This window comes from Halobacterium sp. NMX12-1 (genome assembly GCF_040435975.1).
Classification (GTDB): Archaea; Halobacteriota; Halobacteria; order Halobacteriales; family Halobacteriaceae; genus Halobacterium; species Halobacterium hubeiense.
Genome location: NZ_CP159204.1, coordinates 1,740,935 through 1,958,827 on the forward strand (window position 1 = coordinate 1,740,935; position 217,893 = coordinate 1,958,827).

Consider the following 217,893-nt stretch of genomic DNA (forward strand, 5'->3'; position numbering starts at 1 on the left):
TCCGCGATGTCGTTGCCGAGATCGAGGTCCACGACCTCGTAGCGCTGGCCCTGGTGGTGGTAGATGGCGCCGGGATGGGCATCCCGGAGCGCGTCCGAGAACTCCATCGTCGCAACCGTGTCGCCCGAGGGGTCCAGCAGCCGGACTTCGCGGTCGTCGATAGAGCGCAGGCTCATCTCGTGTTGGGGGCTGCCGTCGCCCGCGTACGTCCAGCGCGTCCCGTACCCCGTCTCGCGGCGTTCGAGCACGCCCCGGCTTTCGAGTGTTCGCACGCGCTCGGGGAACCGCGAGAAGTACCGGTCATCCTCGGGGGACAGCCAGTTCTCGCGGGCCGCGGACGCAATGTGTGGGTCGAGCAGGTGTTCGTTTGCGGGATCCACGATGGCGTCCTCGGGATCCTCGGAGAATAGCTCCTCGGGGTGGTTCATCACGTACTGGTCGAGCTGGTCCTCGCCAGCGACGAGCGCGACGGCGGCGGGGTCAGTCCCACGCCCGGCGCGGCCCGCGCGCTGGAACGTGTTCATCTGCGTGCCCGGGTAGCCGTCCAGCAACACGGCGTCGAGGCCGCCAACGTCCACGCCGAGCTCGAGCGCGCTCGTGCTCCAGACGCCGCGCAGGCTGCCGTCGTGGAGGCCGGCTTCGAGGCTGCGGCGGCGGTCGTCCGTCAGCGTGGCTTGGTAGGCCGCAATCTCGTCGGCGAGGTCGTGTTCACCGCGGTCGCGAAGGTCGTCGGCGGTGCCAGTGGCGTTGCGCTCGGCGCCCTGCCGGGAGCGCGTGAACGCCAGCGTCTGGTGGCCGCGCATCACGAAGTCCGCCATCAGGTGTCGCGTCTCGACGTGCGAGGAGCGCCGCCGCCCCTCACCGCCGGCTTCCTCGGGCGGATTCCACAACAGCCAGTGCCGCGGGCCGCGCTCGCTGGTGTCCTCGTCGACGAGCGCGAACCCGGACTCGGGCTTGCCCGTCACGCGCGCCGCGTGCTCGACGGGATTGCCGATGGTCGCCGAACAACAGACGAAGTCGGGGGCGGAATCGAATCGCTCGCAGACTCGGCGGAGGCGCCGCAAGACGTGCGCGACGTGGCCGCCGAAGACGCCGCGGTACTCGTGGACCTCGTCGAGCACCACGGTCTCCAGCCCCGAGAAGAACCACTCCCAGAGCCGGTGGCCGTGCGGGAGCAGCGCGTAATGCAGCATCTCGGGGTTCGTCAGCAGGACGGTCGGCCGACGATCCCGCACGGCCTGTTTCTCCGAGCGGGAGAGCCGGCCCGTGTACGTATCGACCTGCACGCGGCTCCCGAACCCGAGGTCGCTGGCGAGCTCGGAGAGCGTCTCTTCTTGGTCGGCGACGAGCGCGTTCTGCGGCGCGACGTAGAGCGTGCGGCCGCCGTGGTCCATCGCGCGCTCGAATGCCGGCACCGTGTACGCGAGACTCTTCCCGCTCGCGGTCGGCGTCGCGACCACCACGTCGTCGCCATCCCTGACCGCGTCGATGGCGTCGGCCTGATGCTCGTAGAGCGCGTCGATGCCGCGGTCCGCGAGCGCGGATTCGAGCCGGGATTCGAGGTCGACGTCCCGCGTGCTCGCGTCGCGGCCAGGGAGCGTGCGCTCGTCGACCAGCTGGCCGTCGTAGTGCGGGCGGTCCCGGAGCCAGTCGGCGAGGTCGTCCACGCCCCCGAGTCGGGGTTGGGCGGCCTAACGGTTTCCGGTCGTGGCACTCGCCGTGGTGGCCGCGAGCGATAACTACTTTCCCACCAGAGGCCGGAGTCGGGGATATGTTCCCGCGGCTGGAGTACCTCGAATGGATTTCCGGACGTCCCGAGGTTGCGCTGTACGACCTCGCGTCCAGCGACCTGCGCGGCGACCGCGACCACGAACCCGAGGCCGTCCCCGAGCCGCTGGACGGCCTCGACGACCCACCGAGGGGCGCGACGCTCGAAACCCAGATTGCCGGCGAGTACGGCGTCGAACCCGAGCAGGTGCTGGTGACGCCGGGCGCGACGATGGCGAACGTCGTCGCTGCGGCGACCACGCTCGGCCTCGACCCCGACACGGAACCCGAAGAGAAACAGCGCGTGCTCGTGGAGAAACCGAGCTACGAGCCGCTCGTGAAGACGCCCGACGCGCTCGGCGCGGAAGTCGACCGGTTCCTCCGCGGCGACGTCTACCGGCTGGACGTCGAGCGCGCGGAGAAGGCGCTCACCGATCACACGGAACTCGTCACGGTAACCAACCGCCACAACCCCAGCGGTTCGCTGGCCGACCGTGAGACGCTCGCGGACCTCGCGGCCGTCACCAGCGACGCTGGCGCGCGCTTGCTCGTCGACGAGGTGTACGCGCCGTACGTCACCGACCCCCGGGACGGCCCGTTCGGCGGCCCGACCGCAGTCGGCCTCGACGACACCGTCGTCACGAGCTCGCTGACGAAGTTCTTCGGGCTGGACGACCTCCGCATCGGCTGGCTCGTCGCGGACCGCGAGTTCGTCGAGCGCGCACGCTCCGTATCGATGCACTTCCTCGGCGTCGCGGACACCAGTCGCGCGCTCGGCCGGCGCGCACTCCACAACAAAGCCCACCTCGCGGAGCGCTCGCGGACGCTGCTCGCGGAGAACACCGAACTGTTCGAGGCGTTCCTCGCGGAGCGCGACGACGTGACGGGGTTCCTCGCGGAAGGCTCGACGTTCGCGTTCCTCGCCCCCGACAACGTCGACGGCAACGAGCTTGCGGCCGCCGCGTGGGAGGAAGGCGTGCTGGTCGTCCCCGGGCGGTTCTTCAGTGATGACGACCGCATCCGTGTGAGCCTCGGGCGCAACCCCAGCGAAGTCGCGCCCGCTCTCGACGCACTCGGCGCGGTGCTCGACCAGTTCCAGTAGCCGCGTCGGACGCCCGTAGGACGCAAGCCTCGAAGACTTATGGGGCACCACGACATTCACCACGACATGGACTCCGAAGCAGACGAAATCACCTCGCTCGTCGGCCGCGAGGTGTACTCGAACAACGGCGTCTTCGTCGGGGAAGTCGAAGACGTCCGCCTGGACCTCGACACGGAAGTGGTGAACGGCCTCGCGCTCAGCGAGCTCAACGCCCAGCTGTTCGCAGACACCGAGACTGGGAAGAAAGGCGTCATCATCCCGTATCGGTGGGTGCGTGCAGTCGGCGACGTGGTCCTCATCAACGACGTTATCGAGCGCTACGAGAGCCCCAACGAAGACACCGAACTCGCCGTCTAGCCGTTCCAGCGGCCCACCTCTGCCTACTCGCAACGGCGTCCTGAGACGAATCGCGTAAGGCCCCGCATCCGTTCAGCGGAGATATGGAAGTCGTTGGCCGGTTGCTCGCGTTGCTGGGCTTGCTGCTCGTCGGGACAGGGCTGCGGCTCGCACGTGTCCTCGACGCCACCCGCACCGAGTGGCTCAACGACGCCGCGTACTACGTCGCGCTGCCCGCACTCGTGTTCGTGTCGACGTACGACCGCGACGTCGCCGAACTCGTCTCTCCCGCTCTCTTCGGTGGCGTCCTGTTCGTGCTGTTCGCGACTGCCGCGGTCGCCTGGCTTGTCCACCGAAACCAGTCCGAGCGCCGCCGCCGGAGCGTGGCGGTCACGCAGTCCTATCACTCGAATCTGGGCTATCTCGGACTGCCGCTGGTCGCTGCGACGTTCAGCGACGACGTGACCGCTATCGCGAGCGTCGTGCTCGGCGTCGGCTCGCTGGTGCAGGTGCCGCTGACGGTGTTCGTCCTCACGACCGTCAGCGATGCCGACGCCTCGCTCGCCGAGGAAGTCGCGAAACTCGCGCGCAATCCCGTACTGCTCGCGCTGGTCGGCGGCTTGGTCGTCGGCTCGGTCGGCCTCACGCTGCCCACGCCCGCGACTGCGGGACTGGAGTTGTTGGGAACGCTGGCGCTCCCCATCGCACTCCTCTGCGTTGGCGCGTCCCTGGACATCGACTTGCCGAACGTCGACGTGGGGGCAACGGGCGCCGTCGTCGCACTCAAAATCGTGCTGATGCCCGCGATCGCGTGGGCGACCTTCTCGCTGCTGGGCGTCGACACCGCGACGTTCACCGCCGCTGTCGTGATGCTCGGCACGCCGACCGCCGTCTCAACCTACGTGTTCGCGAACGAACTCGGCGGCGACGAAGCATTCGCGTCCCTGAACGTCTTTGTGACGACGCTGGCGTCGGTCGGGTCGCTGTTCGTCCTCATCAAAGCCGTCGGTTAACGCCGCCAGAACTAGTTGCCGTTCGACCCGCTGGAGCTCTCGGACTCGACGCCCATCGCGTCGAAGAGCTTCTGCGTGACTGCTTCCTCAGTCAGTGACAGCAGCGTCTCGCGGTTCTCCTCGGTGGCCTCGATGCCCGTGAAGATGCCGAGCGGGATCTCCGCGGAGGCCTGCGTGGAGTGGCCGGCCGCCTCGCCGATGTTCTCGAAGGCGTCACTGAGCACGCGGCCGATGTTCAGCCGGATGTCCTTCGAGCGCGCCGCCAGGTAGATGGTGTCCTCGACGATGCCGAAGACCGCGGTCGTCGTAATCCCTTCCAGGTTCAACAGCTGGGACGCCGCTTGCGCGAGCGCGTCCCGATCGCTGATGAACCCCGCGTTCGAGACGAGATGGCTCCCCTGGACTTCGCGGTTGGCGATGGCTTCCGCGAGCACGTCCAGCGTCTCCGGGCTCATGTTCGGCGACTCCACCTGCTCGAGGGTGTCGTGGTCCGCGAACGGGTAGAGGTACGCCGCCGCGGTGAGGTCCGCGGGCGTCGTGTCCCGGCGGAAGTCCAGCGTCTCCGCGCGAATCCCGTACAGCAGGGCAGTCGCGACCTCCTGGCTCACGGAGAGGTCGAACTCCTGGATGTACTTCGTGAGGATGGTCGAGGTCGCGGAGACGTTCGGGCGCACGTCCGCGAACTCCGCGTCGAACTCCTCGTCGACCTCGTAGTGGTCGAGGAAGATGTCGACCTCGCGGTCCAGCGACACCTCGCCGGCCTTCGCCGGGTCGACGAGCGCGACCGTGTCGTAGTCGTCGATGTCAACGTCAGCGTACGGCGTCAACTCGATGTCCAGCAGGTTCACGAACGCGCGGTTCTCCTGGTGGCCGATGTCCCCGAAGTAGAGGATGTCCGCCTCGACGCCGAGGTGGTCGGCGATGGCGTTCAGCGCGGCCGCCGCGGCGATGGAGTCCGGGTCCGGGTTGTCGTGGGTGACGATGGCCAGCCGGTTCTCCGTGCCCTCGATGACGTCCGCGAGCTGGCGGGCCTTGTACTCCAGTTCGCCGGACTCCAGCGCGCGCAGCGCCGCGTCCGCGATGACCGACGACGGATTGATGACGACGTCCGCGCCCAGCTCCGTGAGCTCGTCGCTGGTCACGGGGTCGCTGGCGCGCACGACGACGAACTGCTCGTCGTTGCGCTCGCGGATGTTCGCGACCGCGGCCTCGTTCGCTTCGACGTCCGACGCCATGATGAGGACGACGTCGCGGTCCGCGACCAGTCCCGCGACCTCCTCGTCGCGGATGTCCGCGACCTGCGCGTTCAAGTCCTGGTCGCGCAACGCCTCTACGCGGGCCTCGTCACGGTCCACAATGAGGACGTCTTTACCTCGTTCGACCAACTCCTCGGCGACGGCGTGGCCGACGCTCCCGCAGCCAAGGATGGCGTACGTGGACATCGAGGAGATGGTTGCCCGGCTGCTCATGATGTCCACGGTTACCGGCGGCCGTCACTTAACCTTCCCGACCTGCCGCCAGCCCACCGGGGATTCCGGCCGCGGAGTGGCTCACCGCCGTGTTTTCCGCGGTCGGTTTCGCGGCGCGACGCGGACCCCGGTCGACCGGTCGAATCCGGATGCAGTCGCGGGACTGTCGTCGCGAATCAGAACGTATTTGAGTCACAGCGTCGAACGATAGGATGCGTTGGGCCGGTAGCTCAGTTTGGCAGAGCGACGGACTCTTAATCCGTCGGTCGCGTGTTCAAATCGCGCCCGGCCCGCTAACTCTCGTACGCTTCTGGAGCCCCATAATCGCCCGCAAGCGGCGGTATCGGATTCAAAATAGCGTTTTCTCGCTGCGAATTCGCTTTCTGATGTTGGGCGGGTCAGAGCTATCCTGTGATTAGGAGGAGTACAAATTACGTTTTGGGTCCCTGCGTTCCGCGCGCACGCGTTCTTGGGCATCTGTTCCGTTATCAGCCGGTGTACGGTGCGGACTACCGAAACAGCCTGCGAGAGAGGTAATGATGAGGCTTTCCGCCGAGAGTAAGGGAATCACGTCTTGTAGAGGTTATATACCTGATTACAGAAGGTAAGAAGCCTTGTGAGAATGTTGTTATTTGGCGCGGTAGTGGTTGGAACGGCCATTAGCTCCACTTACCAAACCACAAATATCGTGACTTCAATTAGATAGGGTATCTACGTCCATTTCTTGGAATAGTTGCACGATTTCTGAGTCTAGATTGAGCTTGAATCTTCTCGGTCTCGTGGACTCACTTTCCTCCACTATATTCGATTCCAGGAATGCTGCTAAGTTCCGATTAATGGTCATTCGGGAAACATCAGCTTCTTCTGCGAGTTCCCGTTGTGTAAACCATTCATTCGGATTATTAAGGAGAACTTCAATCATCTTGCTTCGGCTTGGCTTACCGAACAACTTTGAGAGATTTGGTGTATTGAAATCAGTTAACGGAATTTGTGGTTCGTCGGATTCACTAGATGTCTCACCCCCTCGATCTAATGGTGGTGCAACTTGAATTAGTCTCAGGAAATCCTCTCCTCGTAGTTCCATCTCGACATCCTCATTCTGGGATTCATAGGCAAGTAAAGTAAGGAGTGAATCAGAATCAGTCCAGAGTCCGGCTAGTTCAGAGAGTTCATTTTCCGCTTTTTCGCCAGTAGCATACTCGGTCAGTTCAGTTAATACAGTCGGGTTTCGGCGTGATACTGATGAAAGTCGAGGCCACTGGATCCTTAAGACAACAAATTTTGCTAATTGTTCTAACGTTACTCCCTCTTCTGAATTTTCATCAATCGCTAAAACCGATTCTTGGTTAGCTAGAATTGCCTGAAGTCGATAGACGTTCCCGAACTTCTTAATTCGTCGAGGGTTATTGTTTAGGACCGGTGAGATCATCTGACTTACCCGTTCGAGCGTTTCTGAATTTCTCGTGAAGAGCGCAGTCTCTATAATTGGTTCAAGGGATTTCTCCGATCCTGATTGATTAGTTGACTCCTCTTGGTCGGGCCGAAGAAGATCCCGAGTGTCTTCTTCCTTTGGACGGGGTAGATTTAGCGGAAGTTGGATGAATTTCTCCAGATATCGATAACCAAAGTCCAAGCCAGTATTAGATATTCTCTCTCCTTCTTCACCCTCGCTGGGGTCTGTTGAGGAGTTAGAAAGATACGGCAATATTGCTTCATTCTCTGCGGCGATACCTGCTGCAATCTTTTGACGGTCCAAGCCCAAAACGAAAATCAACTGAGGATGGCTTTCCAATAGGTGATTTATCGATTGCATTAAATTGGCAGCCTTTGGAATTTGGCACCGGTCTAAATCATCAATAAATACGAATACAGGCTCTTCATCTGTGTATGAGTCAACTATTCGTTTGAAATCCTCATGGAATTCGGAAACGAAAGTTCTCCTTGCTTCATAGTTCGGCTTTTGTAGATACTCGTCAAAATCAACTCGAATCGGATTCATCAACCGGCTGGTTACTCGGTTACCAAGTGTTAGCAGTGCTACACCAGATACAGCGGCGCCACTACTACCTAATATCCACTTTAATATCCCATTTTGCGACGAGTCTGCCAGTAAAGACGGGCCATGAAAGTAGAGTATAACCGGAAAAGCAAGTAATCCAAATGCCAATATAGTTAATAATAAAATATTTCTGCTAGTCTCCCAGATATTCTTTCCTAAATCTAGCCGAAGACGAAACAGACGAAGCCCAGCTCGAATATTATCTAATTTTGACTGTTGGTCGGACTGTCTTATCTGCCTGAAAAATTCAAGCACGAATGTTGCCCAAAGTGTTTCATCTGCTTCGTGCCTCCAGGGATTGAATTCGACTGTTCGATAATCATCGTCATCGAGCTTTTTCCGAAGTTGACGCATAAATGATGATTTCCCTTGCCCCCACTTTCCTTCAACAGAGACTGTTAGTGGAGGCTCAGTTGTCTCATGTGTGAGCAGAAGTTTTAGGGCATCCGAATAGGGCCCAAATCCGATAGTATCTTGAGTAGTTGGTTGGTCAGAAGAAATTCCTACAGATAGGTCATCTCCAGACTTCTTCTGTCCATCAGTCATCGGTCAACTGGTTAACAGTCATTAGTGAAAAATACACCGAATATATAACAGCACATATTCAATTAGCCATTCCAAAATTTGAGGAGATAGTTCAAAGGATTCCTAGATGTTATAGAGACCCTCGGCAGCGTTCCATGGCCTCCGCATCTGATAGCTGTGAGTAATGCTGTTCCAATAAGTGGGGAACACACCCATGCGATTGCTTGGCACCTGTACGGGGACATCCTCGTGCAGGTTATCTGTGATCGATCCACGCTGAATTGGATGCGTGGACTCTGACCCCAAGAACGTCAGCTTCGCGTGCGAGAGAAGGTAGCTCAAGATGGGTGCACAACCGGACTCTTTATTCCGTGGAAGGACCGCCCGGCGCGCTCGCGGTTTGAGCGCGCCCGACAGGCTCCGCGAAACCGGTTGCAGCGCTGGAATCGCGTCGCGTTCCGCGCGAGCTTACGAGCGCGGGCACGAATCCCTCTAGAACGGCGCGTTAGCGCCGAATTCCCGGGTATTCAAGGGTTCAAATCGTGCCCGGCCCGCTTTCTCGAAGACGGATACTGAGTTAGGTCGTTAGCGGGTGAACTGTTATTTTACACTACGCGATTCCACCTGTTCGTTACTTTCGCCCCTCGAAATAGATAGAAATCTGGAATAGTTGTTGTTTGGTTGAACACTTGTCGAAACGACTTAAAGTAACCCGGTCCTCTAAAGAATCAGATTACGGTGCCGCAAATGGACCGAGAAACCTCCCCGGTGGTCCTCGTCGTCGACGACGAGCGAGACCTCGCCGACCTGTTCACCGCGTGGCTGTCCGACGACTACACCGTCAGGACCGCGTACAGCGGGCAGGAGGCACTGGACGCGCTCGACGACGAAATCGACGTCGTGCTGTTGGACCGCCGGATGCCGGACCTCTCCGGGGACGCCGTGCTCACGGAGGCCCGCGAGCGCGACCTCGACTGCCGGGTGGCGATGGTGACCGCCGTCGACCCCGACTTCGACATTGTCGAGATGGGGTTCGACGCGTACCTCACCAAGCCAGTGACGAACGACGACCTCCACGACGTCGTGGAGACGCTGCTGACGCGCAAACACCACGACACCGCAGTCCAGCAATACTTCCAGCTCGTGACAAAGCGCGCCGCGCTGGACGCCCAGTACGGCGACGACGCCGCCGCCGACCCGAAGTACGAGGCGCTACAGGCCGAAATCGACTCGTTGGAGCGCGAAGTGGACGAGCTCGCCAGCAAGTTCGACGAGGACGACTTCGAGGTGGAGCTGCGTCGCATCGAACAGGACGCCGTCGGCGACGGTCCTGACGTCGACAGCAACGGGGGCGACGTCTGATGTCCGGCATCGAGGAGCGTGTCTCGACGGGCATCGACGGCCTCGATGCGGTGCTGCACGGCGGGCTTGAACGCGGCACTGTCAGCGTCATCAGCGGCCCCAGTGGCGCGGGCAAAACCACGACCGGAACGCAGTTCGTCAACCGCCTCGGGGCCAAGCCCCGAGGCTTGTCAGTGGATTCCCGCTCTATCCGCGCAAGGCGGAAGGCGTGTAATCGCCATTCGCGTTCAGCGTCCCTGACTTGAGGGCCAGTTGACTGGTGGCCCGTCCAGCACCAGACTTGAGCCAGTGCTGGACAAGCCGCCACCCGATATTCCGAGCGGCGTTGTAATCCGCGTGCAGTTCCTTTCCACACTTCAGGCACTCAAACTCGTCACCATCACGGTTGTCCTCATGCGTGAAGCCGCATTCGCCGTGACTACACCGCTGCGATGTGTACGCAGGGGCAACATCGTCCACGTCGATTCCGTACTCTTCGGCTTTGTATTCGACGTGGCGTTGGAGTTCGCGGAACGCCCACTGCTGGAACTTACTGTCGTTCGAGATGCGCTCACGAATGTGCGTCAGGTTCTCGAACGCAATCGCCGTACAGTCGTTCTCCACAGCTTCGCGGACGACGGCTTTCGACACGCGGTGGAGATAGTCCGAGCTCCATCGAGCGAACCGTGATCCGATACTTTTGATGGTGAGATGTGCGGAACGAGTGCCCGTCTGTTGGAGATTGCCGCGCCGACGCTCGTACTCGTCACGCTTGTGGTTGAGGAAGTCTGCGTTTCCGAGGAACGTTCCCGTGCTGGTGACGGCGAGGGAGCCGTCCACGTTCAAGTCAACGCCGAGAACCACTCCGTTCTCGGTCGAATCGTTGCCAGAATCAGCGGGTTCGACGTCTTTCTCGACTGCGACGTGGAGGTAGTACGTCCCGTCACGCTTGTGAAGCGTGGCCTCGGTTTTCTCCCAGTCGTCCGTCCAGTACTCCGCAAACGGTGTCCCTGATTCGTCGTCGGGCGTGACGAACTCGGCGGTCACGCGGTCGCCCACGGTTGCGAGGGTCACGTGGTCGTCATTGTAGGTGATGGTGCGCTCGTTATACACGACGACACTACCTCGAAACTCTGGTTTGCTTGCCTTCTTGCCGTCGTCGAGGATGCGGTCTTTGCAGTTGCCAAGTGCGTCGGCGGCGAGGTTGCGGGCTGATTGGACAAGACTGGCTTGCAAACTGGTTTGCCCCCGGACAGCAGTGTAGGTTTGGTCGTGGAGCGTGTTCTTCGTGTCCTCGATTTCCGTGGGGTCGCCGCTCCATCCAGCGTCAGCGACGTGCTGCGCCGCTTGACGGAATTGCTCGAACGTCTCATCGAGAACGCTGTGAACGTCCTCGGGAACGTCGAGCTTTATCTGGATGTTGCGGACGACCTCCATACTTCATTAGTGCTATTAGAGATACTTGAAAGTATTTCTTAAAGCGTGGGAAGTCGGCCTTGCCATTGCGTGTGATTTGCGTCATCGAGTGTCGGCTTCCTCCTCGACCTCAAGGGTCGGGGTATCCGCCTTGCAATCTGTATGAAGGAGGCGGCGGGCCGGGGGGAGCGCTCCGTGGTCTACCTCTTCGAGGAGAGCCGGGCGACGTTCCTCACGCGCTCGGAGGCCGTCAACATCCCCGTCAGGGAGATGATCGACCGCGGCACGCTCGCCGTCGAGGAGATGGACCCGCTGGACTTGACGCCACAGGAGTTCGCGAGCATGGTGCGCGAGGAGGTCGAGCAACACGACACCGAGATCGTGATGATCGACGGCATCAAGGGGTACAAGGTCGCGCTGGCGGGCGACGACGAGACGCTCGTCAGGCGGCTGCACGCGCTCGGCCGCTACCTCAAGAACATGGGCGTGACCGTCGTCTTCATCGACGAGGTCGGCCACCTCACGGGCGACTTCCAGCCGACCGAGGTCGGCATCAGCTACCTCGCGGACAACATCGTCTTCCTGCGCCACATCGAGGTCGAGGGGGAGCTCCGGAAGGTCATCGGCGTGCTCAAGAAGCGCACCAGCGACTTCGAGCGGACGCTGCGCCGCCTCCAGATCACCGAACACGGCATCAAGGTGGGCGAGCCGCTCACCAACCTCCGCGGCCTACTGACCGGGACGCCGGAGTTCGTCGACGACGGGGCGTCGGACCCGTAAGCGCCGATGTCCGAGCACGGCGACGAGCGGCTGTCCGACGCGGTCTTCGCCGACGACGAGCGGCTGTGCGTCGGCGTGGTGCTGGAACACGACCAGAACCGCGCGCTCCTCACCGAGTGGCTCGACGGGACCTACGACGTGCTCGCGCCCGGCGCCGACGGCGTCACGCTGGCGGCGCTCGCGGAGCGCGCGGACCTCCTGCTGCTGGACGAGCGCGCCTACGAGCGCCACGCCGAGTGGGTCGCCGACTACCGCGAGCGCGAGGCGTCGCTGTTCTCCCCGGTGTTGTTGCTCGCGTCCAGCGACGAGCTGCGGGCCGCTGCGGACGTCTGGTCGGACGTCGACGACGTCGTCTCCGTCCCCGTCGAGAAGGCGGTGTTGCACGCTCGCATCGACGGGCTGCTGTCGCGGCGCGCGCTCTCCCGGGAGCTGGCTGCCAGCGAGGACCGGTTCCGGACGCTGTTCGAGACGAGCCCCGACCCCGCGATCGTCGTCGACGCCGACCGGGTCGTCGTGGACAGCAACGCCGCGTTCCGCGACCTCGTCGGCGCCACCGGGTCGTGCCACGGGCGGCCGCTGGACGGCTTCGACGCGTTCACGGCCGAGGCCATCGAGACGATGTGCGCGACCACCGGCGGCGACGAGGACGCGTGGTCGAGTTCGGCCGTCGTCCCCGTGCAGACGGCGACCGAGCGCCGCTACGTGGAGTGCAACGCCAACGACCTCGGGACCGTTCCCGGCCACCGCATCCTCATCCTGCGGGACGTCACCGAGCGCGTCCACCACGAGCAGGAACTCAAGCGGCAGGTCGACCGCCTCGACGAGTTCGCGGGCGTGCTCGCGCACGAGATTCGGAACCCGCTGGGCATCGCCAGCGGGTGGCTCGACCAGGCCGAACGCACCGGCGACCCGGAGGCGTTCGACCGCGTCGAGACCGCCCACGAGCGCATGGACGCCCTCATCGGCGACCTCCTCCAGCTCGCTCGACAGGGAAGCGTCATCGGGGAGCGGACGTCGGTCCCGCTGGCGGGCCTGGTCGCGGACTCGTGGGCGGGCGTGACGACGAAGCGCGCGACACTCGACGTGGCGCCGGAGCTGGCCGGCCGGACGGCGACCGGCGACCCCGACCGCATCGGCGAGGTGTTCGCGAACCTGTTCCGCAACGCCGTCGAACACGGCGGGCCGGAGGTCACCGTGGAGGTCGGCGTGACCGAGGACGGCCGCGGCGTCTACGTGGCCGACGACGGGGCCGGATTCGGCGGCACGGACCCCGACCAACTGTTCGAGTCCGGGTACACGACCGCCAAGAACGGCACCGGGTTCGGGCTCGCCATCGTCGAGCAGATTGCGGACGCCCACGGCTGGACGGTCACCGCGACCGACGCCGAGGGCGGCGGCGCGCGCTTCGAACTCGGGGGCGTGCTGGACGGCGACGACCCGACCGCCGAACGCGCGTAGTTTTAAGCCCCTGTCGGGCGTCGTGGTGACCATGTACCGCGTGCTGGTACCGGTCGACGACGATGTAGACCGAGCGCTCGCGCAGGCCCGCTACGTGGCGAACCTGCCCGACGCCGCCGAAAACGTCGAAGCTATCGTACTGTTCGTGTTCACCGGCGACGCCGAGGACCTCCCGGAGGACGTCCAGCAGTTCAAGTCCGCGAGCCGCATCCAGTCGGTGCGGCGCGCACAGGAGTTCCTGGAGGACGCGGGCGTCGACGTCCAAGTCCGGGACGACTCCGGGGACACGGTCGACGACATCATCGCGGACGCCGACGAGTACGACGTCGACGCCATCGTGCTCGGCGGGCGCAAGCGCTCGCCCGCGGGGAAGGCCATCTTCGGCAGCGTCACGCAGTCGGTCATCCTGAACGCCGACCGCCCGGTCGTCGTCACCGGCGAGGACGCCTGAGCGCGGCCCGCTACCGCGGCAGCGTCGCTACCGTAACAAATTTCTCCGGCGCGTCGCATCCCCCGCACATGGCGTTCGAAACGTACGAATGCCAGGCGTGTGGCGACGAGTTCAAAGCGTTCGAGGACTCGAAGGCCGCGGCGAACGGCTACTGCAGTCCGCGCTGCGAAGTCGACGGCAAAGGACTCTGAGCGGCCGGCGCCGTGCTGGCTACGTCACTCGTTCTGCGGGCTGTAGTTGGGCGCTTCGTCCGTGATCATCACGTCGTGGGGGTGGCCCTCGGTCTGGCCCGCGGCGGAGACGCGTACGAACTCCGCGTCTTCCTTGAACTCGGGGATGGTCTCGGCGCCGACGTAGCCCATGCCGGACTGGATGCCGCCGACGAGCTGGTGGAGTTCCGCCGAGAGCGGGCCCTTGTACGGCGTGGCTGCTTCGACGCCCTCGGGGACGAACTCCTCGTCCTCGTCTTCCTCCTTGAGGTAGCGGTCGCCGCCGCCGGACTGCATCGCGCCGACCGACCCCATGCCGCGGTACTGCTTGTACTTCTTGCCGTTCATCGTGATGACGCGGCCCGGGGCTTCGTCCGTCCCGGCGAAGTACGAGCCGAGCATGACGGCGTCGGCGCCCGCGGCGATGGCCTTCGCGGCGTCGCCGGAGTACCGGATGCCGCCGTCCGCGATGACCGGGACGTCCTCGGGGTGAGCGACGTCCGCGACCTCGGAGACCGCCGTAATCTGGGGCATGCCGGCGCCCGTGACGACGCGCGTCGTGCAGATAGAGCCCGGGCCGATGCCGACCTTGATGCCGTCCGCGAAGTCGACGATTTCCGCGGCGGCCTCGCTGGTGCCGACGTTCCCGACGACGACGTCGGCCTCGACGGTTTCGCTGATTTCGCGCGCGGACTGGATGACGTTCTTGTTGTGGGCGTGCGCGCAGTCGATGAACAGCACGTCGGCGCCGGCGTCGTCGGCGGCGGTCGCGCGGTCCTCCTCGAAGGGACCGACGGCGACGCCGACGCGCAGGTGGCCTTCTTCGTCGCGAGCGGCGTCCTCGTGCTCGCGGCGCTCGAGGATGCCCTGCATCGTGACGAGGCCGACGAGGCGGTCGTCGTCGTCCACGAGCGGGACGCGCTCGATCTTGTGCTCGTACATGAGTTCGAGCGCGTCGCGGGCGTCGACGTCCTCGTCGGCGGTGATGACCTCGTCGGTCATCGCCTCGCGGACCGTGTCGGACTCGCCGACTTCGAGGTACGGCCGGATGTCCGTGCCGGAGATGATGCCGAGCACGCGGTCGTCGTCGTCGACGACGGGCGCGCCGGAGACGCCCTCGTAGTTCATCATCTCGTCGACCTCGCTGACCGTCTGCTCGGGCCGGGCGGTGACGACGTTCTCGCGGTCGATGACGAGCTCGTCGGCCTGCTTGACGCGCTCGACCTCGGCGGCGGTCTCCTCGACGTCCATGTTGCGGTGGAGGACGCCGAGCCCGCCCTCGCGGGCCATCGCGATGGCGAGGTCCGACTCCGTGACGGTGTCCATCGCCGCGGAGAGAATCGGCGTGTTCAGCGAGACGTTCGTCGAGACGCGAGTGCTGACGTCGGCGTCGTCGGGTTCGACGCGGCTCTCGGCGGGGCGCAGGAGCACGTCGTCGAAGGTCAACGCTTCCGGTACGCGGAGTTTCTCGGAGAATCGGCCGTCAGTCGAAGGGTCGTGCGCCATGTAAACCGTCGCGGCGCCGGTGGCAAAAACGTTCCGAGATTGGGCGAACGTGCGTGAACTACTCCCGTGGGTCGCTCGGTGTCAGCACGTCCGTGCAACGGCTTTCGGGGGCGGACCCAACGAACGGCCACTGGCTACCAGATCTATCGTAGATTCAGCGAGAGAATCCCGCCGTTTACGGCGGGCGTGAATCGTGTCACTTCCCTACGTAGTAGATGTGATGAGAGCTAGCTGGATATTCATCCAAGGACCCAGTCATTAAGTCACTCTGATTTCATAGGCTATGTATAGTGGATCTGGTCACAACACGCACTATCACGGCGGCACTCACCAACGACCGTGAGGGTGTCGTCCGTGACCTGGATTCACTCGGTCGCTCAGGGAGTAAAATCTGGAACGTTGCTCGGTGGACCACCAGCCGCATCTGGGACGAAACCGGTGAGATACCTGACGAAGGACCGCTCAAGTCCTACATGAAGAACCAGGGCTGCTGGAACGATTTGAACGCCCAATCAAGCCAGGCAATCGTCGAAGAATTGGCTGGCGCTTTCCACTCCTGGTTCGAACAGGACGACCCGGACGCAAACCCACCGGGCTACCGCAAACACGGCGACCAGCGACCGCGCAGCACGATCACGTTCAAAGAAGACGGCTTCAAACTCGACACCAAACACCAACAAGTCCGCCTGTCCAAAGGGAAGAACCTGAAAGACGGATGGAGCGATTTCATCCTCTGTGAGTACGACACCGGTCCAGACGCAGACCTGACTGACGTAGAAGGCGTACAACAGGTCCGCATTGTCTGGACTGGCGACCACTGGGAACTGCATTTCGTCTGCAAAGTCGCCATCAACGTAGACGACGCGTCTGGTGAGAAGACGGCTGGTGTTGACCTCGGCATCTGCAACACTGCAGCTGTCTCGGTTGGCGATGAGACTCTGCTGTATCCGGGGAACGCGCTCAAAGAAGACGCTCACTACTTCCGCCAGCAGGAATACGAGACAGAAGGAACGGATGGCCCCAGCAACCGTGCGGAGTGGGCACGCCAGAAGAAGTCTCGACGACAGGACCACTTCCTGCACGCAGTGTCGAAAGATATTGTTGCGCAGTGTGCTGATCGAGGTGTCGGCACGATAGCGGTCGGCCACCCCGAAAACATCCGCAGGGAGGAAGACTGGGGGAGACACGGGAACAAACGTCTGCACGATTGGGCGTTTGACACACTGGTTCACCAAATCGAGTACAAGGCCGAAGAGCGCGGGATTGACGTGGAACGGGTTGATGAGTACGAGTTGGCCACGTCCATAACATGCTGTGAGTGCGGGATGAAAGCGGATGCAAACCGTGTTGAACGTGGGTTGTACGTCTGTGAGAACTGCGAGTTGGTCGCCAATAGTGACTTGAACGCGGCGGAGAATATGCGAGCGACGGTAACTCCGAGTCCCTCACGGGATAGGAGTAACGGCTGTCTGGCCCAGCCAGCGGTCCGCCTGTTCGATAAATCAACGGGGCAAGTCGCCCCACAAGAGCAGGGAGGACTGTAAACCGGCAAATATCCCAACGCTGCGGTGCGGTTTGGGAAGCCTCGCCGTTTACGGCGAGGAGGAGGTCACCGACGAACGACAGAATCTCCGTCCCCCGACCGTCGATTTCTCGACTATCGTCCACGGACCCCGACGGACAGTAGTCCGGTACTTAAAGACAGGTTTTGGTCCCCCATCACGTGGTGGCGTCTCTCACGCAATCTTTATGCGTGCGACCCTAATGGTTGTGCATATGGACTCCATCAGTCCCGAGGCAGTGCGTACCGCCGGCAACCACACCGTCGACTCCGCCGCACGCACATTTTTCGGTAAACTGATGGACACATTCTGGCTCGGAACGCCGGCGCTTGCGCGACACACCGCCGAACGCTCGGCGTCGCGTGCGTCACTGTATCACCGGGCCGACCAACGTCCGTCTAGGGTAGCCCCGTAGTTCATGAGTAGTTCACGCCACCCCGTCGCCCTCCGCCTAGAGCAGCGTGTGGGCGGCGACACGCGACTACTCGCGACGGTGATGCTGCTCCCGCTCGTGGACGGTATCTTCGCCGCCCTCGTGCTCGCGGGCGGGCTCGAAACCTACGTCGGCATCGCCCAGATCGGGCTGCTGGTCTTCGGCGGGAGCGCGACGCTCGCGGTCATCCTCGCGGAAATGGACGAGGACCCGCGCTCGCAGGCCACCACCGTCCTCGTCGTCGGCACGCCGCTGATTCTCGTCGCCGCCGCCGAGGCAGCGCTCGCACCCACCATCGCGACCGTCGTCGACATCCCGACGTTCGAGCGCTTCGCCGCCATCGTCATCCTCGCCATCGCCGCGAAGACCGCCAGCTCCACCATCGGCGACTACCTGCCGTCGCCCGGCATCATCATCGGCCTCGGGTTCGTCGCGAGCGTCCAGCCCGCGGGCGCCGAACTCGTGTTGAAGTCCGACCCCGCGTTGATGCTGCGCGCCGCGGCCGCCGGCGGCGTCGCCGTCGGCTTCGCGCTCGCGGTCGTCGCGCTCCAGCCGTACCTCCGCCAGGTCGTCGACATCGACCGCTTCCGGTTCGGGAGCGCCGTCGCGCTCGGCACGCTCGCGCTCTCCGTGTTCGGGCTCGTGCCCTCGCAGGCCCCGCTGGTCGTCTTCGCGGTCGCCGGCCTGCTCGCGTTCGACCCCGAGGAAGCCGGCGTCGACACCCCGGACGTCCCGCCGACCGTCGACGACGGCCCCGACGGCGCCGCCGCACCCGCCGCGACGCCCGACGGCGGCAGCGACCCCGACGAGGACGAAGCCGCCTACGGCTACCCCGGCGAGGACGGCGCCGAAGAACGCGCCCCCTGGCTGTAAGCCCGCGAGGAGAAGTCTTTAGCCGCCCGCGGCCGTCCCGCCGGTATGTCCGACAACCGCGTCGTCGAAGGCCGCATGGTCACCCCGAAGAAGCTCGCGGAGCTCGTCGAAGGCGAGTCCGTGATGGACGCCGAACCGATCGAGGACGCCGACCGCGACTGCCCCGAGTGCGGCGGCGACGTCATTTCGGTCGGCTACATGCCCTCGGTGACGGAGTTCGTCACCGGCTACAAGTGCCAGGACTGCGAGTGGAGCGCTCGCGAGGACTAACGGCTCCAGCGCACGTCCTCTATTTCGTCGCCGCTCGCGATGACGTGCCCGACCACTTCGCCGTCCCCGCAGTCCTGTACGTCCACGCGGTCGTAGGCGTCCGCGACGACCTCGCGGAGGTCCGCGTCTAACGCCGCTGCTTCCTCGACGCCGAGTCGCATCTTCCCGCCGATTTCCCGGACCACGATGGGGTACTCGGTCATGCCCCGGCGTTCGCTCTCGGCCCGGAAAGACCAATCGCTACGCGCGAACCTCGTAGTGCGCGACCGTCTCCTCGTACCGCGCGAGCAGGTCCTCCGCGCGGTCGGGGACGTGGGCGGTCTCGTACTCCTCGCCCGCGAACGCCTCGATTCCGTCCCACGACGCGAACCGCGCGATCGTCACGAACTCCACCTCGTCGCCCGCGTCGCGGCGCAACACCTCGAAACGCTCCAGCTCGGGGATGTCGCGCTTCGCCTCCGGGAACACTTGGTCGGTCACGAACGCCTCGTACTCGTCGGCGTCGGCGGGCTCGGTCCACCCGCGCCACACGCGTGCGATCACGCGCTCGAATACGAGCGGGTGGCCCTTGTTGGTGGTGACCTGAGACGCCGAATCGAAACGCACTTAGGACAAATCACCGTACGGAGGAACGCGAGGGGCTGTGGCCAAGCCAGGAATGGCGACTGACTCCAGAGGCCACGCGCCCGGGACGAAATTCCAGACTGGTATACCGAGCGGCCGACTGATCATCGGTCCGCGACGACGACCCTCTGGAGTTCCGAGGCGCACCGGAGATATCAGTCGATCGGGGGTTCAAATCCCTCCGGCCCCACTTCTTCGTCGGCGCAAATCCCGGAGCCGTGGCTGTCTGTTCACCGGATTCACCACTGAGATCGCCACGGGTGCCTCGTTCGCGACGCCGCAGAGCGAACTCAGTCCCCGTTCTTCTTCGCTGTTCGAGCGTACAGCCGCCCGCCGCACCCGCTACAGCGGTAGTTTTCGGGCTGTTTCACGAGCTTGGACTTCCGGTAGCGCGCCAGTTCGCTCCCGCAGGATTCGCAGACGACCCACCAGTTCGGCTCCGCGAAGCGCTCGCAGGTGACCGACGTCCGGAGTTCGGTCGCCCACTCTCGGAAGGCGTCGCCGTGGCTGGGGTCGCCGGCTTCGTTCAGCAGGTGGACGTGAATCAGTTCGTGACGAATCACGTCCGCGGTGGCGGCCCAGCCGTGCTCCTGGAAGTACTCCCACGTCAGCGAGACGGTTTCAGGGTGCTCGCCGTGGTACTTGACCGCGCCGGCGCGGCGCTTCGCGCGCTTGCTGACCTCCCACTTCAGCGCGCTCACGTCCGCCGCGAGGTCGTAGGCCTCGACGACGTCTCGGGCGTACACTTTCGCGACCGCGAGGAACTCCGGGACGGCGACGTCTCGGTCGACCGCGTAGAACTCCGTCTCCAGCGTCGGCGTCCCGGACGTCATCGTTGGTTCGGGCGTGAGTTACGCCCCGGGGATAGTAGCGTTGTGGGTCGACCGGCGTCCAGCGGCACGCCCTCGAATCGCCCAATCTCACCGCTGGCCGGTCACCGCTCCGACCGGGATGGAGCCCCGGAGTTCAGTCGGCTTCGATCTCCTCGACGTCGAACAGCTCGTTACAGCTGTTGCACTCGTAGACGTTGGTCGTACCACGGGAGTCGCTGTGGTCGGCCGAGACGACGAGTTCGCCGCCGCAGTCGGGACACTCGGGCATACGTGGCCGTTCGGCGGCGTGGGTGTCGAGGTTTGTGGCCGAACAGCGCCGCTCGGGTACGCGACGCTACCGAACGACGAAGGTCACGAAAAAACGAGGTGGGAGAGCAACGGCGCGCGCGGGTCAGCCCTCGATGGGGATGGTGTGGCCGCGCGTGTCGGCGCCCTCGCTGATGGGGAGGGTGATTTCGAGGACGCCGTTGTTGTACGAGGCCGTAATCTCGTCCTCGTCGATTTCCTTCGGGAACCGGAAGCGCCGGTGGTAGGTCTTCTTCCGGCCGCGGTTCTCGTCGACGTGCTCGGCGGCGACGTTGAGCACGCCGTCGTCCCACGCGACCTCGATGTCGTCGGTGTCGAAGCCGGGCACGTCGATGGAGAGGACGAACTCGTCGTCCTCCTCGTACAGTTCGTAGTCGCTGCCACCGAAGCCGCCCTCGCCGAACAGCCGGGAGGGCAGGTCGAGGCGCTGCATCCACGAGCTGGCGTCAGTCGCGGGCAGTGCCATGGCTATCACCTCGATTCCACGCGGTACTGTGAGCGCGGTTCGTAAAGAGCCCAACGAATTCGACAGATTGAAAATCAGTTTTCGCTGCCACGAACTCTGTGCAGATTTGGAACGCAATCCACAACCGATATACCTCCGTGGGGCCGAGTGTCGGTAACCGTGACGAACACGCAGGTCACTCTCGTGCAGTTGGACAACTACGGGCCGTGGACCGTGACGCCGTCGCCGCGGCGCGAAGTCGACCTCCAGACGATGCAGTCCCGGCTGTACGCCGACCTCTCGCAGGCGTTCGGGATGCGGGACGGCTACGTCTTCTTCACGCGCTTCGACAACATGATCGCGGTGAGCAACGGGCTCGACCTCGAAGACCACGCCCGCATCCAGGAGTCGATTCGGAACCGCTACCCCGTCACCGTCAGCCTCTCCATCGGCACCGGCGCGTCGCCCGCGGACGCGCTCGTCGAGGCGACTGCCGCGCTCCAAGCGCAGGGCAGCGCGCAGGACGCCGACCGCCGCGAGGCGCTGCTGGGCCAGCCCATCGACGAGGAGACACGCACTGACGACGACGTCCAAATCGCGCACTTCGACGTCGTGGACGCCACCGGCACGTACACCGACGAGCTCGACGCGTACTCGTCGTTCATCCACATCGAGCAGGGGTACGCCGCGCTCATGCAGCACATGCACGACGCCCACGACTCCCTCTCGTTCTTCGTGGGTGGCGACAACATCATCGCGGTCTGCCCGGACCTGACGCCCGCCGACTACGAGGAGGCAATCGAGCACGTCAGCGACACCGCGGGCGTCGACCTCCGCGTCGGCGTCGGCCACGGCGTCTCCCCGCACGACGCCGGCATGGGCGCCAAGCACGCGCTCGAAGACGCCCGCGAACACGAGACCGAGGTCGAAGTCGTCCCCGAACCCTGACCGGACCGGCCGTTTTTTGCTCGTCGCGCCCGAATCACGCGTGATGGTCGACGGCGAGCGACTCCCCGGCGCGCCCGACCGCGAGGAGCGCATCGTCTTGCACGTCGACATGGACTGCTTTTATGCCAGCTGCGAGCGCCGCCGCGAACCCGCGTTGCGCGGCGAACCCGTCGTCGTCGGCATGGGCTACGAGCCCGGGGAGACCGTCGGCGCGGTCGCGACCGCGAGCTACGAGGCCCGCGAGTACGGCGTCGAGAGCGCGCAAGCCATCGGCGCCGCCCTCGACAACCTCCCGCGGAAGGCCGACGAGCCCGACAACCCGGACGCGGGCTACTACCGGCCCGTGGACCTCGACTTCTATCAGGACGTGGGCGGCTCGGTCAAGGAGATTCTGCACGAGCTCGGGGACACGGTGCGGGAGGTGAGCATCGACGAGGCCTACTTGGACGTCACCGACCGGACCGCGTGGGGCGTCGCCGAGGGGTTCGCGCGCCACGTCAAACAGCGCATCGCCCGCGAAGTGGGGGTGCCGGCGAGCGTCGGCGTCGCGCCCGACATGAGCACCGCGAAGCTCGCCAGCGACTACGACAAGCCCGACGGCCTCGTCGTCGTCGAACCCGACGAAGTGCGGGAGTTCCTCGCGCCCATCGACGTCGCGGACGTCCACGGCATCGGCCCGGTTCGCGCGCGGGAACTCCGCGAGATGGGCATCGAGACCGCGGGCGACCTCGCGAGCGCGGACCCCTACGAACTCACCGACAAGTTCGGCGACCGCGGCCGCGACCTCTACCGGCGCGCCCGCGGCGAGGACAACCGCCCCGTTGAGCCCCGCGGGGAGCCCAAGAGCCTCTCCCGGGAGTCCGCCTTCGACGGCGCGACCGACGACTTCCAGCGCGTGCGCGAGCAGGTCGCGACGCTCGCCGAAGCCGTCGCGGACCGCGCCACCCGGAAGGACGCCTTCTACCGCACTATCGGAGTCAAGGTCGTGACGCCGCCGTACGACGTCCACACGCGCGCCGAGTCCCTCCCGGGACCCGTCGACGACCCCGGGCTCGTGGACGACGTCACGCAGGACCTCCTCGGGGAGTTCGACGGCGAGTCCGTGCGGAAGGTCGGCGTGCGCGTCTCGAATCTGGACTTCTCCGAGCGCGAGCAGGCGAGCCTCGACGGCTTCGACAGCGACGGCGCCGGCGACGCGGCGGCCTCGACGTCCCTGCGGGGGCGCCGGCGCGACGAACCCGACGGCGGCCGCGACGGCCAGATTTCGCTGGACGAGTTCGAGTGACGTCCGTCCAACGTTCCGGCCGTCTTCGACCGCGGACTACAACGCTGTAATAATTAATTGTAATTTTAATAAAAACTTTTTTGAAGTGGTGAAGTCCCCGATAAATTGCAACATATGGCAATCGAGTTCGCACACAGTCCACTGCTCACGTTCGCGGCCGGTCTGGCCGTGGTCGTGTTGCTGTTGGTCGTACTGGACCTCCCTGCGTTCGTCGGGCTCACGATTGCGGCGTTCACCGTCGGCCTCGTCAACGCCGTCTTCGTCCCCGACTTCGCGGTGGCGGACGCCGCCTCACGCACGGCATCAGCCTTCGGGGACGGCATGGCCGGCATCGGTATCCCCATCCTGATGGCCGCCATCATCGGGAAATCGATGCTGGAGAGCGGCGCCGCCCAGCGCATCGTCCGCGGCTTCCAGTCGTTGGTCGGCGAAGCCAACTCCGACATCGCGCTGTGGGGGAGCAGCTCCGTCCTCGCCATCCCCGTGTTCTTCGACAGCGTGTTCTACCTGATGGCGCCGTTGGCGCGCTCGATGCGCGCCCGGGTCGGAAAGAACTACGCACTGTACCTCGTCGTGGTCGGCGCCGGCGCGGCGACGACGCACGTCTTCGTGCCGCCGACTCCCGGCCCGCTCGCGGTCGCCGAGAGACTCCCCGGGGTCGACCTCGGCCTCACCATCCTCGTCGGCATCAGCGTCGCGATTCCCGCAGCGATCGCCGGCGGCCTCGTCTACGGCCGCTGGATCAACGCCCGGCTGGACATCCCGCTGCGGGACGCGATGGGCACCACTACCGAAGAACTGGAAGAGCGCGCCCAGCGCGACACCACGAACCTTCCCGGCGTTCTCGAAGCCATCGCACCCATCTTCCTCGCGGTCGCGCTCGTCGGCTCCGCAACTGCCGTCAACACCTTCCAAGAGTGGTACCCCGTGCTGGAGATCGTCCAGCCCTACGTGGCGTTCGTCGGCGACAAGAACGTCGCGCTCACCATCGCCGCGATGGCTGCCGCCGTTACCTACCTCCGCTGGACCGGGCTCTCGCGCTCGGTCTGGGAGGATGAACTCACGGAAGCGCTGAAAAGCGGTGGTAATATCGCAGCGATCACCGCGATGGGTGGCGCGTTCGGCGCACTGCTGGCGGCCTCCGGCATCGGTCCGTACATCGCTGATATCCTCCAGAACTTCGGCATCGGCCTGCTGGTGACCGCGTGGCTCATCGCCGCCGTCGTCCGTATCGCACAAGGTTCGGCGACCGCCGCGATGCTCACCGCCGCGGGCATCATGGCGCCGCTGGCCGGCCAGCTCGACGTCAACGCCGCCTACCTCGTGATGGTCATCGGCGCTGGCGGGAACATCTGCTCGTGGTACAACGACTCGGGCTTCTGGCTCGTCAAGGAAATTGGCGGTCTCACGCAGACGGAGACGCTGAAAACGTGGACCGCACTGACGACGGTCATCTCCGTCACCGGGCTGGTGACGGTGCTGATTCTGTCGTCGGTACTGCCACTAGCCTGACCCGTCTCGCATCGCTGCCAGAACACTCACCACACACGACTCGAACCAAACACTATGGATCGCGCACTCGCAGTCATCGACCCGACCGACGCAGCGAAAGACCTCCTGCACGAAGCCGGCACTCTCGCCGCGGGCGTCGACGCCGACCTCGTGGTGATTCACGTCACCACCGAGGATGAGTACGGCGGCCGCCGCGAGGCGATGGAGGCGATACCGAACGGTTCGGCGAGCTACACGCCCGACGACGCCGAAGCGGGCGCCGCGCAGTTCGCCGCCGACCTCGCCGACGAGATTCTCGGCGATCTCGACGTCGAGTACGAGACCGCCGGCTACCTTGGCAACAAGGCCGGCAAGACCCTCGACGCCGCCGCCGAACACGGCTGCGATCACATCTTCCTCGCGGGCCGCAAGCGCTCGCCCACCGGGAAAGCCATCTTCGGCGACGCAACACAGAAAGTCATCCTCGACTACGACGATCCTGTTACCGTCCTGACGGCTTGACATCAGCCCCGCGCTAAAGCACGGGGCTTTCTCTGTGTACTTCCGCAACCAACCACTGCGCGTTTCTCGACGCTAGTCGCCGGTGGAGGTCAACGTGCCGAACAGTGCGAGTCCGAGCCCGACGAACACGCCGATGTGGAACAGGACCATCGTCTCGATGCCGCGGCCACCGTACCGGCGCAGGTCGTGGATGAGGATGAACCCGCTGGCGAGGATGACGGCGATACCGAACAACCGGAGATCGCGGGCAGCCATACGGGCTGGTCGGCCGTCGGTGTCTTCAGGGTTACACGAGTGGTTCGACGAGATCTTCGAGCGCCGCGCGCGGATCGTCGGCTTTCGCAACGCCGCTGGCGAGTAGCACGCCGCTGGCGCCCAGTTCGCGGGCGGCTTCGAGGTCGTCGCCCGTGCTGATACCGGCGCCGCAGTAGACATCGACGCTCGGGTCGACGGCCTCGGCGGCCGACACGGCGTCCTCGACGATGCCCGGGTCGGCCTGCGAGACCGGCGTCCCCGTGCCGATGAGTTCCGGCGGTTCGACGGCGACGGCGTCCGGGCCGAGCGCGGCGGCCGCAGCGACCTGCTCGGGGTTGTTCGCGCACACCACTGTATCGAGCCCCACGCGGTCGGCAGCGTCGAGGCTCCCGTCGATATCCGCAAGCTTGCGGCGGTGCTCGGAGTGATTGAGGAGGGTGCCGACAGCGCCGTTCGCTTCGACAGATTCAGCGAGCACGCTGCCCGTGTGGCTACCATGCTCGACCGGGCTGACATGCTGGGCGTACGTCGTCGCCCCCGTCTCCGCGACCCGCGCGAGGTCCGCGGACTGTGGCGCGACGGCGATAGTTGTATCTGTCTGTTCGGCGACGTCGGCGGCGGCCTCAGCGACCGCGACCGGGTCGCAGGGGTACGCCTTCAGATTGACGAGTACGAACACGTCTCCAACGGCGTCCTCAGAGGCGAAAAAGCTGTAGGTTCAGCAGGAATTGCCGGCGTCGCCGCCCGACGCGGCGACAGTGCGCGTCAGCACGGTCGCGCCGGCGGTGAACACTGTCGTGCAGCTAGCTGTCGTCGCCCTTGCGACGGACCTTGTCGCCGAGCGTCAGCCCCGCGCTGTCGCTGGACGACGACCAGTCTTCGTCGGCGTCGTCGCCGGACTCGGTCAGCGAGATGCCGAGCTTGGTCTCGAGCTTCTCGCGGACGTCGTCGCTGGGAAGGCTGTCGCCGCGTTCGAGCTTCCGGATGACGCTGGCCTTCTCGTTGAGGTCGTCGGCCAGCTCCTCCTGGCTGAGCCCCTCACTTTCGCGGGCCTTCCGGATGCGGTCATCGTAGTCGCCGGCGAGTTCCTCCATCTCGTCGAACATGTCGCGGCGGCGGCGACCGCCCGAGGAGCCGCCGCTAGACGAGGACGTAGCGCCGCCCGAGGACGAACTAGATGAAGACGTCGAATACTTCGTGCTGGTGGTGCTGGAGGACTCCGTCTTGACTTCCGTGCCGAAGTCGGCGCAGTCGTCGCAGACGTCGATCTCCGCCCCCTCGATTTTGACGGTCTTCGGGGACGAGACCTCCTTGCCACACATCTCGCACTGAGCCATACGCATAGGTAGCCGCGGCCGACGCTTAAATGGCACGCCGCCGGCGCTTCAGGACAGTTGGCGCCACGCGGAGACGAACCGCTGGATCGCGGTAAGGTGGCCGACGACGGCGAACAGCGCGAGCAGCCACGCAACCAGCGAGAACCCGCCCACGGCCGGGATGAATACGGAGAGGCCGCCGGTGATGCCGACGAGCGCGAGCCGGTCTGCCCGCCCGAGCAGACCACCGTACACGCGGTCGAGGCCGACGGCCTGTGCTTGCGTTCCCAGATAGGAGGTGAGCAGAACGCCCGTGACGGCAGCAAGCCCCAGGTCGTACCGGCCGATACCCGCCGCGAGGCCGGCGACGATCACCACGTCGGCGTACCGGTCGAGCACGTGGTCGAGGAGGTCGCCGGCTACGGAGTCAGTGCCGAGTTCGCGTGCGACCGCACCGTCCAGGAGGTCCAACCAGCCGTTGACGACGACGCAGAGCGCGCCGACCGCGTACAGCAGTGGCGTTGCGCCGTAGAACGCGGCCGCGGCGCCGACCGCGAACACGAATGCGACGACGCTGATGACATCGGGCGTGGCGCCGACGGCGACGGCGGCGCGCACCCACGGCCGCAGCAGCCGGTTCGCGAGGTCGCGGTACGTGTCGAGGGTCATAGATACTCCGTGAAGTCCACCTCGCCCGCGGACGGGTCGCGGTCGCCCGCGAGTACCGCTTCGATATCGTCGGCGACCGCCTCCGGGTCGCGATCGGTCGTGTCGATTTCGTAGACGTTGGGCTTCCCGTGGTCGCGGACCGCCTCCGAGAGGATGACGTCCAGCGCCTCGCTCTCAGCGTTCTCCTGAGCTTTCTCGGCGGGCTCGCCGCGCTCGATGAGCCGGCGCTCCAGCTCCCCGGGCGCGCACCGCAGCACGACCACGCGGTCGGCGTCCAATAGGTGCGATAGGTGGGACTCCACGAGCACGTCCTCCCGGCCGTCCAGCCAGTCGCGGACGGCGTCGAGGTCCGCGACCTTGCTGTCGCGGGCTTCGTCGACCTCCGTGTAGAGCCCCTCCTCCTCGATGACATCGTTGAGGTGGACGATTTCGAGGTCAGTGTCGAGGTGCTCTGTAGCAGTCGTCTTCCCCGTGCCCGGCGTCCCGGTGACGGCGACTCTCACTCCGCCAGCACCTCGTTGAGCACGGCGACCGCGCGCTCGGTCTCCTCGCGGGTGCCGCAGGTGATGCGGACGTGTTCGGGGAGCCCGAAGCCCGAACAGTCCCGAATCAGGACGCCCTCGCGTTTCGCGGCCTCCGCGACTTCGGTGGCGTCGCCGACGTCGGCGAGCACGAAGTTCCCGTGGCTCTCGTACGTCCGCGCATCGAGCTCGTCGTGCATGTACTGCCGGGACCACTCGACGCTGTCGACGGTCTGCTCGACGTGTTCGTCGTCATCCAGCGCCGCGGTGCCCGCGCGGCACGCGATGGCGCTTGCGGCGAACGGCGTCTGCACGCGAGCGTAGGCGTCCGCCCACGCCGGCGGCGTGAGCGCGTAGCCGAGCCGGATACCCGCCAGCCCGTACGCCTTCGAGAACGTCCGCAGCACCGCCACGTCGTCGCGCTCGTCCAGCAGCGAGACCGCCGAGGGGGCGTCCGTGAACTCGCCGTACGCCTCGTCGACGACGACCAGCGTGTCCTCGTCGGTCTCGTCGGCGACCTCCTCGACGGCGTCCAGCGTGAACCGGTGGCCCGTGGGGTTGTGCGGGCTCGTGAGGTAGACGACGCGCTCGCCGTCGTACGCGTCCAGCACGCTCTCCGGCGTGAGCGCGAACCCGTCTTCGGTGCGGATGTCGTACTCGGCGACCTCGCCGTGGTGGAAGCGCGCGCTCATCCCGTAGTACGTGAACCCCGGTGTGGGGACGAGCACGCGGTCGCCGGGCGCCAGCAGCGCTCGCGCGAGGTAGTCGAGCGCGCCGTCGCCGCCGTTCGCCAGCCACACCTGCTCGTCGCTGACGTCCCACTGGTCGGCGAGCGCGGCGGTGAGGTCGGCGTGGACGGCCTTCGGGTAGCGGTGGACCTCCGAGGCGGTCTCGCGGATGGCGGCCTCGGCCTTCGGACTCGGGCCGTGGGGGTTCTCGTTCGAGGAGAGCTTCACGAACTCCGCCGGGTCCCGTCCCAGCTCCCGTGCGACCTCCTCGATGCCCCGACCGGCCCGGTACTCCACGTGGTCGGAGAGGTCCCGTAGTTCCATGCCCGAGTCGAGTGGCGGGCGCGCCTTAAGCGTGCCTTCACGGAGCCGTCCGCCGATACCCCGGCGTTTTACGACGCGGCAGCCACTACTGGCGGCCATGGCAGTCACCGAGACAGTCGTGTACGCCTTGCACTTGTTGTTCGCCGGCCTGTGGACCGGGAGCGTGCTGTTCGCGACCGCGACGCTCCCCGGCGTCGCCGGGAGCCTCCCCGCCAGCGCCCGCGACTCGTTCGTCGGCACGCTCCGCAACGTCTCCCGCGGTAGCTCCGCCGTCCTCCTCCTCTCGGGCGGCTACATGCTCACGCTCGCCGGCTACACCGACGGCGGCACGCTCACGGGCACGGGCCGCGGCCACCTCGTGTTGACGATGGTGGTGCTGTGGCTCGCGCTCGCGGGCCTCACCGAAGTCGCCGCCGGCAAGCTCGAAGACGGCGAGGACGCCACCTCCATCCTCTACGGCGCCTCCGTCGTCGCCGTCCTGCTCCTGCTGGACGCCGGCGCGCTCGCCGGCGGCGCGTTCTGACGCGGCCGTCGCTACTTCTCGCGGTTACCGGTGTTCGTCTATCCACGCACACCACGCGTGGAAGTCGTCCGCGCCGCACTGCTCGGCGATGCTCTGGAGCGTGCCGAGACGCACGCGGTCGTGGAGCGGTACCGTGACAATCCGCTTCTCGCCGGTTTCGGGGTGCGTGTATTTGAGAATCGCGTGGTCGCCCCGGGTTCGGTCGTGGCGGTAGCCGAACCGCTGGAGGACGGCGACGATTTCCCGTCCCGAGAAGTCGCGCGAGCCCATTCAGGCGTCGAACCACGGCGCGTCCGGTTCGGGCGCTGACGACTCGTCCTCGCGGGCCTCCTCGGTGAGCGCGACGGCTTCGTCGAGGTTCATCAGCGCCTCCTCGCGGGTCGCACCCTGGCTCGCCACGCCCGTCTCCTCGTCGATGGCGGACCACCAGCCGTCGTCCTCCTCGACGAGCCGAATCTCGCGTCCCGTGCTCATGGTTGTCGGTAGGGCGGTCTCGCGTATAAACTTCCGGCCGGCTCTCTTCCTCACCGACCGCCGCATCCGTGAGAACTAACGTGGTCGCGGCCGCCCCTCGTGGTATGGGTCGCTATCGCGTGACGAGCGTCGCGGACGTCCACGAGGAGGGCGGGACGGTGTTCACGGTGCGGGACGAGCACGGCGGCGACGAGGAAGTCCTGCTGGTGCCCTGCGAGGACGGCGTGGAAGCGTGGGTGAACCGCTGCACGCACGAGCCACAGCGCCTCTACCGGGAGGGCGTCGGCGCGGTCGTGCGCGACGGCGAGGTCGTCTGCCCGCGCCACGGGTCGATGTTCGACGCGTGCAGCGGCCACTGCGACAACGGCGAAGCCGCCGACACCACGCTCGTCGACGTCGAAATCACCGTCGAGGACGGCCAAGTCTACCTCACGGACGACGACGTGCAGTACCTCCACGACGGCCTCAAGCGGGACGAGGGCGACGACGGGGGGCCGAGTTCGACCTCGCACATCCAGTTCTGACGGCGAGACGGACGGTTTTTAGCGCGTCCGCGGAGACGACGCGGACGTGACCGGGAAAGAGTGGCTCCAGCGCCGGCAGATCGCCGTCTACGCGGTCGCGGTCGCGCTCGCCGTCGGTGTCGCGGCGAGCCGGCCGGCGACGGCGGGGCTCGCCGAGCGCGCCGTCGAACCCGTGCTGGCGGTGCTGCTCTACGTCACGTTCCTCGAAATCCCGTTCGTGCGGCTGCGCCGCGCGTTCACGAACGCGCGGTTCGTGGGCGCGGCGCTCGCGATGAACTTCCTCGTCGTCCCCGTCGTCGTCTGGGCGCTGACGCGCGCGTTCCCGCAGGAACCGGTCGTGCTCGTCGGCGCGCTGATGGTGCTGTTGACACGTAGAGAGCGGAAGCCCACCCTTTAGAGGCGGGTGTAAGCGTCAGCATGGATTGGCAATCCACGCGCTATTGCTCGTCTGGATGTTCCACCGCTTCCAACCCCGCTTTAATGATCTCCCTATAGGCTTCTTCGAGAGTTACGTCCTGCTGTTCGGCGTAGTCTTTCACGCGCCCGTTCAACGTGTGCGAGATGTCGATGTTCGGCCGCATCGGTTATGTCCAAAAGACATTTAGACACAAAGCTACAAATGTCTGTTGTCGTGAGGCGAACCAACACATTCGCGGTGCGCCCGCTCTCCACGCAGGACGAGCAACTGCTCCGCGAGCTGTTGGACGCCTCCGCCAGCCTGTGGAACGAACTCACCTACGAACGTCGCCAGAACTTCTTTGACGGCGAGTCGGTGTGGGACACCGCCGACTACCGCAAACAGTACGTCGACGTCCTCGGCTCCGCCACCGCCCAACAGGTCATCCGCAAGAACAGCGAGGCGTGGCGGTCGTTCTTCGCTGCCCGAGAGGATGGCGAGGACACCGCCCCGCCCGGCTACTGGGGCAACGAGGACAAGGGGCGGGAGTTGCGGACATACATCCGCAACGACCAGTACACCCTCGAAACCGGTGAGCGGAGCCGCCTCGAAGTCCCCGTCGGCCAAGCCCTGAAAGACGAGTACGGGCTTGGCTACCACGACCGCCTGCGCCTTGAAGTCGCTGGCGACCCAAAGTGGGAGGGCGAACAGGGCCGGTTAGAACTGTACTACGACGAAATCGACGACACGTTCAGGGCCATTCAACCCGTTACCGTGCCTGATTCTCGACGGGATTCACCACTAGCCGAGGAATCGGCTGCCTTGGACGTGGGCGCGAATAACCTCGTCGCCTGCACCACCACGACCGGTGGGCAGTACCTCTACGAGGGGCGCAATCTGTTCGCCCGCTTCCGCGAAACTACCGAGGAAATTGCGCGCTTACAGTCCAAACTTCGCGAGGGCCGATACAGTAGCTGCCGGATTCGACGCCTCTACCGCAAGCGGACACGGCGACGCGACCACGCACAGGACGCGCTCGTCCGCGACTTACTGGAACGACTGTACGACGAAGGCGTTGCGACCGTGTACGTGGGTGACCTCACCGACGTGCTGTCGACGTATTGGTCGGCAGCGGTGAACGAGAAAACGCACCAGTTCTGGGCGTACCGGTCGTTTATCAACCGTCTCGCTACGACTGCCGAGGAGTACGGCATCACGGTCGAAGTCGAGTCAGAAGCATACACAACGGCGGAATGCCCAGTATGTGGTGAGCGCGACGATACAGACCGGAACGGCGACGTATTCCGGTGTTCGTGTGGCTACGAGGGACACGCTGACCTCGGTGCCTCGCGGACATTCCTCGAACGACAGGCTGGCACGAATCTGGAAGTCGGGTCGATGGCACGGCCCGTGCGCCTCAAGTGGGACGACCACGACTGGTCGGAGTTACCACGCTCCCCCGAGAGGGCAAGTCCCAACGAGGAGCGCACAAACCGGAATACCAGCGACGGGAAACTTGCCTCCGTTGGGACGGCATAGCCAATATCCCCACCGGAGGAATCCCACCCCTTCAGGGGTGGGAGGATGTCAAGCAGACGCTCGTCGAACTCGCGGGGATGGTCGCGCTCACGCGGGTCGTTCCTGCGTGGCTGCTCCCCGGGGACGAGTAGCCGGTCAGTCCTCGCTTCGGTACGCTTCCCGGAGGAAGACGAGCACGCCGCCGAGCATCGCGAGGTTCCCGAAGAACGCGAGGCGCTCGCCGCTGGCGTCGTCCTCGTCGGCGTTCCAGAAGTCGTGCATCGTCGCGGTGACGACGGTGAGGAACGTCGCCGCGGCGCCCGTCGCGAGCTTCGGGAGCCGCCAGAGCGCGATGCCGAGGCCGGCGGCGACCATCGTCCCGGACGCCAGCGGCGCCAGCAGGTCGGGCATCGGGACGCCCGCGGAGTCGGCGTACTCGACGGTGTCCTCCATATCACGGAAGTCCTCGCTGGCCTGCGCGGCGAGCCCGAGGCCGAGCGCGACGCGCCCGAGCGCGGACAGCGAGCGGTCGTCGTCGGAGTGGTCTGTCATCGCGTCGTCGTTTTCGCGGCGCGGACAAAAGCCTACCTGCGGGTCGATGCGGCTGTCGGAAGCGTAGACGGTATGACCCCCAGTCCCCTCTGTAGGGGTAAGATGAAACACGTCAGCGTCATCGGCTGCGGGAACATGGGCGGGGCGTTCGTCCGCGGGCTCGCGAAGGCCGGCGGGTACAGAGTGACGGCGATCGACCTCGACCCCGACGCATTAGAGGGCGTCGCGGACGCCGCCGACGAGACGACCACGGACAGCGCGGCGGCGCGGGACGCCGACGTCGTCGTCCTCGCCGTGAAGCCCAGCGTCGCCGCGGCCGTGCTCGACGACCTCAACTTGCGGGCCGACCAGACCCTGATTACGCTCGCAGCGGGCGTCCCCCGCGAGTTCGTCGCCGCGCAGACGGACGCCAACGTCGTCCGCATCATGCCGAACCTCGCCGCGGAGACCCGGGACATGGCCGCGGCGGCGACCGAGGACGGCATCACCGACGAGGTGCGAGCCATCCTCGCGGACCTCGGGGAGTTCGTCGTCGTCGACGAGGAGCGAATGGACACCGCGACCGCGGTCAACGGCAGCGGTCCGGCGTTCGCGTTCTACCTCATCGAGGCCATGAAGGACGCCGGCGTCGACAGCGGCCTCACCGACGAGCAGGCGGAGACGCTGGCCGCGCAGACGTTCAAGGGCGCCGCCGAGACGGTACTGCAGGACGAGCGCAGCGTCGACGAGCTCATCGACGCGGTCTGCTCGCCGAACGGCACGACCATCGAGGGGATGGACGTGCTGTGGGACAGCGACGCCGACGAGGCCGTGCGCGCGGCCGTGAAGGCCGCCGAGCGGCGCTCCCGGGAGCTCGCGGAGGAGTTCGAGGATGAGTGAGCAGGTTCGGGCGAACGCCGCGGACACGGAGGCCGTCGAGCGCGCCCGCCAGCGCGCTGCGGACGCCCAGCGCGTCGTCGTGAAGGCGGGGACGAACTCGCTGACCGACGACCAGTCGCGGCTCGACCGCGAGAAGCTCGACAAGCTCGTCGACGACATCATGGACCTCCGCGAGCGCGGGAAGGACGTCCTGCTCGTCTCTTCGGGTGCGGTCGGCGCCGGGAAGGGACGGGTCGACGAGGACGTCGAGACCGTCGAGGAGAGTCAGGCGCTGGCGACGGTCGGCCAGAGCCACCTGATGCGCCACTACACGGAGAGCTTCGACCGCTACGACCAGAAGATCGCGCAGCTGTTGCTGACCGAGCACGACCTCTCGAACCCCGAGCGGTTCACGAACACCCGCAACACCGTCGAGACGTTGCTGGACTGGGGCATCGTCCCCATCATCAACGAGAACGACGCGGTCGCCACCGAGGAGATTCGCATCGGCGACAACGACATGCTGTCGTCGTCGGTCGCCATCGGCGTGGACGTCGACCTGCTGGTGACGCTGACCGACGTCGGCGGCGTCTACACCGCGAACCCGAAACACGACGACACCGCCGAGCGCATCGAGTCCGTCGCCGAGAACTACAGCGAGGTCCAGCAGCTGGTCAGCGAGAGCACGCCCGAGCAGTTCGGCGGCATCCAGACGAAAGTCGAGCGGGCGCGCGCCGCCGCCGAGCACGACGTCCCCGCGGTCATCGCGAAGTCCACGGAGCCCGGCGTGCTCGGGAAAATCGCTACTGCCAAGCCCGTCGGCACGCTATTCGTTCCCACGAACGGTGACACCGATGAGTGAACGCGACACCGACGCCCAGGTGACCGAGGCGGAGCGCGCGGCACTCGACCTCGCGAACGTCGACGAGGCGGCGCGAAACGACGCGCTGCAGTCGATGGCGGACGCGATTCGCGCCCACGAGGACGAGATTCTCGCCGCCAACGAGGAGGACGTCGAGGCGGCCGAGGAGATGCTGGAACGCGGCGAGTACACGCAGGCGCTCGTGGACCGCCTCGAACTCGACGCCGCGAAACTGGACGACATCGCGGCGATGGTCGAGTCCGTCGCCGAGCAGGACGACCCGCTCGGGGAGACCCTCGAAGCGCGAGAACTCGACGACGACCTCGAACTGTACAAGGTCGCGGTGCCTATCGGCGTGGTCGCGACCGTCTTCGAGTCGCGGCCGGACGCGCTCGTCCAGATTGCGGCGCTCGCGCTCAAGTCCGGGAACGCGGTCATTCTGAAGGGCGGCAGCGAGGCAAGCGAGTCCAACCGCGTGCTCTACGACGTCATCCGCGAGGCGACCGAGGACCTGCCGACGGGCTGGGCACAACTCATCGAGGCGCGCGAGGACGTCGACCGGCTGCTGGAGATGGACGACGCGGTCGACCTCGTGATGCCGCGGGGGTCCTCCGAGTTCGTCAGCTACATCCAGGACAACACCCAGATTCCCGTGCTCGGCCACACGGAGGGCGTCTGCCACGTCTACGTGGACGACGCAGCGGACCTCGAGATGGCCGAGGACGTCGCCTTCGACGCGAAAGTCCAGTACCCCGCGGTGTGCAACGCCGTGGAGACGCTGCTCGTCAGCGAGGCCGTCGCCGACGAGTTCCTCCCGGGAATGGTCGAGCGCTACGAGGACGCGGGCGTGGAACTGCGCGGCGACGAGGCGACCCGCGACATCGTGGACATCGACCCCGCCACGGAGGACGACTGGGATACCGAGTACGGCGACCTCGAACTCGCCATCAAAGTGGTCGAGGACGTCTACGACGCCGTCGACCACGTCAACGCCCACGGCTCGAAGCACACCGAGTCCATCCTCACGGAGGACGAGGACGCCGCCGCCGTGTTCATGCGGGGCATCGACGCCGCGAGCGTCTTCCACAACGCCTCCACGCGGTTCGCGGACGGCTACCGCTACGGGCTCGGCGCCGAGGTCGGCATCTCCACGGGCAAGATTCACGCCCGCGGTCCCGTCGGCCTCGAAGGCCTGACGACGTACAAGTACTACCTGGAGGGCGACGGCCAGCTCGTCGCGACGTACAGCGGCGAGGACGCCGTCCCGTTCACCCACGAGGACTTCGACGGCGAGTGGCAGCCCGGCCGCCTCCACGACGAGTAAGTCTAGCCGGCAGTTTCTTCATTCAGAGCTATTTTGAAACGTCCGAATGAGGGCATTAGCCCCTCTAATACTGGCTATACCGGCACCAGTGTTGCGTAGATAGCATCGTTCGACACGGGTAGGTGTCCGTCTGCCACGACCGCTCGGTAGGCGTGCGACCGCATCGGTGAGTTCGGAACACCGAATCGGCGAAACGATTAACAGTATTACCAACGTATTACCTCTGTATGTCCGAAGCAGCCACGGGAGGGGACGAGGAGGACGAAATCGTCACGGTGAATTTCAAAGCCACGCAGTCGTTCCTCGACGAAATCGACGAAGCGTGGCAGGGCCGCGGGTTCAACAGCCGGAGCGAGTTCATCCGGTACACGCTCCGTGACGCCGTCGAGAACCCGACGTTCGACCGCGACGAGCTAATCGCACTGCTCGCTGCTGAGGCAGACGCCCGTGAGGGAACGACGATGGACGCCGAGCAAGCGCGGGAGTCGTTCGGCACGAGCGATGAGTGACGAGGAGTGGACGTGGGAGCTCTCCGCGACGGCGCAAAGCGACCTCGACTCGCTATCGCTCGAGGAACAGGACCGAATTCTCGACAAACTCGACGAAATCGTCAATTCCCCGTGGCGCGACCCGCCGGACTACGGTGAACCGCTACAAAACAGCCCGCACAGGAAAATCCGAGTCGGCGAGTTCCGTCTCGCCGCGACGTTCCGACAGGACGAACAGCGACTCGTCGTCGCCCGAATCAAGCGTCGCGGCGGCGCGTACACGGCTGACGACGATTGAGGCGGGTCGCCGTTCGCGTCCCGCACTGAATCCGCGTCTGTCAGAGCCGCTCGGCGACGTGGTCGGCGGCCTTCAGCGCCAGCGCCGCGATGGTGAGCGTCGGGTTCATCGCGCCGCCGGTCGGGAAGACGCTGGACGACGGAATCGTCAGGTTCGCGAGGTCGTGCGTCCGTAGCTGGGGGTTCACGACGCTCGTCTCGGGGTCGTCGCCCATCCGCGTCGTGCCCATGTGGTGGAACGCCGGCCCCGTCGCGTCGGGGCCGACCGTCCACTCGACGTCGGCGCCGAGTTCGTCCAGCACCGCGCGCTGAATCTCGTTCGCGCGCTCGATGGTCCGTCGCGTGTAGTCGTCAAGCGACCACACCACGTCCGGCACGGGGTTGCCGTGGTCGTCGGTGCGCTCGGGGTGGAGCCGGATTCGGTTCTCCTTCTGCGGGCGCTGCTCGACGAGCGCGCCCATCGCGACGTGCGTGCCGTAGCCGTCCCGAATCCGGTCGAGCATCTCGTCGCCCCAGTCGTCGCCGGTCAGCGCCATCTCCACGGGCGACGGGCCGGCGTAGTTCAGGAACTCCAGTTTGATGGCGCCCCGCGAGTCGTCCTCGCGGTCGTAGAACTGGTGGCTCTCGGTGGTGTTGAACCCGACGTGGTTCTGCCGCGTGGGCTCGTCGAGCGTGCCGCCGACGCCCGCGAACAGGTGGTCCATGAAGTACCGGCCGACCAGCCCCGAGGAGTTCGCGAGACCGTCGGGGTACTGCTCGGACTCGGAGAGCAACAGGAGTCGGGGATTCTCGACGCCGCCCGCCGCGAGCACGAACTCGCGGGCCTCCTGCCGGTGTTCGGTGCCGTCGGGCGTCGCGTACACCGCGGCCGTCACGCGCTCGCCCGCGTCGTCGTGTGCGAGTCGCTGGACGGGCGCGCGGTCCACGACGCGGGCGCCCTGCTGTTCCGCTCGCGCGACGTGAATCGTCGCGTCGTACTTCGCGCCAGACGGACAGACCGGCTGGCAGGTGCCGTAGCCGACGCACGCGCTCCGGTCGTTCCGGGACTCGGAGAGCCGCGCGTTCGGCACGGAGTGCGTCGTAATCCCGAGGTCCTCGCAGGCGTCGGCGAACAGCGAGTCCGAGTAGCTCGGCGGGAACGCGGGCAGCGGGTGGGGCCGCTCGCGCGGCGGCGCGAACGGGTTGTCGCTGGCGCCCGCGACGCCCAGTTCTTCCTCTGCGCCGGCGTAGTACGGCCGGAGGTCGTCGTAGCTCATCGGCCAGTCCGCGCCGACGCCCGTCTCGCTCTCCAGCCGGAAGTCCTGCTCGTGGAGGCGCATCACCATCCCCTGCCAGTGCAGCGTCGAGCCGCCGACGCCCTTCACGCGCGCCGCGTTCAGCGGGTAGTGGCGCTCGCCCGTCGACGCGTAGGCGTCCCGCGGGCCGCCCATCTCCCAGACGCTGTCCGGGCCGTGCGCGGGCCGAATCGAGCGCTCCATGCGCTGCTCGCGGTCGTCGTCGTCGAAGCGCGGCCCGGCTTCCAGCACGACCACGTCGTAGCCCTCGCTGGCCAGCTTGTCCGCGACGAGGCCGCCCGCGGGGCCGGCGCCGACGACGCAGACGTCCGCGCGGTCGGAGGGATGGCGGTCCTGCATCACTGCGGCCCCCGCTGGTAGCTGGCGGTGCCGCCGGGGTGGCCCTGCGGGTTCTCGATGCCGGCGAGTTCGCCGCCGGTCGGCGTCGAGAACAGCGCGTACAGCAGTTCGTTCACGAGGTAGTAGCGGACGCGCTCGCGCTCGTCGCCGTCGGGCACGGGGTCGGCAGTGTCGGCGTTCATGCCGGCGAGTAGCTGTTCGCGCTCCTCAGCGTCGAGCGCGGCGAAGTCCGCGTCGTGCCAGTGCTGGGCGTAGTCGTCGAGCGCGGCCACGGCGTCCGCGACGCCCGCCGCGTACTCCGGGCGGTCGTCGAAGCGGCCGGCGCTGTACTCCCGGACGAACGACTCGATGCCCTCGACCTCGCTGGGGTAGACGACGCCCGCGACCGCGACCAGCGTCGCCACCTCGTGGTCGCCGACTGGATTGTCGTCGCTCCGGTCCTGCTGCGAGAGTGCGAGCGCCCCCGCGCCGACTGCGCCCGCGGCACCCACGGCGCCGAGTGCGGCGAGTACGTCTCGTCGCGTCAGCTCCATTCGCCCGACTCTTAGGTCGGCCTAATCTTCAGCGTTGTCCTTCCCGGCTACCGGCGTTCGACGTCGTGGGCGAGCGTACCGACGCCCTCAACTTCGACCTCGACGCTGTCGCCGTCCGCCAGTTCGTCCACGCCCTCCGGCGTCCCCGTGATGATGACGTCGCCGGGTTCGAGGGTCACGTACTCGGTAATCTCGGCGATGAGCTCGGGCACGGAGAAGATGAAGTGCTCGATGGACGAGGACTGCCGGGTCTCGCCGTTCACGCGCAGTTCCACGTCCGCGTCCTCGGGGACTTCGTCGGGCGTCGCGAGCACCGGGCCGAGCGGGCACGCGCCGTCGAAGGCCTTCCCGCGCACCCAGTTCTGCTCCTCGGACTGGTCGGTGCGGTTCGACACGTCGTCGGCGGCCGTGTAGCCCGCCACGACGTCCATCGCGTCCGCCTCGTCGACGTTTCGGGCCTGCTCGCCGATGACGACCCCGACCTCCGCCTCGTGCTCGACGTAGTTGTCGCCCGGCAGCGTCACGGTGTCGCCGTCGCCGGCGACGGCGTTCGGCGGCTTCAGGAAGAGTAGGGGTCGGTCGGGAACGTCCTCGCCGCGCTCCTCGGCGTGTTTCGCGTAGTTCCGGCCGACGCAGACGATTTTCGACGGTTCCGCCGGCGGCAGCACGTCGACGTCCTCGACGTCGTACGTGCGGTCGCCGAAGGAGACGCTGCCGTCCTCGTACTCGCCGCGTCGCACAGCCCCTGCCGGGTCGCGGAAGCGCATCCAGTGCATGGTCGCGGGTTCCCAGGGTGGCCGCGTAAGCGTTCCGGGTGCGGCAAGCCGGGCTCAGTTGACGCGGTAACTGCTGGGCGTCGCGCCCGCCAGCGTCTCCCCGCAGTTCGTGCACTGCCACGTGTCCGACCCGAGCTTCCGGTAGCCCGCCCCCAGCCCCCGGCCGTGCCACGTCGTCCAGTCGAACGAGCACGCCGGACACGACTCCGGGAGCCCCCGCGCGGCGGGGTCCGGCGGCGTCCGCGCGTCCGCGACGAGCGCTTCGAGGCGGTCGCCGCGGCTCTTCAGCGCCGCCAGACTCTCCGCGTCGAGGTACGCACGGAACTGCCGGAGGTAGCGCCGCGAGCGGTCACGGACCGCGCGCAGGCGGTCGAGTTCCGCGTCGTCGACGGCGGCCTCGTCCGTGCGCAGTTCGAGGTTCCGAATCGTGACCGAGACGCGGTAGTAGCGGTCCAGCGTCGCGGCGTAGTGCGCGCGGACGTAGAGGCGCTTGACCCGCTCGGCGAACGCCTCCCGGTCCACGGGCGCGACGAACTCCACGTCTCGAGGCACGTCGGCGTCCCGCGTCTCGTCGGTCGCCAGCAGCCCCACGTGGGCGTGCGGCGAGGCTGCCACGGTCCGGCGGACGGTCGCCTGCAGGCGGTTGGTGGACTCCGCGCAGGACAGCAACGCGACCGCGACGTTCGCGGTGAGGGCGTCGTCAAAGGAGTCGGCGTCGGTGAACGTCCGGACCGTAATCTCGTCGGGCACCACGGTCCGAATCTTCGAACACCAGTTGGGGCCGGCGAGCACGTGGACGTTCGCGCGCAGCGGCGGCCGCTGGCGGTCCGCCGAAACGCTCGCGCCGTCGTCCCCCTCCGGCGGCGACGGCAGGTCGTCTCTCATGCGTGCGAACGGTTCGCACGGGAGGGGCTTAGTCGTTCGCGCCGCGCTACCAGCGGTGGTGGACGTGCTCCTCGACGTACTTCTCGTAGACGTCGCGGGTCGCGCCGTGGGCCTCGTGAGTGAGCGGACGGGCGTTCGACGCCGCGACGTTGCTCCGGATGTGTTCGGGCGTCGTCGACCCCGGAATCACGGTGGAGACGGCGTCGAAGTCCAGAATCCAGCGGAGCGCGAACTGCGGGAGCGTGAGCTTCTCGGGGACGTGCTCGCGGAGTTCGTCGACGGCGGCGACGCCCGCGTCGAGGGGGACGCCCGCGAACGTCTCGCCGACGTCGAAGGCGTCGCCCTCGCGGTTGAAGTTCCGGTGGTCGTTCTCCGGGAACGCCGTGTCCTCGTCGATGGCGCCCGTGAGCAGTCCCGACGCGAGCGGCACGCGCACGATGACGCCGACGTTCTCGCGGGCGGCGGCGTCGAGGAAGCGCTCGGCGGGCCGCTGGCGGAGCGGATTGAAGATAATCTGGACGGTCTCCACGCCCGGGTACTCGATGGCCTTCATCCCCTCCTCGACCTTCTCGACGCTAACGCCGTAGTGGTCGATTTTGCCCGCGTGCTGGAGGTCCGCGAGCGCGTCGAACGTCTCCGGCTGGTAATACGTCTCCGTGGGCGGACAGTGCAGTTGGAGGAGGTCCAGCGACTCCACACCGAGGTTCTCCCGGGAACGGTCGACGAACCGTTCGAGGTTCTCGTGGTCGTAGCGCGCTGCCTCGTGGGGGTCGAGGCGGCGGCCCGCCTTCGTCGCGACCACGGGCTCGTCGTCGCGCTCGTCCAGCACTTCGCGGATGAGGCGCTCGCTGCGGCCGTCGCCGTAGACGTCCGCGGTGTCGAGGAAGTTCACGCCAGCGTCCAGCGCGGCGCGCACGGCGTCTTTGCCCTCCTCGTCGCCGACGTCGCCCCACTCGCCGCCGATTTCCCACGTGCCGAGGCTCACTTCGCTGACGTCGAATCCCGTCGAACCGAGTCGTCGCTGCTTCATACGGGAGGACGGACCCGGACGCACCTAACGGTGGGGGATAGCCGCGAGCCTGACCGGTTACTCGGGGCTCGGCGCGAGCAGGCCGAGCCCGACGATGAACGCGGGGAGGCCGACGACCAGCAGGGACGCGACGCCGAGCGGGTTCAGTCCGCCGACGACGGCCGTCAGCAGCGTCAGCTGTGCGAGGACGAGTGCGAGCAGTCCGTCGCGGCGGTCGGCAGCGGTGCGGTCGGCGGACTCGTGGGCGGCGTCCATAGCCGGTGGTCACGTCACCCTCCCGGAAGAACTCACTGGGCCGTCACCTTTTATGGGGGCTTCGGGAGTAGTTGGGGACGCTATGGAACTCACCTGGTTCGGCCACTCGACGTGGCGCGTGGAAGTCGGCGAGACGACGCTGCTCATCGACCCGTTCTTCGACAACCCCAAGACCGACACCGACCCCGAGGAGGTCGACCCCGACCACGTCCTGCTCACGCACGGCCACGCCGACCACATCGCGGACGTGGACCGGTTCCGGGGCGCGCACTTCGTCGCGACGCCCGAGCTCGCGGGCTACCTCGGCGACCAGTACGACATCGACGACGCCACCGGGATGAACCTCGGCGGCACCGTCGAACTCGGCGACGCCTACGTGACGATGGTGCGCGCGGACCACTCCAACGGCATCGACACCGGCTACGGCACCTCGGCCGGGATGCCCGCGGGATACGTGATTTCGGACACGAAGCCCACGCAGGTCGCCGACGAGGAATCCGAGACGTTCTACCACGCCGGCGACACCAGCCTCCACACCGAGATGCGGGACGTCATCGCGCCGTTCCTCGAACCCGATGCCGTCGCCGTGCCCGTGGGCGACCACTTCACGATGGGGCCGTGGCAGGCCGCCGTCGCCGTCGACTGGCTGGACGCCGACGTCGCGTTCCCGATGCACTACGACACGTTCCCGCCCATCGAAATCGACACCGACGACTTCGTGCGCGAGGTCGAAGCCACCGGCAGCCCCGCCGACGTCGAGGTGCTCGACGGCGACGAGACGTTCCACCTCTCCGAGGGCTACTGAGCGCCCCGCTCGCGCGCCGTCGCGAGGTCCACTGAAAGAACAACGCTTACGGCTCTGGCGGGCGACCGAACGGACGCAATGACTACCATCGAAGTCACGAGCACGTCCGAGGAAGGCTACGTCACGCGGTCCCGCGTCGGGGACTTCGAGCTGACCATCGACGCCACCGACGAGGAGGGCCCGAACCCGAACGCGACGCTCCTCGCGGACTACGCGTCCTGTTTCGTCCCGGCGTTCCGCGTCGGCGGTCAGAAGGAGGGCTTCGACGACCTCGGCCGAATCGACGTCGACGTCGAGGGCGACGTCGATGACGACGACGACCTCGAGGCGATTCGCTTCCACCTCCTCGTCGAGGAGGACCTCGACGACGACGAGTTCGACGCCATCGTCGAGCGCGCCGAGGACATCTGCCACGTCCACAGCGCGCTCCGCGAGGGCCTCCACGCCGAGATCACCGGCGAGACCGGCGGGTTCTAGACGCTCCCGCACCGTTTTTTCGTCGTAGCTTACAAGCACGCCGACCGCGTAGCTGCGTCCATGTCCAACGACTGGCAGGATTTGGTGGTCGGCGCGCGCATGGCCGTCGACCAGGAGTTCACCGAGCGCGTGCGAGGGTCGTCGCTGTCGAACTCCCAGTGGGGGCTGGTGATGACCGCCGTCGAGTTCGACGTCGAGGACGCCGCCGACCCGGAGAACGCGCGCATCGTCGCCGACACGTCCAAACTCGAACACGTTCTCCCGGAGATGCAGAACGTCGACGACCAGATGGCGATGGGCGGCGGCGCTCGCGGACAGTCGAACAGCGGCGGCGGCGTCGTCGGCGGCATCAAGGATGCGCTCGGGCTCGGCAGCGACGACGACGGCGGCGAGGAACTGGAAGCGGAAGCGACGAAGCTCGCCGGCGAGTACGCCGACGCGCTCCAGTCCCACCTCGAAGACGAGGGGAAGTGGGAGTCGGTGCGGCGGGCCGCGGCCGGCGACTAGCCGTCCCCGGAGTGGAACAGCGTCAGCTCCTCGGCCTCGTAGCTGTTGAGCAGCTCCGCCACGAGCTCGTCGTAGGACTCCTCGTCCTCGCGGAGCGCGTCCAGTCGCTCGACGGTCTCCTCGCTGAGGTGGACGTCCGGCATACGCGGAGCCACGGCCGCCGCCAGCATAACTTGTCGGGAAGGTTTTTGCCCCGTCGCACCCACGCTACGACTATGTCTGACGGGTTCAACCTCGACCTGCGGAACGCCGAGGAGGAGATCGACGTCCCCGAATCCTTCGACGGGAGCGTCGTCCTCGGCGTCCTTGACGGGACGACACCGGACGGCGAGTGGCTCAACGAAGTCCACGACGGCAACGTCCTCCTGCTGGCCGTCGACGGCGACCTCAACGACCTCGCCGCCGGGTTCGCCGGCGACGTCAAGGACGCCGGCGGCACGCTCATGCACTTCCGGGAGTTCCTCGTGGTCGCGCCGCCCGGCGTCGGCGTCGACGCCGACCGGCTCTGAGCCGAACGCCGAATCTGCTACACGTCCCGGAGCCCGAGGCTGTATTCTATCGCAGTATCGACGGCGTCCATCCGGCTGTCGGGAATCGACCCGACGTTCTCACGAATTCGGTGCTCGATGGAGACCGTCCGGAGCTGACTACAGAGCACGACGGAATCGTCTCGAAGCGGGCTCTCGTCGGCGTCGACGAACACCTCGAAGGGGTACAGTTCGTCGTTGTCGAACGATGTCGTGAACGGGGCAACGATTGTCGTCGGCGCGTTGGCGTTCCCGGCGTCGTTCTGGACGACGAGACACGGCCGCGTTCCACGCTGTTCGGACCCTTTCGTCGGGTCGAGTTCGACGATGACGATGTCGCCGCGGCGAATCTGCATGCTACCAGTCCGGTGCGTCGCCGAGTGCCTCGTTGGCTTCCGCGGAGACGCCCTCGAACTCTTCGGCGAGGGCGGCCATCTGGTCGGCCCGGCGCCGGTAGCCTTCCGCGAGGTCGTCGCGGGTGATCGGTTTCTCGATGACGAGCTGGCCGTCGCTCTCGCGGACGACGACCTCGTCGCCGCCATGGATGTCGAATGCGTCCCGGAACTCCTTCGGGAGCGTAATCTGGCCGCGTTCGCCGACCTTCCGCGTCTCTCCCTCGGACATGCGAATTCATATTTCGTTCATATCTAAAGGCGTTTCGGCGAAATGGGTCGCCAGATGGTCGGTGATTCACTTGGTGTTATCAATTCCGCTCAAGAAGAACTGTGGCGTGACCTCGTGAACGGAGGCGCGGCGGGCCACCTCCGCAAAGAGACGTACACGACCCTGAAGCCTCTCCAAGAACGCGAGGCCGCCGCGTGGCGGATTGACGAACGATTCGACCACTACCAGCACGCACAGACATCACGGAGGACGTCACTGAGAACTGTCTGCTAACTGTCCGAAGGGTTCTCGAAGGACTCGGCCGCTACCACGTCAGTCCTTCGTAGACGATGCCGTCGCGGCGCTCGATTGCGCGACGGCCGTCGACGACGACGGGCGTCCGCATCGCGTCGAACTCCGCGTCGAGGGCCGCGATTTCCGGCCAGTCCGTGACGACCACCGCGGCGACCGCGCCGTCGAGGGCGCCCTCGGGGGAGTCGGCGTACTCGATGTCCGGGAAGTGCTCGCGCATGTTCTCGGCGGCCACCGGGTCGTAGCCGGCGACGTCGGCGCCGCGGTCGTGGAGGCCGTCGATGACGGGGATGGCGCGAGAGTTCCGGACGTCGTCGGTCCCGGGTTTGAACGAGAGGCCGAGCACGGCGACGCGGTCGCCGGCGACGTCGACGTGCCCGTCGAGGAGCGCGAGCAGGCGCTCGGGCTGGCGGTCGTTGACCTCGGTCGCAGCGTCGAGCATTAGCGGCTCGTACCCCTCCTCGCGGGCGTCCGCGCGAATCGCCGCGGTGTCTTTGGGGAAGCAGTTGTGGACGACAAGGCCGTCAGTAGTGACGAACGTGTGCGTGTCTTCGACCTCCAACGAATACACGTCCGTGTCGGCGTCCTCGGCCGTGATCTCCCGGACCGGGACAGTGGTGAACCCACCATCAGCCGTATGTCCAGTTGGCTTGATGTCCTGTGTGTCAGCGAGGCGCGTCTCGATTCGGTCGCGCTCTTTGTCTAGGAACATATCCTTGAGTGCTGCGACCTGGTGTTTCGAACTCACCCGGAGGAAGTGTGCGGGCTGGGTTGATTTGGCCGACTCGGAGGTCTTGTAACTCGGAACGATACCGACGCTGTGGAGGAGGAGTTGCATTCCGTCGATGAGCTCCTTGCTGACCGACCCGTAGTCGTAGACAACCGCGTTCGAGTGACTCGTATAGTGGACGTGTCCGTCCCCACGGAACAGCCCGGCAAGGAGTGCTGTCCGTTGGTCGTTGGTTGCGCGGTAGGCTTCGTCCGGCACTGCGGCCGAATACGAGCCCGTTCCACATCCAAGCCGTTCGAGGAACTCGGCGAAGATCCGACTCGAGACTTCGATCTGAGTCGATGTCTCTTGGGTCTCCGTCCGGTACCGAATTCCCAGCTCTTCGTAGTAGGATTCCACATCGGTTACGTACGCCTCCTCGTCGGACGGGTGGAAACTCAAGCAGACTCGGCGGCGCGTCGTCGACCCGTGCCCGGAGGTGTCGTCGTTGATGTGCCCTTCGCTGAGATAGTAGCCGATGAATCGCCAGAAGTCCTCGTCAACTGGGACTATTGCAGGCACGTACGTCTGGCCACCACCGCGTGTCGTGTACAGCCCGACTTCGGCCCTGTCGACCGGAAGCTGGTCTTCGTATTCGAGGAATACGTCGAGTGGGAGGTAGTTCGATCGAACGAGGTCGTGAACTTTGTGATAGTCGAACTGCCGGTTGTACTCCCTGAGTACCTCGTAGACTTCGTCTTTGACGGTCTCCAGCTCGAATTCCGGCTTCAGGTAGACTGCATCGTTCTCGAACGACGACGAGGCATCAACGAGATCGAGAAGATCGAATGACGCAACCGGCTCGCTCGGCATCCCCATCATGACGGGGAGTTCGTCGCCCTCGTCGAGAGCGGCTGCCTCGCAGACCACCTGTTCGTGGCCGTCCAAGGTAACCATCGGATGGTCATGGGTCACCGTTACCGACTTGTTCATCTTCGTCCGGATCGTGTGGAGTTGCCCATCGTAGTGGCGGCGTGTCGCAGCGCGAACGGGTTTGAATTCGAACTCGCCGCTTTCGGTTCGGCTCAGGACCGACACCTCCTTGACCGTCTCGTTAGAGACGTACTGTTCGAAGAACTCGGCGAGCGTCAGATACTTTGTCCCGTCCTCGTCCTTGGCGAGGACCTGCTGGTCGCCAGTGAGACAGCTTCCGCCCCACCCCACGCCCGACCGGAGGAACTGCTCGCTGATGCGGTCGTCGAGGCCGATGGCGTCGGCGACCTCGTAGGCGTCGATGCCGTACTCCTTGCAGATGTTCCCGATGTCGTTGATGAGGCTGACTTTCGCCGCGAGGAAGCCGTTGTTCGCGTACTTGATCATCTCCGCGGTGCGCGTGTCCGTCTCCACGACGGGCGCGTCCGCCTCGTCGACGAGCGGGGCGAACACGTCGTGCATGGCGTCGAGCGCGCGGTCGTCGTCGGCGCCGAGCACGACCTTGTTGGGGTCGAGGAAGTCCGCGACGGCACTGCCCTCGCGGAGGAACTCCGGATTCATGCCGACGCCGAACTCCTCGCCGGGCGTCCGGCCGCTCTCCTCGGCGAGAATCGGCGTGATGACGTCCTCGGTGGTGCCGGGGACGACCGTGCTCTTCACGACGACCGTGTGCCAGTCGTCCTTGTCGGCGAGCGTCCGACCCAACTGCTCGGCGCCGGCCTCCATGACGGAGAGGCCGATGCTGCCGTCGTCGTTCTGCGGCGTCGGGAGACAGAGGAACGTGACGTCGGTGTCCAAGATGGCGTCGTAGTCGGTCGTCGCCTCCAGTCGTCCGGTTCCGTCCTCGCCCGCGTGGGCGGCGACAAGCTCCGGGAGGCCCTCCTCGTGGAGGGGCGCCTCCCCCGCGTTGATGGTGTCGACGACGTCCTCGTCGACGTCCACGTTCACGACGGAGTGCCCGAGGTCGGCGAAACACGCCGCGACAGTCGTGCCGACGTAGCCGCTGCCGACGATGCTGACGTTCACGTTGAGTCCACCTTGCCGGCCCCTAAGCGAGGCCCGTATTAATGTCGTTCGTCACGGACGGACTACGCCGCCCCCTCGAAAATCGCGTCCGCGGATGTCTCCCCGCGGTTGAACGACGTCACGGTGGCGCGAATCACGTCCCCCTCCGAGACCGCGTCCGGGACGTCCTCCGTGAACAGGACGAACCCCTCGACTTTGCCGACGGCGACGCGCTCGCCGGAGTGGTGGTCCGTGAACTCCGTGACGCCGAACTCGTAGGTCTCCCCGAGTTCGACCGGCGGTTCGCGCTCCTGGGCGGCCTCGTGGGCGCGCTTTGACTCGCTGCTGCCCGAGGACAGCCGTCGCCAGAGCAGCAGTGTAGCGAGTACGACGATAGCTGCGCCGACGCCGGCGGCGACCAGCACATAGTCCATGCCGTACGCCTCGCAGTCGAGGGCCTACAATCCGTCGAATATGGGCGTGCCAGCCATTGGTTCGTACGGCGTAGGTGTTCCGGCGGGAACCGTGGCCGGACCCTGTTTTTTGTGAGTGGTCGCCGTACGTGGGTGTATGCCGATGAAAGCCACCGGGACTGCGACCGGGTACGCGGAGATCGACCGCTTCGACGACGGCGTCGGGTGGATTGCCCACCCCGAGGAGGCGATGCAGCGAGCGAGTCACGCGGTCGCGACCGACGACGGCGACGTCTGGGTGGTCGACCCCGTGGACGCCGAGGGCGTCGACGACCTGTTCGCGGAGTTCGGCGACGTGCGCGGCGTGGTCGTGCTGATGGACCGCCACGGCCGCGACGCCGCGGCGGTCGCGCAGCGCCACGACGTCCCGATTTACGTGCCGTCGTTCGTCGACCCCGGCATCGACGCGCGCACCCAGCCCGTCACCGACCGGCTGCCCGACACCGACTTCGAGGTCGTGCGCACTGTCGACTGGCCGGGCTGGGACGAGGCCGCGCTCTTCGACGGCGAGACGCTCGTCGTCGGCGACGCCGTCGGCACGGCGTCGTACTTCACGACCGGCGACGAGCGCGTCGGCGTCCACCCGATGCTGCGCGTGAAGCCGCCGAAGGCGCTGGAAGGCCTCCGCCCGGAGCGCATCCTCGTCGGCCACGGCGAGGGCGTGATGCGCGACGCAACGAGTGCGCTGGAGCACGCGCTCGACGGCGCGCGGCGGCGCGCGCCGAAGGCGTGGCTGGACGCCGTGCGGTCGATGGTGTAGGGGCGCGCTGTTACAGCGGTAGCGAGGCGAAAGCCCACGGCTTTAGCCGTGGGATGAAGCCGACAACTGGGTAGCAAACCACGGGTGTCGGCCTGCCCGATATTCCCACGCTTTAAGACCGTCCAGACATACGTTACAACTGTAACTGTGGTCACGACGACCGTCACCACGACGTTCCACAAGCCATCCCGCGAACGGTACAGGGAGTGGCAACGCGCCACCCACCTGTACCGCGACACCAAGCAGTTCTGCATCGACGGATGGGAAGCCGACAAGTTCGGAATGAGCGTGACCACGGCCAGCATCGACAACGACCTGTATTCGGCTATCCAAAATCAGGCTATCCGCGAAGCCAAGTCCGACTACAAGAAGGACGGCATCGTGGAATATCACGCCAGCCAGCCGTTCGCAGTCAACAACCAGAACTGGGAGATCGACCGCACCGAGAACGGGTCGGTCGTCGTCGGCTTCCCCTGTATCTCGGGGTGGTGGTACACGCCCATCGACGTGTACGACGACATATCCGACGACGTTGCCCGCCTCGTAGACGGCGAGGCTGACAAGTCTCGGTTGCAGGTGTACCGCCGGGGCGACGACTGGTTCTGTACGTTCACCGTCGAGTACGACGCCGAAACTGGTGACGAGACGGCAATCGGCGTGGACATCGGCCACAATCACCTGCTTGCTGCCGATGCCGAGAACGGTGAGTCGATGCTGGTGTCCGGTTGTGAGGCGAAATACACCCGGCGAAAATATCGTTCCCTACGCGAGTCGCTCCAAGAAGCGGGTGCGCTTCGCGCACGAAACCGCGTGGGTAACAAAGAGGAGCGCCGGATTCGCGATCTAAACCACAACGCCTCCCGTCGCCTCATCGACTGGACACAGCAGTTCGAGAATCCCGTCCTGAAAATCGAGGACTTGGACGGTATCAGAGAGGGAAGCGACTGGCGTGGCGTCCACTCGTGGCATTTCCACCAGTTGCAGGAGTTCATCGTCTACAAGGCCGAGCAAGCTGGGGTTCGAGTCGAAGAGGTTGACCCGTTCGAGACGAGTCAACGCTGTTCCGTCTGTGGTGCTGAGGGCACACGCGATGGCGACCACTTCTCGTGTCCCGAGTGCGACCGTGGCCGCCACGCCGACCTAAACGCTGCTGAGAACATCCGTCAACGGGAGGGAGAACCATGCACGGCCTAACAGTTCGGCTGAGGCGAACCGTGCGGCCTCGTGGACTGAACACTCCACTATCTGCTTCGCAGACGCCCGGCGTGACCGGGGAGGAAGGCCGCTTTGACCCGGCTGTACGCGCTGAAAAGCACGTCCGGGGTCGTAACCGGACGGCAACTGTTGACGCGGGACGCGAAAGCGTACTTCACCGCCGAGGAAACGCGCAACCTGAATATCCCCTTCGGGGAATCCCACCCCTTTAGGGGTGGGAGGAGGTCAACAGCTGATGACGCAGTCGTGGTTCCCTGCGAGGGCATTCGTCGCAATTCGCGCGCCGATACACCTATTCGCCTGCAGTTACAACATAGTTACAACAATGGCTGTCCGCTTCGACGACTACGACCCGGACGACGGCCGAATCGACGTCTCCGACGGGACGAACGCCCACACCATCCTCTCGTTTCTCGCCGAGAATCCTGACATCGGGTTCACGCCCAAGGAAATCCACGAGCAGACTGGTGTGCCCCGCGGGAGCGTCGGGAGCACGCTCGCTCGCCTCGAGGAGCATGGCCTCGTCCGACACAAAGGCGACTACTGGGCAGTCGCCGAAGACGACCGCCTCGGCTCGGTCGTCGCGATGAACCACTCGTTCGACGCGTTCGCAGCGTACACCGACCGATACGCGGACAACGACGACTGGGCTGAGGACCTCCCCGACCTCGACGAGAACCACGACGCGGACACGGAGGCCTAGCCTGTGGCGTACGCACAGGGCGCAATCGTCGTCGGGGCCGACCCTTTCGGCGGGAGTCAGCAGCGCCCGTATCTCGTGCTCTCGAACACGACGCATCCGTTCCAGGGCACCGAGTATCTCGCTGCGCTCGTGACGACCACCGAGCGAGCGCAGGCAGTCCCGCTGGCTGGCGCGTACGCCGAAGGCCAACTCCCCTACGAGTCCTACGTCAACCCCTGGAATATTCTCACACTGAAGGAGACTGCCATCGAGAAGCGCGTCGCCCAAGCCACCGCAGACGTCGTCGCATCCACCGTCGACGAACTCACTGCGTACGTCGCGCCCGAACCGTCACTGTAGTCGTTCGAGGTGCGACACCGGGACTGTGCCCGCAGAGATTCAACGGTGACCGTGCACTGCAGCCACGCAAATCCCGACAGATCGCTGCGCCAGATTCGGCCAAGACACCTACAGAGGCTCTCAGTCCGCAACAACCCCAATACGAAGCGTCTGTAGCACCGGCGCAGCCAGACGCTGGAAACGTACCCTCGAAGTCCGACTGGCACACGTCATGCAGGCGTGTGAGCTGGGGAACCAGCATCGTTGTCCCCGACACACCGGGAGAGTCTGGCGACGCGTGGTACAGACCCGTGCTGTCACGCGGTTTCAGCAATCGGGAGCGGCGACTCGGCATCACCCGTGCGTCAGTGGGTGATTGAACTAGGTGGCCGCCATCTGGTGGTTCGCAGCGACGCCAGTGGTCGTCGTCGAGACGACAGCCGGAATTCGTTGTAAAGATTTCTAACATTAGCGTCGTTTGTGTTCGCTTTTGCCGATGTACACACTGCTTCACTCTGGCGAATTGGCGAGTCAGCGAAGAATTTCATGATAGCTAATATGTTTTCAGACATAGATTCCTAATCGTACGTTTCAGTGGCTGTCACCCAGGATTAGTGTGGCCGTGTTGACTGCCCCGTCTCGTTGGCGGCCCTGCGTATCGCGTCGCTCGCTACGAACAGTGACAACCCTGTTTCTTGCGGACGATTCGTTCTCTGTAGTTCGGTGTCGGTCTGGACGCGAAGCGACGACCTGCAACTTCCATCCGTGCTCGCCAACCGAGCGCGACTGCTCGTCGCGGCGGCGGTCGATGGTGTGCGGTCGCAGTCGCCACCTATTCGACGCGTGAGGACCAAACGTAGCTATGGACGTACTCGTCGCCGGTTCGCACGGCCAGGTTGGACAGCACCTCACGGAACGGCTCGCGGACGGCGAGCACCGCGTCTATGGGATGGTCCGGGAGGAAGCCCAGACCGAGGACGTCGCGGCGCTCGGCGCCGAACCCGTGGTCGCGGACCTGACGGAGTCGGTCGCGCACGCCGTCGAGGGCTGCGACGCTGTGGTGTTCGCCGCCGGGTCGGGCGGCGAGGCGGTCGAAGCGGTCGACCGGGACGGGGCGATTCGGCTCGTCGACGCCGCCGCGGACGCGGGCGTCGAGCGCTTCGTGATGCTGAGTTCGATGTTCGCCGACCAGCCCGCGGCCGCCCCCGAACCGCTGCGCGACTACCTGCGCGCGAAGGCCGAAGCCGACCGGTACCTCCGCGAGAGCGACCTCACGCACACCGTGGTTCGGCCCGGCGAACTCACGAACGAGTCGGCGACCGGCCGGATTCGCACGGCCGCCGACCTCTCGCAGAAGGACGGCGACGTGCCGCGCGCGGACGTCGCGCACACCCTCGCAGCGACGCTCCCCATCGAGGCGACGTACGGCGAAACCTTCGAAGTGCTGTCCGGCGAGGAACCGGTCGAGGCGGCGCTCGCGGGCCCGCTACGCGAGTGACGACTGGCAGGCGCCCGCTCAGTCCTCGCGCAGCCGGTCGATGCGCTGGCGCTGTTCGCGGTGCAGCGAGACCATAATATCGGAGACCACGCCGAACATCACCAGCTGGACGCCGAGCAGCAGGAGGACGCCCGCGACCATCGTGAGCGCTTCGTGGGAGATGTTTTTCACGAACCAGTCGTAGCCGACGTAGCCCGCGAGCGCGACGCCCGCCGTCCCGAAGACGGCGCCGACGCTCCCGAAGTAGAACAGGGGGTTGGAGGTCTTCGCGAGGCTGTACAGCGTGAAGATGATGCGCGCGCCGTCCGAAATCGGGTGGAGGTTCGTCTCCGAGCCCTCGGGGCGCGCGCGGTAGGTCGTCGGGACGACGTCGACGGGAATGTTGTGGCGCGCGCACTCGACGGCCATCTCCGTCTCGATCCCGAACCCCTCCGCTGAGAGGAACATCCCCTCGAAGGATTCGCGGGTGAACGCCCGGTACCCCGAGAGAATGTCGCCGTAGTTCTCGCCGTGGATGCGGTGGAACGCCCGGTTGATGAGGCGGTTCCCCACTTGGTTGAGTTTCGTCATCGCGCCCGGCTGCATGTCCGCCGTGCGGTCGCCGACGACGTGTTCGGCGCGCCCGTCGACGAGCGGGTCGAGGAGGCGCGGCGCCTGCTCGGGTGGGTTGGTGGCGTCGCCGTCGAGCAGGAGGACGTACGACTCCTCGATGTGCTCGACGCCCTCACGGACTGCCTGTCCTTTGCCGGACCCGGATTGTTCGATGACGTCCGCGTCGTGCTCGCGCGCGATTTGGCGGGTGTCGTCTTCGGAGTGGCCGTCGACGACGAGCACGTGGCCGACGCCGACGTCGTAGAGGCCGTCCACGACGTCGCCGATGGTCGTCGCCTCGTTCCGCGTCGGAACGAGTGCACACACGTCCTCGTAGTCGGGCATTAGCTTTGGGTGGTCGTGGGGAGCGCAAAAGGTTTGTCTTCCAGCGGGCGGCGTGCCGGCTCGCTATTTTGCCGGTCGTGTTTCGTGACGGTACTTGTGGGACCGGCAGCAGTGGCGATATCGTTCCCGAAAGCCCCCTCCCGCTCGCGGGCTGCGCCTCGCTGCGCGCGGCCGGTGGCCGTGCTTGCGTCGGCTCGCTCCGCGAGCGCTCGGCCCCTTTCAGTCCCACCCAATCGCAGTTGATTACCTAGCGTTCACGTACCTAAACGGCGTGTTCGGCCCAGTGAAATATATTTAAACCCGTCCCGTCAAGTGCGGAGTATGCAAGCAGTCGTCCTCGCCGCCGGTGAAGGCACGCGACTCCGCCCCCTCACGGAAGACAAACCAAAGGGAATGGTTGAGGTTGCAGGAAAGCCGATTCTGACGCACTGTTTCGAGCAGCTCGTCGAATTGGGTGCGGATAAACTCGTGGTGATTGTCGGCTACAAGAAGCAGAACATCATCAGCCACTACGGCGACGAGTTCGAGGGAATCCCGATTACGTACGCCCACCAGCGCGAGCAGAAGGGGCTGGCGCACGCGTTGCTGAAGGCCGAGGAGCACGTCGACGAGGACTTCATGCTGATGCTCGGCGACAACATCTTCCAGGCGAACCTCGACGATGTTGTTAGTCGTCAACAGGAGGACCGGGCCGATGCGGCGTTCCTGGTCGAGGAAGTCGACTGGGACGAGGCGAGCCGGTACGGGGTCTGCGACACGAACGACTATGGCGAGATTCAGGAGGTCGTCGAGAAGCCTGACGACCCGCCGTCGAATCTGGTGATGACCGGGTTCTACACGTTCTCGCCGGCGATTTTTCACGCCTGCAAGCTCGTGCAGCCATCGGATCGGGGCGAGTACGAGATCTCGGACGCCATCGACCTGCTGATCCAGAGCGGGCGGACTATCGACGCGATCCCGATGGATGGCTGGCGCATCGATGTTGGTTACCCAGAGGATCGAGACGAGGCTGAAGAGCGCCTCGAACAAGAGACTACGGCGTAACCGGTTCTGTATTTTAGCCGTTCGATATTAGTGGATCGACTAGCCACTTGATTTACTGAAGAGTCACAATCTGGAGGGGGAGATTATCAACGACCGTCTTCCGGAATTGCTTGGAAATCCCGAGCAGTACTGTGAAATACACCGCCGCTCCGAGCCCGACTAACACTAATACGACGACAATGTTGATGCTAACAATCGAGTAGGTGGACTCCAGCCACAGTCCTACGTAGACGAACAAACCCATGACAGCCGCGGCTACCCACTGCTTAGCGATCTCCCCAGTAGGAACCGAAAATCCGATTAACGACGAGAGTTCGGAGTAGGCCACGCCGAGACTCACGGCGACCGAGGCAGCTGTCGCCGCGGCAGCGCCAACAACACCGTAGTAGGGAATTATACTGATATTCAGTACTACGTTCGCAACGATGAAGACAGCGTTAACACGAAACGACAGATCGGGCCTGTCGAAGGCGTTCAACGTACTGGTGAACTGACGTTGGTAGCCCTGGATTAGCGTTGCGACGATGAGCACAGAGAGGACGACTGCTCCCTGAGAAAACTCCTCACCGTACACTTGAAGGAGTCGTTCGCCGAGGATTGTACTTCCGACTAACCCGGGGATTAGGATTAATCCAGCGAACGCGAGAGCGGTTTCGAAGAGGTCTGCGACCGCTTCCCGATTCTCATCGGCTGACAACGAACTCATCTCGGGAAACAATGTTTGGCTCAACGAACCTCCAAAGAGAATCAGGAACACAGCAATGTTCCAAGCAGCAGTATAGATCCCGACAAGCGACGAAGACACGAAAAATCCGAGAATGGACACGTCCACCCAGTTGAACGCTCGCGAACGAAGAGCACCGATCCACGAGAACTTCGCGTACGAGACAATACTCTGGAAGTGAGAACGCTGCGGTAGAGATATTTGGTTGAAGTTCCGAAAAACGATTAACGTTCCGAGCAACGCGATGAGTGCGTACCCTACGGTATATCCAACAAACAGACCGACTATGCCGAGGCCTGCAAACAGGGCGGAAATTTGAACGATACTCCGGGTTCCGGCCCGGATCGGATTGAATACTCCCGATATGTGAACGAGATGCTGCCCTTTCAGGACGGCGTTCACCACCGTTTGAGCGAGATTCACGAATAGCAGGAGAACGACGAATTCCGCAGCGGGATACCCGATGTAACGGTTGACCGGTTCCTTGAGCAGGAACACACCAATTGCTATTGCGACGAAGAGAACAGTACTGATTGATGTACCCGCGATTGCGTATGCGCTCCCCGATTCTCCCTCACTAACGCGTTTCGTGATGGCGCCGGGTATTCCCATCTTCGTGACGATTCCAAGCCACGCGACCACGGAGAGGGCGAGATAGTAGATACCGAGACCGTCGGATCCCAGGATACGCCCGATGAATACGGTTGCGGCAAATCCGAGCAGGGACGCCAAAAAACGGGATGCAAAGTGAACAATGGACGTCTGTCCCAGACGCATGTATCGATGAGCGTGAGAGAGGACTATAAGGGCACCTTTTCGAGACTACGCCGACCAGACGACCCATTGGACGGAGTTAGAAACCACCAGTAGAAGAGACTACGTCATGTAACCGAGTTCTTGAAGGCGCTGTTCGACTTCACTGCTGGGGTCATCGCTCGACTGTGTGACTCCGGCTTCGGACAGCTCCCCAATGACTGCCTCGATATACTTTCGGTCGACCGATTCGACACCCTCCTCAGGACTTGGGGTGTGTCGAAATCCGTCATCACGTCGAACCGAGTCAACAACCACACGTCCGTTTTGCTGCCGACAGATGGAGTGCCACGGTCCGAAATACGGCTCTCGTTCGTCCGCTGGCAGCGGCAACTCGGTACCCGGCTCCTGAATCCGGTATGAGGTCGTGATCGCGCATCCCGCGTCTAAAGTGAAGCTACCGGTTCCACCCTCCAACGATTCTCGGACCACGTTCGGGAATTGGGTTAGTGTTGCTGGTTTGGTGACCGTCTCGTTGGATGAGTCCCCCGGTGGTTTGACCACGAGAGGAACGTGTGCCACTTCGTCACCGATGCCCCAACTATGATCGATTAACCGTACTTCATCGTTGAGATTGCTGTACTCGCCGAAGCCTTCACCGTGATCGCTCGTCACAACGACGAGTGTTTCATCAAGTTCTCCGTTGGCGTCCAGTTCGTCTAGTAGTTTGCCGACGTAGTCGTCCACCTGTCTTATACAGTCATCGTACAGGCTCTCGGTGGCTTCGAGTTCCCAGAACGGGCGGTCACCGAGGTACTGTGTCGTAAGCGGTCCTCCCATGGCTTCACGGTGAAGGTTCTCAAGGGTATCATCTCCCCATCGGCTGTAAGACTCCTGTGAAAGATACGGATAGTGGGCGTCCATGAGGTTAATGCAGGCCGCCCATGGAGCGCTTTCGGATTCACACCACTGCAAGAACGCATCGATATATTCGCCGGCGTGTTCTCGCGTCGGATCGTGCGCTGCTGTCGAACTCCCGAACTCCCTCGAAAGCCCATTTATGATTGATCTGATGGGGGAGTCACTGCGGACGCAGGCCTTGAGATAGTCCCCGTAACTCGGATCGCCGTCGACCTGAGCTGGGCCAAGCGCATCCGGGAACACCAATTCTTGTCGTTTTGGCCCGACGGCTTTCTGGAAGAATGACGCGAGATTAGAGGACTCTGCGACGATAGCGTTCGGTGTAAACAACCCCGTACGGTAGCCCGCGTCCGCGAGCTCCTCCCAGATTGTGTGGCCGGGCTCGATGTGTGCGCTGTGTGAAGTAGCACGATGCTCGGCGACTTCCAAGCCAGTGAACAGACTAACGTGGCTCGAAATACTGTGAATTCCGGGCGATCTCGCATTCACGTACGTCGTGGCACGCTCAGCGAACTCGTCTAACCTGGGCGTCGTATCCCGTGGGTACCCGAGGTGGCCGACGTTCTTGGCGCGAACGCTGTCGAGGACCACTAGAAGAACGTTCGGCTGATCCATAAGAATAGATGCGCGCGAGTATTTATGTATACTTCGATGGGGCGGGAACGAGCGGGTTTCGTTACAGATTTAGACACACGATGATTGGTGTTGATAATGACGGTCAGTTTTCGAAAGTGGGTGTCACATAGCGTCTCTAATCTCCGGGACAGCAGCAAATCGATCGCTTCACGTCTTTTCCGGCCCATATACTACATTTACGTCGCAATTTTCCTCACAGTCACGAAGTGGCGGCCGTGGGGCACGAACGTATTCGAGCGTGCCTGGGATGCGGTAATCATCCTCGACGCTTGTCGCGTGGACGCACTTCGAGAAGTCGAAGACGAGTACGATTTTCTGACCGTTGAGGACTCCATAACCTCTGTGGGGAGTACATCGTTCGAGTGGATGAACCACACCTTCGACAGCGGATACCGGGGCGAGATTGAACAGACTGCGTACGTGTCCGGCAACGGCTACACGGAACGCGTTCTCGGCCAGGGTGGAGACACCGGCCACGCTGCGATGCCATTCGGACCTACCGAGTACGATGTCGTTGACCCGGAGGACTTCGGGTACCTCGAGGAGCTCTGGCGCGCAGAATTCGACGACGATTCCGAGTGGATGATCAATGGAGACGCGGGGTCACGAATTCATCCGAAGTATACAACAGACCGAGCAATTAGGGCTGGGCGGGAGCAGGATGCCGAGCGGCTAATCGTTCACTACATGTATCCACACGATCCGTTCCCACTCGCTGATAGTCCCGAACTATTCCGGCCGTTCGACGCACTTCGTTCTGGGGAAATTTCTCGAGAAGCCGCCTGGGACGAATACGTGACCCACCTCCGGCTCGTTCTGGACGAGGTGGAACGCTTACTGGAGAACCTCGATGCAGAGGAAGTAGTGATTACGGCAGACCACGGGGAGGCGTTCGGTAAGTATGGATTTTACAGGCACGTCATCGGCTGTCCGCTCTCTTGTATGCGGAAGGTTCCATGGGGGAAAGCGTCTGCGACGGATGAAAAAAAGTACGAATCGCGTGCTCCGGCACCTGAATCCTCGAACAAAACAACATCTGCTGAAGAGCGGCTTGAAAATCTCGGATACTTGTAACCGAAACCTTGACAACCTCAGCTAGGTGTTGAGAATGTCTCGGAGCATATCGTCAAGGTCGTCGACATTAACTCGGATATCTAAGCCAGCCTGTTCACACTGGAGGTACCGATAATCGTGGTTCATGTTTTCAGCGAGGCGGTCGAACGTTGCCATCGTTTTGTCCCCGAATAGTTCGACCACAGTCAGGTCATCTCCGTACAGTATATTCGTCAACCCTGCTCCGTGAGGCCCTACGACGAGCTCGGCACCACTGAATAACTCAACTTGTTCTCTAACGCTGAGTTCTCCCAGAAGGTACGTATCGATATCGTAGCGGTCGAGGACTGGCTGTACGGCATCGCGGTTCGCGATACGACGGACAGTTGCGTCTTCACGTGCGACGAAAATCCGGTGGTCAGAATGATCTGTAGTTTCGAGACTGGATTTCATCCGGTCACGGATCCAGAGACACTCGCGGGGTATCGGATCGGGGAACGTGGGAACGACTAGTGTTTCGACCTGCGTTATGCCCTTCCCGAGCCCTTCTACGTCTCCCGAGTAATCAAGTAGTTCGAGGGATTCGTCCATCCAGGAAGAGCGGTCTTGCGGCACGAGCAGAGTAGGATACGTTCCCGTTTCATCACCGTATTTTTCGAGTAGTCGAGTTCGTAGAAGGCACTCGACTGTCCAATGATAATAGTTGTTCCACGGTGATGCAGCGAGAGTCGCCGTTCCAATTCTTTGGTTAGGGGAGGCGTCTCCTTCGAGGGCGTTTAGTGTTGGTTGAATTCCGTTTGCTGTCATTGACTGGGTAATTGATACACCGGTGCGCCTCGGAACAAAGGGGGGTATTCCAACTGTATCAGCTATTACAGTCCCTTGCTTGGTGAGCCCTGGCCCAACTGGCCCAAGTAGAACTGCATTCGCGAACTCACAGACAAATCTGTCGTCGGAAGCATACTCCTTTGGTTCGTCTAATCCTCGGAAACCGTTGGGGCCCTTGAACCGCATTGGCTCGTTGAATCTCTCAAAAATATAGCAATGTTCCCGCTCGTAGATTGCGCTCCGTGTAAATACGTCAATATTATCTTCGAGAAACTGCCTATACACGATTCTATAAAGGAATACGTCCTGAACTAGAACAGTACGGCCCTCGCGAATGAGTTCTTTTACTCCATCTTTTCGAAGCTTGCGGAGTGATCGAGCAGGGAGTTTATCGAGTTCCATGTTGAGTGAACACAGTACGGTACTGCTTTAATTACGCTGGGATTGAAGCTCAGTTCGGGCTCACCGGTTAACCTACTCATTCATCTTACTCTGAACATCGCTGGACTACCTATCGTGAATGTTTTAGCTACATAACGGTACAAGCGAGATATGCCCTCATCGCCCGTCTTGTCCATAATTGTCCCTGTGTATAACGATCCCGACGGGCTTCGGCAGACATTGTCCTCCCTTGTAGACCAGCCCAATACCCCAGAGTTCGAAATTATCGTCGTTGACAACAATTCAACCGACGAGACACCACAGGTAATAAGAGAATTCGAACGGAGATATTCAGACATCATATTTGGGTTCTCAGAAACAGACATTCAAAGCTCATACGCAGCTCGAAATACGGGAATCAAGCAGGCATCAGGGGAGATACTCGCATTCATTGATGCGGACGTAATTGTCGGAGATACTTGGATAACTGATGTCTGGCATCAATTCCAGGAGTCTAATGTAGATTATCTCGGTTGTAATGTCGAGATGTATATCCCAAATGGGAATGATACCTTTTGGGCACGGTATGACTGCAGTATGGGACTTCCTGTGAGACACTATATTCGAACAAAGCAATTTGCACCGACATGTGCGTTGGCCCTCCGCAGGAGTGTGTTAGATGAGGTTGGTTGCTTCGACGAAGAACTAGTTTCAGGTGGAGACAAGGAGTTCGGACATCGCGTATCTACCGCCGGTTTCAAGTTGGAATTCGCACCCAAGATCACTGTACAGCATCCAGCGCGAAGCACGTTCAAGTCCCACATTGGTAAAGCAATACGAATTGGCGAAGGTCAGTTCCGGCTCTGGAAAGAACATGATCTTGCCAGTCATCCCTTCTCGCCTATTCGAATCTTACCACCGAGTCCATCGAGAGTTCGAGAACGCAAACGCAATAAGCAAAATTTCGCTGCGACCTATGCTACCGCCTATTTGTTTAAAGTCATTCAAGCAATCAGCGCCGCGTCTGAAGCGTTCTAGGCTGCATGGCTAGTGAACTTCAGGAGAGAAGTGACTGGTATACTCGATCGTGCTCCTTCGCTATCGGCAGAATGTCGAAACCCTTGATTCGTCGGCGCGCTGCTTGCTGATATGTTTGTATGTTGCTATCTAACATCGTTTGTAAGGCAGCGCGCACCTCATCCTCGTTAGAGGGGGACTCGACGATGACTCCAGCGTCGCCAATCGCTTCAGGCGCTCCTCCATACGAAGAGCCAATAACCGGGGTGCCAGCTGCTTGGGCTTCGATCCAGACGATTCCAAACCCTTCAACGTCGTAGCCGTCCTGAAGCGGTACTAAGGCGAACAGCTCAGATTCCGCGAGTAGTCTGCCTTTTTCTTCCATATTCACGAACCCAAGGAATTCGATGTCGTCGTGATTCGCTGCTCTCTCCTCTAATTTCCGCCTATTGGGGCCGTCACCTACCACCTTAAGCATTCTACCTTCTTTGGTGGACGTTGGAAGGCTCTTCCAGACATCAATTAGCATTCGTATGTTTTTCCTATCAACAAATCTCGACAGAGTCAATACGTCTCCCGTGCTTGTGGCGTCCTGAGCGACAGAATGATAGTACTCCACGTCGATACTTGGATGGATTACATTCGTTTCTGTGTCGGGGACCAGATTTTCTACTAATTCTGCTGTGAACCCACTTACTGCATGAATAGTGGATGCGGCCTCAATAGCGCTGGTTGCGAGTCGAGTATATTTCAATTCCTTCGCGTGGACAGAGAGTACGGAGGGGATATCACGATTGTTTGCGACTTCTAAAGCAGGTAGTAATCGAAGATGAGTAGCGTGAATTATGTCCGGTCCAAACGACTCTACGGCTTCTTCTATTTCTCTCCGCGCGAAATTTAGATAAGCGTAATCCACGGGTCGTGTTATAACGTACCGAGGATTCTTTGGTAGATAATGGAACAATGGGATTTCGGTATCCCTTTCGATTATATGATGCTCTACTGTATGATTAATCTGTTTGAGTCCTTCTTCCAGATTTCTAATCACAGTTTGTATTCCACCAGGGGCTGTTGGATTGTGCGAACTGAATATTAGTATTCTAGTCATTTTTGGTCAAATGGATCTCTCATCCCAGACAATACCGCAGACCTACATATAGTATGGGATAGTTGATTATTTAGTAGTGCGCGTTATATAGGATTGCAATGGAAATTCCAGAGCAGATTGAGCTTGGTTGTGGAAAGAAAAAACCTGAGGGATTCTATGGAGTAGACATCTCTGAAACCGAGGTTGTCGACCAGACTGAAAACCTTGATCAACCAGGCTGGGATCTCCCATCCGATCATTTTCATGTAATCCGGGCAGTAGATTTATTCGAACATCTGTCTAATCCTACGCAGTTTATGGAGGAAGTCTGGAGAATAGCAAAACCAGAAGCCAAGATCGTGATCCGAGGACCACACATTAGTAGTGACAATTGGCACGACCCAACCCATAAGCGTTTATTGGGGTCTCGTACGTTTGAACACTACACCCCGGAGAGCCGTTTCGAGTTCTATTCTGATTGTTCGTTCAAGGTTAACGATTTCGAGATTCAATTTCAGTGGCAACCAACTCCTATTAAACAAATCGGGCATTATGTAGCGAATAGGATGACCTATAGTTACGAAACGACTGCTTTGCGTAACATACTTCCAGCAACTAATATAAGATTTGAATTAACTCCTATAAAGAAATAGTTAGATATACCCTAAATCTTGAAGTCGGGATCGAGTTGTAGTCATTTCATCCTTCGAAGAGGCAGATTTGTAATCCCACATGGCAGGAGCGCTCTCAACTACGCCTTCGATTTTTGCCCACGGAACTTTGTTGACAAATGGATGTTCAATACTGTGCGCGAAGCCGCCGTATTCACCTAAAGCCTCACCGTGATCACCGATGACTACGTACCGGTCGAAATCAGTCCGCACAATCAGTTCAGAGACTGAGGCTAAAACTCTCAGAAGGTTCGATTTGTAGTACTTTCGTAGCTCTTTTTTCGATATCTTGCCAGATTTGACTGCCTCCCAGATGTCTTGGTCAATCTTCACGTTCTCCTCGTGGATGCTCGACCGCTCACGGCTAAGACCGGGTCGGTTTTCGCCGATGAACGGGGCGTGAGGTTGGAAGTAGTGGACCACCATTCGCGATGCATCGGCGGCTCTCTCTACCGCCCGCTCAGTCGTCGGCTCCGGAGGGCAAACACGCAGTTCTTCATCCCAGAAATCCCGCCACACTTCCTCCAAGTCCAGAAAGTGGTTGTTAGGCGTATACCCTCGATAGTACTCGTACAAGTCTTCTTGGGGGAGGCCGTCACCGGAATCTTCGCCATCAAACTTGAACTCCTCGGAGGTGACGGGTGTTGCAGCCGTAACATAGGGATAGGAGTACGTCTCGGGCCAGTTGTACTGTAGATACTCGAAAGTATTAGTTGCAACAGTTCTCGTGGCCCTAACGTCACCATAGAAAAACGAACCGAACAAGGTTTTTAGATAATCATATCGACATGCGTCCAGGACAATCAATAAAAAGTTGTCTTTTCTTCTTAGTTCCGCTAACAAGTCCGCTTGATTCGGAAGGGAAGCAGTAGAGGTTCCGAGACGAATCTGTTGCCGTAACTCGTCGATTACTTCAGATTTGATATACCCTGGTACAGCTGTCGGGTTCTGCAGTCCCCTATGGACGGCATTTCTAGGCAAGTAACGTGACATAGTGAGTTGACCGAATTAGATACGATTAAACATTCCGGCTCATTCCAAACGAATACGGCGAACGCTTGACCCACCATGGCGTCTTCCCACCCCCACGTTAATATTATTGTTCCAGTGTACAATGACGCTGACGGCGTTCTTCAAACACTCGAATCAACTACCAGCCAATCATACGTCACATATGATGTATTCGTCGTGGACAACGGTTCGACAGATTCTACGCAGGATGTAATCGCCGAGTTTGCGCGGAAAAACCGGGAAGTGAAACCTGGCCTTGAGGAGGAAAGGCAGGGGTCTTATGCCGCACGGAATAGAGGAGTAAGAGACGCTAGTGGCGACATATTGGCTTTCCTCGATGCAGACGAAACTGTCGATACAGACTGGCTAGAAACTGCTATCGAAGTGATAGAAACTCGGGGTGTTAACTACCTCGGCTGCAACGTCGAACTGACTCTCCCCGAAAACACCCTCGTTGGCAGGTACAACGTTCACACAGGCTTCCCAGTGGAACAGTACCTCGAAGAGCAGAACTACGCACCTACTTGCGCTCTCCTCGTCAAGCGAGAGGTGTTCGAGGACGTCGGCCACTTCGACGCCCGACTCATCTCCGGCGGCGACCGAGAGTTCGGCGAACGAGTCCACGAGGCAGGCTACAAACAGGGATACGCTGAAGATGCGACAGTCTACCACCCAGCTCGTACTTCGTTCGAGTCCCTCGCGAAGAAGAACTTCCGCGTCGGACGAGGCTTCTGCCAGAAGCAACGCTACTATCCGGAGCGCTACGGCAAGCCCGGCATCCCACCCAAGCCGAGCGGCCCAAGCGGCGGTGACGAAGAAGACGAACCCGACTCCCTCTTCACGAAACTAGCCTTCGCGTTCCTCTCGTTCGCGATGCTCGCCTGCAGGGGCTCCGGGTACTATTACGAGTACTTCTTCGGCGAGGAGCGAGACGACATCCCGGCGCCTACGAGTTAGCCTTCTCAACCAGATTCGGCGTCGCCATCGCGTACACGTACCCGAGCCCGACCGCGGCCGTGAACACGAAGATCGCCACGAGCTGCTGCAACCGAAGGAGCGACGGCGACCGAACCAGATTCTTCACGCGCTTCGGCACGAACCGAGTCAGCAACTGCTTCAGATAGCTGCTCTTGTTGTCCTCGGCGTCCGGGTACAGCAGATCCATCACACGCTTGGAGTACCCCTGCCAGAACGACCGGAACACGAGCCAGCCGAACTCGCCACGGTAGTCGAAGAGCTTGTGGTGCACACGCGCGTCCCGCGTGAACACCATCCCGCGACCGTACTCCTCGCGCAGTCGAATCCCAACGGGCGCCTCGTGTGCCTGCAGATGCTTGTCGCCCTTCCGGCCCGTGTTCGGGTCGTACCCGCCGACCTCGAGGAACTCCTCCCGCCGATAGGAGATGTTCGAACCGTACGTGTTCCGGACTTCCTCACCGTCCTCGGCGAACCCTGGCTCGACACACCCCACCAGCCAGTAGAACTCGGCGGGGAAGAAGTCGGGTTTCTCGGTCTGCCAGTCAGGGACGACGTCGCCCCCGACGGCGATGGCGTCGGTTTCCTCGTACACCTCGACGAGCTTCGTCACCCAGTCGTCCTGGGCGGTGGCGTCGTCGTCGATGAACGCGACGACATCGCCGCTCGCGAGCTCGGCACCCTTCGTGCGGCTGTAGGAGATGCCCTGGTTCTCGTCGTTGCAGTGCAGGACGACGTTCTCCTCGTCACCGAAGTCCTCGCGCACGCGCTCGAAGACGTCTTCGTTGCCGTCGACGACGAGCACGACTTCCAGCGGCTCGTACTCCTGGGCCAGCACGCTCTCGACACACTCCGAGAACGGCCCGTACCGGTCCATGGAGTACGTGCAGACGACGACGGAAGCCTTCATTAGCGGAGAGTTGTCCAAACCCGCGAATAAGGATTGTGCTTCCCAGCCATCGAACAACCGTCTAGTGGCGGTATTTCGGGCAGACTGGCGCTTTCGAGGCGATAAAATACAGCGGGCCAGGCTAGGACTTGCAATAATTCAAGATGCTCTGCTCACTCAAACAGCCCGCTCAGTCCGTAGGAAGATGACAAGGCTTATTCGCGCTCTGGCGGACCCTACGGGTAATGAGCGAGAAGAACGAGGAGTCGAGAGCGTCCTCCATATCGGCCGATTCAGCTCTCGACGCTCTCGAAAATTGGTACCACGTACCCGTACTGGGCGCTGTCCTCGCGTTCATGTTCTGGGTACGCGTGCAGGCGTGGGAAAACTTCACGCAGAACGGGCAGGTGTACTTCTCCGGGAACGACGCGTACTACCACTACCGACAGGTGATGTACACCGTCCAGAACTGGCCGGAGACGATGCCATTCGACATCTGGACGAACTTCCCTGCCGGGACGCTCGCCGGACAGTTCGGGACGCTGTTCGACCAAATCGTCGCAACAGCAGCCGTAGTCATCGGACTCGGCTCCCCGTCACAGCAGACGATTTCGATGACGCTGCTGTTCGCGCCCGCCGTCTTCGGCACGCTACTGGCCATCCCGACGTATTTCATCGGGAAGCGCCTCGGTGGCCGGCTCGGCGGCGTGTTCGCGGCAGTCGTTCTTGGCCTCCTTCCGGGTTACTTCCTCTCGCGGAGCCTCGTCGGCGCCGCCGACCACAACGGCGCGGAGCCGTTGTTCATGTCGCTGGCAGTGCTCGCGACGATGATCGCGCTCACGGTCGCCCAGCGCGAGAACCCGGTGTACGAGCAGTTCCTCGACCGCGACGTCGCCGGGCTGCGGCGCGTCGTCGGGTGGAGTGTGCTCGCCGGAATCACGACTGCGGCCTACATGTGGGTGTGGCCGCCTGGCGTCCTTCTCGTCGGCATCTTCGGCGCGTACTACCTCGTGAAGCTCGTTAGCGACTACTACAGCGGTACGAGCCCGGAGCACGCTGCCATCGTCGGCGCTATCAGTATGGCGACGACGGGGATTCTGCTGCTCTCGTCAATCGAGGAAGCCGGCATGGGCGTCTCCGGGTTCACCTATCTCCAGCCGGCGTTCTCGTTCGCCGTCGCGTTCGGCTGCGTATTCCTCGCCGCGCTCGCACGCGTCTGGGACGACCGTGAGCGCAGCGAAGCCGGCTACGTCGCCGCGACCTTCGGCATTCTCGTCGTCGGTATCGGCGTACTCGCGCTCGTCCTCCCGAGCTTCTGGTCGTCGCTGCAGTCGAACCTTCTCACGTATCTCGGCTTCAGCGCCGGCGCAGCCACTCGGACTATCGGCGAGGCGCAGCCGTTCCTCTCCCAGACGAGCCGCTACGGCCTCGGGATGGTCGGCGTCATCTTCCTTGAGTACGGACTCGCGTTCTTCACGGCGCTCCTCGGCGCGGGGTGGATTCTGCTCCGTCCGCACTTCCGGAGTGGCAACCCGCGGCGGCTGGGCGGCGCAGCGGCCGCCGTCTTGGTGGTGGGGCTTGTGTTCGTGGCGCCGGGCATCGGTGACGCGGTCGGCACGCTCCTCGGCGTCGACCGTCAGCTCGGCTCGCTCGCCATTGTCGCCATAACGCTGCTTGCGGTCACGGTGACTGGCGACTATGACCCCGAACAGTTACTCGTGGTCGTCTGGGGCGCGTTCATCACCTCGGCGGCGTTCACGCAGGTGCGGTTCAACTACTACCTCGTCGTGCCGGTCGTGGTGCTGAACGCGTACGTGTTGAAGGTCGTGCTTGGTTCCGTAAGCCTCGACAAGCCGGCCTCGCAGGTCGAAGACGTTGACTGGTATCAGGTCGGGACGGTCGTCGCCGTCGTGCTGGTCGTGCTCGTCCCCATCGCGGCGCCCGTGGCGGCGTCTGCGACCGGCGACGGCGCCAGTCCGATTCGACTGACGAACAATCAGGGCCAGCAGGTGCCGCTGCAGTCCGCGACGACCGTCGGCGCGTCGAACGGCCCAGGTGCGGTGACGGTGTGGGACGACGCGATGGAGTGGATGCAGAACAACACGCCCGAGCAGGGGAACTTCGGTGACGCGAACAACGCCGACCAGCTGGACTACTACGGGACGTACAGTCAGACCGACGACTACGACTACCCCGCTGGCGCGTACGGCGTGATGTCGTGGTGGGACTACGGCCACTGGATGACCGTCGAGGGCGAGACGATTCCGGTCGCGAACCCGTTCCAGCAGAACGCGGACAACGCAGCGAACTTCCTGCTCTCGCAGAACGAGACGGAGGCCGCGAACGCGCTCGACGTCGTCAACGAAGACGACGCGAAGACGCGGTACGTCGCGGTAGACTCCCAGATGGTCTCCACCCAGCAGAAGTTCGGTGCGCCCATCCAGTTCTACGACGGCCCGCGGAACCTCTCCACGGGGACGTTCTACACGCAGAACATCCTCTCGCAGTACGGTGAGGACGGCCAAGTGACGAACTACCGGTCGTTCCGTCAGCTCCCGACGCTGCACCACCAGGCGTACTACGAGTCGCTGATGGTGCGGCTCTACCAGAACCACGGGAGCGCCCAGCAGCCCCAGCCCATCGTCGTCGACTGGCAGGACACCTTCCAGACGGCAACCGGCGCGGACCTGTACAGCTTCGACCAGTCGGCGTCCCCGATTCAGCAGTTCAACAGCATGACCGCGGCCGAGCAGTACGTCGCCAACGACACGACCGCCCAGATCGGCGGCATCGGGAGTAACCCGCCGGAGTACGTCGAGGCGCTACAGCACTACCGGCTCGTCGGCTCCAGCGACGACCAGGGCGTGAAGCTCTTCGAGCGCGTCGAGGGCGCGACCGTCGAAGGCACCGGGCCTGCGAACGCGACGGTCACCGCGTCGGTCACGCTGAACATGACCCACCTCGCGCAGGGCAACCAGACGCCGCAGTTCACGTACACGCAGCGTGCCGACACTGGGCCGGACGGCGAGTTCACGATGACGCTCCCGTATGCCACAACTGATTACGAGGCATATGGGCCAGCAAACGGGTACACGAACACGTCGGTTCGGGCAACAGGCCCCTACGAGATCACGAGCCCCTCCACAATCACTGAAGACCGCGAGATTGTGACGTGGAACACGACCGCTCAGATCACCGAAGGCCAAGTGATTGGCGAGAACGAGACCGTCTCAACAGTCGAGCTAGACCGTCACGTCAGCGGGACGCTCGGCGACACGAACAACACGACGCAGAATAATACAACGCAGCCGAATGTTGCATCGTCCGAAATCACAGCAGACTCGGTCAACTCCACAGAGACGACGCAAGCTGACCGATTAGACACCCAATCCCCGTTCGGTGCGGCCGCCGCGTTCGTCGCGCCCGCCGTCGTCGGCGCGCTCGGTCGGCGGTACGCATAATGGCCGGGCGCGACTGGCTGGCGGTCTACCTGAAGGGCGCCGCGATGGGCGCCGCCGACGCCGTCCCCGGCGTCTCCGGTGGGACCATCGCGCTCATCACGGGCATCTACGAGCGCCTCGTCGGCGCCATCGCGGCGCTGGACCCCGTGGAAGCGCTGGGCTTGCTCGCGCTCGTCCCACGGCTCGGCAGCGCCGACGCCCGCGAGGAACTCTGGGAGTCGCTCGTCCGGATGGACGTGCCGTTCCTCGCACTCCTGGGCGTCGGCGTCGTCACCGCCGTCGTCACCGTCGCGAACGTCGTCCACGTCGCCATCAACGACTTCCCGGGCGTGACGTTTGCGTTCTTCTTCGGGCTCATCGCGGCCTCCGTCGTCGTCCTCCTCAGCGAAGTCACGCTCGACACGCCGGGCAGAGTCGCGGCGGCCGTCGTCGGGTTCGCGCTCGCGTTCGTCCTGAGCGCGCAAGCGCAGACCGGCGCGCTCCCCGACGTGCTGCCCGTCGTCTTCCTCGCGGGCGCCGTCGCCATCTGCGCGATGGTGCTGCCGGGCGTCTCGGGGTCGCTGTTGCTGTTGACGCTGGGGCTGTACGACACGATGACGTCGGCGGTCAGCGAGTCGACAGACGCCGTCCTCGGCGGCGACTTCGGCGCGGCCGTCGACCCGGTGTCGACGCTCGTGGTGTTCACGGCGGGCGCCGTCGTCGGCGTGCTGTCGTTCGCGCGCGTCGTCGAGTGGGCGCTGGAGAACTACCGGGCGGCGACACTGACGTTCCTCGTCGCGCTGATGGCAGGCGCGCTCCGGGCGCCGGCCATCCAGATTAGCGACGCGAACCCCGAGTGGACGGCGGCGAGCGCCGGCGGCGTTCTCGTCGCGGGCGTGCTCGGCGCGGCGGTCGTGCTCGTGCTGGACGCGACGACCGACGACCTCGACTACTGACGCCGACAGTTCCCGCCGCTGGAAGGGGTGTTTTCTTCGTCGCGCTCGAACGCACAGCCGTGCTCCCCTTCGACGACGAGACGGTCTCACGGGTCGCCGCCGACGGCGGCGTCACCGAGGCGACGCTCCGCGATGCGGCCGCGTCCGTGCAGGCGACCCTGTCGGACTACCCGGGGCGGTCCGTCGACGGCCTCGTCTACAGGCGAAACAGGCCGAGTGCCTCGGGGCTTGACCCCGAGGGTGAAGACCGTTCGCTCGATATACTGTTCAATCGTAGCGGCCGAAACATCACCAGTCGTCCCGATGTAGTACGATTCCTCCCAGAACCAACCGCCCTACAGGTACTCTCGTAACAGGGGTTCGCTGTTGCCACATCTCTCGTGCTGTACTGCTCTTGACGGTCCGTACGATCTCGCTCGGGGCGTTCTTGGGATGTGTTAATAGGAACGGGTGTACGTGGTCGAGTAAGCTGTGCAACGACAATATCCCATAGTTAGACTCGTCGCACACTTCTCGAAAACTCGATTCCGGTGAATCTATCACACCCAGTTTCGGGTGTCGATACTTCGGAAACCACACAAAGTGGTAGTTGACGTTGTATACCGTGTGTGGTTTGACCGGTTCTCGCCCATAGTTCCCATTCGTGGACAAGAATTAAGCATTTCAGTGAATAAGCAATAAGTGAGGGATGACCAAACGACTCACCGTTGACTTCGAGGACGAGCTATACAAGGAGTTCTCGAAGCAATGCATCGACGCTGAGAAAACAAAGTCCGAAGTCGTGCGTGGACTCGTTACCGACTGGCTCGACGAAGACGAAGAATGACCGACGTACAGACTCTCGTGAAGACGCTGGACTTTCAACTCGACATCCAGAGTGACAACGAGAGCCTACTGTACGACGCCACGCTCGAATCACGGTGGGCGTACAACGAAACCATCCGTCTCGCCAAGGAGGGCGTGGACTGGGATGAAATCCCCGATCGCGTAGCCGCCAACGCCGACCTCGTGAAAAATACGACACAACGTGTCGTGGCGAAGGCACTCGGTGCGATGGAAAACTACCATGAGTACGACGACTTCGGCTTGCCGAGTCACACCAAGGATGGTGCGTACCCGCTTCGAGCCAACTACGAGGAAGGCTACAATCTCACGGTCCGTGACGACGGAACTATCGAGTTCCGTATCAGCACCAGACCGTACAAACACGTAAAAGGGGTGCTAGAAGGCGACGACGCTCATATCGACATTTTGCGGGCCGCACTCGCAAGCGACGAGTGGACGATTGGGACGACGGAAGCATTATTCCACGACGAGACACCCGAGTTGCACGTCAACGTCACGAATACCGAGCGTACAGTCCGAGACAAACAGGACTCTCGGACGGTCATCGGCGTAGACGTAAACGAAGACAACGTGGCACTGTCGGCGCTGTCAGCAGATGGAGTTGAGGATACGTTGGTCATCGACTTCCCCGAAATCAAGTTCGAGCGACACCGCTACTTCACGATGCGGAAGCGCGTGCAGAACGCCGAGAAACCGAGTATCCACGACACGCTGGAAGGACGAGAAGCACGGTTCGTCCGTGACCGACTCCACAAAGTGAGTCGGCACATCGTGGAGTGGAGCCAACAGTTCGAAAAATCGTGTATCGTCTTTGAAGACCTCAAAGAGATGCGCGACAGTATCGACTACGGCACGCGGATGAACCGACGCTTGCACCACCTCCCGTTCCGTGCCCTCCAACACTATACGTCGTACAAGGCAGCCTTTGAGGGCATTCCGACCGCGTGGATTAACCCCGAGTACACCAGCCAGCGGTGTCCGATGTGCGGACATACGGAGCGTGCGAACCGTCATAAGAAGCGGTTCAAGTGTCGGGACTGCGGGCATCAAGACCACAGCGACCGTGGTGCAAGTGTCAACATCGCTGTGAAAGGCAGTAAGAAACTCGATTGGAATGTGCCTGCTCTCAACAGCCTTCCCCAAGTCAGGAAGGTGCGACGGCAGGCATCGGGGGCCGTGGACGCCCCGACCGTGACCTCGGATACCGCGAGAGGACATCATTCCGATGGTATCCGAGGCGTGTCAGACTAATCCACGGGAAGCCTCGGGGCTTGACCCCGAGGCGGTTCACGAGTGGCGCCAGGCGTTCCGCGACGACCCGCTCGTCGAACGTCGCCCCGACGCGTGGGTGCTGCGCGTCCCCGAGCGCGTCTGGGCGGACGTCCGCGAGCGCGCCGACGTACCGGAGGCTATCGAAGAGACACTTCTGGCGCTGTACGCGACGGAAACCGAGGGAGAAGACGGCGTCGCGCTGGTGATTGCGCGCGACTCGACCGGCGAATAGCGGAGACGGCCGACTCAGAACTCGCCTTCCGGTTCGGGCTCCGGCTCGGGTTCGGGCTCCGCGTCGATCTGGTCCTCGTAAGCGAGGTTCATGATCCACTGCGAGAAGGCGTCGCTCTGGGCGTCGACTTCCTCCTCGCCGACGAACGGCGACAGCATCTCGCCGGCCATCAGAAGAGAGAAGTCCAACTCGCGCTCGTCGATGACGGGCGTGATGAGGTAGGTGGTGTTGCCCTCGTGGACGGTCTCCTCGCGCTCGACGAACCCCTTCTCCTCGAGCTTGGAGGCGATGCGGCTGCCCTTCCGCGAGGAGACGTCCAGCTCCTTCCAGAACTCGCTCTGGTGGACGCCCCGCGTCTCTCGAACGAGTTCCAGCCCGCGTCGCTCGTCCTCCGAGAGGTCCGACTCGGTGGCTTCGGCGCTCATGTACGACACAGGGTGTGCGCGCGGTTTAAAGCTGACCGTCCACGCGCCTGAAGTCGGTCTCGCAGGGCGGGCCGTCGGCGAACTCGTAGGCCACGTCGCCGTCCGCCGAAATCGTCACGAGCGACGACGACCGCGTACCGAAGCCGTCGCGGTGGACGCACGCGTCGGTGTCGTGGTCGCGGAGCGCGTCGCGGGCGGCCGCGCGCCACGCGTCGGCCGTGTCGCGGCCGCTGAGTGCGTCCCGAATCGTCCGCGACTTCTCCGTCTGGCCGTCGAAGCCGGCGTTCACGACGACGTGCGTCCCGGGGTCGAAGGCGTGCGTCCGCAGCACGCCGTCCCACTCCAGGAGCACGCACTCGTGTTCGTCCGCGACGACGAGGTTGAACCCCGCGTACTCGCGGTCGGCGACCTCGCGCTCCACAGTCCCAATCGCGTCGTCGGCGGACCCGGCCGCGAGCGCGTCAGTGACGAGGAGGCCTCTGGAGCGCTCCCCCTCGATGTCGGCGTCCCGGTTGGTCACGCCGACGAACACGCGGTGCTCGTTCACGCCGAGCCACGTCCCGCCGGCGTCCTCGTCTCTGGGCATCAGCACCTCGGGGTTCGACCCGCGGACGGCAGGCGGGGAGGACGGGCGGCCGACTGCTTCGTCGCGGTTCGCACCGACGACCAGCGGCGCGTCGTCGTACACCTGCCACGCGAATGTCAGCGTACACACGCCCGACAGTAGGGTCCGCCCGCACTTAGTTCTCGTCGGCCAACATCGACCGGACGGCTTCGCGGTCCACGGTCCCGGAGGCGGTCCGGGGGATTTCGTCGCCGAAGACAATCGTCCGGGGGTGCTTGTAGCCGGCGAGCCGGTCCTCGCAGAACGCCCGGAGGTCGTCGGTGGTCACGTCGCCCTCGGGGACGACGAGCGCGGCGACGCGTTCGCCCCATTCCTCGTCGGGGACGCCGACGACGGCGGCGTCACCGACGGCGGTGTGGTCGCGGAGGACGGCCGCGACTTCCTCGGGGTGGACGTTCTCGCCGCCGGTGACGATTTGGTCGGTCTGCCGCCCGCCGACGTGGAGGAACCCTTCAGCGTCCACGAACCCGAAGTCGCCGGTACGGAGGCCGTGCTCGCAGAACCGCTCGTCGTTCGCGTCAGCGGAGAGGTAGCCGGGCGTGACCGTCGGCCCCGAAACGACGAGTTCGCCCGTCTCGCCAGCCGGCAGGACGTTGCCGTCCTCGCCGACGACGGCCACCTCGGTGCCGAGCAGCGGCCGGCCCGAACTGTCCGGGCGGTCGCGGGCCTCCGTCGCGTGCAGCGTCGCGACCTGCGAGGTGGTCTCGGTCATCCCGAACGTCGGACAGACCGGGACGCCCGAGTCCAGCGCGCGCTCGACGAGTTCGGGCGGCGTGGGCGCGCCGCCGACGAGCGCGAACCGCAGGGTGTCCGGGACGCCGCCCGCGTCGAGCAGCCGCGAGAGCATCGTCGGGACGAGCGAGACGCCCGTGCAGTGGTGCGTGGCGAGCGCGTCGCGCACGTCGTCGGCGTCGAAGCCGCGCGCGAGCACCGCCGTCGTCCCGTACAGCGCCGACCGCAGGACGACCGAGAGCCCGCCCATGTGGTACAGCGACAGCGGACAGAGCCAGCTGTCCTCGGGGAGCACGCCGAGCCGGAACGCCGACGCGACGGCGCTCGCGGCGAAGTTCGCGTACGTCAGCCGGACCGCCTTCGGGTCGCCGGTCGTCCCCGAGGTGAATATGACGGCGCGCGTGTCCGTCCACGAGAGGTCCGCGGGCTCGACGGCGTCCGGCGAGCGCGCGCCGAAGTGCTCGACGTTGCCCCCGGCGTCCACGCTCACTGCTGGTACGGGAAGCTCGCGGGCCGGGTCAGCGGTGTCGGCTTCGTAGACGACGAGGACTGGGTCGACGCGCTCCGCTTGTGCGCGGAGTTCGGGCGTCGCGAGCCGGGCGTTCAGCGGCACGAGCACCGCGCCGAGCCGGGCGCACGCGAACGCCAGCCGGACGAACGCGGGGCGGTTCTCCATCAGGACCGCGACTCGGTCGCCGCGCTGGACGCCACACGCGGCGAGCCGGCCCGCGGTCTCCTTGACGTCGGCGTCCAACTCGCGGAACGTCCACGACGCGTCGGTAGCGGCGTCCACGAGCGCGGTCGCGTCGGGGTTGCTTCGCGTCTGGAGCGCAATGGCATCACGCATCGGCGTTCACCTCCGCGAGGTCGATGCTGACGCCGTGGCCGGGTGCCTCGGGCACGCGAATTCGGCCGTCTTCGACGAGCGCGGGGTCGGCCGCGAGGTCGTCGGCGAGCCGGTCGGCGGTCGCGAGCCCGCAGGCGGGCACGTCGGGAATCGCGGCGGCGAGGTGGACGGCGGCGGTTCGCGCGACGACGGCGTCCACGGTCGTCGTCACGACGGGTTCGACGCCCGCGTCGCGAGCCGCGCGAGCGGCGTCGAGCGCGCGGTCCACGCCCCCGAGCGCCATCGGCTTCAGCACCACGTAGTCGGCGGCGTCGAGCGCGTCAGCGAGCGCATGCTCGGTCAGCGATTCGTCGAGCGCGACATCGGTCTCGCCACCACGGAGGTCGGCGTGCCCCGCGAGGTCCTCGGCAGGAAGCGGCTGTTCGACGTACTCGATGTCGAAGTCGGCGAACGCGTCGAACGCTTTCCGGGCTTGCTCGCGCGTCCACGCGCTGTTCGCGTCCGCGCGCAGCGTCGCGTCAGTTTCGTCGTTGACCGCGCGGAGCCGTTCGGTGTCCGCTTCGACGGAGCGCGCCCCGACCTTCAGTTTCACCGTCTCGAAGCCCCGCTCGACGGCGGCTCGCGCTTCGGCTGCCGTCGCTTCGATGGAGCCGTCGCCGACGGTGGCGTTCACCGGGACCGACTCTACGGGGTCGTCGGCGAGACTTCGGGTCAGCGAGACGCCCTTGTCGCGAGCCTCGGCGTCGAGTTTCGCCAGCGAAACGGCGTGCCGTGCGGCGGGCGCGTCCTCGCAGGCGGCGAGCGCGTCGTCCCAGTTGTCGGCGTCGTCGGCAGCTTCGAGCGCCCGTTCGCAGGCGTCCAGCGGTTCGGTCCAGTCTGGAAGTGGCGTGGCTTCGCCGACGCCGCCGTTTCGGGCGAAGATGAATCCGCGGCGCTCGTCGATGGTGCCGCGAGCCGTCTCCAGCGGGCGCGCCAGCGGGAGCGAGAACTGTCGAAACATCTCTTAACAAATAGGAAATTCCTTCGCTTGCGGCAGGTGGGTGTGATACTCTACCAACTTTCTAACTACTATCTTTCGCTGGTGTTGAGGCACTTTGCTCCCTCCAACAGCAATCCTTTCCATGTGTATCCTCTCTCGTCTTTCAGTTCAGTTAACCATTCGTGCTGTTCCTCGCTCACCTGAAAACGCACTTCTTTAGGCATATATCCTTGTTAATTTGGATGATTTTTATGTGCTTCGCTGTCTTAAGCTGAGACGTGGGCGCTACCGTCACGAAAACGCTTGAAGCCACGCTTGCGCCACCGACGGCGCATAAAGAGCAACGGCTTCAGCGGACTGTAGCGACGTACCGTCGCGCTCTCCTCGATGCATTCGAAAGTGGTGCTGACACACAGATGGCGGTCAACGATATCGTTACCGGGTACACGCTCACATCTTACGCGAAAGACGCGCTCAAGAACTACATCCCCAAACTCCACCAGACGTATAACGCCGAAGAAGTCAACGACGACCATCCTGTCCGGTTCACAAATCGGGGTTGGCAACTTGACTACTCTCCTAATCGCGACCATAGCTATTGCTGGCGTGTTCCCCAAGCCGGTCGTGGTAACGCTTTCTGGATTCCTCTTCGCATCAACCCGGCTCAGCAAGAGTTGTGGAACGACCTTCTCGAGGGTGACGTGACAGTTGGCGAGTTCCGATTACAAGAACACCGAACTAACTGGGTACTTCACGTCACCATCGAGTACGAAGTTACGGAACCAGAACAACCAGACGATCCGACACCGATCGGCTTCGACATCGGTGAATCCAAACTCTTGACGGGCTGTGCCTGTCAAGACGGCACTCCGACTCAACCGTACATCTACGACGGCGGCCGAGCGAGACAACTCCGCAAGGAAATGCATACGACACTGAAGCGTCTCCAAGAACGTGACGCCGCCGAGTGGCGCATCGAGGAGCGATTCAACCACTACCAGAACGCGCTGACGGATATTGTAGAGAAGGCGTCTCGGAGCGCTGTTGAGTACGCCAGGCAGTTCGAGAATCCGGTAATCGTACTAGAAGACCTGACGTACATTCGCGAACATCTCGACTACGGAAAGTGGATGAATCGCCGTCTCCACAACTGGGCGTTCGCCCGTCTCACTGGCCGTATCGAGGACAAAGCCCTCGAAGCGGGTATTCCGGTTCGGTTCGTGAGTCCGGCGTACACAAGTCAGACGTGCCACGCCTGCGGACACCTCGGGTCTCGGAGTTCTCAGGCAGCGTTCCGATGTACGAACGACGACTGTTGGGTGACGGAGTACCAAGCAGACATCAACGCGGCGGCCAACATCGCCGGTCGCCTCAACCCGTGGGGAGAGAGCCTGTCGCTGAAACCGACGGGCGATGACTCGCCACGGGATGGGAGTGGCTGTGACACCACCACAGAACACCGCGAGGCGAGTCAAAAATCACGACAAATGACCCTCGCGGCGTACAGTTCCGAAACTTCCTCGCATAGCGAGCTTTCCCTTGTAGGGAGCCCCTCCATTCAGGGTGGGTAGAAGATGTCACAGCGCGAGGCCGACGCCGAAGAGGAGCGCGTACAGCGCGAGCAGTTGCCCGGTGCGCGTGAGCGCTGGGTTGAGGGCGTCGCCGTCCGTGCGCGTGAAGACGGTCCGCGTGACGCTCGCGGCCAGCGGGAGCGATAGGTACGGCAGGAACACCGCGGGCTCGCCTGTCCGCGCGAAGAACCACGCCGGGACGGCGTACGCGAGCGCGAGCATCGCGACGAACTGGACGCGGGAGAACGCGTAGCCGAAGCGCACCGCGAGCGTGCGCTTGCCGGTCGTCTCGTCCTCCTCCTTGTCGCGGACGTTGTTCACGACGAGGACGTTCGTCGCGATAGCCGCGATAGGCAGGCTGGCGACGACCGACGACAAGGTCACTGAGCCCTCGGGGATGCCGACCGGGACGCCCGCGACGAAGCTCGCGGCCTGCACGTAGTACGCGCCGGTGACGGCGACGACGCCGAAGAAGACGAACACGAAGACGTCGCCGAGGCCGTGGTAGCCCAGCGGGTACGGGCCGCCCGTGTACGCGATGCCGGACGCGACGCTCACGAGGCCGACGACGAGGATGGGAACGCCGCCCACCCAGACGAGGTACGTGCCGACGAGGATGGCCGCGGCGAACGTGAGGTACATCGCGCGCTTGACCTCGTCGGGCTCGATGAGGCCGCCCGCCGTGACGCGCGTGAACCCCTCGCGGTCCTCGGTGTCGGCGCCCTGCACGGCGTCGTAGTAGTCGTTCGCGAAGTTCGTGCCGACCTGGATGAGCGCGGCGCCGACGAACGCGGCGAGCGCGGGTAGCGGCGCGAACACGCCGTCGCGGACCGCCAGCCCGACCGCGACCAGGATGGGGGCGGCCGCGACCGGGAGCGTGTGCGGGCGCGCGGCGATGAGCCACGCCTCCCGCCGGGAGACGTCAGCCGTATCGGTCATGCCCCGCGATTGGGCGAGCGCGCCCATAGCGGTGGCGGTCCCGGCGCTGTGGCGGTGGTGTCGTGGCCCGCCGCAAGGGAGACGTATAAGTCGCTGAAGAGACGTTTTCGAGGGGATGGGGTTACCTCTCGTCTTTCTGGCGTACGTCGTCGCGTTCGGCGCGGCAGTCCTCGGATGTGCGGTCGGGGTGCGGCGCGCGCTCGGGGTCGCCGACGCCGACACGCGGCGCGGCCTCGTGGGCGTGGTCGCGGGCAGCGGCGGCTGGGCGCTGTTCGAGCTCGCGTTCCTCGTCGCCCCCTCTGCGTTCCTGAAGTACGTCGCGTACGACCTCAGCCTCGTCGTCGGGCTCTCGACGGTGGGCGCGTGGCTGTACTTCTGCTCGGCGTACACGGGGCGGTCGTTCCACCGCGAACCGAGGTACCGCCACGCGGCCGTCGCGACCTACGTCAGCATCGTCGCAGTGAAGCTCACCAACCACGTCCACGGCCTCTACTTCACGACGACGGCCGTCGACGCGCCGTTCCCGCACCTCGCCATCCAGCACGGCACCATCCACTGGCTCGTCGCGGGCCTGTCGTACGCGCTCGTGGCGGTGGGCTTCTTCATGCTGTTCGAGCTGTTCCTCGAAGCCGACTACGACACGCGGCCGCTGGGCGCGCTCGTCGGGGTTACTGCCCTCCCCGTCGCGCTGGACGTCGTCGGGTTCGCGTCGCCGCTGCTCGTGGACATCAACTACGAGCCGCTTGGCGTCGCGGCGTTCGCGCTCGGCGTGCTCTACGTCTACGAGGAGGAGTTCCTCGCGGTCCAGCTCACGAACGGCGTCGACGACGCGGTCGTCTACCTCGACGGCGCCGACCGCATCCGGGAGTACAACGGCCGCGCCCGCGACCTGTTCGCCGCGCTCGACGGCGCGACCGGCGAGCGCTTCGACGACGTGCTCCCCGAAACCGCGGAGACGCTCGGGGACGACCACCCGGTCGTGGCGCGCGCCGTGGACGGCGAGACGCGCTACTACCTCGTGACGGACACGTCGTTCTCGCTCGGCCAGTCAGACATCGGCCGGATGGTCGTGTTCAGCGACGTCACACGCACCGAGCGCAAGCGCCGCGAGCTCGAACGCCAAAACGACCAGCTCGAAGGGTTCGCAGCGGCCATCCGCCACGAGCTGTTGAACACGCTCCAGATTATCGGCGGGCGCGTCACCGTCGCCGGGAACGCCCTCGACCGCGGGAACGTCGAGGCCGCCCGCGAGTCGCTGCGCACCGCCTCGGAGACGACCGACCGGATGTCCGGCATCGTCGAGGACCTCTCGGTGCTGGCGCGCCACGGCAAGACCCTCGAAGACACCGAGCGCGTGGACTTCCGGGCGGCCGTCGCGGACGCGTGGGCGGACGCCGACGTCGGCGACCTGTCGCTGTCCGTGGAGGGCGACGCGGACGTGGTCGCGGACCCGACGCGGGTCCGGGAACTCCTCGCGAGCGCGTTCGCGTTCGCCGCGCACAACGGCGCCAGCGAGGTGACCGTCGAGCGCGGCGACGACTGGTTCGCGGTCGCGGGCGACGGCCGGCCGCCCGGCGACGCCGACCCCGAAGCGTTCTTCGAGTACGGGAGCGCCGTGCCGGACTCGGAAGCCGGTATCCTCTTGCCGAACGTGCGGATGCTGGCGGCCGTCCACGGCTGGTCGGCGAGCCTCGACACCGACTACGAGGACGGCGTGCGTGTGGTCGTCACCGGGACGGGCAGCGTCAGCCGACCGGGGGACGACTGACCGTATCGGTTCGCCTCAAGACTCCCGCCCCAGGCGTCTTGGTCTCGAACGCCGGCGGGCTGTTCCACTTCGGCGATGACGTTGCTGGTGGCGTCTTCGAGAGAGGATGACGGGTCTCAGAAGCCAGTCTTGTGGAGAATGTACGCGGTAACCGTGGGCACGACACCCGCAGCGATGATGATTCCGGTGAAAACGACGGAGGTCGGCATTTCTAGTGCCATCAATAGTTCGCCCGCCGTCAATACGGCGAGTCCTCCGGACAAGGCGAGAATAGTGTATCCGATGATGGGATGATTGAAGTCCCCCTCGAGTTCGTCTCGGATGTCTACCAGTAGGTCCATTGCCATTTCAAGCCCCCTAATATTATTACAAAAGTTAAAAATATTTGTATTTATGGGTTACGAGGATATTTCCTGGATTTCTTCGTATCCAACATCCATCACGGCGAAATTCTCTAGGTGGAGCGCAGGAAAGTCCGGTGTCCCGTTAACCGTGAGCATGTCCGTATCCCGGTCCATCCAGACGCCACTCACTAGCACCCGAATAGATGGAGCGCAAACGCCGATAGCACACGCATCTAAATCGCGAAATGCCATCGTAATGTATGTCGAGTCCTTGAGTTGATTGATAGCAAATCCAGCAACGGCACCTGCAACTGTGCCAAGTGGAGCTAAAGAGGAACCGCTTAACGCTGCAACTGCAAGCGTTCCCAGCACAGACGTGAGTACCGTCGTTGTGAGGTTACCGGGTACCTTCTCGTATTCGATTGATGCGCCCAGTTGCCGGTGCTGCTTACTGTTGGCGGCGGCGTCGCAGTCGGTTCCCTTCGGGCTGTCCTCGAAGTAGAGGCCGATGCGGTCGATGGAGTCCTTAGTACCAGCGGCGATCTCCTCGATGACGTCTTGCAGGATGCTTTTCGCTTGGATAGACGGCCCATCTGGGGCTGTATCCACGTCGGCCGTTTTGCGGAGTTCGTCCCAGACCTTCGAATCTTGGTCCTCAGATTTGGCGGTGGCATCCGTATTCGCGCTCTGCTTTTGCCCGTCGAAAATATTTGGTTCGACCTCGCTGAGGACATCCGCGGAAATGTCATACATCTCCGGGCTGACCTCTGTGAGAGAGTTTCCGTCTTCCGTCTGATCGGCTTCTGGGTCTGAGATCGAGATGATTGACCCGTCGATTTCGCCAGTATCGGGATTGCGAGCGATTGAAACAGCGTGTTTGATTCCGTTTTCGACTACAGTATCGACTTCAGCTTCGATGTTGGATTCTTCTTCAGGTGTTGCGCTCGCGAATCCGGGAAGAATTGCGGCGCCCGCTGCAACACCGGTCGTGCGCATGAACGTTCTGCGTGTCTGCTTGTCAGACATGCAATCGTCGCTTCGCCGCAGTTTAACTTGTGTATTTATAAATATAATTTACTAGTCTAAATTTGGAATGTAGTGGTATGAGGGCTACGTACGGCTCACGAGCAGTCCCACGACTGGAACGCGAGCATCGAGCGAACGGCCACTACCGCACTCGGTAGGCCGCTCGCTTCGCTCCAAGTGAGGAAAGAACGAGAACGCGCGTCAGTCGTCGTCGGCGGGCGGGACGTCGCTGGCGCGGTCCTGCTCGGAGAGCAGCGAGCCGGGGTCGACGTCGACGCTGCTGTGGCTGTCGGCGTAGTCGCGGGCGGCGACGTAGCTGGCGTAGACGACCGCCACGAGAAACACCGTGAACGGGAGCGCGAGAATCGGGGACAGCGCCTCGATGGCCTCGAAGCTCTCCAGCTCCAGCGCCATCATCCCGAAGCCAGCGAGCAGCGCGCCCCACCACGCGCGGTTCCGCGCGTTAGGGTTCTCGTCGCCGAGCGTGATGGCGGAAATCATAAACACCGCCGAGTCCAGCGACGTGATGATGTAGCCCGCGATGACGAGCACGAACAGCACCGCCAGCAGGGTTCCGTACGGCGTGATGTTCAGCGCGGTGGCGATGGCGGCGGGGATGCCGTTGGCCGCCCACGCCTCGCTGACGGGCGCGACGTACTCGGGGGAGAGCACCCAGCCGCCGATGATGAGGTGCTGGAGCCACGAGAGGAACGCCGGCGCGACGACGAGCACCACGAACATCTCGCGGATGGTGCGGCCCTTCGAGACGCGCGCGACGAAGCTCCCGACGAAGATGCTCCACGCCGCCCACCACGCCCACCAGAAGCCGGTCCAGTTGGCGGCCCAGTTGCCGGCGGACATCGGGTCGGTGTACAGCATCAGCCGCGTCATGTTGCCGAGCCAGACGCCCGTGGCGTCCAGCCCGAGTTCGAAGATGAACAGCGTCGGCCCGACGACCACCAACAGCGCCATCGCGGCGACGATGAACAGCATCGTCGCGCGGGCGGCGTTCCGGATGCCCTTGCGGAGGCCGAGCCAGACGTCGGTGAGGAACACCGCGCCGATGAGCGCGAAGATGCCGTACGTGAGGAAGTTCGCCTCCATCCCGAAGACGCCGCTGAGGATGGCGGCCATCGTCTGTGAGCTGAACCCCAGCGTGGTGGCGATGCCGCCGATGCTGGCGACGATGGCGGCGAGGTCGACCGCCCAGTGGAAGCCCGGATACGAATCGGCGTCGACGATGCCCGACAGCATCGAGGACACCTTGTACTCGCCGACGCCCTGCGTGTAGACGATGATGCCGAACGCGAGCGCGACCGGGAGGTACCACATCGCCAGCCCGGGGAACGCCTCGTGGACGAACATGAACGCCAGCGCCAGCGACTCGATGGACGCGCCCTCCACGGGATAGGGCTGGGGCGGCGGGTTCTGGACGATGGAGATGGGTTCGCCGACCCCCCAGATGAGGATGGACGCGCCGAACCCGACGGTGAACACCATCGAGAGCCACGAGAGCGTGTCGAACTCCGGTTCGGCGTCCGGGCCGCCGATGCGGAGGCGGCCGTACCGGGAGAACGTCACCCCGAACACGAGCAACAGCAACACGAACCCGAGCAGGATGAACCACCAGCCGAAGTACGTCAGCACCCAGTCGAAGGCGCCGTTCAGCGCGGTGCTGAGCGCGCTCGGGCGCGCGAACCCGAACGCCGCGAGCGCGACCATCGCGGTCATCGTCACGCCGAACAGCGCGCGCTCGGGCCACGTCGCCCCGTCGAGGCCGAGGACGTACCAGAGCCGACTGGTCATCGGTGTGCTGTGCCGTTCGCGGGCTCGGTTTCGCGGCTATCGTGTGCGCGACGGCGAGTGCTGTCGCTCGGTCGTCGTAGCACGGTTCCGTACATCTTGCCCAATCTGAGCGCGGTTTCACGCAAAAGGCCGTCGTCTCGGCGTTTACCGGCGAGTGTGGCCGTCATCCGAACGGACGGGCCGCGCGGAACCGTGAGCTTGTAAGCTAGCCCACCGCTAAAGGGGTGGGCTTTCAGCGTGGACTCCCGCTCTGGCCGACACTGTCGGCAGGAGGTTCATACTCTCCGTTCGCGTTCAACGTCCCGCTGTTCAGGGCGATGCCTACGGATGCCCCTCCACCGTCTCCAGTTTGGTTCCGGCGGAGATACCGCAAACCGATGTTCTTCGCCGCATTGTAGTCAGAGTGATTCTCATAGCCACACTTCAGACACTCGAACGATTCACTCTCACGGTTGTCCGGGTGCGTGAACCCGCACTCAGAGCAACGCCGTGACGTATTCTCCGGGGCAACCTGCTCTACGTTGATATCGTATTCTTCGGCTTTGTATTCGACGTATTCGTAGAGGCGGTTGAACGCCCACTTGTGTCCCCACGACGCACCAGTGCGTTCCCGAATGTCGGTTAAATCTTCAAATGCAATCACCGAACACTCGTGGTCACGGGCTTCAGCCATCAACTCGTTCGAAATGCGGTGGAGCGTCAGTTTGAACCGCCCTTCCTCTTTTCGACCGACTGCCTGCATATTCTCGTGTGCCCACCGCGTGCCGTGTTCCTGTAAGTCACCACGGCGTTTCTCGTATTCACGCCGCCAGTGGTCGAACTCGTCGCCAGTCCAGAACGTACCAGTCGAGGCAACTGCAAGATTATTCACGCCAAGGTCAACCCCGAGAACCGTTCCGTTCTCGGTGGCATCCTGTCCCGGCGTGTCAGGCTCCACGTCCTTCTTGCAGTGGGTGTGAAGCATCCAGTTGCCGTTCGTGTAATGCAGTTCTGCCCCGGTCGTTTCGTACTCGTCCGAGAAGAAGTATTCAGCGTGGGGCGTGTCTCGTTCCTCGTCGGGAAGCACGTAGTCGGGTTCAATCCGACCGTCAACTGTTGCCAGCGACACGTACTCGTCGTGGAACGTCGCAGTCCGGTGGTCGTAGACGAGATGTGGGCTAGTGAAGTGAGGTATCGACGCCTTCTTGCCTTGCTTCCACTTCTTGACCACGCTCTTGGCGGCGTCAGCGGCCTTGTTTCGCGCCGCTTGGACGTGATTGCTGTGCAACGGCGTCTTATCGCGCACGTCGTCGTAGGTGCCGTCGTGGAGCGTTGTCTTGCTCGTGGTGACGTATTCGCCCTCGAAAGCGTGGCGTGTCACGTAGTTGGCAGCCCACAGGAACTCGTCGACCGTGTCTTCGAGGAGTGTGGCGTCGTCACTGTCCACGTCGAGTTTCACGGGGACAGTACGCCGCTTCTCCATACATCATATGTGTGTTTGATAGTTCAAAGTGTTAGGGAGTCGACCCTGCCATTGTCGGTGGGTTGTTGCACGGAGCGAACGCGCTTCCTCCCACCCGTAAACAGGTAGGTTTCCGCGCTGTTACCGCTATGACCGAACGAGCGCGTTCGCGTAGAGGATGACTGGGCTGACGTCCCGTCCCGCGGGCTCGGTGCCGCGGCGGCTCTACGCGCTGGCCGCCGCGCTCTCGCTGTTCGTCGCCGTGGAGGTGCTGGTGGGGCTGTGGACCGACGAACTGGGGAGCGCGACCGTGCTGCCGTTCGCCGACGAGTTCACCGTCGGGGTGTTGACGATGGTGCCGTTCGTCGCGGGCATCGCGTACGCCGGGCGCTGGCTCTCCGGGAGCGCCGTCGAGCCGGCGCGCCACCGCCGCGTCTGGCTGTGGACGGTCGCCGGCGTCGCGGCCTCGCTGGCCGTGAACGTCGCGCTGATAGCGGCGCTCCCCGCGGAGTCGCTGCTGGTGACGGTGGCGTGGCTTCGGTGGGCGTGCGCCGTCGGCGCTGGCGTCGGGGTCGCCATCGGCGTGACGGAGGCGCAGGCGATTCAGCGAGCGATGGACGCCGAACGCAGCGCCGTCCGCGCCGAACACCTCGAAACCCAGCGGGACCTCCTGGACTACCTCAACAGCCTGCTGCGCCACGAGGTGTTGAACGCGACGAACGTCATCTCGGGGTACGCCGAACTCCTGGCGGACGAACACGACGCGGGGTCGCCCGGCCGGGAGTACAGCCGCGCGATACGCCGCAAGAGCGAAGAGGTGACCGAGGTCGTCGGCGACGTCCGCGTCCTCCTCGAAGCGACGAAAGAACGCACCGACTTCGAGCGCGTGGACGTCGCCGAAGTCGTCCGCGAGGAGGCCGGGAAGCTCTCGGACCTCGACGCCGACGTGGTCGTCGAGACCGACCTCCCGGCGTCGGCACACGTCTACGCCGACGCGCTGCTCCCGCGCGTGTTCGGGAACGTGCTCGCGAACGCCGTCGAGCACAACGACAGCGACCCGCCCCACGTCTGGGTTCGCGGGCGCGTCGAGGACGGCGCGGTCACCATCGACGTCGAGGACGACGGGAGCGGCGTGCCCGAGCAGGAGGTCGAGACGCTGTTCGAGCGGCCGTCGCGCCGGGCCGCCGACCACGGCCTCGGCCTGTATCTGGTCGCGCGCCTCGTCGAGCACTACTGCGGGACCGTCGAACTCGTCGAGACCGGGCCGGAGGGCTCGACGTTCCGCGTCACGCTCCCCCGAGAGCAGTCCGAGGAGGCCACCGCGTCACCGTTCGTCAGCCCGTCCGCCGAGCAGTCCCGCACCGACGACTTGGCCGCCGACGGGGCCGGTCAGTAGTACCACGGGTAGTCCGAGAAGTCGGGGTCGCGGCCCTCCATGAACGCCTCCCGTCCCTCCTCGGCTTCCTCGGTCATGTAGCCGAGGCGGGTGGCTTCGCCCGCGAACACCTGCTGGTCGACGAGGCCGTCGTCGGCCATGTTGAACGCGTACTTCAGCATCCGCATCGCCGTCGGGGACTTCGACGCCATCTCGTCGGCCCACTCCAGCGCGACATCCTCCAGTTCGTCGTGGGGGACGACCTCGTTGACCATCCCCATGTCCTCGGCTTCCTCGGCGTCGTAGGTCTTCCCGCGGAAGAAAATCTCGCGGGCCTTCTTCTGCCCGACCTGCTTGGCGAGGTACGCCGACCCGAAGCCCGCGTCGAAGGAGGCGACGTCGGGGTCCGTCTGGAGGAACTTCGCGTGCTCGTCGCTGGCCAGCGTCATGTCGCAGACGACGTGCAGGGAGTGCCCGCCGCCGACCGCCCACCCGGGGACGACCGCGACCACGGGCTTGGGCATGAACCGAATCGCGCGCTGGACTTCCAGAATGTGGAGGCGGCCGGCCTTCGCCTTCTGAACCGTCTCGTCCTCCTCGGTGGCGGCCTCGTCGTCGCCGCGGTACTCGTAGCCGGACTCGCCGCGCACCGACTGGTCGCCGCCCGAGCAGAACGCCCAGCCGCCGTCCTTCTCGCTCGGGCCGTTCCCCGTGAGGAGCACACAGCCGACGTCCGTCTGTCGTTTCGCGTGGTCGAGCGCCTCGTGGAGCTCGTCCACGGTGCCCGGCCGGAACGCGTTCCGGACCTCGGGGCGGTCGAACGCGATGCGGACCGCGTCGACGTCCGTCCCGCGGTGGTAGGTGATGTCCTCGAAGTCGCAGTCCGCGACTTCCTCCCAGCGGTCGGGGTCGAAGATGTCCGAGACCATGCCCGAGAACGGGCGCGGCCGGCGCAAAAAGGTTCCTTACTCGGCGGCCTCGTCGGGTTCGGCGCGCTCGTCAGATTCGACGGGACCGTCGACCACGCCCTCGGGGATGATTGTGGGCGGGGACGCGTCGAAGGGGCCGTCCTCGTCGGTCACCCACAGTGTGAGGTAGACGACGCAGGCCGCGACGACTGCGGTCGGGAACTGGAGCGTGAACACGCCGTAGACGACGGTCGCGCCCATCGTCACGGCGGCGACAGTCTCGCGGTTCGTGCCGCCCGCGTACAGGAGGACGGCGACGACTGCGAACCCGAGCGCGACGGCGAGGCCGACGACGATTTCGTTGGCGATAGCGCCGACGTACAGCAGCCCCAGCACGCCGGCGAGGGCGGCCAGAATCGCGAGCTGCGTCGTGGTGGAGGGCATCGAACCGACGTGTCGGGGCGAGTCCCTTAGTCGTTGAGGTCTCGTTCGACGGCGGTCGCGAGGCGCTCGCGCTCGCGGTGGCTGGCCTCGCTGTCCGTCACCACCTCCACGACCTGCGTGCCCTCGCTCTCGACGGACTCCCGGTAGGCGTCCCGGAAGCCGTCCAGCGTCTCCACGCGCGCGAACTCGAAGTCGTAGACGTCGCCCGTGGGCTCGAAGTCGAGGCCGTGGGGCGTCTTGAACTGGCTCGTGAACGGCGGGTCGAACTCCTCGATGGGGAGCATGTGGAAGATGCCGCCGCCGTCGTTGTTCACGACGACGATGGTCGCGTCCACGTCGCAGCGGTCGAGCGCGAGCAGGCCGTTGCCGTCGTGGTAGTACGCGAGGTCGCCCGTGACCACGACCAGCGGGTCGTCGGTGGCGCTCCCCGCGCCCAACCCCGTGGAGGTGATGCCGTCGATGCCCGACGCGCCGCGATTCCCGAGCACGGTCAACTCGGCGCTACGCGGCCGCGCGAACCGGTCGAGGTCGCGGACCGGCATGCTGTTCGACACCATCACAGTCGCGGGGTCGGGGGCGTCGTCGGCGGCCGCGGCGACCACGTCGCCTTCCAGCAACGCGTCGCGCTCGACGGCGTCGATGGCGTTCCAGTAGTCGGCTTCGACTGCCGCAACGCGCTCGCTCCACTCGCCAGCCGGCCGGTCCACGCGCTCGGCGAGCGCGCGCGCCGTCTCCGTGGGGTCCGCGACCACGAGGTCCGACGCCGTGAACGTGGCCTCGCGCCACCCGCCCGCGGGGTCGACGAGGAACTGGCGGGCGCCGCCGTCCCGGAGGTAGTTCCGCAGGGGCTTCGAGGTCGGCGACGCGCCGAACCGCACGACGACGTCCGGCTCCGGGAGCGGGGCGTCGTCCGCGGCGAGGAAGCCGTCGTAGCCGCCGACGACGCGGGAGTCGGAGACGTGCTCGCCGAACCGAATCCCCGAGAGCGGGTCCGCGAACACCGGGAAGCCGGTCGCGTCCGCCAGCGCCGCGGCGGCCGCTGCCGTCAAGCCGTGGGCGTCGTCCGGGCCGGCGACGACGAGCCCGCGGTCCGCGGATTCGACGGTATCCGCGAGCGCGTCCAGCGTCGCGTCGTCGGGCGCCGCGGGGTTCTGGTGGACGGAGACGAAGGGGCCGTCCCGGCCCTCGGCTGCGAGCGAGTGGTCGTCCGCGAAGTCCGCGGGCACGTCGCCCGGCACCTCCACGGGTTCGAGAGGTTTCTTGAAGGGGACGTTGAGGTGGACGGGGCCGGGGTTCGCGCCGGTCGTCTCCCCGAGTGCGCGGCAGACCGCGGTCCGCAGCGAGCAGAGCTTCCGAGCGTCGGCCTCGGGTTCGGGGAGTTCGCGGAAGTGACGCACCGCGTCCCCGTAGAGTTTCGTCTGGTCGACGGTCTGGTTCGCGCCCGAGTCCCGGAGTTCCGGCGGGCGGTCCGCCGTGAGGACGAGCAGCGGGACGCGCGCTTGATTGGCCTCCATCACCGCGGGGTGGAAGTTCGCCGTCGCGGTGCCGGAGGTGGAGACGACGGGCGTCGGCTTTCCGGTGCGCTTCGCGCGACCGAGCGCGAAGAATGCCGCCGAGCGCTCGTCGAGGTGCGAGAATATCTGGACGTCGTCGTGCTCGGCGAGCGCGACGGTTAGCGGCGTCGAGCGACTCCCCGGGCAGACGCAGGCGGCGTCCACGCTAGCGCGAACGAGTTCTTGCACTACGGCGCGCGCCCACAGCGTGTTCCGGTTCGGCGCGGTCATCTGCGGAGTTCGTCCAGAATCGGCTGGTACTTCAACTGGACCTCGTCCCACTCCTCGCTGGGGTCGCTGTCCGCGACGATGCCGTTGCCCGCGAACATCGTCACCGTTCGGTCGCGGGCGACCGCCGACCGCAGGCCGACCGCGAACGTGCCGTCGCCGTCCCCGTCGAACCAGCCGACCGGCGCCGCGTACCAGCCGCGGTCGAACGTCTCGGTCTCCCGGATCACGTCCAGCGCGGCGTCCGGCGGCAGCCCCCCGACCGCCGGCGTCGGATGCAGGGCTTCGGCGACGTCGAGGACGTGCGCGTCCTCGCTCACGTCCGCGGTAATCGGCGTGTTCAGGTGCTGGATGTTCGAGAGCTTGCGGACGCCGCGCTCGCCCACCGAGACCTCGCCGAACGCGTCGAGCTGGGCGGCGATGGTGTCGGTGACGAGGCGCTGCTCGTGGCGAATCTTCTCGCTGTCGCGGAGGCGCGCCGCGAGTTCGGCGTCCTCCTCGGGCGTATCGCCGCGGCCGACTGACCCCGCGAGCGCGACCGTCTGCACGCTGTCGTCGTCGAGGGTCACGAGGCGCTCGGGGGTCGCGCCGAGGAACGCGGCGTCGCCGGTCGGCTCCACGAGGAACCGGAAACACGACGGGTACGACTGCCGCAGCCGCTCCAGCAGGTCGCGGGGGTCGAGGTCGTCCGCGAGGTCCGCGCGCAGCGCGGTCGCGAGCACGACCTTCCGCAGGTCGCCGGCGTCGATGCGCTCGACGGCGCGCTCGACCTGCTCGCGCCACGCGGCCTCGTCGCTGGTGGTCGTCGTCGATTCGACGCCCGGGCGCGGGCCGCTGGGCTGCATCGCCGGCAGCGCCTCGATTTCCTCGCGGGCGTCGTCGAGCGCGGCCTCGACGGCCTCGGGGTCGATGTCCTCGCCCGCTCGCGTGACCGTCAGCCACGTCTCGTCACCCGCGCTCGCCAACTGGACTTCCGGCAGCACGAACTGCGCGGCGGGGAAGCCGGCCCACGTTCCCTCGGGCGCGTGGTCGTCGTGGAACGCGAACCCGCCCAGCAGCCGCGGCCGCGAGACCTCGGGGCCGTCGTGGTCGGTGTCGTCGAACAGCGCAGTCGCCCACTCGCGGACTGCCCCGAAGCGGTCGGCGCCCGAGGCCGTCACCGTCGCCGCGTCGCCGACCCCGGACAGTTCGAGGCCGTCCGGGTCCGCCCAGTGGATGCGGGGCGCGTCCCGGGCCGCCAGGAACGCCCGATAGGAGACGTCGGCCACCCGGCAGCTCCTGCTCACGACCGCCCCGCGGGCGGCCGCTTCGCCGGACAGAGAACTCATTGTCGGAGGTTCAGGACGCTGCGACTAATAGCCTGTTCCTTCGGCGCCGACGGCCGCTAGCTGTACCGGTCTTCGGCCCACGGGTCGGCGGTGTTCGAGTAGCCGCGCTTCTCCCAGTAGCCGCGCTCGGGCTCGGTGAGGAACTCCACGCCGTCCACCCACTTCGCGCCCTTGTAGGCGTACTTGTGGGGAGTGACGACGCGCAGCGGGCCGCCGTGCTCGCGGGGGAGGTCCTCGCCGTCGAACTCCCACGTGAACAGGACTTCCTCGCGCATACAGTCTTCGAGCGGGAGGTTCGTCGTGTAGCCGTCCAGCGCGTGGAACATCACCGTCGTCACGTCCTCGCGGACGCCCGCCAGCTCTGTGAGGTGCGGGAACGTGACGCCCGTGAACTCGCAGTCGAGCTTCGACCAGCCGGTGACGCAGTGGAAGTCCTGTCGCTGCGTGACGCTCTCCAAGTCCCGGAACTCCTCGTAGGAGAAGGATAGCTCGTCGTCGACGGCGCCCGTGACGGTGAACGTCCAGTCTTCGCGGTCCCACTTCGGCGTCCCGCCCTTCGACAGCACGGGGAACTTCGACGTCTCGCGCTGGCTGGGCGGCAGCCGGTCGTCGCCGAACTCCTCGTAGAGGTCCGTGACGTCCTCGACACTCATGGACCGCAGTAGGGGCCGCGCCCACGTATTCCTACCGACTCGGGGTCGCGTCGCCGGTTTCGAGAATCGAAGGCGTCGCGGGCTCAGCCCGGAAAACCCTCCCGAATCCGCCCCCCGTCAGGCTTAAGAACGGTGGCGGCGAAGCCCCGCCCAGAACGATGCCCCAGATCGAAGTCAACATCCCGGACCAGATAGAGATGCAGATTGCACAGCTCGTCGAACAGGGGGAGTTCGTCAGCCGCGAGGAGGCCGTCGAGCAGCTGCTGTCGTCGGGCATCCGCGCGTACAAGACCAGCGGCCCCTCCGAGGAAGAGGAGGGCGCCGGCCTCGAGAGCGAGGGCGGCATGATGGGCCACGAGGACGAGTACGTCTTCTGAACGGACCGCGGGCGGCCGGCGCGCCCGCTCTCCACCGTCGCCGCGAGCGGCGTGGTACGGTATCGCAGACAACGCTTAAACGCCCGAATTTCCTACTGTAACCAAGCATGCACAAGGACGAGCTCCTCGACCTCCACGAGCAGATGGTGCAGATCAAAGACCAGTTCCTCGAATTCGACAACGTCGACGACGACGCCTTCCGGGCGTACGAGGAGCTCGAAGTCGAGCCCTCCCACGTCCACAAGTCCAAGAGCGAGCACAAACACGCCGTGTTCCTGCTCGGGAACGCGCTCGCGGCGGCGATGAGCGAGGACGAGTTCTCGAACGCCGGCCGACTCAGCAAGCGGATGAAGGAGCTCGCCGACGACGCCTCCAGCAAGCTGTAGCGGTTCTTCTTCGGATTCGTCGCCGTCAGACGCGCGCAGGCCGCTCGTCCGCCCGGAAAGTCTTATACGCGCTCCTTGCCTTCCAGTGGGTATGCAGGCACACACGGTCGAGCGGGTGGAGTCTTGGGACTCCCGACCGTTCTCGGGTGGATTCCGCGAGCTACACGAGCTCGCGGACCGGGAGTTCTCGGGAGCGGTCGTCGCCGACGACACCTGGCTGTTCATGTTGAACGGCCGCGTCGTCGGCGTCTACGAGGGTGACGTCGAGGAGTTCGGGGACGCCTCCGGGACGGTCTACGAGGCCCCCCACCCCAGTCTCGCGCTGCTGTTCTCGATGCAGGAGTGCGGCGGCGACACGCAGGCGAAGTACTACACGAACGACACGCCGCTGTCGGAGGCCGCCGACACCCTGAAGAACGCGAACTTCACGGGCTACATCGAGCTCTCCGAGAACGTCCTCTCCGGGGACTACTACGTCGTCTACTACGGCGGCCGGTCGATGAGCGCGGCGTTCGTCGGCGCCAGCGAGGAGCTCGTCACCGGGGACGAGGCCTTCGACCTCGCGGACGACGAGGTCGGCGTCTACGAGGTCAAGAAGTCCCCCGTGAACGTCACCGAACTCCCCGAGCCGGAGGGCGAGCCGGCCGGTGCGGCGGGCGGTGCGCCGAGCGGCGACGACTCGGAGCCGGAGCCGGAGGAGTCGGCGACCGACGACGAGCAATCCCGAACCCAGTCGAGTGACGCGGAAAGCGAGACTGCCGGCGAGTCCGCGGCAGACCCGACCGCGGCTCGGAGTACCGAGTCACCGCCAGCCGACGACGGCGACGACGCCGGTGCGACGCCGGCGGCGCGCGCGGACGAGACTGAGCCGGAGCCGACGGGAACGTCCGAGGACACCAGCGCGGCGTCCGAGGAGCAGGCACGAGCGCGGTCGGCGGACCCGGACGCGGGCGGCGACGAGCCGACCGACGCCGCGGTCGCGGCTGCGCGCGCCGGCAGCGAGCAGGGCGTCTTCGACCAGGAGGAGGCGTGGCGCAACGCCCGCTCGGTGCCCACTATCGACCCCGAGAAGAGCGAGTCCACCGACGGCGGCGCGACGCGTTCGAAGTCCGCGGAGAGCGCGAGCGCGGAGCGCGCCAAGCAGTCGCAGTCGTCCGCGAAGTCCGCGTCGAGCAGCGCCTCGAAGAGCACGGGCGGGAAGTCCCGTTCGACCGTCGAGAAGCTCAAGCGCGCGGTCAAGCAGCGCGACGCGAAACTGGAGGAGGCCGCCGAGCGCATCGACAGCCTCGAGTCCGAGCGCTCGGAGCTCCGCGAGCGCGTGGAGACGCTGGAGGCCGAACGCGACGACTTACAGGCGCGCGCTGACGACCTCGAAGCCCGACTGGAGGAGGCCGCCGCGGCCGGCGGCGAAGAAGCAGCGTCGGCGACCGACCTCGCGCCCGCGGCGGCGCTGTCGGACACGAACCTCTTCGTGCGGTACGACTCGAAGGGGAAGCCGACGCTGGACGACCTCGGCCCCGACACCGACCTCGAAGCGGTGAACCAGAACCTCCGCATCGACCACCACACGCAGTTCGAGGCGGCGGAGGCGACCGTCGACGGCGAGGACTACGAGTCGTTCCTCGAAGCGTCGGCGGCCTACCGGTTCGTCTCGTGGGCGGTCCGGGAGCTTCCCTTCGAGATCCGAGACGCTGGCCACACGGACGGGCTCGCGGACATCTACGAGGCGCTGCCCGAGGTCGACCGCGCGGAACTGGACGGCACGGTCGCCGTCGACACCGAGGACGGCGCGACCTCGCGGACGTTCGACGTGGTGCTGCGCGACCGGATGGGCGACCCGCTGGTCGTCGCGGAGCTGAACGCCGAGCGCGAGCCCGTCACTGGCGAGGAGATGGGCGCGCTCATCGAAGACGCGACCGCGGTCCGCGAGGGCGCCGACGGACTCAGCGCGGCGATGTACGTCACCGCGTCGTTCTTCGAGCCCGCCGCACTCGAGACGGCGAGCGAGGAGACGGGCGGCGGCGGCTTCCTCAGCCGCAACGACAAGAAGAGCTTCGTGAAGGTGGGGCGGAAATCCGGCTACCACCTCTGTCTAATCGAGGACCGCAACGACGCGTTCCACTTGACCGTCCCAGAGCTGTAGACGGGACGAGTTACTCGGCTTCGGCGGCGGCGTCGATTTTCATCGCTTCCATCTTGTCGACGAGGTCGTCGACTTTGCCGTCGAGATCGTCGACGAACTCGCTGGTGCGTTCGGTCGTGATCGCTCCCTGCGAGGACGGCTCGATGAGGTTCTCCTCCTCGAGGACGCGCAGCGAGTACCGGACCTTGTGGTGGGGGTAGCCGGTCTCGTTGGACATCTTCACGATACCGATGGGTTCGTTCTCGATGACCATGCGGAGGACCTGCAGATGGCGCTCCAGCATATCGACTTCCTTCTCAAGCCGGTCTATCATGGCATTTGTTAACTTGTCTTGGCGGGGGTTTAAAGGTTGTCGTAGGGCGCGGGCGAGAAAGCGACAGTATTTGTTTGCGATTGACAACAGTTAACGCTTGCGTCCGGCACTGTTAGCGCCCCGACAATGGTCGTACGTCCAACATTCCCGCAATTAGTTCGTTCTAGTATGCGCGCTCGTGCACACATCGGGCGGCGAGACCGTAACCGGTTTGACGACGCTGGTGGAAGCCACGGGTATGACCGTCACCATCGTCGGGTCGCAACTCGGCGACGAAGGCAAAGGCGGCGTCGTCGACTTGTTCGGCGACGCGGCTGACGTCGTCGTCCGGTACCAGGGCGGAGACAACGCCGGCCACACCGTCGTCGTCGGCGGCGACGAGTACAAGCTCTCCTTGGTCCCCTCGGGGGCCGTCCGCGGGAAGACCGGCGTCCTCGGGAACGGCTGCGTCGTCAACCCCGAGACGCTGTTCGAGGAGATCGACGCGCTCCGCGAGCGCGGCCTCGACCCTGACGTCCGGGTCGCCCGCCGCGCCCACGTCATCCTCCCGTACCACCGCGTCCTCGACGGCATCGAGGAGGAAGTCAAGTCCGACTCCGACCTCGACGCCGGCACGACGGGCCGCGGCATCGGCCCCACGTACGAGGACAAGGCCGGCCGCCGCGGCGTCCGCATCGGCGACCTGCTGGACCCCGACGTGCTCCGCGAGCGACTGGAGTACGCCGTCCCACAGAAGCGCGCGCTCTACGAGGACGTCTACGGCGGCGACGCCGGCGAGGAGTTCGACGTCGACGCGCTGTTTGAGCAGTACCGCGCGTTCGGCGAGCGGATCGCCGAGGAGGGCATGGACGTCAACGCCGGCGACTACCTCGCCGACCGCATCAGCGACGGCGACAGCGTGATGCTGGAGGGCGCGCAGGGCACCAGCCTCGACATCGACCACGGCGTCTACCCCTACGTCACGTCCTCGAACCCGACCGCGGGCTACGCCGCCACCGGCACCGGTCTCGGCCCCACGACAGTCGGGCAGGGCGAGGTCGTCGGCGTCGTGAAGGCGTACCTCTCCCGCGTCGGCACCGGCCCGCTCCCGACCGAACTCACGGGCGACGACGAGGACCTCGCGGAGTACATCCGCGAGGAGGGTGGCGAGTACGGCACCGTCACCGGGCGGCCGCGCCGCGTCGGCTGGCTCGACCTCCCGATGCTGCGCCACGCCGCGCGCGCCAACGGCTTCACCGGCCTCGCCATCAACCACCTCGACGTGCTCGCTGGCCTCGACGAAGTGAAGGTCGGTCACGCTTACGAGCTAGACGGCGAGACCATCTACTCGATGCCCGCGACGACCGAGCGCTGGGGCGACTGCGAGCCCGTCTTCGAGACGTTCGACGGTTGGCCGGAGTTCGACCCCGCGGAAGTCGCCGCCGAAGGCTACGACGCGCTCCCCGCCGAAGCCCGCGAGTACGTCGAGTACGTCGAGGACGAACTCGACACCGCCGCCTACGCGCTCGGCGTCGGTCCCGGCCGCGAGGAGACCGTCGTCCAGCAGAACCCCTTCGAGCAGTAAGCGCCCGCCAACCCGCACGCTTTTTGTCCGCGCCCCCGTCGGTCCAGCCATGAAAGAAGACCTCGTGGACATCACCTGCTGCCCGCTGGACAAACACGACCTCGACCTCGACGTCGAGGAGCGCGAGGGCGACGAGATTCTCTCCGGGACGCTGACCTGCACGGAGTGCGGGGAGACGTACCCCATCGAGGACGGCATCCCGAACCTCCTGCCGCCGGACATGCGCGAAGAAGCTCCGGCATAACGCTCGCGAAGCTTTTTCTTCCCCCGCGACAATCCATCTGTCGTGCCCGAACGGCTGTCCGTCCACCTCAACCGCGACAACCCACGCGACCTCCAGCCGGAAGCAGCATCGCTGGAGACGGACCGGTCGTTCGTCCTCGTCTTCGAGAACCACGGCGGCCCCATCCACGTCCACCTGCGCCTCGACGACGCGCTCGCGGCGGTCGCGGAGCCCGCGGCGACGCAAGTGTACGTCGACGAAGGGCAGACGCGCGGCGTCGAAGTCGCGATTCCGTCCGACCACCCGCCGACGAAGGGCTACGTCGAACTCTCGACGGGCTACGGCGCCGAGCAGGCGCGCGTGAACGTCACCGTCACCGCCGAGCGCAAGGACGGCGGCCCGGACGTCGCCGTCGACGACTCCCTCGCCGAGAAGTCCGGGCCCGACGACGACGGGGAGTCGGTCGCGCTCGCGGACGTCGCGCTCCCGACCGCCGCGGCGGCCGCCGTCGTCGTGGTCGCCGCCGCGCTGACCGTCTCGATTTCTGACTCGATCGCGATGCTGGTCGGCGTGCTCGCGCTCCTCGGCGGCGTCGGGGTCGCTGGCTACATGTTACGGGCGTAGCCGTCGTCGCTCCGCGGTCCCCGGGACGCGACGTGTGAGCACCTACGTCTGCTCCCAGTATGCTTTTGCCAGCCGGCGGCGAGTCGGTCACGTATGCGGTCTCCGCGAAAACTAGCGGCCACCGCCTGCGTGGCCCTCCTCCTCGTCACCGCCGGGTGCAGTGGCGTGACGAATCCCAGCACCACGGCCAGTCCCACAGACACGTCACCGAACGACGGCGTCGTGCAGTACCCGCCGGGCGTCGCCGACAACGGCACGCTCACGGACGCCGACGCGCTCATGAACGCGCACCTCGAAGCGACCGCCAACCAGTCGCTGGTGTTCACCGACGAGCGCGACTACCCGGACAAAGAGACCACCCGAACCTTCGCTCGCGGGTCGAGCGCGCGCGGAACGGCAGCCACACCCTGACCGAATCATATCAGCTGAGCGACCGCGATATCCTGGTGTCCCACGGCTTCCTCCGCCACGAGAGCGACGACGGGACGTCGTTCTTCGTCGAACAGAACGCGAGCGCCATCGACCCGTGGCTGACCGACGGACCGTACGCCGTGGAGAACGACCTCGTGTCCCTGTTCGTCTTCGGGAACTACAGCGTCGACGGTACCGTCGAGCGGGACGGCCGGACGCTCGTCGAACTCACCGCCGAATCGGCTGCCTCGAACGAGGACACCGCCCCCGCCTACGAGAGTCGCGTCCTCATCACGTCCGAGGGCGTCGTCTACGAGGCGGAGTCGTCGTTCAGCCGAGAGGTGGGCGACGGGCGGGAGTACCGGAACGTCTCGCTCTCGCTCGACACGGACGCGGAGTGGACGATGCCGCCGTCGTGGGTCGGGGACCTCTCTCATCTCTCGGCGTCGGTAGTCGAGGACGGGCGCGCTCGAACTCCGGAACACCGGCGGGGCGACGCTGCCCGCGAACGCGACGTTCACCGTCTCTGCCGCGGATTCGTCCCGCGAAACGCCGACTGACCTCGACGAGTCGAGCGCCGACGCGTTCGGGAACATTACCACGAGCGCGGCACTCGAACCCGGCGAGGCAGTCTACGTGACCGCCGACGCGAACGCGTCGTCGTTTACGCTCCGCGACGAGTCCGCCCGGGGGGAGTACGCGTTCGTCGCCGCGAAACTCACCGGCGAGAGCGAGAACACCACGTACACGCTGGTGGCGGAACTCGGAGAAGACTGAGAACGGGGGAATCGGGTCGCGGGCGCTACTCGTGGTCCTCGGGGTACGTCGGCGTCCCCGAGAGCCCGTGTTCGTCCATGCGCTTCGCGCGCAGGAACCGGGCGCGGTAGCGGTTCGCGCCCTCGTAGACGTCCGCCTCCCGAATCTCGTCCGTGCGGCCGTCCGCGACGGCGTCGATGATGTCCTCGACCTGTTCTTTCTCGGCGGGGGTCAGCTCGAAGGTGTACTCCCGGGACTCCTCGCGTTCGAGCGTCGTGAACTTCCGCGCGGCGGCGATGAACAGCGAGCACGGCTCCCGACACGGGAACTCGCCGTCGCCGCGCGGCACGTCCAGTTCCTCCTCGTCGCTGGCATCCCACTCGCGGCGCTTCAGGCACTGCGAGTCCACGCAGCAGGCTTCGGTGGCCCACTCCAGCGCCTCGTCGTCGAGCTGTTCGACGATTTCGTAGATGCCGGACTGCCGGTCGGCGACCTCGTCCCAGTGGTCGACGTCGAGGTCGCCCTCGCGCTCGCGGTGCCAGTTCGACACCGTCGCCGGGTAGACGTAGTCAACAGTCTGCACGAGGTCCGAGCCGTCGAGGTCGACGAACGCCCAGCCGTGCGGGAGCGACGGCGCCGTCGAGAGCGGTCGGTACCGGCCCTCGTCGTCGTGCTTGACGAGGTGGCGGGCTTCCAGCGGGTCCGTGTAGGCGTCCACGTCCTCGCCGACGTCGTCCTCGTGGCGGACCTCGTATCGCCGGCTGCCGCCCTCGCTGAGGACTGTGGTGATGGAGAGTTCGCCCCACGAGCGCGTGTGGCCGCCGCGGAGTTCGTCGTAGCGCTCGGGGACGGAGAGGTCGTCGGCGCCTTCCAGCCACCGCAGGAACGCGCGCCGGGGCGTGTCGCGGCCCTCGACGACGTGCTCCCAGTAGTACCAGTTCGTGGCGTAGGGGTCGTCGGCGCGCTCCCGCAGGGCGTCCTCGCCGGCCGTCACCTGCTCGTCGGGCGTCTCCCAGCGGTAGCCGCCGTCCGCGGGCTCGACGACGAGGCCGTCGAAGTCGATGCCGTCGTCGGCGTGCTCGACGAGCGCCGCTTCGACGTCGTCGAGCGCGTCGGCTGCGCTCATCGGTTCAGTCCCCCGCGCTCGCGGCGCCGTCGTTCTCGGTTCGCTGGCGAACGCGCTCGATGGCGTCCGCGAGGTCGGCGCCCGCGTCGTCGGCGCGCTCGAGGATAACGTCCGCGACCAGCGGCTCGGTGCCGACGGCGCCCGAGTACCAGATGCGGTGACCGTCGACCTCGCTGGGCACGTCGTAGCCCTTCCGGTAGTCGTCGGTCAGCCCCATGTCCTCGGGGATGTCCTCCTGCGTGTGGAAGCCGTCGGCGACGAACAGCGGGACGACGACGATATCCTCGGCCTCGAAGAAGTCGGTGACGTCGTCCACCTCGGGGTCCTCGTCCATGAAGACCGCCTTCACCTCCTCGAAGCGTCCGGTGTCGCGGATGCGGTCGGCGTGGTAGTGGATGGCCTTCGCGGAGTTCTCGTTGCGCTCGGTGCCGTGCCCGACGACCGCGAGCCCGAAGCCCTCGCCGACGTCGGGGTCGTCGGTGATGGTCTTCGCGCGCTCGACGATGACGTCGCTCATCGAGTCGTGGGTGCCGACGGGCCCGCAGTAGTGGACGGTCTTGTCGACGTCCTCGGCCTGCACGGTGACGTGGTCGGCGTCCGTGCCGTCCGAGTCCCAGTCCTCGGGGTCCCAGGCTGAGAGGCGGAGTTCGCGGGGGATGACCTGCTCGGTGAAGTAGCCCTCGGAGATGAACAGCGGGACGACGAACACCTCCTCGGATTCCAGCGTCCGCAGCACTTCCCGGAACGACGGTTCCTCCTTCCAGAACGCCTCCCGGACCTCGTCGAAGGCGCCCGTCGCGCGGATGGTGTCCGCGTGCGAGAACGCCGGGTCCGACGAACCCGGATTGAGGTGCGAACCGTGACCGACGATGACCAGCGCTTGCATGCCCGAACGTAGGGAATATCCCTCCTTAGTGGCTTCGCAAGCGGCGGCCCAGACGCACAGTAGCGGACAAATTCGCCCCTTTTATCGTGTAGCAGGAGAATCACGTCGTATCCATGGGGCGACAGGCGTCGCTGGCGGTCGTCGTCACTGTCCTCCTCGCCACGAGCGGCTGCATCGGCCTCGGCGTCCTCGCGGACGACGCGGAGTCGCCGCCGAGCGTCGACGTCGCCCAGCGGTACGACTCCCTCGACGCCCTCGAAGCGACGCGCGTGACCACCGTCGACTCCGGGAACGCGACCAACGTAACGCGCTCGCTCGTCCGCGTTGACCTCTCGGGCGACCGGCACAGACGCTACGAGCGCGTCCTCTCGCCCGCGTCACGCGCCGGCGACGTGGCGGTCCTCGACGCGTCCGGAATGGTCCTGTACGACGCCGACGAGAACACGGTGACGCACGCCCCGCGAACCGCCGGATTCGGCGAGAACTGGTCGGCGTACCTCCAGCGCGTGGTCTCGGCGGCACGCGACGGCGGCGACGTGGCGGAGCCGTCTGACGGCGTCTCGCCGCTCCCCGTCGTCCCGACGACCGGGAGCGGGCCGTCGATTCCCGAGGACGCCATCGAGGGCTTCGAGGTGGAGTACCTCGGGACGCGAACGGTGGACGGCCGGACCGCCCACGGCTTCGAGCTGACCGCGGTCTCGGAAGCGACGCTGACAATCGACCAGACGCTGTGGCTGGACAGCCAGTACTACTACCCCCTGCAGACCAGCCACCGCTTCGACTACGGGAACCGGACTATCGAGACGCGGACCCGCCTGGAGAACGTCACGTTCGACCCCGACCTCCCCAGCGGCGCCTTCGACTTCGACGTCCCCGAAAACGCGACCGTGACGGAGACGAACGCCTCCACGCAGTCGTTCAACTCCGCCAACGCGCTCGCGGAGCGCGTCAACTTCACCGTCCCCGAGCCCGAGGCGCCCGCGGGATACGAGTTCGAGGAGGCGCGCTACGTCGGCGGGAACGTGACGCAGGCCAGTCTCCAGTACGTCACGGCGGACGGCGAGCAACTCACCGTCACCAAGACGACCGCCGGGCCGGACGCACGCGGGTTCGCGTCCGGGGAGAACGTCACCGTCGCGGGGCGGACCGGGCAGTACGTCACGACGCCGCGAGCGGCGTTCGTCTCGTGGTCCTGCGGAGACACCCACTACGCCGTCGTCGCGACCGACCTCGACAAGGAGACGCTGCTGGCGGTCGCCGACTCCGCGGGCTGCGAGTAGCTACGACGGGCGCCGGTACAGCGAGTACGCGATACACAGCAAGCCCGCCAGCTGGAGCATCCGGACGACCAGCCTGAACGGTGCTTCGAGGCTCGCGTCGAGGACACCGTACCGGAGCATCGCGGAGCCGACGAACGTCGCGGTGTACGTCACGGCGGTCAACAGGACGAGGCCCGCCGAGAGGTACTGCATCGCCGTGCTCTGGTGGCGCCGGAACCCCCGGTAGGCGTGGTAGCCGATGAACAGGCCGACGGCGGTCGCGGCGAACGACGCGGCGACGTTGACGACGTAGAGTGCGTTCATTACAGTCCCTCCCACATTCTCGTGAAGCGGTCGGCGACGTCCTCGGACTCGCACTCGACCTCGGTGGTGAACTCGCCGTCCTCGAGTTCGAGCGCGAACCGGCGGAACGTCGCCCGGTAGACCCGGTGGTGGTTGCCGTCCGACCGGACGTTGATAGATTCTTCGAGCAGGTCGTGGTCGGTCAAGTCGTCGATTCGCCGATACACTGTCGCGGTCGACGCGTCACAGGCCTCGCTCAGTTGGCTCGCGGACATGGGTTCCGTACTCGCCGCTGCGAGGATGGCGCGGGCGTGCTCGTCGTCGAGTAACGAGAGCACCGACGTCGGGTCGCTGTCCTCGCTCACGGCGCGTCGTACTCGCCACGGTGGTTTAAAATGGTGGAGTGCTCGCAGGCGTTGAGACTTATGCCCCCGCAGCGTCGAAGTCGGGGCATGACTCAGGCGGCGGCGACGCGCGAGGCGGTCGACGACCACCCGTTCCTGCGGCGGGCGCTGCGCGCGGGCGTGGTGAACCACGCGGCGGCCGCGCGCTTCCTCGACGTCGACGGCGACGAGGACGCGGTCGCGGCGGCGATTCGGCGGTATAGCGAGGACCTCCCGGCGTTCGACGCCGCGTCGCGGGACGCGAGCGTCTCGATGCGGTCCGGGCTCGGCCGCAGCGACGACGGCCTGCTGGTCGTCGCGGGCTCTGGGTTCGAACCCGGCGAGGGGAACTTGACCGCGCTGCTCGCGAGCGGCGACGTGGACACGCGGGCGCTGGCGGCGGCGTTGGAACGCCTCCACGCCGCAGGCGTCGAGCCGGTCGCCGCGGGCGTCGCGGAGGACGCGCTCGCGGTGGTCGTCGAGCGGCGGGACGGCGCGGACGCCGTCCGCGTCGTCGAGGACGCACTCGACGAGGTGCCCGCCTGACTGCGACAGTCGCCGTCGGTTCCGACGCTTTGAAACGCTGGCGCGCGTACTTCCCGGCACATGACTCTCTACGTGTCGAACACCCTCTCCGGCGAGCGAGAGGTCTTCGAGCCACACGACCCCGAGGAAGTCCTCGTCTACACGTGTGGGCTCACGGTCTCCGACGACTCCCACCTCGGGCACGCTCGCCTCTGGGTGCAGTCGGACGTGATGGCGCGGTGGCTCGCCCACGTCGGCTACGACGTCCGCCACGTCCAGAACTTCACGGACGTCAACGAGAAAATCGTCGCGCGCACCGGCGAGGACGACCTCGGCGACACCGAGCAGGCGGTCGCGCGCCACTACATCGACTCCGTCATCGAGGACATGCGCGACCTCAACCTCCAGCGCGCGGCGGTGTACCCGCGGGTCTCCGAGCACGTCCCCGAAATTATCGACCTCGTGGAGACGCTCATCGAGGAGGGCCACGCCTACGAGGCCAACGGGTCGGTCTACTTCGACGTGACGTCCTTTGAGGACTACGGGAAGCTCTCGGGCCAGCAGGTCGAGGAGATGGAAGCTCAGGGACCGGAGTCGGAGCAGTCCGAGAAGCGCAACCCCGCGGACTTCGCGCTCTGGAAGGCGGGCGCTGTCGCCCCCGAGGACGCCAACGAGCACCGCAGCGACGACCTCCCGCCGCTAGAGGAGCCGGCGGGACAGACGTGGGAGTCGCCGTGGAGCGAGGGCCGCCCGGGCTGGCACATCGAGTGCTCGGCGATGAGCACGGCCCACCTCGACGACCACATCGACGTCCACGTCGGCGGGCAGGACCTCGTCTTTCCCCACCACGAGAACGAGGTCGCGCAGAGCGAGGCCGCAGCGGGCGAGCCGTTCACGAAGTACTGGCTGCACGTCCGCCTGCTGGAAACGGAGGGCGAGAAGATGAGTTCGAGTCTGGGGAACTTCTTCACGACGAAGAACGCAATCGAGGAGTTCGGGCCGAACGTCGTCCGGATGTTCCTCGTCTCGACGTCGTACACGCAACGACAGACGTACTCCGAGGAGACCATCCAGGAGGCCCAGCAGCGCTGGGAGCGCCTCCAGCGGGCGTACGAGCGCGCCAGCGACGCCGCCGACAGCCCGGACGCGTACGCGAAAGTCGAGTCCGAGGAGCTCCGGGGCGCAGTCGCGGAAGCCCGCGAGGCGTTCGCGGCAGCGATGAACGACGACTTCAACACGCGGGCGGCAGTGAGCGCGCTGCTGGAACTCGCCTCGGCCGTCCACCGCTACGCCGACGACACCGAGCGCTACGACTACCGCGCGCTCGTAGACGCCGTCGAGACGTTCGAGGAACTGGGCGGCGACGTGCTCGGCTTCCAGTTCGAGACCGTCGACGGCGGCGAGGTCGAGCTCGCCGGCGACCTCGTCGAACTCGTCTTGGACATCCGAGAGGACGCCCGCGACGAGGGCGACTACGAGCGCGCCGACGAACTCCGCGACCGCCTCGAATCCCTCGGCGTCACCGTCGAGGACACCGACGAGGGAGCGACGTACCGGCTCTGACACGCCGCTAACGTGGCGTTGCGTTCCTGACACGAGAGCCATCAAGCTTATTCCCACCGACCGGGTTCTGTCCGCCATGCATCGACGAACCGCGGTCGCCGTAGCGCTGGCCGCACTCATCGCGACCAGCGGCTGTCTCGGCATCCTCGGCGGGGATGGCCTGTCGTTCTCCGCGTCACAGGCCACCGTCTCCGAGGACGCCCTCCAGGAGACGGGCTACGAGGAAGTCAGCGTGAACGAGTCCGAAATCACCCGCGAGTTCTCCGCGGGCGGCCAGTCCCGGAACGTCACCGTCACCAACTGGGTGGCGATGTACGAGCGCACCGTGAGCGTGCCCGTTCTCGGCGAGCAGCGCGCCGCCGTCTTCGGCGCGTTCGCCAGCCCCGAAGTGAGCGTCGTCGGCCAGTCGTTCAACCCCATCGACGACTACTCCGAGCGCGACCTCGCGCAGCTCGCCCAACAGCAGTACGACGGCCTCTCCGTCGGGCAGACCGCGAGCACCCGCGAGGCGACGGTGCTGAACAAGTCCACGACGGTCACGAAGTTCGAGGGGACCGCCGACATCAGCGGCCAGTCCATCGACGTCTACGTCCACGTCACGAAGGTCAAACACGACGGTGATTACGTCGTCGCGGTCGCCATCTACCCGCAGGACCTCGACGGCGAACAGGAGCGCGTCGACGCGCTGCTCGACGGCCTCGACCACTAGCTGCCACTCTCCCTCGTTTTCCCGCTCGCGCGGTCGAAGTGTGACGTGCGTTCAGCTATGCCGCCAGTGTTCGCTGACAGATATACCGAGTGGAATTTCTAAAGAAGATAATTGCCTATCCGTTTCTTTTTCTCTCGTCTGCAGCGACGTACTAGCAATATAGTCTCCCTAAACCAGTATTATGGTCACTCTTACAAGTGATAGGGGTGTTACCGATACACATGGTTCGATCTGATTCGTACACGCCCCCCGCGACCAGCCGCTACGAGTGCACCGGCTGCCTGAGCCGCTTCGAGAGCGACTCGCACCTCGTCGACTGCCCGGAGTGCGGCGAGCCGGTACGGAACGTCGCAGTCCCACGAGAGTGACTGCGAAGGCGCGCGGTTCTCTCCTGTATGGTTTTAACTAGCAAGGACATTTTTATAGTTCGTCTGTGTGCTGTCGTACATGTCAGCCACAGACAGCGGTGACGGCGTAACGGGCTTCTACGAGCGACAGATCGGGCGAGCCCAGACCGCCGACGAGGTGTACGGCTACCTCGTGTTCGTCGCCGGGCTCGTGTTGGGCATCGTCGGCATCCTGTTGTTCCTGCCCAGCGAGTCCGCCGGCTCGCTACGGGAGTACAGCGTCGCGCTCGGCGCGGCCGGGTTCGCGCTGCTCATCGCCGGGCCCGTCATCCGACTCCCGCTCCGACGAGCCGCCACGATAGCCGTCTACCTCGGCGTCCTGCTGTGCGCGGCCGCCATCGCGTGGTTCCTCGTCGTCTTCCCCAGTCAGTGGCAGGTCGCGACCGGCCACCAGGGCGTCATCTCGCTGTACGTCGTCGGCATCGCAATCGTCGGCGCCGGCGGCGTCCTCGTGCCGCTGCTCACGTCTACGCGCACGACCGAGGAAGCCGCGGCCGCACGAGAACGAAGCGAGGAGAGCCAGCGCCGCGTCGAGGAAGTCGAGAGCGAACTCGAAGCCGCCGAGCGCGCCCGCGACGAACTCGAACGCGAAGTCGAGTCCATCCGCACCAGTCAGGCCCAGTTCGAGCTGTTCGAGGACAAGGCCGGGGAGTTCCGCTGGCGGCTCCGCCACCGCAACGGCAACGTCATCGCGGACAGCGGCGAGGGCTACACGGCCAAGCACAACGCCCAGAAGGGGATGCAGAGCGTGCGCCGGAACGCGCTCGGCGCGGCGTCGATTCACGCCGACGACCCCGCCGTCGAGGACGAGTCGGACCTCGATGACCTCCCGATGCTGCCCGACGAGGCCGAGCAGAGCCAAGCGACCTTCGAGGTCTTCGAGGACGAGGCCGGCGAGTACCGCTGGCGGCTCGTCCACGACAACGGGAATATCCTCGCAGACAGCGGCGAGGGCTACACGCGCCGCCGCGACGCCGAGCGCGCCATCGACGGCGTCCGGAACAACGCCGGGCCCGCGGAGTACCTCACGTTCGACCCGACGTCGTTCGAAATCTACCGCGACGTCGCCGGCGAGTGGCGCTGGCGGCTCGTCCACAAGAACGGGAACATCCTCGCTGACGGCGGCGAAGGATACAGCCGTCGCCGCGACGCCCGCCGTGCCGTCGACCGCTTGCAGGACCGCGTCGGCGACGCCGACTTCGACGTCTACGAGGACGACGCCGGCGAGTACCGCTGGCGGCTCCGCGCGGAGAACGGCAACGTCGTCGCAGACAGCAGCGAGGGCTACACCCGCCGCGGCGAGGCCGAGGACGCCACCGAGCGCGTCAGCGAGTACGCGCCGGACGCTGACGCGCTCGACGTCGGTTTCGCGGCGTTCGAGGTGTACGAGGACGCGGGCGGTGAGTGGCGCTGGCGGCTCCGCCACCGCAACGGCAACATCATCGGTGACGGCGGCGAGGGCTACAGTTCGCGGACCAAGGCCCACGACGCCATCGAGAGCGTGAAGCGCGACGCGCCCGGCGCGGCCGTCGAAACCGAGTAACGTCCCGCTCTCCCCTCTGTCCGTTTTGCGAACGTGTTCGGCCCAGTTCTCAGGGAGTCGCCAGCGCGAGCTACACGCGTGTCCAACGAACCTACGGCCGACGACGTCGAAGTCACAGACGTCGACGCGCTCGCGGAGACGCCCCACGCCGAGGTCTTCGAGACGCGCGACCCGCGGACGGTCCGGCTCGGCCTCGACGCCGGCGAGTCGGTCCCCGCCCACCAGCACCCCGACTCGATGGTCGTCATCTACGTGCTGTCGGGCGCGCTCGAACTCGGACTCGGCGACGAGACCTACGACCTCGACGCCGGGGACGCCGTGCGTTTCGACGGCGCGCAGGACGTCTCGCCGCGCGCCGTCGAGGACGCCGAGGCGCTCGTCGTGTTCGCGCCGAAGCTACGGTAGCGCCAGCGGCACGAGCAGCACCGCCATCAGGTGGACGCGGCGCGCGCCGAAGTACGGCGGAATCAGGCCGATTAGCGTCGCCGCCCCGAGGAGCGCGACCCCGAGCCAGCCGGCGAACACCCACGCGAGCACGACCAGCAGCGCGCAGACGCCCGCGATGAGCCGGCGGTGGTTCAGCCGGCGGACCACTCGGAAGTAGCGGTCGCCGAGCACGGGGACGAGCACCGCACCCACGCAGGCCGCGAGCGCGACGCTCGCGAGCAACAGCGGGAGCGGCTTCGGGAGCGCCGCGCGCTCGAACGTGACGAGCACGCCGGTGTGGGCGTCGCCGAGAGCGAACAGCGCGTACAGCGCGAAGACCGTATTTGCGGTGTTAACGCCGGAGAGCGCGGCGACGAACGCGCGGTCGCCGTCCGCGCGCGTCGCCTCGACGGCGAAGACGGCCGCGATGGCGCCGGACATCCCCGGAACGTACGCGACCGCCGCGCCCGCGAGACTCCCGGCGAAGCCCGGTCCAGCGACGTCGCGCGGGCGGTCGGCGACCGCCGCGTCGTCCTGCTCGGGAACGCCGACGCCGCGGTAGGCTTCGAGGAGCACGGGCGCGCCGAACAGGCCGGCGAACAGCGGCGCGAGCACGTCGCCGACGGGCATCACGCCGTCGGGCCGCATCGGGAGCGCGACGGACCCCCAGACCGCCGCTCGCAGCGACCGACAGACAGCCGCCGATGCGGGCGCGTCGCGTCGGCTCGCGGACGAGGAGGATAGCGACGAGGGCGACGACCACGAGCGGGAGGTGCTCGTGGACGAGCGGCGCGACGACGGTCGCGGCCGCCGTCACCGGAATCCCGAGGACGAACGCGACGGCGACGGCGACGCCGCTGCCGAGCGCGGAGATGCGGAGTGCCTCCCGGCCGCGGCCGCCCATCACGAGCCGGTGGCCCGGGAGCGCGCTCACCGCCATCGCGGGGTCGGGGACGCCGAGCGCCAGCGTCGGCACGATGTCCAGAAACGAGTGTGTCACCCCGGCGGCGAGCATGGCGGCGCCGACGAGCTGCGGCGGCCCCGGAATCGAGGACGCGACGGCCGCCAGCAGCAGGGACAGCGAGTTGACGTGCAAGCCCGGGACGAGCCCCGAGCAGGACGCCCGCGCTGATTGCGGCCAGCGCCGCCGCTGACGCGCTCGGGGCGACGAGTATCCGCACGCCGGCGACGTCCATCGCACCGAGTTGGTCCCGCTCCGGTACTTCAAGCTACAGACGCGTTACGTGCGCGGCGAGCCGTTGGCTGTCCGCGTTACGCGCGAAAGAAAACGGGTGGTCGTGGAACCGGTTTAGCCGAAGAGGTCGCCGAGGCCTTCGCCGCTGGCCTCCTCGTCCTCGTCGTCGCCGGCTTCCTCGGCTTCTTCCTCGGCCTCGGCTTCTTCCTCGGCCTCGTCCTCGGACTCCTCGGACTCGTCACCGCCTGCGGCGCCCGCGGCGGGCGCAGCGGGAGCGGCAGCCGCCTCGGCGACGGCTTCCTCGATGTCGACGTCTTCGAGGGCCGCGACGAGCGCCTTGACGCGGGATTCCTCGACGTCGACGCCGGCGGCCTCGAGGACGCCGGTGATGTTGTCTTCGTTGATCTCTTCGCCAGATTCGTTCAGGATGAGTGCTGCGTAAACGTACTCCATTGTTAGCCAAACATCTCCCCGAGGCCTTCGGCGCCGTCGCCTCCGTCTTCGTCGTCGTCGGAGTCGTCGGCGTCTGCCTCGGATTCAGGTTCTTGGTCGTCGCTCTGTTCGTCCTCGCTCTCCGCTTCCGGCTCCGCCTCGGCGGCGGGGGCCTCGACGTCCTGGAGCTCCTCGGGGAGCGCCTCCTCGTCGTCGATCTGCGCGGCGAGCGCGCGAACCTGCGCGTCCGCCTTGCTGACGAGGTCGTCCGCGAGGTCCGGGCTCTCGATGGACGCCTGCAGGCCGAGGCTCTTGGCCTCGCCCTGGGCCTTCCGGATGAGCGTCGGCGCGGTCTGCGCCGTCGGGTACTCCGCGTTCACGGAGAGGTTCCGTGCGGACGCGGCCGCGGACTGGATGTCCGCGCGGTACTCCTCGACGTCGATTTCGAGTTCGTCCGGCGTGAACAGGACGCCCTCGGAGTAGACGCCGCGGAGGTCCAGGCCGACTTCCTTCGGCTCGATGCCGAGCTCGGTCAGGACGTTCGCGACGTCCGTGGAGACCGTCTCGCCTTCCTCGACGACGACAGAGTCCTCCATGACCTGGATGGAGCCTTCCTGGATGCGCGCGTTCGCGCCAATCTGCTGGAGCTCACCGACGAACGGACCCGGGTCGATGCCGGTGTCGCCCTCGGGAACGACGATGTCGTTGGGCGCGACCTCGCCGGCGTTGATGGGCGCGGGCGTCTTCGACTCCTCGAGCTGCTGGAACAGCCCGAACGGGTTGTCGTTGGTGGCGACGAGACCGACCTCACCCGAGATGTACTCGGTGAGGTCTTCGAGGCCGTCGTCGACCTCTTCGAGCGCGCGAACGAGGAGCGTGTTCCGGCTCATGCGGAGCGCGGCGCTGCCGTGCAGGCCGCGGCGCATGTCCTGGAGCTGCTTGCTCGGGATACCGGTGACACTCACGACGCCGACGCTGTCGTAGGTCTCGAGCAGGTCGACGAGTTCGCCGACTTCCTCGCGCTTCCACTCGGGAATGGTGTCGGTCGTGCGTTCTTCTGCGGACATCTAAGCCACCTCCACGGCGGGCCCCATCGTCGTCTTCACGTAGACTGCGTCGATGTTGAGCGGGCCCTTTTCGAGGTCCGCGTGCAGGCGGCGCAGGATGACGTCGATGTTGTCCGCGATGTCTTCGGCGGACATGTCCTCCGCGCCGACGCGCGTGTGGAACGTGCGACGGTCGCGGCTGCGAAGCTGCACGGTGTTTTTCATTCGGTTGACTGTCTCGACGACGTCGTCGTCGGGCTGGAGCGGCGTCGGCATCTTGCCGCGCGGACCGAGGACTTGACCGAGCGCACCCGCGATGTCCTGCATCATGGATGCTTCGGCCACGAAGAAGTCCGTCGCGTCAGCGAGGTCCTTCGCGGCGTCGTTGTCGTCGGCGAGGTCGGCGACTTCGTCGCCACCGTAGACCTCGTCCGCGACTTCCTCGGCTCGAACTGCGGTTTCGCCCTCTGCGAAAACCACAATCTGTGTCTCCTGTCCGGTGCCCGACGGCAGCACGACGCCCTCGTCGACACGATTCGACGGGTCGTTGAGGTCGAGGTCGCGCAGATTGATCGCGAGGTCCACCGTCTCACGGAAATTCCGCTCTGGGGCCTCCTCGAGTGCGCGAGCTACGGCCTCTTCAATATCGTTGTCTGCCATCTTTCACCTCCGTAGTGCGTTGACCCTGTGAAGGTCGGATCTCCTACGGGTCAGTGAAACAGGCGAAGCCTGTCTCGCTTCGAGAGAGGGGCAACGCGTCCTTAAAACCGTCGAACCGCGCCTCACGCGAGAAACGGCAAGCGACGCCCTCACGGCTACAGCGTCGGAAAATACGGCCGTACGAGAGAGTGGGAAAGCGCCGAGTTACGCCGCGGCTTCTTCTTCGCCGAGGACGCCGCAAATCAGAGATTTGCGTACTCTTGGCGCTGCTTACGCTGCCGCTTCCTCAGCGCCAAGAACCTCGTCGTACTCGCCGGAGGCGACGCGCTCGTTGAACGTCCGCGCGTCCTCGCCCTCGATGGTGACGCCCATAGAGGCGCAGGTGCCCGCGACTTCCTTCGCGGCGTTGCGGGTGTCGTACGCCAGCAGGTCGGGCTTCTTCTGCTCGGCGATGGTCTTCAGCTGCTCGATGGAGAGGTCCGCGACGAACTCCTCGTTGGGCTCGCCGGAGCCGGTCTCGAAGCCGGCCTCGTCCTTGATGAGGGCGGCCGTCGGCGGGACGCCGACCTCGATGCTGAACGACCCATCTTCCTCGTACTCGATAGTGACCGGAACCTCCGTACCGTCGAAGGCAGCGGTCTGGTCGTTGATTTCCTGTACGACAGCCTGCACGTCGACGGGCGTCGGTCCGAGCTCGGGACCGAGCGGCGGGCCGGGGTCGGCCTGGCCGCCTGCCACGAGCACTTCGATCGTCTCAGCCATACCCGAACGAACCGTCGCCGCGGCTTTAACCCTTTCTTTCTTCGGAGCACCGGCGGCGTCGCCGCGAGCGGCTACGGGACGCTCACGCCCTGCCGAGCGAGGTACTCGCTGACGTGCTTGATGACGACGGGGCTGCCGATGATGCGGACCGTCTCGTCCTGTTCGAGAAAACTCACCGTGAACTCCTCGTCGATGTCCTCGCGGTACCCCTCCAGCGTTGAGGCGGGAAGCACGATCTGCGTGCTGTCGCGCAGGTTGGAGGGGTCCGGCATCACCCGCCACTCTCTTGAGACGGAGTATGAACGTGTCGAAAACAATCCCCCTCGGACGGGAGGGAAAGCGCTTTTCGGCGGCAGCAGCCTACTCCAGGGTAATGGGTCTGGAGGAGGAAATCGAACAGCTCGAAGAAGAAATCTCGGAGACGCCCTACAACAAGTCCACCGAGGCCCACATCGGCCGTCTGAAGGCGAAGCTCGCCGAGAAGAAAGAGAAACTGGAGAAACAGCAGTCCGGCGGCAGCGGCGGTGGCGGCTACGCCGTCGAACAGCACGGCGACGCCACGGTCGCGCTCGTGGGCTTCCCCTCGGTCGGCAAGTCCTCGCTCATCAACGCGATGACGAACGCCGACAGCGAGGTCGGCTCCTACGAGTTCACGACGCTGGACGTCAACCCCGGGATGCTGGAGTACCGCGGCGCGAACATCCAACTGCTGGACGTGCCGGGGCTCATCGAGGGCGCCGCGGGCGGCCGCGGCGGCGGCAAGGAGATTCTGTCGGTGATTCGCGCGGCGGACCTCGTCATCTTCATGCTGTCCGCGTTCGAAATCGAGCAGTACGAGCGCCTCTACGAGGAACTCTACAACGTCAACATCCGCGTCGACGAGGAGCCGCCCTCCATCACCGTCCGCCGGAAGGGCAAGGACGGCATCGACGTCAACACCTCCGGCGACCTCGAACTCGACGAGGGGACGGTCAAGGACGTGCTCCGCGCGCACGGGTTCGTGAACGCGGACGTCACCATCCGCGGCAACCCCGACATCGACGAACTCGTGGACGGCGTGATGGACAACCGCGTCTACATGCCGTCGCTGGTCGCGGTGAACAAGGTCGACCTCATCGAGCCCTCCTACGCGGAGACGATGAAGTCCAAGCTCCGCGAGCACGACATCGACCCCGAGGAAGCCGTCTTCATCTCAGCGGAGGAGGAGAAGGGCCTGGACGCCCTCAAGGAGAAGATGTGGGAGGAACTGGGCCTCATCCGCGTCTACATGGACAAGCCGGGTCGCGGCGTCGACTACGAGGAGCCGCTGGTCATCCGACGCGGCGACACCGTCGACGACGCCCTCCAGAAGCTCGGCGGCACGCTCGACGAGCGCTTCCGGTTCGCGCGCGTGTCCGGGCCGTCCGCACAGCACGACGACCAGCAGGTCGGCCGCGACCACGTGCTCGAAGACGAGGACGTCATGCGCGTGGTCGCGCGGCGGTAGCGTGGCGAGCACCCGCTGGCGGCTCGCGGCGGTCGTGCTCGCGGGCGCGCTCCCGTGGGTGGCTGTCACGTTCGACGGCGGCTGGTACCCGATGTTCTCCGTCGGCTTCCTCCACTTCGACCCGTTCTCGTTCACGTCGCTCCCGGCGTACCTCGCTCGCGTCGAGAGCGTCCCGCCGCGGCTGACCGCGTGGCCGACGGCGACGCTGCTGTACGGGGCCGCGCTCGCAACAGCAGTCCTCGACCACGTCGTCGGCTTCGATGCGCGGATACCCGCGGGCTTGCTCTTCCTCACGGGCGTGGACGTCGGCCTACTGGGGCTCTCGCTGTCCCGCGAGCCGACGATTCTCGCGCTCCCGGTGGGCGCGCTGTGGCTGTGGGCGGCCGTCTGGGTGGGGTACGGGGACGCGCTGCTCGGCGAGTGACCGGGAGCGGACGCTTCCGCGTTCGGTACGCTTTTCGACGCGCCCCTGCATCCCTCGCACATGAGCGAGTTCGTACTCGACCACGTGATGATGCGCGTCGGCGACCTCGACGCGAGCCTCGACTGGTACAAGACCCACCTCGACTACGTCGAATACGGCCGCTGGGAGGCCGACACGTTCGACATCGTCTACCTCGGTCCCGAGGACGTCCACGAGGAGGGCGCGCTGCTGGAACTGACGTACAACCACGACACCGACGAGTACGACCTCGGCGACGCGTGGGGCCACATCGCCGTACGCGTCGAGGACGTCTACGACGCCTACGAGGAACTGATGGACGAGGGCGTCGAGGACTACCGCGACCCCGACTCCTGCGGCGGGTCGTACGCGTTCGTGAAAGACCCCGACGGCCACGAGGTCGAAATCGTCGAGCGCGACCACGGCGCGAAGTGGAGCCTCGACCACACGATGATTCGCGTCGAGGACGCCGACGAACAGCTCGGGTTCTGGACGCGGAAGTTCGAGTACGAGCACACGGGCCGCTGGGAGGCGGACACGTTCGCGAACTACTTCATGAAGCCCGAGGGTGCCGCCGACGAGGCGATGGCGGTCGAACTCACGTACAACTACGACGGCCGCACGTACGAGTTCGGTGACTCGTGGGGCCACCTCGCCGTGCGCACGGACGACCTCGTCGACGACTGGGAGACGCTCGTCGAGCGCGAGGCCGAGGACTACCGCGACCCCGAGTCCTGTGACTACGACTATGCGTTCACGAAGGACCCTGACGGCCACGAAATCGAGGTCCTGAACCCCGCGGAGTCGCCGGTCGACCGCGAGGACTGATGTTCCCACATCGCGGGTCCGTGCCCGCCCGTTTTTCTCCGGCCGCACGGTAGCGCCGGTATGGACTGCGAGCGAATCGGCCGCGTGGAGACGCCGTACGCGTCCCGCGAGGACGCGCCCCGGCAGGGATTCCTCGGTGACGCGACTGGGACCGTCCACGTCGCCGAGCAGTACCGCGCGGCGCTGACGGGCCTCGACACCGGTCACACGATAGACGTAGTGTGGTGGGCCGACGACGCCGACCGCTCCGTGCTGCGCGTCCGCGGCGGCAACCGTGGCGTGTTCACGACGCGGTCGCCGGCCCGCCCGAACCCGGTCTGTGTGACGACCTGCGACGTGCTCGCCGTCGATAGCGAGGCCGGCACGCTGGACGTCGCCGGCGTGGACATGGTCGACGGCAGTCCCGTCGTGGACCTGAAGTACGCGCTCGTCGGTGACGACGAGCACACGCCCTCGGACCGTTAGTCGCGGTACTCGTCGAGCGCGTCCGCGGGCGCGTCGGCGAGCCCCGCGAGCGCGTCCGTCTCGACGTGGTGGAGGTCGCCCGGAATCACGAGCAGGTGCAGCGGCTCCCCGAAGTCCATCTCCGCGAGCGCGCCGAGGCGGTCCGCGCGGACGGTCGCGTCGGGCGCTCCCGCACGCGCGACGACCACGCCGAGCGCGTCCGCGTCCCAGTGCTCGGCGAGCAGGCCGGCGGCGTGGCTCGCGGTCATGTACTCGTCACCGTCCACGCGCGGGTGGTCGACCTTGATGTCCAGATAACAGAGCGTGTGCAGACCGCGCTGGCGGTTGTCCTCGACGGTCTCGACGACCGAACTCGGCACGCCGTCCGCGCCGTGCGCCCACTCGAAGGGGAGCGTCGTCGCCTTCCCGAAGCGGTAGTTCTGGAGGCCCGTGAGACTGGACGCCGCGGATTCAGCGGTGGGGGCGTGAATCACGCGCGTGTCGATGCCGCGCTCCTCGGCGCGCAGCCGCAAATCGACGTGCGTCGTCGAAATCATCGTGTCCCCCGCAGTGAGGAAGACGCAGTCGCCGGACTCGGCGGCCGCGAGAATCGGCTCGGGGTCCTGTTCGACGCCCGCGCGGTCCCGCACCTCGACGTCGGTGTCGTGGTAGGCTTCGAGGTCGGCGACGTCCGCGCCGACGAGTTTGCTGGTGTAGAACTCCGCGAACGCGCGGTCGGCGGCCGCGATGGCGTCGGCGCCAGCGACCGTGACCGAGCGCTCGTCGTAGAGACCGAGCCCGACGAACGTGAGCATACCCGCGATAGCGCGCGCGCCGTCGTAGGGGTTTCGGGACGCAAGCGACACGGGTAAGGCCGCGCCCGCCCGACTCCCGGGCATGTCAGTGCCGTGTGTCCGCGTCCCCACCGAGGACGGCGAAGCCACGCGCCGGAGGCTCGCCGAAGCGGACCTCCTCGTCGACGAGTACGCCATCACGGCCAGCGACGGCGACCTCTACGTCCCCGTCAGCGACCCGGACGCGGTGCCCGAGGACCTCGCGGTCGTGGAGTTCGACGCGCCCGAGCGCGAGACGCCGACGACGCCCGCCGAGATTCTGGGGTTCGAACCGACCTACGAGCGCCTCGGCGACGTCGTCATCCTCGACGAGGACTCCCCGGAGCGCGCCCGCAAAATCGCCGACGCGGTGATGGCCTCGGACGTCCGCGCGAAGACGGTCGTCAACCGCGCCTCGAAGGTGAAAGGCACCGAGCGCGTCCGCGACTGGGACGTCGTCGCCGGGGACGGCACCGAGACGGTCCACACGGAGTACGGCTGCGAGTTCGAACTCGACCTCGCGACGGTGTACTTCTCGCCGCGGCTCGCGACCGAGCGTCACCGCGTCGTCGAGCAAGTCCAGGAGCGCGCGGCCGAACGCAGTGAGACCGCGGACGGGGAGAGTGGCGAGGGACAGGGTCCCTCAGACCATTCGAGCGGGCAGCGCCCGCGAGAAAACGGGGATGGAGGACCCGTGAGCCGCGAACACGCCTTCGACATGTTCGCGGGCGTCGGCCCATACGCCGTCCCGATGGCGAAAGTGGGCGCGGAGGTCGTCGCGACGGACATCAACGAGGACGCAATCGAGTACCTTCGGCGGAACGCAGAGCGAAACGGCGTGAGCGAGGACGTGACCGCCATCGCCGGAGACGTGAGGGAGACCGCCGACGAGTACGAGGACTGGGCGGACCGCATCGTGATGAACCTCCCCCACACCGCCGACGAGTTCCTCGACACCGCCGTCGCGCTCGCCGGCGAGGACTGCGTGATTCACTTCTACGACTTCCAGCACGAGGACGACCTGTACGATCCCTGTGAAGCCGCCATCCGGGAGGCCGCCGAGCCCGAGTACGACGTCACAATTGAGAACGAGCGCACCGTGCGGTCGTACGCGCCCCACGAGTTCAACGTCGTCGTGGACGCCCGGCTGACGCGCCGGTGATTCGCAAGGCTTATTTCTCGAATCCGGCTACGAGGAAGTACGCGAAGTGCGCCGGTATAGCTCAGACTGGTAGAGCGATTCCTTCGTAAGGAATAGGCCAAGGGTTCAAATCCCTTTACCGGCTCTACGACGCGGGCTCGAAGCCTGCATCCCGTTCTCTGATTTCTACGCGCCGAGCGTGAGCGCCGTCTAACCGGGGCGCTCGTCGGACCGGAACCGGGATAGCGGCCGCGCGACTATCGGGGAGTCGTGTATGCGAACCGCTTGATAAACGACGCTCGGGACTCACTGTTCGGCGACGCCCGGGGAGGCCACCAGTGAACAACAAGCGCCACCACGACGAGTACGACGGCCGCAAGGACCTGCAGGACGCCGGCTGGCAGGTCAGCAAGCGGGACGCCGTGGCGTTCAACTCCGGGAGCGAGACGGACCGACACCTCGTCGCGAAGACGCTGGTCGCGAAGGTGCTCCGCGATAGGGGGTACCGCGTCGACACCGAGGTCGTGAAGGACGGCGTCGGCGAAATCGACGTCGTCGCGTACGGACTCGACGAGCCGCCGTTCGCGGTCGAAGTCGAGACGAATCCGACGAAGGCGGTCGTCTCGGACAAGCTCAGTCGCTACTACCGCGGCGAGCCGTTCTGCGAGTGTTACGTGCTGGACCCGACGGAGATGCCTGACAGCCTCGAAGCGGCCCGCGAGTGGGTCGAAGCGAAGCTCTGACCGGGCCGGGCGCGCTCACGAACAGTTCTCGGCGGTCAGTCTTCCCGCACGTCGTCCCCGACTGTCAGCGTCTGCCCGCGGCTCTCCTCCGGCACCCGAGAGATGAGCATCAGCGTGTAGAAGTGGTCGAAGGCGTCCTCGTCGGCGAACTCGGGGAACGTCTCCTGTCGTCGCTGGACGAACGTCTCGCGGAACTCCGGCGTGGGGTCGCCGGTGTCGGGGTCGCGGCTGGGGACGACGCAGCGCCCGCAGGGCGTGACGCCCTCGAAGCGCACGCCGCCGGCCTCGAAGCCCGGGGCGTCGTCGCCGACGAAGCGGTCCTCCCAGAACGCGGGGACGCCGGCGACTTCGACGTTCGCGCGGAGGCGCCGGCGCACGCCGTCGACGGTGAGGTCGTCGAACCACGACGCGACCTCGCGGAGGGTGGCGGTGCTGACGACGGACGGCCCCATCTCGCGGCGGTCGACGTAGCCGAGTTCGTCGTCGCGTTCGAGCGCGAGGTCGAGGTCGAAGAACTCCGAGAACCACGCCTCGGCGCGGCCGGGGTCGTCGTCGAGGTCGAATCGTTCGACCGTTCCGTCGGGCGTTTCGACGGTGAACTCGTGGGTGTCGCGGTCGAAGTCGGTGTCGAGGTCGTGGACGCGCGCGGTTCGCTTGCCGTTGACGACGTCCCCCTCTGCGTCGAACAGCGCGTACGTGCGGTCGTCGGCGAGCGTCCCACCTGGCAGCACGTCGGCTGCCTCGACTTCGACGCCGTCCAGCCCCTTCACGGGGTAGACGCGCAGTCGGTCGACTCGTGGCATCGTCCGGACGGAGGGCGGGACGGCTCTTAGGTGTTCGTCCGAACGCCGCGCGTCGCCCGCGCCGACGTCGTGGTTCGCGTATGTTTGGTCGGGTCGCTTTCGCCGGGACGGCCGGCAGAGCGTGTCAAGGCCGACACCAGTGGCGGTCGAGCGGGTGTGACCCGCCTTTATATCCCTTACATTTATTATACTCGTGTTAGTGGTTGCTTTCGGTATGTCATCACGAGACACGGGGCAGTCGGGCGGCAACGCCTTCGAGCGGCTGGGCCACCGGCTCGCCGGCGTCGTCGAGCGCTGGATGCCGAGCCCGTTCCTGTTCGCCATCCTGTTGAGCTACGTCGTCTTCGCCGCGGGCATCGCCGTCGAAGGCGCCGGCCCCGCCGAGATGGTGGGGTTCTGGTTCGACGGCTTCTGGGCGTTCCTGAGCTTCGCGATGCAGATGACGCTCATCCTCATGACGGGGTTCGTCATCGCGTACCACCCGCGCGTGAACGCGCTCCTCCAGAAGCTCACCGAACTGCCGCGCTCGCCCGGGCAGGCGGCCGCGCTCGTCGGCGTGTTCTCGATGGGCATCGCGTGGGTCCACTGGGGGTTCAGCCTCATCCTCGGCGCCATCTTCGCCCGCGAGATGGGCAAGACCGCCCACGAGAAGGGCATCGACGTCCACTACCCGCTGCTGGCGGTCGCCGGCTACATGGGGCTCGGGCTGACGTGGCACTGGGGGCTGTCCGGGTCGGCGCCGCTCGCGCTCGCGACGCCCGGCAACGACTTCATCGAGGCCGGCGTCATCGACGGCGTCGTCCCGACCACGCAGACCATCTTCAGCTCGTACGCGCTCGCGCTGACCGCCCTCTCCATCCTGTTCGCGGCGGGGATGCTCTACCTCCTCTCGCCGTCGCCGAAGCGCGCGAGTCCCATCACGGACTACGTGGACGAGAGCGAGCTCGCGGACTCCACGACGGACGGCGGCGAGTCGCCGGAACCGACTCCGGACGGCGGGACGGCCAGCCCCGCCGAGCGCATCGACAACAGCCGCGTGCTCGGCGGCGTCATCGCGCTGACGGGCGTCGCGTACGTCGCGTACCTGTTCGCGACCGACGGCCTCGACGCGCTCACGCTGAACGTCGTGAACTTCGGGTTCCTGTTCGCCGGGCTCGCCATCTACCAGCGGCCGTCGCTGTACCGCGAGCGGTTCGGCGAGGCCGCCGAGTCGGCGGCCGGTATCATCCTACTGTTCCCGTTCTTCGCGGGGATTCAGGGGATGATGAACGCCTCTGGGCTCTCGGAGACGTTCGCGCAGACGCTGCTGGACGTCTCCACGCAGGCGACGTTCCCGGTCGTCGCGTGGCTCGTCGGCTCCGCCGTCAACCTCTTCGTGCCCTCGGGCGGCGGCGAGTGGATCGTCCTCGGGCCGTCGATTATCGCCGCGGCCCAAGACCTCGGCGTGCCCGTCGGGAAGGCGACTATCGCGTACGCGGTCGGCGACGCGCACACGAACCTCCTGAACCCGTTCTGGGCGCTCCCGCTGCTCGCCATCACCGGCGTCAAGGCCCGCGAGATGTTCGGGTACGCGGTCGCGATGCTGCTGCTGTTGATTCCGTTCCTCGCCGCCGCGCTGTACGCCGTCCCCTACTAGGCCGAGCAGTTTTTCGCCGCGAGTTCGACGCGCTCCGTCGGGTCAGGGCCGTCTAGATTCACCGGCTGTTCGACCACGAACACCTCGACGGACGTGAGGTCGGTGTCGTGGCTGTCGTTCCACCGCGTGCAGAGGTAGTCCGCGAACGCGTTGCTGACCGCCAGGTCGTCCAGCCGGCGGACGTTCGCGGTGTACTTCCGCCAGCGCGAACTCGGGTAGCTCCCCGCGACGTCGGGCGGCTCGTCCCACGTCACGGGACCGCCGTGGAAGGCGTCCACGCTGCTCCCGTCGTCGAGGGTCGCTGGCGCGACCACCCAGAGGTCGGTGGCCAGCGGCGTCGGCGCGAACATCGACCACCGGGGCTCGGGCTGGTCGTCGACCGGCCCGACCTCGGGCACGTCGGCGGGCGCGACCGTCGCGACGTTCCAGACGAGCAGGACGGCGAGGCCGACCGCGAGCAGTGCCGGGACGGCGCGGTCCTTCAGGTGGACGACGCGCGGCGGCAGCGACGGCAATGCGAGCGCGGGGAGCGCGCGCTCGATGCTACGCGCGTACTCGTTCAGCGGGAGGTCACGTACTCCGGGGACCGCCCGCCAGCCGGGCGCACGGTCCCAGACCGCCCGCGGGAGGAACGGCAGGAGCGCCGCGATGGAGACCAGCGGGAACACCGCCAGCTGCATCGAAACGAACATCCCGGCGTGCATCGCGGCGAACAGCGCGGCAAAGCCCGCGCGCGGCCAGCCCGTGAGGACGACGAGGAGCACGGACCCGGCCAGCGCGGCGAGCCAGAGGTGGTCGAACGCGACGACGAGCGCGGGGAACTCGGCGAGCGCGTCGCCCAGCAGGACCGTGAACATGTCCAGTTCGAGGACCTGCCGGACCGCCTCGCCGGACAGCCAGACGTCGCCGCGGAGCTTCAGCACGGCGTTCACGCTGTAGACGACGACCACCTGCGCGAGCAGTCCGGTGGTCGCGACGCCGAGGACGCGCCCTCGGGGAGGGCTCTCGGCCCGGAGCGCGTCTACGGACCAGCGCTCGCCGAGCGGCGCGAAGACCGCCCAGAACAACAGCATCCGGAGGAGCGTGTCGCCGCTGTTCAACACGAGCGGGTTCCGGAGGTGCAGCGACCCGACGAGCAGCCCGGTCACGAGCGTCGCCAGCGTCGTCCGGTAGCCCGCGAGCATCGCCAGCGCGGCGACGGCGGTCGCGAGGAAGAGCGCGGCCTGCAGCCACGGACCGCCGGAGAGCGCGTGTACGGAGAGGCGCGCGAGCGCGCCGTACTGCTCGAAGAGCAGCGACCGCGGGTAGATGCCGGCATCCGTGTAGAACGCGCGGAGGAACCGCGTGCGCAGCGCGAGGTCCGCGAGCACGATGGCCGCCAGCGCCACGCGAAAGGCGGCCAGCGCGCGCGTGTCCACGCCGAGCCGGCGCGCGACGGCGTCGCGGAGTCGTCCCGTCACGTCCGGAACTGCCGGCGCGTGCAGAATAAGCCTTGTCTAGCTCGCGCACGCCCAGAGCCCGGTGGCGTTCGCGCGCGCCCGCTGCTCGACGGCGGCGTAGTCGTCGCGCTGCGTGAACTCGCTGTCGTAGAGCCGGGCGTACCCCTCCGAGAGGAGCGCGCGGTTGAACGACTGATTCTCGACGACCACGTACGCGAGCAGTCTGTCGTAGCCGCCGCGGCGGTCGCTCTCCGCGTCGAACTCGATGGTCACGGACTCGCCGGCGAGCCGGTCGGTGGCGTACTCGCTGGCGCGCTCGCCCCACGACCGCAGGCACGAGCGCCCGGCCTCGGTGTCCGGGACGCCCTCGAACTCGCCGGGCGAGACCTCGGTGTGGACTTCGGGCGTGTCCACGCCGAGCAGGCGAACCGTGTCTTCGGTGCCGTCCGCGAACCGCACGTCCACGGTGTCGCCGTCCACGACGTCGACGACCGTCGCCGACCGGCTGTCCGCGGGCTGCTGGTCGCCGGTGAGCGGGCCGACGCAGCCGGCGCTGGCGGCGAGCGCGACGACGGCGAGCACGGCGAGGACGCGTCGAGTCACACGCGGTGTTCTCGGTCGAGCGTGATAATCAGTGCGCTCGCCGGCGCGAAAACGGCGGTCGCGTTACTGGCGGCGGGTGGCGAGCAGCGCGGCGCCGAGCGCGGCGACGACGGCGGCGGGGATGCCGAAGCCGGGGATGGTTGTGCCCGTCGTCTGGGTCGTCGTCTCGGTGGCGGTCTCAGTCGCGGTCGGTTCCTGCGTGGTCGCGGTCGTCGTCGCGTTCGCTGCCGCGTACGCGTCGGGGTGGAACGCCTGCGCCATCTGCGTCATCGGCTCGACGACGCGGGGCGCGGGCTGGCTGACGTGGTTGCTGTCCACGACGACGATGTTGCCCTCCTCGAAGGCGGTCGTGTTCCGCAGCACCGACCCCTCGGCGATGTACGACCGGCTGTCGTTGCCGAGCTGTTCGGGGAGCGCGCTCACGACGAGGAACTCGGGGTCCTGCTTGACGATGAACTCCGCGGAGAGCTGTGGGTACGACCGAGTGGTGTTGGCGTCGGCCGCGATGTTGTGGCCGCCCGCGCGGTCGATGACCTGCCCGATGAACGTGTTCGGGCCGGGCGTGAACCGGGCGCCCATGTCGTAGAAGACGCTGGGCTCGTCCTCGCCCTCGACGGCCGCTTCGACGGTCTGGACGCGGTCGCGCATCTCGGAGACTGTCTCTGCGGCGCCCTCGCACTCGCCGGTGAGCTGGCCGGTGAGCTCGGTCTTCTCGTAGATGCTCTCGATGGAGTCGGCGGCCGCGAACCGGTAGACGGTGAGGTTGGCGTCCCGGAGCTGGGCGACCGTCTCGTTGCCGATGGTGTTGGGTGCGAGCACGAGGTCGGGGTCGAGGCTGACGACCTGCTCGACGTTCACGGCCGACGGCGACCCGGAGGTCACGACCTCCCGCTCGTCGGCACCGTCGAGGAAGTCGGCGAACTGGGAGACCCCGACGACCTTCTCGCTGGCTCCGATCTCCCACATCGTCTGGGCGGCGCTGGGGTTGAGCGTGACGACGCGCTCGGGCTCCTCGGAGACGGTGACATCGTGGCCGCTGGCGTCCGTTTCGGTGACCGGGAACGAGCAGTCGAAGTCCTGCGCGCCGGCGTTCGCGACGGCGTCGCCGGCGGGCGCGGCCGCGGCGCCGGCGGCCGGCGCGACGGCGGCCAACAGCAGTAGTACAACTCCAAAGACGGGGGCAGCCTGTCGCATGTGGGGAGGACGGAGCCAACGCAATAAGTATTTGCCTAAAGAAACTACGGTTGTGCAGATGCGCGTCTACACTCGGGCGAGCGCGTGGACCGCCGGCACGTTCCTCGCGCTCGTCGCCGTCATGCTCACCAGCGCCGCCATCGGCCCGGTCAGGATTCCGCTCCACCGGGTCGCGCTCGCGGCGCTGGACGCCCTCGCCGTCCCCACTGCAGCCACCTTCTCCGTCACCTCCGTCGTCGTCCCCGCGGTCGGCGACGTGCCGTGGCTCGCCGTCGACCTCGCGTACACCTCGCCGCTGGAGTTCGCCGTCCCCGCCCAGCAGCAGCTCATCGTCGGCGAAATCCGGCTCCCTCGCATCGTCCTCGGCGCCGTCGTCGGCGCCGCGCTCGCCGTCGCCGGCACCGTGATGCAGGGGCTCTTCCGGAATCCGATGGCCGACCCCTCCATCATCGGCGTCTCCTCGGGGGCCGCCGTCGGCGCCGTCACCGCCATCGCGTTCCCCCTCCTGCTCCCGTTCGGGATGCAGGTGTCGGCGTTCGCGGGCGCGCTCGTCGCCGCGTTCGGCGTCTACCTGCTCGCCACCGAGGGCGGCCGCACCCCCGTCGCGACCCTGCTGCTCGCCGGGGTCGCCGTGCAGACGTTCCTCGGCGCCATCACGTCGTACGTCATCGTCCACTCCGGGGACAGCATCCGCGAGGCGATGTACTGGCTGATGGGGCACCTCCACCTCGCCAACTGGGCGGACGTCGAGCTCACGCTCCCCATCGTCGTCCTCGGGAGCGTCGTGTTGCTGGCGTACGCCCGCGACCTGAACGTCCTGCTCGCCGGCGAGGAGGACGCGCACACGCTCGGCGTCGAAGTCGAGCGCACGAAGCGCGTGCTGCTGGCGGTGTCCAGCGTCGTCACCGCCGCCGCCGTCTCCGTCGCGGGCGTCATCGGGTTCGTCGGGCTCATCGTCCCGCACGTGATGCGGTTGCTCGTCGGACCCGACCACCGCGTCCTCCTCCCCACGTCGGCGTTCGCCGGGGGTGCGTTCCTCGTCGCCGCGGACACGTTCGCGCGCGCCGGCCCCGCCGAACTCCCCGTCGGCATCGTCACGGCGTTCGTCGGCGCGCCGTTCTTCCTCTACCTGCTCCGGAACCGGGAGGTGCACGCGCTGTGACCCTCGACGTCCGCGACGTGGACGTGGAGCTCGGTGGCACGCAGATTCTCGAGGCCGTGAGCGCTGACGTCGGCGACGGCCGCCTCGTCGGCGTCGTCGGGCCGAACGGCGCGGGGAAGTCCACGCTGCTGCGCGCGATGAACGGCGTCGTCGAACCCGTCTCCGGCACCGTGCTCGTGGACGAGGAAGCCGTCCACGAACTCCCGTCGAAGGCCGCGAGCCGCCGCATCGCCAGCGTCCCGCAGGACACGAGCCTCGGGTTCGACTTCACCGTCCGGGAGACCGTCGAGATGGGGCGCCACGCCCACGTGCCGCGGTTCGGCACCGACCCCGACCCAGAGGCCGTCGAGCGCGCGATGGAGCGCGCGGAGGTCGCGCAGTTCGCCGACCGCGAGGTCACGTCGCTGTCCGGCGGGGAGAAACAGCGCGTCCTGCTGGCGCGCGCGCTCGCCCAGCAAGCCCCGGTCCTCCTGCTGGACGAGCCGACCGCGAGCCTCGACGTCAACCACCAGGTACGCACGCTCGAACTCGTGCGCGGGCTCGCCGACGACGCCGACCGCGCGGTCGTCGCCGCCATCCACGACCTCGACCTCGCGGCGCGCTACTGCGACGAACTCGTGCTCGTCGCCGACGGCCGCGTGCTCGACTCAGGGCTGCCGGCGGACGTGCTGACGCCCGCGCAGGTCCGCAAGGCGTTCGACGCCCGCGTCGCGGTCGGCACCGACCCCGCGACCGGCGACCCGACCGTCACGCCGCTCCCGGACGCCGACGGCGACCTCGACGAGCGCGTCCACGTGCTCGGCGGCGGCGACGCCGCGGCGCCAGTCCTCCGCGTGCTCGCCGACGCGGGCGCGACCGTGACTGTCGGCCCGGTCAGCGAGGGCTCGCTCGACCACGAGACCGCGACCCGGTTCGGGTTCGACGCAGTGACTGTTCCGCCGTTTTCGTCGCCCGACGACGCGGCGGTCGCCCGCGCCAGCGACCTCGTCGCCGCCGCGGACGCGGTCGTCGTCCCGAGTGACGCCGCCTCGTGGGGCGCGAACGACGCGCTCCGCGACATCGCGACCGCGGCGGTCGTCGTCGGTGACGGCGACCGGCGGACTGGTGGCGGCGCGCGCGTCGAACTCGGCGGGCTCGTGGACGCGCTCGCCGCACTCGACGCCGAACCCGAGCCGTTCGCGGTGACCGACGGCGGCGACGCGACAGCGGAGTAGGGGAATGGCCGGGCCGCCTTTGTGTATCGGCGCCACAGATGTAACTATGAGACGCGTGGTCGTCGCGCTCGTCGTCGCCCTCCTCGCGACCCAGGTCGCCGGCGCCGCCGCCGTGCAGGAATCGGTCGGCGCGAACGCCGACGCGGGGTCGAACGAACACGTCGCCAGTGAGTCCGCCAGCGAGTCGGCAGACGCCGCGAACGCTCAGAGTTCGACGATTCGGAAGGCCATCGAACTCCACCGCACGCCCGCGGAGCCCGGCTCCATCGACGTCGTCGCCACGTACGAGGTGCCCGATTCGGTCACTGCGCTGCGCGTGACGCTCCCGTCGGGCGCCGAGAACGTCGAGTCCGGCTCGTTCACGCACGCCCCCGACGGCTACGAGTGGGACGGGACGACCGACCCCGCGACGCTGCGGTTCACGCTGCCCGCGAACCAGACCGCCAGCGGCTCGCGCGGCCCGTCCGTGCAGGCCAGCGGCGACTACTCGTTCGTCGACGTCGGCGAGTGGGCGCTCGTCACCGTCCCCCAACTCCGCACAGGGTGGAGCTACCGCGGGCAGGAGGGGTCGGTGAGCATCGTGGAGGACGTCTCGGTCGCCGGCGAGGGCTCGACGGGCGGCGAAATCGCGTACCTCGGCCCCGTCAAGGAGCACACGCGCACGGCGAACGGCCAGCAGTTCACGCTCGCCGTCCCCGAGCACGCGTCGATGGTGGAGTCCCCCGGCGAGGTGCTGGACGCGCTCGGCGCCGCGTCGAACCGGCTCCACGTCGGCGCCCGTGACGACGACGTCTGGTTCGTCGCCGCGCCGACGAGCGCCGACTGGGGCGTCCGCGGCGTCGAGTACGGCGGCGACGACGCGTGGGTGCTCGCGAACTCCAACCTCGACGAGGCCGGCAACGTCTGGTTCCACGAGTACGTCCACACGAGACAGGCGTTCAGCACGGCGGAGAGCGGACGGTGGACGATGGAGGGCGGCGCCGAGTACTACGCCGGCCTGCTGGCGCTGCGCACCGGCTACGTCTCCTTCGGCGCGTTCGAAGCCCAGCTCTCGCGGGGCGAGCGCGACCCGTGGCGGAACGCCATCCTCTCGCAGCCGTCGACGTGGGCGTCCAGCGCCAACTACCTCAAGGGCAGCCTCGTCTGGGGTGAAATCGACCGACGCGTGCGCCTCGCGACCAACAGCACGGCGACGATGGCCGACGTCCTCTACGAGTTGAATCAGCGCTCGGAGCCAGTGACGAACGCGGCCGTGCTGGCGGCGGTGCTGGACGCGTCGACGCCGGCGGTCGAGGAGCGCGCGAACCGCTACACGGGCACCCGGGAGGTGCCGGAGATGTGGACGCGCAGCCGGCACGCCGCCGCGTTCGGCACGGAGCCCGCACGCGTGGAGTTCGACGTGCGCGAGTACCGCGTCAGCGGCCCGTTCCGCAACGAGACGTTCACCCGGCCGCCGACCCTCTACGTCGGCGAAACCGTCACCGTCGTCGGGTCCGTGACCAACGACGGCGGCCGGTCAGGCGAGTACGTCGCCACCGTCGCGTTCGAGGGCGACGTGCTCGTGGAAGCACGCGGCAACCTCGCGGCCGGCGAAACCACCGACATCGCGCTCGACGAACAGGTCGGCGCCGCCGGCACCTACAACGTGACTGGCGGACGGACCACGGTCGCGCTCGACGTCAGGGACCCCGGGACCGTCTCCGTGAGCGACCTCTCCGTCGAGCAGTCCCGCGTCCAGCCCGGCGAGAACGTGACCGCGACCGTGACGCTCGCGAACCCCGGCGACGCGCCCGCGACCGGCCCGGTCCCCGTGACCCTCGACGGCGAGGAAGTCGCCACCGTCGACGCGGCGCTCGCGCCGGGCGCGACCGCGTCACGAACGGTGAACGTCACCCTCCCGGACGCTGGCCAGTACACGCTGGCGGCCGGCGACGCGTCGACGGCGGTGTCCGCCGGCGGCATCGGCGCGACCGTCCCCGGCTTCGGCGTCCCCGCCACCGTCTTCGCGCTGTTCGTCGCCGCGCTCTTCGCGCGGCGCTTCGAGTAGCGCCACGCGGCTGCTCGGGCCTGGGCCGCGCGGCTCACGGCTCGCTATCGCTCGCCGCTCTTCTCCCGTGTCTCACTTCGTTCGAGCACGCGGCTCACGCATCGCTTCGCTCCGCGTTCGTCGTGACGTACTCTTCCCACGGTCGAGCACGCGGCTCACGGCTCACTCCGTTCGCCGTTCGCCTCAGCGTGGCCTCCCTGCGGTCGGGCACGCGTCCGATACCGTTTAACGGCGCGACCCGCTAGCCGGCGTATGGTCGAGAACGTCATCTGGCCCGCGTACTTCGACGCGACGCTGTCGCGTCGCGAGGGCCGCCGCGTCCCCGAGTCCCTCTCCGTCGAGGAGCCGACGGTCGACGAGGTCGCGACCGCTATCCAGCAGGTCGGCTACGACGCGGTCGTCGAACGCGACGTCGCGTACCCGCGCCAGCACTGGGAGGACTCCGGGCGCGTCCTCGTGAAGGACGCCGACGACGCCGGGAAGTCCGACCTCCTGCAGGCCGTCGCGGCGTACGTGGCGGCGCTGCGCGAATAATGGAGCGCGCCGGCGACGTCGTCCGCACCGCGCAGAACGTCGCGGTCGTGCGCTGCGAGAGCGACGCCCACCCCGACATCGGGGCCGCCGTCGTCGACCAGAACCTCGACGAGGTCGGGCGCGTCGTCGACGTCTTCGGGCCGGTCGAGCGACCGTACCTCTCGGTCACGCCCGACGCGGGCGTCCACCTGCCGGCGCTGGTCGGGCAGACGCTGTACGTCCGGTAGGTCGGCGAGTCGCAAAGCCAAAGCACGGGCGGGCCGACTGCCCGGGCATGAAGGACTCGCTGCGCGGCGTCCCGGTGCTCGTGGGCGTCGTCGCGCTGTTTCTCGTCGTGCAGTTCGGCTCGCTCGCGCTACTGGAGCCGTTCCAGAGCGCCGGCCTGCAGTCCACCGAGAACCCGCAGAACCCCCTGAACAGCGTCTTCTACGTCGCGTTCCTGCTGGTCGCGACGGCGGGCATCCTGCTGGTCATCAAGTACGACCAGCAGTGGATTCTGCGCGCGTTCATCCTGTTCACGAGCGGGTTCATCGCGACGTACGTCTTCGGGGTCGTGCTCCCCGCCGTTGAGGTCGCGGGCGTGAACGCGGCCGCCTACGTGCCCGCCGCGGCGCTGGTCGTCGCGCTGTACGTCTACCCGGAGTGGTGGGTCATCGACAGCGCGGGCGCCATCCTCGGGATGGGCGCGGCGGCGCTGTTCGGCATCAGCTTCGGCATCCTCCCGGCGCTCGTGTTGCTGACGGCGCTGGCCGTCTACGACGCCATCAGCGTCTACGGCACCGAGCACATGCTCACGCTCGCGGAGGGCGTGATGGAACTCCGGCTACCCATCGTGTTGGTGGTGCCGGCGACGCGCGGCTACTCGTTCCTCGACGAAGGCGGCGACGGTGAAGCCGACGAAGCAACCGAGGATCCAGCGGAAGCCGGGGAAACTGACGAGGACAACGAGGAGCGCCAGCTTGAGAGCGTCGACGAGGAAGACCGCGGCGCGTACTTCATCGGGCTCGGGGACGCCGTGATGCCGACGATTCTCGTCGCGAGCGCGTCGCACTTCCTCGACACGCCCGTCGTGTTCGGCGTGGAGATGGCGGCGCTGACCGCGATGGTCGGGACGCTCGTGGGACTGCTCGTGTTGATGCGGATGGTGTTCGCGGGGCGCGCGCACGCCGGCCTCCCGCTGTTGAACGGCGGCGCCATCGTCGGCTACCTGCTGGGCGCGGTCGCGGCGGGCATCCCGCTGGTGGAGGCGCTCGGGCTCGCGCCGTACGTCTAAGCGCTCTCGCGGCTATTCGGGGCGAACAGGTGGCGAAACGGAGTCGCGGAGCGGGCCGCCACGCTCCCACAGAACCGCTCCGCGCGACTCGTCAGGTCACGGCCCCCGCTGGTCCCGCTTCCGTACTTCAACCTTCGTCTTACTCGCCGGTGAGCGCGTCGCTCGCCGCGGCGAACTCGATTTCCGTGCCGAGGCCGCGCTCGCTGGCGCGCTCGTAGAGCATGTACGCGGCGGCGGCCGTCTCGATGCCCGTGCCGCCGCTGTCGAAGACGGTCACGTCGTCCTCGGAGACGCGGCCGGGCGCGTTCCCGGCGACCACGTCCCCGAGTTCCGCGTGCACGTGGTCTTCGGTGACGACGCCCTCCTCCAGCGCGTGGAGGAACGACCCGGCGTCCTGCGTGACGCGGTCGCGGAGGTCCGGGACGTACACCGCGCGCTCGATGGTTTCGGCGTCGAGTTCGTGCTTCTCGGGGTTGTACTGACCCATCGCGGTGACGTGCGCGCCGTCCGCGAGGTCCGCGCTGTCGAAGACGGGTTCGCTGGCGTTCGTCGCCGTGACCACGACGTCCGCGCCCTCGACGGCCGCGGTGCTGGAGGGGACGGCTTCGACGTCGGCGTCGAGCCAGTCGTCGGCGTCCGCGGCGAACGACTCGCGGTTGGCCTCGGTGGGCGAGAACACGCGCACCTCGTCGAAGTCGCGGACCGTGGCGGTCGCGCGGAGCTGGCCGCGGGCTTGCGCGCCGCTGCCGATTACTGCGAGCGTGCTAGCGTCCTCGCGGGCGAGCGCGTCCACGCCGACGGCGCCCGCCGCGCCGGTCTTGAACGGGTTCATGCGCGCGCCGTCGATGAGCGCGAGCGGTTCGCCGGTGTCGGCGTCGAACAGCGGCGTGACGAACCACGCGTCGGCGTCCGCGAACCCCGCGCTGTACATGTACCCGCCCATCGCACCCGTCTCGGGGAGGACGGCCGCGTACGCGGTGAACATCCCGGGCGGCGACTCGTTGAGCAGTTTCGTGCGCGGTTCGGCCGGCGCGCCCTCGCCGCGCTGTCGGTACGCGTCGCGGACGGCGTCGACGTAGTCGGCCGGGTCGGCCAGTCCCGCGACGTCGCTGTCGGAGAGGAACAGGGTCTCGGTCACGCGCGTCAGTTGGGGCGACGCGCGGAAAAGACTCCGGGAGTCAGTCCGCGGACTCGTAGCCGGCGCGGCGGTCGGCCGACGTTGGGTCGTTGACGAACAGGGCGTGGGCGGTCAGCGCGGTCGCCGCGACGCCGCCGACCGTAAGCGCCACCGTCGGATCGACGCCGGCGACGGAGAGGCCGCCGGCGAGCCCGACCAGCGAGAGCGGGAGCGCCGCCAGCAGGGCGTCGTAGTAGCCGGCCATGGTCAGCCGACGGTTCCGATTGCAGCCACATAATAGTTTGGTGCGGGTTTTCCGTATTATCTGGATAAGTTATAGAGCGGGCTGCCGGAGGCCACACGTCTTTAACGGTGACGAGCAATTCTGCGACCGCACACTGTGAACCGCAACGACCGCTCTATCGTCGGGCTCGTGGCGCTCGCGCACGCCATGGTCCACACGTACGAACTCTCCATCCCGATTCTCATCCCGCTGTGGCTAGAGACGTTCCCGGTCGGACAGGGCACCGTCGGGCTCGTCGTCGCGGCCGGCTACGCGCTGTTCGGCCTCGGCGCGCTCCCCGGCGGCATCCTCTCGGACACCGTCGGGTCGCGGAAGCTCATCGCGGGCTGCCTGTTCGGCATGGCGGCGTCGTTCGCCCTGCTGTCGGTCGCGCCGTCCATCGTCGTCGTCGCGCTTGCGCTCGTCTGCTGGGGGGTCGCCGCCAGCGTCTACCACCCCTCGGGGCTGTCGCTCATCTCCACGGGCGTCGAACAGCGCGGCGACGCGTTCGCCTACCACGGCATCGCCGGTAACATCGGCACCGCGGCCGGGCCGCTGGCGGTGACGCTGCTGTTGCTCGTCGCGGACTGGCGGGTCGTCACCGCGTTGCTCGCGGTGCCCGCCGTCGTCGCGGGTCTCGTCGCGCTCCGCGTGCGCTTCGACGAGCGCGCCGCCGTCACCGCCACCGACGGCGGTGACTCGAAGGCCAGCGTCGGCATCTCCTCGGTCGGCGAGTTCCTCTCGGAGTCGAAGCTCCTGTTCGTCGGCCCGTTCGTCGCCGTCTTCGCCATCGTGATGCTGAGCGGGCTCTACTACCGCGGCGTCCTCACGTTCCTCCCCGACCTGCTCTCCCAGATGCCCGCGTTCGCGCCCGTCGAGTTCGCCGGCCGCGAGCTCGAACCGTACCGCTACGCGTACGCCGGCCTGCTGACAGTCGGCGTCGCCGGACAGTACGCCGGCGGGAAACTCACCGAGCGCATCCCGACCGAGCGCGGCATCGGCCTCACGTTCGCCGCGCTCGCGGTGCTGGCGGTCGTCTTCCTGCCGGCCGCGAACGCCGGGCTCGTGCCGCTGCTGGTAGTCGGCGCGTTCCTCGGGTTCGCGTTGTTCGTCATCCAGCCGATGTACCAGGCGACGGTCGCCCAGTACACGCCCTCGGGGACGCGCGGGCTCTCCTACGGCTACACCTACCTCGGCGTGTTCGGCGTCGGCTCCGCCGGCTCCGCCATCGCCGGCGCCGTCCTCCAGTACGCCGACGCGACCGCGCTGTTCGGCGTGCTGGCGGCGTTCGCGGTCGCGGGCGCCGCAATCGCCGCCGTCCTCGCCGCGCGGTAGCCCCTCGGGCTACCCGCGGTAGTCCACGACCACTAGTGTGAGGAATCGCGCGACAGTGAGCGCTATCGTGCAGAACACGAGCGCGACGACGAAGAACTGTGGGTCGGCGCTCCCTCGGAAGAACGGCGTCCCGCGCAGCAACTGCGCGAGGAAGTCCGCGCCGAGCCACGACGCCGCGCCGTACAGCAGCGCGGCCCTCGAGGACTCGCGGACGCCCGTGTCGTAGGCGCCCGCGAACGGCGCGACGACGACCCAGCCGACGGCAAACGGGACGAGGACGTTGACGTACCGCTGCGGCGTCAGCGTCCCGTGCGAGAGCGTCCCGACGAGCACGAACGCGGCGATGGCCAGCAGGTCGCCCGGCAGGAATCGAACGACTGCGCGCGGGTCGGCGTCGTAGAGGTCCATGTCTGGGCGTTCGGCGCGGGGGCCTATGTCGCTCCCGGTTCGACGCCGGCGACCGTGAACGCGAACCCGCGGTCGAGCACGCGAGCGTTTAGTCCCGTGCGCTCCATCCTCGCCGCGAGGTCGTCCGGCGCGTCGAACGCCGAGCGGAACGCGACGGCGTGCTCGGCGGCGACCAGCAGCCGCCCGCGAAGCGTCTCCGGGTCGAAGTCGCGGACGACGAGGACGCCGCCCGGTCGGAGAACGCGCTTCGCCTCCGCGAGCGCGCCGTCCCGGTCAGGGAAGTGATGCAGCGCGTCCACGACGACGACTGCATCGACGCTGTCGTCGCGGAACGGGAGTTCGGCGGCGTCGCCGCGAACCGCCGACAGCCCGGCCCCGCGGGCTTCCGCGAGCATCCGCGCGCTCGCGTCGACGACAGTCACGTCCCGGCCCGGCACTTCCTCGGTGTCCCGAGCGAGCGCGCGAGCGGCGCGCCCCGTGCCGCCGCCGACGTCCAGCACGCGCTCGACCGGGCGCTCGGCCGCCGCCAGCCCCGCCGCGAGGTCGCCGCGGTCCGCGGCCGGCATCGCGAGGTCGTACACCGGCGCGAACCGCTCGAAGTACCGGACGTCGTGCATACCCCTGCCTTCGGCCCGCAGGCACGCAACTCTTTGCCCTCGGCGTCCAACCGACGCGCGTGCAGTACGCGGTCCTCGGCGGCCCCGACGACGGCCCGACGCTCCGACTGGACTGGCGGGCGTTCAGCTACGCCGGGAAGTTCGTGATGTCGAACACCGGGAAGGCGATAGCGTTCGAGGGCGCGCCGCTGGCCGAGCGCGGTGCGTGGCCGCCGGCGGCCCGCGAGACCGACGAAACCCTCTCGGACGTCGTGGGCGCGGTCTCGTTCAACGACGACCGCACCGACTCGGAGACAGCGTGGCTGCGGTACGTCACGGTGCGCGAGGACCGCCGCGGTGACGGCGTCGGCGCGCAACTCTGTGCGTTCGCCGCCGCCCACCTGCTCGCCGACCGCGAGCGCGTCAAGATTGCAGTGAACAACCCGTTCGCGTACGAGGCGCTCCACAAGGCCGGCTTCGGGTTCACGGGCGAGGAGACCGGCATCGCGGAGTTGGTGCTGGAGCGGCCCTGCGCGGACCGCGCGGCGCGCTATCAGGACGGCTTCGACGTCTACCGCGAGCGCGACCTCTCCGACGAGGAAGCGGCGTTCCTCGACCGGAAAGCCGGTTGTGGGCCGCCCGCGGTCCTGAGCGCGTAGCTTTTCCGGGTCACGAACGGACGAGAGAACGATGACGCTGCAGTCGACGGTCCACCTGACGGTCGGCGCGGGCCTCGTCGCCGTCGGCACGGCGACCGCGGTCGCGCCGGCGCGCGCCCGAGCCGTCTCCCGGTCCCTGTTCCCCACCGCGAGAGACGACCTCCGGGAGTGGCGCGCTGTCGGCGTCCTCACCGCGAGCGTCGGGCTCGCGCTGCTGGCGAGCGCGTGACTGAACGGTTAAATCCGGGGGCCGCCTAGTGGGGCGTAATGGGTAACGCGGACCTCCGACAGCTCGCGGTCATCGAGGAGGTCCCCTTCGACGAGCTGGAGGGGGACGTGGTGGCCGTGGACGCGCACAACTGGCTGTACAAGTACCTCACGACGACCGTCCAGTGGACCAGCGACGACGTGTACACGACCGGCGACGGCATCGAGGTCGCGAACCTCGTCGGCATCGTGCAGGGCCTCCCGAAGTTCTTCGAGCACGACCTCACGCCGGTGTTCGTCTGGGACGGCGGCGTCACCGAACTCAAGGACGACGAGGTGGAGGCGCGCCGCGAGCAGCGCGAGCGCTACGAGGAACAGTTGGAAGAAGCACGCGAAGCGGGCGAGGCCATCGAGGCGGCGCGCCTCGAAGCGCGCACGCAGCGGCTCACGGAGACCATCCACGAGACCTCCCGCGAACTCCTGAACCTGCTGGACGTGCCGCAGGTCGAGGCGCCCGCGGAGGGCGAGGCGCAGGCCGCGCACATGGCGCGCGTGGACGACGACGTGGACTACGCGGGCAGCGACGACTACGACTGCCTCCTGCTCGGGTCGCCGGTGACGCTGCGCCAGCTCACGAGCAAGGGCGACCCCGAGCGCATGGACTTCCAAGCCACGCTGGAGAAACACGACCTGACGTGGGAGCAGCTCGTGGACGTCGGCATCCTCTGCGGCACGGACTTCAACGAGGGCATCACGGGCTTCGGCCCGAAGACCGCGCTGAAGGCCATCCGTGAACACGGCGACCTCTGGGGCGTCCTCGACGCGGAGGGCGAGCACGTCGAGTACGCCGACCGCATCCGCGAGCTGTTCCTGAACCCCGACGTCACCGACGACTACGACCTCGACCTCGACTCGTCCCCGGACATCGACGCCGCCCGCGAGTACGTAATCGAGGAGTGGGAGGTCGCCGCCGACGAACTCGAACGCGGGTTCGCCCGCATCGAGGACAGTGTCGTCCAGACCGGCCTCGACCAGTGGACGTGACGCCGGGACCCACGGGCTTTTCTCGCCGGCTCGCCCAACGGTGGGTATGGACCTGACGTTCGCGGACATCGAAGCCATCATCGAAGAGGAGATTCCGGACGCCGAGGCGACAATCTCGCGGATGCGCGGCGAGACCGACGACGACCACCTCGCCGCCACCGTCGTCTCGCCCGCCTTCGAGGGGAAGCGCCTCGTCCAGCAACACCAGCTCGTCTACGACGCGCTCGACGAGCACATGACCGAGGAGATTCACGCGCTGGAACTGTCCACGTACACGCCCGAGGAGTACGACGAGCACGCCTAGCGGCGAGAGCGGTCGAACCGAACGAAGAACGAGAAACTGCTTACTGACCGAGAAGGACGCCGTTCGCCTCGGCGTCGCGGTTGTGCAGCGCGTCGCCGGAGTCCGCGTCGAAGACGTGGACGGTCTCCTCGGGGATGCGCGCGGTGACCGACTCGCCGGCGGACAGCGGCGTGGTCGCGTCCACGACCGCCGTGAACGTGGTGTCGGTGTCGTCGGCGTCGAACTGGAGGTAGACGTTGTTCTCGTTGCCCAGCGGCTCGACGACATCGACGGTCGCCGCGAAGTCGTGGTCGCCGGTCGCCTCGGGGACGATTTCGATGTCCTCGGGGCGGACGCCCAGCGTCACGTCGGTCTCGCCGTCGAGGTCCGCGAGCGTCGCCTCCGAGAGCGGGTAGTCGAACTGGTCGGTGACGAGCGCGCCGTCCTCGACGGTCGCGTCGAAGAAGTTCATCGACGGGTCGCCGATGAAGCCCGCGACGAACTCGTTTGCGGGCTCGTGGTAGGCTTCCAGCGGCGTCGCGACCTGCTGGAGGCGGCCGTCGTTGAGGATGGCGATGCGGTCGCCCATCGTCATCGCCTCGGTCTGGTCGTGGGTGACGTACACCGTCGTCACGCCGAGTTCCTCCTGGATGCGCTGGAGCTCCGTGCGCATCGACGACCGGAGCTTCGCGTCGAGGTTGCTCAGCGGCTCGTCCATGAGGAACACTTCGGGGTCGCGGACGATGGCGCGGCCCAGCGCGACGCGCTGCTGCTGGCCACCGGAGAGTTCGCTGGGCTTGCGGTCCAGCAGTTCCGGGATGTCCATCGTGTCCGCGGCGTCCTCGACGCGCTGGCCGATTTCGCTGTCGCCCATGCTCGTGGACTCCTCGAGCCCGAAGCTCATGTTCTGCCGGACGCTCATGTGGGGGTACAGCGCGTACGACTGGAACACCATCGCGATGTTCCGGTCGGCGGGCGCGCGGTCGTTGATGACCGTGCCGTCCAGCCGGATTTCGCCCTCGCTGATGGTCTCCAGGCCGGCGATCATGCGCAGCGTCGTGGACTTCCCACAGCCCGAGGGGCCGACGAGGACGAGGAACTCCCCGTCCTCGATGTCGATGCTCGCGTCGTCGACCGCGACGATGCGGTCGCCGTCGTCGTCGAAGTACTTCGTTACGCCGTCGAGTACGAGTTCAGCCATTAGTATTCCTCCGTAGTCATGTTGCGACACCCTTGGCGAACTGGTCGCCGAAGATGACGTAAACGATTATGGTCGGTAGCGCCGCGATGAACGCCCCCGCCATCTTCACCGCGAACCCGACGTCGGTCAGGCTCGACCCGAGGTTCGTCAGGCCGACGGTGACGGGCGCCCCTTCGCCGGGGCCCATGATGACGAGCGCGAACAGCAGATCGTTCCACACCTGCGTGAACTGGTAGATGAGCGTGACCGCGAACATCGGCACCGACAGCGGCAGGATGATGCGCCGGTAGATGGTGTACGCGGTGGCGCCGTCGAGGCGCGCTGCCTCCACCATCTCCGTGGAGACGTCCCGGTAGTACGTGCGGAACAGCAGCGTACAGATGGGGACGCCGTAGGCGGCGTGGGAGATGATGAGCGCCAGCAGGTCGCCGTGGTAGGGGGCGAGCACCGGCAGCTGCCACAGCGGCCACAGGATTTCGTCCAGCGGCAGGTACACCGACCAGAACTTCGACAGCGGGATGAGCACTGCCTGGTACGGGATGAAGATGCCCGCGAGGAACAGCGCGAAGATGCCGACCTGTCCCCGCCAGTCGAGCGTGGTGAGGCCGTAGGCGGCCATGCTCCCCAGCAGCGCCGAGAGGACAGTCGCCGGCACGGCCAGCAGGACGCTGTTGACGAGGCCGTCCTTGAGCGCGTCGAACGCCGTCGCCCACTCGCCGAGGGTGAACCCCTCGGGGGTCGGCGGCAGGAACGGCGCGGACGCCAGCGCGTCGGACTTCAGCGACGTCACCAGCCCGATTTCCAGCGGCATGAGGTAGAACGCCACGAGCGCGACGAGCACGGCGTAGAGGCCGACGCGTCGGGGGTCGCGGCTCATAGTTCACCCCGCCGGTACTGGTAGGTCAGGTACGGTGCGATGACGGCGAGTGCGAGCAGGAACAACATGATGGCGATAGCCGCGGCGTAGGACCGCTGTCCGGCGGAGAACGCCTGCCGGACCATCAGCGTCGCGAGGATGTCCGTCCCCTTCGGCGGGTAGTAGCCGCCCGTCAGCGAGTAGAGGAAGTCGAAGGCCTTCAGCGCGAACACCACCAGCACGACGGAGGCGCTGATGGTCGCGCCCTTCAGCTGCGGGACGATGACCCGCCAGTACATCTTCAGCGTGCTCGCGCCGTCGACGCGCGCGGCCTCGTAGTGCTCGTCGGGGATGGCTCGCAGGCCCGCGAGGTAGACGACCATCGCGTACCCGGAGAACTGCCAGATGAGCGCGAACACGACCGCGCCGAGCGCGAGCTGGGGGTTCGACAGCCAGTCGTAGGTGCCGAGCCCGAGCGTGCCCGTCACGAGGTTCACCATCCCGTTGTCGACGTTGTACATCCACAGCCAGAACTGGGCCGTGACGACGAACGAGAGGCTGAACGGCAGCAGGTATATCGTCCGGAACGTGTTCTCGTAGCGGACCTTCCGGTCGACGAGAATCGCGACCAGCAGGCCGACGACCAGACAGGCGACGGTAAACGCCACCAGCAACACGAACGTGTTCTGGGTCGCCTGAATGAACGTCGGGTCGCCGAACGCCCGGGCGTACTGTTCGAAGTCGAGTTGACTGTAGTTCGGTTCGTTGAAGCTCTGGACGTTGACCAGCGACAGCGCGAAGTTCCAGCCGATGGCGCCGTAGACGAAGAAACCCATCAGGAGGAACGGTGGCAACCAGAACGGAAGCGACCCGAGGAAGTCCCGGCTCGCCGGCAGCGAGAAGCCGCCGCTGTCGTCGGCGTCACCGGCCTCCGCGGCCGTGGCTGTGCCGCCGTCAGTGCGGAGGGCGTCGCCGGTGCTGGCGGTGCTGTCGGTGTCGTCACCGCCGAGTGACCGTAGTGCTTTGCGGGTTCGTTCGAGCATTCGAATAATGGGGTTGGAGACGCTTAGAACGCGTCCATGTACGCCTGAGCCGTCTCCTCGGCGGCGCTCTGGGACGGGCTACTGAAGTTGCTCTGCGTGGCCTGCTTGAGGTTGTTGAGGACCTCCGGCGACGTCGCGAGGCCGTGCGCGATGGAGTACGGCTGCGCCTCGGAGTCGCTGAACTCCTCCATCTGGCTCGTCTGGAACGGGCCGAACTCCTCGGTGGAGACGTCGGCACGCGGCGGGATGGAACCCTTGTTCGTGTTGAACCGAATCTGACCCTCCTTGGACCCGCAGTAGGTCAGCCACTGCTTGGTGCCCTCGGGGTTCGGGCCGCCGGCGGGGAACACCCAGCTGTCCATGTTCAGCGAGTAGAGGCCGTCGGTGCCGGGGAACGGCACGTGGCCCCAGTCGCTCTCGAACTCGAAGTCGTCCTGCGAGATGTACATCTGGGCGGCCCAGTCGCCGTTGTCGAAGAAGGCGGCTTCGCCGTCGAGGATGTACTGGTTGGCCTCCTGGAAGCCGATGGTGCCGGCGTCGGAGTTGAAGTACTCGCTGAGTTCGGCGACCGTCTCCAGCGAGGACTGGACCTTCTCGATGTCGCCTTCGCCGTTCGTGAACGCCTCGTAGGCGTCGTGGCCGTGCTCGCCGAGGAAGACGCACGCCCACAGTTCGAGGGTCGTCCACGGGTTCGACATCGCGTGCGCGAAGCCGATGGCGTCGGTCTCCTCTTCGACGGTCGCGGCGGCCTCGACGAGGTCCATCGGCGTCTCGAGGGATTCGGGGTCGATGCCCGCGTCCTCGAGGACGTTGGCGTTGTAGAACAGGTTGTTGATGCGGTGGATGTTCGTCGGGACGCAGACGTACGAGCCGCCGACCTGTGCGGCCTGCCGGGGGCCTTCGAGGTACGCCTCCTTCATGTTGTTCTGCGACCAGACGTCCTCCTCGATGTCGCCGAGGAGGTCCTCGTTGGTGAACTGCACGAGGTTCTGCCCGGGCCACTCGGCCCACGAGCTCGGTGGGTTGCTGTTGCCGAGGCGCGTGTTGATTCGGGCGTTCAGCGTCGTGTTGCCGCTGCCGCCGATGGCGTTGGCGTTGACGTCGACGTCCGGGTACTCCTCCTCGAAGCCGGAGAGGAGCGCGTCGAAGGCGGCCTGTCCGTCGCCGCCGCTCCAGCCGTGGAGCAGTTCGACTTCTTCGCTGCCGCCGCCTCCGCCGCCGCCGAGGCAGCCGGCCATCGTGAGCGCGGCGCCGGCCGCGCCAGCACCTTGCAAGTAGCGTCGTCGCGTGAGGTTGGTATCGGAAGTCATGGTAACCGTGTGTGAAACCTACACGAGCCATTCGTAGCGCTCCACTTAATTGTTGCTAATATTTAATCCAAAACCGAGTAAGGTCTGTCAACACTCCTGACACGTCCGCCCTAGACGCCGTTTACTCCCCGTAATCGGACGTTTCGGATATGTAACGAACGTTATTTCGGGTCGGCCGCTCGCGGAGTAATCGCCAGCGACGCCGCGAACGTCACCCTCGACGGCTCGTACTCGGGAGCGATTCGGTGGGTTTTACGCGCCGCCACTTCGTCCCCCCACGTATGGGTGACGACTACCGAACCGAACGCGACAGTCTCGGCGAAATCGAGGTTCCCGCGGACGCCTACTGGGGCGCACAGACCCAGCGCGCGGTCGAGAACTTCCCCATCTCGGACGCGACGTTCGGGCGGCGCTTCGTGCGCGCGCTCGGCGTCGTGAAGAAGGCCGCCGCGCAGGCGAACAACGACCTCGGCTTGCTCGACGACGAGAAGGCCGACGCCATCGTCGAGGCCGCCGACGAGGTCATCGCCGGCGACCACGACGACCAGTTCCCCGTCGACGTCTTCCAGACGGGGAGCGGGACGTCCTCGAACATGAACGCCAACGAGGTCATCGCGAACCGCGCCGCCGAGCTCCTCGGCGAGGAGGTCGGCGCGCGCGTCGTCCACCCCAACGACCACGTCAACTACGGCCAGTCCAGCAACGACGTCATCCCGACGGCGATGCACGTCGCCGCGCTGGAGGCCGTCGAGAAGGACGTCGAGCCCGCGCTGGAACTGCTCGCGGACGCCCTCGACGAGAAGGCCGAAGAGTTCGACGGCGTCGTCAAGACCGGCCGCACGCACCTCCAGGACGCGACGCCCGTGCGCCTCGGGCAGGAGTTCGGCGGCTACCGCACGCAGGTCGAGAAGGGCATCGAGCGCGTGCGCGACGTGAAGAGCCACCTCTCGGAGCTCGCGCTCGGCGGTACCGCGGTCGGTACCGGGCTCAACACCCATCCCGAGTTCCCCGAGAAGGCGGCGTCGTACATCTCCGAGGAGACCGGCGTCTCCTTCCGCGAGGCCGACGACCACTTCGAGGCGCAGGCCGCCCACGACGCGATGAACGAGGCCCACGGCGCGCTCCGCACGGTCGCGGGCTCGCTGAACAAAATCGCCAACGACCTCCGCCTGCTCGCGTCCGGGCCGCGCAACGGCCTCGGCGAAATCGAGCAGCCCGAGAACCAGCCCGGCTCCTCCATCATGCCCGGGAAAATCAACCCCGTCGTCGCCGAAGCCGTCAATCAGGTCCACAAGCAGGTCGTCGGCAACGACGCCGCCGTGAACGCCGGCGCCGTCGAGGGCCAGCTTGACCTCAACCTCTACAAGCCCGTCATCGCGCACAACTTCCTCGAATCCGCGAACGTCATCGCGAACGCCAGCGTCGCGTTCGCCGAGAAGTTCGTCGCGAAACTGGAAGCCAACGAAGAATACTGCGAGGAACAGGTCGAGCGCTCGATGGCGCTGGCGACCGCGCTCAACCCCGCCATCGGCTACGACAAGGCCAGCGAGGTCGCGAAGGCCGCGCTCAAGGAGGGCAAGTCCGTCAAGGAGGTCGTCGTCGAGAAGGGCTACCTCTCCGAGAGCGACGCCGAGGACGTCCTCGACCCCGAGAAGATGACCCACCGCGGCATCCTCTCCGGCGACGACTGAACCCGGCGCCCGCGGCGACGCCCCGCCTACCTTCTTGTACCCGCGTTTCGATGGCCGACGCATGGAACGACTCGACTCTCGCGTCCGCTTCATCTGGCTCTTCCGCGTGTTCGTCGGCTCCGTGGTCGCCGGCGTCGTCGCCGCCGTCGCAGCGGGCGTCGTCGAGCGCGTGACCGTCTCGCCCGTCCTCGTCGGGGGCGGCGTGTTCGGTGCCATCCTCGTGCTCGGCGCCGTCCACGCCGTCCTCCGGTACCGGGCGTGGCGCTTCGAGGTCCGCGAGGACACGCTCTACATCGAGCGCGGCGTGCTCGTGAACGTCCGCACGGTCGTCCCGTACGTGCGCGTCCAGCACGTCGACGCGCGCCGCGGGCCCATCGAGCGCGCGCTCGGCCTGAGCAGCGTCGTCGTCTACACCGCGGGGTCGCGGGGCGCTGACGTCTCGATTCCCGGGCTGGTCGCCGAGCGCGCCGACGACGTCCAGGAGACGCTGCGGCGCCTCGCAATCGAGAGCGAGCCCGAGACCGGCGACGCCGGGGATGCGGTGTGAAACTCCACCCGCTGTCGATTCCCGTCCGCGCGGTGTCGCGGGCCGTCGGCGTCGCGTGGGCGTTCATCTTCGCGGGGTTCGCGTTCGCGGGCGGCGACCCGGTGTTGCTCAGCGGCGTCGTCGTGCTCGTGGTCCTCGTGCTGGCCGCCCTCGCGGGCTACGAGGTGGCGTACTACCGGCGCTTCGACTACGAGCTCACCGACGACAGCCTCGACATCGCCTCGGGGGTGTTCTCGCGGCGCGAGCGCGAGATTCCGCTGCGCCGCGTGCAGAACGTCGACGTCACGCGGTCGTTCGTCGCGCGCCTGCTCGGCATCGCGGTGGTCGACGTGGAGACGGCGGGCGGCGGCGGCACGGAGGCGAACCTGCGGTTCGTCGGCGGCGAGGAGGCCGACCGGCTGCAGGAGGCGATTCGGGAGAAGCGCGCGGCGCTCCAGCGAGAGGAGAGCGCAGAGGCCGCAAGCGAGGAAGCGGAAGCCGCAGAACCGACCGCGGGCGGCGAGACGCTGTTCGAGCTCTCGGACCGCGACCTCCTGTTGTACGGCGCGCTCTCCTTCGACCCGCGCTTGGCCTCGGGCGTGGTCGCGCTCGCGACGTTCCTCGCGCCGACGTTCGGTGACCGCGTCTCGCTGTCCGGGCTCGGCGTCGCCGCCGTCGTCGGCCTCGCAGTCGTGGCGGCGCTCGGGCTGTGGGCGGCGTCGGCGGTCGCGCGCATCGTCCAGTTCTACGGCTTCCGGCTGCGCCGCGTCGGCGACGACCTGCGCTACGAGCGCGGGCTGCTGTCGCGGCGGGACGGCACAATCCCGCTGTCGAAGCTCCAGACCGTCGCCGTCGAGGAGAACGTCCTGATGCGCCGGTGGGGATTCGCGTCGCTGGCCGTCGAGACCGCGGGCTACGCGCCCGGCAGCCAGCCCAGCGGCGGCTCTGAGGCGGCCATCCCCATCGCGCCCCGCGAGGACGTGCTGTCGCTGGCTCGCACGCTGGAGCCGTTCCACGACTTCGAGGTCGAACGGCCGCCCGAGCGCGCCCGCAAACGCTACGTCCGCCGGTACCTGCTCGCGGGCCTCGCGGTGGTCGCGGCGGGGTTCGCCGTCGACCAATTCCTCGCGAGCGTGCCGTGGTACGCGGCCGGCGTGTTGCTCCTGCTGGCGTGGCCCGCCGCGCGGCTCTCGCATCGCCACCGCGGCTACGAACTCGGCCCGGACCACGTCGTCACGCAGGGCGGGTTCTGGAACCGCAGCACGCGCATCGTCCCCTACCGCCGCATCCAGACGGTCATCCGACGGCAGACCGTCTTCCAGCGGCGCTGGCGGCTCGCGACGGTCATCTTCGACACCGCCGGCTCGCGCTCGATATCGGCGGGCGACGCCGCGGCTTTGGACCGCGACGAGGACGACGCCGACGACGTCGCGGTGACCGTCCGCGACCGCGTGCTCGACGTCGTCTACGAGCGCGAGCACGACGACGGGACGACAGACTGAACGGTTTTTTATCGTTCGCCCGCACACGACCACGTAATGACCGAGTTCGACTACGACGAGCTGGGGCTCGTCGCCGGGCTGGAAATCCACCAGCAATTGGACACGGCGACGAAGCTGTTCTGCGAGTGCCCGACGGAGCTCCGCGAGCCCGAGGAGGCCGAGCGGACGTTCACGCGCTACCTCCACCCGACGCGCTCCGAATTGGGCGAAATCGACGAGGCCGCCCTCGAGGAGAGCAAGGTCGAACGGGAGTTCGAATACCTCGCGTACGACACGACGTGTCTCGTCGAGGAGGACGACGAGCCGCCCCACCGCCTCGACGAGGAAGCCCTCGCGACGGCGCTGGAAATCACGCAGCTGCTGGACATGGACCCGGTCGACCGCGCGCACGTGATGCGGAAGGTCGTCATCGACGGGTCGAACACGTCGGGGTTCCAGCGCTCGACGCTGATGGCTCACGACGGCGAAATCGAGACCAGCGAGGGGAGCGTCGGCATCGAGGATCTGATGCTCGAAGAGGAGTCCGCCCAGCGCGTCGAGGAACGGGAGGGCGGCGTGCAGTTCTCGCTGGACCGGCTGGGCATCCCGCTCGTGGAAATCGGCACGAAGCCGGACATCTCGACGCCCGAGCAGGCGCGGGAGGCCGCCGAGCGCATCGGAATGTTGCTGCGCTCGACGGGGAAAGTCAAGCGCGGGCTCGGGACGATTCGCCAAGACGTGAACGTCTCCATCGAGGAGGGCGCGCGCGTGGAGATGAAGGGCGTCCAGAGCCTCGACGACATCGACGACCTCGTGCGCGAGGAGGTCCGGCGGCAGGTCGAACTCGTGGACATCGCCGACGAACTCCAGTCTCGGGACGCCAGCGTCGGCGACACGCAGGACGTCACGGACGTCTTCGCCGATACCGACTCGGGCGTGATTCGCGGCGCACTAGACGCCGACGGCGTCGTCCACGCGGTGCCGCTGTACGGCTTCGACGGGCTAGTCGGCCGCGAACTGCAGGACGACCGCCGGCTCGGCACGGAGTTCTCCGACCACGCGAAGCGCCACGGCGCGGGCGGCATCTTCCACACGGACGAACTGCCGGCGTACGGCGTCACCGAGGCGGAGGTCGAGGCGCTCCGCGAGGCAGTCGGCGCGGGCGAGGACGACGCGGTCGCCATCGTCGCGGACGAGCCCGACGTGGCGACGGGCGCCATCGACGCGGTCGCGGAGCGAGCGCGCACCGCAATCGAGGGCGTCCCGGAGGAGACCCGGGGCGCGAACGACGACGGTACCTCGGAGTACCTGCGCCCGCTGCCGGGCGCGGCGCGGATGTACCCCGAGACAGACGTGCCGCCCGTCGACCCCGACCCTTCGGAGGTTGAGACCCCCGAACTCCTGACGGAGAAAGTCCAGCGGTATCAGGATGACTACGGCCTCGACGCGGGGCTCGCCGAGCAGGTGGCGTACGGCCGCCGGTGGCCGCTGTTCGAGGAGCGCGTCGAGGCGGGCGTGGACGCGACGCTCGCCGCGCAGACGCTCGAATCAACCGTGACGGAGCTGCGCCGCGACGACGTGCCCGTCGAGAACCTCGGCGACGACCACTTCCGCGGCGTGCTCGACCTCGTGGCGGAGGGCGAACTCGCACAGGAGGGCGTGCCGGAACTGCTGGCGGCGCTGGCCGAACAGCCCGACCGGGAAGCCGCCGAGCTTGCCGAGGAACTGGGGCTCGGCTCCGCGGGCGAGGACGAGGTCCGCGAGGCGGTCGTGGAGGTCGTCGAGCGCAACAGCGAGCAGGTCGAGGAAGAGGGGATGGGCGCGTTCTCCGGGCTGATGGGCGAGTGCATGGGCGCGCTCCGCGGGAAGGCGGACGGCGACCTCGTCAGTGAGGTGCTGCGCGAGGAGATTCAGCAGCGCGCGTAACTACTCGTCGGCCAGTTCTTCGAGCAGCGTCTCCAGTTCGTAGCTCTGGAGCGGGCGGGCGGTGTCTTTCTGCCGGGCGATGACGAACGTGGAGTTCGTGCGGTCGACCTCCGGAATCGCCTCGAAGTCGGAGATGAGCCGCTCGACGTCGTCGGAGTGCGGGAGCCGCGCCAGCACCATGAAGTCGGTCTCGCCCATCGTGAAGAACGTCTGCGTGACGCCCTCGACGCCGCTGATCTTCTCGCCGACGTCCTCGTAGCTGCCCTCGTAGGAGGTGAGGACTTCGAGGACGACGGTGACGCCCAGTCCGAGTTCGTCGAGGTCGAGGTCGTAGAGGTCGTTCTCGACGACGCCCTCCTCGCGGAGGTTGTTCAGCCGGTAGTGAATCGTGGAAACGGGGATGTCGGTGGCCTCGTGGAGTTCCTCGGGGCTGCTGGTGCCGAGGTCGGAGATGGCTTTCAGGAGCCGTACGTCGCGTTCGTCCATGCCTGTCGGCATCGACAGGCGCGAGGATAAGGCTGTGGGAGTCGGCTACAACCACTCCGGGCGTCGGTTGGCACAGACGACAATGAACGACCGTTATATTGGGTTGTGAGCCACCGACCCAGTCTTCTTTGAAGAAAACTCTAATATATCCGTAGCTGTTTGTAGAAATATGAGCTACCAACGCCCCGGGTTGGGCGTCTCCCCCGCCGCGCTGATGTTCCTCGCGCTCGGCGCCATCTGGGGGACGTCGTTCCCGGCCATCGAAATCGGGCTGCACGTCGTGCCGGCCCTCTCGTTCGCAGCCATCAGGTACAGCCTCGCCGGCCTCATCATCCTCGGCTACGCCGCCTACGCCACCGACCGCTGGCGGCCCCGCGGCACCGAGGAGTGGCTCGCGGTCAGCGTCGCCGGCCTCCTCGTCATCGCCGTCTACCACGGCCTCCTCTACCTCGGGGAGCTCCGCGTCTCCGGCGCCGTCGCCGCCATCGTCGTCAGCCTCTCGCCCGTACTCACCGCCGGCCTCGCCGCTGTCCTCCTCGACGCAGACGTGGACCTCGTGGAGGGACTGGGCCTGCTCGCCGGCTTCGCGGGCGTCGTCATCGTCGCCTCCCCGGGCGGCGGGGGCACCGACTTGCTCGGCGTCGCGCTCGTGTTCGGCGGCGCCGTCGCGTTCGCGCTCGGCGCCGTGCTCGCGCGCCCGCTCTCCACGGACCTCCCCGTCGAGACGATGGAAGCGTGGGCGATGCTGCTCGGCTCGGGCGTCCTCTGGGTCGGCGCGGGCGCCCGCGGCGAATCCCTCGCCGGCGTCGAGTGGACGCTCCCCGCGCTCGCCAGCCTCGCGTACCTCACGCTGGTCGCGGGCTGCGTCGGCTTCCTGCTGTACTTCGAGCTACTCGACCGCATCGGCGCCACGGAACTGCACCTCGTCGGCTACCTCGAACCCGTCGTCGCCGCGCTGATGGCGTGGGCGCTGCTCGGGCAGGTCGTCGATTCGCAGGCGCTGGCGGGCTTCGCGGCCATCTTCCTCGGTTTCGCGCTGCTCGAACGCGACGTCATCTTCGAGGCCGTCGTCACCACCGCCGACGCCGTCCGCTCCCACTAGCCGGCCGCGTCCCCAACAGCTAACGCGGTCCATTTCGAACTCCCCCGACGTGACCGTCTACTTCGAAGACCTCGACGAGGGCGACGTCCTGGAGTTCGGCTCCTACGACGTCACCGAGGCCGAAATCGTGGAGTTCGCCGAGCGCTACGACCCCCAGTGGTTCCACACGCAGCCCGAGCGCGCCCGCGAGGAGTCGCACTTCGGCGACCTCGCGGCCTCCGGCTGGCACACCGCGTCGATGGCGATGCGGCTCGTCGTCGACGGCCACTTCAGCGAGGCCGCCGCGCTCGGCGCGCTCGGCATCGAAAAGCTCCGCTGGCCGAACCCGACCGTGCCCGGCGACTCGCTGTCCGTCCGCGTGGAGGTGCTGGAGACGCGGCGCTCGGAGAGCGACCCCAGCCGCGGCCTCGTCACGCTGAACCACACCGTCACCAACCAGGACGGCGAGGTCAAACTGGAGATGCGACCGACCGTGATGTACGAGTGCCGGAACAGCGAGTGATGGCGCGAACAGCGGGGAATAGCCACAATAGGTGAGATAGTCGGAGGCTGGAATCGTCGTACGTCGTCGTCCGGTGAGGCTAGCCTCCGCGTTCGGCTGTACAGAATCGCCCACCGGGAAAGGACGTCCCAACTCGCACAAGCTTTTTTCCCAGCGGACCAGACTCTCAACTATGACCGGCCGCGCTTCGTGGTCCCTCCCAGTGGCACTGGCTTCCCTCCTCGTGCTCGCCGGCTGTGCCGGGCTCGCACCCGCGGGCCAGCAGGCGTCGACGCCCGAGACGACCGTCGAGAACTTCTCGTACCCGCCGGGGTGGTCGCAGGACGGCATCACGGATATCGGGCTCCCCCAGCAGACCCACTCCGACACCGTGGAGAACGTCTCGCGGAGAACTCGGTTCGTCACCTCCGACGACGACGCAACGCGGACGATAGTCAGGACCGTCGACGTGGAGGCGGGCACCGTCTCGGTGCGGTCGGAGGCCACGCTGTTCGGGACCACGTACGCGTACTACAGTCCGAACGGCGTCTTCGAGTACGACCCCGAGACCGAGGAGGTGACTCTCCGACCGGACGAGAACTGGACGACAGCCGGCGTCGCGGACGTCGAGCGACTGGACCGGCCGCTCCTCGACCTCGGACTCGCAGCCACCGAAATCGTCACCGTCGAAGGAGTGCCGGCGGTCCGGTACAACGTGACCGGCATCGCCAACCGTGACTTCGCGCCCGCGACCGGCGCGAGCGGCTACGTCACTGTCAGCGAGACGGGCTACATCGCGGCGTACAACGTCACGCGAGGCAACGACGGCTTCACGCGACGGACCACGTACGACCTCTCCGAGTTCGGGAACGCGACCGTCGAGCGGCCGTCGTGGCTGCCCGAGGAGTGACGACCGCTACTCCATCTGGTTCTCGGCGCGGCGCAACAGCCCGAGCACGGTGTTGATTTCCCGACCCGTCGGGTGGGTGCGGCCGACCATCCGGCGGAGCATCCGCATCGCCTTGTCGCGTTTCTCCTCGGGGTAGTCTATCTCCGCGAGGAACGCCTCGGCGTGGTCGTAGAAGCGCTCGATTGACTCCTCCTCGGCGCGGTGGCGCTCGACGTCGGGCAGCTGGGTCTCGTTCATCGCGAGGTCGCGGAGCTCGTACAGCGCGACGGTGGCGGCCTGCCCGAGGTTCATCACGGGGTAGTCGTGGGAGGCGGGAATCGACGCCACCTCGTCGATTCGCGCGAGCTCGTCGTTCGTCAGGCCGACGCGCTCCCGGCCGAACACCAGCGCGGTGTCCGCCTCCACGTCCGCGAGGCTCGCCGATAGCTCGGCGGGCGTGCGGAACGGGAAGCGCACGTGCTTGGTGGCGTCCTCGTTCGTGATGGCGGTGAACCCGACCGTGTGGAACTCCGAGACGAGGTCGTCGAAGGAGAGCTCGCGGGCGTTGGGGAGCACGTCCTCGCGGGCCTGCCCCGCGAACCCGTAGGCTTCCGAGTCCCGGCCGAGGTACGGCGGGTCCACGAGCAGCAGCTCCTCGAAGCCGAAGTTCTTCATCGCTCGCGCGATGGTGCCGACGTTCCCCGAGGTCTTGGCGTCCACGACGGCGACGGCTGGCTTACTCATCGCTCGTGGGGTAGTCGGCGTCCAGGTCCAAGTCGAGGTCGTCGGCGCCCTCCATCTCCGGCCGGAGGTCGATGCCGGCCTGCTCGTCCTCGGGCAACTCGACGTTGTGAATCTCGGGGTCCGGGATGTCCGGGTTCGGCGTCTCCTCGGGGTCGGTGGCGACGTGCTCGGGGCCGTCGTACCAGTCGGGCGCGCGCCCGCCGTCAGCGAACCACTCCCGGAACGCCTCCTGTAACTGTTCGGTGCCGCGGTACTGCTCACCGCCGTCCTCGAGGAACCAGTAGTAGAAGTCGACCTCGTGTTCGGCGCACAAAAGCACTTCCGCGCGGGGCTCGCCGTAGACGGCGGCGGGCGTGTTCCGTGAGGTGTCGTCGTCGCCGTGGAGCAGATAGCAGGCGTCGCAGGGTCGGTCCATCAGCGCCGGCAGTCGGCGCAGGCGCGCGCTGGCGTCGTCGGGCATCTCGTCGAAGTCCCGGTAGTCGCCGCGCTCGTCGAAGACGTCGTCCTCCTCGAAGCGCCACCCCCGGAAGCCGATGCTCACCTTGCTCATTGGCGGCGCGTACGCGGCCGACGTACAAAAGTCGCGTGAAGGCTCCCGTCCCGCGGGAGGCGGCCGGCGTCCCCGGAACCGATTCGCCTTTGAGGGGCCAGCGCCGCCTTCGAGGCATGCAGACGGTCGACGCCGCCGGCCTCCCGATCGGAGACGACCACCCGCCCCGCATCATGGGCGTGTTGAACGTCTCGAAGGAATCGCCGTACGACCCCAGCGTCTTCGACGACCCCGACGAGGCGGCCGCGTACGTCGACGAGGCGCTCGTCGGCGAGGGCGCGGACATCGTCGACGTCGGCCTCGAGTCCGCGAACAAGAAGTTCGACGTGCTCTCCGCCGAGCAGGAACTGGACCGCCTCGAAACCGCCGTCGAGACCATCGAGCGCGTGGAGGGGGACGCGGTGTTCTCCATCGAGACGCGGTACGCGGAGGTCGCCGACGAGGCGCTCTCGCGGGGCTTCGACATGGTCAACGACATCTGCGGGTTCGCCGACCCCGAGATGCCCGCGGTCTGTGAGGCCCACGACGTCGCCGTCGCGAAGATGGCGAGCCCGCCGGACCTCGAACGCCCCGGGGCCGTCGAAGACGTGGACGACATCTACGACGCGCTCGAACTGAACGGCTTCACGGACAAGACCATCGTGGACCCGGCGTTCGGCGGGTGGAGCGAGGCCAAGACCCTCGAAGACGACCGCGAGACCTTCGACCGCCTCCGGGAGTTCCGCGGGCACGGCTATCCCATCCTCGTCTCCATCAACCGCAAGAACTTCCTCCGGGAGGTCGCCGGCCGCTCCACGGAGGAGGCGCTGCCCGTCTCGCTGGCGGCGACGTCGATGGCCGTCGAGCGCGGCGCGCACGTGATTCGGACCCACGACGTCGCGGAGACGCGGGACGCCGCCCTCATCGGGTACGAGTTCCGCCGCGACCGCCACGACGACGGCCGCGTGGAGGAACTGGACGTGACGACCGTGCGGGAGGCCGAGCGCCACGTCGCGCGCCTCGACGGCGACCTCGACGGCGCCGGCGACGCGGCCGCTCGCGCGTACGAGGTCCACGGGCTCGGCGACGACGAGCGCGCGGCGCTGGCGGCCGAGGGCGTCACCGTCACGGGCGGTGACCCGGCGTTCGTCGCGGCCCCCGTCAGTGTGCTCCGCGCAGCAGCCCGGTCGTTGGAATCCCGGGACGGCGTCCTCGCGGAGCTCGCCGCGGCGTGGGCGACCCGCACGTAACGGGAAAGCTTATACCGGCGGGGCCAAAATCCGGGATTGGAAGCCGGACCCCCGCTGGGTAGGGGTACTTCGCGGGGCGTCCCGGCTCGAACCAGGAATCCTTTCATTTATTCAGCCGCGTAGCGACGCCCATGGAGTTCGCCGACTGGGCGCCGGTCTACGAGCGGATTCTCGCCGACTTCGGCTTCGAGCGGCGCGCCGACGAGCGGGCGCGGGACGTACTCGCTGAGTACGCCGAGCCGTTCGACCTGACGCGGCTCGACTGCGCGGGCCAGCGGGTCGCCATCGCCGGTGGCGCGCCGTCGCTGGCCGACGAGACCGCGATCGCGGCCGACGCGGACGTGGTGTTCGCGGCGTCGACGGCCGTTGACGTGCTCGCCGACGCGGGCATCGACACCGACCTGATGGTGACCGACCTCGACAAGAACCCCGAGACGGCGCGCCGGCTCACGGAAGCGGGGACGCCGGTCGCGGCGCACGCCCACGGCGACAACGTGCCCGCCGTCCGCGAGTACGTCCCCGAGTTCGACCTCGCGCACGTCCTCGCGACGACGCAGGCCGAGCCCGCGGACGCGGTGTACGACTTCGGCGGGTTCACGGACGGCGACCGCGCGGCGTTCCTCGCGGACCACCTCGGCGCCGCCGAACTCGTCTTCCCCGGCTGGGACTTCGACGACCCCGCGGTCGGCGAGCAGAAAGCGAAGAAACTGGCGTGGGCGGAACGCCTCCTCTACTGGCTCGAACGCCGGCGCGGCGAGCGCTTCGACGTGCTTGACGGCCGCCGCGACGGCATCGACGCGCTCCCCTGACTACCCGCCGACCGTGACCGTGGCGTCGTTGCCGACGCCGACGGAGACAGTGTCGTCGTCGCCGGTGAACTCGTAGGACTGCTCGGTCGTCTCCCCATCGACCGTGACGGCGACGGTGTACGTGCCGCTGCCCTCGAACGCCGGCAGCTCCGCGTCGGTCTCGGCGCCGACCGTCGCGTTCTCGCTGTAGACCGCGGCGCCGTCGTTCAGCACCTTGACGGTCACGTCGTGGCTCGTCTCGTCGTCGTTGACGACGAGGAGCGTCGTCGTCGCCGAACTCCCGAACCCGAGCGCGCTACAGCCCGCGGTCGCCGCGAGCGCGGCGACGGCGGCGGCCAACAGGACTCGCTTGCCTCGACTGTCCATACGCCACCCTGACGGACGACACGTAAAGAACGCCGGATAGCTCAAAGAACGGTCGAAGTCTCTCACTCGGGGGCGACGACCGCCAGCGTCTCGTCGATGACCGCGCGGTCGGCGGCCCGCGGGAACGAGACGGCGATGGCGTCGATGCCCTCGACGGCCGCGAAGTCGGCGACGCGCTCCCGGACCTGCGCGGGCGTGCCGGCGGCCGCCAGCGTGTCCAGCAAGTCGTCGGAGACGGCGGCGACCGCGCGCTCCTGGTCGCCGTCCTGCCACGCGCCGTGGATGGTCTCGGCGGCGTCCTCGTGGCCCTGCCGGGCGAGCGCGTCCCGGTAGAACGTCCCCATGCCGCCGACGTAGAACGCGAGGTGCTGGCGGGCGAGGTCGCGGGCGCGCTCGCCGTCGTCGAGCGCACAGCACGGCAGCACGAACGTCGTCTGGACGTCCTCGACGTCGCGGTCGCCGAGGTCCGCGCCGCGCTGGAGGTCCGCGTAGCGCTCCTCGAAGCCCGCCTGCGTGAACATCAGCGCGTGCCAGCCGTCCGCGAACCGGCCCGCGAGTTCGACCGCCTTCGGCCCCATGCCCGTGACGTCGATTTCGGGCGCGGGCTCGGGCGCTCCCTGTCGAAGTCGGAAGCCCCGCGTCTGGACGACGTCGCCGTCGTAATCGACCTGCTCGCCCGAGAGCACCTGCCGGACCACCTCGACGTACTCGCGGGTGCGCTTCAAGGGGTTCCCGAAGTCCTCGCCGTGCCACCCCTCGATGACCGCGGGACCGCTCGGGCCGAGGCCGAGGCGGAACCGGCCGCCGGAGTGCTCCTGGAGCGTGGCGGCGGTCTGCCCGAGGAGCGCGGCGCTGCGCGAGTAGGTGTTCACGATGCTCGTCCCGACGCCGATGGTGTCGGTGCGGTCGGCGAGTGCGGCGAGCGTGGTGACGGCGTCCCGCCCCCACGTCTCCGGGAACCACACGCGGTCGTAGCCCAGTCGTTCGGCGCGCTCCCCGATGCCGACGACGTCGTCGAGGGAGTCCTGTGCGGCGACCGGCAGGTGGACGGTGCGGCGAGTCACGCCAACAGGTTCGGCACAGCACCGCATAAAATTGCGTCAACTCCCGACAACCCGCGGCGGGTTGGCCGGCCTACTCCTCGACGAGTTCGAACTTCTGGACCTTCCCGGTGGTCGTGCGCGGGAGCTCCTCGACGAACTCGATTTCGCGGGGGTGCTTGTACTCGGCGAGGCGCTCCAGGCAGTACTGCTTGATTTCGTCGGCGGTCACGTCGGCGTCCGGCGCCTTCACGACGAACGCCTTCACCGTCTCGCCGCGGCGCTCGTCCGGGATGCCGACGACCGCGGCGTCCGCAATCGCGTCGTGCTCGAACAGCAGCTCCTCGATTTCGCGGGGGTAGACGTTGTAGCCCGCGGTGTTGATCATGTGCTTCTTGCGGTCCGCGACGTAGAAGTAGCCGTCCTCGTCGTGGTAGCCGAGGTCGCCCGTGTGGAACCACCGCTTCCCGTCGGCCTCGGTGAACGCCTCCTCGTTGGCCTCCGGCAGGCCCGAGTACCCCTTCATCACGTTCGGGCCGGAGACGACCAGTTCGCCCGTGATGTCGTCCATGTCGGCGTCGTCCTCGTCGACCGGCCCGCGGTCGATTGGCGGCACCGTCTCGAACTCCTCGGTGACGATGCGGGCGTCGATTCCTTCGAGGGGTTTCCCGATGGAGCCGACGCGGCGGCCCCACTTCGGGGTGTTGAAGTGCGTCACCGGGCTGGTCTCCGTGAGCCCGTACCCCTCGTAGATTTTCACGGGGAACAGCTCCTCGAAGCGCCGCAGCACCTCTACCGGGAGTCCGGACCCCCCGGCCGTGCACTGGCGCAGGCTGGAGAGGTCGAACTCCTCGGCGTTGGGCTGGTTCACGATGTCGTTGTACATCGCGGGGACGCCGTCGAACAGCGTGAGTTCCGCGTCCTCGACGAGCGACAGCGCCTCCTGGGCGTCCCACGCGGGCAGCGGGTAGAACGACGCCCCGGAGAACAGCGCGGCGTTCATCGCGACCGTCATCCCGTAGATGTGGAACAGCGGCAGCACGCCGATCTTGCTGTCGGAGGGCTGGACGCCGCCCTCGACGATGTCCTGGGACTGCTTGGCGTTGGACGCGAGGTTATGGTGGGTGAGCTGGACGCCCTTCGGTTTCCCGGTGGTGCCGGAGGTGTACGGCTGGACGGCGAGGTCGTCGTCCGCGCGCTCGGCGACGCTGTCGTCGCCGTCCGTCAGGAACGCTCGGAACGGCGTGCCAGTGTCGGCGTCTCCGCCGACGGTGACGACGCGCTCGACGTCCGTGTCGTCGCGTACCTGCTCGACGAACGGCACGACGTCGGCGAGCGCGACGACCGTCTCCGCGCCGGAGTCAGAGAGCAGGTGGCGGATTTCGCGGCTCTTGTACTGGGGGTTCATCGGCACGACCGCACACCCCGCGCGCAGCGCGCCGTGGAAGGCGACGACGAACTGCGGGAGGTTCGGGAGGTAGATGCCGACGACGTCGCCGGCCTCGACGCCGCTCTCGCGGAGCGCGGCGGCGAACTGCCCGGTCTGCGCCCAGAACTCCCCGTAGGACAGCTCGGTGTCCTCGTAGACGACCGCGGGTCGCTCCGGCTGCTCGTCGACGACGTCCTCGATGTGTCGAACTAGATTCGTCACGGCTACTGCGGCAAATGACGTCCATCATCAATAATTCTGGTGTTGGCGAAGTCGCGGCGACTCGGTGGCCTTTTGCCGGGTGGCCGCACATCCGAACGCATGACAGCCTTCGACGCCGAGGACGTGCAGGCGTTCATCCAGTCGTACGTCGACGACCACGGCTTCCTCTCGTTTCTGGACCTCTCCGTGGAGCGCGTCGCGGACGGCGAGATGGCCCTGCGCATCCCCTACGACGAGAAGCTCACCAACCACGGCGCGGGCGAGGGGAACGTCCACGGCGGCATCGCCGCCACCATCATCGACACCGCGGGCGGGCTCGCCGTCCGCACGACCCTCGACGAACCGGTCACCGCGGGCGTCGCCACCATCGACCTGAACGTCTCGTACCTCCGGCCCGCGCGCGGCGACCTCGTGGCCGAGGCGGACGTGATTCGGGTCGGCTCCACGGTCGGCGTCGCGGAAGTCACGGTCACCTGCGAGAACGAGGACGGCGAGCGCGTGGAAGTCGCGGTCGGCCGCGGGTCGTTCCGGGTGTTCCGAGACGCCTAGCGGCTCCGACGACCCGACCGCAGGCAGAGTTCCGACGTTCGGACGATGAGGACGCCGGCACCGGCCACGAAGCTCACGAGGTACCCCACGGCGAGCGCGACAGCGGACGGCGGGTGGACGAACAGGAGGACCCAGTACCCGACGAGCGGACAGACGCTGAGCGCGTACAGCAACCGGAAGCCGCGAGACCCCTTCGTGACGTCCAGCGTCCCGTCTTGGGACCGCAACATCCACGTGGCCACGAAGGACCCGCCACCGAACGCCGCGCCGACGACGCCGCCCGCGACGGTGGCCCTCGAAATCAGGTCACCGGCCAGCGCGCCGTCGGTCACGACGCCAAAGAACGACGCGAGCCACCAGAACGCGGCGAACAGGCCGCTCCCGACGGGGACGAACGCGACGAGCAGGACCACGCGAAGGGTCGTCGTGAGTTGGATGTCGCCACTCTGGACTCCGTCGAGCAGGTCCCAGTACCAGTCCCAGAACCACCCGGTAGCCCAGTAGACTCCGGCGCCACCGACCACGGCTGCGACGCCGAGCGCGATTGTGGTCGCGTCACCGGAAAGCAGGCCCAGCACGGCCAGAATCGCGCCCAGCGGAGCCAAGAGCGCGCCACAGAGCCGCGACAATCTCTCGGGGTCCACGCCGGGATCTGTCAACGCACGCGCCAAAGGCGTTCCGAAATTTAGGTGGGTCGGGACCGACGCGGCTCGGCATCGAGACCCCTACTTTGAGGGAGCGCGACGCCGAAACTCGGGTCATGCAGCTGTTCTGGCACCGCCGGGACCTCCGCACGGCCGACAACCGCGGGCTGGCCGCGGCCGCCGACGCGGGCGAGGTCGTCCCCGTGTTCTGCTTCGACGACGAGATTCTCGCTCACGCGAGCCCGCCGCGCGTGGCGTTCATGCTCGACGCGCTGGCCGACCTCCGCGAGCGCTACCGCGACCTCGGCAGCGACCTCCTCGTGCGTCGCGGCGACCCGTCGGCGGTGTTGCCCGCCCTCACCGACGAGTACGATGCCGAGCGCGTGGTCTGGAACCACGACTACTCGGGGCTCGCCAGAGAGCGCGACGAGGCCGTCCGCGCCGCGCTCGGTGACGCGGGCGTCGCTCACGAGCAGTATCACGACGCCGTCTTCCACGAGCCCGGCGAAATCCGGACGAACGCCGGCGACCCCTACTCCGTGTACACGTACTTCTGGAAGAAGTGGCGCGACCGCGAGAAACCCGACCCCGTCCCCGAGCCGTCGGCTGGCGACTTCGCGGACGTCTCCGGCGAAGAGTTGCCGACATTAGCGGACCTCGGATTCGCGGAGCCCGACGCAGCACTGCCGGACGCGGGCACCGAAGCGGCCCGCGAGCGCTTGGAAGACTTCTGCGAGGACGCCGTCTTCCGCTACGAGGAGGCCCGCGACTACCCCGCGGAAGCGGCGACGTCTCGCCTCTCCCAGGACCTCAAGTTCGGAACCATCGGCGTCCGCGAACTGTACGAGCGAACGGAGGACGCGATGGCCGAGGCGGACAACGACGAGGAGCGCGCGAGCGTCGAGGAGTACCAGGGGCAACTCGCGTGGCGGGAGTTCTACGCGCAAGTACTGTACTTCAACCCCGGCGTCGTCTCACAGAACTACAAGGAGTACGAGCAGCCAATCGAGTGGCGCGAGGACGACGCCGAACTGGCGGCGTGGAAGCGCGGGGAGACCGGCTACCCAATCGTCGACGCGGGGATGCGGCAACTCCGCGAGGAGGCGTATATGCACAACCGCGTGCGGATGATCGTCGCGTCGTTCCTCACGAAGGACTTGCTGCAGGACTGGCGCGAGGGCTACGACCACTTCCGCGAGCACCTCGTCGACCACGACACCGCCAACGACAACGGCGGCTGGCAGTGGGCGGCCTCCACGGGCACGGACGCCCAGCCGTACTTCCGCATCTTCAACCCCACGACGCAGGGCGAGCGCTACGACCCGGACGCCGAGTACATCACCGAGTACGTCCCCGAGCTACGCGACGTGCCCGCAGAGAAGATTCACGCGTGGCCGGAGTTAGACGCCGACGAGCGCGCGGCGCTGGCGCCCGACTACCCGGACCCGATTGTGGACCACGGCGAGCGCCGCGAGCAGGCGATTTCGATGTTCGAGCGGGCGCGCGGCGACGACTGAGCGTCGTCGGTAGTACGGGTTCTCTGTTCGGTGAAAGCGGTGAAACGCCAAGTCAGTACAGGGACAGGCCTTAGCTTGCTGTTGGTTGCGAACGCTCGTCGTACCCGTCCGGGGTGTCGTCCGTTCGGCAGTGTCGGTCGCCAAACCGACTAAGTACGTGTGCGTGTAGACGTACACGTATGGGGACGAAGAGCCTCACAATCACCGAAGAGGCCTACGAGCGCCTGAAAGAACACAAGCGGGACGACGAGAGCTTCACCGATACCATTCTTCGGCTCGCGGGCGGCGACCGCGACCTCATGTCGGGCTTCGGGTCGATGCAGGACGTCGACGGGTTCCGCGACGCCGTCGAAGACACACGGGGCGAGCTGGACGCCGACCTGCGAGCGCGAGGCGAGCGGTAGATGCTCGTCTTCGACACGACGTTCCTGCTCGACTACCTCGATGGCGTTGACGCGACGGCGGACTACCTCGCAGCGAACGAGGCGAAGCCGTTCCACGCGGTGTCGCTGTCGCTGTTCGAGGTGTACCGTGGCGCCGCGCAGGCAGGCGGCAGCGACCAACTGGAGACGGCGGCGGACGGCTTGGCGTGGCTGGACGCGCTGCCGTTGACCGAGCCGGCAGCGCGGGAGGCCGCGCTGATTGAGGCGTCACTGCTCGACGACGGTGCCTGCGTCAATCTCGGCGACACGCTGATTGCGGGCGTCTGCCGGCACCACGACGCGCGGATTGTCACGCGCGACGACCACTTCGACCGCGTCCCCGGCCTCGACGTCGAGACCTACTGACGAACCCCTGAACGAAATTCCAGTAGCCGAAGCGGAGTTGCTCGTTGCGACTGGATTGTGTCTCCTACCGATAGGCCACTGTCCGGTCGCAACCAGTCTGAGCGGGAAATCGCGCGGCGACGACTAAGCCCGCCGTGCGACCTGCGTCCAGACGACGACGGCGCCGACGGCGGTGACGGCGGCGGCGAGCGTCCACGCGACGTCGTAACTGAAGCCGTCCACGACGAATCCGAACAGCGGCGGCGCGGCGATGCCGCCGAGGTTCAGCGTGGTCTGGCCGCCGGCGGTGGCGGCGCCGACCTCGTCGTCGTCCACGATGGCGGTCATCGTGGCGTAGTAGACGCCGGGGAACCCAAGGATGAACAGGCCCAGTAGCGCGAACGCGACCGCGGACGTCCACGGCGTCTCCGCGACGGTGACGCCGAGGAAGCAGACGGCGGCGAGGACGCCCTGCGCGGTCAACACGAGCGCGGGGCCGCGTGACGGCGCGCCGCTCATCCGGTCGGAGAGCGCGCCGCCGACGAGGCGGCCGACGCTGCCCGAGACCTGCACGCCGGCGAGGACGGCGCCAGCGAAGCCCGCGGCGACCGCGACGGATTCGGTCATGTGGAGGACGACGTAGCCCGTGGTCGTGAACACCGCCGCGCCGAGGAACAGACCGGCGAGAACGAGCCCGCGGTACGCGGGGTCGTCGAGGAGGCCGCGGACGTCCGGCATCGAGAGCGTGCCGGAGCCGGTCGTCCCCTCGTAGCCGGCGGCGAACGCCGCGGCGACGACGACGGCCGCGCCGGCGACGACGAGGAAGCCGCCGCGCCAGCCGAAGCGGGTGGCAGCGACGGCGGTGACGAGGAGCGCGCCGAGGCCGGAACCGGCGGTGACGCCGACTTGCTTGACGTTCATCGCGAGGTTCCGGCTGTCCCGCGGGGAGACGGCGACGATGGCGCGGTTGGTGGCGGGCATCGCGGTGGCGTACGCGAACCCGAGGACGACGAGCGCGGCGAGCAACAGCGGGAACGTCGGCGCGAACGCGACGCCGACGCAGCCGACCGCCATCCCGAGCAGTCCGACGACCATCACGGGACGCTCGCCGTAGCCGTCGACGGCGGCGCCCGTCCCGAACAGGAGGACGGTGTAGCCGAGCATGATGGCGGTGACGACGGTGCCGGTGAGCGCGCGGGAGATGCCGAAGTCCTCGCGCACGAACGCCGTCGACGCGAAGATGGCGTAGAACGCGAGGCTCGCCGTGAACTGCCACCCGGTCACGAGGCCGACGCCGCGCCACGAGCGCATACGCGTGGGTCGAAGCTCCCGACGTATGTGACTGACCATCCAAACCGCCGGCAAGCGGCGTCACTCGCCGGTTTTTCGTGTTGTGTGCTAGCATAGACGCCACAAACGTTTAACACGAACCGCTACGATGGTACTTCCCGGGTGACCGCACCATGAGTGACTACGAACTTCCACCGCTTCCGTACGACTACGACGCACTCGAACCGCACATCTCCGAGCAGGTGCTGACGTGGCATCACGACACTCACCACCAGGGCTACGTCAACGGCTGGAACAGCGCCGAGGAGACCCTCGAAGCCAACCGCGAGGAGGGTGACTTCTCCTCGTCGGCGGGCGCCATCGGCAACGTGACCCACAACGGCTCCGGGCACATCCTGCACTCCATCTTCTGGAACAACATGAGCCCGAACGGCGGCGGCGAACCCGCCGGCGCCCTCGCCGCGCGCATCGAGGAGGACTTCGGCTCCTACGAGGCGTGGAAGGGCGAGTTCGAGGCCGCCGCGTCCGCCGCGGGTGGCTGGGCGCTCCTCGTGTACGACAGCCACTCCGAGCAGCTCCGCAACGTCGTCGTCGACAAGCACGACCAGGGCGCTCTCTGGGGCTCCCATCCCATCCTCGCGCTGGACGTCTGGGAGCACTCCTACTACTACGACTACGGCCCCGACCGCGGCGACTTCGTCGACAACTTCTTCGAGGTCGTCGACTGGGACGACGTCGCGGACCGCTACGAAGAGGTCGCTGCGCGCTTCGAGTAGCGCCGCACATCCGCCGTTTTTCTTTCGCGCTACGCGTCGTCGGGAGCCACGGGTGCGAGCGCTTTTACGCCGTACTCGGCGGCGAGGTCGTGGACAGTGTCGGTGAGCGCGCCGAAGTCGTAGTTGGCGTCGTTTGCGTCCACGCCGACGACGACGCCGACCTGCGCGTCGTCCTCGGAGACGAACGTCCGGAACAGTTCCCACGTGTCAAACCCGCGGTGCGTGTACCGGAACTCCGAGTAGTGGAGGCGGTTGTACGTCTGTCGCGTGACGAAGCCGTAGCGCTCGTTGTCGAGGTGTTTCTCCACGTCGACGTCCTCGATTCGGTCGGCGACGTCCTCGCGGAGGTACAGCGACTGCTGGGTGTGTTGGTCGAGCACCCAGACGTCGCGGAGGTTGTCGCCGAGCGCGTCGCGGAGGGCGTCGACCAGCGCCGCCTTCGCGTCGTCGAGAGCCGACTGCGGCTGCGTGTCGTGCGTTGTCATGCGGACCGCTCGTCCGTGGTTGCGACAGACGCCCGGATAAGCGTTCCCCAACCCGGGGCACCGCCACCGGGGGTTTTTTCGTCGCGACGCCCGACCGTCGGGTATGCCCGTTCCCAAGGACGACTTCGAGGCGCTCCACCCGTGTGACTTCTACACGCCCGCGGAGCTCCTCGACGCCGACGAGATGTACACCGTCTACGAAATCGCGCGGCTCCTCCAGGACCTGGAGGCGGACGCGGAGCTGGACCCGAACACGGAGAACGTCCTCCTCGACTGGGCGATTCCGTGGATTATGCGCCACAGCGACGACCTCGTCGTCGCCGAACCGCGCGAGGACGACGAGCCCGGCTACTACGGCGTGAAACCCGACGACGCCTGACGCGCTTTCTCCGCACCGGTACGCCGAGTTTTGGAGGGGTAGAAACTACTGTCGGGCGGCCCGCGCCGCCAACTCCACGTTCTCGATTGCGCCGTCCGTGACGCTCGGGCCGTGGCCGGCGTGCATCACGTCGAGGTCGCCGACGACGTCGAGCACGCGCTCGATGCTTCGCACGAGCGTCGCGCGGTCGCCACCCTCCAGGTCGGTGCGGCCGAACGCGCCGTGCGCGAACACGAGGTCCGCGGCGAACAGCACGCCCGCGTCCCGCGAGTAGAACACGAGGTGGTGTGGCTCGTGGCCGGGCGTGTGCAGGGCCTCGTAGTCGTGGTCGCCGATGGTGACCGTGTCGCCGTCCGCGAGTTCGTGGTCCACGCTGTCGATGTTCGCGTCGAACCCCCAAGCGTCCACGTCAAAGGCGACTTTCACGTCGTCGAGGTTGCCGACGTGGTCGGGGTGGGGATGCGTGAGAAGCACCGCGTCGAGGTCGTCAACGCGCTCGCGGACGGCACCAACGGCGTCGAAGTTCGCGCCGGGGTCCACGAGGACGGTGCGTTCGCCCTCCACGAGGAAGGCGTTGCTCGTGAACGCGTCGACGCCGGCGGCGAGATTCGTGACCATACTCCGGCTACGCCGTCGCGCACTTAGACGTTGCCGGGACGAGAGCGCAGGCGGAGGCGGTCAGCGCGGCGCGCCGACGAGCACGAGCTCGGAGTAGTGGTCGCGGTTGCGAATCTGTCGGGTCTCCTCGGCGTCGATGCGGAGGGCTTCGCGCTCGTCCAGGGAGACCGTCTCGCCGCCGAACTCCACGTCCACGCCGCCCTCGACGACGTAGTAGACTTCCTCCTGGCCGGAGTCGCGGTGGTCGTGTTCCATCCCCTCGGCGTTGGGCTCCATCGTGAACAGCGTGAACGCCACCTCGTCGGTGTCGAGGGGGTCTTTCATGCGGAACATCTTCGCGCGGGCGTCGTCCGGCAGCGCCGATTCGGCGTCAGCTATCGTCGCCTTCTCGTAGGGCATGGGGGAAGCTGCGACGGGCCGACACTTCTTGCTGGTGGCCGCGCGCTTCGGAGCGTTTTAGTCCGCGGCGCGAGCATCCACGTCCAGTATGCGAGTACGCCTTCTGGACGCGACCGACGACCCCGAGGAGCTCATCTGCCAGGGCGCGCGCAACGACTACATGAGCGAGTGGGTGGCCGAACAGGACTTCGAGGAAGCGATGGACGGCGTGGAGGGCGACGACGTCGAGGAGCAGAAGGCGAACTTCCTCGCGAAGCTCCTCAAGCGCGGGCACTACGGACCCTTCGAGCACCCGAGCGCGACGTTCGCCATCGAGGGGATGAGCCGGTCGTGCATGGCCCAGCTCACTCGCCACCGCCACGCGAGCTTCGACGTGCAGTCGATGCGCTACGTCGCCTTCGACGAGGTGGACCCCGCGGACGTCGAGGACGGCGAGATGGTGGTGACGCCGCCGTCCGCCACGGACCCGGACTGGGTCGGCCGCAACCAGAAGGCCGACGACTTCGACGAGGAGGACGTCGAGAAGCGCGAGGAAATCTTCCAGCGGTCGGTCCGCCAGTCCGTCGAGGACTACCAGGAGCTACTGGAGCTCGGGATGCCGCCTGAGGACGCGCGGTTCGTCCTCCCCATCGGTACCGAGGTGAACGTCGTCGTCACGCTGAACCCGCGGTCGCTGATGCACATCGCGGACATGCGCGCGGCGGCGGACGCCCAGTGGGAGATTCGCGACCTCACCGAGCAGCTACTGGACCTCGCCGCCGAGTGGTGCCCGCACACCTTCGACTACTACGAGGCGGAGATGAAACACCGGAAGAACCGGCTCGCGCCCTAGTCGTCGCCGCGGAGCCGCCCGACGACGCTCGCGGTGACCGCCGCGGCCGCCGCGACCACGCCGAACCCGGGCGCGCTCCCGGCCGACTCTGATTCCGTCTCCGTCCCGGTTTCGCTCTCGGTCTCGGTCGTCGTCCCCGCCGACTGTTGGACGGACTCTCTGAGTTCGATTCGTTCGGTCGCGTGCACGTCCCGCGAGGACGCCGCAACCGAAACCTCGTACTCGCCGTAGTCGACCGCCCACTCGTCGGCCTCCTCGTCCCAGTAGCGGAACGCCTCCCGGTCGATGTCCACGGAGACGGTCTCGGTCTCGCCGGCCGCCACGTCCACCTTCTGGAACCCTGCGAGTTCTTTCGGCGGGCGTTCGACGCTCGAATCGACTGCGCCGACGTACACTTGGACGGCTTCCGCGCCGTCCCGGTCGCCGGTGTTGGTCACGTCCACGCTCACGGTGAGGCCGTCCTCGGGGGTCGTCGCGGCCCTCGAGACGGACGCGTTCTCGTACTCGAAGTCGGTGTAGCTGAGGCCGTGGCCGAACGGGAACAGCGGCTCCACGTCGTTCGCGTCGAAGTGCCGGTAGCCCGCGAACACGCCTTCGTCGTAGTGGACGGTGCCGTCCACGCCCGGGAAGCCGCGCGCGCCGTCCGGCAGCGACGCCACCTCCTGCGGGAGGTAGTCTTCGAGGGATTCAGCGAACGTGACCGGCGTCTTCCCGGAGGGGTTTGTCTCGCCAAATAGGACGTTCGCGAGCGCGCGGCCGCCTTCCTGCCCCGGGAACCACAGTTGGAGCACGGCGGGCACGGCCGACAGCCACGGCATCGCCACCGGCGACCGAACCGTCACCGTCGGAATGGTCGGCGCGTTCCTCGAAGACTACGAGGCGACGAACGTGGTGCTGCGCGACGGCGAGTGAACGCGCCGACAGCCCGGCACCCGGTTGCGACCGCCCGAACGGAGCACCCCCGACGCGTGTGTGGGACTCTGCCAGCGCGACGCCGAGACGAAACCGTTATTTGTACCTCGCGGCTACGAAGGAGTGGACGCGCTCCGTTGGTGTAGTCCGGCCAATCATCTTGCCCTCTCACGGCAAGGACCAGGGTTCGAATCCCTGACGGAGCACTCCCTTCCTCTCGCCGGTTCCGAAGTGGTCAGCCGCGGCTTCTGATGGTCGGCGCGTTCCTCGTGAGCGTCGCGGTCAGGGCGTGTTTCGAGTGGGTGACGTGGGTAGGTAACCGAATCACCTGACCGGGGAGTCGCTTCTCGTGGTCGCACTTAGACTGGGGGTCGAATATGTTCCCACGAACCTCCTTTTGGGTCGTCCGGCTAGGCGGTGGTAGACCGCGACTCTCGCGAGCCCTCTCCACCAAACGCATGCCATACGTGAAACTCAGTATTACCATCCCGGATCTGGTCTGGATGAGCGACCTCTCACAGGCGTTCCCCGAGACGGTGTTCCGCGTCACCGCCGCCACCGTGAACGACGACGTCGGCGTCGCGCACATCGACGTTCACGGCGAAGAGAGCACGGCCGTCGTGGAGTCGTTCCGCGACTACGACGCCGTGACCGACCTCACGGTGCTGGACGACGGGCCGAAGGCGACCCGGGTCCAACTCGAAACCACGTCCCCGCTCATGCTGCGGTCGATACAGGACTCCGGCGTGCCGCTGCAACTGCCGTTCGAGGTCCAGGACGGCGAACTGCTCTTGGAGCTCACCGTCCCGTCGGGCACGATGACGGACCTGACCGAGACGCTCGGCGACTACGGCATCCCCTACACCGTCGAACGCGTCAGCCAAGACACGGACTCCGGGTCGCTTCTGACCGAGCGCCAAGCGTGGGTGCTCGACAGGGCCGTCGAGCGAGGGTACTACGACACGCCCCGCGAGACGACGCTCGCCGAACTCGCCGACGACCTCGGGATGGCGAAGTCGACGTGCAGCGAACTCCTCCACCGTGCCGAGGGACACGTCATCAAGGACTACCACACCGACACCGAGACCACCGAGACGGAGACGCCCGCGCTCTCGGACTGACGAGTCGGAGCGAGATACCGCCGCTCGTCTGGGAGTCGGGTTCGGATGCGGCGGCGCTCGCTCGTGACCTCGTCACGTGACTGGGTCCTCCACGAGTGAACGCACGCTCTGGATGAGTTCGTCGTAGTTGGGGGCGGTGTAGGCGTCTTCCGTGTGCCACTTGTAGCGGATGTCGTGTGACTCGTCGAGCGTGAGCAGCGCTCGCTTGGGGACCCCGGAGTGGTGTTCCCACTCGTCGTACGCGAGGTCGAACTGCTCGACGACGTCGCCCTCGGTGTCGCTGAGCAGCGGGAACGGCAGGTCGTACTCCTGAATGAACTGCTTGTGGGCGTAACAGGAGTCCCGCGAGATGCCGAGGACGTCGACGTTCTCGGTGAACGTGAGGTACTCGGCGTCCCGGAACTGGCAGAAGACCTCGGTGCAGACGGGGCTGAAGTCGAACGGGTAGAACACGAGGACGGCCGCGCCCTCGTTCGTGTGGTCGCTCAGCCGGTACTTCCTGATTTCCTTGCCTTCCGTACCCGGCAACGCGAAGTCGAAGGCCGACTTTCGGTCACTAATCACAGTATCATGTTGTCTTGGTACCAGTTAGCACTCGTGGCTGGTCAACAATGACACTTATCTACCACCGCGGGAGGGAAGCGACCGTCGCCCGGGATTGCGGCGGCTCCGTGCGAACGCCGGCGGCTCGCGCGACCGCCCGCCCCAGTCCCGGTCAGCAGAGGAACTCGATGCCCGTGATTTCGAATCGCGCGCCGCCCGTCTCGGCGTCAGCGGCCGTTACGTCCCAGCCGTGGGCGTTCACAATCGTGCGGACGACCGAGAGGCCGTATCCGTGGCCGTCGTCTCGCGTGGTGAACCCGTGGTCGAACACCTGCTCTTTGTGTTCGTCGGCAATCCCCGGGCCGTCGTCCTCGACGTAGAAGCCGTTGTCGAGCTGGCCGACGCGCACCGTCACGTCGGTGCCGCCGTGTTCGATGGCGTTCCGGAAGAGGTTCTCGAACAGCTCGCAGAGCCTGTCCGGGTCGCTGCTCACCGACTGAATCGGCTCGTAGTGGAGGGTCGCACTGGGGGTGGTAGACAGCGTCTGCCACGCCATGTCGACGACGTCACCGATGTCGGTCGGCTCCGGGTCGGTGACGACGTCTCCCTGTCGCGCCACCCGGAGCAGGTCTTCGACGAGTCGCTCCATCCGGTCGGTCGTCTCCTCGATGGTTTCGAGGTGTTTCTCGTCGCCGGTCTCCTCGTATCGCTGGAGATACCCGTCGATGATGCTCAGCGGGTTCCTGAGGTCGTGCGCGAGGATGTCGGTGAACTCCTTGAGGCGGTCGTTCTGCCGCTCTAGCATTCGCTCGTACTCTTTGGTGGTCGTGGTGTCCTGGCTGATGGCAGCGTAGCCGTCGAACGTCTCGTTCCACAGCGGCGACAGCGTCAGCGTCCCCCAGAAGACCGAGTCGTCCGCGCGCCGATGCCAGTGTTCGACTTCGACGGTGTCAGTGGCCGGCCGCTCGAAGAAGTCCGCCGGGAGCGAGTTCGAGTCACCGCTCTCCTTGTCGGCGAACAGCGTGCGCACGTGGCGGCCGAGCGCCGTCTCCGTGTCGTATCCGTAGAGCGCTTCGGCGGGCGCAGACCACGTGGTAATCTCTCCGTCGGCGTCGAGCATGAAAATCGCGTGCGTGGCCGCGCCTTCGATGAGGTGGCGAGCGACCGTGTCGCTCGGTTCGGACCCATCGGCCCTGGGGGCGTGCGGACCGGGTGAATCCGTCATACGGACATATTGCCCCCCGCCGGAGAACGGTTTCGGGTTGGCGTGCCATGGGGTTCAAACCGGTTCGCGTCCCGTCACTTCAGTCGCGCGCTACTCGGCGAGTTCGACGACCACGACTTCCACGTCCGGGCCGGGGTCGTCGCTGCGGTACTCCCACGCTCCTCGTGGGTCGATGTCGTTCCGGCGCGCGGCGAGAAGTACTCGGCCGAGTGCCGCCTCGAAGTCGGCCGTGTTCGATAGCCCGTCGTCGGGAGTGAAGTCGGTTGTCATGAGTGGTGGACACGCGCCGACTGCGAGGTGCTGGCGTGGGGTTCGGGGGTCGCAGTGGTGTGTCTCGGTATCGTCTGGTACGCCCTCGCACGGGAAAACACCACCGAAACCCATGGTACACCATGCCCAAAATATCCGACGGGCTCGGCCACCTCGGTCGTTGACTCAGTTCCGGGTGAACGGGCGTCTTTACGCGACTGCGGGCGAATGGGGAGGTATCTAATGAGCGTCATCGTCGAGTTGGTCGTTCCGTCTGACGCGTTCGAGCTGGGGCAGATTCTCCGGGTCGAGGAGCCGACGCAGGTCACGGTGGAGACGATGGTGCCGCTGGGCGGGAGACCGACGCCGTTCGTTCGAGTCCGAAACGACGCGCGTGGGAGCTTCGAGCGGTCCGTCCGCGAGCACGCCTCGGTCAACGAGGTGCAGCTCGTCAACACCCACGACGACGAATCGCTGTACGCGCTGAACTGGGAGCCCTCGGAGTCGTCGCTCCTAGCGATGGTTCTCGAACTGGACGCAGTGCTGCTCGGCGCGACCGGGACCGCGGACACGTGGGGGCTCGAAATCAGGTTCCCGTCACACGACGCGCTCTCGGAGTTCCAGCAGTACTACGTTGGAGCGAACATCGACGTGTCAGTCGAACGCATCTACAATCCCACGAAGCCGGACGCCGGCCCCTGGTACGGGCTGACCGCGACCCAGCGCGAGACGCTCATGCGCGCCGTGGAAGCGGGCTACTACTCGCTGCCGCGCCAGCTGTCCACCCAAGACCTCGCGGACACCTTCGACGTCTCCGACCAGGCGGTCACCGAGCGGCTCCGGCGGGGCATCGAAACCCTGGTAATGAACACGCTGTTGGTCGACGAGCAATCCTGAGCCCCGAGCCTACTGTGGGTGGTGGATAGGCTGCTTGGTGTACGAGGGTGTAATAAATTGTCGTCTCGGAACAATGTACGTAGTGTGCGTGGTCCGGGCGATTAGCGAGCACGAGAGAGCGTCCCAGCGCCCACCGCGAAGCGAGTACCACGACCACCGTACCGGAGCCCACTACCATGGCCAAACCAACCCCCGCGGACGACGTCATCCGAGAACAGTGTACGACCTGTGAGAAGACCCGTCCACACGACGTCACCATCGAACTACTGACCGAGAGCGGGAAAGACACGAACCGGAAGTTCTCCAGGGAGCCCTACCACATCGCCGAATGCCGCAACTGCGGGACGACGACGAAACTCCGGCTCAACAACGCCTGAGGCCGGTCCGCCGCCACGCGCGCCCCCACGGACGACCCGATTCGTAGTTTCTCGCCCGAAGCGACGTCCGATTCGACCCCCAGAGGACGTAGCCGTGCGCATGTCGACCGCTGTCGGCGGTCGCCAGATAGCGATTCTCGCGGCGGGCATCGCGGTGATTCTCGGCGGCCTGCTCGGCCCCGCCGGCGGCCTCTAGGGACTGCCCGCACCGCGATTCAGTGCGTGCGTGACGGGCGAACCTTCTTGCCAGCGGCCCGGGAAGGACGAGTATGTCCCAGCCCTCCCAGTCGGACGCCGCCGAGATGGACTGGCTGACCCTCGACGACGGCGAGGAAGTCGTCTGGTCGGGGAAGCCCCACAAGAGTAGCCTCGTCCCTGCACTCATCGTCGGCGTCCCGCTGTCGATTATCCTCGTCGGACTGCTCATCATCGGGTCGGCGTACCTCTACCGCGAGAACACGCGGTACGTCGTCACGACAGACGCGCTCTACCGGAAGTCCGGCGTGCTGTCCCGGGACGTCCAGCGCATCGACTTCGGGAAAGTCCAGAACACGTCGTACAGTCAGGGCTTCTTCGGCACGCGGTTCGGGTACGGCAACGTCGACGTCTCCACCGCGGGCGGCTCCGGGGTCGAGATGCAGTTCCAGTCCGTCCCCGACCCCCGGCACGTGCAGGAGACCATCAACAAGCGCGTGAAGGCGACTCGGGGCGACGCGGGTTCGGAGTCCGAGGAGACGAAGGCGGACGTACTCGACGAGATTCTCGACGAGCTCCGCGGCATCCGAGCGACGCTGGAAACCCGAGAGCGCGCCGACACGACTGGTGACGCCGGTAAGTCCCCGGACGAAACGCTGTTCGAGGAGGACTCGAACACCGGTCCGCTCGACGAATGAACGGGGAGCGAGCGACCGAGCCCGTCGATGCGGCGATTCCAATCGGCGAGTCCGAGACCGTCGTCTGGACCGGGCGACCGCGCGTCACCGTCGTGCTGCCGGCGGTCGTCGTCGGTCTCACGCTGGTCGTCGCCGGGCTCGCCGGCGCCATCCTGAGCGACTCGTGGCTGCCCGCCGCGCTGGTGCCGGTCGGCGTGGCCGTCCCGGGGTGGCGGTACCTCCGGAACCGGCGCACGCAGTACGTGATTACTGACGACGCCCTCTACAAGAAGACGGGCGTGTTCTCGCGGGCCGTGGCACAGGCCACGCTGCGCACCGTGCAGAACAGCGCGTTCTCCCAGTCGCTGACCGGGTCAGTGTTCGGCTACGGCTCCGTCGAGTTCGAAATCGCCGGCGGCGGCCGGTTCACGTACCGGCGAATCGGCGACCCCCGGGAGGTCCGCGCGCTCGTGGACGAAGCCGCCGGCGACACCGACGCCGTCTCCGGCACCGGGCGCGTCGAGCAATCGGTTCCGGGCAGCATCGAACAGTGGCGGGCCGTCCGCGAGGAAGTCCGCGCGCTCGGCCGACTCGTTGACCGGCGCGCGGAGTGAATCGGTCGCGCGGGATAGCTACGCGTCGGACTCGACGCCGGTGACTTCGAACCGCGCGCCGCCGTCGCCTTCGGTCGCCTCGACCCGCCAGCCGTGCGCCTCCGCGACCTGCTCGACGATGCTCAACCCGAATCCCGTCCCGTCCGGGTCCTCGGAGTAGCCGGCTTCGAAGACGTCCACGTCGTCACCAGTGGGAATCCCCGCGCCGTCGTCCTCGACGTAGAAGCCGTCCGCGAGGTCGCCGACGGTGACAGTGACGTCGCTCCCGCCGTGTTCGGTGGCGTTCGCGAGGAGGTTCTCCACGAGCTGCTGGAGGCGACTGCGGTCCGCGAGGATTCGCCGCGTGGTCTCGACGCGGAGCGTGGCGTCGGCGGTCGCGACGTGGCGCCACGCCTCCTCGATTAGGTCGCCGAGCTCGACCGGTTCCCAGTCGCGGACCGCCTCGCCCTTGCGCGCCAGCGTCAGCAGGTCCTCGATGAGGCCGTCCATCCGCGCGAGCGACTCGGCGGCCTGTTCGAGGTTCTCGCTGTCCCGGTCGGCGCGCACGAGCTTCACGCGGCCCTTCGCGACGGCCAGCGGGTTGCGGAGGTCGTGGCTGACCACGGACGCGAACTGTTCGAGGCGCTGTTCGCGGTGTTTCCGGTCCGTGATGTCCCGTGCGATGCTCAGCGCCGCCGCCTCGCCGCGGTACGAGACGACGCTGGAGCTGATTTCGACGGGAATCTCGCGGCCGTCGCTGGTCTCGTGGACGGTCTCGAACACCTGCGTCTCGTCCTCGGGCAGCCGCTCGATGAGTTCCAACACCTCGCTCTCGCCGTGGCTGGCGTCGATGTCGGCCGGACTCATCGACAGCAGTTCGTCCCGCGAGTACCCCGTCTTCTCCACGGCGGCGTCGTTGGCGGCGACGAACTGGCCGTCCGTGTCCATCACCCACGCCATGTCGTTCATCCCGTTGAACAGCGTCTCGTAGTCCTGTCGCGCCTGCTCTAGCTCTCGCTCGCGGGTCTGCTGTACGGTCACGTCCTGGACGGCGCCGCGAACTGACACCACCTCGCCGTCCTCGACGACGGGCCGGCCCTGACTGCGCACCCACCGGAGTTCACCGTCCGGCCGCCGGAGCCGGACGGTCACGTCGAAGCTCTCGCCGTCTTCGAGCGCGCGGTGCAGCGCGTCCTCGACGATTTCACGGTCGTCCTCGTGGTAGACGTCGAGGGACTCGTCCAGCGACGGCGCTCGTTCGCAGTCGACGCCGAGGAGGTCGTAGAGGTGGTCTGTCCAGTACATCTCCATCGTCTCCGTGTCGAGCTCCCAGCCGCCGACGCCCGCGATTTCCTTCGCCTGCCCGAGGAGATCGTGGGCGCGTTCGAGCTCCGCTTCGCGGGCGTGCTTCCCGGAGATGTCGCGGCCGATGCTGGCGAACCCGAGGTCGTCGCCCTCGTCGTCGACGAGCCGCGTGAGGACGAACTCGTAGGGGACGCGCTCGCCGTCGGCCGCGAGGACGTCCACCTGTACCGTCGCCGTGCCCGTCTCCAGCACCGCGTCGAGGGCGTCGGACACCTCGGCTCGCTGGTCTTCGGGGACGAACGCGGTCGGCTTCGCTCCCGTGACGTCGTCGGCCGCGGAGCCGGTCACGTCGAGGACTTGCTCGTTCCAGCGCTGGAGCCGGAACTCCGTGTCGAAGACGAGGAAGATGTCGTCGAGCGCGTCGAGGGTCTGCTCGACGAACGCTCGCTCCTCGCGGAGTTCGCGCTCGTGGGCCTTCCGGTCGGTGATGTCGCGGACGAACCCGACGATGCGGTCGACGTTCCCGTCGGCGTCGAGCACCGGCTTGCTGTCCGCGCGCACCCAGCGCTGTTGGCCGTCCGGGCGAATCACGCGGTACTCGACATCCCCGACGGTGCCCGCGGAGACCTGATTCATCGCCTGCTGCACGTCGTCCCGGTCCTCGGGATGTACGTGTTCCATGAACGCGGTCGCGTCGGCTTCCAGTTCGTCCGTGGGCAGCCCCCAGATGTCTTCGAACGCGGAGTTGACGAACAGGAGTTCGCTCCAGTCCGCGGAGAACATGTAGAGGATGTCGTCGGTCTTCTCCGCGAGCTGGGTGAGCTTCTGCTCGGTCTCGTCGACCCGTCGCCGGGCGCGCGTCTGCTCGACGGCGTTGACGATGCGGTTCGCGAGCACGGCGTACTGGCTGGTGCCGCCTTCCTTCTGGAGGTAGTCGGTGACGCCGGCGGAGATGGCGTCGCTGGCGACTTCCTCGGAGCCCTTCCCGGTGAAGAGGATAAAGGGGAGGTCGGGGTAGTCTTCGCGGACGGCTTCGAGGAACTCGATGCCGTTCTTCCCCGGCATGTCGTGGTCGGAGACCACGCAGTCAACCTGATTGTCGCGGAGGTACGACATCGCCTCCTCGGGGTTCGTGGTCGTGTGGACGGTGAAGCGGTCGTCTCGACGAGTGAGGAATTCGCTGGCCATCTCCGCGAACCCCGGCTCGTCGTCGACGTGGAGAATCTCCATCCCGGCGGCCATTGGTCACTGTCAATCTCGCGGACACGTAAAATTATTCATCATTCGCCCGGAGTGGCCTCGCACACCGCCGACAGCCGCGAGCAGTCCGGCGACGCGTCACTAGCCTGTTCGCTGAGGCCCACAATTCCCGGCGCGTGTCCCCTCGCTGGCGGTGGACTAGGGGCGGGAACGTCGCCCCGGGTTTGGTGAGCAATATAGCACTACCGAATAGTTGCAATCGATACGTGTCCCTCATATAAGCATTCTTCCGGTGGTACAGTCCTGCACTACCTGATGCAACACCCCAAGCGGGTAACAGGTGACGGCGTGTCGCGTCGACGATTCATCGCGGGCACGGGCGCGGCCGGACTCGGCGCGCTCGCGGGCTGCAACGGCCTCAACGCCATCACCAGCGGCGGGTCGAACAGCTCAAGCGGCGACCTCACGCTGGACTTCTGGCACATCTTCGGCGACGAACTCGGCGCCACACTCGAGGAGATGGCCGCGGAGTTCTCCGACCAGACCGACGGCGTAACCATCAACGCCGTCAACAACGGCGGCTACCGCGACAACCTCAATCAGGCGCTCCAGGCCTCGCGCGCCGGCGACCCGCCGGGCATCGTCCAGATTTTCGAAATCGGGACGCGGCTCGCGCTCGACAGCGACGCGTTCACGCCAATCGGCGACCTGCTCCCCGAGGACGAAATCGACCTCGACGACTTCCTCCCGTCGGTGCTCAACTACTACCGCATCGACGGCACGCTGAACTCGATGCCGTTCAACTCCTCGAACACCATCATGCTCTACAACAAGACCGCCTTCGAGGAGGCGGGCTTGGACCCCGAGTCGCCGCCGCGGAGCCTCGCGGAGGTCCGGTCGGTCGCCGAGACCATCGTCGACCAGACGGACATGGAGCAGGGCATCACGTGGCCGAACCACACGTGGATGCAGGTCGAACAGCAGTTCGCGAAACAGGACCAGGTGCTGGTCAACAACGAGAACGGCCGCGCCGGCCGCCCGACGGAGACGAACTTCGACACCGAGGCCGGCCGGAACGTCTACGAGTGGTGGAAGGGAATGGCCGACGCCGGCCTCTACCTCAACCCCGGCATCGAGGCGTGGGGGGAAGCACGGCAGGCGTTCCTCACGGGGAAAGTCCCGATGCTGTGGGACTCCACGTCGAACATGGTGTCGATGCGGACCGGCGCCGAGGAGAACGGCTTCGAGCTCGGGTCGGCGTACCTCCCGACGCCGGACGGCGACAACACCGGCGTCGTCATCGGCGGCGGGTCGCTGTGGGTGCCCGACGCCCTCTCGGACGCCAAGAAGGAGGCCGCCGGCGAGTTCGTCGCGTACCTCACGCAGACCGAACAGCAGGCGCGCTGGCACCGCAACAGCGGCTACTTCCCGGTCCGGCAGAGCGCCATCGACCGGCTCACCGAGAACGGCTGGTTCGACGAGAACCCGAACTTCCGGACGGCCTTCGACCAGCTACAGGACACCGAGGACACGCCCGCGACCCGGGGCGCCGTGATGGGCGTCTTCCCGGAGGCGCGCACCATCAACGAGGAGCTCTCCGTGAGCATCGTCAACGGCGAGGTGGGCATCGAGGAGGGGCTCTCCCGGATGGACTCACAGGTGCAGGAGGCGTTGAACAGCTACAGCGGCTCCTACGACGGGAGCGAGTGACGACGCCATGTCGACGCAACCGAAGCCGTTCGACTCGACGCGGCAAGCGGCGCTGTTGTTGCTCCCGACAGTCGTCGTGCTCGTCGCGTTCCTCTACTACCCCGGGCTGGAGACGTTCCGGCTGAGCCTCTACAAGACGCTGTTCCTCGGCCAGCAGACCACGTGGGTCGGGCTCGGGAACTTCGCGGAGCTGGCGACGTCGGCGGCCTACCGGCACAGCTTCCTCGTCACCGTTCTGTTCGCCGCCGTCGTCGTCGCCGGCACGCTGGCGCTGTCGCTTGCGGTCAGCTATATGCTGTTCACCGTCGACGTCGGCTCCTCGACGTACCTCATCGCGGCCATCTGGCCGTACGCGCTCCCGCCGGCGGTCGCCGCCATCCTGTTGAACTTCCTGCTCCACCCGAACCTCGGCATCTTCACGCACTACCTGGAGGCGTTCACGCCGTTCACCCTCGACTGGTTCAACAGCGGGCCGCAGGCGTTCGCGGTCATCGCCGTCGTGGCGATCTGGAAGCAGCTCGGGTACAACATCATCTTCCTCGTCGCCGCGCTCAACAACGTCCCCGAGACGCTCACCGAGAGCGCGAAACTCGACGGCGTCGGCCACCTCAGGCTCCTCCGGAAGGTCTACCTCCCGCTGGTCGCGCCGACGATGGGGTTCCTCGTCGTGATGAACACCATCTACTCGTTCTTCTCGACGTTCCCGCTCGTGGACCTGATGACCAGCGGCGGCCCCGGCGACGCCACGAACCTCCTGATATTCAAGCTCTACCGCGACGCCTTCGAGTTCAGTAGCCTCGGGCTCGCGTCCGCGGAATCCGTCGTCCTGTTCGTGCTGGTGGCCGCGCTGATGTACGTCCAGATTCGCGTGACCGAGAGCTACGGGCACTACGGGGCCTGACCATGGCGGCCGAGACGAACCAACCGACGGCGCGCTCGACGGGGTTCGCGGACCGCCTGCCCGACCACGTGCCGATGCACCTCGGGCTCGTCGCCGCAATCGCGCTGATGGCGTCGCCGCTCGTGCTCGCGGTCGTGATGAGCACCCAGACCACGACGGAGGTCTACCAAGTGACGAACCTGGGCATCGGCAGCCGAGGCCTCAGCAACTATCAGGCCGCGCTCACGGAACACAACTTCGCCACGTACATGGTCAACTCCCTCGTGATGAGCGTCGTCGTCGTCGTCGCGAAGGTCGCGCTCTCGTTGCTCGCGGCGCTCGCGCTCGTCTACTACGAACTCCCCTACGAGCGCGCCGTCTTCATGTTCATCCTGCTGACGCTGCTGTTGCCGGTGCCGGTCCGCATCGTCCCCCTGTTCCAGCTGATGGCGGACCTCGGGTGGACGAACACGCTGCTGGCGTTGACCGGGCCGTACGTCGCCAGCGCCACCGCCGTCTTCCTCTTCCGCCAGCACTTCCTGTCGATCCCCGACTCGCTGGTGGAGACCGCGCGCGTCGACGGCGTCGGCCCGCTGCGCTTCCTGTTCGGCGTCCTCGTGCCGATGTCGCGCGGGATGATTGCCGGCGTCTGCGTCATCACGTTCATCTACGCGTGGAACCAGTTCCTCTGGCCGCTGGTCGCGGTCACGGACAAGAGCAGCCAAGTCGTCCAGGTCGGCATCCGCTACATTCAGGGGTCCGCCCAAGCCGGCCTCACCCAGTGGGGGCTGATTATGGCCGCCGCGGTCCTCACGCTGCTCCCGCCGCTGCTCGTGTTGCTCGCGCTGCACCGCCCGCTCCTCGAAACGTTCGCCATTCAACAGAAGTGACCGAGATGAGCACCATCACACTCCGGAACCTCGAAAAGCAGTACGACGACGTCAGCGCCGTCGAAGGAATCGACCTCGACGTCGACGACGGGGAGTTCCTCGTCGTCGTCGGTCCCTCGGGCTGTGGGAAGTCCACCACGCTCAGAATGATTGCGGGGTTAGAGGACGCCACCGCCGGCACTATCGCCATCGGCGGCGAGGACGTGACCGACCAGCCGCCGAAGGACCGCGACATCGCGATGGTCTTCCAGAACTACGCGCTGTACCCGCACATGACCGCCGCCGAGAACATGAAGTTCGGAATGCGGTCGGTCAGCGAGTTCTCCGCGGCGGAAATCGACGAGCGCGTCGCCGACGCCGCGGACACGCTCGACATCGCGGACCTCCTCGACCGCAAGCCGGACGCGCTCTCCGGCGGCGAACGACAGCGCGTGGCAATCGGGCGGGCGCTCGTCCGGGAGCCCTCGGTGTTCCTGCTGGACGAACCGCTCTCGAACCTCGACGCGAAGCTCCGCGTGCAGATGCGCGCGGAGCTGTTGAAACTCCACCGCGAGCTGGACGCGACGACGGTGTACGTCACCCACGACCAGACCGAAGCGATGACGCTCGGCGACCGCGTCGCCGTGCTGAACGACGGCCGCCTCCAGCAGGTCGCGCCCCCACAGCGGCTGTACGACTTCCCCGAGAACCGGTTCGTCGCCGGGTTCGTCGGCGAACCCGCGATGAACGTCGTCCCGGTAGAAGTCGGCCGACGGGGCGGCACCGTCGTCGCCGACCAGGGCGGGTTCGTCCAGCCGCTCCCGAATGGGGAGACCGTCTCCGAACTCGTCGGCGGGCAAGCCGCGTTCGGCGTCCGGCCGGAGGACGTCTCGCTGGCCGCGAACCTGCCGGCCGGCGCCGAGACGTTCCGAGCGACCGTGACCGTCCGGGAGCCGCTGGGCGAGCTGCTGTTGTTGCACTGCGAGGTCGGTGGCGCCGAACTCCAGGTGAAAGTCGAGCCGCGCAGTGACATCTACTCCGGGGACACCGTCGAAATCGGGTTCGACGACCGGCGACTCCACCTCTTCGACAAGACTGGGGACGCGGTCTACCACTCCGCGGCCCAGCGCACCCCGCGGCAGCCGATCTCACCGGAGTGAGGCGACGAGGACAGCTCTCGACGGTCGGCTCGGTTTCACCGCTCGGCGTGCTAGCACGCGAGACGACACTGGGCGGGACAGTGAACGTGCGCCGGCCAGAGGAGGGCGAACGGACGTGCAGGTGGATGTCAGAGGCCGCCTGCGGGAGCCGACGCACTCGGAGGGAGCCACCGCGGAGAGATAATCGCCGGGGCGGAGTTGCAGCCGCTGCGACAAGCGGATAATGTTGCTGGATGAGGGACGGCCTGCCGGTCACCCGACGGACCCGTGGTGACATGAGACTGCGGGCGCGGTCGCGGCGCGGAGCCGCGAGCGGTCACGTTGTCAGTGGCGCTTCGAGTCGGCCGACGTCGAGTTCCAGCTCGTTGGCCTCGTGGTCGATAGTCTCGATTTCGCCGCCGACGACGAGCGCGGTGTTCGGCGTCGGGCCGACGAGAATCGGGTCGCCGGTGCCGAACCCGTCGATGGAATCGGCGAACGCCACGCGGGCGCGGCACTGCTCGGGGTGGTTCACGGCCGTGAAGTCGATCTCGGTGACGGTGACGTCGGTGCGGGCGTAGTCGTGGGCGAGCGTCAGGTCCGCCGTGCCGTCGCGCGACTGGTCGTCGAGCGCGCGGTAGGCGTCGGCGGTCGGCTTGTAGCCGCCCTTCGGGCCGGTGATGCCCTCGACCAGTTCGAGCGCGCTCAACCCTTGCAGGTCGCTTCTGACCGTTCCCGGGTGACAGTCGACGGCGTCGGCGATCGCGTCACCGGAGATGGGCGATTCCTCGGTCTGGTAGTGGTTGACGATGCATTCGAGAACGTCCGTCTGCCGGTCGGTCAACTCCATCCCAATCGTATCGAACCGAGGCGCGGCGGGGAGATATGCGTTTGGTCCGAATCGCCGGTAGTCCGACCCCCGGCCGCCGATCCAACTGGCTGCAGGCTCCGCGCTCGCCGGCGGCAGAACAAACGAGCGTCGGCAGCACGCGTCTGCGAAGCGACCAGTGTTGTAGTAAATCTGCCATACACGCCAGTAGACAGCCGGTCGTCGGACCGGAGTCACACCCGTCGTTCGGTGTTCGCTGGCCGGGAGAAGCCTTCGAGGGAGACCGCAGCCTCCGCGGGACAGGACCGCTTCGAGGGGGTCAGCTCTCCGCGGACTGAGGAGTGCCGTCGGGCTGCTCGTACTTGGTCTCGAACTCCTGGATGAGTTGGCCCATCTTCGCGTACCAGTCGTTGAGCATCCGCTGCATGTCGTCGGCGATTTGCGCGGGGTCGTTCGGTGAGTAGACGTGGTAGTAGCCGCCCTGCTCGTAGTTGACCTGCTCTTTCTCGATGAATCCGGTCTGGAGGAGCCGCTGGACCGACCGGTACGCCGTCGAGCGCTCCCGGTCGACGACGTCCGCGAGCTCGTCGACGGTCATCGGCTCGTCCGCGTCGACCAGCGCCTGGAAGCACTCCTTGTCGAGTTCCTTGAGACCGTGGAAACACTCCAGCAGCCCCTCGCACTCCATGTCCCGACGGAGCTGCTCAGACATCGAATCTGGCATTAGTATCACGCGAACGTAGTGACCGTGCAGGTATAAGATTTTTGTATAGATTGCACAATTACGCGCCATTATGGCCCGAGCGGCGGAAACTCGTAGACGGAGGTTCGCGGAGACTCACCGACGCCCATACCCGCGGACCGACGTTGGAACAGATATACAAGACGTAGTGGGACTCTGGGCGTCGCTGGCCACCGTGAAGTGCATACTGGACCAGCCCGCGGCCACCGACATCCGCTCCATCGTAGCAGGACCGGATACACTTCGCCCGCGACCAGTCGAAGAAGTTTTGTCCTTTACGCCCAATACCCCACACGAACGATGCTCCCTATCGACCCCGCAGACATCGACCCCGAGGACTACGGCGAGACCCAGACGACGCTGGAGATGGACCACGAGGCGGCAGTCGAACACGTCCGCGAGGCGTTCGCGGACGCGGGCTTCGGCGTCCCCGTGGAGTTCTCCCCGTCGGAGATGCTCAACGAGAAAATCGACGCGGACCGCGACCCCTACTACGTGCTCGGCGCGTGCAACCCCGAGTTCGCCGACCGCGCGCTCGACGCGACCGACAACCGCCTCGGCGCGCTGATGCCGTGCAACGTCGTCGTCTGGGAGGAGGAACCCGGCCGACAGCGCGTCTACCACGTCTCCATCATGCGCATCGCGCGGCTGCTCGGCCTCGACGCCGACGAGGACGCCATGGCCGACATCGTCGCCGAGACCGGCGAACTCGTCGACGAGGCCTTCGAGAACCTCTGATGGGCCACCACACGTTCGACGCGTCGCGCGCCGACAAGCTCGAAGACGCGGCGCGCCGATACCGGTTCCTCTCCGCGGAGGAGCTGCTGGGCGCGCTCGCGCTCGACCCCACAGACGCCGTCGCGGACCTCGGCAGCGGAACGGGCTTCTACACCGACGACGTCGCGCCGCACGCCGGGCGGGTGTACGCGGTGGACGTGCAGGAAGCGATGCACGACTACTACCGCGAGAAGGGCGTCCCCGACAACGTCGAACTCGTGACCGGTGGCGTCGACGACCTCCCGTTCGAGACCGGCAGCCTCGACGCGGCGTTCGCCACGATGACCTACCACGAGTTCGCGAGCCCCGCCGCGCTCGCGGAAGTCGCGCGAGTGCTGGACGACGCCGCGACGCTGGTCGTCACGGACTGGGCGGCCAGCGGGAGCGGCGACGCAGGCCCGCCAGTCACGGAGCGATACACTGCCGACGACGCGGCGGACGCGCTCCGCGACAGCTGCTTCGACGTCGAAACACGCGCCGTGCGACCGGAGACTTTCGTCGTGGTGGCGACCCCGGACTGAGGGCTTTCCGTCCGCGGTCGTCCCGCACTGCGAGCGGCCGCGCGACGCGACCCACTCCGGCGCGTCTCGCTGTGAATACTTACAAGGAAACAGATACGACTGACGTTAAGTCAGGTGTCAAATAGTAATAGGGCCGCTCAGAAACGCGGTTCGGCGGCTGCGGCCGCGATTTCCGACCGGCGGGGATTCGAGAGACGATCGTCTCGCCAGTGTTGCAGTAAATCAACCTATTCACCCTTTTTGACGGCGTTTTCGTGGGATTTCGGTCGTTCGTCGAGTCGCTGTCAGTGGTACCCCACGGAATCGAATCCTCGACGAGAAAATCAGCGACAGTGAGGGCCCGAATACCTGTTTATCGGGATTTGCGTCGATTCGTTCGGGTATGGTGTGTTCCGTTGATCGCGTGACCAGCGCGCCCGTCGTGGAGGCTCTCCCACAGACCGCGACCGGAGTTGAGTGAGAGACGAACCAATAACTACCAGATTACTTTGTATTCATTGTAGTAGATAGAAGTGGCGAGGGCGCGGTGGGTCAGGCCGGCTCGTCGGTGTTCGCCGTCCGACTGTGGGAGCGCGAACCGCTCGGAGAGTATTACACCGATACAGTTGTAACGATGGAGCGAGTCGGTTAACGCATGAGTGAGTCGTCGCGGCCCAACAGCAAGGTCGCACGCGTCATCGAGCAGTACGACCTCGGCGGGATGGGCGAACAACTGGAAGTCGCGTGGACGGGCGAACACGGCGAGCGAACGAGCCTCCGCGACCTCGCCGACGAGTTCAACCGCGCGGTGCTGGACGCGGCCATCCGGCGCTCGGACGTCGCCGTCCCCGAGACCGACGTCCAGAGCGCCTACCAGACGCTGACCGGCGACGACGTCTCCAGCGCCGACCGGATGCGCAAGCAGCGAGAACTCGAATCGATGGGCGTCGACGTCGACGCCGTCCAGTCGGACTTCGTCACCCACCAGGCGATTCACACGTACCTCACGGAGTACCGGGAGGCTGAACTCCCCGACCAGTCCAGCGACCCCGACCAGAAGGCGGAGATGCTCGAACGCCTCCGCGGCCGGACCGCCGCAGTCACCGAGTCGACCGTCGCGGCGCAGGTGTCCAGCGGCGAACTCAGCGAGCGCGACTACGACGTCATCGTCGACGTCCGGGTCATCTGCGGGGACTGCGGCACCGACTACGCCGCCGGCGAACTCGTCCGGCAGGGCGGCTGCGACTGCGACGCGTGACCCGAGCAGGGAGACAACACTTAAGCCGCGCTCGCGTCTGATACACACCCAATGGCATCAGAGCAGTCTCTCGAGCGCGACGTGCACGTCCGCGCCCGGAACGTCGGCGGCATCGACGAGGCGGAAGTGTCGCTCCCCCCGGGCGTGACCGTGCTGACCGGGCGGAACGCGACCAACCGAACGTCGTTCCTGCAGTCGATTATGGCCGGGCTCGGCAGCGAGCGCGCCACCCTGAAAGGCGACACCGACGAGGGCGAAGTCGAACTCCGCGTCGACGGCGAGACGTACACGCGGACGCTCACGCGCAACGGCGACACCGTCGTCTACGGCGGCGACCCCTACCTCGACGACCCGACGGTCGCCGACCAGTTCGCGTTCCTCCTCGAGAACACGGAAGTCCGGCGCGCCGTGGCGCGCGGCGACGACCTCCGGGAGATCATCATGGACCCGGTGGACACCGACGAGATAGAGGCGCAGATTCGCGACCTCGAGAACGAGAAGCGCGATCTCGACGAGCAGATTCGGGAGCTGGAGCGAATCGAGGACGAGCTCCCGGAGCTGGAAGCCGAGAAGCGCGACCTCGAAGCCGACATCGAGGACGCCCGCGAGGAGCTCGCCGACGTCGAGGACGAAATCGAGGACCGCGACGTCAGCCTCGAACAGAGCCGCTCGCAGAAGGAAGCCATCGAGGAGGCCTTCGAGGCGCTGCGGGACGCCCGCGCCGACCTCGAAGACGTCGAGTTCGAACTCGAAACCGAACGCCAGACCCTCGAGGACCTCCGCGAGGAGCGCGACCGACTCGAATCAGAACTGGAGGACGCCGACGAGCGCGACGAGAACCCCGACCGGCTCGCCGGCCGCATCGACGAGCTCCGCGAGCGCAAGCGCGCGCTCGACGACACCATCAGCCAGCTCGGTAGCGTCATCAGCTTCAACGAGGAGATGCTCGACGGCGAGGGGCTGGACCTCGACGAGTTCGGGGGCGACTCGAACGCCGACCCGACCGAGCAGCTGCTGGACGAGACCGAGGACGTGGTCTGCTGGACGTGCGGGTCGGAGGTCGAACGCGACCGCATCGAGGGCACCGTCGACCACCTCCGCGAGTTGCGTGCGGAGAAGCTCGACGAGCGCAGCGACCTCGACGACCAGATAGAGGAGCTGTCGGCGACGCGCTCGGAGATTCAGCGCCAGCAGCGCGAGCGCGAGCGCACCCAGCGACGCCTCTCGGAGGTCGAGAGCGAAATCGAAGCCACGGAGGGACGCATCGAGTCGCTGGAGGAGTCGCTGGCGGACCAGCAGGAGGAAGTAAAGCGGCTGGAGGCCGAGACCGAGGACGCCGGCACGGGCGGCGACTACGACGAGGTGCTGGAGCTCCACCGGGAGTCCAACGAGATCGAACTGCGCATCGAGCGCCTCGAGAGCGACCTCGCGGACGTCGAGGCCGAAATCGAGGACCACGAGGAGACGCTCCGGGAGCGCGACGACCTCTCGGAGCGCCGCGAGGAAATCGACGACGAGCTCACCGACCTCCGCACGAAAGTCGACCGCATCGAGGCGGAGGCCGTCGAGGAGTTCAACGACCACATGGAGTCCGTGCTCGCGGTGCTGGAGTACGACAACATCGAGCGCATCTGGGTGGAGCGCCGCGAGCGCGAGGTCCGCGAGGGCCGCCGCAAGGTCGAGAAGACGACCTTCGACCTCCACGTCATCCGCGCGACCGACGACGGCACCTCCTACCGCGACACCATCGACCACCTCTCGGAGAGCGAGCGCGAGGTGACCGGCCTCGTGTTCGCGCTGGCGGGCTACCTCGTCCACGAGGTCTACGAGGACGTCCCGTTCATGGTGCTGGACTCGCTAGAGGCCATCGACTCCGACCGCATCGCGCGCGTCGTCGACTACTTCAGCGACTACGCTGACTACCTCGTCGTCGCCCTCCTCCCGGAGGACGCGCAGGCGCTCTCCGAGGAGTACACGTACGTCGAGCAGATCGACTGACCGCCGCGCCGCCGTGCCGCCACGTCCCCCGGTCGGCGTTCGTTCGGCCGCCCCACGAACCGAAGTTCACGAAGTTGGTACGTTTCCGTTTGTGATTAGTTTCGAATCAATTCTAGGAGCTGCTGCGTACGTCTTCGTCGCCGACGAGTGAACGCCGGAATGGCAGAGAGTCGAGAGGAAACGAAATTCGGCTATCACGCGTCTAATCGCTTCTCGTATCGTTTCACCGCTCTTTCGAAAGCCATTCCAGAGCTGGAGCGGAACACCGGATGTCCACATCCGCGGAAGTCGAGCGTGAGCGTCCGAGGCGCGGTTTAATGAACATTCAATCACGGGACGACGAACTCGCAGCGAGTCCGCGAACGCACCGGCGTCAGAATCGAAAACGGCCTGTCGAGGACGGAATCATCGAAGTAGTGTACTGTTTTCGAATCCGAGTGGTCGCGCTCACGCAGGTCAGTCGTCGGGTCGCGCGAACAACCCCAGCGCCATCACCGCGGACGCCGCGACGACGGCGACGGTCGACCAGAGGAGGAGTTGCCGCGTCGCGCCCGGGGCGGTGGCCGCGAGGTCGACGAACACGCGGACGTCGAGCGCGACGACGAGGAGTGCGCCGACGACGTCGAAGACGAGGTCGTAGGCGGTGTCCTTCCAGCCGTAGTACACCAGCACGGGTTCGACGTCGTAGCGCTCGCCGACGGCGCGCGCGACGAGTTCGCCGAGTTCCCAGCAGACGCCCGCGAGGACCGTGTAACCCACGGCGGCGACGGCGACAACTGTCTGCGACGTGGATTCGCCCGCGACGACGAGCAGACCAGCGTACGCGAGCGCGGTCAACAGCGACGCCGAGAGCGCGTGCGTCAGGTGGTCCCACCACCACACCGAGTCGTAGGGGCCGAGCATCCCGATAGAGTGTAGCAGGCCCGCGACCGCCGTCCAGAACGCCAGCTCCGGCGCGACGAACCCGCTCCCGGCGAACTCGAACCCGGCTGCAGCGGCGACGGCGACGCCGGCGACGGCCAGCGAGACGACGGCGTTGACTGCCGCCGCGACGTTCCCGCGGTGGACGGCGAGCGCGAGCACGAGCGCGATGGCGGCGAGCAACGCGGTCAGGAGTGCAATCGCGGCGCTGTTCATCGGCGTGGGGAAGATACCGGCACCGGGCTATGATTCCTTCGGCTCGCGCCCGGCGCGGCGGCGCCGCGCGTATATGTGGCTGGAGCACCTACGGGACGTATCTTGCACTCGGACTCCACCGGCCTCCACAAGGCGCCCCGCACGAACGTCTCCCAGAACCAGGGGAAGTTCCGCATCCACCTCAACTTCCCCGGGCGGAACCTCCCGGACCACGACGACCACGGCTACGGGCCGCTGGCGACCGTCGTGGAGTCGTTCATGGACCCGGATACGCTGATTTCGATGCACCAGCACCGCAACGAGGAGATAATCTCGTGGGTGCCCGCGGGCGTGATGCGCCACGACGACGGCGAGGGCAACAAGCTCGTCACCGACCCCGACCACCTGATGGTGATGGGCGCCGGTGACGGCTTCTGGCACGAGGAGCGCACGCTCGCCGACGACCCGCCGCTGCGCATGCTCCAGATATTCGTGCGGCCCCACAGCCTCGACCTCCCGGCGACCATCCAGCACGAGCCGATTCCCGACCCCGTCGCCGGCGAGTGGCGCCACCTCTTCGGCCCGGAGGCGTCGGACGCGCCCCTCACGGTTCGCAACGAGGTGGACTTCTACGATGTCCGCCTCGACGCGGGGAGTCGCGTCGCCATCCCATCGAAGGCGGGCCGGGACGTCTACTTCTACGTCTTCGACGGCGAAGTCACCGCGGACGGCACGCGCTTCGACGCGACGGAGAGCGGCCTGCTCGTCGGCGGCGACGCGGTGACGGTCACGGCAGAAACAGACGCGGTGCTCGTCGCGTTCCTCGTGGACCCCGACGCCCCCGTCACGCGGCAGGGAACCGTCGGTCGCTGAGCAAAGCCACCGCGACACCGGCGCGTCCGGCGTTCAGTTGACGTCGACGATTTCGACGTCGAACGCCAGCGTCTCGCCGGCGAGCTCGTGGTTGAAGTCCACGCGAATCTCCTCGTCGCCGGCGTGGACGACCTCGCCGAGCTGGCCGTTCTGGGCTTCCAGGTACTCGCCCTCCTCGGGCGTCTGCCCGCCGAGCATCTCGCGGAGTTCGGCGGTCTCAAACGACTGCACTTCCTCCTCGCTCCACTCGCCGTAGCCCTTCTCGGGCGGCACTTCGATGGTCGTCGACTCGCCCGCTTCGAGGCCGAGCAGCCCCTCCTCCATTCCCTCGATGACCTGCTGTGCGCCGATGTCCACCGTCAGCGGGCCGTACTCGCGCTCGCCCTCGGCCTCGGTGAGGCCCGCGTCCTCGGCGACCGCTTCCCGGGACGTGTCGAAGACGGTCCCGTCGTCGGTTCGGCCGGTGTACTCCAGTGTCACAGAATCGCCGGTAGCGATTGTCATACACGAACGAGTGCCGACGCCCGGAAAACACCTTGCATCGGCGCACGACTCCCCGCACCGGGCACTTGGAGAGCGGCACGCGAGCGTCGGCTCCTTCCCGAACGCTTTTGCCGGACTGCTCGGTACGCTCACACACGAGACAGACGCCCGCTAACACGATGACCGAACTCTCGCCCTCCGAACGCCGGACCGAACTCAACCGCCGCCTCGACGCGACGCTGGCGTCGGCCGACGCCGGCGGCCTGTCGCTGGCGCGCTCGACCGTGCTGGAGTGCCCCGACCGCTGGTTCGGCCAGCTCGTCGCGCTCTCCTACGACGCGGCCGCCGATGCGCCCGACGCCGACGCCGCGCTCCCCGCGGCGACCGCCGTCGAACTGCTCCGCGGGTACTGCCGGCTCCGGTACGACCTCCTGACCGACCGCGACGACCACGCGGCCGCGACGGACCGCGACACCACCGCGGTGCTGCTCGCGGGCGACTACCTCAACTCCGCGGCGTACGCGGCGTTCAGCCGGGTCGAGGACGGCCCGCCGCGGGACGGCTTCGACGCGCTCACCGCCGCGCTCCAGACGATTGTCGAGGGGTTCGACGCCGCGTACGCGCGCTCGGCCGCCGAGAGCGAGTCCCTGCTCGACGACACCGTCGGCGCGCTCGGCGAGGGCGCCGCCGTCGTCGGCGCGACCATCGCGGGCATCGACGACCCGGGCCGCGAGCCGTTCGCGGACCTCGGCCGCGGATTCAGCGCCGCGCGCCACGTCCAGCGGGTCCTCGACTCGGCTGGTCCGGACTCGCTGCTGCCGCTGGACGTCGAGGAGCGAGACCTCCGCCGGTACGGCGCGAAGCGCCTGCGGGAAGCGGAAGCCGGCCTCGACCGGCTGGCGGGGAGCGCGGACGCGGCGTCGCTGCGGTCGTTCCTCGCGGAGCGCGCGCCCGACGCCATTCGCTCGGAGCCTCAGTAGGTGTCCGCGACGAACGCCTCGAAGCGGTCCAGCCCCGCTTCGAGGTTGTCGAGGCTGTTCGCGAACGACAGCCGGAGGTTCCCTGCGCCGCCCGGCCCGAACCCGCTGCCGGGCGTGAGCACGACGCCGTAGTCGTCGCAGAGCTCTTTCGCGATTTCGAAGTCGTCACCGAGCTCGGAGACGTCGATGAACGCGTAGAACGCGCCGTCGGGCGTCGGCGCCGTGACGCCCTCGATGTCCGCGATGCGGTCGGCGACGTAGTTGCGGCGTTCGAGGAACGCGTCGTACATCGCCTCGATTGGTTCTTGGTCGCCCGTGAGCGCTCGCGTGGCGGCGGCCTGCGCGACGCTGGACGGGCAGGCAGTCGTCGCCTCGTGAATCTTCGTCGTCTCCGAAATCAAGTGTTCCGGGCCGGCGAGCCAGCCGACCCGCCACCCCGTCATCGCGTACTGCTTGGAGACGGAGTCCACGACGAGGACGTTGTCCGTCTCCGCGTCCGCGGCGAGGCTGCGCGTCGGCCCGTCGTAGGTCAGTCCCATGTAAACCTCGTCGGAGACGACCCACGCGTCGTGCTCGGCGGCGGCTTCGACGACGTCGAGGGCGGCGTCCCGGTCGAACACCTGCCCGGTCGGGTTCGCGGGCGAGTTCAACACGACCGCCGACGTCTCCGCGGAGAGCGCCTCGCGGACGGCCTCGACGTCGAGCGCGTAGCCGGCGTCGGCGTCCAGCGGGACGTTCACGGGCGTGGCGTCCGCGAGCTTCGCCTGCGCCTCGTAGTTCGGGTAGACGGGCGACGGGATGAGGACCTCCTCGCCGGCCTCGGCGGTCGCCAGCAGCGCGAGGTGCAGCGCCTCCATCCCGCCGACTGTCGCCATAATCTCGGAGTCGGGGTCGAAGCTCGCGCCGCGCTCGCGCTCGAACTTCCCGGCGACGGCCTCCCGGAGTTCCAGCGTGCCCGCGTTGGGCGTGTAGTGCGTGTCCCCGCCGCGGGCCGCGTCCACGGCGGCCTCGACGACGTGCTCGGGCGTGTCGAAGTCCGGTTCGCCAACCTCTAGTCGGACGAGGTCGCCGTCGTGTCGCTCGGCTCTGTCGAACATCATGCGGATACGTGAGCGCTCAACGCCGCGCACCCGGTCGGTAACCTCGGGCATAGCCCCACCGACACCACCCGACTGCTTACGGCTAGTGGTTGCGGCGACCTGTGACTGCCGCTATCCCTATGACGGCAGACAGGATGAACTGCGTCATCTCTGTGTGCGGCGACACTCTCGAACAAATCGCTGCAGCGGAAGGCCCTGCTGGAAGCGTAACCGTCGTCCGTTCCCGGCGAGACTACGAGATATGCGCAACTCCAACCGCGAGTGGGTGTTCGCCGAGCGCCCCGACGGCGAGCCGGACATGGACAGCTTCGAACTCCGCGAGGGCGACGTGCCGAGCCCGAAACACGGCGAACTGCTCGTTCGCGTGCGCTACCTCTCCGTGGACCCCTACATGCGGGGCCGGATGCGCGACGCCGAGTCGTACGCCGAGCCGTGGACGGTCGGCGAGCCGATGGAGGGCGCGGTGGTCGGCGAGGTCGTCGAGAGCGAGAGCGACGCCTTCGACGCCGGCGACCTCGTGACCGGCAACGGCACGTGGGCGGACTACACCGTGCTGGACGCCGGCGAGGTCGCGCCCGTGGACCCCTCGATTGCCGACCCCGAGGCGTACCTCGGTGTTCTCGGGATGCCCGGCCGGACCGCGTACTTCGGCCTGCTGGACGTCGGCGAGCCCAAGCCCGGCGACACGGTCGTCGTCTCCGGCGCGGCGGGTGCGGTCGGCTCCGTCGTCGGCCAGATTGCGAAGCTCAACGGCTGCCGCGTCGTCGGCTTCGCGGGCACCGACGAGAAGGTCGCGTGGCTCACCGACGACCTCGGCTTCGACGCCGCAATCAACTACAAGGACGTCGACGACTATCGGAGCGCGCTCGACGACGCCGCGCCCAGCGGCGTGGACGTCTACTTCGACAACGTCGGCGGCCCCATCACGGACGCCGTGTTCACGAAGCTGAACCTCGACGCGCGCGTCGCCGTCTGCGGCCAAATCGCCCACTACAACGACGAGGGCGTGCCGACCGGCCCGCGGAAGCTCCCGCAGCTCATCGCGCCCCGGGCGAAGGTGCAGGGGCTGCTCGTCGGCGACTACGCCACGCGGTTCGGCGAGGCCAGCGAGCAGCTCGGCGAGTGGGTCGCGACCGGCGAGCTCGTCCACCGCGAGACCGTCGTGGACGGCCTCGAAGACGCGCCGGACGCGTTCCTCGGGCTGTTCTCCGGCAACAACATCGGCAAGCAGGTCGTCGCCGTCGCCGACGCCGAGTAGCGCACGACGCCAGCGGGCGTCAGTCGATGAATTCCTCGATGCGGGCGAGCGCCTCCTTGAGGTCGCCCAGCCCCGTCGCGTACGTGACCCGCAGGTGGCCCTCGCCGCCGGCGCCGAAGACGCCGCCCGGAACGACCGCGACGCCCTGTTCCTCGATGAGCGCTTCGGCGAACGCCTCGCTGTCGTCCCACGGGCACTCCGGGAAGACGTAGAACGCGCCCGACGCGGGGAAGCAGTCGATGCCCATCTCCTCGAAGCGCGAGAGCACGAAGTTCCGGCGGCGGTCGTACTGCGCGCGCATCTCCGCGACGTCGTCCCCGCAGTTGCGAAGCGCCTCGATGGCGGCGTGCTGGGCGGTCGTCGGCGCTGACAGCATCGTGTACTGGTGGATGCGGTTCATCGACTCGATGGCTTCCGGCGGCGCGAGCGCGTACCCCAGCCGCAGCCCAGTCATCGCGTACGCCTTCGAGAAGCCGTTGAACACGACCGTTCGCTCCCGCATCCCCGGCAGCGTCGCGATGGAGGTGTGGTCGTGCTCGTAGGACAGCGCGGCGTAGATTTCGTCCGAGAACACCCGGAGGTCGTGTTCGCGCACGAACTCGGCGATTGGCTCCAGTTCCTTGCGAGTCATCGTCGCGCCGGTCGGATTGTTCGGGTAGCACAGCACCAGCGTGTCCGCGTCGGCGGCGCCGGAGGCCTCCAGCACCTCGCGCGTGAGCTTGAACTCGTCCTCGCGGCGCGTCGGCACCTCGACGACGTCGGCGCCCGCGAGCCGTGCCGCCGGCACGTAGGAGAGGTACGACGGCTGCGCGACCGCGACTGCGTCGCCGGGGTCGTGGAACGCGCGGAACGCGAGGTCCACGGCCTCGCTGGCGCCCGCCGTGACCAGGACCTCCTCGTCGGCGTCGTAGTCGAGGTCGTAGCTGTCCGCGACGTGCGCGGTGATTTCCTCGCGGAGCTCGCGCAGCCCGCGGTTCGGCGTGTACGACGTCTGCCCGCGCTCCAGCGACGAGATGGCGGCGTCGCGGGCCGCCCACGGCGGCGCGAAGTCGGGCTCGCCGACGCCCAGCGAGATGATGTCGTCTTGCTCCTCGGCGAGCTCGAAGTACCGCCGGATGCCCGACGGCGGGACGGTTTCGAGGCGCTCGGACTCCTCGAAGCTCATGGCGAGACCGAGAGCCGGTCGTCGTCGTCGCCGTCCTCGAACTCCACGCCGCCCTCCTTGTACGTCTCCATGATGTAGTGGGTGACAGTCTGGGTAATCTCGGGGACAGGCGCGACCTGCTCGCTGATGAAGTTCGACACCTCGCTCATCGAGTCGCCCTCGACATCCATCGCGAAGTCGTAGTCGCCGCTGACCAGCCGCAGCCCCTCCACTTCGGGGAACTTCGCGAGGCGCTCGGCGATGTCGTCGTAGCCGGTCTCGCGGTCGAGCGTGACGTTCAACTCCACGGACGCCCGCACGCGCTCGGGGTCGATTTGATTGCGGTCCACGATGGCGCGGTAGCCCCGCACCACGCCGTCGCTCTCTAGCTCCCGAATCGTCGCTTCGACCTCCTCGACGTCGAGGCCGGTCTGTCGGGCGAGGTCTTCGTTGGAGTAGCGGGCGTTCTCTCGCAACAACGGGAGTAGCTTCTCGCGACTGCTCATGCGTACCCTCCACGGCATCAGGACAAAAGGATTTCTCACCCACGGCAGATACTGACACGGGGCCGGGGGCCGCCACCACAATGGCTATCCTGATTGGCCGACGAACGCATAGTAATGGACGGTGCGATTCGCGTCCTCCACGTCGACGACGAACCGGGGTTCGCCGAGATGACCGGCGAGTTCCTCGAACGGGCCGACGGCCAGTTCGTCGTCGAAACGGCCGCGCGGACGGCCGCGGCGCTGGACGCGCTCGCGGCACGCGACTACGACTGCGTGGTCTCCGACTTCGACATGCCGGGGAAGAACGGCATCGAGTTCCTCGAAGCCGTCCGCGAAGACTACCCCGACCTCCCCTTTATCCTCTTCACCGGGAAGGGCTCCGAGGAGGTCGCCAGCGACGCCATCTCCGCGGGCGTCACCGACTACCTCCAGAAGCAGTCGGGCACCGACCACTACGAGCTGCTCGCGAACCGCATCGCCAACGCCGTCGGGCAGCGGGAGACCGAGCGCGACGCCGAGGACACCGAACAGCAGCTCGCGGAGCTGGCCGCCCACACCCACGACGTCCTCTGGACGTTCTCCGCGGACTGGGAGGAGCTTCTGTTCGTCAACGACGCCTACGAGGACATCTGGGGGCGGTCCGTGGAGTCCCTCGAAGACGACCCGCGGAGCTTCCTCGACGGGGTCCACCCCGAGGACCGCGAGCGCGTCGAGGCGGCGATGGACGAGCTGGCCGCGGGCGAACACCTCGACGTCGAGTACCGCGTCAACGAGGCCGAGGACTACGGCCGCTGGGTGTGGGCGCGCGGCGAGCCGGTCGCGGACGACGACGGCAACGTCGTCCGCGTCACCGGGTTCTCGCGGGACGTCACCGAGCGGAAGGCCCGCGAGCGCGAACTCCGCGACAGGGAGCGGCAGTACCGCGCTATCTTCGAGGACCCGAACATCCTGGTGGGGCTGCTGGACACCGACGGCACGGTCCGGGACATCAACCAGACCGCCTTCGAGTACGTCAACAGCGACGTCGAGAGCGTGACCGGCGAGCCGTTCTGGGAGACGCCGTGGTTCGCGCACTCGGCGGACGCGCGGGCGTCGGTCGCCGAGTGGGTCGAGCGCGCCGCCGACGGCGAGTACGTCGAGTTCCAGCTCGACCTCGTGGACGGCGACGGGGAGCCGTACGCCGTCGAGGGCGTGTTCCGGCCGGTCACGGACGACGACGGCGACGTCGTCTCCATCGTCGTCTCCGACCGCGAGGTCACCGACCGGAAGCGCCGCGAGCGGCGCCTCCGGGCGCTGAGCGAGACGACGCGGAGTCTGCTGGCCGCCGACAGCCGCGAGGCGGTCGCGGAGACGGCCGTGGCGGCCACGCGCGACATCCTCGGGCTGAACGCGAACGCGATTCACCTCTACGACAGCGAGCAGAACGCGCTCGTGCCCGCGGCGATTTCCGACGCCGCGCGGGACATCATCGACGAGCCGCCGACGTTCCGGCCCGGCAGCAGCATCGCGTGGCGGGTCTTCGAGGACGGCGAGCCGCTGGCGCTGGACGACGTGCACAGCGACGCCGACGTCTACCGCCCGGACTCGCCCGTGCGGAGCGAAATTTTCCTGCCGCTGGGCGACCACGGGATTCTCCTCGTGGGGTCGCCGTCGCCGTCGGCGTTCGACGAACACGACATCGCGCTCGGGGAGGTGTTCGCCGAGAACGTCGTCACCGCGCTCGAACAGGTCGAGCGGACCGCGGAGCTGCGCGTCCGCGAGCGCGAGCTCTCCGCGCAGAACGAGCGCCTCTCGGAGTTCGCCAGCGTCGTCAGCCACGACCTCCGCAATCCCCTGAACGTCGCCGAGGGCCGGCTGGAGTTGGCGCGCGAGACCGGCGACGACCGCCACTTCGAGGAGGTCACGGCGGCCCACGAGCGGATGCAGGCGCTCATCGACGACCTGCTTGCGCTCACGCGGGAGGGAAGCGGCGTCGGCGACGTCACGACAATCGGGCTCCGGTCGCTCGTCGAGGACTGCTGGGCGACCGTGGACACCGGGAACGCGACGCTGGCTGGCGACGCCGCGGCGTCGATTCGGGGCGACGAGAGCCGCGTCCGCCAGCTGTTCGAGAACCTGTTTCGTAATGCTGTGGAACACGGTTCCACAGACCCCCAGAGCGCTTCGCGTTCTGAGGATGCTGTGGAACACAGCGCCGCGAACCCCCGCTCGGCCGCTCGCGAGGACGGCGGCGACGTCACCGTCACCGTCGGTCTGCTCGACGACGGCTCGGGGTTCTACGTGGAAGACGACGGCCCCGGCGTCCCCGAGGGCGACCGCGAGAAGGTCTTCGAGTACGGCTACTCGACGGTGGACGACGGCACGGGGTTCGGCCTGAACATCGTCCAACAGGTCGCCGAGGCGCACGGCTGGACGGTGCGCGTCACCGACGGCGAGGCCGGCGGCGCGCGATTCGAGGTGACGGGCGTCGAAGTCGTCGAGCCGCAGTCCACGCAAGAATAGGTACCTATTCTTTCGTAGGTGCCTATCTGAGTCGTTTCGGCGAACTCGGCTGTGTTCGAACCTACCTTAATGTGGCCGCACGACGTACGACCTGTCATGGTATCTACCGGAGATTCCGCACCGCGGTTCGAGGCGACGCTCGGGACCAGCGACCACGAGGACTTCGCCCTCGACGACTACCTCGGCGACGGGCCGGTCGTGTTGGCGTTCTTCCCCGGCGCGTTCACGCCGCCGTGCACGAACGAGATGGTCGCGTTCCAGGACCGCCTCGACGACTTCGAGGACGCCGGTGCGACTCTCCTCGGCGTGAGCGCGGACTCGCCGTTCTCGCAGGGCGCGTTCCGCGAGGAGCACGGCATCGAGTTCGACCTCGTCAGCGACATGGCCGGCGACGCCATCCGCGCCTACGACCTCGAAATCGACATCGAGGACCTCGGACTCTACGGCATCGCCAACCGCGCGGTGTTCGTGCTCGACGACGACGGCGAAATCACGTACGCGTGGGTCGCCGACGACCCTACCAACGAGCCCGACTACGACGAAGTGCTGGACGCCGTGAAGTCGGCCTGACCGGCGCAGACACTCCCCGTTTTTCGCTGCGACGGCGCCGCAAAGAAGAACGAGCGTAGCCGAAGGTACGACCGGCGCGGGCTACGAGCCCTGCGACGGCGCGGTCTCGTTCGTCACTTCGACCGTAATCGTCCGCTCGTCCGGTATCGCGTACGGGGTGCCGTCCTCGTCGACAACCCAGTCGAGCCCGAACGTGACCGTCTGGGTCGCGTTACCCTCGACGTCGACCATGCGCTCGTCGGCGCTCACCGAGAGGTCGCCGACGGCGACGGTTCCTTCGCTGGTGTTGCCCTCGAAGCCGGCGGCGCTGGCGGTCGCCTCGCGGTCGGACCACATCCCGTGGCCCTCGCCGCGGCTGGCGTGGATATTGACGTCGGCTTCGAGACTGATGGCGGGCTGGCCGCCGCGCCGGGCGCTCATCGACATCGCGCCGACGCCGTCGTCGAGCCCCGACACCGTGACGTTCGTGGCGGACTCGTTGCCCACCGACACGTTCAGCGAGTCGGTTTCGAGCGTGACGTTCAGCGGCTCGTCGGTGGACTTCCCGACGACGAGCCGCGTCGTCGCGGTCGCGCCGCCGTCGCGGGTGTCGGCGCCCGCGACGCGAACGCGGTAGAGGCCGGCGTCGAGCGCGTCAGCCGAGAACGCGACCTGCTCGTTCCAGCGGGCGTGGCGGCCGTCCATCGTCGCCTCGTGCGCCGATCCGAGGTCCACGCGCGCGACCGGGCGGCCGTCCACGCGTTCGACGCCGGCGAACCCGGGCGTGTCCGCGAACGCGTCGCGGAGCGCGTCGGCGCCGGCCGCGTCGCCGTGGAAGCGATCCACGCTGACGTGCACCGAGAAGTTAGAGCGCTGCGAGGACAGCGAGACAGTGGCGTTCGCGTCCCTGGTCGTCGCGTCCACGTACGTCGAGTTCATCTCGGCGTCGAGGTCGTGGCGCGTCACCTCGAAGGCGGCGGTCTCGTTGCCCGTCGCGGGCACTAGCGTCCCGTTCTCGACGGCGAGCGCGTCGCCGGCCGGCGTTTCGAGGACGTACTCGCCGAGCGGGAGCGTCGCGGACTCGACGACCGCCTCGCCGTCCGCTTCGAGGGCGACGCGGCGCTCGACGTGCCGCTGGAAGTCGTCGTGTTCGCCGGGCACCGCGACGACGTCGAGCGCGTCGGCGCTCGCGTTCGGGTACTCGAAGCCGAGCGCCTGTCCGCGGTAGACCGACTCGTTGGACGTCGGCGCGGCCTCCGCGTCGAGCGTCGTCCCGGCGGTGGCGTCGGGGAGCTCCACCGACCAGACGTTCGTCGAGGCGTTCCGCCCGCGGTAGTTCATCGTCGCGGCGGTCGCCCCGTCACCGTCGCCGACTGCGGCGAGGACGCGGGACGTGTTCGTCCGGTTCGCCTGGAACTGCTCGGTGCCGTTGGCCGCGACGCCGACGAACCGTGTCGTGGTGTTGTCGGCCCACTCCGTGCGGTCGGACCCGACGAGCACCACGCCATCGTCGGTGTTGAGGACGTCCCTGACGCGCGTCTCGCCGGCCGTCGGGTAGACGCGGTTCCACTCGGGGACACCGTCCGGGCCGACGCGCGCGACCCACGGCGTGAACTGGGTGCCGATGAACCCGGGCTGGAACGTCCCGGCCACCAGCAGGTCGCCGTCGTCGGTGGGCTTCACGCCGGCGACGCGGCCGCCCGCGGCGTCGCTGTACGTCTCGTTCAGCACAAGCGCGCCGGTCTCGTTCGCGCGCGCCACCCACGGCGAGTCGAACGAGCCGGTGCCCGCGAGGACGAAGCCGTCGTCGGTCGTCCGCAGCGCGGTCGGCCTCGCCTCGACGCCGTAGGCGCGTTCGAGCGTCACGTTGCCGGCGTCGTCGTAGCGCGCGAGCCGCACCTCGCGGTCCGGGTGGGGGTACGCGACGGCCACGCCGTCGTCGGCCTGCGCGAGCGCGAGTCCGCGCGCGACGTAGCCGGTGGCGTTCAGCGAGTCAGCCCACTGGCGCTCGCCGTCGGGGCCGAGCCGGACGAGCGAAACGCTGACGTTCCACTGCGAGGCGTTCTCGGGCTGGCGTCGATCGGTCCGAACGACGTACGCGCCGCCGTCGCCGCTTGGCGCGATGGCCGCGATGCCCGTCCGGTTCGCGGACGCGTACTCGCGGGTCCAGTCGGTCGTGTCGTTCGCGCCGACGCGGAGCACCGTCGCGTTCGACGCGCGCAGGCCGATCGCCCCCGCTACGAGCGTGCCGCCGTCATCGCTTTCCGCGAGCGCGCTGACGGTGAAGCGGTCCGCCGTGTGGTTCTCGACGACGTCGCCCACGCTGGGCGCGTCGTCCGTGCTGTTCGACTGGTTCGGAGTGCTCGTCGTGCTGTCGACGGTGCCACCGGGCTGACCGGTGGTCGCCGTCGGGGTCTGCTCGCCGCCGGTGAACGGGCCGCCGGCACAGCCGGCGGTCAGGAGGACCACGGCGACGAGCACGCACGCGAGGACCAATCGTCGGTGCATGCACCGACAGCGTCGTCGCCGACCCCGTAATAGGTTTCGTTCGAGGTCAGGGCGTGACCGCGAGCTTCCCGAGGTAGCTCTCGGTGAGCACGTCGCGGTGGGCGGCGGCGGCCTCCTCGAGATCGTACGTCGCCGCGAGTTCGATTGAGAGCTCGTCGGTCGCCATCAGGTGGGCGACGCCGCGCAGCGGCACGCGCAGGTCCGGCGTGTTGAACATGCTCATGAACTGGTAGGTGACGTCCTTCGAGCGCGCGGCGCCGTCGTCGGTGAAGGCCGGGTCTGGGCTGTTCTCACCGATGCCGACGACGCGGGCGTTCTGTGCGGCGACGTTCGCGTCGAACTGGAGGTAGTCGTCAAGGCGGTGGTCGAGGACGATGTCGACGCCGCCGTCGGACACCGACAGGACCGCGTCTTCGAGGTCGTGGCGCGTGTAGTCGAGGACGGCGTCGGCGCCGAGCGCGGCGACGCCGTCATGGTACTCGGGCCGCGCGGTCGTGAGCACGCGCGCGCTCACTGCGTCCGCAATCTGGACGGCGGCGTGGCCGACGCCCCCGGAGCCGCCGTGGACGAGCGCGTACTCCGCGGGGTCAAGGGCCGCGTGGTCGACGAGCGCGCGCCACGCCGTGACCGCCGCGACGCCTGCCGCGCCGGCTTCCACGAGATCGGCATCGTCCGGCAGTGCGACCGTGCGGTCCGTCGGAACCGTGGCGTACTCGGCGTACGCGCCCTGGTGCGCGCCGTTCCCGATGCCCGTGCCGTAGACGCGGTCGCCGACCGCGAAGGTATCGACGCCCTCGCCGACCTCGACGACGGTGCCCGCGTAGTCCACGCCGGGCGTGAACGGGAGGCCGACCGGCTCGTAGGACCCCTCGCGGAAGTACGTGTCCACGGGGTTGACGCCCGCGGCGGCGACTTCCAAGAGGAGTTCGCCCACGCCGGGGGACGGTCGGTCAACGTCTTCGACGTGCATGACTTCGGGTTCGCCGTGTTTCTGTAAGTGGACTGCTCGCATACTTCGTGGTCACGGCGGACGCGGGGATAACAGTACGGCCTCCGGCGGGCCGCAGTCCTAGAAGAAGCTGACGCCGATGCTGAGCGGCCAACCGCCGCTGGCGACCGCGGCGACGACGAGCGACCCGCCCGCCAGCGAGACGTTCTTCAGGAAGCTGTTCACCTCGTCCTGTCGCTGGTCGTCAGGCACCGCCCAGAAGTCGTGCATGATGACCGCGGAGACGAGGAGGAACGCCGCGAGCGCGATTGCGGCGACGACCGGGAAGACGCCGACGATGACGCCGAGGCCGCCGAGGATGAGGAGCGCGCCCGACGCGAGCACCGAGAACTTCGGCGCGGGGAGGCCCTTGTACTCGGCGTAGCCGGCCATCTGTTCGGTCTGCGTGAAGTGGTTGAGTCCGGTGAACGCGAGGACGCCCCCGAAGAGGACGCGCCCGACGACGAGCAACACGGCGTCGAGTGCGAGCGCCATCAGGCGCTCACCTCAGTGAGTGCTGTCGTGCTGACAGTGGGTGTTCGGTTCGTCATAGCGGTGGTACGGCGGGGCGACGGATAGGTCCGTTGACCAGCCGGTAAACGACGCACTGAAACGTTCCGAGAAAACGCGGGACAGGGTACGGGCTCGGCGGGCGCGGACGAGTTCGCGTGAGACCGTTTGCTGGGGTTTCTTCCGGCAGTCTGTCGGCGAATCAAGCGGCGGCCACCGGTTCCCAGACGTTTAACGGTGTGTCGGCCTTTTGATACGGTATGCTCGACGACAACGTCGCACTCGTCACGGGAGCGTCCTCCGGCATCGGCGCCGAAACGGCCGTCCAGCTCGCCGAGGAAGGCGCGGACGTCGCGGTTGCCGCGCGTCGCGAGGAGCGCCTCGAAGACGTGGCGTCCCGAATCGAAGCGACGGGCAGCGAAGCGCTCGTCGTGCCGACCGACGTCAGCGAATCCGAGGAAGTCGAAGCGATGATTTCCGAGACCGTCGAGGAACTCGGCGGGCTCGACGTCCTCGTGAATAACGCGGGCGTCATGCTGCTGGAGAGCGTCGCCGACGCCGACCCCGAGAACTGGCGGACGATGGTGGAAGTGAACCTGCTCGGAGTGATGAACGCGACGAAGGCGGCGCTCCCGCACCTCCGCGACGGCGGGCACGTCGTCAACGTCTCGTCGGTCGCCGGCCGCGTCGCCGGCGCGACCTCCAGCGGGTACAACGCCACGAAGTTCGGCGTCAACGCGTTCACAGAGGCGTTCCGGCAGGAGGAGACCGAGAACGGCGTGCGGACGACCCTCGTCGAACCGGGGTTCGTCGCCACCGAACTCGCAGAGCACATCCCCGACGAGGAGATTCGGGAGCGCTCCGAGCAGATGACCGAGCAGATGGACGTCCTCCAGCCCGAGGACATCGCGCGCTCCATCGTGTTCGCGGCGTCCCAGCCCGAGCACGTCAGCGTCAACGAGCTCCTCGTCCGGCCGACCGACCAGCAGGCGCCGTAACGACTCCGGCCCGCGACGGCGACTGTTAAGTTCCAGCCGCCGCGTACGTCACGTATGCGCGCAGCAGTTCTACGCGAGTACGGGGAGCCGATGGCCGTCGAGGAGGTGCCGGACCCCGAGCTGGCGCCCCACGGCGTCGTCGTCTCGGTGGAAGCGTGTGGCATCTGTCGCAGTGACTGGCACGCGTGGAAGGGCCACGGCGAGTGGGCCGACGACCGCGTGGACCGCGGACAGATTCTCGGTCACGAGCCAGCCGGCACGGTCGTCGAAGTCGGGGGCGACGTGGACAGCGTCGCCGTCGGCGACCGCGTCGCCGTCCCGTTCAACCTCGGGGAGGGCGCGTGCCCGCAGTGCCGGCGCGGCCACGGGAACGTCTGCGAGGACGGCTACGCGCTCGGCTTCGAGCAGGACGCGCAGGGCGCGTTCGCCGAGCGCGTCCGCGTCCCGCACGCGGACTTCAACGCCACGGTCGTCCCCGACGGCGTGCCGATGGAGGCGGTGGCCGCGCTGGGCTGTCGGTACGCGACGGCGTTCCACGCGCTCGCGCACCGCGCGGACGTCGCGGGCGGCGACTGGGTGGCCGTCCACGGCTGCGGCGGCCTCGGCCTCGCCGGCGTCCAGATTGCGGACGCGCTCGGCGCGGGCGTCGTCGCTGTGGACGTGCGCGAGGAACCGCTCGAACTGGCCGAGCGCGTCGGCGCGGACGAAACATTGCGCTCGGACCAAGTCGACTCCGTGCCCGAGACCATCGCGGACGTGACCGACGGCGGCGCGCACGTCTCGATGGACGCGCTCGGCCGCGCCGAGACCTGCCGGAACAGCGTGGACTGCCTCCGCACGCGCGGCACGCACGTCCAAGTCGGCTTGACGACCGACGCCGAGAAGGGCGAGGTGTCGCTGCCCGTGGACGAAATCACGCGCTGGGACGTCTCCGTGCTCGGCTCCCGCGGGATGCCGCCGTCGCGGTACGACGAACTCCTGCGGATGATTTCCTCGGGGAGCCTGCGGCCGAGCGAACTCGTCACCGAGCGAGTGGCTCTCGAAACCGTCTCCGAGCGGCTGGCCGCGATGACCGACTACGAGACCAGCGGCATCGAACTCGTCACCGAGTTCTAACAGTAGTTGCTAGCGCGGTTCCTCCATTCAGGACGGATGCTGGAACTGGATCGACTCAATCGGAAGTGGGGTTGCTCACTGACCGGCAGTGTACACGTGCACCCACAGATACGCGACTCCAACCACGGCATAGAGAACGCCCAAAGCCGCGGGTGTCCACTCGCTTTGCAGGGCGTAGACTCCCGTCTGGAGGGCTCCGACACCAACCATCGCGAGCCCGACGAGAGTATTGAGCCGTCGCCGCTCCATGCGTGTCGAGTGGCCGTCGTCTCGGTAAGTGCTTTCTCTCTACTGATCGACTGTTGCAACACTCACTCCGAATACAAAACCGTAGTTTCAACTACTGTTAAGCTCCTCACGCGAGTGAGACTCGGAAACACGAGTGGGGTCACTCCGAGGTAGAGCCATGGAACTCGAAACCACTGCACAACTCGGTGAGCACATTATCGACGAAGACGGCGGCAAACTGTCCGTTACGGACGATGCGATCAGCTACGACGGCTCTGAGCAGCTAACCATCCCGCGCGAGGACATCACGAACGTGTCCCGGAACACGCTCACCGGGTTCGCCGTGATAACCTACGTCTTGGCGCTCACCTCGATACTCATGACCGCTCTCGGGGTCTACGTCTACTTCACCGGGTGGTCCGGATTCAGCCCGATAGCCGGCCGTGCACCGCTCCACTTCGGCTCCTCGGCCGGAGTGGAACCCGGGTTCAACCCGGTGAGCGGTGGTGGGATTCTCTCCGGTGTCCTCTCCGGGCTGGGAGCTATCGTGTTCGCCCGTGCAGAACACGGAACCGTGGAAGTCCTGAACGTCGAGACGGCAGAACGGACCTACCGGTTCACCGAGCGGGGCGTCGCCGGAGACTACGACAGTATCGCTGACCACCTTCGCAGCACCGAGTAACACGACCCCTTTCCGACGATTCTACCATCTCCTGTCGCGTTTGGCAGGCGTGACGGGGCGATTCGCGTGCCGCCGGCCGGTGTCGAGCCCGACGACGAACCGAGCGCGCTTGCCGCTTGGCGCACGCTTTTTCGGTCGGTGGACGTAGCCACAAGCGACTATGAGTGACTCCGACGACGGACTCGGGTTCGTGCAGTTCGGCGACACGGGCCTCCAGACCAGCGAGCTGCAGTTCGGGACGTGGCGATTCGGCAAAGAAACTGAGGAAGGCGACGTCGAAATCGGGGAGAAGCGCGCGAAGAAACTGCTGGACGCGTACGCCGACGCGGGCGGCCGCTACATCGACACCGCGGACGTCTACGGCGGCGGGAAGAGCGAGGAGTGGATCGGCGACTGGCTCGCCGACCGCGACCGCGAGCGTTACACCATCGCCTCGAAGGTCTACTGGCAGATTCGAGACGGCGACCCGAACAGCCGCGGGAACAACCGGAAGAACGTCCGCGACCGCGTGGACGCCATCCTCGACCGCCTCGGCACCGACTACATCGACGTCCTCTACATCCACCGCTGGGACGACCAGACGCCCACGCGGGAGCTGATGCGGACGCTGAACGGCCTCGTCGAGGAGGGGAAGGTCCACTACATCGGCGCGTCGACGCTGCGCCCGAACGCGTGGAAGGTCGCGCGGGCGAACGAACTCGCGCGCAGCGAGGGCTGGGAGCCGTTCACAGTCGTCCAGCCGCGGTACAACCTCGTGGACCGCGAAATCGAGGGCGACTACCTGGAAATGGCCCGCAGCGAGGGGCTGGCGGTCTGCCCGTGGAGCCCGCTCGGACAGGGCTTCCTCACCGGGAAGTACGACCGCGAGGACGGCCTCACCGGCGAGTCGAAGGCCAGCGAGTCCTCGCGCTGGGAGGAGAGCTACCTCACCGAGGAGAACTTCGACCTCCACGACGTCCTCGACGAGGTCGCCGACGAAGTGGACGCCTCGCCCGCGCAGGTCGCGCTCACGTGGCTGACCCACCGCGACGGCGTCACCGCGCCCATCGTCGGCGCGCGCACCGTCGACCAGCTGGAGGAGAACCTCGCGGCCGCCGACATCGACCTCTCCGACGAGCAGGTCGAACGGCTCACCGAGGCCAAGGAAGGCCCGTACGCCGGCCTGTAACGCCGTAGACCTCCTCGCCCGCCGAACTGTTTTTCGCGCCGCCGCCGAGCCGGTAGATATGTTTGGTTATTCATGGCGTAGCAAAGGCTATTACGCACGCATATGTATCTCGATTTGCGAAATTAAGCTCGGTGAAGGACAACTATGGGGAGAGATACTAAACGTACGTCCATTCATATCGCCGGGCTCTCACCGGTCGTGAACAGCGGGGGCGGTCGCCGGTGAAGCGCTCGCTGGACACGCCGCTGCGCGCGGTCGTGCGTCGGCAACTCCTCCGCCAGCTACTGCGGCCGGTCGCGGCGTTCGCTGCGGTGGTCGCAATCGGCGTCGCCGGATTCGTCTCCATGGGCGGCGTCGGCGTCGTCGACGCGCTGTTCTGGCTGCTGGACCCCACGAGCATCGAACTCCACTTCGAGGCCCACGAGGGGCCCGAAACGCTCGTGAAGGCGTACGCTGTCGTGGTGCTCTCCGGGCTGGTCGTCGCCGGCCTCTGGATCGGCGAGACGGTGTTCTCGGCGGCGTTCGGCGGGCAGATCCAGACGGAACTCAAACACATGCAAATCGAGCAAGCAGTCGCGGACCTCCGCGGCCACGTCATCATCTGCGGGTACGGCACGTTCGGGAAAACCATCGCGCGGGCGCTCCAGGCGACCGACCGAGACGTCGTCGTCATCGAGTCCCAGGACGCCGAGTTCCAGCGGGCGCTCGACGACGACCTGCTCGCGATTCGGGGAGACGCCCGCCGCGAGGAGACGCTGCGGGACGCCGGCGTCGAGCGCGCCGGCGTCGTCGTCGGCGCCATCGACGACTCGAACGCGAACATCCAAATCGCGATGAACGCCAGCCAGATCGCGCCCAGCGTCCGGCTCGTCGTGCGCGTCGGCGACGAGACCTACGAGCAGCTCGCGCGCCGCGCCGGCGCCGACCGCGTCATCATCCCGGAGGTCGCCAGCGCCGAACAGGTCACGTCGATGCTCTAGTAGCCGGTGCCGAGGTAGGTGTGGACGTGGTCGCCGGATTCGAGTTCGTCGGCGAACGCCACCGCGAAGTCCTCCATCGAAATGTAGCTGTCACCCTCTTCGTCGGCGACGAGTTCGCCCTCCGCGGTGCGGTACTCGCCGGTGCGCTCCCCGGGCTCGATGAGCGCCGCGGGCGCGACGTACGTCCAGTCGAGGTCGTCGGCGTCCTCGAACACCTCGTAGGCCTCGATGGCCGCGCGCGCCACGGGCTCCCAGTCCTCGGGGAAGTCCTCGGTCTCGATGAGGCGCGTGTCGGGGCCGACGTGGAGCCCGCCCGCGCCTCCCGTCCACACGAGTCGGTGGACGTCCGCGTCTCGCATCCCCTCGACGACGGCTTTCGCCATCTCCACGAGCACGGTGACGTCCTCGTCCTCGCTGGGACCGAGCGCGGACGCGACCGCGTCGTGGCCCTCCGCGAGGTCCGCGATGTCCACCGCGTTGGTGGCGTCGCCGGCGACCGCCTGGAAGTCGGGGTCGTCGATGCCCTCGACGTCGCCGCTCCGGGAGACGCCCGTGACCGCGTGCCCGCGGTCGAGGAGTTCGTTCGCGATTCGGTGCCCGATACGGCCGCTCGCGCCGAGTAGAAGCACGTCCATGTCAGTCTCGACGTTAGTCGGTCAGCGGCATATGGTTTTGCGAAGGGGCACTCCCCGGCGGAACTCCCAGTCGGCGAGTTCGACCGCGAACCGGCGCGGGCTACCGGACGGCTTCGACGGCGGCCTCCATCGCCGCGTCCTCGTCGCCGAGGTCGGCGTACGCGGTCTCGTAGTGGGTCGCGAACGCCAGCGCGCGCTCGAACGCCTCGTCTTGGTCGTCGAACGTCGCTATCGGTTCCTCGCGGTCGAACTCGTCGCGGTTCCCGCGAATCGCGGCCGCGCGGTACTCCTCGGGGTCGTGTGGCGACGACGTGGAGACGGGAAGGACGTGCGCGCCGACGTCGTGGTCCTCGCGCACGAACAGCGTCGGGTTCGTCGCGCGGTACTTCTCGGTGATGTAGTCGGGGTTCTCTACCTCGTGCCACTCCGACGGCAGGGACGGCGCCATACGTCCGCTACCGACGGACCCGGCTTGTGCTTTCTGGCGGCTCAGTCCTCGCGGCGCGCTTCCTGCACGGCCTCGGCGATTTCGTCGGGGTGGTCCGCGGCGACCCGGAGGACGGCGTCGTGGAGTTCCCGCTTCTCCTCGTTGCGGACGCCCGCCTCCCGGAGCGTACGCACGACGTCCAAGTCGAGCGCGTCTTCGAGCGCCGCCCACGCCTCCGGGCGCGCGTACAGCGGCGCCTGCTTGACGTCGTCGTACTCGAAGGCCGGCTCGTCGCTCGTCTCGTCTCCCGACGAATCGGCCGCGCCGTCAACCGCCGGGTCACTGGCCGCATCGTCCGCATCCGTCGCTCGGTCAGCCGGCTCGCTGGCCGTCGTGTCGGCGTTCTGCTCGCCGGATTCGTCGTCGCGGTCGGCCCGCGACTGTTCGGCGGCTTCGAGGTCGTCGAAGCCCATTACCGGACCACCTCCCCGCGCTCGACGATTTGCGCGAGCTCGTCGTAGGCCGCGAGCTGGTCGCACTCGGGGTCGTAGTCGCGCAGCGGCACGCCCTCCTGGTGAGCGTCGTCGATGGACGCGCGATACCGGATACCCGGCAGGTCGCCGTCGTAATCCCCGGCGTCGATGGCTGCCCAGTCCGACTCCGAGAGGTACGCGAAGTTCGGGACGAGGTGGTCGATGGCGTCCCGCGTCGTGATTTCTCGGAGGAGCTTGCGGTCTCGCGTGGACTGGTCGATGCGCTTGCGGAGGTCCGAGGGGACGACCGCGAGGATGTCCAACTCGAAGTACTCGCGGGCCTCCTCGACGAGCCGGTCGAGCGTGTTCGACAGCCCCGTCTCGTAGCCGTTCTCGGGTCGCAACGGGATGATGAGGTTGCCGGTGGCGTACATCGCGTTGTCGTTGAGCTTCCCGCGGTTGGCGGGACAGTCGATGACGACGTAGTCGTAGTCCTCGCCGAGCAGCGGGTCGACGAGGTCCTTCTTCAGTCGCGTCGTCCCCATCGTCGCCTCCTTGAGCGCGGACTGCACGCTCTCCAAGTCCTCGTGCGCGGGGAAGAGGTCCAGACCTTCTGCGACGTTGACGACGTACTCGCGCGGGTCTTCACCTTCGAGTAGGACGGCTTCCGCGTGGTTGCCGCCGTCCCCGTCGGTGCTGTTGTACCTGTCCTCGAACCCAAGATTGAGCGTCATGTGCCCGTTGTCGTCGAGGTCGACGACGAGCGCGCGCTCGTTGCGGTGCGCGAGCTCGCGCGCGAGGTTGAGCGCGGTAGTCGTCTTCGCGAATCCACCCTTCAGGATGCCGACACTGACGGCGCGTGGTTCCGTTTGCATTGTGTACCTCGTCAGAGATAGGCACCTATTGTAGATGAGGTGCCTACGCTGAATCAGGTGGGGATTCCGTGCCATCCGGCATAAAACAACGGGAATAGGTAGACGAGGCAGGTGCGCCAGGTGAAATAGATACACAATCCAAGATAGTTGCGATAGGTAGCTTAGGTTGTTGAGCTACCTCTGCTAGAATCTCCTGGGTTGCGCCAACGCACAGATTCGGTCGTGACTCGGGACGAGGGTCGTAACTCGGTCGCGGCAGAGTGAGACCGACGGTAGGAGGCAGCGATAGCGTTCGTCGAGCGCACCGAGCAGCAGTCCGTGCACAGTCAACGCGAACCCGAGGGTGAAACGGTCTACGGACCGGTTGCAGGACATTCGCCGACTCGCTCCGAAACTGGGATTGTATATTGCGAAATACAGTTTAACAGTGTAGGGATTGGTGCGGCGAACCCGCCACGACCGGACCGTCACGCTGGTAATACACTGCGGAGAGTTCACGACGAAGAGCTGGCCTCGATGGCAGAGTGAGATAGTTCCAGGAAGTAGTGTTCTCCCACACCCGCGACGACTCGGTGTGGACGAGTTCACCACGGTCGCTGGTACCGCGATAGAGCAGAAGACCCCGCGTGCGGGTACACGCGCGAGCAGCCAATCACTGACTCCGACCGTGGACACTCGAATTGACTCCGACCTGGAGACAGCTGCTGCGTTCGTTCGTGACGCGCCATGGTACCGGTACCCATCCCAGCTGATCGTGAATCGAGACCGCAGAGGGTCCGGCAGTCACCAGTAGCGTTCGGAGACCGAGCGTCACAGCCGAGTGCTGCTCGCTCACACGCCCGTTGAGCAACTCATAAATCTTATTCTGCGATATTGAAATTGTTTGAGCGCCGGGAGTGTGCTCGCGCGTACCTTTATCTGAGCCGGCGCACAAACGTCAGACGATGTCACTCGAACTCTCTATCGAGGCGGACTGGAGCGCGCAGTACATCGACGGCGAGTGGGTACCCGCAGAGAGCGGGGAGACCATCGCCGTCGAGGACCCCTCGACGCGCGAGGTCGTCGCGGAGGTGCCGGAGGGAACGGAAGCGGACGTGAACCGAGCGTACGAGGCCGCCGCCGAGGCCCAGACGGAGTGGGCGCAGGCGCCGCCGGCGCGACGACAGGAAGTACTGCAGAACGTCTTCCACCTCCTCGAGGAACGCGAGGACGAAATCGTGGGTCTGCTCGGCCGGGAGGCGGGCGGCTCCGCAATCATGGGCGGGACGTCGGTCCACCTCGCGAGCGACCAGACGAGCGAGGCCGCAACGCTGCCGCGGCGGATGAAGGGCGAGCACGCCGACTCGAACATCCCCGGCAAGGAGAACATCGTCGAACGACAGCCGAAAGGCGTCGTCACGGTCATCTCACCGTGGAACTTCCCCCTGAATCTCTCGATGCGCGCGGTCGCGCCCGCCATCGCCGCCGGGAACAGCGTCGTCCTCAAGCCCTCCACGAACACACCCATCGTGGGCGGCCTCCTCATCGCGAAACTGTTCGAGGAAGCCGGACTCCCAGAGGGCGTGCTGAACGTGGTGACGGGGCGGGGTTCGGAAATCGGCGACCGCGTCGCCAGCCACCCCGAGAGCGACGTGGTCGCGTTCACCGGCTCGACGCCCGTCGGCCGCCACGTCGCGGGGCTCGCCGGCGAGAACCTCGCCGTTCCCGCGATGGAACTCGGCGGCAACAACGCCCACATCGTGACCGCGGACGCGGACCTCGACCAAGCCGTCGACGCGGCGGCGTTCGGCTCGTTCGTCCATCAGGGGCAGGTCTGCATCTCCATCAACCGCCACATCGTCCACGAGGACGTCTACGACGAGTACGTCCGGAAGCTCACCGAGCGCGCGGAGTCGCTGCCCGTCGGGAGCGCGCACGACCCCGAGACGGTCGTCGGGCCCATCATCGACGAGTCCCAGCGCGACGAGATGCTCGAGTACGTCGAGGAGACTATCGACGCGGGCGCGACGCTGGAGACCGGCGGTGAGACCGCCGACGTGGAGGGCGTCGAGGACTCGCTGGTCGTCAAGCCCACCGTGCTCTCCGGCGTGACAAACGACATGTCTGCGGCGTGCTTCGAGCACTTCGGTCCCATCGCGCCCGTCATCCCGTTCTCGGACGTGGACGAAGCGGTCGAACTCGCCAACGACACCGAGTACGGCCTCTCCGGGAGCGTGCACGCGGGCGACCTCGGTACTGGTCGGGAGATCGCCAATCGGATGGATACCGGGATGGTCCACGTCAACGACCAGCCCATCAACGACGAGGCCCACGTCCCGTTCAGCGGGACGAACGCCTCCGGCGTCGGCGGCTACAACACCACGGACTTCCTCGAGGAGGTCACCGAGCAGAAGTGGATCAGCGTCCAGCACGAGCCCCGCGAGTACCCGTTCTGAGGGTCGCCAACCAGTAGGAATTTCACGGGCGGCCTCGGACTCACGGGCATGCCAGCGAACGGTGACGGGTCGGTCTCCCCCCGAAACATCGTCATTCTGAAGGTGCGCGTCGCCAATCCGACCGCGTCGACGCGCGAACTCAGCCGCATTCTCGCCGACGAGTACGGCATCGAGCTCTCGCACAACCGCATCAGCGAGATTCTCCGCGAGATGGCCGAAGACGGCCTCTACCGGGAGACGGTCATCCCCGACCAGAGCATCTTCAACCACTACCTGTTCCGCGTGGCGTTCCACTACCCGAACTTCGCCGAGCAGTGGGAGGACTGCTACTGGGCGCTCCGGGACGACCCCCACGTGTTGATGTTCTTCAACGCGGACTCCGAGTACCACTGGCAGTTCATCACGCAGTTCCGGGACAACGACCGGATGCAGCGCTGGATTCACGAGTTCTTCAAGGAGTTCGGCGAGTTCATCTCGGGGTTCCACAACACCGTCCTCCACCAGGTCCACAAGTTCCAGACGGACGCGGCGGTGTTCGACGAGATGCTCCGCGAGACCGAAGAAGGACGCCAGTACCTCGCCGAGAGCGAGGACTAGAGGGCGGCCGCGAGCAACTCGACGGGCGTCGGCGGGCTCTCGCGGTCCTCGGGGACGAGGTCCGCGGCGTCGCGGGCGTCCTCGTCGAGCATGTCGCCGAGCTGCGTGCGGCAGGACGCACCGGGCGCGACCGCGAGGTCGCCGTCGCTGTCGTCGAGCTGGTCGACGAGGATGTCGCCGATGGCTTCGCTCATGGCGTGGTGCTCGGCCTCGTAGCCGAACGTCCCGGCCATCCCGCAACACGTCGAGTCAACGGGGTCGGTGGCGTAGCCCGCGCGCCGGAGCACGCCGACAGCGTGGTGGTCTTTCTTCGTGGCTTTCTGGTGGCAGTGGCCGTGGTAGGACAGCGACGCCTCGGGCGCGCTCCACTCGATTTCGTCGTCCAGCCGGAAGGCGTCTAGGTACTCGCAGACGCCGTACGTGTTCGCCGCGAGCGCTTCGACGGCGTCGCCCGACAGGAGGTCCAGATAGTCGGACTGGAACATCACGGCGTCCGACGGCTCCACGAGCACGACGTCCCAGCCGTCGGCGACCTGCGGTTCGAGGGCCGCGACGTTCTTCCGAGCGGTCTCGCGGGACTTGTCGAGGAAGCCCTTCGAGTGGGCGGGCCGACCGCTGTCGGTGCGCTCCGCGAGGTCCACGTGGACGCCCGCGGCTTCCAGCACTCGGACGGCGGCTTTCCCGATTTCGGGGTGCGCGTAGTTCGTGTAGGTGTCCGGGAACAGCACGGCCTTCCGGTCGGCGTCGCCGGCGGGGACGGTCGTGCCGCCGCGCGCGTCGAACCAGTCCTGTAGGGTCTCGCGCTCGAACGTCGGGAGCGTGCGCTCGCTGGCGATGCCGACGGTCTTCTCCATCACCGTGCGAGCGCCCGGCACCTTCGAGACGAGGTTCGAGACGGGCGCGGTCGCGCTGCCGAGCGCGGCGAGCGCGTCCACGTTCGCGAACAGCTTGTCGCGGACGCTGGCGCCCTCGCGCTGGTGGCGCTCGTGGGAGACCTCGGCTTTCATCTTCGCCATGTCCACCTCGCTGGGGCAGTCTTTCGCACAGCCCTTGCAGCCCACGCAGAGGTCCAGCACCTCCTCGGCGAACTCGTCGCCGGTCGGATCGTCCGGGAGGTCGCCGCTCATCGCCTGCCGGAGCATGTTCGCGCGGCCCCGCGTGGACGTGATTTCCTCGTCTGCGGCGCGGTAGGTCGGACACATCACGCCGCCCGCGGTGTCCTGCTCGGTGCGGCAGCCGCCACAGCCGTGGCAGAGTTCGACCATGCCGCGGAGGCCGTTCTCGTTGTCCCAGTTGAGTTCCGCGTCGAAGCCCGCGTCGAACTCGTAGTCGGGGTCGAAGCGGAGGTTCTCGGTCATCGAGACGTCCCCGCAGACCTGCCCGGGGTTCAGCAGCCAGTCCGGGTCGAAAGCGGTCTTGAGGTCGCGGAACGCGCCCCAGAGCTGGTCGCCGTACAGTTTGCGGTTCCACTGGGTCCGCGCGCGCCCATCCCCGTGCTCCCCGGAGACGCTCCCGCCGAACTCCACGACCATGTCGGTGACGCGGTCGGCGATGTCCTCCATCGCCGCCAGGTCGGGCTCGGACTTGGTGTTCACCAAGGGACGGACGTGCAGAACGCCCGGGCCAGCGTGCGCGTAGAAGGACGCGAACGTGTCGTTGTCTTCGAGAATCTGCTGGAAGCGCGTGACGAACTCCGGGAGGTGTTCGGGCGGAATCGCGCAGTCCTCGATGAACGAGATGTGTTTCGCGTCGCTGGTACGACCGAGGAGGATGGGGAGCCCGGACTTGCGGAGCTTCCAGTAGGTCGCGCGCTCTTCCTCGTCGTGGGCTTCGAGGGCGTCGAACGCGAATCGGTCGTCGCCGGTTTCGACGCGGTCCTCGACGAGTCCTGCGGTCTTCTCGCGGCCGTCATCGTCGTCCGCGGCGTAGAACTCCACGAGGAGCGCGGCCCGCGTCCCCTCCGGGAGCAGCGCCACGACGTCCTCGAACTCCGCGGTGTCGCTGGCGAGGTCGATGAGCGTGTCGTCGATGAGTTCGACCGCCGCGGGGTCGTGTTCGAGGACGTGCGTGACGTCGGAGACGGCGTCCACGACGCTGTCGTACGTGAGCAGGGCGACGGACTTCGTCTCCGGGACCGTTTCGAGGGAGACGGTGGCTTCCGTGATGACCGCGAGCGTGCCCTCGCTGCCCGCGAGCAGGCGCGCGAGGTTCACGGTGCCGTCGCTGGCTTCGTCGACGAGCCGGTCGAGGTTGTAGCCGGAGACGTTGCGCTTCATGTCCGGGAAGCGCGCTTCGACCTCGTCGGCGTGGTCGTCGAGGATTGCGACGACGCCCGCGTACACTCGGGGGAGGAGGTCGTCGGCGTCGGGGTCGGCGCGCTCGCGGAGCTCCTCGACCTCGATTTCGCCGAGCGTCGCGGTCGAGCCGTCCGCGAGCACGACTTCACAGGACTCGACGTAGGCGTCGGTCTTCCCGTACTTCAGGGAGTGGGCGCCCGTGGAGTTGTTCCCGATGGCGCCGCCGATTGCGCTCCGGTCGCCCGCCGCGGGGTCGGGCGCGAACTTCAGGTCGTGAGGCGCGAGCCGCTGGTTCAGGTCTTCGAGGACGGCGCCGGCCTGCACGCGAGCTTTCTGACTCCCCGGCTCGACGTCGATGATGCCGTCCATGTACCGCGTGAAGTCGAGGACGATGGCCTCGTTGACCGTCTGGCCGGCGAGGCTCGTGCCGCCGCCGCGGGGCAGGACGGGAATCTCGCGGGTCGCGCAGTAGTCGACGACCGCCGCGACGTCCGCGGTGTCGGTGGGGAAGACGACGCCCACGGGCGTCACCTCGTAGGCGGACGCGTCGGTGGCGTACAGCTGGCGCGTGTACGAGTCGAAGCGCACGTCGCCGTCCACGCGGGCTTCGAGGTCGTCCACGAGCCCGGGTCGCTCGACGTCGCCGCTGACGTAGTCGTACTCCGACCGGTCGTCGGCCGCGGGAGGCGTCGCGTCGCGCCCCGGGACGCCGTGTTCGTTGGATGCCATCTGTTTGCACGCACCTACGTGGGACGACCTCCTTGTGTTTTCGGATGCGCGGTGTGGCGTCGTGAAACAGTTTAGTGGCTCCGCGCGAACGGAGACGTATGCCAAACGGGCCCACGACGCGAACGGGGGTGAAGTCCGACGAGACGCTGTTCGCGGTGTTAGCGGCGGTGCGTGAGTCTGACGGGGCGGGCGTCACGGAGCTCGCCGACCGCCTCGACGTCGCGAAGAGCACCGTCCACAACCACCTCGCGACGATGCGCGAGCACGGGTTCGTCGTGAAGCGCGACGGGAAGTACCACCTCGGGCTGGAGCTGTTCAACTACGGGCAGGCGGTGCGAAACGACCGCGAGGTCTACCGGGCGGCCCGTCCGGTCGTCGACGACCTCGTGGAGACGACCGGCGAGATGGTGTGGCTGTTCACGCCCGAGGACGGCCGCGTGATGTACCTCTACGGCGGCGCCGGGGAGACCGGCATCGACGTGGACACGATTCTGGGGTCGTGGGACTACATGCACTGCACGTCCGGCGGGAAGGCGATTCTCGCGCACTACTCCGAGGAGGAAGTCGACGAGGTGGTGGAGCGCCACGGGCTGCCCGCGCGCACCCCGAACACGGTCACGGACCGCGAGGAACTGGACGCGGAGCTGGAGGCGGTCCGCGAGCGGGGGTACGCGCTGAACCTCGGGGAGGACCTCGAAGGCATCCACGCGCTGGCGGTGCCGCTGCGCTACGAGGACGCCCTCGTGGGGTCGCTGGCGGTCGCGGGGCCGGCCCACCGCGTCAGCCGCGAGCGCTGCGAGACGGAGCTGCTCGACCAGCTGCGCGCGTCCACGAACGACATCGAACTCAACCTCGCGTACTCGTAGTCAGCCCGCCAGTCCCATGATTTCTGCGGCCACACAGCCCGCGCTCGCGCACTGCGCCGCGAGCAGCGCCGCCGTGAACGGGTACGCCAGCGCCATCTGCGCGCGGACCGACCATCGGGGCGCGACGGCGACCGCGAGCGCGGCGTCGGCGAGCGCGATAACACCGGCGATCAGCGCGAGCGGCGGGAGGACGGACGCCGCGACGAACCCGACGACGAGCGCGGCGGCGAGCGCGTGGACAGCGGCGCCGACGCGCGTGCTCGCGCGGTCCCCGAGCAGCACGGGGAACGTGCGCTTGCCGATGGCGTGGTCGAACTCCCGGTCGAGTCGGTCGATGGAGACCTTTAGCCCGGACAGCGAGACGACGAGGAGGACGGCGACGGCGGCGACGCCGGGCGCGAGGCGACCGGTCTGGACGAGGTAGCCGCCGAGGAACGCGAGCGCGACGCCGACCGGGTAGTCGACGGTGACGGACAGCGGGTGCGTGTCGAGGACTGGCGCGTGGAGGACGGCGAGCGCCCACAGCGGGAGCGTCGCGGCGACCGCTTCGCGAGTACCGGCGGCCCACAGGAGCGCGGCGAGCGCGGCGAACCCGAGCGAGGACGCGACCGCGGCGGCCGTCGCGGCGGTCGCCGAGAGCACCGGGTCGTGCTCGCCGCGCACGTGTGCGTCAACGTACTCGTCGACGACGTGCGCCGTGTAGAGGGCGGCGGCGACGGCGGCCGCGTGAGCGGCGGCCAGCGGGAGCGAGACGGTCGGCGCGTGCGCGCCGCCGGCGAGTGCGAGCCCGACCGCCGGGAGCATGAACGTCGGCTGGACGGTCGCGAGGACCCCGCGGGCGGTGTGCGTGCCGGTCACGGCGGAAGTTCGGTGCTGGGCGGGAAAAGTCTGGTTCGTCGCGCCGCAAAACTCGCCGACGGCATCCCGAATGATTAACCGACACTGTTAATAGCAGGTGTGGGCTTGGGTCACACAGCACAGCAACGCATGCACTACTTGGAAGCATTCGAACGGAGCGTCCGCGTCCACGGCGACGACACCGCCATCCTCACCGACGACGGTCGGTCGTTCACGTACGACGAGTTCGACCGCCGGAGCACCGAACTCACGAACGCAGTCACCGACGCGGTCGGTGACTCTCCGCTCGCAGTCCTCACGCTGAACGGGCCGGCCGCCGCCGAAGCGATGATTACCGGTCACAAGCGCGGCACGCCGACCGTCCAGCTGGCGTTCCGCGGGACCGCCGGCGAACTCGTGGACATGGTCGAGACGGCGGGCGCCGACGCCCTCCTCTTCGACGACGCCAACGCCGACACCGCCGTCGACGTCATCGACGGCGCGGACCTCTCGGTCGGCTTCCACGCCGGCTCGGCGGCCATCGACCACCCCGACGTGGTCGACTACGAGGACGCGCTGGACGCCGCCGCGTCCACGCTCCCCGACCGCCTCCCGGTGGACGGCAAGACCAACATCTTCTACACGAGCGGCACCACCTCGACGCCGAAGGCCCTCGCGTTCGACGGCGAGCAGATGTGGACCGGCGCCTACCAGGGCGTGATGGAGCACGGCATCGACCAGACCGACCTCGCCATCGTGACGACGCCGTGGTACCACATGGTCACGTCGGACGCGTGGCTGTACCCGCACTGGATGGCGGGCGCGACCGTCCTCCTGCACGAGGACTTCGACCCCGCCGAGGTGCTGGAACTGGTCGAGGACAACGCCGCGACCGGGCTGCTGGCGGTGCCCACGCAGCTCTCGCTGCTCAACGACGTGCAGGAGAACGCGGCCGACCCCTACGACACGAGCACGCTGTCGTACGTCCGCACCGGCGGGTCGGTCGTCACCGAGGAGCTGGTCGAGCGCACCTCGGAGTTCCTCTCGGAGCACCTCTACAACACGTACGGGATGACCGAAGGCGGCCCGAACTTCACGTTCGCCCACCCCTCCGTCCAGGACGACCACCCGGGTACCATCGGCAAGGAGTCGTTCTCGTGGGAGCTGCGCGTCGTGGAGACCGCGCCCGTCACCGAACACCCCGACCCCGAGGCGGAGGTCGGGCCGGGCGAGCAGGGCGAAATCATCGCGCGCGGGCCGGGCGTCCCGGACGGCTACATCGACAACCCGGAGGCCGAGGAGAAGTCGTTCTTCGACGAGTGGCTGCGCACTCGCGACGTCGCCGAGGTCGACGAGGACGGCTTCCTCTACATCACCGACCGCGTGGACAACATGTTCATCAGCGGCGGGGAGAACATCTACCCCGCGGAGGTCGAGCGCGCCATCGACGGCCACCCCGCGGTCGCGGAGACGCTCGTGTTCGGCCGCGACGACCCCGAGTGGGGGAAGAAGGTCACGGCCATCGTCGTCGCGGAGGCCGACGTCGACGCCGAGGAACTGGACGACTTCTGCTGCAAGCACGACGGGCTGGCGAACTACAAGCGCCCCCGCGAGTACGTCGTCCGCGAGGAGCCGCTGCCGCGCACGGACACCGGCACCGTCCAGCGCCAGCAGGCAATCGACCGGCACTTCGACTGACCCGACTCCCTCCTCGAAGCGACCGCCGTTCAGAACGCGAGCGCGAAGATGCCGATCTGTATCGGGAGCAGGACGAGCAGCGTCGCCAGCGAGCACAGCGCCGCCATCTTGATGAGCTCCATCGAGTCCACGACGTCCAGCCCCAGAATCGCCACGAGGACTGCCGACTGGTAGGGGAAGAAGTAGGAGTTGAGCGCGACCGCTTCGGTCATCATCACCGGGTACAGCGGGAGGCCGGCGCTCTCGGCGAACGCGACGAGCACGGGCGTCAGCACGCTCGCGACCGCCAGCCCCTCCATGAGGAACGTCAGCGCCAGCGACGCGAGCGCGAGGAACGCGAGCGCGACCGACAGCGACGCGTCCTGCGGGAAGGACGCGAGGATGGCGTCGGCGGCGACGTCGGTGAATCCGGTCTGCTGGAGGCCGGCGGCGATGGCGAAGATGGCGCCGAGGAAGAACACGATGGAGAAGTTGGCGTTCTCGACGGCGTCGGCGCCGACGACACCGACGCGGGGAGTGAACGCGAGGACGGTGACGACGAGCGCGCCGTACAGCGGGTGGAGGCCGTGGACGGAGTCGGTCGCCCAGATGGCGACCCCGACCAGCAGGAACGCCATCATGCGCCGCGCCTCCGAGGCGGCCTCGGTCCCGTGCTCGGAGTCGTCGGACACGTCGATGGCGTCGGCGTCGGCCGGCCGGTAGAGCGCGTACGCGATGACGGTGATGACGGCGGCGCGTCCGACGCCCATCACGGGGCCGAGCCAGACCGCCCACTCCATCCAGCCGATGGAGACGCCGGCGTTGGCCTCCAGCAGGCCGTTGATGATGATGTTCGCCAGCGACCCCGTGAGGATGCCGGTGCCCGCGTAGTAGGTGACGAACAGCGGCCCGAGGAACAGGCCGACGCGGGCGCTGCGGTCCGAGAAGCGCTTGCCGATAGAGATGAGGATGGGGCCGAGAATGAGCACGCGCACCAGCGACGAGGGCACGAGCACGACGAACCCGAGCGCGGCCACGCACAGCACGACCAGCAGATTCCGGTACGTGGTCTTCGCGTTCGTGGCGGCGTCACCGGGGAGCACGCCGAGCGCGGCGCGTTCGACCGCGCTGGCGAGCCCGCTCTGCCGGGTGGCCTCCCCGAGCAGGATGCCGAGGACGACCAGCCACGTCGCGGCGGACTGGAAGCCGGTGAGCGCGAGGTCCGTCGAGAAGGAGGCGCCGACCAGCCCGACCGCGAGCAGGCCGGTGAGCCACGGGGCGACGGGCGCACCCACCCAGAGGCTGATGGAGAAGACGGTGATGGCGAGCATCCTCGCCATGTCGGCTTCGACGGGCGCGTACACGAGGACGGCGGCGGCCGCGGCGATACCGACCGGCAGCGAGAGCCACGCCGGGTCGAACTGCCCGCGGAGCACGTCCGTCCACGTCGTTTCAGTCGTCACGTTGGAACACCGTTTGCTCGCACGGACGGAAACTGGCTTAATCTGTCTTCCGAAACCGAGAGCGGGGAGGTTTTTGGGGGCGGGGGCCGTCCGTCGAGGCGATGCTCACGGAGCCAGCCACCGACGTCTACGACGTGACGCTCGCGGAGTCCAACGGCGGCCGCTACCGGCTGTTCGTCTTCGACGGCGACGCGCCGACGCTCGTGGACGCCGGCCTCGAAGGCACGACCGACGCGGCCGCGGACGCCCTCGCGGACCTCGGCATCGAACCGGAACGCCTCGTCGTCACGCACGGGGACGGCGACCACGTCGGCGGTCTCCCCGGGCTCGTCGAGCGCTACGACCTCGAAACGTGGCTCCCGGAGGGCCTCGACGTCGAGGGCCACGAGCCGGACCACCGGTTCGGGGACGGCGACGACGTGGGGCGGTTCACGGCCGTCCACACGCCCGGGCACGCGCCCGAGCACCACTCGCTCGTGGACGAGGACGCCGGCGTCGCGGTCATCGGGGACGCGCTGTTCGGCGCGGACTCCCGCGGCCTCCCGGAGGGGCACTTCGTGCTGCCGCCGGCGTACTACTCCGAGGACCTCCACACAGCCGAGGAGTCCCTAGAGAAACTCGTCGAGTACGACTTCGACGTGGGGCTGGTCTACCACGGCGAGAGCGTCACCGAGGACGCCAGCGAGAAACTGGACGCGTTCGTGAACTTCGCGGGGAAGCCGTAGTCAGTCCGCGCCGGCGTCGGCGGTGTCGCCCATCGCGTCGCCGGCGTTCTCGCCGAGGTAGGCTTCGATGACGCGGCGGTCGTTCTGAATCTCGTCGGGCGTCCCCGTGGCGATGAGGTTGGCGTTGTCGAGGACGAACACGCGCTCGCTGACGGACATCAGCGCGCGCATCACGTGGTCGATGAGGAAGACGGTCTTCCCGCGGTCGGCGATGTCCCGGATGAGCTCGACGATGGCTTCGGTCTCGTCGGTGTCGAGGCCGCCCGCGACCTCGTCGAACAGCAGGACCTCGGGGTCGGTCGCGAGCGCGCGAGCGATTTCGAGGCGCTTGAGCGCGCCGACGCTGAGTTCGTCCGGGGTGGTGTGAGCCATATCGTCGAGGCCGACGAACTCCAGGGCCTCGTGCGCGCGCTCCTCGGGGTCGCCGGAGTTCCGGCCGCCGAACTGCGCGCCGACGGCGGCATTCTCCGCGAGCGTGAGGTTCTCGAAGGGGTGGACGATCTGGTGGGTGCGGACGAGCCCGCGGTGACAGATTTCGTGCGGCGTCATCCCCGTGATGTCCTCGCCGTCGAGGTAGACGGTGCCCTCAGTCGGCTCCTGGACCCCGGAGATGAGCCGGAACAGCGTCGACTTCCCGGCGCCGTTCGGCCCGATGAGGCCCACGGTCTCCCCCTTGTCGATGGAGAAGGAGACGTCGTCGACGGCGACGATGCCGCCGAAGTTCTTCGTGAGGTGCTCGCCTTCGAGTACGGTCATCTTGGTAGCCGTTACCTACCCACCCGCATAAATGTAGTCCCTGTCGCGTCCCGAAAGTACGTAATCGCGGGCCGCGACAGTCCGGCTATGCTTCGAGCGTACGACGGCGTGACGCCGACGGTCGCGGAGTCGGCGTACGTCGACGAGCGAGCGACCGTCATCGGGGACGTAGAGATTGGACCGGAAGCGAGCGTGTGGCCGGGCGCAGTGTTGCGCGGCGACCACGGCCGCATCGTGCTCGGGGAGCGCGCGAACGTCCAGGACAACGCGACCCTCCACGAGCACGCGGTGCTGGAGGCGGGCGCGACCGTCGGCCACAACGCCGTCGTCCACGACGCGACGGTCGGCGAGCGCAGCGTCGTCGGCATCGGCGCGGTGGTCCTCGACGACGCCGAAATCGGGGCGGGGAGCGTCGTCGGCGCGAACAGCACCGTCACCGAGGACACCGAGATCCCCGGCGGCGTGCTCGCAGTCGGGACGCCCGCGGAAGTCCGGCAGGAGCTGGAGGGGGACTTCTGGGCGGGCGCGGGCGACCGGTACGCCGAACTCGCGAAGGAGTACGCCGGGACGACGCGCGTCGTCGAGGACGGCCCGGTGCTGCCGGAGTGAGGGGTCGGCGCGCCGGTCGCGGCGAGCGCGTTTGACGGAGGGAAAACCGTTTTAGTGG

Annotated in this window: 234 protein-coding genes, 4 tRNA genes and 7 pseudogenes (1 of these 245 running past the window's edge); 132 read left to right on the forward strand and 113 right to left on the reverse strand. The window is 66.8% G+C overall.

Going from position 1 to position 217,893, the window contains the following annotated elements:
* On the reverse strand, nt 1–1,667 hold the 5' portion of the coding sequence (locus ABSL23_RS10750; RefSeq protein WP_353633737.1) for a DEAD/DEAH box helicase. The gene continues 634 nt to the left of window position 1, outside the view; the window shows 1,667 of its 2,301 coding nt (coding positions 1–1,667); it begins with the start codon at nt 1,665–1,667; the stop codon falls past the left edge of the window.
* A gap of 104 nt (nt 1,668–1,771) precedes the next feature.
* Between ABSL23_RS10750 and ABSL23_RS10755 the strand changes: the two genes are divergently transcribed.
* The 3 genes from ABSL23_RS10755 (at nt 1,772) to ABSL23_RS10765 (ending at nt 4,218) form a co-directional block, all read left to right on the forward strand.
* The gene (locus tag ABSL23_RS10755; RefSeq protein WP_353633738.1) at nt 1,772–2,869 is read left to right on the forward strand and encodes a pyridoxal phosphate-dependent aminotransferase; all 1,098 of its coding nucleotides are present in this window, start codon (nt 1,772–1,774) and stop codon (nt 2,867–2,869) included.
* Nucleotides 2,870–2,935: 66 nt separating this feature from the next.
* Entirely contained in the window at nt 2,936–3,226 is a 291-nt protein-coding gene (locus ABSL23_RS10760; protein WP_353633739.1) for a PRC-barrel domain-containing protein, read from the forward strand.
* 83 nt (nt 3,227–3,309) lie between these two features.
* A complete protein-coding gene (locus ABSL23_RS10765; protein ID WP_353633740.1) occupies nt 3,310–4,218 on the forward strand; it encodes an AEC family transporter in 909 nt (302 codons plus the stop codon).
* 11 nt (nt 4,219–4,229) lie between these two features.
* Here ABSL23_RS10765 and ABSL23_RS10770 read toward each other — a convergent pair whose 3' ends face one another.
* Entirely contained in the window at nt 4,230–5,687 is a 1,458-nt protein-coding gene (locus ABSL23_RS10770) for a DHH family phosphoesterase (RefSeq protein ID WP_353633741.1), read from the reverse strand.
* Nucleotides 5,688–5,906: 219 nt separating this feature from the next.
* Between ABSL23_RS10770 and ABSL23_RS10775 the strand changes: the two genes are divergently transcribed.
* A tRNA-Lys gene (locus ABSL23_RS10775) sits at nt 5,907–5,980 on the forward strand.
* Nucleotides 5,981–6,381: 401 nt separating this feature from the next.
* Here ABSL23_RS10775 and ABSL23_RS10780 read toward each other — a convergent pair.
* Entirely contained in the window at nt 6,382–8,292 is a 1,911-nt protein-coding gene (locus ABSL23_RS10780; protein ID WP_353633742.1) for a P-loop NTPase fold protein, read from the reverse strand.
* 726 nt (nt 8,293–9,018) lie between these two features.
* On the opposite strand from ABSL23_RS10780, the gene ABSL23_RS10785 reads away from it, so the two are divergent.
* Nucleotides 9,019–9,633, forward strand: a complete 615-nt coding sequence (locus tag ABSL23_RS10785) for a response regulator (RefSeq protein WP_353633743.1) — start codon at nt 9,019–9,021, stop codon at nt 9,631–9,633.
* Entirely contained in the window at nt 9,633–9,878 is a 246-nt protein-coding gene (locus ABSL23_RS10790) for an ATPase domain-containing protein (protein WP_353633744.1), read from the forward strand. Before ABSL23_RS10785 ends, ABSL23_RS10790 begins: the two co-directional genes overlap by 1 nt.
* Here ABSL23_RS10790 and ABSL23_RS10795 read toward each other — a convergent pair.
* A complete protein-coding gene (locus ABSL23_RS10795) occupies nt 9,820–11,049 on the reverse strand; it encodes a transposase (protein ID WP_353633745.1) in 1,230 nt (409 codons plus the stop codon). The two genes, ABSL23_RS10790 and ABSL23_RS10795, sit on opposite strands and share 59 nt — an antisense overlap.
* Before the next feature lie 141 nt (nt 11,050–11,190).
* Between ABSL23_RS10795 and ABSL23_RS10800 the strand changes: the two are divergent.
* From ABSL23_RS10800 to ABSL23_RS10815, 4 genes and pseudogenes are all read left to right on the forward strand, one after another.
* Nucleotides 11,191–11,808 (forward strand): annotated as a pseudogene (locus ABSL23_RS10800) (ATPase domain-containing protein); the annotation flags it as partial.
* A 6-nt stretch (nt 11,809–11,814) separates the two neighbouring features.
* A complete protein-coding gene (locus tag ABSL23_RS10805) occupies nt 11,815–13,266 on the forward strand; it encodes a HAMP domain-containing sensor histidine kinase (protein WP_353633746.1) in 1,452 nt (483 codons plus the stop codon).
* A 31-nt stretch (nt 13,267–13,297) separates the two neighbouring features.
* Complete coding sequence (locus tag ABSL23_RS10810; RefSeq protein WP_353633747.1) at nt 13,298–13,717, forward strand: universal stress protein; 420 nt, start codon at nt 13,298–13,300, stop codon at nt 13,715–13,717.
* Nucleotides 13,718–13,785: 68 nt separating this feature from the next.
* Entirely contained in the window at nt 13,786–13,908 is a 123-nt protein-coding gene (locus ABSL23_RS10815) for a hypothetical protein (protein WP_353633748.1), read from the forward strand.
* A 24-nt stretch (nt 13,909–13,932) separates the two neighbouring features.
* Here the strand turns inward: ABSL23_RS10815 and guaB are convergent, their stop codons facing one another.
* Nucleotides 13,933–15,432, reverse strand: coding sequence for an IMP dehydrogenase (gene guaB / locus ABSL23_RS10820; protein ID WP_353633749.1), 1,500 nt, complete (start codon nt 15,430–15,432; stop codon nt 13,933–13,935).
* Between the two features lie 287 nt (nt 15,433–15,719).
* On the opposite strand from guaB, the gene ABSL23_RS10825 reads away from it, so the two are divergent.
* The 3 genes from ABSL23_RS10825 (at nt 15,720) to ABSL23_RS10835 (ending at nt 18,570) form a co-directional block, all read left to right on the forward strand.
* Nucleotides 15,720–16,976, forward strand: coding sequence for a transposase (locus tag ABSL23_RS10825; RefSeq protein WP_353635378.1), 1,257 nt, complete (start codon nt 15,720–15,722; stop codon nt 16,974–16,976).
* A gap of 436 nt (nt 16,977–17,412) precedes the next feature.
* Nucleotides 17,413–18,300 carry a DUF5794 domain-containing protein gene (locus ABSL23_RS10830; RefSeq protein ID WP_353633750.1) on the forward strand — a complete coding sequence of 296 codons (888 nt, stop codon included), beginning with the start codon at nt 17,413–17,415 and terminating at the stop codon, nt 18,298–18,300.
* A gap of 45 nt (nt 18,301–18,345) precedes the next feature.
* Complete coding sequence (locus tag ABSL23_RS10835) at nt 18,346–18,570, forward strand: DUF5795 family protein (RefSeq protein ID WP_059056609.1); 225 nt, start codon at nt 18,346–18,348, stop codon at nt 18,568–18,570.
* On the opposite strand, the gene ABSL23_RS10840 is transcribed toward ABSL23_RS10835, so the two are convergent.
* Together ABSL23_RS10840 and ABSL23_RS10845 are read right to left on the reverse strand one after the other, a co-directional pair.
* Nucleotides 18,567–18,773, reverse strand: coding sequence for a hypothetical protein (locus ABSL23_RS10840; protein WP_353633751.1), 207 nt, complete (start codon nt 18,771–18,773; stop codon nt 18,567–18,569). The two genes, ABSL23_RS10835 and ABSL23_RS10840, sit on opposite strands and share 4 nt — an antisense overlap.
* A 37-nt stretch (nt 18,774–18,810) precedes the next feature.
* Nucleotides 18,811–19,113 carry an antibiotic biosynthesis monooxygenase gene (locus ABSL23_RS10845; protein WP_353633752.1) on the reverse strand — a complete coding sequence of 101 codons (303 nt, stop codon included), beginning with the start codon at nt 19,111–19,113 and terminating at the stop codon, nt 18,811–18,813.
* A 94-nt stretch (nt 19,114–19,207) separates the two neighbouring features.
* Here ABSL23_RS10845 and ABSL23_RS10850 point away from each other — a divergent pair.
* Nucleotides 19,208–19,384: transfer RNA gene (locus ABSL23_RS10850), tRNA-Trp, on the forward strand.
* 100 nt (nt 19,385–19,484) lie between these two features.
* On the opposite strand, the gene ABSL23_RS10855 is transcribed toward ABSL23_RS10850, so the two are convergent.
* The 3 genes from ABSL23_RS10855 to ABSL23_RS10865 all read right to left on the reverse strand — a co-directional run bounded on the left by ABSL23_RS10855 (nt 19,485) and on the right by ABSL23_RS10865 (nt 20,799).
* A complete protein-coding gene (locus tag ABSL23_RS10855; RefSeq protein ID WP_353633753.1) occupies nt 19,485–20,027 on the reverse strand; it encodes a SprT-like domain-containing protein in 543 nt (180 codons plus the stop codon).
* A 133-nt stretch (nt 20,028–20,160) separates the two neighbouring features.
* Nucleotides 20,161–20,295 carry a hypothetical protein gene (locus ABSL23_RS10860; protein ID WP_353633754.1) on the reverse strand — a complete coding sequence of 45 codons (135 nt, stop codon included), beginning with the start codon at nt 20,293–20,295 and terminating at the stop codon, nt 20,161–20,163.
* A 123-nt stretch (nt 20,296–20,418) separates the two neighbouring features.
* Nucleotides 20,419–20,799 carry an Hsp20/alpha crystallin family protein gene (locus tag ABSL23_RS10865; protein ID WP_353633755.1) on the reverse strand — a complete coding sequence of 127 codons (381 nt, stop codon included), beginning with the start codon at nt 20,797–20,799 and terminating at the stop codon, nt 20,419–20,421.
* A 159-nt stretch (nt 20,800–20,958) separates the two neighbouring features.
* Here ABSL23_RS10865 and ABSL23_RS10870 point away from each other — a divergent pair, with 159 nt between their 5' ends.
* The 4 genes from ABSL23_RS10870 to ABSL23_RS10885 all read left to right on the forward strand — a co-directional run bounded on the left by ABSL23_RS10870 (nt 20,959) and on the right by ABSL23_RS10885 (nt 25,024).
* Nucleotides 20,959–21,726 carry a GTP cyclohydrolase III gene (locus ABSL23_RS10870; protein WP_353633756.1) on the forward strand — a complete coding sequence of 256 codons (768 nt, stop codon included), beginning with the start codon at nt 20,959–20,961 and terminating at the stop codon, nt 21,724–21,726.
* Between the two features lie 43 nt (nt 21,727–21,769).
* The gene (gene dinB, locus ABSL23_RS10875) at nt 21,770–23,011 is read left to right on the forward strand and encodes a DNA polymerase IV (RefSeq protein WP_353633757.1); all 1,242 of its coding nucleotides are present in this window, start codon (nt 21,770–21,772) and stop codon (nt 23,009–23,011) included.
* A gap of 114 nt (nt 23,012–23,125) precedes the next feature.
* Entirely contained in the window at nt 23,126–24,523 is a 1,398-nt protein-coding gene (locus tag ABSL23_RS10880) for a GntP family permease (protein ID WP_353633758.1), read from the forward strand.
* 54 nt (nt 24,524–24,577) lie between these two features.
* A complete protein-coding gene (locus tag ABSL23_RS10885) occupies nt 24,578–25,024 on the forward strand; it encodes a universal stress protein (RefSeq protein ID WP_353633759.1) in 447 nt (148 codons plus the stop codon).
* Between the two features lie 72 nt (nt 25,025–25,096).
* Here ABSL23_RS10885 and ABSL23_RS10890 read toward each other — a convergent pair whose 3' ends face one another.
* The 6 genes from ABSL23_RS10890 to hisC form a co-directional block, all read right to left on the reverse strand.
* Entirely contained in the window at nt 25,097–25,279 is a 183-nt protein-coding gene (locus ABSL23_RS10890; RefSeq protein WP_353633760.1) for a hypothetical protein, read from the reverse strand.
* Between the two features lie 31 nt (nt 25,280–25,310).
* Nucleotides 25,311–25,958: a triose-phosphate isomerase gene (gene tpiA / locus ABSL23_RS10895; protein WP_353633761.1), complete on the reverse strand. Its 648-nt coding sequence runs from the start codon at nt 25,956–25,958 to the stop codon at nt 25,311–25,313.
* 124 nt (nt 25,959–26,082) lie between these two features.
* Nucleotides 26,083–26,616, reverse strand: a complete 534-nt coding sequence (locus ABSL23_RS10900; protein WP_353633762.1) for a multiprotein bridging factor aMBF1 — start codon at nt 26,614–26,616, stop codon at nt 26,083–26,085.
* A 48-nt stretch (nt 26,617–26,664) separates the two neighbouring features.
* Nucleotides 26,665–27,264, reverse strand: coding sequence for a CDP-alcohol phosphatidyltransferase family protein (locus ABSL23_RS10905; RefSeq protein ID WP_353633763.1), 600 nt, complete (start codon nt 27,262–27,264; stop codon nt 26,665–26,667).
* The gene (locus ABSL23_RS10910; RefSeq protein WP_353633764.1) at nt 27,261–27,767 is read right to left on the reverse strand and encodes an adenylate kinase family protein; all 507 of its coding nucleotides are present in this window, start codon (nt 27,765–27,767) and stop codon (nt 27,261–27,263) included. Before ABSL23_RS10910 ends, ABSL23_RS10905 begins: the two co-directional genes overlap by 4 nt.
* Nucleotides 27,764–28,837 (reverse strand): histidinol-phosphate transaminase, encoded by a 1,074-nt coding sequence (gene hisC, locus ABSL23_RS10915; RefSeq protein WP_353633765.1) that lies wholly within the window; start codon nt 28,835–28,837, stop codon nt 27,764–27,766. Before hisC ends, ABSL23_RS10910 begins: the two co-directional genes overlap by 4 nt.
* A 97-nt stretch (nt 28,838–28,934) precedes the next feature.
* On the opposite strand from hisC, the gene ABSL23_RS10920 reads away from it, so the two are divergent.
* A complete protein-coding gene (locus ABSL23_RS10920) occupies nt 28,935–29,360 on the forward strand; it encodes a hypothetical protein (protein WP_353633766.1) in 426 nt (141 codons plus the stop codon).
* A gap of 24 nt (nt 29,361–29,384) precedes the next feature.
* On the opposite strand, the gene ABSL23_RS10925 is transcribed toward ABSL23_RS10920, so the two are convergent.
* Nucleotides 29,385–29,630, reverse strand: a complete 246-nt coding sequence (locus ABSL23_RS10925) for a type II toxin-antitoxin system HicA family toxin (RefSeq protein WP_353633767.1) — start codon at nt 29,628–29,630, stop codon at nt 29,385–29,387.
* Nucleotides 29,631–29,834, reverse strand: a complete 204-nt coding sequence (locus ABSL23_RS10930) for a type II toxin-antitoxin system HicB family antitoxin (RefSeq protein WP_353633768.1) — start codon at nt 29,832–29,834, stop codon at nt 29,631–29,633.
* A gap of 104 nt (nt 29,835–29,938) precedes the next feature.
* On the opposite strand from ABSL23_RS10930, the gene ABSL23_RS10935 reads away from it, so the two are divergent.
* Both ABSL23_RS10935 and ABSL23_RS10940 read left to right on the forward strand, forming a co-directional pair.
* The gene (locus ABSL23_RS10935) at nt 29,939–30,358 is read left to right on the forward strand and encodes a Rieske 2Fe-2S domain-containing protein (protein WP_353633769.1); all 420 of its coding nucleotides are present in this window, start codon (nt 29,939–29,941) and stop codon (nt 30,356–30,358) included.
* A gap of 46 nt (nt 30,359–30,404) precedes the next feature.
* Nucleotides 30,405–30,728: pseudogene (locus ABSL23_RS10940) on the forward strand (arsenic resistance protein); the annotation flags it as partial.
* A gap of 67 nt (nt 30,729–30,795) precedes the next feature.
* Here the strand turns inward: ABSL23_RS10940 and ABSL23_RS10945 are convergent.
* On the reverse strand, nt 30,796–30,939 hold the full coding sequence (locus tag ABSL23_RS10945) for a hypothetical protein (protein ID WP_353633770.1): 144 nt from the start codon (nt 30,937–30,939) through the stop codon (nt 30,796–30,798).
* 38 nt (nt 30,940–30,977) lie between these two features.
* Here ABSL23_RS10945 and ABSL23_RS10950 point away from each other — a divergent pair, with 38 nt between their 5' ends.
* Nucleotides 30,978–32,294 (forward strand): transposase, encoded by a 1,317-nt coding sequence (locus ABSL23_RS10950; RefSeq protein WP_353633771.1) that lies wholly within the window; start codon nt 30,978–30,980, stop codon nt 32,292–32,294.
* Nucleotides 32,295–32,429: 135 nt separating this feature from the next.
* Here the strand turns inward: ABSL23_RS10950 and ABSL23_RS10955 are convergent, their stop codons facing one another.
* The gene (locus ABSL23_RS10955) at nt 32,430–32,825 is read right to left on the reverse strand and encodes a DoxX family protein (RefSeq protein ID WP_353633772.1); all 396 of its coding nucleotides are present in this window, start codon (nt 32,823–32,825) and stop codon (nt 32,430–32,432) included.
* Between the two features lie 135 nt (nt 32,826–32,960).
* Here ABSL23_RS10955 and proC point away from each other — a divergent pair, with 135 nt between their 5' ends.
* The 5 genes from proC (at nt 32,961) to ABSL23_RS10980 (ending at nt 36,655) form a co-directional block, all read left to right on the forward strand.
* A complete protein-coding gene (proC, locus tag ABSL23_RS10960) occupies nt 32,961–33,704 on the forward strand; it encodes a pyrroline-5-carboxylate reductase (protein ID WP_353635379.1) in 744 nt (247 codons plus the stop codon).
* Nucleotides 33,697–34,545, forward strand: coding sequence for a glutamate 5-kinase (gene proB / locus ABSL23_RS10965; RefSeq protein ID WP_353633773.1), 849 nt, complete (start codon nt 33,697–33,699; stop codon nt 34,543–34,545). The genes proC and proB overlap by 8 nt, the downstream gene beginning before the upstream one ends.
* Nucleotides 34,538–35,869 (forward strand): glutamate-5-semialdehyde dehydrogenase, encoded by a 1,332-nt coding sequence (locus ABSL23_RS10970; protein ID WP_353633774.1) that lies wholly within the window; start codon nt 34,538–34,540, stop codon nt 35,867–35,869. Before proB ends, ABSL23_RS10970 begins: the two co-directional genes overlap by 8 nt.
* Before the next feature lie 227 nt (nt 35,870–36,096).
* Nucleotides 36,097–36,378 carry a ribbon-helix-helix domain-containing protein gene (locus tag ABSL23_RS10975; protein ID WP_353633775.1) on the forward strand — a complete coding sequence of 94 codons (282 nt, stop codon included), beginning with the start codon at nt 36,097–36,099 and terminating at the stop codon, nt 36,376–36,378.
* Nucleotides 36,371–36,655 (forward strand): type II toxin-antitoxin system RelE/ParE family toxin, encoded by a 285-nt coding sequence (locus ABSL23_RS10980; RefSeq protein WP_059056655.1) that lies wholly within the window; start codon nt 36,371–36,373, stop codon nt 36,653–36,655. Before ABSL23_RS10975 ends, ABSL23_RS10980 begins: the two co-directional genes overlap by 8 nt.
* Nucleotides 36,656–36,695: 40 nt before the next feature.
* Here the strand turns inward: ABSL23_RS10980 and ABSL23_RS10985 are convergent, their stop codons facing one another.
* The 6 genes from ABSL23_RS10985 to ABSL23_RS11010 are packed head-to-tail and all read right to left on the reverse strand — an operon-like array spanning nt 36,696 to nt 41,767.
* Nucleotides 36,696–38,288 carry a GMC family oxidoreductase gene (locus tag ABSL23_RS10985; protein ID WP_353633776.1) on the reverse strand — a complete coding sequence of 531 codons (1,593 nt, stop codon included), beginning with the start codon at nt 38,286–38,288 and terminating at the stop codon, nt 36,696–36,698.
* Nucleotides 38,288–38,821: a gluconate 2-dehydrogenase subunit 3 family protein gene (locus ABSL23_RS10990; protein WP_353633777.1), complete on the reverse strand. Its 534-nt coding sequence runs from the start codon at nt 38,819–38,821 to the stop codon at nt 38,288–38,290. Before ABSL23_RS10990 ends, ABSL23_RS10985 begins: the two co-directional genes overlap by 1 nt.
* Nucleotides 38,822–38,868: 47 nt before the next feature.
* The gene (locus tag ABSL23_RS10995; protein WP_353633778.1) at nt 38,869–39,597 is read right to left on the reverse strand and encodes a fumarylacetoacetate hydrolase family protein; all 729 of its coding nucleotides are present in this window, start codon (nt 39,595–39,597) and stop codon (nt 38,869–38,871) included.
* Between the two features lie 54 nt (nt 39,598–39,651).
* Nucleotides 39,652–40,482 carry a hypothetical protein gene (locus ABSL23_RS11000; protein ID WP_353633779.1) on the reverse strand — a complete coding sequence of 277 codons (831 nt, stop codon included), beginning with the start codon at nt 40,480–40,482 and terminating at the stop codon, nt 39,652–39,654.
* Between the two features lie 46 nt (nt 40,483–40,528).
* Complete coding sequence (locus ABSL23_RS11005; protein ID WP_353633780.1) at nt 40,529–41,512, reverse strand: aldo/keto reductase; 984 nt, start codon at nt 41,510–41,512, stop codon at nt 40,529–40,531.
* Nucleotides 41,513–41,569: 57 nt separating this feature from the next.
* Nucleotides 41,570–41,767 (reverse strand): hypothetical protein, encoded by a 198-nt coding sequence (locus ABSL23_RS11010; RefSeq protein WP_353633781.1) that lies wholly within the window; start codon nt 41,765–41,767, stop codon nt 41,570–41,572.
* A gap of 82 nt (nt 41,768–41,849) precedes the next feature.
* Between ABSL23_RS11010 and ABSL23_RS11015 the strand changes: the two genes are divergently transcribed.
* The 3 genes from ABSL23_RS11015 to ABSL23_RS11025 all read left to right on the forward strand — a co-directional run bounded on the left by ABSL23_RS11015 (nt 41,850) and on the right by ABSL23_RS11025 (nt 43,556).
* Nucleotides 41,850–42,572: a metal-dependent hydrolase gene (locus ABSL23_RS11015; RefSeq protein ID WP_353633782.1), complete on the forward strand. Its 723-nt coding sequence runs from the start codon at nt 41,850–41,852 to the stop codon at nt 42,570–42,572.
* Between the two features lie 78 nt (nt 42,573–42,650).
* Nucleotides 42,651–43,049, forward strand: coding sequence for an OsmC family protein (locus ABSL23_RS11020; RefSeq protein WP_059056663.1), 399 nt, complete (start codon nt 42,651–42,653; stop codon nt 43,047–43,049).
* Between the two features lie 60 nt (nt 43,050–43,109).
* Nucleotides 43,110–43,556 carry a DUF5799 family protein gene (locus tag ABSL23_RS11025; RefSeq protein WP_353633783.1) on the forward strand — a complete coding sequence of 149 codons (447 nt, stop codon included), beginning with the start codon at nt 43,110–43,112 and terminating at the stop codon, nt 43,554–43,556.
* Here the strand turns inward: ABSL23_RS11025 and ABSL23_RS11030 are convergent.
* A complete protein-coding gene (locus tag ABSL23_RS11030) occupies nt 43,553–43,699 on the reverse strand; it encodes a hypothetical protein (protein WP_353633784.1) in 147 nt (48 codons plus the stop codon). The two genes, ABSL23_RS11025 and ABSL23_RS11030, sit on opposite strands and share 4 nt — an antisense overlap.
* Nucleotides 43,700–43,771: 72 nt before the next feature.
* On the opposite strand from ABSL23_RS11030, the gene ABSL23_RS11035 reads away from it, so the two are divergent.
* On the forward strand, nt 43,772–44,065 hold the full coding sequence (locus ABSL23_RS11035; RefSeq protein ID WP_353633785.1) for a DUF5779 family protein: 294 nt from the start codon (nt 43,772–43,774) through the stop codon (nt 44,063–44,065).
* 17 nt (nt 44,066–44,082) lie between these two features.
* Here ABSL23_RS11035 and ABSL23_RS11040 read toward each other — a convergent pair whose 3' ends face one another.
* Together ABSL23_RS11040 and ABSL23_RS11045 are read right to left on the reverse strand one after the other, a co-directional pair.
* Nucleotides 44,083–44,439, reverse strand: coding sequence for a type II toxin-antitoxin system PemK/MazF family toxin (locus ABSL23_RS11040; protein ID WP_353633786.1), 357 nt, complete (start codon nt 44,437–44,439; stop codon nt 44,083–44,085).
* 1 nt (nt 44,440) lies between these two features.
* Entirely contained in the window at nt 44,441–44,707 is a 267-nt protein-coding gene (locus tag ABSL23_RS11045; protein ID WP_353633787.1) for an AbrB/MazE/SpoVT family DNA-binding domain-containing protein, read from the reverse strand.
* 111 nt (nt 44,708–44,818) lie between these two features.
* Between ABSL23_RS11045 and ABSL23_RS11050 the strand changes: the two are divergent.
* A pseudogene (locus ABSL23_RS11050) lies at nt 44,819–44,947 on the forward strand (RNA-guided endonuclease TnpB family protein); the annotation flags it as partial.
* Between the two features lie 64 nt (nt 44,948–45,011).
* Here the strand turns inward: ABSL23_RS11050 and ABSL23_RS11055 are convergent.
* The 3 genes and pseudogenes from ABSL23_RS11055 to ABSL23_RS11065 form a co-directional block, all read right to left on the reverse strand.
* Nucleotides 45,012–45,506: pseudogene (locus ABSL23_RS11055) on the reverse strand (UDP binding domain-containing protein); the annotation flags it as partial.
* 57 nt (nt 45,507–45,563) lie between these two features.
* Nucleotides 45,564–47,726 (reverse strand): annotated as a pseudogene (locus ABSL23_RS11060) (nucleotide sugar dehydrogenase); the annotation flags it as partial.
* 62 nt (nt 47,727–47,788) lie between these two features.
* A complete protein-coding gene (locus ABSL23_RS11065; RefSeq protein ID WP_353633788.1) occupies nt 47,789–48,139 on the reverse strand; it encodes a TRAM domain-containing protein in 351 nt (116 codons plus the stop codon).
* 136 nt (nt 48,140–48,275) lie between these two features.
* Between ABSL23_RS11065 and ABSL23_RS11070 the strand changes: the two genes are divergently transcribed.
* The 5 genes from ABSL23_RS11070 to ABSL23_RS11090 all read left to right on the forward strand — a co-directional run bounded on the left by ABSL23_RS11070 (nt 48,276) and on the right by ABSL23_RS11090 (nt 52,672).
* Entirely contained in the window at nt 48,276–48,938 is a 663-nt protein-coding gene (locus tag ABSL23_RS11070) for a hypothetical protein (protein WP_353633789.1), read from the forward strand.
* Between the two features lie 147 nt (nt 48,939–49,085).
* Nucleotides 49,086–50,132, forward strand: coding sequence for a transposase (locus ABSL23_RS11075; protein WP_353633790.1), 1,047 nt, complete (start codon nt 49,086–49,088; stop codon nt 50,130–50,132).
* 346 nt (nt 50,133–50,478) lie between these two features.
* Nucleotides 50,479–50,856 carry a helix-turn-helix domain-containing protein gene (locus tag ABSL23_RS11080; RefSeq protein ID WP_353633791.1) on the forward strand — a complete coding sequence of 126 codons (378 nt, stop codon included), beginning with the start codon at nt 50,479–50,481 and terminating at the stop codon, nt 50,854–50,856.
* Between the two features lie 3 nt (nt 50,857–50,859).
* Nucleotides 50,860–51,195 (forward strand): type II toxin-antitoxin system PemK/MazF family toxin, encoded by a 336-nt coding sequence (locus ABSL23_RS11085; protein WP_353633792.1) that lies wholly within the window; start codon nt 50,860–50,862, stop codon nt 51,193–51,195.
* Nucleotides 51,196–52,036: 841 nt separating this feature from the next.
* Complete coding sequence (locus ABSL23_RS11090) at nt 52,037–52,672, forward strand: SDR family oxidoreductase (RefSeq protein ID WP_353633793.1); 636 nt, start codon at nt 52,037–52,039, stop codon at nt 52,670–52,672.
* An 18-nt stretch (nt 52,673–52,690) separates the two neighbouring features.
* Here ABSL23_RS11090 and aglJ read toward each other — a convergent pair whose 3' ends face one another.
* The gene (aglJ, locus tag ABSL23_RS11095) at nt 52,691–53,608 is read right to left on the reverse strand and encodes an S-layer glycoprotein N-glycosyltransferase AglJ (RefSeq protein WP_353633794.1); all 918 of its coding nucleotides are present in this window, start codon (nt 53,606–53,608) and stop codon (nt 52,691–52,693) included.
* A 321-nt stretch (nt 53,609–53,929) separates the two neighbouring features.
* Here aglJ and aglF point away from each other — a divergent pair, with 321 nt between their 5' ends.
* Nucleotides 53,930–54,652: a UTP--glucose-1-phosphate uridylyltransferase AglF gene (aglF, locus tag ABSL23_RS11100; RefSeq protein ID WP_353633795.1), complete on the forward strand. Its 723-nt coding sequence runs from the start codon at nt 53,930–53,932 to the stop codon at nt 54,650–54,652.
* A 52-nt stretch (nt 54,653–54,704) separates the two neighbouring features.
* On the opposite strand, the gene ABSL23_RS11105 is transcribed toward aglF, so the two are convergent.
* On the reverse strand, nt 54,705–56,153 hold the full coding sequence (locus ABSL23_RS11105) for an oligosaccharide flippase family protein (RefSeq protein ID WP_353633796.1): 1,449 nt from the start codon (nt 56,151–56,153) through the stop codon (nt 54,705–54,707).
* A 99-nt stretch (nt 56,154–56,252) separates the two neighbouring features.
* Nucleotides 56,253–57,665 carry a sulfatase gene (locus tag ABSL23_RS11110; RefSeq protein ID WP_353633797.1) on the reverse strand — a complete coding sequence of 471 codons (1,413 nt, stop codon included), beginning with the start codon at nt 57,663–57,665 and terminating at the stop codon, nt 56,253–56,255.
* 96 nt (nt 57,666–57,761) lie between these two features.
* Between ABSL23_RS11110 and ABSL23_RS11115 the strand changes: the two genes are divergently transcribed.
* Nucleotides 57,762–58,760: a hypothetical protein gene (locus ABSL23_RS11115; protein WP_353633798.1), complete on the forward strand. Its 999-nt coding sequence runs from the start codon at nt 57,762–57,764 to the stop codon at nt 58,758–58,760.
* A 21-nt stretch (nt 58,761–58,781) separates the two neighbouring features.
* Here the strand turns inward: ABSL23_RS11115 and ABSL23_RS11120 are convergent, their stop codons facing one another.
* Nucleotides 58,782–59,969, reverse strand: a complete 1,188-nt coding sequence (locus tag ABSL23_RS11120; protein WP_353633799.1) for a glycosyltransferase family 61 protein — start codon at nt 59,967–59,969, stop codon at nt 58,782–58,784.
* Between the two features lie 150 nt (nt 59,970–60,119).
* On the opposite strand from ABSL23_RS11120, the gene ABSL23_RS11125 reads away from it, so the two are divergent.
* Nucleotides 60,120–60,986, forward strand: coding sequence for a glycosyltransferase (locus tag ABSL23_RS11125; RefSeq protein ID WP_353633800.1), 867 nt, complete (start codon nt 60,120–60,122; stop codon nt 60,984–60,986).
* A gap of 19 nt (nt 60,987–61,005) precedes the next feature.
* On the opposite strand, the gene ABSL23_RS11130 is transcribed toward ABSL23_RS11125, so the two are convergent.
* Nucleotides 61,006–62,013 (reverse strand): glycosyltransferase family 4 protein, encoded by a 1,008-nt coding sequence (locus ABSL23_RS11130; RefSeq protein ID WP_353633801.1) that lies wholly within the window; start codon nt 62,011–62,013, stop codon nt 61,006–61,008.
* Between the two features lie 158 nt (nt 62,014–62,171).
* Here ABSL23_RS11130 and ABSL23_RS11135 point away from each other — a divergent pair, with 158 nt between their 5' ends.
* Nucleotides 62,172–62,705, forward strand: a complete 534-nt coding sequence (locus ABSL23_RS11135) for a methyltransferase domain-containing protein (protein WP_353633802.1) — start codon at nt 62,172–62,174, stop codon at nt 62,703–62,705.
* On the opposite strand, the gene ABSL23_RS11140 is transcribed toward ABSL23_RS11135, so the two are convergent.
* Complete coding sequence (locus ABSL23_RS11140) at nt 62,706–63,716, reverse strand: hypothetical protein (RefSeq protein ID WP_353633803.1); 1,011 nt, start codon at nt 63,714–63,716, stop codon at nt 62,706–62,708.
* A gap of 75 nt (nt 63,717–63,791) precedes the next feature.
* Here ABSL23_RS11140 and ABSL23_RS11145 point away from each other — a divergent pair, with 75 nt between their 5' ends.
* Nucleotides 63,792–64,691 (forward strand): glycosyltransferase, encoded by a 900-nt coding sequence (locus tag ABSL23_RS11145; RefSeq protein WP_353633804.1) that lies wholly within the window; start codon nt 63,792–63,794, stop codon nt 64,689–64,691.
* Here the strand turns inward: ABSL23_RS11145 and aglG are convergent.
* Nucleotides 64,681–65,619 (reverse strand): glucosyl-dolichyl phosphate glucuronosyltransferase, encoded by a 939-nt coding sequence (gene aglG, locus ABSL23_RS11150; RefSeq protein WP_353633805.1) that lies wholly within the window; start codon nt 65,617–65,619, stop codon nt 64,681–64,683. The two genes, ABSL23_RS11145 and aglG, sit on opposite strands and share 11 nt — an antisense overlap.
* A gap of 224 nt (nt 65,620–65,843) precedes the next feature.
* Here aglG and ABSL23_RS11155 point away from each other — a divergent pair, with 224 nt between their 5' ends.
* Genes ABSL23_RS11155 through ABSL23_RS11165 form a run of 3 tightly spaced genes read left to right on the forward strand, consistent with a single transcriptional unit; the run spans nt 65,844 to nt 70,347 of the window.
* Nucleotides 65,844–69,059, forward strand: a complete 3,216-nt coding sequence (locus ABSL23_RS11155; RefSeq protein ID WP_353633806.1) for an oligosaccharyl transferase, archaeosortase A system-associated — start codon at nt 65,844–65,846, stop codon at nt 69,057–69,059.
* A complete protein-coding gene (locus ABSL23_RS11160) occupies nt 69,059–69,994 on the forward strand; it encodes a DUF368 domain-containing protein (protein WP_353633807.1) in 936 nt (311 codons plus the stop codon). Before ABSL23_RS11155 ends, ABSL23_RS11160 begins: the two co-directional genes overlap by 1 nt.
* Before the next feature lie 59 nt (nt 69,995–70,053).
* Nucleotides 70,054–70,347: a hypothetical protein gene (locus ABSL23_RS11165; protein ID WP_353635404.1), complete on the forward strand. Its 294-nt coding sequence runs from the start codon at nt 70,054–70,056 to the stop codon at nt 70,345–70,347.
* On the opposite strand, the pseudogene tnpA reads toward ABSL23_RS11165, so the two are convergent.
* Nucleotides 70,243–70,626 (reverse strand): annotated as a pseudogene (gene tnpA / locus ABSL23_RS11170) (IS200/IS605 family transposase); the annotation flags it as partial. The gene ABSL23_RS11165 and the pseudogene tnpA sit on opposite strands and share 105 nt — an antisense overlap.
* 56 nt (nt 70,627–70,682) lie before the next feature.
* On the opposite strand from tnpA, the gene ABSL23_RS11175 reads away from it, so the two are divergent.
* The 3 genes from ABSL23_RS11175 to ABSL23_RS11185 are packed head-to-tail and all read left to right on the forward strand — an operon-like array spanning nt 70,683 to nt 72,344.
* On the forward strand, nt 70,683–70,820 hold the full coding sequence (locus ABSL23_RS11175; RefSeq protein WP_353633808.1) for a plasmid partition protein ParG: 138 nt from the start codon (nt 70,683–70,685) through the stop codon (nt 70,818–70,820).
* On the forward strand, nt 70,817–72,091 hold the full coding sequence (locus tag ABSL23_RS11180) for a transposase (RefSeq protein WP_353633809.1): 1,275 nt from the start codon (nt 70,817–70,819) through the stop codon (nt 72,089–72,091). Before ABSL23_RS11175 ends, ABSL23_RS11180 begins: the two co-directional genes overlap by 4 nt.
* The gene (locus tag ABSL23_RS11185) at nt 72,066–72,344 is read left to right on the forward strand and encodes a hypothetical protein (protein WP_353633810.1); all 279 of its coding nucleotides are present in this window, start codon (nt 72,066–72,068) and stop codon (nt 72,342–72,344) included. The genes ABSL23_RS11180 and ABSL23_RS11185 overlap by 26 nt, the downstream gene beginning before the upstream one ends.
* Before the next feature lie 14 nt (nt 72,345–72,358).
* Here ABSL23_RS11185 and ABSL23_RS11190 read toward each other — a convergent pair whose 3' ends face one another.
* Genes ABSL23_RS11190 through ABSL23_RS11205 form a run of 4 tightly spaced genes read right to left on the reverse strand, consistent with a single transcriptional unit; the run spans nt 72,359 to nt 75,973 of the window.
* Complete coding sequence (locus tag ABSL23_RS11190) at nt 72,359–72,769, reverse strand: MarR family transcriptional regulator (protein ID WP_353633811.1); 411 nt, start codon at nt 72,767–72,769, stop codon at nt 72,359–72,361.
* Between the two features lie 25 nt (nt 72,770–72,794).
* Entirely contained in the window at nt 72,795–73,484 is a 690-nt protein-coding gene (locus tag ABSL23_RS11195) for an NRDE family protein (protein ID WP_353633812.1), read from the reverse strand.
* A gap of 25 nt (nt 73,485–73,509) precedes the next feature.
* Nucleotides 73,510–74,973 (reverse strand): o-succinylbenzoate--CoA ligase, encoded by a 1,464-nt coding sequence (gene menE / locus ABSL23_RS11200; protein WP_353633813.1) that lies wholly within the window; start codon nt 74,971–74,973, stop codon nt 73,510–73,512.
* Nucleotides 74,966–75,973, reverse strand: coding sequence for an enolase C-terminal domain-like protein (locus ABSL23_RS11205; protein WP_353633814.1), 1,008 nt, complete (start codon nt 75,971–75,973; stop codon nt 74,966–74,968). Before ABSL23_RS11205 ends, menE begins: the two co-directional genes overlap by 8 nt.
* A gap of 257 nt (nt 75,974–76,230) precedes the next feature.
* Here ABSL23_RS11205 and ABSL23_RS11210 point away from each other — a divergent pair, with 257 nt between their 5' ends.
* A complete protein-coding gene (locus ABSL23_RS11210) occupies nt 76,231–77,523 on the forward strand; it encodes a transposase (protein ID WP_353633815.1) in 1,293 nt (430 codons plus the stop codon).
* Between the two features lie 6 nt (nt 77,524–77,529).
* Here ABSL23_RS11210 and ABSL23_RS11215 read toward each other — a convergent pair whose 3' ends face one another.
* Entirely contained in the window at nt 77,530–78,462 is a 933-nt protein-coding gene (locus ABSL23_RS11215; RefSeq protein WP_353633816.1) for a 1,4-dihydroxy-2-naphthoate polyprenyltransferase, read from the reverse strand.
* Between the two features lie 115 nt (nt 78,463–78,577).
* On the opposite strand from ABSL23_RS11215, the gene ABSL23_RS11220 reads away from it, so the two are divergent.
* Nucleotides 78,578–80,230 (forward strand): histidine kinase N-terminal 7TM domain-containing protein, encoded by a 1,653-nt coding sequence (locus ABSL23_RS11220; RefSeq protein WP_353633817.1) that lies wholly within the window; start codon nt 78,578–78,580, stop codon nt 80,228–80,230.
* A 116-nt stretch (nt 80,231–80,346) separates the two neighbouring features.
* On the opposite strand, the gene ABSL23_RS11225 is transcribed toward ABSL23_RS11220, so the two are convergent.
* From ABSL23_RS11225 to ABSL23_RS11240, 4 genes are all read right to left on the reverse strand, one after another.
* Nucleotides 80,347–80,577: a hypothetical protein gene (locus ABSL23_RS11225; protein ID WP_353633818.1), complete on the reverse strand. Its 231-nt coding sequence runs from the start codon at nt 80,575–80,577 to the stop codon at nt 80,347–80,349.
* A 51-nt stretch (nt 80,578–80,628) separates the two neighbouring features.
* Nucleotides 80,629–81,600: a hypothetical protein gene (locus ABSL23_RS11230; protein ID WP_353633819.1), complete on the reverse strand. Its 972-nt coding sequence runs from the start codon at nt 81,598–81,600 to the stop codon at nt 80,629–80,631.
* Nucleotides 81,601–81,801: 201 nt separating this feature from the next.
* Entirely contained in the window at nt 81,802–83,406 is a 1,605-nt protein-coding gene (locus ABSL23_RS11235) for a BCCT family transporter (RefSeq protein WP_353633820.1), read from the reverse strand.
* Between the two features lie 232 nt (nt 83,407–83,638).
* Nucleotides 83,639–84,868: a transposase gene (locus tag ABSL23_RS11240; protein ID WP_353633821.1), complete on the reverse strand. Its 1,230-nt coding sequence runs from the start codon at nt 84,866–84,868 to the stop codon at nt 83,639–83,641.
* Between the two features lie 157 nt (nt 84,869–85,025).
* On the opposite strand from ABSL23_RS11240, the gene ABSL23_RS11245 reads away from it, so the two are divergent.
* Nucleotides 85,026–86,243, forward strand: a complete 1,218-nt coding sequence (locus ABSL23_RS11245; RefSeq protein WP_353633822.1) for a HAMP domain-containing sensor histidine kinase — start codon at nt 85,026–85,028, stop codon at nt 86,241–86,243.
* Here the strand turns inward: ABSL23_RS11245 and ABSL23_RS11250 are convergent.
* Genes ABSL23_RS11250 through ABSL23_RS11270 form a run of 5 tightly spaced genes read right to left on the reverse strand, consistent with a single transcriptional unit; the run spans nt 86,237 to nt 91,336 of the window.
* Complete coding sequence (locus ABSL23_RS11250; RefSeq protein ID WP_353633823.1) at nt 86,237–87,151, reverse strand: 1,4-dihydroxy-2-naphthoyl-CoA synthase; 915 nt, start codon at nt 87,149–87,151, stop codon at nt 86,237–86,239. The two genes, ABSL23_RS11245 and ABSL23_RS11250, sit on opposite strands and share 7 nt — an antisense overlap.
* Nucleotides 87,152–87,187: 36 nt before the next feature.
* Nucleotides 87,188–87,574, reverse strand: coding sequence for a hypothetical protein (locus ABSL23_RS11255; protein WP_353633824.1), 387 nt, complete (start codon nt 87,572–87,574; stop codon nt 87,188–87,190).
* Nucleotides 87,575–87,600: 26 nt separating this feature from the next.
* Nucleotides 87,601–89,358, reverse strand: coding sequence for a 2-succinyl-5-enolpyruvyl-6-hydroxy-3-cyclohexene-1-carboxylic-acid synthase (gene menD, locus ABSL23_RS11260; protein WP_353633825.1), 1,758 nt, complete (start codon nt 89,356–89,358; stop codon nt 87,601–87,603).
* Nucleotides 89,355–90,683: an isochorismate synthase gene (locus ABSL23_RS11265; protein WP_353633826.1), complete on the reverse strand. Its 1,329-nt coding sequence runs from the start codon at nt 90,681–90,683 to the stop codon at nt 89,355–89,357. Before ABSL23_RS11265 ends, menD begins: the two co-directional genes overlap by 4 nt.
* Nucleotides 90,684–90,739: 56 nt before the next feature.
* Nucleotides 90,740–91,336, reverse strand: coding sequence for a sulfite oxidase-like oxidoreductase (locus ABSL23_RS11270; protein ID WP_353633827.1), 597 nt, complete (start codon nt 91,334–91,336; stop codon nt 90,740–90,742).
* A gap of 158 nt (nt 91,337–91,494) precedes the next feature.
* Here ABSL23_RS11270 and ABSL23_RS11275 point away from each other — a divergent pair, with 158 nt between their 5' ends.
* The 3 genes from ABSL23_RS11275 to ABSL23_RS11285 all read left to right on the forward strand — a co-directional run bounded on the left by ABSL23_RS11275 (nt 91,495) and on the right by ABSL23_RS11285 (nt 94,242).
* The gene (locus ABSL23_RS11275) at nt 91,495–91,713 is read left to right on the forward strand and encodes a hypothetical protein (protein WP_059056697.1); all 219 of its coding nucleotides are present in this window, start codon (nt 91,495–91,497) and stop codon (nt 91,711–91,713) included.
* A gap of 107 nt (nt 91,714–91,820) precedes the next feature.
* The gene (locus tag ABSL23_RS11280; protein ID WP_353633828.1) at nt 91,821–92,099 is read left to right on the forward strand and encodes a UPF0058 family protein; all 279 of its coding nucleotides are present in this window, start codon (nt 91,821–91,823) and stop codon (nt 92,097–92,099) included.
* A 91-nt stretch (nt 92,100–92,190) separates the two neighbouring features.
* Nucleotides 92,191–94,242, forward strand: coding sequence for a hypothetical protein (locus ABSL23_RS11285; protein WP_353633829.1), 2,052 nt, complete (start codon nt 92,191–92,193; stop codon nt 94,240–94,242).
* A 10-nt stretch (nt 94,243–94,252) separates the two neighbouring features.
* Here ABSL23_RS11285 and ABSL23_RS11290 read toward each other — a convergent pair whose 3' ends face one another.
* Entirely contained in the window at nt 94,253–94,555 is a 303-nt protein-coding gene (locus tag ABSL23_RS11290; protein WP_059056700.1) for a hypothetical protein, read from the reverse strand.
* Nucleotides 94,556–94,793: 238 nt separating this feature from the next.
* Between ABSL23_RS11290 and ABSL23_RS11295 the strand changes: the two genes are divergently transcribed.
* The 6 genes from ABSL23_RS11295 (at nt 94,794) to ABSL23_RS11320 (ending at nt 98,154) form a co-directional block, all read left to right on the forward strand.
* On the forward strand, nt 94,794–96,119 hold the full coding sequence (locus ABSL23_RS11295; RefSeq protein WP_059056701.1) for an adenylosuccinate synthase: 1,326 nt from the start codon (nt 94,794–94,796) through the stop codon (nt 96,117–96,119).
* Nucleotides 96,120–96,168: 49 nt separating this feature from the next.
* Nucleotides 96,169–96,363, forward strand: coding sequence for a methytransferase partner Trm112 (locus ABSL23_RS11300; RefSeq protein WP_089649724.1), 195 nt, complete (start codon nt 96,169–96,171; stop codon nt 96,361–96,363).
* A 42-nt stretch (nt 96,364–96,405) separates the two neighbouring features.
* Complete coding sequence (locus ABSL23_RS11305) at nt 96,406–96,966, forward strand: hypothetical protein (protein ID WP_089650156.1); 561 nt, start codon at nt 96,406–96,408, stop codon at nt 96,964–96,966.
* 93 nt (nt 96,967–97,059) lie between these two features.
* Entirely contained in the window at nt 97,060–97,377 is a 318-nt protein-coding gene (locus ABSL23_RS11310) for a hypothetical protein (protein ID WP_059056704.1), read from the forward strand.
* A gap of 35 nt (nt 97,378–97,412) precedes the next feature.
* Nucleotides 97,413–97,937, forward strand: coding sequence for a hypothetical protein (locus ABSL23_RS11315; RefSeq protein ID WP_353633830.1), 525 nt, complete (start codon nt 97,413–97,415; stop codon nt 97,935–97,937).
* Between the two features lie 76 nt (nt 97,938–98,013).
* Nucleotides 98,014–98,154, forward strand: coding sequence for a hypothetical protein (locus tag ABSL23_RS11320; protein WP_353633831.1), 141 nt, complete (start codon nt 98,014–98,016; stop codon nt 98,152–98,154).
* 25 nt (nt 98,155–98,179) lie between these two features.
* On the opposite strand, the gene ABSL23_RS11325 is transcribed toward ABSL23_RS11320, so the two are convergent.
* Both ABSL23_RS11325 and ABSL23_RS11330 read right to left on the reverse strand, forming a co-directional pair.
* Nucleotides 98,180–99,259, reverse strand: coding sequence for a DR2241 family protein (locus ABSL23_RS11325; RefSeq protein WP_353633832.1), 1,080 nt, complete (start codon nt 99,257–99,259; stop codon nt 98,180–98,182).
* Between the two features lie 4 nt (nt 99,260–99,263).
* A complete protein-coding gene (locus tag ABSL23_RS11330) occupies nt 99,264–100,145 on the reverse strand; it encodes a CbiX/SirB N-terminal domain-containing protein (RefSeq protein ID WP_353633833.1) in 882 nt (293 codons plus the stop codon).
* 113 nt (nt 100,146–100,258) lie between these two features.
* Between ABSL23_RS11330 and ABSL23_RS11335 the strand changes: the two genes are divergently transcribed.
* Nucleotides 100,259–101,425, forward strand: a complete 1,167-nt coding sequence (locus tag ABSL23_RS11335; protein WP_353633834.1) for a hypothetical protein — start codon at nt 100,259–100,261, stop codon at nt 101,423–101,425.
* Here ABSL23_RS11335 and ABSL23_RS11340 read toward each other — a convergent pair whose 3' ends face one another.
* Both ABSL23_RS11340 and ABSL23_RS11345 read right to left on the reverse strand, forming a co-directional pair.
* Nucleotides 101,426–101,728 (reverse strand): hypothetical protein, encoded by a 303-nt coding sequence (locus ABSL23_RS11340; RefSeq protein ID WP_059056709.1) that lies wholly within the window; start codon nt 101,726–101,728, stop codon nt 101,426–101,428.
* Nucleotides 101,728–102,072, reverse strand: coding sequence for a winged helix-turn-helix domain-containing protein (locus tag ABSL23_RS11345; protein ID WP_059056710.1), 345 nt, complete (start codon nt 102,070–102,072; stop codon nt 101,728–101,730). Before ABSL23_RS11345 ends, ABSL23_RS11340 begins: the two co-directional genes overlap by 1 nt.
* An 87-nt stretch (nt 102,073–102,159) precedes the next feature.
* Between ABSL23_RS11345 and ABSL23_RS11350 the strand changes: the two genes are divergently transcribed.
* The 6 genes from ABSL23_RS11350 (at nt 102,160) to ABSL23_RS11375 (ending at nt 107,242) form a co-directional block, all read left to right on the forward strand.
* Nucleotides 102,160–102,636, forward strand: a complete 477-nt coding sequence (locus ABSL23_RS11350) for a hypothetical protein (RefSeq protein ID WP_059056711.1) — start codon at nt 102,160–102,162, stop codon at nt 102,634–102,636.
* Between the two features lie 60 nt (nt 102,637–102,696).
* A complete protein-coding gene (gene cysS / locus ABSL23_RS11355; RefSeq protein WP_353633835.1) occupies nt 102,697–104,178 on the forward strand; it encodes a cysteine--tRNA ligase in 1,482 nt (493 codons plus the stop codon).
* 76 nt (nt 104,179–104,254) lie between these two features.
* On the forward strand, nt 104,255–104,887 hold the full coding sequence (locus tag ABSL23_RS11360) for a DUF6517 family protein (RefSeq protein ID WP_059056713.1): 633 nt from the start codon (nt 104,255–104,257) through the stop codon (nt 104,885–104,887).
* A gap of 221 nt (nt 104,888–105,108) precedes the next feature.
* Nucleotides 105,109–105,255 carry a rubrerythrin-like domain-containing protein gene (locus ABSL23_RS11365; RefSeq protein ID WP_143416421.1) on the forward strand — a complete coding sequence of 49 codons (147 nt, stop codon included), beginning with the start codon at nt 105,109–105,111 and terminating at the stop codon, nt 105,253–105,255.
* 79 nt (nt 105,256–105,334) lie between these two features.
* Nucleotides 105,335–106,837, forward strand: a complete 1,503-nt coding sequence (locus ABSL23_RS11370) for an HVO_2922 family protein (protein WP_353633836.1) — start codon at nt 105,335–105,337, stop codon at nt 106,835–106,837.
* A 78-nt stretch (nt 106,838–106,915) separates the two neighbouring features.
* Entirely contained in the window at nt 106,916–107,242 is a 327-nt protein-coding gene (locus ABSL23_RS11375; protein WP_059056715.1) for a cupin domain-containing protein, read from the forward strand.
* Here ABSL23_RS11375 and ABSL23_RS11380 read toward each other — a convergent pair.
* The 6 genes and pseudogenes from ABSL23_RS11380 to ABSL23_RS11405 all read right to left on the reverse strand — a co-directional run bounded on the left by ABSL23_RS11380 (nt 107,234) and on the right by ABSL23_RS11405 (nt 111,630).
* Nucleotides 107,234–108,459: pseudogene (locus ABSL23_RS11380) on the reverse strand (tripartite tricarboxylate transporter permease). The gene ABSL23_RS11375 and the pseudogene ABSL23_RS11380 sit on opposite strands and share 9 nt — an antisense overlap.
* Nucleotides 108,460–108,572: 113 nt before the next feature.
* Nucleotides 108,573–108,911, reverse strand: a complete 339-nt coding sequence (gene rpl12p / locus ABSL23_RS11385; RefSeq protein WP_059056716.1) for a 50S ribosomal protein P1 — start codon at nt 108,909–108,911, stop codon at nt 108,573–108,575.
* Between the two features lie 2 nt (nt 108,912–108,913).
* Complete coding sequence (locus tag ABSL23_RS11390; protein WP_059056717.1) at nt 108,914–109,957, reverse strand: 50S ribosomal protein L10; 1,044 nt, start codon at nt 109,955–109,957, stop codon at nt 108,914–108,916.
* Complete coding sequence (locus tag ABSL23_RS11395) at nt 109,958–110,596, reverse strand: 50S ribosomal protein L1 (protein WP_059056718.1); 639 nt, start codon at nt 110,594–110,596, stop codon at nt 109,958–109,960.
* Between the two features lie 270 nt (nt 110,597–110,866).
* Complete coding sequence (locus tag ABSL23_RS11400) at nt 110,867–111,358, reverse strand: 50S ribosomal protein L11 (protein WP_059056719.1); 492 nt, start codon at nt 111,356–111,358, stop codon at nt 110,867–110,869.
* 71 nt (nt 111,359–111,429) lie between these two features.
* Nucleotides 111,430–111,630: a hypothetical protein gene (locus ABSL23_RS11405; RefSeq protein ID WP_059056720.1), complete on the reverse strand. Its 201-nt coding sequence runs from the start codon at nt 111,628–111,630 to the stop codon at nt 111,430–111,432.
* Nucleotides 111,631–111,731: 101 nt separating this feature from the next.
* On the opposite strand from ABSL23_RS11405, the gene ABSL23_RS11410 reads away from it, so the two are divergent.
* Genes ABSL23_RS11410 through tsaA form a run of 4 tightly spaced genes read left to right on the forward strand, consistent with a single transcriptional unit; the run spans nt 111,732 to nt 114,579 of the window.
* Nucleotides 111,732–112,844, forward strand: a complete 1,113-nt coding sequence (locus ABSL23_RS11410) for a GTP-binding protein (protein ID WP_059056721.1) — start codon at nt 111,732–111,734, stop codon at nt 112,842–112,844.
* Between the two features lies 1 nt (nt 112,845).
* Nucleotides 112,846–113,268: a hypothetical protein gene (locus tag ABSL23_RS11415; RefSeq protein WP_059056722.1), complete on the forward strand. Its 423-nt coding sequence runs from the start codon at nt 112,846–112,848 to the stop codon at nt 113,266–113,268.
* 60 nt (nt 113,269–113,328) lie between these two features.
* Complete coding sequence (locus tag ABSL23_RS11420; protein WP_059056723.1) at nt 113,329–114,114, forward strand: VOC family protein; 786 nt, start codon at nt 113,329–113,331, stop codon at nt 114,112–114,114.
* A gap of 60 nt (nt 114,115–114,174) precedes the next feature.
* Nucleotides 114,175–114,579 carry a tRNA (N6-threonylcarbamoyladenosine(37)-N6)-methyltransferase TrmO gene (gene tsaA, locus ABSL23_RS11425; RefSeq protein WP_059056724.1) on the forward strand — a complete coding sequence of 135 codons (405 nt, stop codon included), beginning with the start codon at nt 114,175–114,177 and terminating at the stop codon, nt 114,577–114,579.
* On the opposite strand, the gene dph5 is transcribed toward tsaA, so the two are convergent.
* Nucleotides 114,576–115,373 carry a diphthine synthase gene (dph5, locus tag ABSL23_RS11430; RefSeq protein WP_059056725.1) on the reverse strand — a complete coding sequence of 266 codons (798 nt, stop codon included), beginning with the start codon at nt 115,371–115,373 and terminating at the stop codon, nt 114,576–114,578. The genes tsaA and dph5 overlap by 4 nt on opposite strands.
* A gap of 82 nt (nt 115,374–115,455) precedes the next feature.
* Between dph5 and ABSL23_RS11435 the strand changes: the two genes are divergently transcribed.
* The 3 genes from ABSL23_RS11435 to ABSL23_RS11445 all read left to right on the forward strand — a co-directional run bounded on the left by ABSL23_RS11435 (nt 115,456) and on the right by ABSL23_RS11445 (nt 117,275).
* The gene (locus tag ABSL23_RS11435) at nt 115,456–116,553 is read left to right on the forward strand and encodes a class I SAM-dependent methyltransferase family protein (RefSeq protein ID WP_059056726.1); all 1,098 of its coding nucleotides are present in this window, start codon (nt 115,456–115,458) and stop codon (nt 116,551–116,553) included.
* A 50-nt stretch (nt 116,554–116,603) separates the two neighbouring features.
* Nucleotides 116,604–116,677 (forward strand) — tRNA-Thr (locus ABSL23_RS11440).
* A 193-nt stretch (nt 116,678–116,870) separates the two neighbouring features.
* Nucleotides 116,871–117,275, forward strand: coding sequence for a hypothetical protein (locus ABSL23_RS11445; RefSeq protein WP_059056727.1), 405 nt, complete (start codon nt 116,871–116,873; stop codon nt 117,273–117,275).
* A 35-nt stretch (nt 117,276–117,310) separates the two neighbouring features.
* On the opposite strand, the gene ABSL23_RS11450 is transcribed toward ABSL23_RS11445, so the two are convergent.
* On the reverse strand, nt 117,311–118,078 hold the full coding sequence (locus tag ABSL23_RS11450) for an MOSC N-terminal beta barrel domain-containing protein (protein ID WP_059056728.1): 768 nt from the start codon (nt 118,076–118,078) through the stop codon (nt 117,311–117,313).
* 214 nt (nt 118,079–118,292) lie between these two features.
* On the opposite strand from ABSL23_RS11450, the gene ABSL23_RS11455 reads away from it, so the two are divergent.
* On the forward strand, nt 118,293–119,714 hold the full coding sequence (locus tag ABSL23_RS11455) for a TIGR00366 family protein (RefSeq protein ID WP_059056729.1): 1,422 nt from the start codon (nt 118,293–118,295) through the stop codon (nt 119,712–119,714).
* On the opposite strand, the gene ABSL23_RS11460 is transcribed toward ABSL23_RS11455, so the two are convergent.
* From ABSL23_RS11460 to ABSL23_RS11470, 3 genes are all read right to left on the reverse strand, one after another.
* Nucleotides 119,711–121,174: an HTTM domain-containing protein gene (locus ABSL23_RS11460; protein ID WP_059056730.1), complete on the reverse strand. Its 1,464-nt coding sequence runs from the start codon at nt 121,172–121,174 to the stop codon at nt 119,711–119,713. The genes ABSL23_RS11455 and ABSL23_RS11460 overlap by 4 nt on opposite strands.
* A 36-nt stretch (nt 121,175–121,210) precedes the next feature.
* Complete coding sequence (locus ABSL23_RS11465; protein ID WP_059056731.1) at nt 121,211–121,756, reverse strand: thermonuclease family protein; 546 nt, start codon at nt 121,754–121,756, stop codon at nt 121,211–121,213.
* 63 nt (nt 121,757–121,819) lie between these two features.
* Nucleotides 121,820–122,950: a PGF-CTERM-anchored ABC transporter substrate-binding protein gene (locus ABSL23_RS11470; protein ID WP_082687186.1), complete on the reverse strand. Its 1,131-nt coding sequence runs from the start codon at nt 122,948–122,950 to the stop codon at nt 121,820–121,822.
* Nucleotides 122,951–123,008: 58 nt separating this feature from the next.
* Between ABSL23_RS11470 and btuC the strand changes: the two genes are divergently transcribed.
* From btuC to ABSL23_RS11500, 6 genes are all read left to right on the forward strand, one after another.
* A complete protein-coding gene (gene btuC, locus ABSL23_RS11475) occupies nt 123,009–124,112 on the forward strand; it encodes a vitamin B12 ABC transporter permease BtuC (RefSeq protein ID WP_353633837.1) in 1,104 nt (367 codons plus the stop codon).
* Nucleotides 124,109–125,326: an ATP-binding cassette domain-containing protein gene (locus tag ABSL23_RS11480; protein ID WP_059056734.1), complete on the forward strand. Its 1,218-nt coding sequence runs from the start codon at nt 124,109–124,111 to the stop codon at nt 125,324–125,326. Before btuC ends, ABSL23_RS11480 begins: the two co-directional genes overlap by 4 nt.
* A 46-nt stretch (nt 125,327–125,372) precedes the next feature.
* Nucleotides 125,373–127,373, forward strand: coding sequence for a CARDB domain-containing protein (locus ABSL23_RS11485; RefSeq protein ID WP_059056735.1), 2,001 nt, complete (start codon nt 125,373–125,375; stop codon nt 127,371–127,373).
* A gap of 252 nt (nt 127,374–127,625) precedes the next feature.
* The gene (srp19, locus tag ABSL23_RS11490) at nt 127,626–127,907 is read left to right on the forward strand and encodes a signal recognition particle subunit SRP19 (protein WP_059056736.1); all 282 of its coding nucleotides are present in this window, start codon (nt 127,626–127,628) and stop codon (nt 127,905–127,907) included.
* A complete protein-coding gene (locus ABSL23_RS11495) occupies nt 127,907–128,134 on the forward strand; it encodes a Gar1/Naf1 family protein (RefSeq protein ID WP_059056737.1) in 228 nt (75 codons plus the stop codon). The genes srp19 and ABSL23_RS11495 overlap by 1 nt, the downstream gene beginning before the upstream one ends.
* A gap of 47 nt (nt 128,135–128,181) precedes the next feature.
* Nucleotides 128,182–129,180: a presenilin family intramembrane aspartyl protease PSH gene (locus ABSL23_RS11500; protein WP_059056738.1), complete on the forward strand. Its 999-nt coding sequence runs from the start codon at nt 128,182–128,184 to the stop codon at nt 129,178–129,180.
* Nucleotides 129,181–129,319: 139 nt separating this feature from the next.
* Here the strand turns inward: ABSL23_RS11500 and ABSL23_RS11505 are convergent, their stop codons facing one another.
* A complete protein-coding gene (locus ABSL23_RS11505) occupies nt 129,320–130,318 on the reverse strand; it encodes an ornithine cyclodeaminase family protein (RefSeq protein WP_059056739.1) in 999 nt (332 codons plus the stop codon).
* A gap of 40 nt (nt 130,319–130,358) precedes the next feature.
* Nucleotides 130,359–130,562: a hypothetical protein gene (locus ABSL23_RS11510; RefSeq protein WP_059056740.1), complete on the reverse strand. Its 204-nt coding sequence runs from the start codon at nt 130,560–130,562 to the stop codon at nt 130,359–130,361.
* 135 nt (nt 130,563–130,697) lie between these two features.
* Here ABSL23_RS11510 and ABSL23_RS11515 point away from each other — a divergent pair, with 135 nt between their 5' ends.
* Nucleotides 130,698–131,915, forward strand: a complete 1,218-nt coding sequence (locus ABSL23_RS11515) for an MFS transporter (RefSeq protein WP_059056741.1) — start codon at nt 130,698–130,700, stop codon at nt 131,913–131,915.
* A gap of 9 nt (nt 131,916–131,924) precedes the next feature.
* Here ABSL23_RS11515 and ABSL23_RS11520 read toward each other — a convergent pair whose 3' ends face one another.
* Complete coding sequence (locus ABSL23_RS11520; RefSeq protein WP_353633838.1) at nt 131,925–132,323, reverse strand: DUF3054 domain-containing protein; 399 nt, start codon at nt 132,321–132,323, stop codon at nt 131,925–131,927.
* 23 nt (nt 132,324–132,346) lie between these two features.
* Nucleotides 132,347–132,940 (reverse strand): methyltransferase domain-containing protein, encoded by a 594-nt coding sequence (locus ABSL23_RS11525; protein ID WP_059056743.1) that lies wholly within the window; start codon nt 132,938–132,940, stop codon nt 132,347–132,349.
* A gap of 59 nt (nt 132,941–132,999) precedes the next feature.
* On the opposite strand from ABSL23_RS11525, the gene ABSL23_RS11530 reads away from it, so the two are divergent.
* The 4 genes from ABSL23_RS11530 to ABSL23_RS11545 are packed head-to-tail and all read left to right on the forward strand — an operon-like array spanning nt 133,000 to nt 135,133.
* Nucleotides 133,000–133,578, forward strand: a complete 579-nt coding sequence (locus tag ABSL23_RS11530; protein WP_059056744.1) for a GNAT family N-acetyltransferase — start codon at nt 133,000–133,002, stop codon at nt 133,576–133,578.
* 31 nt (nt 133,579–133,609) lie between these two features.
* Nucleotides 133,610–133,807, forward strand: a complete 198-nt coding sequence (locus ABSL23_RS11535; protein ID WP_059056745.1) for a hypothetical protein — start codon at nt 133,610–133,612, stop codon at nt 133,805–133,807.
* A 38-nt stretch (nt 133,808–133,845) separates the two neighbouring features.
* Nucleotides 133,846–134,829: a flap endonuclease-1 gene (fen, locus tag ABSL23_RS11540; RefSeq protein WP_059056746.1), complete on the forward strand. Its 984-nt coding sequence runs from the start codon at nt 133,846–133,848 to the stop codon at nt 134,827–134,829.
* Nucleotides 134,830–134,881: 52 nt separating this feature from the next.
* A complete protein-coding gene (locus ABSL23_RS11545) occupies nt 134,882–135,133 on the forward strand; it encodes a BolA family protein (protein WP_089649820.1) in 252 nt (83 codons plus the stop codon).
* Nucleotides 135,134–135,173: 40 nt separating this feature from the next.
* Here the strand turns inward: ABSL23_RS11545 and ABSL23_RS11550 are convergent, their stop codons facing one another.
* From ABSL23_RS11550 to ABSL23_RS11565, 4 genes are read right to left on the reverse strand one after another with little or no spacing between them, the layout of a single operon-like run.
* Entirely contained in the window at nt 135,174–136,313 is a 1,140-nt protein-coding gene (locus ABSL23_RS11550) for an ABC transporter ATP-binding protein (RefSeq protein ID WP_353633839.1), read from the reverse strand.
* Nucleotides 136,314–136,329: 16 nt separating this feature from the next.
* Nucleotides 136,330–137,190 carry a carbohydrate ABC transporter permease gene (locus ABSL23_RS11555; RefSeq protein ID WP_353633840.1) on the reverse strand — a complete coding sequence of 287 codons (861 nt, stop codon included), beginning with the start codon at nt 137,188–137,190 and terminating at the stop codon, nt 136,330–136,332.
* A complete protein-coding gene (locus ABSL23_RS11560) occupies nt 137,187–138,212 on the reverse strand; it encodes a sugar ABC transporter permease (protein ID WP_353633841.1) in 1,026 nt (341 codons plus the stop codon). The genes ABSL23_RS11555 and ABSL23_RS11560 overlap by 4 nt, the downstream gene beginning before the upstream one ends.
* 23 nt (nt 138,213–138,235) lie before the next feature.
* Complete coding sequence (locus tag ABSL23_RS11565) at nt 138,236–139,486, reverse strand: ABC transporter substrate-binding protein (protein WP_353633842.1); 1,251 nt, start codon at nt 139,484–139,486, stop codon at nt 138,236–138,238.
* Nucleotides 139,487–139,803: 317 nt separating this feature from the next.
* On the opposite strand from ABSL23_RS11565, the gene ABSL23_RS11570 reads away from it, so the two are divergent.
* The 4 genes from ABSL23_RS11570 (at nt 139,804) to gatE (ending at nt 145,146) form a co-directional block, all read left to right on the forward strand.
* Nucleotides 139,804–141,213 carry a class II fumarate hydratase gene (locus ABSL23_RS11570; RefSeq protein WP_353633843.1) on the forward strand — a complete coding sequence of 470 codons (1,410 nt, stop codon included), beginning with the start codon at nt 139,804–139,806 and terminating at the stop codon, nt 141,211–141,213.
* A 61-nt stretch (nt 141,214–141,274) separates the two neighbouring features.
* Entirely contained in the window at nt 141,275–141,760 is a 486-nt protein-coding gene (locus tag ABSL23_RS11575; protein WP_059056753.1) for a PH domain-containing protein, read from the forward strand.
* Nucleotides 141,757–143,241, forward strand: a complete 1,485-nt coding sequence (locus ABSL23_RS11580) for a PH domain-containing protein (protein ID WP_059056754.1) — start codon at nt 141,757–141,759, stop codon at nt 143,239–143,241. Before ABSL23_RS11575 ends, ABSL23_RS11580 begins: the two co-directional genes overlap by 4 nt.
* Nucleotides 143,242–143,277: 36 nt before the next feature.
* Nucleotides 143,278–145,146, forward strand: coding sequence for a Glu-tRNA(Gln) amidotransferase subunit GatE (gatE, locus tag ABSL23_RS11585; protein WP_059056755.1), 1,869 nt, complete (start codon nt 143,278–143,280; stop codon nt 145,144–145,146).
* On the opposite strand, the gene ABSL23_RS11590 is transcribed toward gatE, so the two are convergent.
* Entirely contained in the window at nt 145,147–145,632 is a 486-nt protein-coding gene (locus ABSL23_RS11590; protein ID WP_059056756.1) for an Lrp/AsnC family transcriptional regulator, read from the reverse strand.
* Nucleotides 145,633–145,801: 169 nt separating this feature from the next.
* On the opposite strand from ABSL23_RS11590, the gene ABSL23_RS11595 reads away from it, so the two are divergent.
* From ABSL23_RS11595 to ABSL23_RS11605, 3 genes are all read left to right on the forward strand, one after another.
* Nucleotides 145,802–146,734, forward strand: coding sequence for a DMT family transporter (locus tag ABSL23_RS11595; RefSeq protein ID WP_059056757.1), 933 nt, complete (start codon nt 145,802–145,804; stop codon nt 146,732–146,734).
* Between the two features lie 49 nt (nt 146,735–146,783).
* The gene (locus ABSL23_RS11600) at nt 146,784–147,236 is read left to right on the forward strand and encodes a MaoC family dehydratase (protein WP_059056758.1); all 453 of its coding nucleotides are present in this window, start codon (nt 146,784–146,786) and stop codon (nt 147,234–147,236) included.
* Between the two features lie 202 nt (nt 147,237–147,438).
* Nucleotides 147,439–148,125: a hypothetical protein gene (locus ABSL23_RS11605; protein WP_353633844.1), complete on the forward strand. Its 687-nt coding sequence runs from the start codon at nt 147,439–147,441 to the stop codon at nt 148,123–148,125.
* Nucleotides 148,126–148,131: 6 nt separating this feature from the next.
* Here the strand turns inward: ABSL23_RS11605 and ABSL23_RS11610 are convergent, their stop codons facing one another.
* Both ABSL23_RS11610 and ABSL23_RS11615 read right to left on the reverse strand, forming a co-directional pair.
* Complete coding sequence (locus ABSL23_RS11610) at nt 148,132–148,848, reverse strand: RNA methyltransferase (protein ID WP_059056760.1); 717 nt, start codon at nt 148,846–148,848, stop codon at nt 148,132–148,134.
* Nucleotides 148,841–149,398, reverse strand: coding sequence for a hypothetical protein (locus ABSL23_RS11615; RefSeq protein WP_059056761.1), 558 nt, complete (start codon nt 149,396–149,398; stop codon nt 148,841–148,843). Before ABSL23_RS11615 ends, ABSL23_RS11610 begins: the two co-directional genes overlap by 8 nt.
* Nucleotides 149,399–149,514: 116 nt before the next feature.
* Between ABSL23_RS11615 and folP the strand changes: the two genes are divergently transcribed.
* Entirely contained in the window at nt 149,515–150,627 is a 1,113-nt protein-coding gene (gene folP, locus ABSL23_RS11620) for a dihydropteroate synthase (protein ID WP_059056762.1), read from the forward strand.
* Nucleotides 150,628–150,758: 131 nt separating this feature from the next.
* A complete protein-coding gene (locus ABSL23_RS11625; RefSeq protein ID WP_059056763.1) occupies nt 150,759–151,436 on the forward strand; it encodes a 6-hydroxymethylpterin diphosphokinase MptE-like protein in 678 nt (225 codons plus the stop codon).
* Here ABSL23_RS11625 and ABSL23_RS11630 read toward each other — a convergent pair whose 3' ends face one another.
* From ABSL23_RS11630 to ABSL23_RS11640, 3 genes are all read right to left on the reverse strand, one after another.
* Nucleotides 151,437–151,802, reverse strand: a complete 366-nt coding sequence (locus tag ABSL23_RS11630; protein WP_059056764.1) for a hypothetical protein — start codon at nt 151,800–151,802, stop codon at nt 151,437–151,439.
* A gap of 62 nt (nt 151,803–151,864) precedes the next feature.
* Nucleotides 151,865–152,866: a TIGR04024 family LLM class F420-dependent oxidoreductase gene (locus ABSL23_RS11635; RefSeq protein WP_353633845.1), complete on the reverse strand. Its 1,002-nt coding sequence runs from the start codon at nt 152,864–152,866 to the stop codon at nt 151,865–151,867.
* A 70-nt stretch (nt 152,867–152,936) separates the two neighbouring features.
* The gene (locus ABSL23_RS11640) at nt 152,937–154,493 is read right to left on the reverse strand and encodes a long-chain fatty acid--CoA ligase (protein ID WP_353633846.1); all 1,557 of its coding nucleotides are present in this window, start codon (nt 154,491–154,493) and stop codon (nt 152,937–152,939) included.
* 99 nt (nt 154,494–154,592) lie between these two features.
* Here ABSL23_RS11640 and ABSL23_RS11645 point away from each other — a divergent pair, with 99 nt between their 5' ends.
* On the forward strand, nt 154,593–155,042 hold the full coding sequence (locus ABSL23_RS11645) for a PaaI family thioesterase (protein ID WP_353633847.1): 450 nt from the start codon (nt 154,593–154,595) through the stop codon (nt 155,040–155,042).
* On the opposite strand, the gene ABSL23_RS11650 is transcribed toward ABSL23_RS11645, so the two are convergent.
* The gene (locus ABSL23_RS11650; RefSeq protein ID WP_353633848.1) at nt 155,039–155,686 is read right to left on the reverse strand and encodes a hypothetical protein; all 648 of its coding nucleotides are present in this window, start codon (nt 155,684–155,686) and stop codon (nt 155,039–155,041) included. The genes ABSL23_RS11645 and ABSL23_RS11650 overlap by 4 nt on opposite strands.
* A 116-nt stretch (nt 155,687–155,802) precedes the next feature.
* Between ABSL23_RS11650 and ABSL23_RS11655 the strand changes: the two genes are divergently transcribed.
* The 3 genes from ABSL23_RS11655 to ABSL23_RS11665 all read left to right on the forward strand — a co-directional run bounded on the left by ABSL23_RS11655 (nt 155,803) and on the right by ABSL23_RS11665 (nt 157,991).
* Nucleotides 155,803–157,203 (forward strand): deoxyribodipyrimidine photo-lyase, encoded by a 1,401-nt coding sequence (locus tag ABSL23_RS11655; protein ID WP_353633849.1) that lies wholly within the window; start codon nt 155,803–155,805, stop codon nt 157,201–157,203.
* A gap of 179 nt (nt 157,204–157,382) precedes the next feature.
* Entirely contained in the window at nt 157,383–157,607 is a 225-nt protein-coding gene (locus ABSL23_RS11660) for an antitoxin VapB family protein (protein WP_059056770.1), read from the forward strand.
* Nucleotides 157,608–157,991 (forward strand): PIN domain-containing protein, encoded by a 384-nt coding sequence (locus tag ABSL23_RS11665; RefSeq protein WP_059056771.1) that lies wholly within the window; start codon nt 157,608–157,610, stop codon nt 157,989–157,991. It abuts the gene before it with no gap.
* Between the two features lie 123 nt (nt 157,992–158,114).
* Here the strand turns inward: ABSL23_RS11665 and ABSL23_RS11670 are convergent, their stop codons facing one another.
* Complete coding sequence (locus ABSL23_RS11670) at nt 158,115–159,281, reverse strand: MFS transporter (RefSeq protein ID WP_353633850.1); 1,167 nt, start codon at nt 159,279–159,281, stop codon at nt 158,115–158,117.
* Between the two features lie 152 nt (nt 159,282–159,433).
* Between ABSL23_RS11670 and sod the strand changes: the two genes are divergently transcribed.
* Complete coding sequence (gene sod / locus ABSL23_RS11675; protein WP_059056773.1) at nt 159,434–160,036, forward strand: superoxide dismutase; 603 nt, start codon at nt 159,434–159,436, stop codon at nt 160,034–160,036.
* Nucleotides 160,037–160,065: 29 nt separating this feature from the next.
* Here sod and ABSL23_RS11680 read toward each other — a convergent pair whose 3' ends face one another.
* Nucleotides 160,066–160,521, reverse strand: coding sequence for a hypothetical protein (locus ABSL23_RS11680; protein WP_059056774.1), 456 nt, complete (start codon nt 160,519–160,521; stop codon nt 160,066–160,068).
* Between the two features lie 103 nt (nt 160,522–160,624).
* Between ABSL23_RS11680 and ABSL23_RS11685 the strand changes: the two genes are divergently transcribed.
* On the forward strand, nt 160,625–160,900 hold the full coding sequence (locus ABSL23_RS11685; RefSeq protein ID WP_059056775.1) for a DUF5827 family protein: 276 nt from the start codon (nt 160,625–160,627) through the stop codon (nt 160,898–160,900).
* A 45-nt stretch (nt 160,901–160,945) separates the two neighbouring features.
* On the opposite strand, the gene ABSL23_RS11690 is transcribed toward ABSL23_RS11685, so the two are convergent.
* Entirely contained in the window at nt 160,946–161,518 is a 573-nt protein-coding gene (locus ABSL23_RS11690) for an MBL fold metallo-hydrolase (RefSeq protein WP_353633851.1), read from the reverse strand.
* 60 nt (nt 161,519–161,578) lie between these two features.
* Nucleotides 161,579–161,917, reverse strand: a complete 339-nt coding sequence (locus ABSL23_RS11695; protein WP_059056777.1) for a cupin domain-containing protein — start codon at nt 161,915–161,917, stop codon at nt 161,579–161,581.
* A gap of 88 nt (nt 161,918–162,005) precedes the next feature.
* Here ABSL23_RS11695 and thyX point away from each other — a divergent pair, with 88 nt between their 5' ends.
* Nucleotides 162,006–162,749, forward strand: coding sequence for an FAD-dependent thymidylate synthase (gene thyX / locus ABSL23_RS11700; protein WP_059056778.1), 744 nt, complete (start codon nt 162,006–162,008; stop codon nt 162,747–162,749).
* Here thyX and ABSL23_RS11705 read toward each other — a convergent pair.
* The gene (locus tag ABSL23_RS11705; protein ID WP_059056779.1) at nt 162,746–163,591 is read right to left on the reverse strand and encodes a fibronectin type III-like domain-contianing protein; all 846 of its coding nucleotides are present in this window, start codon (nt 163,589–163,591) and stop codon (nt 162,746–162,748) included. The two genes, thyX and ABSL23_RS11705, sit on opposite strands and share 4 nt — an antisense overlap.
* Nucleotides 163,592–163,792: 201 nt before the next feature.
* Here ABSL23_RS11705 and ABSL23_RS11710 point away from each other — a divergent pair.
* Nucleotides 163,793–163,867: transfer RNA gene (locus ABSL23_RS11710), tRNA-Glu, on the forward strand.
* 252 nt (nt 163,868–164,119) lie between these two features.
* Nucleotides 164,120–164,782 (forward strand): helix-turn-helix domain-containing protein, encoded by a 663-nt coding sequence (locus ABSL23_RS11715; RefSeq protein WP_059056780.1) that lies wholly within the window; start codon nt 164,120–164,122, stop codon nt 164,780–164,782.
* Between the two features lie 72 nt (nt 164,783–164,854).
* On the opposite strand, the gene ABSL23_RS11720 is transcribed toward ABSL23_RS11715, so the two are convergent.
* From ABSL23_RS11720 to ABSL23_RS11730, 3 genes are all read right to left on the reverse strand, one after another.
* Nucleotides 164,855–165,346: a redoxin domain-containing protein gene (locus ABSL23_RS11720; RefSeq protein WP_059056781.1), complete on the reverse strand. Its 492-nt coding sequence runs from the start codon at nt 165,344–165,346 to the stop codon at nt 164,855–164,857.
* A 151-nt stretch (nt 165,347–165,497) separates the two neighbouring features.
* The gene (locus ABSL23_RS11725) at nt 165,498–166,550 is read right to left on the reverse strand and encodes a PAS domain-containing sensor histidine kinase (RefSeq protein WP_353633852.1); all 1,053 of its coding nucleotides are present in this window, start codon (nt 166,548–166,550) and stop codon (nt 165,498–165,500) included.
* A gap of 90 nt (nt 166,551–166,640) precedes the next feature.
* A complete protein-coding gene (locus ABSL23_RS11730) occupies nt 166,641–166,820 on the reverse strand; it encodes a hypothetical protein (RefSeq protein WP_059056783.1) in 180 nt (59 codons plus the stop codon).
* A 318-nt stretch (nt 166,821–167,138) separates the two neighbouring features.
* On the opposite strand from ABSL23_RS11730, the gene ABSL23_RS11735 reads away from it, so the two are divergent.
* From ABSL23_RS11735 to ABSL23_RS11750, 4 genes are all read left to right on the forward strand, one after another.
* Nucleotides 167,139–167,696, forward strand: coding sequence for a helix-turn-helix domain-containing protein (locus ABSL23_RS11735; protein WP_353635380.1), 558 nt, complete (start codon nt 167,139–167,141; stop codon nt 167,694–167,696).
* 176 nt (nt 167,697–167,872) lie between these two features.
* Nucleotides 167,873–168,073, forward strand: a complete 201-nt coding sequence (locus tag ABSL23_RS11740) for a hypothetical protein (protein WP_353633853.1) — start codon at nt 167,873–167,875, stop codon at nt 168,071–168,073.
* Between the two features lie 269 nt (nt 168,074–168,342).
* The gene (locus tag ABSL23_RS11745) at nt 168,343–168,966 is read left to right on the forward strand and encodes a PH domain-containing protein (RefSeq protein WP_082687189.1); all 624 of its coding nucleotides are present in this window, start codon (nt 168,343–168,345) and stop codon (nt 168,964–168,966) included.
* The gene (locus ABSL23_RS11750) at nt 168,963–169,559 is read left to right on the forward strand and encodes a PH domain-containing protein (RefSeq protein ID WP_059056786.1); all 597 of its coding nucleotides are present in this window, start codon (nt 168,963–168,965) and stop codon (nt 169,557–169,559) included. Before ABSL23_RS11745 ends, ABSL23_RS11750 begins: the two co-directional genes overlap by 4 nt.
* An 18-nt stretch (nt 169,560–169,577) precedes the next feature.
* On the opposite strand, the gene ABSL23_RS11755 is transcribed toward ABSL23_RS11750, so the two are convergent.
* Nucleotides 169,578–172,085 (reverse strand): PAS domain S-box protein, encoded by a 2,508-nt coding sequence (locus tag ABSL23_RS11755; protein ID WP_353633854.1) that lies wholly within the window; start codon nt 172,083–172,085, stop codon nt 169,578–169,580.
* Nucleotides 172,086–172,358: 273 nt separating this feature from the next.
* Here ABSL23_RS11755 and ABSL23_RS11760 point away from each other — a divergent pair, with 273 nt between their 5' ends.
* Genes ABSL23_RS11760 through ABSL23_RS11775 form a run of 4 tightly spaced genes read left to right on the forward strand, consistent with a single transcriptional unit; the run spans nt 172,359 to nt 176,662 of the window.
* Complete coding sequence (locus ABSL23_RS11760; RefSeq protein ID WP_353633855.1) at nt 172,359–173,753, forward strand: ABC transporter substrate-binding protein; 1,395 nt, start codon at nt 172,359–172,361, stop codon at nt 173,751–173,753.
* Between the two features lie 7 nt (nt 173,754–173,760).
* A complete protein-coding gene (locus ABSL23_RS11765) occupies nt 173,761–174,654 on the forward strand; it encodes a sugar ABC transporter permease (RefSeq protein ID WP_353633856.1) in 894 nt (297 codons plus the stop codon).
* 2 nt (nt 174,655–174,656) lie between these two features.
* The gene (locus ABSL23_RS11770) at nt 174,657–175,523 is read left to right on the forward strand and encodes a carbohydrate ABC transporter permease (RefSeq protein ID WP_353633857.1); all 867 of its coding nucleotides are present in this window, start codon (nt 174,657–174,659) and stop codon (nt 175,521–175,523) included.
* A gap of 5 nt (nt 175,524–175,528) precedes the next feature.
* Nucleotides 175,529–176,662 carry an ABC transporter ATP-binding protein gene (locus ABSL23_RS11775; RefSeq protein ID WP_353633858.1) on the forward strand — a complete coding sequence of 378 codons (1,134 nt, stop codon included), beginning with the start codon at nt 175,529–175,531 and terminating at the stop codon, nt 176,660–176,662.
* Between the two features lie 316 nt (nt 176,663–176,978).
* Here ABSL23_RS11775 and ABSL23_RS11780 read toward each other — a convergent pair whose 3' ends face one another.
* Both ABSL23_RS11780 and ABSL23_RS11785 read right to left on the reverse strand, forming a co-directional pair.
* Nucleotides 176,979–177,491 carry an HTH domain-containing protein gene (locus ABSL23_RS11780; RefSeq protein ID WP_353633859.1) on the reverse strand — a complete coding sequence of 171 codons (513 nt, stop codon included), beginning with the start codon at nt 177,489–177,491 and terminating at the stop codon, nt 176,979–176,981.
* 298 nt (nt 177,492–177,789) lie between these two features.
* Entirely contained in the window at nt 177,790–178,194 is a 405-nt protein-coding gene (locus ABSL23_RS11785; RefSeq protein ID WP_353633860.1) for a helix-turn-helix domain-containing protein, read from the reverse strand.
* Nucleotides 178,195–178,512: 318 nt separating this feature from the next.
* On the opposite strand from ABSL23_RS11785, the gene ABSL23_RS11790 reads away from it, so the two are divergent.
* The 4 genes from ABSL23_RS11790 to ABSL23_RS11805 all read left to right on the forward strand — a co-directional run bounded on the left by ABSL23_RS11790 (nt 178,513) and on the right by ABSL23_RS11805 (nt 182,745).
* The gene (locus ABSL23_RS11790; protein WP_353633861.1) at nt 178,513–178,950 is read left to right on the forward strand and encodes a DUF302 domain-containing protein; all 438 of its coding nucleotides are present in this window, start codon (nt 178,513–178,515) and stop codon (nt 178,948–178,950) included.
* Nucleotides 178,950–179,510, forward strand: coding sequence for a methyltransferase domain-containing protein (locus tag ABSL23_RS11795; RefSeq protein WP_353633862.1), 561 nt, complete (start codon nt 178,950–178,952; stop codon nt 179,508–179,510). Before ABSL23_RS11790 ends, ABSL23_RS11795 begins: the two co-directional genes overlap by 1 nt.
* Before the next feature lie 634 nt (nt 179,511–180,144).
* Complete coding sequence (gene rdfA, locus ABSL23_RS11800; protein WP_353633863.1) at nt 180,145–180,747, forward strand: rod-determining factor RdfA; 603 nt, start codon at nt 180,145–180,147, stop codon at nt 180,745–180,747.
* A 51-nt stretch (nt 180,748–180,798) separates the two neighbouring features.
* The gene (locus ABSL23_RS11805; RefSeq protein ID WP_353633864.1) at nt 180,799–182,745 is read left to right on the forward strand and encodes an archaea-specific SMC-related protein; all 1,947 of its coding nucleotides are present in this window, start codon (nt 180,799–180,801) and stop codon (nt 182,743–182,745) included.
* A 456-nt stretch (nt 182,746–183,201) separates the two neighbouring features.
* Here ABSL23_RS11805 and ABSL23_RS11810 read toward each other — a convergent pair whose 3' ends face one another.
* Entirely contained in the window at nt 183,202–183,882 is a 681-nt protein-coding gene (locus ABSL23_RS11810; RefSeq protein ID WP_059056802.1) for a hypothetical protein, read from the reverse strand.
* 102 nt (nt 183,883–183,984) lie between these two features.
* On the opposite strand from ABSL23_RS11810, the gene ABSL23_RS11815 reads away from it, so the two are divergent.
* On the forward strand, nt 183,985–184,734 hold the full coding sequence (locus ABSL23_RS11815) for a pirin family protein (RefSeq protein ID WP_059056804.1): 750 nt from the start codon (nt 183,985–183,987) through the stop codon (nt 184,732–184,734).
* A gap of 33 nt (nt 184,735–184,767) precedes the next feature.
* Here the strand turns inward: ABSL23_RS11815 and ABSL23_RS11820 are convergent, their stop codons facing one another.
* Entirely contained in the window at nt 184,768–185,238 is a 471-nt protein-coding gene (locus ABSL23_RS11820; RefSeq protein ID WP_082687190.1) for a peptidylprolyl isomerase, read from the reverse strand.
* A gap of 158 nt (nt 185,239–185,396) precedes the next feature.
* On the opposite strand from ABSL23_RS11820, the gene ABSL23_RS11825 reads away from it, so the two are divergent.
* Nucleotides 185,397–186,197, forward strand: a complete 801-nt coding sequence (locus tag ABSL23_RS11825; protein ID WP_059056806.1) for a hypothetical protein — start codon at nt 185,397–185,399, stop codon at nt 186,195–186,197.
* Here the strand turns inward: ABSL23_RS11825 and ABSL23_RS11830 are convergent.
* A complete protein-coding gene (locus tag ABSL23_RS11830) occupies nt 186,191–187,348 on the reverse strand; it encodes a pyridoxal phosphate-dependent aminotransferase (RefSeq protein WP_059056808.1) in 1,158 nt (385 codons plus the stop codon). The two genes, ABSL23_RS11825 and ABSL23_RS11830, sit on opposite strands and share 7 nt — an antisense overlap.
* 190 nt (nt 187,349–187,538) lie before the next feature.
* On the opposite strand from ABSL23_RS11830, the gene ABSL23_RS11835 reads away from it, so the two are divergent.
* Complete coding sequence (locus ABSL23_RS11835) at nt 187,539–188,555, forward strand: NADP-dependent oxidoreductase (RefSeq protein WP_059056809.1); 1,017 nt, start codon at nt 187,539–187,541, stop codon at nt 188,553–188,555.
* A 19-nt stretch (nt 188,556–188,574) separates the two neighbouring features.
* On the opposite strand, the gene ABSL23_RS11840 is transcribed toward ABSL23_RS11835, so the two are convergent.
* Complete coding sequence (locus tag ABSL23_RS11840; protein WP_059056811.1) at nt 188,575–189,720, reverse strand: aminotransferase class I/II-fold pyridoxal phosphate-dependent enzyme; 1,146 nt, start codon at nt 189,718–189,720, stop codon at nt 188,575–188,577.
* The gene (locus ABSL23_RS11845; protein WP_059056813.1) at nt 189,717–190,205 is read right to left on the reverse strand and encodes an Lrp/AsnC family transcriptional regulator; all 489 of its coding nucleotides are present in this window, start codon (nt 190,203–190,205) and stop codon (nt 189,717–189,719) included. The genes ABSL23_RS11840 and ABSL23_RS11845 overlap by 4 nt, the downstream gene beginning before the upstream one ends.
* 114 nt (nt 190,206–190,319) lie before the next feature.
* On the opposite strand from ABSL23_RS11845, the gene ABSL23_RS11850 reads away from it, so the two are divergent.
* Nucleotides 190,320–192,707 (forward strand): PAS domain-containing protein, encoded by a 2,388-nt coding sequence (locus ABSL23_RS11850; protein WP_353633865.1) that lies wholly within the window; start codon nt 190,320–190,322, stop codon nt 192,705–192,707.
* Nucleotides 192,708–192,803: 96 nt separating this feature from the next.
* Nucleotides 192,804–193,277: a redoxin domain-containing protein gene (locus tag ABSL23_RS11855; protein WP_059056816.1), complete on the forward strand. Its 474-nt coding sequence runs from the start codon at nt 192,804–192,806 to the stop codon at nt 193,275–193,277.
* 81 nt (nt 193,278–193,358) lie between these two features.
* On the opposite strand, the gene ABSL23_RS11860 is transcribed toward ABSL23_RS11855, so the two are convergent.
* Genes ABSL23_RS11860 through ABSL23_RS11870 form a run of 3 tightly spaced genes read right to left on the reverse strand, consistent with a single transcriptional unit; the run spans nt 193,359 to nt 197,247 of the window.
* Nucleotides 193,359–195,764, reverse strand: coding sequence for a hypothetical protein (locus ABSL23_RS11860; RefSeq protein WP_353633866.1), 2,406 nt, complete (start codon nt 195,762–195,764; stop codon nt 193,359–193,361).
* 46 nt (nt 195,765–195,810) lie between these two features.
* Nucleotides 195,811–196,776, reverse strand: coding sequence for an NADPH:quinone reductase (locus ABSL23_RS11865; RefSeq protein ID WP_353633867.1), 966 nt, complete (start codon nt 196,774–196,776; stop codon nt 195,811–195,813).
* 57 nt (nt 196,777–196,833) lie between these two features.
* A complete protein-coding gene (locus ABSL23_RS11870) occupies nt 196,834–197,247 on the reverse strand; it encodes a DoxX family membrane protein (RefSeq protein ID WP_059056822.1) in 414 nt (137 codons plus the stop codon).
* A gap of 275 nt (nt 197,248–197,522) precedes the next feature.
* Here ABSL23_RS11870 and ABSL23_RS11875 point away from each other — a divergent pair, with 275 nt between their 5' ends.
* Together ABSL23_RS11875 and ABSL23_RS11880 are read left to right on the forward strand one after the other, a co-directional pair.
* Nucleotides 197,523–198,260, forward strand: coding sequence for an SDR family NAD(P)-dependent oxidoreductase (locus ABSL23_RS11875; RefSeq protein WP_059056824.1), 738 nt, complete (start codon nt 197,523–197,525; stop codon nt 198,258–198,260).
* Nucleotides 198,261–198,314: 54 nt separating this feature from the next.
* Nucleotides 198,315–199,376 (forward strand): zinc-dependent alcohol dehydrogenase family protein, encoded by a 1,062-nt coding sequence (locus tag ABSL23_RS11880; RefSeq protein WP_353633868.1) that lies wholly within the window; start codon nt 198,315–198,317, stop codon nt 199,374–199,376.
* Between the two features lie 75 nt (nt 199,377–199,451).
* On the opposite strand, the gene ABSL23_RS11885 is transcribed toward ABSL23_RS11880, so the two are convergent.
* Nucleotides 199,452–199,625, reverse strand: a complete 174-nt coding sequence (locus ABSL23_RS11885) for a hypothetical protein (RefSeq protein WP_157533991.1) — start codon at nt 199,623–199,625, stop codon at nt 199,452–199,454.
* A 157-nt stretch (nt 199,626–199,782) separates the two neighbouring features.
* On the opposite strand from ABSL23_RS11885, the gene ABSL23_RS11890 reads away from it, so the two are divergent.
* The 3 genes from ABSL23_RS11890 to ABSL23_RS11900 all read left to right on the forward strand — a co-directional run bounded on the left by ABSL23_RS11890 (nt 199,783) and on the right by ABSL23_RS11900 (nt 202,434).
* Nucleotides 199,783–200,286, forward strand: a complete 504-nt coding sequence (locus ABSL23_RS11890) for a hypothetical protein (protein WP_353633869.1) — start codon at nt 199,783–199,785, stop codon at nt 200,284–200,286.
* Between the two features lie 160 nt (nt 200,287–200,446).
* The gene (locus ABSL23_RS11895; protein ID WP_353633870.1) at nt 200,447–201,454 is read left to right on the forward strand and encodes an aldo/keto reductase; all 1,008 of its coding nucleotides are present in this window, start codon (nt 200,447–200,449) and stop codon (nt 201,452–201,454) included.
* A 221-nt stretch (nt 201,455–201,675) separates the two neighbouring features.
* Nucleotides 201,676–202,434, forward strand: a complete 759-nt coding sequence (locus ABSL23_RS11900) for an NAD(P)-binding protein (RefSeq protein ID WP_353633871.1) — start codon at nt 201,676–201,678, stop codon at nt 202,432–202,434.
* Here the strand turns inward: ABSL23_RS11900 and ABSL23_RS11905 are convergent.
* The 4 genes from ABSL23_RS11905 to ABSL23_RS11920 form a co-directional block, all read right to left on the reverse strand.
* Entirely contained in the window at nt 202,431–203,069 is a 639-nt protein-coding gene (locus ABSL23_RS11905) for an NAD(P)H-binding protein (protein ID WP_353633872.1), read from the reverse strand. The two genes, ABSL23_RS11900 and ABSL23_RS11905, sit on opposite strands and share 4 nt — an antisense overlap.
* A gap of 100 nt (nt 203,070–203,169) precedes the next feature.
* Nucleotides 203,170–203,517: a hypothetical protein gene (locus ABSL23_RS11910; RefSeq protein WP_353633873.1), complete on the reverse strand. Its 348-nt coding sequence runs from the start codon at nt 203,515–203,517 to the stop codon at nt 203,170–203,172.
* 41 nt (nt 203,518–203,558) lie between these two features.
* The gene (locus ABSL23_RS11915; RefSeq protein ID WP_353633874.1) at nt 203,559–203,969 is read right to left on the reverse strand and encodes a hypothetical protein; all 411 of its coding nucleotides are present in this window, start codon (nt 203,967–203,969) and stop codon (nt 203,559–203,561) included.
* A complete protein-coding gene (locus tag ABSL23_RS11920) occupies nt 203,969–204,844 on the reverse strand; it encodes a ParA family protein (RefSeq protein ID WP_353633875.1) in 876 nt (291 codons plus the stop codon). The genes ABSL23_RS11915 and ABSL23_RS11920 overlap by 1 nt, the downstream gene beginning before the upstream one ends.
* A gap of 944 nt (nt 204,845–205,788) precedes the next feature.
* Between ABSL23_RS11920 and ABSL23_RS11925 the strand changes: the two genes are divergently transcribed.
* Nucleotides 205,789–207,279 (forward strand): aldehyde dehydrogenase family protein, encoded by a 1,491-nt coding sequence (locus tag ABSL23_RS11925; protein ID WP_353633876.1) that lies wholly within the window; start codon nt 205,789–205,791, stop codon nt 207,277–207,279.
* A 48-nt stretch (nt 207,280–207,327) separates the two neighbouring features.
* Nucleotides 207,328–207,876: a hypothetical protein gene (locus ABSL23_RS11930; RefSeq protein WP_059056843.1), complete on the forward strand. Its 549-nt coding sequence runs from the start codon at nt 207,328–207,330 to the stop codon at nt 207,874–207,876.
* On the opposite strand, the gene ABSL23_RS11935 is transcribed toward ABSL23_RS11930, so the two are convergent.
* The gene (locus ABSL23_RS11935) at nt 207,873–210,902 is read right to left on the reverse strand and encodes an FAD-linked oxidase C-terminal domain-containing protein (protein WP_353633877.1); all 3,030 of its coding nucleotides are present in this window, start codon (nt 210,900–210,902) and stop codon (nt 207,873–207,875) included. The genes ABSL23_RS11930 and ABSL23_RS11935 overlap by 4 nt on opposite strands.
* A 98-nt stretch (nt 210,903–211,000) precedes the next feature.
* On the opposite strand from ABSL23_RS11935, the gene ABSL23_RS11940 reads away from it, so the two are divergent.
* Entirely contained in the window at nt 211,001–211,768 is a 768-nt protein-coding gene (locus ABSL23_RS11940; protein WP_353633878.1) for an IclR family transcriptional regulator, read from the forward strand.
* Here ABSL23_RS11940 and ABSL23_RS11945 read toward each other — a convergent pair whose 3' ends face one another.
* The gene (locus tag ABSL23_RS11945; protein WP_353633879.1) at nt 211,769–212,626 is read right to left on the reverse strand and encodes a UbiA family prenyltransferase; all 858 of its coding nucleotides are present in this window, start codon (nt 212,624–212,626) and stop codon (nt 211,769–211,771) included. It abuts the gene before it with no gap.
* A 105-nt stretch (nt 212,627–212,731) separates the two neighbouring features.
* Here ABSL23_RS11945 and ABSL23_RS11950 point away from each other — a divergent pair, with 105 nt between their 5' ends.
* Nucleotides 212,732–214,303, forward strand: coding sequence for an AMP-binding protein (locus ABSL23_RS11950; RefSeq protein ID WP_353633880.1), 1,572 nt, complete (start codon nt 212,732–212,734; stop codon nt 214,301–214,303).
* Between the two features lie 29 nt (nt 214,304–214,332).
* Here the strand turns inward: ABSL23_RS11950 and ABSL23_RS11955 are convergent, their stop codons facing one another.
* Nucleotides 214,333–215,745, reverse strand: a complete 1,413-nt coding sequence (locus ABSL23_RS11955) for an SLC13 family permease (RefSeq protein WP_353633881.1) — start codon at nt 215,743–215,745, stop codon at nt 214,333–214,335.
* A 101-nt stretch (nt 215,746–215,846) separates the two neighbouring features.
* On the opposite strand from ABSL23_RS11955, the gene ABSL23_RS11960 reads away from it, so the two are divergent.
* Nucleotides 215,847–216,470 carry an MBL fold metallo-hydrolase gene (locus ABSL23_RS11960; protein WP_353633882.1) on the forward strand — a complete coding sequence of 208 codons (624 nt, stop codon included), beginning with the start codon at nt 215,847–215,849 and terminating at the stop codon, nt 216,468–216,470.
* Here ABSL23_RS11960 and ABSL23_RS11965 read toward each other — a convergent pair whose 3' ends face one another.
* Nucleotides 216,471–217,226: an ABC transporter ATP-binding protein gene (locus ABSL23_RS11965; protein WP_353633883.1), complete on the reverse strand. Its 756-nt coding sequence runs from the start codon at nt 217,224–217,226 to the stop codon at nt 216,471–216,473. It lies immediately after the preceding gene.
* Nucleotides 217,227–217,313: 87 nt separating this feature from the next.
* Between ABSL23_RS11965 and ABSL23_RS11970 the strand changes: the two genes are divergently transcribed.
* Nucleotides 217,314–217,835, forward strand: a complete 522-nt coding sequence (locus ABSL23_RS11970) for a gamma carbonic anhydrase family protein (RefSeq protein ID WP_353633884.1) — start codon at nt 217,314–217,316, stop codon at nt 217,833–217,835.
* Nucleotides 217,836–217,893 lie beyond the last annotated feature (58 nt).

Excerpts from the sequence above, each read along its gene's own strand:
- ABSL23_RS10755 (WP_353633738.1), top strand. The coding sequence starts at position 1,772 with ATGTTCCCGCGGCTGGAGTACCTCGAATGGATTTCCGGACGTCCCGAG.
- ABSL23_RS10760 (WP_353633739.1), top strand. The coding sequence starts at position 2,936 with ATGGACTCCGAAGCAGACGAAATCACCTCGCTCGTCGGCCGCGAGGTG.
- ABSL23_RS10765 (WP_353633740.1), top strand. The coding sequence starts at position 3,310 with ATGGAAGTCGTTGGCCGGTTGCTCGCGTTGCTGGGCTTGCTGCTCGTC.
- ABSL23_RS10770 (WP_353633741.1), bottom strand. The coding sequence starts at position 5,687 with ATGAGCAGCCGGGCAACCATCTCCTCGATGTCCACGTACGCCATCCTT.
- ABSL23_RS10780 (WP_353633742.1), bottom strand. The coding sequence starts at position 8,292 with ATGACTGATGGACAGAAGAAGTCTGGAGATGACCTATCTGTAGGAATT.
- ABSL23_RS10785 (WP_353633743.1), top strand. The coding sequence starts at position 9,019 with ATGGACCGAGAAACCTCCCCGGTGGTCCTCGTCGTCGACGACGAGCGA.
- ABSL23_RS10790 (WP_353633744.1), top strand. The coding sequence starts at position 9,633 with ATGTCCGGCATCGAGGAGCGTGTCTCGACGGGCATCGACGGCCTCGAT.
- ABSL23_RS10795 (WP_353633745.1), bottom strand. The coding sequence starts at position 11,049 with ATGGAGGTCGTCCGCAACATCCAGATAAAGCTCGACGTTCCCGAGGAC.
- ABSL23_RS10805 (WP_353633746.1), top strand. The coding sequence starts at position 11,815 with ATGTCCGAGCACGGCGACGAGCGGCTGTCCGACGCGGTCTTCGCCGAC.
- ABSL23_RS10810 (WP_353633747.1), top strand. The coding sequence starts at position 13,298 with ATGTACCGCGTGCTGGTACCGGTCGACGACGATGTAGACCGAGCGCTC.
- ABSL23_RS10815 (WP_353633748.1), top strand. The coding sequence starts at position 13,786 with ATGGCGTTCGAAACGTACGAATGCCAGGCGTGTGGCGACGAGTTCAAA.
- guaB (WP_353633749.1), bottom strand. The coding sequence starts at position 15,432 with ATGGCGCACGACCCTTCGACTGACGGCCGATTCTCCGAGAAACTCCGC.
- ABSL23_RS10830 (WP_353633750.1), top strand. The coding sequence starts at position 17,413 with ATGAGTAGTTCACGCCACCCCGTCGCCCTCCGCCTAGAGCAGCGTGTG.
- ABSL23_RS10835 (WP_059056609.1), top strand. The coding sequence starts at position 18,346 with ATGTCCGACAACCGCGTCGTCGAAGGCCGCATGGTCACCCCGAAGAAG.
- ABSL23_RS10840 (WP_353633751.1), bottom strand. The coding sequence starts at position 18,773 with ATGACCGAGTACCCCATCGTGGTCCGGGAAATCGGCGGGAAGATGCGA.
- ABSL23_RS10855 (WP_353633753.1), bottom strand. The coding sequence starts at position 20,027 with ATGACGTCCGGGACGCCGACGCTGGAGACGGAGTTCTACGCGGTCGAC.
- ABSL23_RS10860 (WP_353633754.1), bottom strand. The coding sequence starts at position 20,295 with ATGCCCGAGTGTCCCGACTGCGGCGGCGAACTCGTCGTCTCGGCCGAC.
- ABSL23_RS10865 (WP_353633755.1), bottom strand. The coding sequence starts at position 20,799 with ATGGCACTGCCCGCGACTGACGCCAGCTCGTGGATGCAGCGCCTCGAC.
- dinB (WP_353633757.1), top strand. The coding sequence starts at position 21,770 with ATGGTCGACGGCGAGCGACTCCCCGGCGCGCCCGACCGCGAGGAGCGC.
- ABSL23_RS10880 (WP_353633758.1), top strand. The coding sequence starts at position 23,126 with ATGGCAATCGAGTTCGCACACAGTCCACTGCTCACGTTCGCGGCCGGT.
- ABSL23_RS10885 (WP_353633759.1), top strand. The coding sequence starts at position 24,578 with ATGGATCGCGCACTCGCAGTCATCGACCCGACCGACGCAGCGAAAGAC.
- ABSL23_RS10890 (WP_353633760.1), bottom strand. The coding sequence starts at position 25,279 with ATGGCTGCCCGCGATCTCCGGTTGTTCGGTATCGCCGTCATCCTCGCC.
- ABSL23_RS10900 (WP_353633762.1), bottom strand. The coding sequence starts at position 26,616 with ATGGCTCAGTGCGAGATGTGTGGCAAGGAGGTCTCGTCCCCGAAGACC.
- ABSL23_RS10905 (WP_353633763.1), bottom strand. The coding sequence starts at position 27,264 with ATGACCCTCGACACGTACCGCGACCTCGCGAACCGGCTGCTGCGGCCG.
- hisC (WP_353633765.1), bottom strand. The coding sequence starts at position 28,837 with ATGGAACTACGGGACCTCTCCGACCACGTGGAGTACCGGGCCGGTCGG.
- ABSL23_RS10920 (WP_353633766.1), top strand. The coding sequence starts at position 28,935 with ATGGCAGTCACCGAGACAGTCGTGTACGCCTTGCACTTGTTGTTCGCC.
- ABSL23_RS10925 (WP_353633767.1), bottom strand. The coding sequence starts at position 29,630 with ATGGGCTCGCGCGACTTCTCGGGACGGGAAATCGTCGCCGTCCTCCAG.
- ABSL23_RS10930 (WP_353633768.1), bottom strand. The coding sequence starts at position 29,834 with ATGAGCACGGGACGCGAGATTCGGCTCGTCGAGGAGGACGACGGCTGG.
- ABSL23_RS10935 (WP_353633769.1), top strand. The coding sequence starts at position 29,939 with ATGGGTCGCTATCGCGTGACGAGCGTCGCGGACGTCCACGAGGAGGGC.
- ABSL23_RS10945 (WP_353633770.1), bottom strand. The coding sequence starts at position 30,939 with ATGCGGCCGAACATCGACATCTCGCACACGTTGAACGGGCGCGTGAAA.
- ABSL23_RS10950 (WP_353633771.1), top strand. The coding sequence starts at position 30,978 with ATGTCTGTTGTCGTGAGGCGAACCAACACATTCGCGGTGCGCCCGCTC.
- ABSL23_RS10955 (WP_353633772.1), bottom strand. The coding sequence starts at position 32,825 with ATGACAGACCACTCCGACGACGACCGCTCGCTGTCCGCGCTCGGGCGC.
- proC (WP_353635379.1), top strand. The coding sequence starts at position 32,961 with ATGGGCGGGGCGTTCGTCCGCGGGCTCGCGAAGGCCGGCGGGTACAGA.
- proB (WP_353633773.1), top strand. The coding sequence starts at position 33,697 with ATGAGTGAGCAGGTTCGGGCGAACGCCGCGGACACGGAGGCCGTCGAG.
- ABSL23_RS10970 (WP_353633774.1), top strand. The coding sequence starts at position 34,538 with ATGAGTGAACGCGACACCGACGCCCAGGTGACCGAGGCGGAGCGCGCG.
- ABSL23_RS10975 (WP_353633775.1), top strand. The coding sequence starts at position 36,097 with ATGTCCGAAGCAGCCACGGGAGGGGACGAGGAGGACGAAATCGTCACG.
- ABSL23_RS10980 (WP_059056655.1), top strand. The coding sequence starts at position 36,371 with ATGAGTGACGAGGAGTGGACGTGGGAGCTCTCCGCGACGGCGCAAAGC.
- ABSL23_RS10985 (WP_353633776.1), bottom strand. The coding sequence starts at position 38,288 with ATGCAGGACCGCCATCCCTCCGACCGCGCGGACGTCTGCGTCGTCGGC.
- ABSL23_RS10990 (WP_353633777.1), bottom strand. The coding sequence starts at position 38,821 with ATGGAGCTGACGCGACGAGACGTACTCGCCGCACTCGGCGCCGTGGGT.
- ABSL23_RS10995 (WP_353633778.1), bottom strand. The coding sequence starts at position 39,597 with ATGCACTGGATGCGCTTCCGCGACCCGGCAGGGGCTGTGCGACGCGGC.
- ABSL23_RS11000 (WP_353633779.1), bottom strand. The coding sequence starts at position 40,482 with ATGAGAGACGACCTGCCGTCGCCGCCGGAGGGGGACGACGGCGCGAGC.
- ABSL23_RS11005 (WP_353633780.1), bottom strand. The coding sequence starts at position 41,512 with ATGAAGCAGCGACGACTCGGTTCGACGGGATTCGACGTCAGCGAAGTG.
- ABSL23_RS11010 (WP_353633781.1), bottom strand. The coding sequence starts at position 41,767 with ATGGACGCCGCCCACGAGTCCGCCGACCGCACCGCTGCCGACCGCCGC.
- ABSL23_RS11015 (WP_353633782.1), top strand. The coding sequence starts at position 41,850 with ATGGAACTCACCTGGTTCGGCCACTCGACGTGGCGCGTGGAAGTCGGC.
- ABSL23_RS11020 (WP_059056663.1), top strand. The coding sequence starts at position 42,651 with ATGACTACCATCGAAGTCACGAGCACGTCCGAGGAAGGCTACGTCACG.
- ABSL23_RS11025 (WP_353633783.1), top strand. The coding sequence starts at position 43,110 with ATGTCCAACGACTGGCAGGATTTGGTGGTCGGCGCGCGCATGGCCGTC.
- ABSL23_RS11030 (WP_353633784.1), bottom strand. The coding sequence starts at position 43,699 with ATGCCGGACGTCCACCTCAGCGAGGAGACCGTCGAGCGACTGGACGCG.
- ABSL23_RS11035 (WP_353633785.1), top strand. The coding sequence starts at position 43,772 with ATGTCTGACGGGTTCAACCTCGACCTGCGGAACGCCGAGGAGGAGATC.
- ABSL23_RS11040 (WP_353633786.1), bottom strand. The coding sequence starts at position 44,439 with ATGCAGATTCGCCGCGGCGACATCGTCATCGTCGAACTCGACCCGACG.
- ABSL23_RS11045 (WP_353633787.1), bottom strand. The coding sequence starts at position 44,707 with ATGTCCGAGGGAGAGACGCGGAAGGTCGGCGAACGCGGCCAGATTACG.
- ABSL23_RS11065 (WP_353633788.1), bottom strand. The coding sequence starts at position 48,139 with ATGGACTATGTGCTGGTCGCCGCCGGCGTCGGCGCAGCTATCGTCGTA.
- ABSL23_RS11070 (WP_353633789.1), top strand. The coding sequence starts at position 48,276 with ATGCCGATGAAAGCCACCGGGACTGCGACCGGGTACGCGGAGATCGAC.
- ABSL23_RS11080 (WP_353633791.1), top strand. The coding sequence starts at position 50,479 with ATGGCTGTCCGCTTCGACGACTACGACCCGGACGACGGCCGAATCGAC.
- ABSL23_RS11090 (WP_353633793.1), top strand. The coding sequence starts at position 52,037 with ATGGACGTACTCGTCGCCGGTTCGCACGGCCAGGTTGGACAGCACCTC.
- aglJ (WP_353633794.1), bottom strand. The coding sequence starts at position 53,608 with ATGCCCGACTACGAGGACGTGTGTGCACTCGTTCCGACGCGGAACGAG.
- aglF (WP_353633795.1), top strand. The coding sequence starts at position 53,930 with ATGCAAGCAGTCGTCCTCGCCGCCGGTGAAGGCACGCGACTCCGCCCC.
- ABSL23_RS11105 (WP_353633796.1), bottom strand. The coding sequence starts at position 56,153 with ATGCGTCTGGGACAGACGTCCATTGTTCACTTTGCATCCCGTTTTTTG.
- ABSL23_RS11110 (WP_353633797.1), bottom strand. The coding sequence starts at position 57,665 with ATGGATCAGCCGAACGTTCTTCTAGTGGTCCTCGACAGCGTTCGCGCC.
- ABSL23_RS11115 (WP_353633798.1), top strand. The coding sequence starts at position 57,762 with ATGACGGTCAGTTTTCGAAAGTGGGTGTCACATAGCGTCTCTAATCTC.
- ABSL23_RS11120 (WP_353633799.1), bottom strand. The coding sequence starts at position 59,969 with ATGGAACTCGATAAACTCCCTGCTCGATCACTCCGCAAGCTTCGAAAA.
- ABSL23_RS11125 (WP_353633800.1), top strand. The coding sequence starts at position 60,120 with ATGCCCTCATCGCCCGTCTTGTCCATAATTGTCCCTGTGTATAACGAT.
- ABSL23_RS11135 (WP_353633802.1), top strand. The coding sequence starts at position 62,172 with ATGGAAATTCCAGAGCAGATTGAGCTTGGTTGTGGAAAGAAAAAACCT.
- ABSL23_RS11140 (WP_353633803.1), bottom strand. The coding sequence starts at position 63,716 with ATGTCACGTTACTTGCCTAGAAATGCCGTCCATAGGGGACTGCAGAAC.
- ABSL23_RS11145 (WP_353633804.1), top strand. The coding sequence starts at position 63,792 with ATGGCGTCTTCCCACCCCCACGTTAATATTATTGTTCCAGTGTACAAT.
- aglG (WP_353633805.1), bottom strand. The coding sequence starts at position 65,619 with ATGAAGGCTTCCGTCGTCGTCTGCACGTACTCCATGGACCGGTACGGG.
- ABSL23_RS11155 (WP_353633806.1), top strand. The coding sequence starts at position 65,844 with ATGAGCGAGAAGAACGAGGAGTCGAGAGCGTCCTCCATATCGGCCGAT.
- ABSL23_RS11160 (WP_353633807.1), top strand. The coding sequence starts at position 69,059 with ATGGCCGGGCGCGACTGGCTGGCGGTCTACCTGAAGGGCGCCGCGATG.
- ABSL23_RS11175 (WP_353633808.1), top strand. The coding sequence starts at position 70,683 with ATGACCAAACGACTCACCGTTGACTTCGAGGACGAGCTATACAAGGAG.
- ABSL23_RS11180 (WP_353633809.1), top strand. The coding sequence starts at position 70,817 with ATGACCGACGTACAGACTCTCGTGAAGACGCTGGACTTTCAACTCGAC.
- ABSL23_RS11185 (WP_353633810.1), top strand. The coding sequence starts at position 72,066 with ATGGTATCCGAGGCGTGTCAGACTAATCCACGGGAAGCCTCGGGGCTT.
- ABSL23_RS11190 (WP_353633811.1), bottom strand. The coding sequence starts at position 72,769 with ATGAGCGCCGAAGCCACCGAGTCGGACCTCTCGGAGGACGAGCGACGC.
- menE (WP_353633813.1), bottom strand. The coding sequence starts at position 74,973 with ATGCGTGATGCCATTGCGCTCCAGACGCGAAGCAACCCCGACGCGACC.
- ABSL23_RS11205 (WP_353633814.1), bottom strand. The coding sequence starts at position 75,973 with ATGTTTCGACAGTTCTCGCTCCCGCTGGCGCGCCCGCTGGAGACGGCT.
- ABSL23_RS11215 (WP_353633816.1), bottom strand. The coding sequence starts at position 78,462 with ATGACCGATACGGCTGACGTCTCCCGGCGGGAGGCGTGGCTCATCGCC.
- ABSL23_RS11220 (WP_353633817.1), top strand. The coding sequence starts at position 78,578 with ATGGGGTTACCTCTCGTCTTTCTGGCGTACGTCGTCGCGTTCGGCGCG.
- ABSL23_RS11225 (WP_353633818.1), bottom strand. The coding sequence starts at position 80,577 with ATGGCAATGGACCTACTGGTAGACATCCGAGACGAACTCGAGGGGGAC.
- ABSL23_RS11230 (WP_353633819.1), bottom strand. The coding sequence starts at position 81,600 with ATGTCTGACAAGCAGACACGCAGAACGTTCATGCGCACGACCGGTGTT.
- ABSL23_RS11235 (WP_353633820.1), bottom strand. The coding sequence starts at position 83,406 with ATGACCAGTCGGCTCTGGTACGTCCTCGGCCTCGACGGGGCGACGTGG.
- ABSL23_RS11240 (WP_353633821.1), bottom strand. The coding sequence starts at position 84,868 with ATGGAGAAGCGGCGTACTGTCCCCGTGAAACTCGACGTGGACAGTGAC.
- ABSL23_RS11245 (WP_353633822.1), top strand. The coding sequence starts at position 85,026 with ATGACTGGGCTGACGTCCCGTCCCGCGGGCTCGGTGCCGCGGCGGCTC.
- ABSL23_RS11250 (WP_353633823.1), bottom strand. The coding sequence starts at position 87,151 with ATGGTCTCGGACATCTTCGACCCCGACCGCTGGGAGGAAGTCGCGGAC.
- ABSL23_RS11255 (WP_353633824.1), bottom strand. The coding sequence starts at position 87,574 with ATGCCCTCCACCACGACGCAGCTCGCGATTCTGGCCGCCCTCGCCGGC.
- menD (WP_353633825.1), bottom strand. The coding sequence starts at position 89,358 with ATGACCGCGCCGAACCGGAACACGCTGTGGGCGCGCGCCGTAGTGCAA.
- ABSL23_RS11265 (WP_353633826.1), bottom strand. The coding sequence starts at position 90,683 with ATGAGTTCTCTGTCCGGCGAAGCGGCCGCCCGCGGGGCGGTCGTGAGC.
- ABSL23_RS11270 (WP_353633827.1), bottom strand. The coding sequence starts at position 91,336 with ATGAGTGTCGAGGACGTCACGGACCTCTACGAGGAGTTCGGCGACGAC.
- ABSL23_RS11275 (WP_059056697.1), top strand. The coding sequence starts at position 91,495 with ATGCCCCAGATCGAAGTCAACATCCCGGACCAGATAGAGATGCAGATT.
- ABSL23_RS11280 (WP_353633828.1), top strand. The coding sequence starts at position 91,821 with ATGCACAAGGACGAGCTCCTCGACCTCCACGAGCAGATGGTGCAGATC.
- ABSL23_RS11285 (WP_353633829.1), top strand. The coding sequence starts at position 92,191 with ATGCAGGCACACACGGTCGAGCGGGTGGAGTCTTGGGACTCCCGACCG.
- ABSL23_RS11290 (WP_059056700.1), bottom strand. The coding sequence starts at position 94,555 with ATGATAGACCGGCTTGAGAAGGAAGTCGATATGCTGGAGCGCCATCTG.
- ABSL23_RS11295 (WP_059056701.1), top strand. The coding sequence starts at position 94,794 with ATGACCGTCACCATCGTCGGGTCGCAACTCGGCGACGAAGGCAAAGGC.
- ABSL23_RS11300 (WP_089649724.1), top strand. The coding sequence starts at position 96,169 with ATGAAAGAAGACCTCGTGGACATCACCTGCTGCCCGCTGGACAAACAC.
- ABSL23_RS11310 (WP_059056704.1), top strand. The coding sequence starts at position 97,060 with ATGCGGTCTCCGCGAAAACTAGCGGCCACCGCCTGCGTGGCCCTCCTC.
- ABSL23_RS11325 (WP_353633832.1), bottom strand. The coding sequence starts at position 99,259 with ATGAGCGCAGCCGACGCGCTCGACGACGTCGAAGCGGCGCTCGTCGAG.
- ABSL23_RS11330 (WP_353633833.1), bottom strand. The coding sequence starts at position 100,145 with ATGCAAGCGCTGGTCATCGTCGGTCACGGTTCGCACCTCAATCCGGGT.
- ABSL23_RS11335 (WP_353633834.1), top strand. The coding sequence starts at position 100,259 with ATGGGGCGACAGGCGTCGCTGGCGGTCGTCGTCACTGTCCTCCTCGCC.
- ABSL23_RS11340 (WP_059056709.1), bottom strand. The coding sequence starts at position 101,728 with ATGAACGCACTCTACGTCGTCAACGTCGCCGCGTCGTTCGCCGCGACC.
- ABSL23_RS11350 (WP_059056711.1), top strand. The coding sequence starts at position 102,160 with ATGACTCAGGCGGCGGCGACGCGCGAGGCGGTCGACGACCACCCGTTC.
- cysS (WP_353633835.1), top strand. The coding sequence starts at position 102,697 with ATGACTCTCTACGTGTCGAACACCCTCTCCGGCGAGCGAGAGGTCTTC.
- ABSL23_RS11360 (WP_059056713.1), top strand. The coding sequence starts at position 104,255 with ATGCATCGACGAACCGCGGTCGCCGTAGCGCTGGCCGCACTCATCGCG.
- ABSL23_RS11365 (WP_143416421.1), top strand. The coding sequence starts at position 105,109 with ATGGTTCGATCTGATTCGTACACGCCCCCCGCGACCAGCCGCTACGAG.
- ABSL23_RS11370 (WP_353633836.1), top strand. The coding sequence starts at position 105,335 with ATGTCAGCCACAGACAGCGGTGACGGCGTAACGGGCTTCTACGAGCGA.
- rpl12p (WP_059056716.1), bottom strand. The coding sequence starts at position 108,911 with ATGGAGTACGTTTACGCAGCACTCATCCTGAACGAATCTGGCGAAGAG.
- ABSL23_RS11390 (WP_059056717.1), bottom strand. The coding sequence starts at position 109,957 with ATGTCCGCAGAAGAACGCACGACCGACACCATTCCCGAGTGGAAGCGC.
- ABSL23_RS11395 (WP_059056718.1), bottom strand. The coding sequence starts at position 110,596 with ATGGCAGACAACGATATTGAAGAGGCCGTAGCTCGCGCACTCGAGGAG.
- ABSL23_RS11400 (WP_059056719.1), bottom strand. The coding sequence starts at position 111,358 with ATGGCTGAGACGATCGAAGTGCTCGTGGCAGGCGGCCAGGCCGACCCC.
- ABSL23_RS11405 (WP_059056720.1), bottom strand. The coding sequence starts at position 111,630 with ATGCCGGACCCCTCCAACCTGCGCGACAGCACGCAGATCGTGCTTCCC.
- ABSL23_RS11410 (WP_059056721.1), top strand. The coding sequence starts at position 111,732 with ATGGGTCTGGAGGAGGAAATCGAACAGCTCGAAGAAGAAATCTCGGAG.
- ABSL23_RS11420 (WP_059056723.1), top strand. The coding sequence starts at position 113,329 with ATGAGCGAGTTCGTACTCGACCACGTGATGATGCGCGTCGGCGACCTC.
- tsaA (WP_059056724.1), top strand. The coding sequence starts at position 114,175 with ATGGACTGCGAGCGAATCGGCCGCGTGGAGACGCCGTACGCGTCCCGC.
- dph5 (WP_059056725.1), bottom strand. The coding sequence starts at position 115,373 with ATGCTCACGTTCGTCGGGCTCGGTCTCTACGACGAGCGCTCGGTCACG.
- ABSL23_RS11435 (WP_059056726.1), top strand. The coding sequence starts at position 115,456 with ATGTCAGTGCCGTGTGTCCGCGTCCCCACCGAGGACGGCGAAGCCACG.
- ABSL23_RS11450 (WP_059056728.1), bottom strand. The coding sequence starts at position 118,078 with ATGCCACGAGTCGACCGACTGCGCGTCTACCCCGTGAAGGGGCTGGAC.
- ABSL23_RS11455 (WP_059056729.1), top strand. The coding sequence starts at position 118,293 with ATGTCATCACGAGACACGGGGCAGTCGGGCGGCAACGCCTTCGAGCGG.
- ABSL23_RS11470 (WP_082687186.1), bottom strand. The coding sequence starts at position 122,950 with ATGCGACAGGCTGCCCCCGTCTTTGGAGTTGTACTACTGCTGTTGGCC.
- btuC (WP_353633837.1), top strand. The coding sequence starts at position 123,009 with ATGCGCGTCTACACTCGGGCGAGCGCGTGGACCGCCGGCACGTTCCTC.
- ABSL23_RS11485 (WP_059056735.1), top strand. The coding sequence starts at position 125,373 with ATGAGACGCGTGGTCGTCGCGCTCGTCGTCGCCCTCCTCGCGACCCAG.
- srp19 (WP_059056736.1), top strand. The coding sequence starts at position 127,626 with ATGGTCGAGAACGTCATCTGGCCCGCGTACTTCGACGCGACGCTGTCG.
- ABSL23_RS11495 (WP_059056737.1), top strand. The coding sequence starts at position 127,907 with ATGGAGCGCGCCGGCGACGTCGTCCGCACCGCGCAGAACGTCGCGGTC.
- ABSL23_RS11500 (WP_059056738.1), top strand. The coding sequence starts at position 128,182 with ATGAAGGACTCGCTGCGCGGCGTCCCGGTGCTCGTGGGCGTCGTCGCG.
- ABSL23_RS11510 (WP_059056740.1), bottom strand. The coding sequence starts at position 130,562 with ATGGCCGGCTACTACGACGCCCTGCTGGCGGCGCTCCCGCTCTCGCTG.
- ABSL23_RS11520 (WP_353633838.1), bottom strand. The coding sequence starts at position 132,323 with ATGGACCTCTACGACGCCGACCCGCGCGCAGTCGTTCGATTCCTGCCG.
- ABSL23_RS11525 (WP_059056743.1), bottom strand. The coding sequence starts at position 132,940 with ATGCACGACGTCCGGTACTTCGAGCGGTTCGCGCCGGTGTACGACCTC.
- ABSL23_RS11535 (WP_059056745.1), top strand. The coding sequence starts at position 133,610 with ATGACGCTGCAGTCGACGGTCCACCTGACGGTCGGCGCGGGCCTCGTC.
- fen (WP_059056746.1), top strand. The coding sequence starts at position 133,846 with ATGGGTAACGCGGACCTCCGACAGCTCGCGGTCATCGAGGAGGTCCCC.
- ABSL23_RS11550 (WP_353633839.1), bottom strand. The coding sequence starts at position 136,313 with ATGGCTGAACTCGTACTCGACGGCGTAACGAAGTACTTCGACGACGAC.
- ABSL23_RS11555 (WP_353633840.1), bottom strand. The coding sequence starts at position 137,190 with ATGAGCCGCGACCCCCGACGCGTCGGCCTCTACGCCGTGCTCGTCGCG.
- ABSL23_RS11560 (WP_353633841.1), bottom strand. The coding sequence starts at position 138,212 with ATGCTCGAACGAACCCGCAAAGCACTACGGTCACTCGGCGGTGACGAC.
- ABSL23_RS11570 (WP_353633843.1), top strand. The coding sequence starts at position 139,804 with ATGGGTGACGACTACCGAACCGAACGCGACAGTCTCGGCGAAATCGAG.
- ABSL23_RS11575 (WP_059056753.1), top strand. The coding sequence starts at position 141,275 with ATGGAACGACTCGACTCTCGCGTCCGCTTCATCTGGCTCTTCCGCGTG.
- gatE (WP_059056755.1), top strand. The coding sequence starts at position 143,278 with ATGACCGAGTTCGACTACGACGAGCTGGGGCTCGTCGCCGGGCTGGAA.
- ABSL23_RS11590 (WP_059056756.1), bottom strand. The coding sequence starts at position 145,632 with ATGGACGAACGCGACGTACGGCTCCTGAAAGCCATCTCCGACCTCGGC.
- ABSL23_RS11595 (WP_059056757.1), top strand. The coding sequence starts at position 145,802 with ATGAGCTACCAACGCCCCGGGTTGGGCGTCTCCCCCGCCGCGCTGATG.
- ABSL23_RS11610 (WP_059056760.1), bottom strand. The coding sequence starts at position 148,848 with ATGAGTAAGCCAGCCGTCGCCGTCGTGGACGCCAAGACCTCGGGGAAC.
- ABSL23_RS11615 (WP_059056761.1), bottom strand. The coding sequence starts at position 149,398 with ATGAGCAAGGTGAGCATCGGCTTCCGGGGGTGGCGCTTCGAGGAGGAC.
- folP (WP_059056762.1), top strand. The coding sequence starts at position 149,515 with ATGCAGACGGTCGACGCCGCCGGCCTCCCGATCGGAGACGACCACCCG.
- ABSL23_RS11625 (WP_059056763.1), top strand. The coding sequence starts at position 150,759 with ATGGAGTTCGCCGACTGGGCGCCGGTCTACGAGCGGATTCTCGCCGAC.
- ABSL23_RS11630 (WP_059056764.1), bottom strand. The coding sequence starts at position 151,802 with ATGGACAGTCGAGGCAAGCGAGTCCTGTTGGCCGCCGCCGTCGCCGCG.
- ABSL23_RS11645 (WP_353633847.1), top strand. The coding sequence starts at position 154,593 with ATGACAGCCTTCGACGCCGAGGACGTGCAGGCGTTCATCCAGTCGTAC.
- ABSL23_RS11655 (WP_353633849.1), top strand. The coding sequence starts at position 155,803 with ATGCAGCTGTTCTGGCACCGCCGGGACCTCCGCACGGCCGACAACCGC.
- ABSL23_RS11660 (WP_059056770.1), top strand. The coding sequence starts at position 157,383 with ATGGGGACGAAGAGCCTCACAATCACCGAAGAGGCCTACGAGCGCCTG.
- ABSL23_RS11665 (WP_059056771.1), top strand. The coding sequence starts at position 157,608 with ATGCTCGTCTTCGACACGACGTTCCTGCTCGACTACCTCGATGGCGTT.
- ABSL23_RS11670 (WP_353633850.1), bottom strand. The coding sequence starts at position 159,281 with ATGCGCTCGTGGCGCGGCGTCGGCCTCGTGACCGGGTGGCAGTTCACG.
- sod (WP_059056773.1), top strand. The coding sequence starts at position 159,434 with ATGAGTGACTACGAACTTCCACCGCTTCCGTACGACTACGACGCACTC.
- ABSL23_RS11680 (WP_059056774.1), bottom strand. The coding sequence starts at position 160,521 with ATGACAACGCACGACACGCAGCCGCAGTCGGCTCTCGACGACGCGAAG.
- ABSL23_RS11685 (WP_059056775.1), top strand. The coding sequence starts at position 160,625 with ATGCCCGTTCCCAAGGACGACTTCGAGGCGCTCCACCCGTGTGACTTC.
- ABSL23_RS11690 (WP_353633851.1), bottom strand. The coding sequence starts at position 161,518 with ATGGTCACGAATCTCGCCGCCGGCGTCGACGCGTTCACGAGCAACGCC.
- ABSL23_RS11695 (WP_059056777.1), bottom strand. The coding sequence starts at position 161,917 with ATGCCCTACGAGAAGGCGACGATAGCTGACGCCGAATCGGCGCTGCCG.
- thyX (WP_059056778.1), top strand. The coding sequence starts at position 162,006 with ATGCGAGTACGCCTTCTGGACGCGACCGACGACCCCGAGGAGCTCATC.
- ABSL23_RS11715 (WP_059056780.1), top strand. The coding sequence starts at position 164,120 with ATGCCATACGTGAAACTCAGTATTACCATCCCGGATCTGGTCTGGATG.
- ABSL23_RS11725 (WP_353633852.1), bottom strand. The coding sequence starts at position 166,550 with ATGACGGATTCACCCGGTCCGCACGCCCCCAGGGCCGATGGGTCCGAA.
- ABSL23_RS11730 (WP_059056783.1), bottom strand. The coding sequence starts at position 166,820 with ATGACAACCGACTTCACTCCCGACGACGGGCTATCGAACACGGCCGAC.
- ABSL23_RS11735 (WP_353635380.1), top strand. The coding sequence starts at position 167,139 with ATGGTGCCGCTGGGCGGGAGACCGACGCCGTTCGTTCGAGTCCGAAAC.
- ABSL23_RS11740 (WP_353633853.1), top strand. The coding sequence starts at position 167,873 with ATGGCCAAACCAACCCCCGCGGACGACGTCATCCGAGAACAGTGTACG.
- ABSL23_RS11745 (WP_082687189.1), top strand. The coding sequence starts at position 168,343 with ATGTCCCAGCCCTCCCAGTCGGACGCCGCCGAGATGGACTGGCTGACC.
- ABSL23_RS11750 (WP_059056786.1), top strand. The coding sequence starts at position 168,963 with ATGAACGGGGAGCGAGCGACCGAGCCCGTCGATGCGGCGATTCCAATC.
- ABSL23_RS11755 (WP_353633854.1), bottom strand. The coding sequence starts at position 172,085 with ATGGCCGCCGGGATGGAGATTCTCCACGTCGACGACGAGCCGGGGTTC.
- ABSL23_RS11760 (WP_353633855.1), top strand. The coding sequence starts at position 172,359 with ATGCAACACCCCAAGCGGGTAACAGGTGACGGCGTGTCGCGTCGACGA.
- ABSL23_RS11765 (WP_353633856.1), top strand. The coding sequence starts at position 173,761 with ATGTCGACGCAACCGAAGCCGTTCGACTCGACGCGGCAAGCGGCGCTG.
- ABSL23_RS11770 (WP_353633857.1), top strand. The coding sequence starts at position 174,657 with ATGGCGGCCGAGACGAACCAACCGACGGCGCGCTCGACGGGGTTCGCG.
- ABSL23_RS11775 (WP_353633858.1), top strand. The coding sequence starts at position 175,529 with ATGAGCACCATCACACTCCGGAACCTCGAAAAGCAGTACGACGACGTC.
- ABSL23_RS11780 (WP_353633859.1), bottom strand. The coding sequence starts at position 177,491 with ATGGAGTTGACCGACCGGCAGACGGACGTTCTCGAATGCATCGTCAAC.
- ABSL23_RS11785 (WP_353633860.1), bottom strand. The coding sequence starts at position 178,194 with ATGCCAGATTCGATGTCTGAGCAGCTCCGTCGGGACATGGAGTGCGAG.
- ABSL23_RS11790 (WP_353633861.1), top strand. The coding sequence starts at position 178,513 with ATGCTCCCTATCGACCCCGCAGACATCGACCCCGAGGACTACGGCGAG.
- ABSL23_RS11795 (WP_353633862.1), top strand. The coding sequence starts at position 178,950 with ATGGGCCACCACACGTTCGACGCGTCGCGCGCCGACAAGCTCGAAGAC.
- rdfA (WP_353633863.1), top strand. The coding sequence starts at position 180,145 with ATGAGTGAGTCGTCGCGGCCCAACAGCAAGGTCGCACGCGTCATCGAG.
- ABSL23_RS11805 (WP_353633864.1), top strand. The coding sequence starts at position 180,799 with ATGGCATCAGAGCAGTCTCTCGAGCGCGACGTGCACGTCCGCGCCCGG.
- ABSL23_RS11810 (WP_059056802.1), bottom strand. The coding sequence starts at position 183,882 with ATGAACAGCGCCGCGATTGCACTCCTGACCGCGTTGCTCGCCGCCATC.
- ABSL23_RS11820 (WP_082687190.1), bottom strand. The coding sequence starts at position 185,238 with ATGACAATCGCTACCGGCGATTCTGTGACACTGGAGTACACCGGCCGA.
- ABSL23_RS11825 (WP_059056806.1), top strand. The coding sequence starts at position 185,397 with ATGACCGAACTCTCGCCCTCCGAACGCCGGACCGAACTCAACCGCCGC.
- ABSL23_RS11830 (WP_059056808.1), bottom strand. The coding sequence starts at position 187,348 with ATGCCCGAGGTTACCGACCGGGTGCGCGGCGTTGAGCGCTCACGTATC.
- ABSL23_RS11835 (WP_059056809.1), top strand. The coding sequence starts at position 187,539 with ATGCGCAACTCCAACCGCGAGTGGGTGTTCGCCGAGCGCCCCGACGGC.
- ABSL23_RS11840 (WP_059056811.1), bottom strand. The coding sequence starts at position 189,720 with ATGAGCTTCGAGGAGTCCGAGCGCCTCGAAACCGTCCCGCCGTCGGGC.
- ABSL23_RS11845 (WP_059056813.1), bottom strand. The coding sequence starts at position 190,205 with ATGAGCAGTCGCGAGAAGCTACTCCCGTTGTTGCGAGAGAACGCCCGC.
- ABSL23_RS11850 (WP_353633865.1), top strand. The coding sequence starts at position 190,320 with ATGGACGGTGCGATTCGCGTCCTCCACGTCGACGACGAACCGGGGTTC.
- ABSL23_RS11855 (WP_059056816.1), top strand. The coding sequence starts at position 192,804 with ATGGTATCTACCGGAGATTCCGCACCGCGGTTCGAGGCGACGCTCGGG.
- ABSL23_RS11860 (WP_353633866.1), bottom strand. The coding sequence starts at position 195,764 with ATGCACCGACGATTGGTCCTCGCGTGCGTGCTCGTCGCCGTGGTCCTC.
- ABSL23_RS11865 (WP_353633867.1), bottom strand. The coding sequence starts at position 196,776 with ATGCGAGCAGTCCACTTACAGAAACACGGCGAACCCGAAGTCATGCAC.
- ABSL23_RS11870 (WP_059056822.1), bottom strand. The coding sequence starts at position 197,247 with ATGGCGCTCGCACTCGACGCCGTGTTGCTCGTCGTCGGGCGCGTCCTC.
- ABSL23_RS11875 (WP_059056824.1), top strand. The coding sequence starts at position 197,523 with ATGCTCGACGACAACGTCGCACTCGTCACGGGAGCGTCCTCCGGCATC.
- ABSL23_RS11880 (WP_353633868.1), top strand. The coding sequence starts at position 198,315 with ATGCGCGCAGCAGTTCTACGCGAGTACGGGGAGCCGATGGCCGTCGAG.
- ABSL23_RS11885 (WP_157533991.1), bottom strand. The coding sequence starts at position 199,625 with ATGGAGCGGCGACGGCTCAATACTCTCGTCGGGCTCGCGATGGTTGGT.
- ABSL23_RS11890 (WP_353633869.1), top strand. The coding sequence starts at position 199,783 with ATGGAACTCGAAACCACTGCACAACTCGGTGAGCACATTATCGACGAA.
- ABSL23_RS11895 (WP_353633870.1), top strand. The coding sequence starts at position 200,447 with ATGAGTGACTCCGACGACGGACTCGGGTTCGTGCAGTTCGGCGACACG.
- ABSL23_RS11905 (WP_353633872.1), bottom strand. The coding sequence starts at position 203,069 with ATGGACGTGCTTCTACTCGGCGCGAGCGGCCGTATCGGGCACCGAATC.
- ABSL23_RS11910 (WP_353633873.1), bottom strand. The coding sequence starts at position 203,517 with ATGGCGCCGTCCCTGCCGTCGGAGTGGCACGAGGTAGAGAACCCCGAC.
- ABSL23_RS11915 (WP_353633874.1), bottom strand. The coding sequence starts at position 203,969 with ATGGGCTTCGACGACCTCGAAGCCGCCGAACAGTCGCGGGCCGACCGC.
- ABSL23_RS11920 (WP_353633875.1), bottom strand. The coding sequence starts at position 204,844 with ATGCAAACGGAACCACGCGCCGTCAGTGTCGGCATCCTGAAGGGTGGA.
- ABSL23_RS11925 (WP_353633876.1), top strand. The coding sequence starts at position 205,789 with ATGTCACTCGAACTCTCTATCGAGGCGGACTGGAGCGCGCAGTACATC.
- ABSL23_RS11930 (WP_059056843.1), top strand. The coding sequence starts at position 207,328 with ATGCCAGCGAACGGTGACGGGTCGGTCTCCCCCCGAAACATCGTCATT.
- ABSL23_RS11935 (WP_353633877.1), bottom strand. The coding sequence starts at position 210,902 with ATGGCATCCAACGAACACGGCGTCCCGGGGCGCGACGCGACGCCTCCC.
- ABSL23_RS11940 (WP_353633878.1), top strand. The coding sequence starts at position 211,001 with ATGCCAAACGGGCCCACGACGCGAACGGGGGTGAAGTCCGACGAGACG.
- ABSL23_RS11960 (WP_353633882.1), top strand. The coding sequence starts at position 215,847 with ATGCTCACGGAGCCAGCCACCGACGTCTACGACGTGACGCTCGCGGAG.
- ABSL23_RS11965 (WP_353633883.1), bottom strand. The coding sequence starts at position 217,226 with ATGACCGTACTCGAAGGCGAGCACCTCACGAAGAACTTCGGCGGCATC.
- ABSL23_RS11970 (WP_353633884.1), top strand. The coding sequence starts at position 217,314 with ATGCTTCGAGCGTACGACGGCGTGACGCCGACGGTCGCGGAGTCGGCG.